The organism is Nioella aestuarii, from assembly GCF_050896395.1.
GTDB lineage: Bacteria > Pseudomonadota > Alphaproteobacteria > Rhodobacterales > Rhodobacteraceae > Nioella > Nioella aestuarii.
The window spans coordinates 1-220571 of the sequence record NZ_JBPBBA010000001.1 but is presented as its reverse complement, the minus strand read 5'-3'; the positions used below and the strand labels follow the sequence as shown (position 1 = coordinate 220571).

Genomic DNA, 220571 nt, shown 5'->3' with positions numbered 1-220571 from the left:
CCGACTTGTCCCGACCGGGCAAAATGCGCTTGGCAGCAGACCATCTGCCGGGCCGCCAGTCATCGCCATCCTGCCCTTCGATGATTTCAGTGCCGCCCCGCATAAAGGGTTTCTGAGCGACGCGGTGAGTGAAAACATTATCACGGCGCTTGCGCGGAATCCGCAAATGACGGTGATCTCTCGCAAGTCGGCCGCTCAGTTCCGCGAATCCAACCTCGGTATCGCAGAGATCGCATCCAGACTTGGGGCCGATTTTGTTGTCGAGGGCAGCCAGCAATATGACGGTGAACGGCTGCGCATAACGGTACAGCTGATCGACGGAGTGACCGAGGCACATATCTGGGCCGAGGAAATGGATGTGCCTCTTACAGGCTTGCTCGAAACGAACAGCCGGATCAGCGCAAGGATCGCGAATGCTGTCGGCTTCAGCATTGTTGACACGTCAGAGGCGAAGATGTCGGCGGGGGATGTGAACGCATTGATGATCGCGAACGCCGCGCAAAGCAGGATCATGCGCAATTTCAACCGCGAAAACCTGCTTGTAAATCTTCAAGAGCAGGAAGTGGCGATCCGGGACTATCCAGACTCTGCCTGGGGCTATCTGGGACAGGCCCTTGCCTTGCGAAACGGGCTGCGACACGGCTGGATTGAAGGCGATGAGGACGCGGCCCGCGAACGTATGGAACGGCTGGCGCGCAAAGCTGTGGCACTGGATCCGAATAACTTCATGGCCTACCTCGCGCTTGGGCGCGCGATGCTGTTCAACCGGGACGTTCACGCGGCCCTTGGCGCCTTTCACCGAGGAGCGGAGCTGAACCCCTCCTCGTCGCTGATCCTTGTCGGTCTTGCCGATGCCATGGTGTTCGTGGGCGAGACGGATCAGGCGCTCGACGTGATCGCGCAGGCGGAACGGATCGATCCGCTCTATGGCTTCAGCGTCGCGTGGACAAAGGCCTGGGCGCTTTGGCAGGCTGGAGAGTGCGAAGACGCGCTGGATACTTTTCTCGGGTGTCCGTCAATGCCGGTTGCTGCCTACAAGGACCTTGCGGCCATCCACCATTGTCTGGGCAACAAGGAGAAGGCAGCGGATGCAATCGGCGCATATCTCGCTCAGAACCCGACCTACACGCTTTCAAAGATAAAGGCGGAGAGCGCAGGGATATGGACTGCCCCGGGCGCACTCGACCGCTGGCTTGCAGCAATGGAGGCTGTGGGAGTTCCCTCTGAGTAACCGGACTCGTGCGTTACGCGAGACTAAGCCGCGACGACCGCAGCCCATCATCGGGTGTTGTAACGGTGGTCAGCTCTTGACGCCCGACCGATCCGCTTTTCGGCTGGCCGTTAGCTCTTCTGCATTGTTTCCGATCGACGAGACGATCGCTAGGCCCGTGACAACTGCCCGGTGCAAGTGGCCCCCCTCGCTTTGCTTTCGTCTTTCAAGAGCATTGCCGGGGTGGGGTGCAAGAGACGGAGAACCAGGATAGCGCCAACCGGACATGGCAGGACTTTGCGGCGCATTGGCCGTAGCGCGGGCGATGCATACGCAAAAGCACCCCGCATGGACCCTGATGCGGGTTCCGTGCGGGGTGTCGGATGGCTGATCAGCCGGAAGAGGTAAGCGTCAAGCTGGCCAAACCATCCTAGCCTTGAAGCGGGGGTGGCCGTGGCAATCAGCTGGTGCAGAATTCACAGTGAATGGCCCGCAGAAAGTCGAGCCTTTGTGCCACTGACAGTCCATCCATGCCGGGTGCGCGCCAATCCGCGTCGAGCGTATTGAGTTCGATCGCATCGCGCCCGATGGCGAAGAAGAAAGCCTCAACATAGGCTTCATCGGGCGCGTCGAGCACGACATAGTGCGCATCGCCTTGAGAGAAACTGTCAATCTCGGTGATCTGCATAGCTTCCATCAGGCGATCGTTGGCGCCCTGATATGCAGCGTCGATCCGAACGGCGAACTGTTCCGCCTGCGCCGGGATTGCGGTGGCCAAAACGAGAGCGGCGGTAGTGAAGATCGTGCGGGTCATGGTTGTCTCCTTGTTGTTTGAGGGGTGCCGAAGCAGGTATAGAAAACGTGCCGGGCGCGGGCCTTTGTGACAAACGAGATTGATTTTCTGCTTGGGCAAGATATTCTTGCGTCAAATGTCGAAACGCCTTCCCTCGCTGACTTCTCTGAGAACGTTCGAAGCGGCCGCACGGAACCTGAGCTTCGCCAAGGCCGCGGACGAGCTGTTCGTGACACCGGCAGCTGTCGGATTTCAGATCAAGCAGCTGGAGGCAGAGCTTGGCGTAACCCTGTTCATGCGCAAGCACCGGGCGGTTGAGCTGACCGAAAGGGGGCGCCAGTTACTGGCCAATCTCGGGTCGGTCTTCGAGACGATCCAAACAGCCTGGGACGCTGCGCATGAACCAATGCCGGTTAAGACGCTAAAGATCAGCGGCCCTGCGAAGGCCGTTCACAGTTGGGTCATGCCAGCCTTGTCTAAGGCAGAAAACCCCTTGCCCAATCTGCGAATTTCCTGGGATCTGAGCAAACAAAAGCGCGACATCGCTAGCGGTGAGGTTGATCTGGCGATCAGGTGGGCTCTGGAACCCGAGGGGGATCTGCATTGGGAACCGCTGCTTCGAACATGGTTCACACCCCTCATGCGCCCGGATGTTGCCCGGTTCGTCCACAAGCCCGTGGACCTGTCCAAACAGGGTCTCATCGGGGTCGAATTTGCGCTCGACACCGGCATGGAGGACACCACCTGGGCGCCATGGTTCCGGATCAACGGGCTAGAACCTCCGCGCGACTTCGCCGTCAGCTGCGCAGACACGGCAAGTGCGGTCGATACCGCAATCGCAACCGGGTATGTGGCGATTGCCGGGTCATTCCTGTCATCCGAACAATTGGTGAAAGGATCATTGGTCGCACCGTTTGATACGGCCATCGCCCCATTCTCTCGCTTTTGGTTGGTGTGTCGGAAGGGGCTGGACACCACCGAGGAATTTCGCTGGATTCTGAACGCGATGCGCCGTGGCGAAGAAGAGATCGATCGGCAAGCAAGCCGGATGCATTTTTTCCACCCGGATGGTACCCCGATTCAAAGCTGACGTGTTGCAGGCTCGGGCCAAGAAGCGACCCGTTAGATTGTGCAGATCAAGTGTTTCCCGAGAATCAGCCCTTTGGCTCGATCATGTCCACGCGGGTGCCGTGGCGGCCGCCTTCGAATTCGGCGTTCAGGAAGGCGTCGACGATGGCCAGGGCCAGCCCTTCACCCACGACGCGGGCGCCGATGGACAGCATGTTGGCGTCATTGTGCTGACGGATCATGGCGGCGGAAAACGTGTCGGAACACACGCCGCAGCGGATGCCCGGCACCTTGTTTGCGGCCATCATGATGCCCTGACCGGTCCCGCACAGGATGATGCCAAGCGCGCAATCGCCCGAGGCCACGCGATCTGCCGCTGCCTTGCCGTGCAGGGGGTAATGCGTGCTTTCGGGTGTTGTGGGGCCGATATCGACCACCTCCCACCCTGCGGCAGCGATATGATCTGCCACCGACTGACGCAGCGCAATGGCCGCATGATCGCTGGAAAGGACGACGCGTTTGTTGTCAGTCATGGTCTTGCCGTTATCTTTTGAGGGGAAAGGCTTTGCTTTGGATCAGCTTTCGCTGAGCGCCACTTTCATGTCCTTGACCTGATAGATCACCTCGCCATCGGCCTCGACGATGCCGTCGGCGACGCCCATGGTCAGGCGGCGGGTCTGGATGGCCTTGGTGAAATCCACCTTGTAGGTCAGCATCTTGCGGTCGGGGCGGACCATGCCGGTCAGCTTCACTTCGCCCACGCCAAGCGCATAGCCGCGCCCCTGCCAGCCGCGCCAGCCGAGGTTGAAGCCGGTCAACTGCCACAGACCGTCAAGGCCAAGGCAGCCGGGCATGATCGGGTTGCCGGGGAAATGGCAGGAGAAGAACCAAAGGTCAGGATTGATGTCGAACTCTGCCACCACATGGCCCTTGCCATGCAGGCCGCCATCGCCCGAGATATCGGTGATCCGGTCCATCATCAGCATGGGGGGCTCGGGCAATTGTGCGTTTCCGGGGCCGAACAGCTCTCCGCGTGCGCATTTCAATAGATCGTCCCGATCGAAGCTCGTGGGATAGTCCGCCATGTGTCTCTTCCCCTTCCCGTCAGTCTGCCGCTGTCTGACCAGCCAAATTCGTCATCCCCTAGCACCTGCGCCGGTGGGGACGCAAGGTAACACCTGTTGGCCCTGCGTCGGCACGTCAACCCGAATCCGTTTGAAAACCGGTGCCTTGAACGCCTATATTACAAGCCAGCAAGGATAAAGAGACCCCAGATGACGCCAGAAGCTCTTGAACGCAGCACCAAATGGCTCGCCCAGGCAGACCTCCGCCCCACCCGTCAGCGCCTGTCGCTGGCGACACTTCTGGTGGGTGACGGGCAGGACCGGCATGTGACGGCCGAGGGGCTGCACGCAGCCAGCGTTGCGGCGGGGGATAAAGTGTCGCTGGCCACGGTCTACAATACCTTGCGCGCCTTCTGCGAGGCGGGGCTGGTGCAGGAAGTGACCGTCGATGGAACCCGCAGCTATTTCGACACCCGCATGGACGACCACCCGCATTTCTATTTCGAGGAAGATGGCCAGCTGGTCGATGCAATGAAATCGGAACTGAAGATCGCTGCGCTGCCGACCCCCCCTGAAGGATACGAGGTTGCCAAGCTCGACGTCGTAGTGCGGTTGCGCAAGCGGCGGTGAGGGCGCCCAAGGCCCTTCCAAGGGCCTTGCAAAACTCTTTCAAGAGTTTTGGTCTGGCCTTTGCCCGAACATCCCTGTAACGGCGGGGCCAACTCAGCTCTATCCGAAAGGCCCACGAGATGGACCTCCGCAATATCGCGATCATCGCGCACGTTGACCATGGCAAAACGACACTGGTCGATGAACTTCTGAAACAGTCCGGTGCATTCCGCGCCAACCAGGCGGTCGCCGAACGCGCCATGGATTCCAATGACCTCGAACGCGAACGCGGGATCACCATCTTCGCCAAGCCCACATCGGTCGAATGGAAGGGCACCCGGATCAACATCGTCGACACCCCCGGCCACGCCGACTTCGGCGGCGAGGTGGAGCGCATCCTGTCGATGGTCGATGGCGTCGTGTTGCTGGTCGATGCTGCCGAAGGCCCGATGCCGCAGACGAAATTCGTAACCTCCAAGGCGCTGGCGCTTGGGCTGCGCCCCATCGTGGTGCTGAACAAGGTCGACAAACCCGATGCGGAGCCGGATCGGGCGCTGGACGAATGTTTTGACCTCTTTGCGACGCTAGACGCCTCTGAAGACCAGCTCGACTTTCCGCATCTCTATGCCTCGGGCCGGTCCGGTTGGGCGGATGCGGAACTGGACGGGCCACGCAAGGATCTGCACGCGCTTTTTAACCTGATCGTCAATCATGTCCCCAAGCCACGCCAGATTGCCCACCAGAACGAAGATTTCCGGATGCTGGCCACCACGCTTGGCGCTGATCCCTTCGTGGGTCGCCTGCTGACCGGTCGGGTTGAATCCGGCAAGCTAAAGGTAGGTGCAACGGTTCAGGCGCTCAGCCGCGTGGGCGAAAAGGTGGAACAGTTCCGCGTGACCCGCATTCAGGCGTTCCGGGGGCTGGCGCAGCAGGATATCGAAGAGGCGCAGGCCGGTGATATCGTGTCCCTCGCGGGGATGACCAAAGCCACCGTGGCCGACACGATCTGTGCGCTGGCCGTGGACGAGCCACTGGAAGCACAGCCGATTGACCCGCCCACCATCACCGTCACCTTCGGCATCAATGACAGCCCGCTGGCGGGCCGTGACGGCAAGAAGGTCCAATCCCGCGTGATCCGCGAACGGCTGATGAAAGAGGCGGAATCGAACGTCGCCATCAAGGTCACCGATACGCCGGGCGGCGAGGCGTTCGAGGTCGCGGGCCGGGGCGAATTGCAGATGGGCGTTCTGATCGAGAACATGCGCCGCGAAGGGTTCGAGCTGTCGATCTCCCGCCCGCAGGTGCTGTTCCGCGACGATGGCGAACAGAAGCTGGAACCGATCGAAGAAGTCACCATCGACGTCGATGACGAATATTCCGGCGCGGTGATCGAAAAGCTGACCGGCCCCCGCAAGGGCGATCTGGTCGAGATGCGCCCAGGTGGTGCGGGCAAGACCCGGATCATCGCCCATGTGCCGTCGCGTGGGCTCATTGGTTATCACGGCGAGTTCCTGACCGACACGCGCGGCTCGGGCGTTCTGAACCGTGTTTTCCACGAATGGTCCCCCTATCGCGGGCCAATTCCGGGCCGTCGTCAGGGTGTTCTGATCTCGATGGAGAACGGTGTGTCCGTGGCCTATGCGCTGTGGAACCTCGAAGATCGCGGCAAGATGTTCATCGGCGCGCAGGAGCCGGTTTATACCGGCATGATCATCGGCGAACACAGCCGCGACAACGATCTGGAAGTGAACCCGCTGAAGGGTAAGAAGCTGACCAATGTGCGTGCCTCGGGCACGGATGAGGCGGTGCGCTTGACCACGCCAGTGACCATGACGCTGGAACAGGCCATCGCCTATATCGACGATGACGAGCTGGTCGAGGTGACACCTAACGCGATCCGCCTTCGCAAGCGTTATCTGGACCCGCACGAACGCAAGCGACAGTCCCGCGCGGCGGGCTGACCGGCGCTTTCTGGTCTGCCATGAATGAAAACGCGCGCCTCAACCGGTGCGCGTTTCTCTTTTCAGACAGCGGGGCCTTGTCCCAGTTCCATTACGGCAGACCTGTCACGGAACGCCAATAATGCAGACTTTGCGGCGTCCAGCGCAGCGCGAGGCAGCCCGCCGCCGCGCCCGTCCGGATCGGCCGTACTCTCTGATATGGCGCGGTCAAGCGCGGTCAGCATCTCATCCGTCAATGCCCGCGCCTCGCTGCCACGCCCGGAAAGGACCAGACAATCCAGCGGCCCAAGCATCGACAGGCGGGTTTCGTGAAGCGGCAGTACCCTGGCTTCGTCTGAGACGCTGTTTGCCAGCAATTCGGCCAGATGGATCCTCAACCCGCGCGAGGCGGTCCGCGCCTCGGACAGCTGACGATCCGCCGCCCCAGACATCAGCGCACGGGCGTTTTCATCGCCGCCCCGCTGCGCATGAAGACGGGCGCGGCAAAGCATCATTTGCGGATCGTCGTCGTCCTCTGCGGCGCCCGCAAGCACCTTAGCAGCCTCATCGAACCGGTCGGCATCCATCAAGGCTGTGGCCAATGCCCGCCGCAGTCTTGGCGCGGTCAGGGGCAGTCCGCGCGGCGACACCAGGCAATCGCCCCGGTCGACCCGGTCCAGTGCCATCTGCAGCGCCGCAACATCGGCAGATCCGAGGTCGACCACATCGCGCCGAACCGCTGATCTCTCCTGTTTCTCGGCAGCCAACGCGTCGGCCCGGCGGCGTTTTTCACGATGGTTCCGCCACAGGATCGACAGCAACATCACCGGGATGATGGCGATCTTGAGAAGAGTCATCAGAGTGTCTTGCGATAGGCCGTTCATGCGTTGGACTTCCGCTTAGGCCATGTGCTCCACCGTGAAAAACCGTTCTGCCGGGATAATGCCCGCCAGCTTGCCGGCTGCGCACCATTCGCGTTCCACTGCAGTGGCCGAGATCAGAACAACCCCGTCCGCCGGCAAACCCCGGTCGCGCACCAGCCCCTGAATGCGGTCACGCATACCAGACCAGCTCTCGGTGAAGCGGGGGGCGGGGGCGGCGTGATCCAGCAGGCTGGAATTCGCGGACAGTACCCCGCCCGGATGGGCAGGCGCATAGATCGCGGCCAGCCGGTCCACCGCGCCATCCAGCCCATGCAGCCGATCCGCAACCTGCGCGGGCAGTGCAATGCGCTTCGGGGTCATTTGCAGCGCGTTGCCGGAGAACAGGAACGCCACCAAATCATGACCCGATGCCGCCCTGATGGAGGCATAGGTCTTGTAGTCGATCCCCAACCGCTTGGCGCGGGCAACGCGGACGCGGACGATCTCGATTGGCAGGGTCCGCAGCAGTGATTTGCGCGCCTTGCCCCAGGCCAGTTTGCGAAAGCCATAGCCCGGTTCGATCGTGGGGCCGCCATTATGTCCGATACCGCTCATGTCGCGTTCTCCTCTTCCAGCCAGGCCACCCGGCCCATTGCATCGCGCAGGGCTTCGGCCTCGCTGGTAAACTCATCCGCCGCGTAAAACGCTACGCGCCATCCAAAAGAATCCTCTGGGTCGCGGCGGCATTCCAGCCAAATGTGGCGTCCTGGACCGGTCTGCACAAGATCAAGGCAGCGCAGCCCTGTCTGATCGTTGATTGAGCGGGTGACAACCCGGCTCATCCCCATTCCTGCAAGCGCGCGACGTAGCGGGCCAGTGTGTCGATCTCAAGGTTCACCATGTCTCCGACCTTGGCTTCGCCCCAAGTCGTGACCTGCTGCGTGTGGGGGATGATGTTGACGCCGAAATCGCTGCCATTCACCTCGTTCACGGTCAGCGAGGTGCCGTTCAAAGCCACTGATCCCTTGGGCGCGATGAATTTCGCCAAAGCCTCTGGGGCGCGGAAGGTAAAGCGGGTGCTTTCACCCTCGGCCTCCATGCCGACGATTTCGGCCATGCCGTCCACGTGGCCCGACACGATATGCCCGCCAAGCTCGTCCCCCACTTTCAGCGCCCGTTCCAGGTTCAGGCGTTTGCCCTCAGCCCATGTCTGGATGGTCGTGACCGACACGCTTTCCGCCGAAATATCCACGTCGAACCAGCCGTCACCCAGGGCCACGGCAGTCAGGCAGACCCCTTCGCAAGCGATGGACGCGCCAATGTCGATGGTCGCGGTGTCATAAGAGGTCGCGATCCGCGCATGAAGGTCGCCGCGCTGTTCCAGCTTCTGGACTGTGCCGATATCGGTGATGATGCCTGTGAACATGGGGGCGCCTTTCGCTATGATCCCCCTGACCTAGCCGCCCTTTCGGCTTCGGACAAGTCCCCGCTATCGGACATATTAACGGCACAAACCGGCCCTCATGCCGCCCATGACAGGTGCAATCCTGCGCCACAAAGGTTACCAGTTCTTATGTTTAAGAGGTCCCCCGTGCCCCCCAAGGCGATTCACCACAAATCCTTCCTGTTTCTTCAGGGGCCCCATGGGCCGTTCTTTCACCGCCTTGGCAAGATGTTGCGTGCGGCAGGGGTTGAGGTTTGGCGGGTAGGTTTCAATCAGGGTGACAGCGCCTTCTGGCATCACCGCCCCAGCTATATCGCCTATACCGGGCGGCCAGAGGATTGGCCTGACCGCCTGTCGCAGCTGCTGGACGAAAAACAGACCACGGATATCGTGCTATACGGCGACACGCGACCCATTCACGGGGCGGCTGTCGAGGCGGCGAAGGCGCGCGGCATCACCGTGCATGTGTTCGAGGAAGGCTACCTGCGACCCTACTGGGTGACTTATGAACGCGGCGGGGCGAACGGGCATTCGCGGCTGATGGATACGCCGGTGCCACGGATGCAGGAGGCACTGAAGAACCTCGACCTTGACCTGCCCGATGCGCCTGCGCGATGGGGCGACATGCGCCAGCACATTTTTTACGGGGCGCTTTACCACTGGTTCGTGATGTTCCTGAATGTCCGCTACCGGAATTTCCGCCCGCATAGAAACATCACTGTCGCGCGGGAACTGCGGCTCTACCTGCGCCGCATCGCGCTGATGCCCGCCTATGCGCTGAACCGCATGTATGCGACCTGGAAGATCAAAACTGGCGGTTTCCCCTATCACATCGCGCTGCTGCAACTGGAGCATGATGCGAGCTTTCAGAACCATGGGCCATTCGCCAGCATGACCGAGTTTCTCGAAATGCTGATCGAGGGGTTTGCCAAGGGCGCCCCGCAGCATCACCACCTGGTGCTGAAGGCCCATCCGCTGGAGGACGGCCGCGCGCCAATCCGGCGCACCATTGCCCGTGTTGCCCGCGAACACGGCATTTCGGGCCGGGTGCATTACGTGCGTGGCGGCAAGCTGGCGGGGCTGCTGAATGATGCGCGCAGCGCCGTCACGGTGAATTCCACCGCCGCGCAACAGGCGCTCTGGCGGGGCCTGCCGCTGAAGGCGTTCGGCACAGCGGTTTATCTGAAGCCGGAGTTCGTCTCGACCCAACCGCTGGATGAATTCTTCCAGCTGCCGACACGGCCCGACAGCAAGGCTTATCGCGACTACCGGCACTATCTGCTGGAAACCTCGCAGATCACAGGCAGTTTCTATTCGGCCCGCGGACGGCGGCAATTGCTGCGCCAGGTGGTCGACATGATGCTGTCACCCGAAGATCCATATGACGCCCTGGAATCGGGCCGTCCTGCACCGCGGCAACACTTGCGCGTCGTTAACTAATCAAAACTGGCCTTGGCGATAGAAATTCGCTAGGGTGGCAAAAAATATAATCGAGGCAGTACAGGCAATAAGGAGCCAAATCCGTGACATCGATGGCTTCCCGAGGGGCGCGGTTGGTCGCCCTCTTGATGGTTGTGACGCTGGTGGCCACATGTGGCCTGCCGCGGACCGGCCCCAATCGACGCGAACTTTTCGCGGGATCCGTGCAGCGAGAGGGCGACGCGTTCGTCGTTTCCGTCAATGACCGTGTGCTGCGCGCCACGGCCTTGGTCGAAGCACTGGGCTTTTCTTCCAATTTCGTGAACGCAGGCCAGCTTGGCTCGGACACGATCCGACCGGGCGACACGCTGTCGCTTTCGATCTGGGAAAACGTCACCGACCCGCTGTTGGGGCCGCAAGGCAGCCCCTCGACGGTGCTGGACGACGTTCAGGTCGATGGCTCGGGCTTTATCTTTATTCCATATGCGGGCCGTGTGCGGGCAGCAGGCAATACGCCCGACCAACTGCGCCAGATCCTGACCCGCAGCCTGGATGAACAGACCCCCGATCCGCAAATCATCGTGCGTCGCGTTGCGGGGAACGGTGCGACCGTATCGGTTGCGGGTGTTGTTGGTGCGCAAGGCATCTTTCCGATCGACCGGCCAACCCGGACCCTGTCGGCAATGCTGGCCGCCGCTGGTGGCGTGACCGTGGAACCGGAGATCGCCCGGGTCACAGTGGTACGCGGCGGCGAAACCGGCACGATTTGGTTCAACGATCTGTATTCCAATCCAGAGCTGGACATCGCCCTGCGTGCCGGTGACCGGATTCTGGTCGAGGAAGACACGAGATCCTTTACCGCGCTTGGCGCAACGAATGCCCAGACCCGCGTGCCGTTCGACACGCAGACCATCTCGGCCATCGAGGCGATTGCAACCGTTGGCGGCCTGAACCCCAACCTTGCCGATCCGACCGGCGTCTTCATCCTGCGCAACGAGCCAGAGGCGATTGCCCGACAGGTTCTGGGCCGCAACGATATCTCCGGCACACAGCGCATGATCTATGTGCTCGATTTGACCGAGCCAAACGGCATGTTCCAGGCGCGTGATTTCGTGATCCGCGACCAGGATACGCTTTACGTGACGGTCGCACCGTTCGCTCAGTGGAACCAGGTCATCGGCGCACTGACCGGAACGCTTGCAACAGCGGGTTCGATCAGCAGCCTGGCCGAATAAGGCCCATATGACGGGCCACGCCCAAGACACGCCTGCCGGAGCCACAAAGCCCCGGCGGGCGTTCTATTTTTCCGGCGGGTTCCTGACCAACCGCCGGGTTCGACGCATTCTGGACCTGTCAGGCTTTGACCTATCGCTTGGCAAACCGGGGCCGCAGGACGATGTTTTGGTCTGGGGCCACAGCCCTTATGCCGCGCGGGGCGAGAAAGCTGCCGAGGCGACCGGCGCCAATGTGGTCAGGGTTGAGGATGCATTTCTGCGCTCGCTCCACCCCGGTCGGTCGGGCGAACCGCCGCTTGGCCTGACAATCGACCGGCGCGGTGCGTGGTTCGATAGCCGCCAGCCATCCGATCTGGAACATCTGCTGGCCACACACCCGCTGGACAATACCGCGTTGCTGGACCGCGCGCGCGATGCCATTGCACGGATGCGTGAGGGGCACCTGACCAAATACGCCGCTGTCGATCCTACCAAACCCGCCCCGCCGCCCGGCTATGTTCTGGTGGTCGACCAGACCAGGGGCGACGCCTCGATCCGGCTTGGCGGCGCCAACGAACGGACCTTCCGAGAAATGCTGGTGCTGGCGCAAGAGGAGAACCCCGGCGCACGCATCGTGATCAAGACCCACCCCGAAACCAATGGCGGCCACCGTCCGGGCCATTACGGGGCCGAACATGCCAGCGACCGGATCAGCCTGTGTTCCGATGCCGTTTCGCCATGGGTGCTGATGGAAGGCGCGACTGTCGTCTATTCCGTGTCCTCTCAACTGGGGTTCGAGGCGATTTTGGCCGGTCACAAACCGCAGGTTTTTGGTCAGCCCTTCTATGCCGGGTGGGGCCTGACCGAGGATCGCAACCCGATTGATCGGCGCAGGCGACGCCTGACGCGGGCACAGTTGGTTGCGGGGGCGCTGATCCTCTATCCGCGCTGGTACGATCCCTATCGCGACCGGCTGTGCGGGCTGGAGGATGTGCTGTCCACGCTGGAAGCCGAGGCGCGGGCCTGGCGGCAGGACCATCGCGGACATGTGGCCGTTGGTATGCGGGCATGGAAACGGGGGCCCTTGCAGAAAGTCTTCGCGGTGAATGGTCCCGCCTTGCGCTTTGCCGAAACGCAGTCTGAGGCCACGCGCCATGGGCGCCCTGTGATGGTCTGGGCCGGGAAGGAAACGGAAGAGCTGAGAGCGGCCTGCCAGCGATCCAATTTGCCCCTGGCTCGCATTGAAGACGGTTTTCTCAGGTCGCGCGGGCTCGGGGCGGAGCTGGTCCCACCGCTCAGCCTGGTGCTGGACGATCAGGGGATCTACTACGATCCCACCTGCGTCAGCCGTCTGGAACTGCTCATTGCAGAAGCCGCGGCGTTTGCCCCCGCTCGCTTGCGCCGGGCCGAACGGCTGATGGAGGCGCTGATCAGCACCGGGGTCAACAAATACAATCTCGGCGGCGCAACGGCGCTGCCCGATACAGGCGGCCGTGAGGTGGTGCTGGTGCCGGGGCAGGTGGAGGATGACGCCTCGATCCGGCTTGGCGCGGGCGAAGTGCGGACGAACCTTGCGCTTTTGCAAACCGCCAGGAATCGATGCCCCGACGCCTTCCTGGTCTACAAGCCGCATCCCGACGTGGAAGCGGGTCTGCGGCAGGGGCATGTGGCGCCCGAGGATCTGGCGAGGCTGGCGGATCATGTCGCGGCGCAGGCCGACCCGATCGCCCTGATCGAGGCGGCGGACAGAGTGATAACGATGACATCGCTTCTTGGGTTTGAGGCCCTGCTGCGTGGCGTGCCGGTCTGTGTGACGGGCACACCCTTCTATGCAGGCTGGGGCTTGAGCGAAGACTTTGGCCAGAGTCCTGCCCGACGCAGGGCGCGACCGTCGCTTGCGGCGCTGATCCATGCCGCCCTGATCACCTATCCACGCTACCACGACCCGGTGACTGGCAGGCCATGTCCTGTTGAAGTCGTGGTAGAACGGCTGGCCTCGGGAACGATCCCGGCCCCGGCCATGCGCTTGCGTGCCTTGGCAAAGCTGCAAGGCTGGTTCGCAGGTCAAGCCTGGCTGTGGCGGCGGGGCAGACGCTGAGCCGGGTCTCGGTATGGGGGCGCGTGCAGTTTGCGAAAGCCAATTTTCTTCGAAGAAAATTGTACCGGCCCCGGCGTCTAATACTGACTGACGATAGCTGTTTCGCCGCGCCTTTGGCGCGTCGATCCGCGCGGCCCGTACCGGGCCGCGAAAATGCTCTTCGAAGAGCATTCCCGGGGGCGCTGCCCCCGGACCCCCGGAGTATCTTCACCAAGAAGAAGGGGAACGTGCCCATTCATGAAGGATGTCCGCGCCGATCCTTCGGGTGGCAAGCAGGTGGAATCGCGGCGCTTCTGCTAACGTGGCCAATCCCATTGCTCCTATTGCCGGTTGGCCTTCCGCGCCGATCGCCAGACCTGCGGTGAACCCCACCAGATCATCCACCAAATCGGCCGATAATAGCGAGGCCGCAAGTGCCCCCCCGCCTTCGCAGAACACCGAGGTCAGCCCTTCGCGGCCGAGGGTCCGAAGGGCCGCGCCGGGATCCACCTGGCCGCCTGCACCGGCCTCCACGACAAGTACCCGCGCGCCGAGCTCTTCCCACGCAGCCCGCAAATCTGCATCGGCACTTTCCCCACACAGAAGCCAGACCGGCACATCCCGTGCGGTGCGTGCAATGGCCCCATCTTGTGGCAGATCCAGATGGCGCGAGATCACGACGCGCACCGGCTGGTGTGCCGCACCCAAGCCGCGCACGGTCAGCGAGGGATCATCGGCCCGTGCTGTCCCCGCACCCACCATCACCGCATCATGGCGCATCCGCATGGCGTGGACCGCGCGGCGCGCATCGGGTCCGGTGATCCACTGGCTTTCACCGGTCGCTGTTGCGATGCGTCCGTCAAAGGAACTGGCGAGCTTCAAGGTCATGCTTGGGCGACCCTTTTGCACCCGTGACAGAAACCCGCGATGTGCACGACGGGCCTCGTCCTCCAATACCGGGCCGGTGACAGCTACACCTGCCGCGCGCAGCCGGTCGATGCCGCTGCCATCCGTGCGAGGGTCCGGATCACGCATGGCAACCACAACCCGCGCCACCGAGGCGCGGATCAGCGCGTCAGCGCAGGGCGGCGTCTGTCCCCAATGGGCGCAGGGTTCCAAAGTCACATAGGCGGTGGCCCCAACGGCGTCGTCTCCAGCCTGTTCCAGTGCCTGCGGCTCCGCATGGGGGCGCCCACCCGGTGCGGTCCAGCCACGACCGACCACACGGCCCTGTTTGACGATCACGCAGCCCACGGCCGGGTTCGGCCAGACCTGACCCGCCCCGCGCGCGCCAAGGCTCAGCGCATGGCGCATCCAGCGGGCGTCGTCCTGGGTCATTGCTCAGCTTTCGGGTTGAGACGGCGGCCGTAGCTCGGCCACGAAATCCTCGAAATCATCTGCGGCCTGGAAATTCTTATAGACACTGGCGAAGCGTACGTAGGCCACGGTATCGATCCGAGCCAGCGCTTCCATCACGATCTCACCGATCTGCTTTGATGGGATGTCAGTCTCGCCCATGCTTTCCAGCCGCCGGACGATGCCGGATATCATCTGGTCGATCCGCTCTGGATCCACGGGGCGTTTCTGCATCGAAATCCTGATCGAGCGTTCCAGCTTGTCTCGGTCGAAATCTTCGCGTTTGCCGCTGGATTTGATCACCACCAGATCGCGCAGCTGCACGCGTTCATAGGTTGTGAACCGACCTCCGCAGGCGGGACAAAACCGGCGACGGCGGATCGCGACATGATCCTCTGCCGGGCGTGAATCTTTCACCTGGGTATCAACATTTCCGCAAAACGGGCACCGCATGGGCCAGCCCCCCTATTCCACTCTGCTCTGCCATTAGGGTCTGATGCCCCAGTTATCCACAGGTACTATAGGTCAGCCGCGAGACCTTGGGTAGGGGGGATTTGTCACCCCCAAGATAAGGGGTCACCCGGGTAGCAGCTTGGCCACAACCTGGCGCCGATGCGGGCGGGTGCGGTGTTCCACGACATAGATACCCTGCCATGTTCCAAGCAGCATTCGCCCGTTGCTGACCGGGATGGTCAGGCTTACGGGCATGATCGCAGCCTTGATGTGAGCGGGCATGTCGTCGGGGCCTTCATAGGTATGCGTCAGATAGGACATCGACGGATCGGTGGTGGGTGGCACCAGCCGGTGAAAATAGGCCGTCAGGTCGGTCTGCACCTCGGGATCGGCATTTTCCTGTATCAGAAGCGAGGCCGAGGTGTGCTGGATATGAAGGATCAACAGCCCCTCGGACGCAGACAACCCCGCCAGCCATTGGGCCAGCGAGGTGGTGAATTCGTAAAGGCCGGGGCCATTTGTGGGAATCTCGAACGGGGTCAGCATGGGGGCAGACTGGTCCAAACCGGACCCGGCGTCGAGACCGACCTTAGTCGAAACTGGCGTGAGCGGCGATCACATCGTCAGCCAGCACGGAGTTAAGGGTATTGGCGGGTTCCCGGGCAGCAACACTGAGCATTGAGACAACGGCAATGGAGAGGCCGCACAGAAAAGCGGTCAATACAATCCAATCGACGGTCACAGCCCCGGACTCGGTGTATAAGAACTTGGCAAACATTTCGCGTTTCCTCTCGGAAGCGCCCCCTAATCGCCTAAATGACGTCACAATGTGCCCGCATTCGGGCGTGATTGTGGCAAAACTGTGAAAATCGACCTGTCTGCGGCTTCTGGACTTCCCCTCGCCTCCGCAAGATACTCCGCCACATGAGTCTACCCCCCGGTTTCCTAGATGAGCTTCGCACCCGAATCTCCCTCACGCAGGTCGTGGGGCGCAAGGTCACGTGGGATCAGCGGAAGTCGAACCAGGGCAAAGGCGACATGTGGGCGCCTTGCCCCTTCCATCAGGAAAAGACGGCCAGCTTCCATGTCGATGATCGCAAGGGGTTCTATTACTGCTTTGGCTGCCATGAAAAAGGCGATGCCATCAGCTTCGTGCAATCGACCGAAAATGTAGGCTTCATGGAAGCGATCGAGATCCTCGCCCGAGAAGCCGGGATGCCTATGCCAGCGCGCGACCCGCAGGCACAGGCCAAGGCCGATCGGCGGACTCAACTGGCCGAGGTGACAGAGGCCGCTGTGGCTTGGTACCGGCTGCAATTGCGCGCGTCCGCTGGCACGCAGGCGCGGGCCTATGTTGACCGGCGGGGCCTCGATCAGGCAGCGCAGGACCGGTTTGAACTGGGCTATGCACCTGGATCGCGGCAGGGCGCGTTTCAGGCGCTGAAGGAAAAGGGCCATGACCCTGAACTGATCGTGGCAGCCGGGATTGCCAGCAAGCCCGACGATGGCGGCGCGCCCTATGACGCGTTCCGCGACCGGATCATGTTCCCGATCCGCGACCCGCGCGGGCGTTGCATCGGCTTCGGTGGCCGGGCGATGGACCCAAATGCACGGGCGAAGTACCTCAATTCCCGCGAGACAGAGCTCTTCGACAAGGGGCGCGCATTGTATAATCACGGGCCTGCGCGCGAGGCTGTGGGCAAAGGTCAGCCGCTGATCGTCGCCGAGGGCTATATGGACGTGATCGCGCTGTCGCAGGCCGGGTTCACCGGCGCCGTCGCGCCCCTTGGAACCGCCATCACTGACAATCAGCTGCACCTTCTTTGGCGCATTTCCGATGAACCGATTGTGGCGTTGGACGGTGACCGTGCCGGGTTGCAGGCCGCAATGCGCCTGATCGACCTGGCCCTGCCTTTGATGGAGGCGGGCAAATCTCTGCGCTTCGTGCTGCTGCCGCAGGGCAAAGACCCCGATGACCTGATCAAGGAAAAGGGTGCGAGCTCGATGCAGGATCTGCTGGATCGCGCCGATCCGATGGTCAAGCTTCTGTGGCAACGCGAAACCGAGGGTAAGGTGTTTGACAGCCCCGAACGCCGCGCCGCGCTGGACAAATCGCTGCGCCAGGCCATTGGCCAGATCAAGGATCCGTCCCTGCGCCACCACTACGGGCAGGTGCTCAAGGACATGCGTTACGAGTTGTTCCGCACTTCCCGCCCGGCCCGCGCCGCGTGGCAGCCGGGCCGCTTCCCGCAGCGCGCCGTTGCCACGCCCATGGCCGAAACCCGTGCCACGCCGTTGGCCGCAGGTGCGATGACTGATCTGGACATGCGCTCTGCCCTGATCCTCGCCACGCTCTGTGTTACTCCGGCACTGATCGACGAATTTGAACACGCGCTCGACCGGCTAGACCCCGTTGACCCCGATCAGGCGCGTCTGACAGGTTTCCTTCTTGGCACCCCGGAACGTGACCCTGACGCTCTGCGCGCGGCGCTCGAACATGCTAATTTGTCTCGAACCCTTGAAAACTTGCTCTCACTGGGCCACGTGCGTATTTCGCCTTGCGTGCGCGCGCCCGGTGATACGGAAAAGGCGGCGCTCTGCCTGGCCGAGGAATTTGCAAAGCTCGCGGCGCGGCGCGGCATTCAGGACGAAATGGCCGAAGCGCTGGAGGATCTCGACGATGGGGACGAATCAAGACTTGGTTGGCGTTTGAACAGCGCACTACATGCCCGGCAACAGGCCGAATCACCGAAGACTGGCAGCAGTTCAGCATCACCAGAGGACGAAAGCGTGCTGTCCAAACGCTTGCGGGACTTGATAGAAAGCCGCGTGTGGGAGAAGAAAACCCGCTAGCGCGGGTGTGCGAATCAATGATTCGCGCTTAGAACAGAATTTGACGCATGGGGCGAATCATCCGCCCGCGAAGGGGATACCGTATGGCAAAAGATACCGACGATCGTAAATCCGACGGTGAAGAGGCTGATGTCAGCCTCGACATGAGCCAGGCCGCCGTCAAAAAGATGATCGCCGAGGCCAGGACGCGGGGGTACATCACCTATGATCAGCTGAACACGGTGCTGCCGCCTGAACAGGTCAGCTCGGAGCAGATCGAAGACGTGATGTCGATGCTGTCCGAAATGGGCATCAACGTGATCGAAGATGACGAGGCCGAGGAAGATCCAGAGGCGCAAGGTTCGACTGCCGTGGTCGAAACCTCTTCGTCGCGCGATGTCGCGGTGTCCACCGCCGAAACTGAAAAGCTCGACCGCACCGATGACCCGGTTCGCATGTATCTGCGCGAAATGGGGTCCGTCGAACTGCTGTCCCGCGAGGGCGAAATCGCAATCGCCAAGCGCATCGAGGCTGGCCGCAACACGATGATCGCAGGGCTTTGCGAAAGCCCGCTGACCTTCCAGGCCATCACCATCTGGCGCGACGAACTTCTGGACGAAGAGATTCTTCTGCGCGACGTGATCGATCTCGACGCCACATTTGGCAGCTCGCTGGAAGATGACGATGAACAGTCCCCAGTCGAACAGGGCCTGTCCACGGGGGCACCAAGCGCCGAGAAGAAGGAAAAAGAGCAAGAGCTGGACGCCGACGGCAACCCGATTTCGTCTGACGATGACGAGGACGAGGATGAGCAGGCCAACATGAGCCTTGCCGCGATGGAAGCGGCCCTAAAGCCCCGCGTTCTGGAAACGCTGGACCGCATCGCCTCGGACTACGAACAGCTTGCCGCCATGCAGGATCTGCGGATCTCGGCCACTCTGAACGAGGATTCCAGTTTTTCTGCGACCGAGGAATCGGTCTACCAGAAGCTCCGCTCTGAAATCGTTCTGCTGGTGAATGAGCTTCATCTCCATAACAACCGGATCGAAGCACTGATCGACCAGCTTTATGGCATCAACCGCCGCGTCATGTCGATTGACAGCGGCATGGTGAAACTTGCCGATCAGGCCCGTATCAACCGCCGTGAATTTATCGAAAGCTACCGTGGCTATGAACTGGACCCCACCTGGGTCGACCGCATGGCCGAAAAGCCGGGGCGTGCCTGGCAGGGGCTTATGGAACGCTCTCGCGACAAGGTGGAAGAACTGCGCGCTGACATGGCACAGGTCGGCACCTATGTGGGTCTCGACATCAGCGAGTTCCGCCGCATCGTGCAGCAGGTTCAGAAGGGTGAGAAAGAGGCCCGTCAGGCCAAGAAGGAAATGGTCGAGGCCAACCTGCGTCTCGTGATTTCCATCGCCAAGAAATACACCAACCGCGGCCTGCAATTCCTCGACCTCATCCAGGAAGGCAATATCGGCCTGATGAAAGCGGTCGATAAGTTCGAATATCGTCGCGGCTACAAGTTCTCGACCTACGCGACGTGGTGGATTCGGCAGGCTATTACCCGGTCTATCGCCGACCAGGCCCGTACGATCCGTATCCCGGTCCACATGATCGAGACGATCAACAAGCTGGTCCGTACAGGCCGCCAGATGCTGCATGAAATCGGCCGCGAACCGACGCCGGAAGAACTGGCCGAAAAGCTGCAGATGCCGCTCGAAAAGGTTCGCAAGGTGATGAAGATCGCCAAGGAGCCGATCTCTCTGGAGACGCCGATTGGCGACGAAGAGGATTCGCAGCTCGGTGATTTCATCGAGGACAAGAACGCGGTTCTGCCGCTCGACAGTGCGATTCAGGAAAACCTGAAAGAAACCACCACCCGCGTTCTGGCATCGCTGACCCCCCGCGAAGAGCGTGTGCTGCGTATGCGCTTCGGCATCGGCATGAACACTGACCACACGCTGGAAGAAGTCGGCCAGCAATTCAGCGTCACCCGCGAACGTATCCGCCAGATCGAGGCGAAAGCCTTGCGAAAGCTCAAGCATCCGAGCCGGTCTCGGAAACTGCGGAGCTTTCTTGATCAGTGAGGCGACTGTTTCGTAGGATTGGGTTCGTGACCGCGAAGCACTTGTCTGAAGCGGTGTCTGACGTGGTGTCCACTAAGGTTTCAGCGAAGCCTCATGAAGAAAAGATAGCGGAAGCTCTGAAGGAGGTCGTCTTTACGGGCGACTCTCCTGTTTTCGATCAGCCGCTTATCATTCTGGCATTCGTCAATAGAAGTGGCTCGAACCTTTTGGCTGAACACCTGCGGCAAGTTCCAGGGATAGGTGGATTTCAGGAATCCCTGAACTGGGATACCGTGACCCGGCAATCAGCCCTGTTGAAGCTCGAGTCCTTTCAGGACTATCTGCACAGCGTCGTATCTCGGCGTGGGGAAGAGCTTGGCTTTGGTGTAAAGGCGTCTGGTGAACAGATTGCCATGCTTGCGCGATGGAACATTTTTGCGATGTTTCCGGCTGTCAAAATCATCCACATTCGACGCGAGGATCTGCTCGCACAGGCGGTGTCGCTTCACTTCGCTCTCCAAACCGGGCAATGGACAAGTCAGCAAAGCGTCAAGCGCTCGGGCACCGATCCGATAGAATATGATTTCCAGTCGCTGCTCTCTAAATTTGATGCAATCGTCAAAAGCAACGAGCTGATTGACCGCGTGTGCTCTGCGTCAGGCTTTCCGCGGCGGACAGTCATTTATGAACAGCTGGTGTCCGAACCGGAAAAGGTCTTGGCCGACCTGGGATCCTTCCTGAACCTTCCACCGGATTTCACTCTTCCGAAGAAAGAAACAGTCCTTCAGAAGCAAACATCCCCGGAAAAGACAGAAATAACCAACCAGTTCCGAGCGGATCTTGCGCAGTGGCTTTTCTGATATGCGTAGGGTGGGCAGTTCTGCCCACCTTGCCTCAAAATGGGCGGCGTCTTGGGCGGGCCCATCTTGGCCGACAGGCACCGTATCCCAAAGCTTTGAAAACGCGTTCGGATTTTCTGGCTAGGATGGGTGTTTGCACCCATCCTATGCATGTTCTCTGAACGTATTTACCGCACGAACTTTTTGTACTTCACCCGCTTGGGTTCCAGCGCGTCGGGGCCAAGGCGGCGTTTCTTGTCTTCCTCATAGGCCTCGAAGTTGCCTTCGAACCATTCCACATGGGCCTCGCCTTCGAAGGCCAGGATGTGGGTACATAGGCGGTCGAGGAAGAAGCGGTCGTGCGAGATGATCACGGCGCAGCCCGCGAAATCTTCCAGCGCGTCTTCCAGCGCGCGCAGAGTCTCCACGTCCAGATCGTTAGTCGGTTCGTCGAGCAGCAGCACGTTGCCGCCTTCTTTTAGCAGCTTCGCCATGTGGACGCGGTTGCGTTCCCCGCCCGACAGGAGCCCGACCTTCTTTTGCTGGTCGCCGCCCTTGAAGTTGAAAGAGGAGCAATAGGCGCGGCTGTTCACCTGCGCATCGCCCAGTTCGATGATCTCGGCCCCGCCAGAAATCTCCTCCCACACCGTTGCATTCGCATCCAGCGCATCACGGGACTGATCCACATAAGACAGCTTGACCGTATCGCCATATTCCACAGTGCCGGAATCAGGCTGTTCCTGCCCGGTCAGCATACGAAAGAGGGTCGATTTACCGGCGCCGTTCGGGCCGATCACGCCCACGATGCCACCCGGCGGCAGGGCAAAGGACAGGTCCTCGACCAGCAACTTGTCGCCATAGGCTTTCTGCAGACCATTGACCTCGATCACCTTGCTGCCAAGGCGCGGGCCGTTCGGGATGACGATCTGGGCGCGGGTGATCTTTTCGCGCTCGGACTGGCTTGCGAGGTCGTTATAGGCGTTGATCCGGGCCTTTTGCTTGGCCTGGCGTGCCTTGGCGCCCTGGCGTATCCACTCCAATTCGCGCTCCAGCGTCTTCTGCTTGGACTTATCCTCGCGGGCCTCTTGTGCCAGCCGTTTGGCCTTCTGTTCCAGCCAAGCGGAATAGTTGCCTTCGTAGGGGATGCCGCGACCACGGTCGAGTTCCAGAATCCAGCCGGTGATGTCATCGAGGAAGTAACGGTCGTGGGTGACGATCAGGATCGTTCCCTTGTAGTCGATCAGGTGCTGTTGCAGCCAGGCGATGGTTTCCGCATCCAGGTGGTTGGTCGGTTCGTCGAGCAGCAGCATGTCGGGTGCTTCCAGCAGCAGCTTGCACAGCGCCACGCGGCGACGTTCTCCGCCGGACAGATTTGTCGGCATCGCGTCATCTGGGGGGCAGCGCAGCGCCTCAAGCGCAACGTCGATCTGGCTGTCGAGATCCCACAGGTTTTCGCTGTCGATCTCGTCCTGCAACTGCGCCATCTCGTCGGCGGTTTCATCCGAATAGTTCATCGCCAATTCATTGAAACGGTCGAGCTTGGCCTTCTTTTCGGCCACACCGAGCATCACGTTGTCTCGAACGCTCAGGCTTTCATCCAATTGCGGTTCCTGTGGCAGGTAGCCCACCTTTGCGCCTTTGGCGGCCCAGGCCTCGCCGGTGAAATCCTTGTCGATCCCGGCCATGATCTTCATCAGCGTGGATTTACCCGCGCCGTTGACGCCCACGACACCGATCTTCACGCCGGGCAGGAAGCTCAGCCGGATATTCTCAAAGCATTTCTTGCCGCCGGGATAGGTCTTGGAGACACCGTCCATGTGGTAAACATACTGGTAGGAAGCCATCGGAACCCTCATGCATTCGCGTTTCCACCCACATAGACAAGGGGGACGGGCGGGGCAATGGGCGCTTGGGGGATTGCGCGTGAACGGGAACCCGGCAATCTGGGCCTGGGCCAGGGGAGACCGTGATGAGCTACGCGATCTATGTCGGGAAAAACCATACGAAGGACGGTCACGGCTGGTTGGCGGGTTACGGCGATGAGCCGTCCTCGCACTGGCTGGAGGTCGTGGCGGGGGCGGACCATGCCCCGGATTCCACGATTGAGGTCGGTGTGGGGCCGGAAGCCGACATGCCGGGCCACCGCATCCACATCCCGCAAGCGCCCCGCACGGCAGCGCATATCAGGGTGAGTTACTCTTATTATCTCGGCGTGCCTGCCCCGATTACCAATGGCGGGTTGAATGAATACGGGCTCGCAGTGCGCGATGTTTGGTCGACCTCGCGGGCAGAGTTGATCGCGATGACGCCGGCGGACCAGACCGGCCCCAATTACAGCGACCTTGCCCGGATCGCCCTGGAACGGACCCGCACAGCGCGCGAGGCGGTAGAGGTTTGTGCCGGTCTGATCGCGGAGCACGGCGAAAGCACCTACGGGGGAAACTCGCATCTTTTTGCCGATGAGAACGAAGCCTGGGTGATGATCCAGTTTGCGGGCGGACAGGGGTTGTGGGTGGCCGAACGGTTGGGACCGGACAGCATTCGTGCCTCTCGTCCCGGCTATGTGCTGGATGTTCCCGTAGAAGAACCGGACCACCCCGATTTCCTCTACAGCGCTAATTTCGTCGACGTCGCGCGGGATCTGGGCTGGTATTCAGGCGGGGCATTCAATGCAAATGCGATCTATGGCGATGGCAAGGGCCGATGGGGCGGGGTGGAATGGATAGAGGGTGAAATGGCCCGCCGGGCCGCAGAGCGGGGCATCGGCTTCGAGGATATGATCTGGGCCATTCGGACTGAGAGGCTGACAGGCGACACGGCGGGCTATGGTCAAGTGGTGGCGCTGCGCGATCCGGGTCATGCGGGCCTGCGGTCGCTTTGGCACGCCCCTGCCGGAGCAGTTGCGGCCCCATTCGCGCCGGTCTTTCTGGGCCAGGGTGTGGTGCCTGCCGAGTTCGGCCCACATCGGTATCTCACCACCGGTGAATCACACCGTTTCATGGATATGCGCAAAGTGTTGGCAGGGGGGGACGACGTGTTGTCACTGGTGCCTCAATCTGGCGAAGCAAGTCGGTCTGCCGTGGCGGAATGCAAGCGGCTGCTCTACCTCATGGGGCTGGTAGGGCCGGCTTGCCTTGCGCGCATCCACGGGGCTTTCGCACGGCGTGAAATGCGGTTGGCGGGGCTGTCGAGCCGGATGGAAAAGGCCGCGCGGGTGCTTCTGGATCAAGGAGAAGCCATCGCCGCACAAGCAGTTCTCTCCCAGTTCAGTGCGTCGGAACTGCGCGAGGGTCTGCAGATGGTGATGGCCTTGGCCGATGGGTTGGAGGCGGAGCTGACAGCAGGCGGGCCTCTGCCCCAAGCGCCAGAACCGAAGGGGTTCGATCAGCTCTGGTAGATCACAGGCGCTTCTCGAAGAACATGTCCGGGTAAGGGTCGTCGTTGAAACGGTCGATCTCGGTCCAGCCGGTTTTACGGTACAACGCGGCAGCTTCTGGCAGCGCCGAATTGGTGTCGAGCCTGAGCGTGCTGATCCCCAGATCGCGTGCGGTATCCTCTGCCCCCGTCATAAGCCGGGAAGCCAGCTGCAAGCCGCGAGCGGCGGGCGAAACCCAAAGCCGCTTGATTTCGGCCACCGGGGCGCCGCTGCCCTTGAGGCCCACGCAGCCAATCGGCAACCCATCTGACATGGCCAGCAGGAACACGCCGCGCGGACGGATCATGTCGGCGGCATCAGGATCGCGGGACAGGTTCACGTCGAAGCCGGTTTCGAAACGGCGTTCCAGTTCCTGGTAATACTGCGTCAGGCAATGGATCGCTTCGGGGCTGCGCGGGTCTGCCTCCGTGATCCCGATGCGGTCCTGCCCGAGCGCCGTGGCAATCAGGTCCATCGCGTCAAGGATCGCCTGCGGACGCGGGTGACGGGCCAGGATGGCTTCGGCCCGGTCGTCGGACAGGCGTTCATATTCTGCAAAGGCGGTTCGGCCTGCATCGGTCAGATGGGCGATGCGTCTGCGGCTGTCATCTGGGCTTGGCTCTGTCGTGATCATTCCTTCGCTTTCAAGCCCGCGCAGAAGGCGGCTCATCAACCCGGAGTCAAGGCCGAGATAGTCGCGGACGTCTCTCACTTCCTGAAGCCCATTGCCGATGGCGTTGAGCACGCGGGCTGATCCGAGTGGGCGTCCAAGCCCCAGAAACGATGTGTCGAGCGCCCCGACCTCGGAGGTGACAGCGCGGTTGAAGCGGCGAATGCGTTGGATGTCTTGGGTCATTTATCTGACTTAAGTCAGGTATAATTGCTGATGCAAGGCGCACAACGCTCGAAGGCCCTTCCGCTGCGAAACAACCGAAAGACATGGCGAGGTTTCTGACCTTCTTTGCCGAGGGCTCAGCTTTGTCTGTCGCGTCCTCGATCCAGCAGCACCGGCTGGCCATGGGGCGTGCGTTCATAGGCGCGGGTCCATTCAGCCTTGCGCTCTGTCAGGTCTGCGCCGGTGATTGCCGTGGCCTCGGTCGTCAGCTCTTCCAGAGCTGCAAGTGCGGCCTCGTAATAGGTCTGGGTCGTGTCAGGTCGCCCGTCGGCTTCAGCGCGGCGCAGCTCTTCCCCGAGCGTTTCGGCCCAAGCAGAGGCGCTGAACCGACCTGCCTTCACCATCGTGTCGGCAATCGCAAGAACCTGCGCCTGCCATGCCTCGTCAAACACGGGGTCGCGGGGAGCGAGGGGGTTTTCAGGCTGGAACAAGGTAGCTTTCCCACAGTTCAAGCGTGACCGTGTCGCGCGGGTTGGCATCCGGGCCCCAAAGCTCGCGCGCGGTGAAGCTTACGGTGTAGAGGTGCTGGCCAACATGGCGGTTATGTGCGCCTTCATCGGGGAACAGATGGCTGCCATGATGAGCAATAACCTGCCCCGTGCAATCGCGTGCATAGGCAGGTAGGCGGGTATGGTTATGGGAGATCTGGCGCAGGGTGCGGACGCTGTCCCCCACGGCGAAACGCGCGGGCGCGTCCTCTGGCACCGAGAAATCCGTGCAGGCGAGGCGCACTTGCTCAACGACCTGATCCACGGTCTTCGCCTTGGCCGGGTCGGCGGGGTCCAGAACGTAGCCGCGCTCTAGGTCTTTAAGTGTGATCTGACCGGCATCAACCATCAGCATCAGGTAGTTCGTCGCCCATTTCTGGAAGTAGGAAAAGGTGAGGTAATCGCCCGGCACCATCAGTTCCAGCCCGTGGCGAAACCAGTCGATGGTCATCGAAGGGCATATGCCTTCTCGCGCCAGCCCCCACATACGCTGTTCCCAGTCATGGGCGAACGGCGCGTCGCCCTCTGCAACTGGGACGGGGCCATAGCCTTCCTTGCCGCCAAGATCGTGAATGCCATCCATCACGCGTCCCCCGCTGACAGATCGCGGTCCGTGCCGATCATCGAATTGCGGGTGACGGTCCCGGCCAGCCGTTCCTCATCCCAGTCTTCGGTCCCGGCGGGGCGTTGTGGCACCACGAGATAGCGCAACTCAGCGGTGCTATCCCAGACCCGCACGGCGACCTCATCAGTCAGGTTCACCCCAAATTCGGCCAGAACGGCGCGGGGTTCACGCACGGCGCGGGCGCGGTAGGCGGCGGATTTGTACCAGGCGGGCGACATGCCGAGGATCGAGAACGGGTAGCAGGAACACAGCGTGCAGACGACCATGTTGTGTTGCGCGTCGGTATTCTCGACCGCCTTAAGGTGGCCCGTCGCGTTGCCCTCGAATCCAAACTCCTTGATCGCTTCAGTCGCGTCCGCCAGCAGGCGCGCCTTGAACTCGGCGTCAACCCAAGCCCGCGCCACCACCTTCGCACCGCGCATCGGTCCGATATGTTCCGAATAGGCCTCAACCCAGGCGTCGATGGTCTCGGGCGCGATCAACCCCTTTTCGACGGCAAGGCTTTCCAACGCTTTCACACGAAGCGCCGGATCGCTTGGCAGGTGGGAATGAATATGCCGGTGCAGGTCGGCGGCGTGTTTGCTGTCGAATGTGGACATAGGGTTGGCTCCTTCACTGGTCTAGGGAAGGTCAGGAATGCGGGCGTGTCAACACGTGACCTCTGGACAGAGGGCGCGCGGGCCGCAACAAAGGCGGTCATGCGCGCGGGATTGCCATATGTCCGCCCCGGGATGACTGTGGGCCTGTTCGGAGGATCGTTCGATCCCCCGCATGAAGGCCATATGCATGTTAGCCGTGAGGCGTTGAAGCGGTTTGGGCTGGACCGGGTATGGTGGCTGGTCAGCCCCGGCAACCCGTTGAAGACCGAAGGCCCCGCGCCGCTGAAACGGCGGATGGCGGCAGCGCGGGCACTGATCCGGCATCCGCGTATCGAAGCCACGGATATCGAGGCACATCTGGGCACACGCTATACTGCTGAAACGTTGGAGGGGCTTTTCGCGCTCTATCCCGGTGTGCGCTTTGTCTGGCTGATGGGGGCCGATAATCTGGCAAGCCTGCATCGCTGGCAGAGATGGGATTGGATCATGGAGAACATCCCCGTTGGTGTTCTGGCCCGGCCCGGGCAGCGGATATCGGCGCGCACCGCGAAAGCCGCTCAGATTTATCGCCGTTTCAAGGTGCCGGCGGCCGGGGCCAAGGGCCTTGCCTATCGTGACACACCGGCTTGGTGCTTCCTGAACGTGCCGATGGTCGATGTCTCTTCGACCGAGATCCGGGCGCGCGGTGACTGGACGCGTTAGCGCCGTTCCCGCAGAAACAGGGTCGCTAGGCCAGAGGAGAGGATCAGGGCAAGCCCCTGAAGGGCGCGCTCTTGCGGGATTTCCGAAAAGATCAGAAAGCCGAACAGCGTGGCGGCAACCAACTGGACATAGACGAACGGTGTCAGCCGCGACGCGGGCGCCATGCCCATGGCCACGATCAGCAAAAGATTGCCAAGCGCGGAGCCAAGTGCCGACACCACCGTAAAGGCGGCGATCTCACCCGTCATCTCGGGCCAGTGCAGCGCACCGAAAGGTAGCAGCACCACCGCCCCGATCATAAGTTGGGTGATCAGCAACTGACGCGGACGCCCGGCATCTGCAAGCCAGCGTGACGCTGTCAGGTAGGCCCCATAGAAACATCCTGCAAGCATCGCAAATCCGATGCCCGGCGACAGGCCAAATCTGGGATCGACGACCATGACGACACCGTAGAACCCTGCAAGCAGAAGGGCGGTGCGCAGCAGCGTGATCTGCTCGCGCAGGAACAGCGCGGACAGGAAATAGCTCAGGATCGGGCCGACGAAAAAGACACCGAAGACATTGGCAATCGGCTCCGTTCTCAGCGCCGTCAGAATGCTGCTGATGCCGCCGATCAGAAACGCCGCGCGCAGCCAGATGCGCCAGTCCGACAGCAGCGAAAGGGCAGTGCGCGTCAGGGCAAAAGGGGCCAGCAACAGAAACCCGAGGGCAAAGCGGCTCCAGGCAGTGAACAGCGGATTTACGTCGTGAAACGCCCCAAGCAACCGCCCGGCGCTGTCCCCCAGAGGGATCAGGAACATGGCCACGACCATGAGCGGCACGGCGCGAAGCAGCGGTTGGGTCATGTTCGCGTAATACGGGGCTTTTCGATTGACCGAAAGGCTTGAGTGCTGACCCTGCCTGCGGTTTAGTGGGTGCCGGACGGATAAGAGCATTTGAGCATTATGGTTTCGAGACGCGTATTTTTGGGTGGCGCGATGGCCAGCCTCGCGCAGGGCGCGTTTGCCTCGCCGCCCGAGGTGTCCCGCATTCCTCTGCGTCGCCCCGACGGGTTCGAACTGCGCAGTCTTCCAAGCGCGGCGGATATTATCGCGCGGGCCGATTTGGGCGGGGCGGTATCTTGCGTGGTGGCCGATGCCAATACCGGGCAGGTTCTGGAAGCGGTAAGTCCCCTTCTGGGCCTTCCACCTGCCTCCGTTACCAAGGCTATGACCGCGGCCTTTGCGCTTGATCGGCTTGGTCCCGGCTACCGTTTCCGCACTCGGTTGATCGCCGATGGGTCGCTGGTCAATGGACGGTTAGAGGGCGATCTGTGGTTGGTTGGCGGGGCCGATCCGCTATTGGATACCGATGCGTTGAACGCCATGGCGCGCGATCTGGCGGATGCGGGCGTGCGCGAGGTGACCGGCGCTTTCCGTGTCGCACATAGCGCGATCCCGCATGTCACGGCCATTGACCCGGAGCAACCCGGCCATGTGGGCTATAACCCGGCTGTGTCGGGGCTGAATCTCAACTTCAACCGGGTGCATTTCGAATGGCAGCGCGGGGCCGAGGGCTATTCCGTTTCCATGGATGCACGGTCGGAATCGCTGCGCCCGCCGGTTTCTGTTGCGCGTATGCAGGTCGTGGACCGGGGCGCGCCGGTCTATGAATACGAAGCGACCGAAGAGCGAGAGGAATGGACCGTCGCGCGCGGCGCATTGGGGCAGAACGGCGCGCGCTGGTTGCCGATCCGCCGCCCGCATCTCTACGCTGCCGAAGTGTTTCAGGTTCTTGCGCGGTCGCGCGGGATCGTGCTGGACCCTGCCACGGTCGGTGACGCACCGCCCGATGGCGCATTGGTCATGGCCGAGCATGTGTCGGACCCGCTGGAAGACATCCTGCGCGGCATGATGCGGTGGTCGACCAATCTGACGGCAGAGGTTGCGGGGATGATGGCCACGCAGGCAGGCGGGGTGCGGCCAGCGGGCCTGGAAGACTCCGCTGCTGAAATGGGCCGCTGGATGGAGGAGCGTTTTGGCGTCCGGCATCAGCATTTTCTCGACCATTCGGGGTTGAGCGAAGACAGCCGGATCAGCACCCGCGAAATGGTGCGTGCGTTGGTTGGCACCGGGCCGAATGGCGGGCTGCGGCGGTTGATGAAGAACATCCCCATCCTAGACGATCAGGGCGCGCCCATCCCTGATCATCCGGTGCAGGTGGTGGCCAAGACCGGCACGCTCTATTTTGTCTCGACCCTTGCAGGCTTCCTCCGCGCGCCGTCGGGCCGCGATCTGGCCTTTGCCGTTTTTTGCGGTGATCTGCCCCGGCGCACCACCTTTGACCCATCCCAGGAGGAACGCCCACCCGGTGCCCGCAGCTACAACAGCCGTGCCAAGCACCTGCAGCAGGAGCTGATTCAAAGATGGGCGCTTGTCCATGACCGGACCTGAGCATTCGTCGCAAACAGGCGCGACAGGGGGCGTTTTACGACCTTAGATCACCAGACCTGAGCCGGGAATTTCGACTGGACGGGGCTGTTTCAATGATCGGAAGACGGTCGTGTCAGACGCTACACAGCCAACCGGCGCGGCCGCCACCCCGCGCGCGATTGAAGGCATCTCCAGTGTCATTCTGGGGATGACGTTCTTTGTCGTGCAAGACGGGATGATGAAGTCGTTGCTAGAGGACTACACCGTCTGGCAGCTCATCGTTACCCGAGGTGTTATGGCGGTTATGGTAATGGTGCCGATGATCCTTTGGTTCGGGGCTCCGCACCGGTTGATCACGCCTCTCTGGCGGCTGCATCTTCTGCGCGCTGCCCTTTTGGCAACCGGCTTTGCCGCCTTTTACGGGGCGTTCCCCTTCATGGGGCTTGCCGAGGTCTCAACCCTTTTCTTCTCCGCCCCGCTGATCATCGCCGTTCTGGCAGCAGTCTGGTTGGGAGAAAGCATTGGTCCGCATCGGACAGGGGCGCTGATTGTGGGCTTTGTCGGGGTGCTGATCGCGATGAACCCGACCGGTGAGGCTTTTAGCTGGGTCGCGCTGATGCCGCTGACCTGCGCGCTTTTCTACGCCATTGCCCAGATCCTCGCACGCCGCATCGGTGACCGCGAGACCACGCTGACAACGGCGCTCTATACGCTGGTCTTTTCCGGTCTCCTGATCATCCCCGTTGGCTGGCTGACCAATCAATTGGTACCGATCCCGCTGGAGCACACGCATTTGCAGTACACATGGGTGCTGCCAACCGGGTGGGAGCTCGGGCGCCTGGCGCTGCTAGGGGGCGTGGGTCTTGTGGGATATTTCCTTCTGACGCGGGCCTATATGGTGACTTCGGCCAGCCTCGTTGCACCCTTCGACTATGTCTATCTGCCGATCGCGTCCCTAATGGCTTATGTCCTGTGGGGCGAAGTCCCTGGGGCCGCCACATTGACGGGCATGGCGCTGATCATCCTCAGCGGGCTCTATCTGGGATACCGCGAATTGCGCTCATCCCGTGCCACACTCAGCCCCCATCCGGTGGCCCAATCCTCGGTCGCGCCCGGCAACCCTGTTGCCCCGATGACGGTGACGCTGGACGTTGAGGAGGATTGATCGCTCAGACCGTCAGATGACGGGCGCGTGCACCCCGTTCAATGGCGGCGGCGTGCAACCGGTCAATATTGAACTGGTAGCGGATTTCCTGAAGCATCTGTAGTTCGGTCTGCCGCAGCAGCCCGTCTGCCGCCGCCACATCACAAGCCAGCGCATACCCGGTTTCAAAAAGTCTTTCTGGCAGTGCATCCAGGATCAGGCCGAAAAGCGCATCAAGACCGTCTTCTTCTTCCATCAGGTCAAACACGATCCGTGACACGACGCCAAGACGATCTTCATCATACTCGGCAAAGACCGGCAGGTGATTGACGATGCGTTCGATCGTGACCAGCTCGGATGTGCGGATATTTTCGTCCGACACGGAAACGGCGATCATCAACGCAACAAGGGCGTCCTGCGGGGAGAGGGAGGGTTGTTCGGTCACGGGTCTTTGCCTTCCAATGCGATACCGACCAGAGACTAGGGTCAGCCGCTCATGGGGGCAAGGGGACGTGACGCCGCCGCGCCAGGGAGATGCGGGATGAGGCGCGGCGGCGTGTTTCGCTCAGGCGCTTCCCGCGCTGAAGCGATACTGGACAGATTCGAAACTGCCCTCGGCAAATCCATAGGTGAAGCGCAGGCCGCCAGGCCCTGCAACAACGCCATGCTCGGCACCGGCGGGCACATAAATGGCGACACCGGGGGCCATTGAATGCGCGACACCGTCGATCGTGACGACGCCCGAACCCTCTATCCCCAGGTAGAACTCCGCCGGATCGTGACGATGCGGCAGCAAGGTTCCATGAGGGCCGAACTCGGCAATGCCCAGAACAAATTCGCGCGGGACATCCGGTGTGCCGTTGATCAGCGTACGCCAGGTCACGGTGCCATAGGTGGGGTCGCCGCCTTCAAGCGCCACATCATCGGCATGGATCGAAAATGCCTCGCACGAGGGCGCGTAGGGGCTGTTGTCGGCAGGGGCATGGGCGACGAAGGGCTGCTCCTCGGCGATCAGGCTTTCGGCGGCGGCGCTGGCGAACTGGGTCATCTTGGGGTCCTTCTCTGCCCGTGTGATGGGTCGAGATTGCGCATTGTCTCGCCGTCGCACAATGCGCTAAAGGTGAGTAATATTATACGATGAGATTATGATGTCATCACGCCTTCCACCGTTCTCTGGCCTGACGGCTTTCTACGCCGCAGTGCGCCACGGTACACTGACGGGCGCAGCACGCGAACTGAATGTCTCGCAGCCCGCCGTGTCCCGCCGGATTGCCGCGCTGGAAGAGGATCTGGGCTGCCGTCTGTTTGATCGCAGCCACAAACCCGCGCGTTTGACCCAGCAAGGGCGGGAGATGATGCGCGCTTTGCGGACGGGGTTTGGCCAGATTGAAGCGGCTACCGAGACGATCCGACGGGGGAATGCCAAGCGGGTGGTGACGGTGACAGGGCCGTCGGGGTTTGTCGGGTTCTGGCTGATCCCGAAACTGGCGGAACTGGAGGCCGCGTTCCCTGAAGTGACGATTCGGATCATAAGCCAAGAGTATGGTGATCCAGACCGTTCGGGCGATGTGTCGATCCGCTACGGTCTGGCGTCAGAGGCCGACCAGCTTGCCTGCCGCATCTTGGGAGACGAAGTTTTCCCTGTGGCCAGCCCCCATTATCTGTCGCGCCATGCCAGTCCGCCGGATCTGTCGAAACTGACCCTTTTGACGATGGAATCGGCCCGTCAGCATTGGCACGACTGGCCAAGCTGGTTCGAGGCGGCGGGGGGCAGGATGCCAGACGGCGTCCGACAGCTCGACTTCAATTCCTACGCGATGCTGGTCAACGCGGCACTTGCGGGGCAGGGGGTGTGCCTGTGCTGGTCGGGCCTGTTGGACAGTTTCCTGAGCACAGGCGCCATGGTGCGGATCGACGGGCCGTCTGCCCGGTCCGTGCGCGGCTATTTCATCACCCGCCGCGACGGGCTGGCCGCCAATGAGGAAGTGACGCGAATTCACGACTGGATCGTCGCGGAAGCCATGATTCAAGGGGTCTGAATGTTGACCCCGCGCCCCGCCCGCCCTAGGAAGCGGCGGGTTTCGGCGTATGGTGCGCCTCCCGCCCATTCTGGAGAATGAAATGTCTGATCTGCGCGACGTTGCAATGAGCTCGAAAGCATGGCCCTTCGAAGAAGCGCGCCGGGTGCTCAAACGTTACGAAAAGTCGCCGCCGGAAAAGGGCTATGTGCTGTTCGAAACCGGCTATGGCCCCTCGGGCCTGCCGCATATCGGGACCTTCGGTGAGGTGTTGCGCACCACGATGATCCGCAACGCGTTCGAAGTGATCTCGGATATTCCCACCAAGCTGATATGTTTTTCCGACGATCTGGACGGGATGCGGAAGGTGCCGGGGAACGTGCCCGATCAGGAGATGCTGAAAGAGCATCTGCAAAAGCCGCTGACCTCGGTGCCCGATCCGTTCGGGACACATGAAAGCTTTGGCCACCACAACAACGCGATGCTGCGCCGGTTCCTCGATACTTTCGGGTTCGAGTATGAATTCTACTCGGCCACCGAATTCTATCGCTCGGGCCAATTCGACACGATCCTGCTGCGCGCGGCGGAGCGCTATGACGCGCTGATGAAGGTGATGCTGAAAAGCCTGCGCGAGGAACGGCGGCAGACCTACTCGATCTTCCTGCCGATCCATCCCGAAACCGGGCGCGTGCTGTATGTGCCCATGAAAAACGTGGATGCCGTAAATGGCACGATCACCTTTGACGACGAGGATGGCCGCGAATGGACGCTGCCGGTGACCGGCGGCAATGTGAAGCTGCAATGGAAGCCCGATTTCGGTGCCCGTTGGGCCGCGCTTGGCGTGGATTTCGAGATGTACGGCAAGGACCATTCCACCAACACACCGATCTATGACGCGATCTGCCGGATCCTGGGCGAACCCGCGCCGGAGCATTTCACCTATGAACTTTTCCTCGACGATCAGGGGCAGAAGATTTCGAAATCCTCGGGAAACGGGATTTCGATTGATGAATGGCTGACCTACGCATCGACGGAATCGCTGAGCTACTTCATGTATCTCAAGCCGAAGACCGCAAAGCGGCTCTACTTCGACGTGATCCCAAAGGCGGTGGACGAATACCACCAGCAGCTGAACGCCTATCATACTCAAAACGCTGAGCAAAAACTGGCGAACCCGGTCTATCATATCCACGCGGGTGATGTGCCGGTCAGCACGATGGTGGTACCGTTTGCGATGCTTCTGAACCTCGCCAGCGTGTCGGGCGCGGAGGAGAAGGAGAAGCTCTGGGGCTTCATCCAGCGCTATGCACCGGACGCGAGCCCCGAGGGCAATCCGGACCTCGATCAGGCGGCTGGTTTCGCGATCAGATACTACAATGATTTCGTGAAGCCGACACGTGCCTTCCGCCTTGCTGATGACAAGGAAAAGGCTGCGATGGAGGAGCTTCTGGTGTGCCTTGGCGACGGTGACAAAGCCCTTGATGTGATTGCCAGAAAGAATGCTGAGGCAGGCCGGGACGACCCGCTGCCGGAGGTCAACTGGAATGATGATGAGTTCCTGCAATCGATCGTCTTCGCCATCGGCAAAACCCACGGGTTCGAGCCGCTCCGCGACTGGTTCAAGGCGCTCTATGAGGTCTGCCTTGGCGCGTCTCAGGGGCCGCGCTTCGGCGGGTTCATCGCGCTTTACGGCATCGAGGAAAGCAAGCAGCTGATCCGCGACGCGCTGGACGGAAAACTGGCAGGCTGAGCCCAAAAACAGGGGGGTGCCGGGCGTACACCCCCTGTGCCCCCCCGTGCATAGAGAAGCGGTTTCGCCGCCTGTCGGCGTCGACCCGGGAGCGGCACTCGTCGACCCTCGCTAGGGCGGGGGCACTCCTCGGGCCGCGTTGCCACGGGATTGCGGCGGGGGCTGTGCTGTCTGCGGCGGTCTTGCGAAGCCGGTGGGAACGGGCAGCCTGCGTTGGGCGTGTTGGGCCAAGAAGCAGAAGCCGTGTGAGGGGCCCTGACGGTAGATCGGCACCGGGTAATAAGGTGTTGGGATATCTGGCCCGGATTTGACGCACAGCGCGGGCGGCCTAGTTTTCGGGTAGTGGACAGGCATCCGAGGGGGACCCGATATGCGCCGACTGTTCTTTGCCATCATCCTTCTGCTGATGCCCCTTGCGGGGACGGCGCAAACGGAACTGCCGGCGAATCCGGCCATCGAGGATGTGATCCAGCGCCAGATGGAGGCCTTTGCCAGTCGCGACGTCAATACCGCCTGGACCTTCGCAAGCCCGACGATCCAGCAGCTGTTCCAGCACCCAACGTATTTCGGCGCGATGGTCGAGCGCGGTTACCCGATGGTCTGGACGCCCGGCGAGGTCAACTTCCCCTCGTTGCGCGAAGAGGAAGGGCGGCCGGTGCAGCGGGTGCAGATCGTTGACGGCAATGGCAGGGTGCACCTGCTGGATTATGTGATGGTCGAGATCAACGGCAGATGGCGGATTGCGGGTGTCACAATCCTGCGTGGACAGCATCTGGGTGTCTGAAACCTGTCCAGCGGTTAACCGCTTCTTAACCCTGCCCTTGTAAATCTGAGACACAGACGGGCCAGTACTGCGCCCGCACGTTTCCTGACAGTCGTGAACAATCGAGAATCCCTCGGGCCGATCGCCGCCCGCAGGGGCCAAAGGCGTGGGTTTCGCCCATGCGTGAGCAAAAGGGGTAAGATATGAACCAAGTGATCACCGACGGGTTGAACTTGATGCCGCCGGAATTTTCTGAGGGGCTCGCCAACTGGAGCCGGGAGGACGGCACGCCCGGCACGGAAACCTGGGCCACTTCTGGCTTTGGGGCGTTGGTGCCGGCGGACCAGGACTTCGGCACCTGTCTGGAGATCCTGAAGCCCGAAACGATCACGCGTATTCGCTACATGGGGGAAACGCCGATTCTGCCGGGGCTTTACCTGCGCATCTCGGCGCGGATCAAGGCGCTGTCTGGTGCAATCCCCTCGGTACGGATCGCTGGCTGGGCTGGGCAGTCCAACAATACCCATGTTACCGGCGTGACGGAGGTTGGCCCGACCACCAACCTGACGGCCTACGGGGAGGTCGTGACGGTCTCGGCCATTGTTGGCATCGGGGATCGCGGCGGCGTTGATATGGTCTGGGGCGAAGAGGCCGCCTATGGCCATTTCGGGCTGGACCTGACTGGCGGCAATGGGGGCACGGTGCGCATTGAATCGATCAAGATCGAGGATGTAACCCACGTCTTTCTTCGCAAGATGATGGATTGGGTCGATGTGAAGGATTTCGGCGCCGTGGGCGATGGTGTGACCGATGACACGGGCGCCTTTGCCGCCGCCGATGCCGCCGCTTCCGGGCGCGAGCTGCTGGTCAGCGAGGGCACATACCGGATCGCGTCGAACCTCACGCTGCAATCGCCTGTGCGCTTTCAGGGCCAATTGGACATGCCCGAAAGCGCACGGCTGGTGCTGGCAGGTAGCTTCAACCTGCCTGCTTATGCAGATGCATTTGGCGGGGATGAGCTGGAAGGGTTCAAAAAGGCATTTCAGGCGATGCTGAACCATGGCGATCATGAAAGTCTCGACATGATGGGGCGCCGGGTGCAGTTGGACGGTCCGATCGACATGGCGGCGGTTGTGGGCAATAAGGTCAGCTATGCCAATCGTAGGGTGATCCGCAACGGACAGTTCAGCTGCTTGCCCAGTTCCAACTGGGATGACGAGGTACACAGCGCCACCGGCACTTGGGCTGTTGGCAACCCTGACCGGCTGGACAATGTATCCAATGCAGGTTCGATCCCTATCGGATCATTGGTGACGGCCGCGCAGGGCGTTGGACGAGAGATCTATGTGCGGGACGTGAATGCCGCGACCAACCAGGTTTTCCTCTCTTCGCCGCTGGGCGTGCCGCCGTCGAGCCAGACCTATACCTTCACCCGGTTCCAATACATCATGGATTTCGTCGGGTTCGAGAACCTGCAACGCTTCGTGCTGGAGGATGTGGAGTTCCTTTGCGCCGGGGCGGCCAGTTGCATCATGTTGCCGCGTGGCGGGCTGATCTTCCATGTGAAGGACTGTTTCTTCACTGGCCCCAAGGATCGCGGTATCACCTCTTGCGATCAGGGTTGCGCAGGGATGCTGATCGACCGGTGCCAGTTCCTGTCCAATGAACAGGCGCTCCGGGTCCAGGACCGCACAACGGTTGCTTTCAACACCAATGCCAATGACACCAAGATCCGCGACAACCGGGCGGTGAAGTTCCGCCACTTCGGGGTATTTGGCGGCAATGGCAACCTGATTACCGGCAACCACTGGTTCCAGGGGGACAACGAACCCGACGGCCAGATCAGTGCCGGGATCGTGCTGACCAATACCAATGTGAAGACCACAATCATCGGCAACTATATCGACAACAGCTATATCGAATGGGCCAATGAGCATGACCCGGAGCCCGATATGTCGGGGGAATATTCCTTTGGCGGGCTGACGATCAATGGCAATATTTTTACCGCGAATGGCATTGCCAGCTGGTCGAACTTCATCCTGATCCGGCCCCATGGTCCGGGGCATTACATCAACGGGCTGTCAATTTGTGACAATGTGTTCAAGCACCTGAATGGCGGGGCGCTGGACTCGGTTGATGACGTGGACGCTTCGATTGCGCCGCTTGATGGCAGCCGGACCGCGAATTTCCTGATGGCGGGCAATGTCTATCACGGGATCACCAAGAACTCTCAGAACCCGGTGACGGTGAAGGTCACGGAAAACAGCGACCTGGATGTGTGGGAAATCGACCTGCGCGACTGGCTGCCGTTCGAGACCGAGGCGCGCGTGGCGGTGGCGGTGATGCCCGAGGGCGCGGTGCGGTCTGTGTCGAACGTTGCCATCTATACGATGCCCTATGCCACCACGCGCCACGGGGTTGGACGCGGGTCGGTCCGGCTGAACTGGTCGCAGCCCGTGCATGGATCGGTGCAGCTGACCGCGCGCTGTGACACGGTATGAACGCTTAGCCTGCGGCCCCGCTTATGGTGCGGGCCGCGGGCCCTTCATTTTTCGGGCGGCGGTATTCCACCAGCTTTTCCCAGCTTTGCGGATCCAGCAGGGTCCATGCGCCATCCGTGACAGTATATCCATAGGTCACGGATTTGTCGGAGGGCAGCTGGAATTTCACCCGTGCGCCATCGGTTTCCACATGGCCCCGATATTCCCGGGTCCAAAGCGTGCCGTTGTCATGGGAAAGAACCCAGATACCCGTCGTGCGTTCCCCATCCGACCAACGCTGCAAATACGACCCGTCGGCCCGGAACAGCCACTCATCACCGTGATCGCGGTCATGCCAGGCCCCCACGGGTGCATCGCCACTGCCGCCGATCCGATCCAGCCGGGTGCGCCCCCAGATCATCGAGGACCCGTCAGCAGCCACGGTCAGCGGCTGCGCCGGGTCTGCAATGTGATAGTTACCATCCGCCTCAATCTCGTAAGTTGTCTGCTCACCTGGGATGATCCAGATGCCGGGAAGATCGGGGTCGATTGCCGCCTGGCTCATTTTCCTGGCCTTGTTACGGTGCCGTTAACCATAATGATGCATCGTTTCCGTTGCCTTGGCAACAAAACCTGCCCTTTTAGACAAGTTGGAGGTCTGAAGGCGTCAAACGATAGGCTTTTCCGAACCCGCCGTTCAGATGAGCGGCAGTTACGAAAAGGCGCATCATCAAAAAATCACTAAAGTCATAGTAGAGAGTCGCTTTGGGGTGTTGCGATAGGTAGAGCGGTTTGAGCGCACCCTTGTCCGCAGGCTCCGCGCGACATTGCAGGGTCAGCCGCGGGTGGATCAGCGGATCGCCCCGCTGACCGGGTTCGCCGACCAGCAAAGAGCATTGGGCGTTGTCGGACAGGGCCTGGCTGTGCAGCGAAAGTTCGGAAATCAGGGTGACGGGCATACCATCGCCATCGGTGCCCACGGACACGCGCGTGACCATTGGGCTTTTAGTGTCCGGGCAGATCACCCCGAGCGACCCAAACCGCGCCCGCCGCAGCAGATCCTGACCGACGGCACGTGCCTCGTCATCGGTTTCACGCAGCATCCGCTTGGGTCTCGACATTTTTGGGGGCCCTCCTGTTAGGGGAATACCACCCGCAAGGTTTTGAATAAACATGGCCATAAGTCAGATTCTGCGGGGTTTGGACGACGCTGCCTGCGCCGCACAAGGGCCAGAAGCACCCGATGCAGCGATGAAAGCAGACATTTAGAGCAACGAACGTGCATCACCCGCGGATTTTGCCTCTCAAGTTTTAGCGTGGCGTTAACGTCAGCGGGGCTCGCGCACGCAACCCGGCTGTTGGCTTGGCACCTTTGATCTGATTAATGGCGGGGAAAGGAACAGGCAGCGGAACGGCCCGGTGACAGACAATCGTATGAAACTGGTTCTGGTGATGCCCGAGATACCTGGCAATACCGGCACCATCGGACGGACCTGTGTGGCGTTGGACCTGGAACTTATCCTGATCCGGCCATACGGCTTTTCCATCGACGACAAGGCGGTTCGCCGGGCTGGTCTGGACTACTGGAAACATGTCCGGCTTAGTGAATATGACAGTTGGCAGGACTTTCTGTCCGACCGCAGCCCCGCACGCGACAAGCTGTTCTTCTTCGAGGATGACGGAGCGGGCAGCGTTTATGAGCCGGACTATCCGGACGACGCTTATCTGGTTTTCGGACGGGAAACCAAGGGGCTGCAACCCGAGATCCTGCACGGCATGGAGGACCGCATATTCCACCTGCCGATGCGAAGCCCGCATATCAGATCGCTGAACCTGGCGAATGCGGCGACCGCGGTGGTCTATCAGGCGTTGCGCGGGCAGTTCACCCGGTAACTTGCCGTTAACCCCTGTGACAGGGGGCCTGGAAGCGGCCAGACCTTTCCCCGAAAGGGCCGCAAAGAACCACACTCCGATCAAGGCCATGCCCCATCACGACGCCAAGTTTGGCGGGTAGTGACCTAGAATGGGTATGAGTAAATGGTTTTGAAGCGTTCCGACAGGTTCGCTGCGTGCGAAAGCGGGGCAGCGACCTTTGACTGGGTGATTCTGGCGGTTGGGGTCTTTGGGCTCGGGCTGGCAATTGCCTCGGTTTTCTTTACCTCCGACTTGGAGAGACACCCCCCCGCACCGCAAGACGTGATCGAGCGATCGGCACCGGGCGACGCCGTGCCTTCGCCATTGTACCCATATCATGACGACGAATGGCGCCGGGACCAGGCCGCGCATTACGCGGCGCAGGATGATGCGGTGCTGCAAGCCGATTATGCTGCGCAATATGAAGTGGCGGTTGGTGATGTGAATGCTCGGGTCGGTGCCGATATTCTGTCGGTGATCGAAGCGGAGATGACCCGCCGCGGCCTGCCGTTGCCTGAAGGCAATGCAACCGCGGCTGAGATCCGTGTCCGGCTGACAGCTGAAACGGGGTCGCCTTGAAAACAGCGCGATTCTTTCATGACCGCGCCCAATCCTGTGGCTAGACAGGTCTTATCTACCCTGGGGGGTAGCTCTGCCCCGGGGCCGTGTCGACAGATGCGGCCCCATTTTCATGGTGGGGTGGGGGTTTTTGACCCCGATCAAGGCCTAGGCGGAGAAAGGCGCGCTTGTTAGGCTGACCTGATCAGGAGGACATCTCATGCCGACCATCACCAAGGGCGCTGCCCTACAGACCGTCATCACCACCTTCGAGACCACACCGGGCACCAGTCAGGATTTGCTGGATGCGCTGACGTCGGCCTATTCGGAGTTTATCTCGCTCCAGCCGGGGTTTATCGCGGCGGGGTTGCATGTGAATGACGCCCAGACCCGCGTCGCCAACTATTCGCAATGGACCCGACGTGAGGATTTTCAGGCGATGCTGCGTAGTGACGAGATGCGCAAGCGGAACCGTGCCATCAATGATCTGTGCAAGAGCTTTGAGCCGGTAATGTACGACGTGGCGGAGAGCTTCAATTGAGCGATAGTGAAGAAGCGTTGAGTGTCGAACTGCGCCAGCTGCGTGAAGAGGTGGCGGTGATCAATCGCCATCGGCTGTTCACGTCGCAAAGCACGGTCGGTCGGATGCTGGCGCTGAGCTTTGGTCGCGGGCTGGCTTTTGGGCTGGGGTCGGTCATCGGCGCATCGTTTCTGGTGTCGGCGGTGGTCTATTCGCTAAGCCAGATCGACTTTATCCCGGTGATCGGGGAATGGGCGTTGCGTATTGCGCAAGAGATTCAGGGTGGCCAGCAATAAGGCGCGGTCAGCGACGGCCAAGGTCTTCGGGTTCCGCGCAAGGATAGGCCGTGCCGTCGGGCAATCGGCACAGGTTTGACAGGAACTCCGGCGGCAAGAGTTGGTATTGCGGTAGAGCGTTGGCCTCATCCTGACGATCCAGATAATCGCTGCACGCTGCGATGTAATAGCTTTCGCGGCGCCAATCGGACCCATACCACTGATAGAACGCGGCGGCGCTGGCCCCGGTTTCATCTGCGCCTCGGTCAATGGCCTGTTGGAAGGCGACGGGAATGTCACCATAAAGCGGCCAGCCCGTCAGCGCCTGCCATGCACCGGAAAGCCCGGCTTCGGCCAATGTCCATGCGACCAATGTCGTGACCGCCATGGCATCGGCCTCTAACGCAAAAACTGCCCTGGCATTTTCGGCCATGGACAGTGTCGAGGCGGGGCAAAACCCTTCGCCGATCTGCTGAAGATGCCTCAGCTCATGCAGGAAAATCACCACCTGTTCATCCAGCGCCAGGCGGGTGCTGATGACGATGCGATTGCCATCGACATCAAGAAACCCGCGCGCGCCAAGTGGGCCGTCCTCCAGGCACATCGTGGGGCGCTCAGTCGCCAGCGAAGCGCGATAATACGGAAAGCGATCCAAGGCCGGGGCGGCGGCATTCAGAATCAGCCGCATCTCTGGCGGGGCATCGTCGAAAGGATAGGCGCGACAGGTTTCCTCTGCCGAGACCGACAGCGCCAGTGAGAGGCCGAGCGTTGCGGTAAGGGGGAGGGTACGAACTTGCATTGCGGAATTATAGACAAGGCCAGTCAATCCTGTCCCGGCAATTTTCGAGTGACCCGTGGCGCGGCGTTTTCTGTTGCGCTGCCAGAGGCGTGCCTCTAGCTTCACATTCAAATAACTGAATTTGAATTGGAGATGACTCATGCGCCGTAGGTTGCTTTCTGCTCTGTTGATTGGAATGTCCCTGACCGTACCCGCACTGGCGCAGGATGCCGTGGGGATCACGCCAGATGTAATGTCAGTGACGGTCGAAACCGCCTCTGGCCCACAAGAGATCGCCCGCATTCAGGACAATGACCATGTGATTGAGGACGACTGGGGCCGTACCTCTCGGCCCTGCCCGAATTTCTGTATCCAGCCGATGATCCCGGCCCCCGGCGTTACCCCGATTGGCGAGCTGGAGCTGTTGGCCGCGCTCCAATCCCCTGAGATCACGGTTGTCGACAGCCGCACGCCCGACTGGTTTTACGCCGGTACAATCCCCGGCGCGGTCAACATGCCCTACACGGAGATGACGGACAGGATGGGCGAACTGGGGTGTGAGATCGACTTCGATGGCTGGGATTGCACGGCCGCACGCGATGTCGCCCTTTTCTGCAATGGTCCATGGTGCGGGCAATCTCCTACCGCCATTCGCCGTATGATCGAGGCAGGCTACCCGGCAGATCGCATCCACTATTACCGCCCTGGTATGCAGGGCTGGCGGATGCTGGGACTGACGGTCACAGGGGGCGGATCCTGACGAAAATCGTCGGGTAGCGCATTGTCTGGGGCGGGTTTGTCCCTATCTGAGAGGGACATCAACCCGCACAGGAGACCCGCGCCCATGCAATGCCCGATTGACGGAACCCAACTTGTGATCACTGAGCGCAGCGGGGTCGAGATCGACTATTGCCCCACCTGCCGAGGTGTCTGGCTGGACCGAGGTGAGTTGGACAAGATCATCGAGCGCAGCGCCTTGGTAGACAACCGCGAAGGCCACTGGCGTGAAGCCCCGGCGAAGGGCAGCCGCAGCGAAAGCGGCGACCGGCGCAAGAAGAAAGATGGCATCGGGTCGTTCCTAGGCGATATCTTCGATTTCTGATGAAACGGGCGGCAGACAGCCGCCCTTTTCTTTGCCACACTCTCATCAAAACCGAATGGGAGGTGACATGACCGATCTGCCTATCGTCGGCGCGCAACTAAGCGTGCTGGACCTCGACAAGCACCGTGACTGGCTGTTTGAGAAAAACCGCGATCTGGAACTGCCGGAATTCTGCCTGGCCGATATTCTGGCCAATGCGCGGCCCTTTATCGACATGGCCAAGGCCAAGCTGGATGGCTGGACCGGGCGGCTTGGCATTCATGGGCCGTTTGGCGGGTTTGAGCTGGACGTGAAGGATAAGGATATCCGCGCAGTGGTGCAGAAGCGGCTGGATCAGGCGCTGGATGTCTGCGCGGCGCTTGAGGCACGGCAGATGGTCATTCATTCGCCCTATGACGGGTGGGATGCCAGCAATCTCGATAACGGCCCCAAAGGTCGGGAACGCCAGGTGTCCGCTGTTCTGGATACGCTGAAACCAGCCATTGCGCGGGCCGAAGATCTGGGCGTGGAAATGGTGATGGAGAATATCAAGGACATCGACCCGCGCGACCGGGCTGCGGTGATCGCGGCGGCGGACACGCCCGCCCTGCGCCTGTCGGTCGATACAGGCCACGCCCATTGGGCGCATTGGGTCTGCGGCGCCCCCCCGGCAGATCGCTACATTTCGGCAGCGGGCGAGAGCCTCGGGCATGTGCATTTGCAGGATACCGATGGTTATGCAGACCGTCACTGGCCGCTCGGTCGCGGAAATATAGTGTGGGAGGCGGTGTTTCAGGCGTTAGGCAACATCAAATCAGCCCCGCATCTGATCGTCGAGATAAACGATTTCGACCGGGTCCAGGAAAGCGTCGCCCATCTGGAGGCATTGGGCCTCGCGCAGTGACCTAAAGCGGGTTGGTCCCGCAGTAGGTGATATCCTTGTCATCGCAATGCCGCCCCGAACATCGGATGCCCGCGATGACATAACCCGGTGGCAGGCCCACGCCCCGGTTTTCTTCGCTGTGACGCGTGGTGATGCAGTTGGCGCGGTCGATCTGCACGGGATAGCGGGTACATTGCAACGAGATGTCGTCGCAATTGCCGCCCCGGCAGGCGATGCCGGTCATCACGAAATCACCGATCGGGCCATCGCCCGAGGTGATGCCGAACGCAGGATCGCTGCACCACGCGGTGTCTTGCCCGTCCGCCTCGACCCAATCGGTCCAGCTGCTGGCCCCGGCGCGGCCTTCAATGGGACGGCAGGTGATGGTGATGGAGTCGCAAAAATCGCCCGAACACTGAAAGCTCGCCACGGCTCTGCCTTGTGGGCAGGCGGCTGGCGGATCCTCCTCCGACAGGGTGAAGGATTGGGCCAGGGCCGAAGCTGGCAACACAAGCAGGATGAACAGGAGCCAGCGCATATCAGGGCCCTTTCATCTGAGAAACGGGGCGCAGAAGGGCGCGCCCCGATGCAAAGTTACTGGAAACTCACCAGCAGGATTTCGATATCACCCGGGTCGGCACTTGGGCACATCTGGCGGCCGTTATTGGTGATCGCGACGGTTTCAGTCCGGCCGCCCGACAGCATTGCCGTGGCGTCGGTCGCAGTTTCATTGCCGCGCAGGGTGACGCAGACGCGGGCAGTGCTGTTGTCAAGGATCACCGCCCAAGTCGACCGGTCCGAAGAGACCCGTGCAATCCGGCGATTGTCGGTGCTGATCGTGCCGCCCGCGGAATTGAGCTGTGTTATCGAGATATTCAGGTTCCGAGGGTGGCTCGGGTTGGAAAACGTGGCGATGAACTGATCGGCAAAGGCGGCTGGTGCTGTGAGAAGCAGGGCAAAGGCGGCAAGTCTGATACGCATGAATACCTCGTCTTGAGATTGAGATCTGTGTCCGGCCATCGGACCGGAGCAAAAAGCTTCAACCCACATAAACGCGAGTCGTTGCCGGGATACTAACGTAAACTCCTCGTTATTGTGACCATCAATTCAGATAAACCGATGCTGCGGCCAGTCCGAGCAACGGGATCAGAGCCATCGCCATCCCCAGGTGCTGACGGGTTCTGGAATGGGCGAGCATAAGCGCCGGAACCAGCAGCGCGGCAAGTGTCAGCCCGGCGGCGAGCACCATCCACAGCGACAATCCCTGTCCAGCCACAAGGGTTGTGAACCGATGGGACACCAGCACCGCCACGGCCATCAGCGCGGCCTGTACGACGGCAAGGGCATAGATCACCCGGCGCATCATCTGGCTGTAGCAGGGCAGGGGGGCGGCAGTGGTAAATGTCTCGGCGTGCATTTTGGGTCTCAGTCAGTCAGTGGGCAAAGAATGATTTCGCGGGTGTCGCAGCTGGTATCGAGGCAGGTGATGCTGTCGACGGTCAGCGGATCGGCGGGATACTGACCGGCATAAAAGACAGAGCTGCGACAGGCTGGAGCGTTCTGCGCGAAGGTAGCGGGTACACCGAAGCTTAGGGACGCGGGGGCGTCCAGCATCGGGCCGGCCGTATGGGCGACGGCGGGGCCGGTCAGGCCCAGGTTGAGGGTGGTGCAGATAATACTGACGATGCGGCGCATGGCTGGCGTCCCTTGGTTCCTGACCATGGGTCGCATGAGGCCTTGAAGCGGTTCAAATATTCTCAGGCAGAGGGTGAGGTTGTGCAGGCCCGAAAGGCTTGAACCTCGGGCGCGGCGCCGGTCAGGCCGATATCGGCGTTGTCCCCGGAATGCGTCAGTGTACAGATACGCCCCTCATACCCCGGCTGCCGGGCATGGGCCGTGGAGGCGAGGAGGGCGAGGAGGAGGAGCACGCGCATAAAGGGCAAGGCAGCAGGGATTGAGGGGGCCGGGAATGGTGGTGTGGGGTGGGCAGTTTGGCCAGCTTTGATGACACGGGAAAGCGGGTGTGGTGGGCAGAACTGCCCATCCTACGGCTTGCTCGCTGCCTATTTGATGCTTGCTTCAGGTAGGTCCTGGCGCGGCAGTCATTGAATTGGCAACATCATCAAAACAATCTGCTAGCTGATCCCAGGTAATACCATAAAATCTTTGTCTTTTTTGGGAAGATATATGCTCTTTTGATGCAATCCAAAGGCTAGGATTTTGAGGATCAACAGACTTCCAAAATTGGATAGGATCAGCATGGATAATCTGGGAAAAAAGATCCATGTAACTAAGTGTTTCTCTAGCTCCAAGCTGCAGTGAAGGCTCTTTCCTTCTGTGGTCATAGACCCAACAGTCTTTCAGGTTAACACTCTTATCTTTCAGCAAAATCAATTTCTTGACTGCCTCCTTTGCAAAGTGGAATCCACCACCTTCGACGCATTCCTTGGAAATTGCGGCTTCCTCAAGCACTCGTCTTGATAAAAAAGGCTCCAATCAACAAAACATCGCCAAGTCTTACAATGTCTTGGGCTTCAAGAAGATCTTTCGCCTTCCTTGCTGCGTCCGCGCGGTTACGTATCTCAGAAGCCCAGTGTTCTTTTTCATCTAGCAGCAACTAGCCTACCCCCTCCTTCTCTTCCCACCCCTCTGCCCCGGCCGTCCTGCCGTTGACCGACCGCTTGCCTTCGCGGCCCCCTCGACGGCGGCGTCCACCGCCGATTGCCGGGCCAAAGGATCATCTGAGATAACCAGATCCACGGTTTCCAGCCGTTTGACCTCATCCCGCAACCGGGCGGCTTCTTCGAATTCGAGGTTTTCGGCGGCCTTGCGCATCTGCTCTCGCAGCCCCTCAAGGTGGGCCTCCAGATTGGCACCATGCAGGGGCTTGTCCACCTTGGCTGTTACGCGGGCCATGTCGACATCGCCTTCGTAGAGACCGGCCAGAATATCCTCGACATTCTTCTTCACCGTCTCAGGCGTGATGCCATGCTCGACATTATAGGCCATCTGCTTTTCACGGCGGCGGTTGGTCTCGCCAATGGCGCGCTCCATGCTGCCGGTGATCCGGTCGGCATACATGATCACCCGGCCTTCCACATTCCGCGCCGCGCGGCCGATGGTCTGCACCAGCGAGGTTTCGGAGCGCAGGAAGCCTTCCTTGTCGGCATCCAGAATGGCCACCAGCCCGCATTCGGGAATGTCCAAACCCTCGCGCAGCAGGTTGATCCCCACCAGCACGTCGAACGCGCCCAAACGCAGGTCGCGCAGGATCTCGATCCGCTCAATCGTGTCGATATCGGAATGCATGTAGCGGACCTTGATGCCCTGTTCGTGCAGGTATTCGGTTAGGTCCTCGGCCATGCGTTTCGTCAGCGTCGTGACCAGCGTGCGGAAGCCTGCCGCCGTTACTTTGCGGATCTCGTCCATCACGTCATCCACTTGCGTGGTGACGGGGCGGATCTCGACCTCCGGGTCCAGAAGGCCGGTGGGGCGGATCACCTGTTCGGTGAAGACGCCGCCGGTTTGTTCCAGCTCCCACGCGGCGGGGGTGGCGGAGACGAAAACCGACTGGGGCCGCATCGCGTCCCATTCCTCGAACTTGAGCGGCCGGTTGTCCATGCAAGAGGGCAGGCGGAAGCCGTGTTCGGCCAGCGTGAACTTGCGCCGGTAGTCGCCCCGATACATGCCGCCGATCTGGGGCACGGAGACGTGGGATTCATCGGCGAAGACGATGGCGTTGTCGGGAATGTATTCAAAGAGCGTGGGGGGCGGTTCGCCCGGCGCGCGGCCGGTCAGGTAACGCGAATAGTTCTCGATCCCGTTGCAGACCCCGGTCGCCTCCAGCATTTCGAGGTCAAAGCGTGTGCGCTGTTCAAGGCGCTGCGCCTCCAGCAGTTTGCCCTCATCCTCCAGCTGTTTGAGCCGTAGGGTCAGCTCTTCCTTGATGCCCTTGATCGCCTGTTTCATCGTCGGTGTGGGCGTCACGTAGTGGCTGTTGGCATAGACGCGGACCTTTTTCAGCACGTCGGTCTTGGCCCCCGTGAGCGTGTCAAACTCGGTGATCGCTTCCAGTTCCTCGCCGAAGAACGACAGCCGCCATCCCCGATCCTCCAGGTGGCTTGGCCAGATTTCCAGACTGTCGCCGCGCACCCGGAAGGTGCCCCGGTGAAACGCCTGATCGTTCCGCTTGTATTGCTGCGCGATGAGGTCGGCCATGACGGCGCGCTGATCGTACTCTTTCCCGACCTCGATATCCTGCGTCATCGCCGTGTAGGTCTCTGGTGATCCGATGCCATAGATGCAGGACACGGACGCCACGATGATCACGTCATCGCGTTCCAGCAAAGACCGGGTGGCCGAGTGGCGCATTCGGTCGATCTGTTCGTTGATCTGGGATTCTTTCTCGATATAGGTGTCCGACCGCGGCACATAGGCCTCGGGCTGGTAGTAATCGTAGTAGCTGACGAAATATTCGACAGCATTTTCAGGGAAAAAACCTTTGAACTCGCCATATAGCTGCGCGGCGAGCGTTTTGTTGGGGGCGAGGATGATGGCGGGACGCTGCGTTTCCTCGATGATCTTGGCCATGGTGAAGGTCTTGCCGCTGCCGGTGACGCCAAGCAGCACCTGATCACGTTCACCATCCATCACCCCTTGCGCAAGCTCCGCTATGGCCGTGGGCTGGTCGCCTGCGGGTTGAAAGGTGGTATGCATGACGAAACGCCTGCCACCCTCCAGCTTGTCGCGGGCGGGGGTGGCCTCGGCAATGTCGCGGCGGTCGGTGGTGGAATAGGGCATAGGTTTATCCTTGGGTTGCCCCTTAGAATGATCTCTTTTTGTTCGCCTGCAAGGGGGCGGCCGGGAATTTCGCCGGGCGTCCCCTTTGGGGGTGTCATAGCTGACAGCTACTGACAGCATTCTGTCAGCAGGGTGCGGCAGGGGAAAGAAAATCCGCCAGGTGGTCAATACGCTGAATTTTAAACGATTTCGTAAGAAATCTGCGGGAGTATTTCCTTGCTGCCCAATGCGTCCCCACCCTACAGTCGCATGGCAAGCAGCAAAACGGTTGTCGGTCGGCCTCGCACCACCCACCCCACACTCGCTCCACGAGCCCGGCCGGCAACCCGCTTTCTCCTGATTCCGCGACCACAATGACCGTTGCATCCGGCACCGGGTTTCATGATAAGACAGCTCGTGACCTGTGAAGGAGTGGACCGATGCGCGCACGAATCTATCAGCCGGCCCGGAACGCGATGCAATCCGGCCTTGGAAAGACCAAGACCTGGGTTCTGGAATTCGCCCCCGCCGAACGGCGCGAGGTCGATCCACTGATGGGCTGGACCGGGTCCGGCGACATGTCTAGCCAGGTTAAACTGCGCTTTGACAGTCTTGAAGCCGCACAGGCCTATGCGAAGGAGCACGGGATCGAAGCCGTGGTCCTGCAACCGCAGAAGCGCAAGGCTAATATCCGCAAGGGCGGATACGGCGAAAACTTCGCCACCAATCGCCGCCAGGTCTGGACCCACTGACCAGATGATGGGCGAAAGCCATCTGAACGTGACGCTGGACAGCATCACGCGCCCGGATGTTGCGGACCTGCTGAACACCCATGAGGCGCTGATGCGGTCACAGACTCCACATGCCAGCTGTCATGTGAAATCTGCCGATGACCTTTCCAGCTCTGGCGCACGCATGTTTTCCCTGCGGGAAGATGAGCGGCTTCTGGCCATCGGGGCGCTAGCGCCGATCACTCCGGGTCATGAAGAACTGAAGTCAATGCATGTGCGAGACATCGCCAGAGGCCGCGGCGCCGGGCGCGCCTTGCTGGCGGGTATGCTGGTTGATGCCTGCGAACGTGGCGTTACGCGGATCAGCCTGGAAACCGGGTCAGGCGACGACCACGCTGCCGCACGGGCGCTTTATGCCAGCGCAGGGTTCGTGCAATGCGGCCCCTATGCGGGTTATGTGGACGATCCGCTCTCGGTCTTCATGACCAGCAAAATCTGATGCCCTTGGCCCTTGCCTTCCGGTGTCCGGTCGCGCAATTAGGGTGGCACGGCCCCTTCGCTGAGCTGAACAGAGCGCCTGACGTTTGAGCTGAGGGTCTGGGGCCAGAAGAAGACGGAAATACAGACGGTTAGGAAAACCTCAGCAGCTTGCGAACCGTTTTCCAAATCGTTATCACAGAGCCACGGTCCCGTAGCTCAACTGGATAGAGCACCTGACTTCTAATCAGGATGTTGGGGGTTCGAGTCCTCCCGGGATCGCCAGGTTCACACCTGTTCCGTTCGCATCTCTTGCCGTTCCTCCGGTCCAGTCGGCCCCCGCCATAGGCCGCCCATTTCCTGTTTGGCTACGTGCGAGGCAATCAGCAGGGACAGGCCCAGGCCCGAAATGACCGCGCAGGCGACGCCGAACCAGACGCCGTGTTCGTCAAAGCCCCAGATACCGACGAACAGCCAGATGAAAAACGCAATGCCAAAGCCTTGGCGGTAGAGGCTGATCCAGACTGTCGACATGGGGCGCTTCAACGCCTGTAGCAGCCCGTTGATGGAAAAGAGCATCATGTAGACGGGCAAGATCACCCCGTCGATGCGCAGGTAGATCGTGCCAACCCGGATAACCTCGGGGTCATCTGTGAAGACCGACAGGATGGTACTGCCGAAGATCCAAAGGATTGGCGCGGCCGTTGCGGTCATGACGAAGCCCACCTTCCAGCAAAATCGCAGCGCCTCTCGCACCCTGCCGTAGTCGCCCGCGCCGAAATTTTGTGACGCTATGGGCAGCAGTGCTCCGGTGACGCCCAAGACCGGCAGCAGGAGAATTTGCTCCAACCGGATGCCCAATCCGAAGCCCGCCACCGCATGTTCGCCAAAGCCCTTCAGCGCATATTGCACGACGAAACCCGACAGGAACATCACCAGCATGGACATCGCTGTGGGTAGGGTCTGGAGCGAGATTTCGCAGAACTTCTCTGCGCGCGGGCGGAAGTTGCGTGCCCTCAGCCGGGCCATGGTGCGCAGGCGGAAGACCTGCCTCAGCATATAGAGCATCACACCGGTCTGGCTGATCACAGTGGAGGCAGCCAACCCGTCGAACCCCATGCCACCCCATAGACCTGGAATGCCGTAGATGCAGAGCGGATTGAGCCCGATATTTGCGAAAAACGCCACCATAAGCGCCCGTTGCATGGAGCGGCCATCGCCATGGGCCTGCAGCATACCATTGCAGCCAAAGGCGATGAGGAAGCCGGGCAGAGCGAGTGAGAGGACCAGGAAATAACGTATGCCCGCGTCCTGATAGGCCCCGGCCTCGGACACCAGCCGAATGACCAGTGGCCCGTACCACAGGCCAGCGACCCCAAGCAGGCAGGCAGCGGTCAGCCCATAGACGATGCCTTGTGCAATGGTTCGCCGGGCCTTCCGACGGTCGCGCGCCCCAAGCGCGTTGCCGACCAGTGCCCCCATGGCGGCCCCAAGCCCCACACCAACCGACATGGCGATGTAGAACGCCTGAAACCCAAGCGCGATACCCGCCTGCGCGCTGGTTCCCAGAAGCCCCGCGAAATACATGTCGACGATGTTGTAGAGCGTGTTGAACAGCATCCCCAAAGCGCCGGGAATGGCGAGTGTCCGAAAGTGACCTGCGATGGCCCCTTCGGTCAGGTCGTGGTCGATGGGGCGTGCCATGTCAGGGCCTCACGGTCTTTCGGCTTGTACGGTCAGGAAGGTGAATTCGGGTGTCAGAACCTCCACGAAGCCGTGGTTGAGCTCGGCGTCCACGCTGATCGAGTCACCTGCACGCAGGGTCAGGCATTGCTGCCCGTAGCGGTAAACTGCTTCGCCGTCGATGACCTGAACAAATACGACACCGTGGCCGACATAGGTGGGGGGTGGGCCACCCTCTCGCAGCAGCGTCACCCGCCTGGCTTGAAAGCGCAGATCCTTGCGCGCATGGATTGCGAGATTGACATATTCGTGCTGATGATCGTCGGTGATGCGGGTGGATTTCAGGCCCTCGCCACAGCGCACCAGCGTGAAATCGGTGTGATCGGTCTGGGTTTCGCGAAACAGCGAGACAATCGGAACCTCCAGCGCTTCGGCCAGAGCGGCGAGAGTGCCGATAGACGGAGACACCAGCCCGTTTTCGATCCGGCTGATCATCGCTGCGGAAACCCCTGACAGATCGGCCAGCGACCGCGCGGAATGGCCCCGCTGGCGGCGCAGCTCTATGAGCGAGGCGCCAATAGCCCTGTCGATCAGTTTGCCTGGCGGGTCCGCTTTCATATCGGGTTTCCTAGTCCTTCTTGTAGTAGCCCACGACATCACCCTCGGTCGTTACCCCGAGGCCGTTAAGCAACCTGTTGGCATAATTGAAATATCCGACAATCTGGTTGATCTCCAGAATCTCCCCGTCATCCCAGCCCGCCGCGCGCAGCCCGTCCACATCCGCCTTTACGATCTTGCCGGGATGCAGGGTTAGCTTGGCGGCATAGTGCAGGGCGGCCAGTTCTGCCCCGTCAAAGGCGTCTTCCGGTCGGTGTGCCTGAAGCGCGGCTTCCACCGCGTCGGCGCGTGGATCATCCCCGATCAGGTGGCGCGCGTTCGACCAGTGATTGGCGTAGGAATAAGGACAGTCGTTCAGGGTTGAGACGTAAGAGCTGATGACCTCCTGAAACCACATGGCGACGGTATTGGAGTCGTCATGCAGACAGGCGCGGTAGAGCACCACATGGCCATTCATCGTGCTGGGGCGAAGCGAATGCACGCGCATCACGTTGTCTACCGTCCCATGCGGAGTGCGGGCAAAGTCGAGGGCTGCTTTCAGCGGCTCATCGGCCTCGTCATCGGAAAGCATTCTGATCCAGGCGGACATGGTCTCTCCTTCACGTCTGTGTGCTCAAAAACTATGCGCTGTGGTCTCAATCCACATTTGTGCTACATTTTTTATTGACGAGTTATTGCGTGTCGCGCAACCTAATTCAACGACGCGCAACAAAATCAGGGGCCGGGATATTGCTCATGCGGGGGACTGCACAGGATCGGGATCGACCGAGCCAAAGGACGTCATGCCCTTTGATCCCCGTATTCAGAGGGGCCGATTGCCATGACTTCTAGCGCGGACCCCATCATCGAGGTTGCGAATCTCGACAAATTTTACGGCGATTTCCATGCGCTCAAGGACATCAACCTGACCGTCCACCAGGGCGAGAAAATGGTGATCTGTGGTCCGTCGGGGTCCGGGAAGTCGACGCTGATCCGCTGCTTCAACGGGCTGGAATGGCACAACTCCGGCAAGTTGGTGATTGACGGAGTGGAGGTTCACGAGAACTCCAAGGAAATGCGCGGCCTGCGGCAAGAGGTCGGCATGGTTTTCCAGCAATTCAACCTGTTTCCGCACCTGACGGTTTTGGAAAACCTCATGATTGGCCCGATGAAAGTGCGCAGGCAAAGCCAAAAACAGGCCGAGGACACGGCGCGCAAATATCTCGACCGGGTGCATATCCCCGAACAGGCCGACAAATACCCCGCACAACTTTCCGGTGGCCAGCAACAGCGCGTGGCGATTGCCCGATCACTGTGCATGGAAACGCGGATCATGCTGTTTGACGAACCCACATCGGCTCTCGATCCCGAAATGATCAACGAGGTTCTTGATGTGATGGTAGAACTGGCCAATTCCGGCATGACCATGGTCGTCGTGACGCATGAGATGGGCTTTGCCCGGAAAGTGGCCGATACGATGGTCTTCATGGAAGCAGGCGAAATCGTCGAAGTGTCACCCCCCAATCAGTTCTTCACCAACCCTTCCAGCGAACGGTGCCGCCTGTTCCTTGACCAGATTCTGGAGCACTAGGAATGTCGACCCCGGACCTTGCGGGCCTTAAAGGCCAGCCGCTGCCGCAGCGCCCGGCCTTTCAGCGGTTTCTGGGGTCCACTGCCGTTTCGGTCGCGATTTATGCGGCGGTTATGGCGCTGATAATCTACGGATCCTTCGCCGGTGCGCAGAACATGGGCTACAACTGGCAGTGGCATCGGGTTCCGCAGTATCTTTACAGTTTTACCGATGACGGGTTCCAGTTGGGAGAGATCTTTCACGGGCTGTTCGCCACGATCCAGCTGTCCGCCACCGCCTTTGCGCTTGCCGTTGCTCTTGGTCTTCTGGTGGCGCTTTTGCGCCTTTCGGGGCTGGTGATGGGAACCGCGGTTTCTATCGGCTTCCTGGAACTTATTCGCAACATCCCGCTTTTGGTGCTGCTTTATCTTTTCTACTACGTGCTTGGCCCGATCTTCGGCTTCGACCGCTATTGGGCGTCGATCCTGACATTGGCAGTTTTTCATTCCGCCCTGATCTCCGAGATCTTTCGGGCTGGCATAAATGCCGTGCCAAAAGGCCAGTGGGAGGCCGCGAAATCCATCGGGATGAGCACCGCCCAGACCTATCGCTATATCATCCTGCCACAGTCGGTGCGCTTCATGCTGCCGCCGATGACCGGCGAGGCGGTTCATCTGATCAAGAGCTCGGCCATCGTCAGCGTCATCGCCGTGGCCGAACTGACCACGATCGGGCGCAACATCATCTCTGACACGTTCATGAGTTTCGAAATCTGGTTCACGGTGGCCATCGTCTACATGGTGGTCACGCTGATCCTGTCTGTGGGTGTATCGTATCTGGAGCGTAAATACGCAGTCGATCAATAGGTTCATGAAACGGCATACCGATCCCAAGCTATAAGCAAGGAGACATCTAAATGACCATAACGCGCAGATTGTTCGGGGCCGCCGTTGGCGCGGCCATGGCAGCGGGCGTTGCGTTGCCCGCAGTGGCGCAAAGCGCGTCGCAGGCGCTGACCTCTGACAGCGTGATCACCACGATCCAAGAAGAAGGGGTGATCCGCATCGGCCTGTCCCTGTTCGTGCCGTGGTCCATGCGCGACCTGAACGGTGATCTCATCGGGTATGAGCTCGACGTCGGCCGCCAGTTGGCCGAGGATATGGGCGTCGAGGTGGAGTTTGTGCCAACCGCTTGGGATGGGATCATCCCGTCTCTGCTGGCGGGCAACTTTGATGTGATCATCTCGGGCATGTCGATCACCCCGCAGCGCAATCTCACCATCAACTTCAGCGACCCATACTCCTATGCCGGGATTGCGCTTCTGGCCAATACCGCGATGACAGAAGGTATGTCGCTGGAAGACTACAATTCGCCCGACATTGTCTTTGCGGCGCGTCGGGGGGCGGTGCCCGCCACCGTGATCTCGGATACCTTCCCGCAAGCACAGCTGTTGCTGTTCGATGAGGACAGCGCCGCCGTGCAGGAGGTTCTGAACGGAACTGCCCACGCCACCATGGCCCAGCAACCGCAACCTAACCGCGAGGTCAACCGCCATCCCGACGTGCTGTCGGTGCCGTTTGATATGCTGTTCTCGCCGCGTGGTGCGGGATTTGCGCTCCGGCGGGGTGATCCTGACGCCCTGAACTTCTTCAATAACTGGATTGCACAGCAGTGGCGCTCTGGCTGGCTGGAAGAACGTCATGACTACTGGTTCGCGTCCGAAGACTGGGCCGACCAGGTGCCGGAGTAACCCTGAAATCGTGTGTGGCTTTGCCCCATGGGAAAAAGCCACACACCAATAACAAGAACAACGAGGCTTTCAGATCCAACAAGGAGACTAGAAATGACTTTTACTCGTAGGATGTTCGGGGCCGCCCTTGGTGCGGCTATGGCGGCGGGCGTTGCCCTGCCCGCAGCGGCGCAAAGCGCATCTCAGGCGCTGACCTCGGAAAGCGTGATCACCCAGATCCAGGAAGAAGGCGTGATCCGCATCGGCCTGTCGCTCTTCGTGCCGTGGTCGATGCGTGATGTGAACGGCGACTTGATCGGGTTCGAGCTCGATGTGGGTCGCCAGCTGGCCGAAGACATGGGCGTCGAGGTGGAGTTTGTGCCGACCGCGTGGGACGGCATCATTCCGGCGCTGCTGGCGGGCAATTTCGACGTGATCATCTCGGGCATGTCGATCACCGCACAGCGGAACCTGACGGTGAACTTCACCAACCCCTATGCCTATTCGGGCCTGGCGATCCTCGCCAACCGCGAGATGACGGCGGGTATGTCGATGGAGGATCTGAACTCTCCCGACGTGATCTTCACTGCGCGTCGCGGTGCCACCCCCGCCGTGGTCATCGCTGACCAGTTCCCCGAGGCGCAGCTGCTGTTGTTTGATGAGGACGGCGCAGCGGCACAAGAGGTTCTGAATGGCAACGCGCACGCCACCATGGCCTCGCAGCCGAGCCCGAACCGTGAAGCGGGGCGTCACCCCGACATCCTGTATGTGCCGTTCGACTCTCTGTTCGATCCGCGCGGTGAAGGCTTTGCTGTCCGCCGTGGTGACCCGGACGCTCTGAACTACTTCAACAACTGGATCGCGCAGCAGTGGCGCTCCGGCTGGCTGGAAGAGCGTCATGACTACTGGTTCGCCACCGAAGACTGGGCCGACCAGGTCGCTCAGTAACATCCAATCCGAGGGGGCGGTGCCGCCGCCCTCTCCCTTCTTTTCAGGAAGCCTGTGCCTGTGATCCGGTTCTTTCAAAAATTCAGATGGCCCGACTGGGTGATCCTGGCTGTCCTGATGGCGTTCTTCGGATATATCTGGTTCACCATCGAAGGCACGCTGAACTATGCGTGGCGTTGGCACCTGATCCCCAACTATATCGTTGGCTGGCACACGGGCCGTGAAGAATACTTTGCAAATATCCTTTTGCAGGGTCTGGCCGCCACGATCCGTATTTCCATCTACGCGTCGATCCTGGCGCTGATCCTGGGCACAATCCTGGGCATTGCGCGCTGTTCGTCGAACCTGACCGTCCGGATGTTGGCGCGCACCTATCTGGAATTCCTGCGCAACATCCCGCCCGTCGTGGTCGTCTTCATTTTCTTTTTCTTCCTCAGTCAGCAGCTGATTGATTTCCTGAACCTCGAAAGGTGGGCGCGCGGTATTGCGCGGCAGGAAAACAATGGCGTGTGGGAGTTCTTCTTCGGCGAGATGCGACGGTTCCCGTCGCTCATTTCCGGCGTCATCGTTCTGGCCCTGTTCGAAAGCGCCTTCGTAGGCGAGATCGTTCGTGCCGGTATTCAATCGGTTCCCAAGGGCCAGCGAGAGGCCGCACGGTCCATCGGTATGAGCCGCTGGCAGGAGATGCGCTATATCGTGCTGCCGCAGGCGCTGAAAAAGGTTGTGCCGCCTTTGGCGAACCAGTTCATCACGCTGATCAAGGACAGCTCTATCATCTCGCTGATTTCTGTTCAGGAACTGACCTACAAGACCGTTGAACTTGTCGCCTCGTCACGGATGATCTTCGAAGCCTGGATTACCACTGCTGGTTTCTACTTCGTCGTCTGCTTTACGCTCTCGCGCCTTTTCGGCCGACTGGAACGACGAAGTACACGTGACGAACGCTAGGCTTATGCCGGACGCGATGACACCGTCAGAAACTCGATATGATCGCCGGTGATCTCGGCAAAGCCATGGGGCAGCTTGGCGTCGAAGCTAAGTGAATCCCCCGGCCCAAGCGGAAAGGTTTGCCCGCCGCAGCGATAGGTGGCGGCACCCGAAACCACGTGGATGAACGCATAGCCTTCGTGCTGATAGGCGGGCAGGGTTCCGGCGTCAGCGGCTTCTATCCTGATGCGGGCCGCCTCGAAACGCCCGCCCGGTCCGCCATGTTTTCCCAGCAACAGGTATTCATGGCTGTGATCGGGCGTCACCCGGCGCGAAGGCAACCCCTGGCCTGCTGTCACATGGTGCACATCGGACACCTGATCATGCTGTGCCAGCAACGCCATGACCGGAACAGACAAAGCCCCCGCAAGCGCCGATAGCGTAGCAAGCGAGGGCGACACCTGCGCATTTTCGATCCGGCTGACCATCGCTGGTGACACCCCGGCCTCGGCCGCCAGGGCCGTAACGGTCAGCCCCCGTTCCTGCCGAAGACGGTTCAATGCATGGCCAACTGCTACGTCGATTGCCGGCTTGTCAGTCATGGTTGTCAGCCTTTGGAATCACTTGACGATTTTTTACCTATAGTAAAACATATTCCCATGAAGCAACGATATTCCGCCCTCTCTCTATTGCGCCACGGGATCAACCGGCACACCACCTGGGCCCCCGCGTGGCGCAGCCCGCCCCTGAAGGACCGCTACGACGTAATCGTCATCGGGGCGGGCGGGCACGGGTTGGCGACGGCCTATTACCTGGCGAAGGAACACGGGCTGACAGATGTTGCGGTGCTGGAAAGCGGCTGGCTTGGCGGCGGGAATATCGCGCGCAATACGATTACGATCCGGTCGAACTACATGCGCGACGCGTCGATCCCCTTCTACGTGAAGTCGGTGGCGCTTTACGAGGCGATGACGCGCGAGCTGAACTTCAACATGATGCATTCCAAGCGCAGCATGATCGACGTGATCCAGAACTATCCGATGATGCGCGACCGCAGGCGGCGTCAGCATATCATGGACATCTACGGCTCGACCTATGAGCAGATATCCGAGGCTGAAGTGCGCCGCCGCATCCCCGCGCTGACCGGGGGCGGCCCCGATGCCCGCCTTCCCGTTGTGGGTGGCTATGTCCACACGGATGCCGCCGTGAACCGCCATGATGCCGTGGCCTGGGGATATGCCCGCGCTATCGATTCCATGGGCGGCGAGATCCACCAGAAAACGCCAGTGACACAACTGTTGCGCGGGGCGGACGGGCAGATCGAGGGGGTGCAAACCCCTCGCGGCGTGATCCGCGCGCCCAAGGTGGCCGTGGCCGTTTCCGGCCACACCACGACGCTGACGGAAACCGTGGGGCTGAAACTGCCCCTGCGCACAATGAACCTGACAGCCTTCGTGTCGGAACCGGTGAAACCCCTGATCGACGTAATCGTCAATTGCCCCGACGCGGGCTTCTACCTTAGCCAATCCGACAAAGGGGAACTGGTGATCGGTGGCGCGCCGGATCTGGGCCAGAGCTTTCGCCGCGATATCAAGCAGACCGTGTTTGAAGATACGGTATCGGCGATGCTGTCGCTGTTCCCGTCCTTCAAGAGGCTCAAGCTGATGCGCCAATGGGGTGGGCACCTGGACATCGCCCACGATGCCTCGCCCATTCAGGATGAGACTGATGTGCCGGGGCTGTTCGTCACGGCCGGGTGGTGGGGCGGTTACAAGGCGATCCCTGCGGGCGGGTTGACGCTGGCGCATCTGGTGGCGACCGGGCGGCCCCACCCGCTGATGGAGCCCTTCGGGATCAGCCGCTTCCGCCATCTCGACTACGTGATGGAAACCGGCACCACGACGGCGAGGTAGAGGCGAACCATGATGCAGATCCCTTGCCCATTCTGCGGGCCGCGCAATGAAAGCGAGTTTACTTTTGGCGGGCCGGTGAAGCCCCCGCGCCCTGATCCGTTGGCGGTCAGTGATAAAGAATGGACCGCGTGGCTGACCCAGGTGCCTAACCCGCTCGGCCCTGTAGAGGAACAATGGTTGCACGCGCGCGGCTGCGGCACCTGGCTGACGATCTGGCGCGACACGCGCACGCATGAGATCGTGGAGGGCCCGGGTGATGCAGGCTAACCGGCTGAACAAGGGCGGGCGGATTGATCGCTCACACCCGCTGAATTTCACCTTCAACGGCAAGGTCTATCAGGGGTTTCAGGGTGATACGCTGGCCTCGGCCCTGCTGGCCAATGGCGTGCGGCTGACGGCGCGCAGTTTCAAATATCACCGTCCGCGCGGGATTGTCGGGGCGGGGGTGGAGGAACCCTCGACGCTGGTCGAACTGATGGGCGAGGACGCATCGGGCAACCGCCCCGCAACGACTGTGCCGTTGTCCGAGGGGCTGGTGGCCAAGTCCGTCAATTGCTGGCCGTCGCCGGGGTTTGATATCGGCGCCGTCAATCAGCTCGCTGCCCGGTTCATCCCGGCGGGGTTCTATTACAAGACGTTCAAATGGCCGAACTGGCACCTGTACGAGCCGACCATTCGCAAGGCTGCGGGCCTGGCTGCTGCGCCGTCGGAACCGCCCGGGAAGGGCCATTTTGAAACCCGATTTGGCCATTGCGATGTGTTGATTGTTGGCGCGGGGCCTGCTGGCCTGATGGCCGCGCTGACCGCTGCGCGCGCGGGACTGCGAGTGATGATCGTAGATGAGGGGAGCGAGGCGGGGGGCGCGCTGCTGTCCCGCGACCTGACCATCGACGGTTCATCCGCGTTGGATTGGGTGGCGGGCGTGGTCGCGGAACTGGCCGTGTTGCCCAATGTCACGCATCTGCAAAACGCGACGGTCTGGGGCTATCGCGAGCACAACTATCTGATGGTCACGGAACGCGCCCCAAGCAATCCGAGCCTTCTGGAACGCAGCTGGCGGGTGCGCGCGGGTCATGTGGTGACCGCGACGGGGGCCATCGAACGGGGCTTGGTTTTTGGCAATAATGATCGGCCCGGTGTGATGCTGGCCTCTGCCGTGCAGACCTATGTGAACCGCTATGGCGTGGTCCCCGGCAATCGGGTGGTCATCTTCACCAACAACAACTCTGCCTATTCGGTCGCCGCCGATCTGGTGGCGGCAGGTGTAAGGCTGGTCGCGATTGTCGATAGCCGGGACCACGTGCCAGAGGACGCCCGCGTTCTGGTGCCAGGCATCGAGATCTTTGCGGGTAAAGTGGTGACCGAAGCGCAAGGCGGTCGGCAGGTTCGCGGCGTGGCCGTCGCGGCCAAGTCGGGCGGCGCGGCGCGGATACTGTCTTGCGATCTGTTGGCGGTGTCAGGCGGCTGGAACCCGACGGTGCATTTGTGGTCCCAGTCTCGCAGCATGCTGCGCTATGATGACGGGTTCGCGACATTCCTGCCCGATGCACCCGCGCAGGCGATCAGCGCGGCGGGCTCGGCAAACGGGGCGTGGACATTGCAAGATGCGCTCAGATCAGGGGCGGAAACCGCAGCCCGCCTAACCGGTGCTGAATCAGCTGCAATCCCGGATGCGTTCGAACCGCCCTATTTGGTCGAGCCCTTGTGGCGGTTGGAAACCGCTAAGGGAAAGGCGTTCCTCGATTTGCAGAACGACGTCACCGTCGATGACGTCCACCTTGCACTGCGGGAAGGGTATTCCAACGTCGAACACGTCAAACGCTACACCACTGGTGGCATGGGGATCGATCAGGGCAAGACGGGTAATATCAACATCATAGGCACCGTTGCGCTGGCGCAGGGCACCGGCATGGATCAGATCGGCACCACGACGTTCCGCGCGCCCTATACGCCGGTGTCCTTCGGGGCCATCGGGGGCCTGCGTGAGGAGTCGGTCGCTCTGCCTTACAGGCACACCCCAATCACCGAATGGAACCTCGCCCAGGGTGCCTTCATGTACGAATCCGGCGCGCGCTGGCGGAGGCCGGGCTATTTCCCGCGTGATGGTGAGGGCCTGCAAGAGGCCACCAATCGCGAATGCCGCGCGGTGCGCTTCGGGGTTGGCGTTTATGACAGTTCTCCCCTTGGCACCTTTGAACTGAAGGGCCGCGACGTAGGGCGCTTCCTCGACTATCTCTACAGCAACATCATCTCCTCGCTAAAACCTGGGCAGTGCCGATATGGCCTGATGCTGACCGATGATGGGCTGATCATGGATGACGGCGTGTGCCTGCGGCTGGATGAGCATCGCTGGATCGTTTCCACCTCCACCGGCCACGCCGACGCGATCCATGGCCATATGGAAGAGATGTTGCAAACCCGCTTCCCCGATTGGAACGTGTTCATCACCAATGTAACCAGTCAATGGAACAACGCCACGATTTGCGGCTCCAAGGCGCGCGAGGTGATGGCAGCACTTGGCACCGATACCGACCTGTCGCCTGATGCGTTCCCCTTCATGAGTTTCCGCGACTGTACGGTGGCGGGGCTGCCTGCGCGCGTGGTGCGGGTCAGCTTCACAGGCGAGCTTTCCTACGAGGTCAACGTCGCGCCCCGCCATATGCGGGTGTTGTGGGCCAAGGTGCTGGAGGCCGGGCAGCCCTTTGGCATCCTGCCCGTGGGGTCAGAAGGCAGCCACGTGCTGCGTGTAGAGAAGGGCTTTCTCTCGCTTGGGCACGAGGTGGACGGGACAGTTGATGCCTACGACCTTGGTATGGGGTGGGCCATGTCGAAGAAGAAACCCGACTTCCTTGGCAAACGCGCGGTGCAGATCCGCCGCCAGGGCAGCGGCGTGCGGCGGGAGCTGGTTGGCGTGATCCCGGAACCCGACCGCCAGATCCCCGAGGGTGCTCCGCTGACCCCCGGCGGACGGAAGGAGAAAACCGAAGGTTTTGTCACCGCCTGCGTCTGGAGCGTGGTTCATGAAAGATGGGTGGGGCTGGCGTTGCTCGAAAACGGCCATTCCCGGCATGGGGAAACGGCCCATGTTCGGCTGAAGGGCGGTGATGTGATCCCGGTGCGGGTGACAGCGCCCTGTCACTACGACCCAAATGGCGAAAAGCTGAGGTCCTGAGCGATGCCCTATGACGTGACCTTCACCCGGCTGGAAACACAGGCGCTGTTTGACCTAAAAGGTCCGCGTCAGGCCTTGCTGGATTGGGCTGGTGAAACACTGCCGGCTTTCCCGGACCGGCCCAATTCAAAAACCGACTCCAGGGATGCCGAGCTTTTGTTCATCGGCCCCGACCACTGGATTTTGCGCGCGGATTTGACGACGGAGGAAGCGCTGGAAACCGCGCTTCTCCCAGGCGAGGCCCCTCCAGAAATCTCTGTGGTCAGGATTTCAGATACGCTTGCCTTTTTCCGCATTACCGGGCCGCAGGTTGTCGACGTGATGGCCGTGGCCTGCCCGATGGACCTGCACGAAAGCCGCTTTGGCCCCGATGCCGTAAGTTTCACGGAGGCGTTCGGTCTTAAGGCGCTTGTCACCCGTTGCGAGGGCGGGTTCGACCTGGCTGTTGAACAGAGCTTTGGGCCGATGGTGACGGATTACCTGAACCGGGTCATATCCTGACCTGCACCATACCATCCTGCACCCGTGCCTCCAGCACCCGCATCGGTCGTGTAGCGGGGGCCGCAACGGGCCGCCCGTCGCGCACATCGAAGGCGCCCTGATGCAGCGGGCATTCGATGACGTGCCCGTCGAAATAGCCGTCGCACAGATCCGCCCCGCCATGGTTGCACAGCGCAAGCGAGGCATAGACCCCACTTGGCGTGTCATAGATGGCGATCGTCCGTCGCCCGACCTCGACCCTTGTGACCCAAGCCTTCTCCAGCCTGTCCACCGCGATCACGTCACGCCAGTCCTTACCGCTCATCCCCGGGCCTTTCGGATCTGGCGCAGGATATCCAGATGTGCGCCCACATAGCCGCGCGGTTCCACATGGATATGATCACGAAGCTTTTCGTGCAGGCGAGGCAAAGCGTGATAGGGCACAGAGGCCACATAGTGATGTTCAGCGTGATAGTTCATGTTCCAGCACAAAAAGCGCCACGGGGCAGAGACCAGGTTGGTGCGGGTATTGTCGCTCATTTGCGCCACGGTGGGGCGGCCCACATGCTCGGTCATTCGGATGAACCGCATGACGGGTTCGCCAAGGAATAGCGGGATGATCCAATACCAGATCAGGCCCCACCAGCCAGTGATCGCCATACCAGCGAAAATCACCGCATACACCCCCAGCATCATCCGCGCGTCCCAGTAGACCGAGGCATGTTCCTCTTTCGGGATGAACCGCTTTTCGACGTCCGAAAGCCGCCCCATGGCATGGCGTGCAACCTCGGTAAACTTGGCGCGCCAGTAGGGTATGGCCGAGAGATACCAAAAATATTCCCCGTAGGTCTTGGGCATCGGGATCTGTTCGGGGTCTTGCCCGGTCAGCTGCGTATAGGTGTGATGGTCGCAATGCTCGTACCGGAAGAACCGATGCGGCAAGAGGATGATCAGCCCGCAGATCTGGCCGACGATGTCATTCAGCTTGCGGGTGCGGAACACGGTGTAGTGCACGCATTCATGTTGCAGCGAAAAATGATGCACCAGCACGATGCCTTGAAGGAACATGGCCGGCCAGATCAGCCAGCTGTCCAAAGCCAGCGCGATAAGCGTGGTGGTGCCCGCCAGAACCAGCACCCACAGGGCCAGACGACGGAACGCCGGGCCGTCGGATCGTTGCATGAAGGATTTGAGTTCCTCTCGGGTCAGCTTGCCCTCTGCAAGCGCCTGAGTAAGGGGCGTGACAATGCCTTGAGTCATTGTTGGATGTCCATGAGTTCTGCCGGTGCCGGGGGCCTTTGCGGGCGCCATCTCGGTCATGTCCGGCGCCGGAGACGGGAGTGCTCCGCACCATGGGGTCGTCTCACACCGGCCCCATTAACAAACGATTATGGAGCGCCTGACGGTAAGATCAAGCCCTTCATCCAACTGCCCGCAAGCCGATGTCGCGGTTGGGTCTGTCAAACAAGGTCGCCACGCAAGGATAACGGGCGAAAATTTCCGATCCGCCGGGCAGCCGCTCGGCCCGGAACGTGCCCTCTTCCCACAGCGCCACGCCATCCAGCTCGATCGTGGGGTCAAAGATGTTCCAGCTGATCTCACCCGGCGCATAGGTGCCGCAGGTGTGGAAATGCAGAATTCGTGGATTGCCGAAAGCCGCCCCGCCCCACCGTTCATAGTTCTTGCGCATGTCCCAAGGGTAGCCACAGCCGGGGTGAATGCCTGCGTGCCAGGAATGGACGAAGTTGCGGTCAATGCCAAACATCCCCGCCACCCGGTCATATTGGGCCTCGGCGCGGGCGACATCCTGCGGTGCCCCCTCGAACCCGGTCAGGCGTCCGTTTTCCATCAGCGCAATAACAGGAGCGGTGAATTCGGGCGTGTAGTCGTCGTAATATTTCGAGCCGGTGCCGGTGAGGAAGGTCATTGCGGCGCGACCAGAAAAGCTGTGCGCGGGCACAGGGGTGAAAACGGACATGGGAAAGCGCAGTACGGTGGTGTCGCCGCTTGCCGTCAGGTTCATCTCGGGCCGCCCGGTGATCTCGGTGCCAAGAGGGCACGTGATACGAACCTGCTCGGCCCTGTCCAGCGCGGTGTTAACGGCGGCCTTAAGTTCCAGGAACGCCGCGTGGTGGCCATTGGCAAAGCCCGATCCAAAGAGTTCCCGCGACAATGCAAAACTGACGATGATCTTCTTGCCCTGTGGCATCTCGGAAAAGCGCAGCTGATCGCCGAGCCGGGCGAGGAAAAGGATGATATCGGCGGCTTCAAACCGGGACAAAAGCTCCGGCGCGAGATGCGGGTTGCCCGGGTTGAAACCCACATCGACCGCATCGACCACCAACCCCAACTGTTCAGCCGCTCGGGCCACGACGCCAACGGCATCGGCATCGAAATAGCCGTATTCCGCGGGCTCATAGGCGATCAGCAACTTGTCTCCCTCTGCTGCGTGGGCGCAGTTCAGCAATAGGTTCACAGCGCCTTTTTCGGGGGACATGTTCGGCATTGGGGGTCATTCCCTTGACGGTTCTTGTGTTCAGCCTAGGTCGTAGCGGTTGTTTGCTGCTATTTGATTCCCTTAATGGGTTTCATTAGGCTGACTTATATGATCATCAATCTTCCCTTCTCTGCCCTGCGCGCCTTCGAGGCGGTCGTGCGTCTGTCTGGCTTCTCCGCAGCCGCACAGGAGCTTGGCGTCAGCCAAAGCGCCGTCAGCCAGCATGTGAAGACGCTGGAGGAATGGCTGGGGCATGAGCTGTTGATCCGCGGAGCGCGCAAATCACAACCGACCAGAGAGGGCGATCAGCTGGCCCGCGCAATCTCGGACGGGTTGGGGCGCATTTCGGATGTCTGCGCACAGCTGCGAGACCGGACACGGTCAGAAAACACCATTGTCATCAGTTGCCTGCCGGGGTTCGCCTTTACGTGGCTTTTTCCCCGGTTGCTCAACTTCGACACTGCGCATCCGCATCTGGCCGTATCTATCGCGACGGATACCGGCCAGCACCCGTTTTCTGCCGCTGATGCTGATATTGGTATTCGCTACGGGCTTGGCGATTACCCCGGCTTTCATGTCGAACATCTTATGCATGAAAGCCTGACGCCCGTCTGTGCGCCTGCCTTGCTGGAAGGAACGCGCGGCCTTAGGCAAATAGGCGATCTGTCCCATCACACGCTGCTGCATGATGAAAACGAAAGCTTCGGCAATGCAGCCCCCACATGGGAGTTCTGGGCGCGCAACTGTGGCCTGGCTCTTCCGAAACCGGCGATGTCGCGGCGCTTTGGGCAGTCGAACCTGGTGGTCCAGGCGGCAATTCAGGGTCTGGGCGTTGCTTTGGGACGCAAGCCGCTGGTCATTGACGCGCTGCTCGACGGGCGTCTGGTTCGCCCCTTTTCCGAGATCACGCAATCGCCCCTTTCTTACTGGCTGGTGGTGCGCCACGACCGCATGGATAGCAAGAAGGTCCAGAGCTTCCTGTCATGGATTACGTCCGAAGTTGAGGCGGAACCGGATATGCCAGAGTCAATGGCCCCCAAAGATTAGCCCGCCTAATGGCTACATTACCACTGCCCCATAGCGCCGATTGCCGCTTTCCGGCAGGATAGGCGGCAGCCACCCAAGAAAGGACGCCGCCCATGTATCTGAGAAACTGCTGGTATGTTGCCGCCTGGAGCAAGGATGTGGGCCGCGAGCTGAAGGCGGAAACCTTTTTGGGTGAACGTATCGTCTTCTATCGCAAGGAAGACGGCACACCGGTGGCGCTGGAAAACGCCTGCCCGCATCGCAAGCTGCCCCTGTCGAAGGGCAACCTGATCGGCGACACGGTCGAATGCGGCTATCACGGCCTCACCTTCGACTGCACCGGGACGTGTACCGACAGCCCCACACAGCGCGGCATGACCCCGCGCCGGGCGGTGGTGAAGTCCTACCCGGTGGTAGATCGCTACCGTTTGCTTTGGATCTGGATGGGTGACCCGGATCTGGCGAACCCCGATACCATATTCAACATCCCCAATTTTGATGATCCTACATGGGGCAAGACCGATGGCGGGGTTATGGATATCGACTGTCATTACCTGTGGGTGTGCGACAACCTGCTGGATCCCAGCCACGTGGCCTGGGTGCATGTCACGTCTTTTGCCGGTGCGGGCACGGATCACGAGCCACTGAATATCGACCGTCACGACAACGGCGTCGTCGTGTCCCGCTGGATCGAAAAGAAGCCGCCCTCGCCCTATTACGCCAAGTTGGTGCGGTTCGATGGGGACTGTGACCGGCTGCAACATTACGAGATGTGTATGCCCGCCATCGGGGTGAACAAGTCGATTTACACGCCCGTTGGAACGGGGGGCTATGACAAGCCTCAGGTTGAAGACACTTTCGTCAACATCTCGTACAACTTCATGACCCCGATTGATGAGGATCGAACCCGATATTTCTGGTTCCAGCATCGCAATGATCATGCCGAGGACCAGGCGATTTCCGAGTATATGAATGATGGCGCACGGATGGCATTCCTCGAAGACAAGGATGTTCTGGAGGAGGTCCACAAGGGTATGAAAGACCCGGTGACGCCTTACATCGATCTTGGTTTGGACGCCGGGGCCAAGGCGTTCCGGCTGATGCTGGACCGCGCGATCAAGGCCGAGAGCTGAGAGCCGGTTATTGCAGATCGTAGATCACGCTGATGCCGCCGGGGCTGGTCCAGCGCAGCCGGGTGGGGCTCAGCATTGTCACGGTATGTCCCGTGCCGCTTTGGAACCTGTCCTCGGCAACCCGCTGATATGGCACCGGAGGTGAGGAATATCCCTGTCGCTGCAAGGTGATCATGTCCGGCCCGATCACCCGCAGGATATTACGCAAATCGCTGCCATCGGACCATTGCCCAAGATAGGTTCCAGGCGTGATACCGGTCTGCATTGGCAGGACAGTGCTGGTAGCCGGGTGTGTAGGGATGAGGTCTGCGGTCGCTGGCAAGGTCCAAAGAAGCGCAGGTAGGAACAGCAGCTGGCGGCGGTTGGGTCTGGGCATGGCAGCGACCTTTCTGACTGGGGCGGGTTCTGATGTCAGGCTACCCCGCCGCATCCCCGCACTGGATAGGGTCGATCCCCCAAATCTACAGGGCCGCAAAGGAAAACCCCGCCAGCGGAGGGCCAGCGGGGCTGCATGACGCGGAATGCGCGGGGTTGGTTCAGTCCTGATCGTCCTCCTCTGCCGGATTGCGGTAAGCGCTGCCGAGCTGTCTTCCGTCTTCTACAAGAACACCCGGATTCTCGCCGACAACACCCTGCCCGACACGAGTCTCGATCGAGCCAAAGATGGACACGTTGGTAGGTTCGGGCCAGGAGGGGCAACGAATGCGGAACGGGTGCTCGGTATCCGCCAGTTCGGGGCAATAGCGCGGGCCGGTATCGGCATTCGGTATGCCGGGATTGGCGACATAGTTGTTTGCTCCGGTAGCGGATTGGGCAAGGACAGGAGCGGCGGAAAGCGCCAGAAGGGTGGCGAGAATGAATTTGGTCATGGGATCGGTCTTTCGGGTCAGTGGTGGTGATGAAAGAAAGCTAGCAATCAGCCGGTCAACTGGGCATGGGGTCGATCCCCCAAACGGCGCTACTTCGCCTGCGAAGTGCTGATCTCGAAGGTCAGGGCCGAAGCAGGTAGCGTGACGGAAAGGGTTACTGCGGCGGCAATGGGAAGCAGCATGGCGATGGCCAGTGCGGCGGTAACTGCGGTGAGAGAGAATGGGCGGTTCATGGTGGTCTGTCCCTGTTTCCTGGTGAAGCTGAAAACAGATCTAAGCCCGTCGCATTCGCGGTGACATGGGGCCATTCCCCCAATCGGCAGACGCCCTAGCCGTTTTCTTGGAAATCGTCGTCGGCACTTCGCAGCTCTGACGGGCTGGCAAACCCGTCCTCGTTCACATCCACACGCCGAAAGGCAATACGATAGGCGGCAAAGTTGCGGATCAGCCGGGCCGTAGGCTGGCCGGTGCGAGCCATCTGGCGCACGAACTCGCGGAACTCGGGAAAGCTGAGAAGCCCGTCCCGGTTTGTATCGGCCACGACAAAGGCATCAACCTCGCCTTCCGTGACGGGGCCAACACCCTCAACCTCTGTCTGGGCCATGGCCGCGAGGGGGAGGGTTACGCAAAGGAACAAAACAGGTAGGCGCATCATGATGCCTCTTTTACCACGCGGCCTGCCGGAAACCGCAGAGAAAATACAGTGCCCTTTCCGGGGCTGGAGGTGACGCTCAGGTCCAGCCCGTGCTGCGCGGCCAGCTCGTGACAGATCGAGAGACCGAGCCCGTGCCCAGTGCTCGTTTCGCCTGACGACCATGCCTGGCGAAAGCTTTCCAATTCCTCCGCCGTCATGCCAACCCCTGTGTCCAGAACATCAACCCTGGCCCCGTCTTGCAAGCGGCGCACCCCCGCCAGAACCGTGCCTTCGGTGGTGTATTTCACCGCGTTCGACACAAGGTTCGACACAATCCGCATCAGGATGAGAGGCGGCACGGTCACACCGAGAGAGGAGGGCACAACACGCAGTCGCAACCCTTTCGACACGGCTTCTTCCCTGAACATCTGCGCAACCGTGTTCAGGATCAGCGACAGGGCATAGGGGTCGGTGGCGTCTTCTGGTTCCGGTGGTGGTGGATCGCCGGGCAGGTCATCCTCCGGTCGGCTATCTTCCAGATGTCCAAGCGCGAGGTCATGCATGTAATCAAACGCCTCGGACAGGCGTTCGCGGATCTCGGGTGACTGGTCGCGGGTCATGGTTTCCATCGTCATGCGCAGCGAGGCCAGTGGTTGCCGGATGTCATGTGACATGGTGGCCAGTTGCTGCCGCCGCCGATCCGCCAGATCTCGGGCATGGCTGTAATTGCGCTCGGCCTCCAGCAATTCGCGCGTGGTTTCCGCCTCTTTCTGAAGCGCGACCATTTCTCGTTCCAGCGCTGCCGCATGTTCCCGGCGCATGTCGATCAGTCCCACGGAGAGGCCCGACATGGTGCCAAAGGCAATGATCGCGTAGATCGCTTTGATCGCCCAATTCATCGGGATCTCGACCGAGCCAAGCCGCGCCAGTGCCAGCAGGATCAGCAGGCCAAGCCCGACGAACGCCACCAGCACCACCACGCGAAACACCGGCCTGCGCGCGCCGGTGATCATGTCCCAATGGAACCCCGCCACTAGATGAGAGCCAAGCATCAATACCAGAAGGATATAAGAGACGGGGGCCATGATTTCGGGCGGCAGAATGAAGACCAGGGCGATGGCGATGATCGAGACCACCGCAAGGCCCTGAAAGGCCCGTTTCAGTTTCGGTTTCGTGGCAAACCGGGTCAGGGACAGGGCTGCAGTGGCAAACCCTGCCGCGCAAAGCGCATAGAGCAGCGACAGGCCAACCGGCAGGTGCCACGTGGGATGGGTGGGATAGAGGAAGCGGAATAACAGAATGTCGATATAGGCGATGAAGATCAGCCCAAGGGCCAGAAGCCCCGCGTAAGCTCCGCCCACATCGCTGCGCATGGTGGCGCTGAAGACCGCGAAGAACAGGATGCAGGAGGCCAGAAAGGCATAGAACCCGGCCAGCGTCAGGCCGTCCGTGAAGGTGCGGGCCTGATGATCGGCCGGGGTCTCAAGGCTCAGATCCACCAGATCAGTCGCGCCATAGGTCATACGCACCATCAGCAGCGCCCGCTCCCCTGCGGCCAGCTCTACCGGTGCGCTGCTTAGTCGTGTCGCGCTGAAATCGGACGGGTCGAAGGACTCGCGGATATCGTGGGCCAGCAACTGCTCGGTCGCGCCGCCGTCGCGGACAAGGAACACGTCAAGCGCCACAAGGCCGTGAGTGTCCGACGCAAGGATCCAGGCATCCGGCGGGCGGCCTTCATCTGGGGCGATGTTCAGCAATTCGGTCAGCGCCCAGATCGGTTGGTAGGGGGCAGCGGGCGCGGTCACGGCCTCAAAATCGCCGCTCAGCGCGCCGTCCATATAGGCGGTTACGATATCTGCAATTGGCTGCCCCACATCGCGGGCAAAGCGCATGGCGGGCGCGATATTGGGCGAAGAATAGGCCGGATCGACCTCCATCACCGGGGGCATCTGCGCAGCGGCTGGCAAAGTCGTGAAAAGCAGGGTCGCACAGACCACAAGGAATGATAGGATCGCCCGCAACAGATTGCCTTTTCGAAAGATAATGAGGGGAGCTTAGTTTGCCTGAGCCAAGATTTCACGCTGTTATTGCAGACGATCATGCCATTGTACGGGCGGGGTTGCGCACCGCGCTGGAAACCCCCGGAATGGTGGAAACTGACGGCATCGGCGTGGTGGCCGAAGCAGCGGACGGGTTGCAGGCCATATCAGCCGTTCGCCAGCATCGGCCGCATCTGCTGTTGCTCGACGTGCAGATGCCCCATGCGGGCGGGTTGGAGGTGCTGCTGGAGGCGCGCCGCTGGTCGCCCGATACGAAAATCGTGATCCTGACCGGCGTCATGTCCGTGGGCAAGATCAGCGAACTGGTATCCAGTGGCGTAGATGGTCTGTTCTCGAAAGGCGAAGACAATACAGAGCTCTATCAACAGCTGCCCAACATCCTGCGTGGGCGACGTCATATCGCATCGAGCCTGGTGACAATGCTGGAAAATGCGCCCGAGGCACCGGAATTGACGGCGCGGGAACGACAGACGCTGAACCTGATCGTGTCTGGTCAATCCAACAAGGAAATTGCTGAAACGCTTGGAATCAGTGCCAAGACCGTCGATCGCCACCGCACCAGCCTGATGCAGAAGCTTGACGTGCATTCCGTCGCGCAACTGATCGCCTACGCGCTGCGCGAAGGGCTGATCGACCCGGCGGGCGGGTTGTGACGCCGCCGGGTCATTGCCGACTCATGGCCGGTTAATTTCGGGCACCGGGCGGCCAGAAGCTTGGGCAAGGTCCACAATGCTGTCGTGGATCGCCTGTAGCGTGTAGTTCGGGTTGTGGGCATAGCCGCCCGGATCTCGCGTCACGAACTGGAAGTTATAGGCAGCCGCAAGAAGGCGTGGCGTCCAGCTGGAATACTGGTTGGGATAGATCGCCTCGCCCTCATCGACTTCGCCGTTTCCGTTGGTGTCGTTGAAGAAATACGGGTAGCTGTGCAGCTCATAGAGGATCGGCGCACCTGCGACCGTTTCCGCATAGGCGGCGATTTCAGCAGCCAGGATCAGGCGCAGCCCCTCGACTTCGGCGGCGATGCCTTCGGTGATGTTGCCATCCCCGTCATAGTCGATGCGGGAAATCCGGATCGTCGCGGGGTCTGCGTTTTCGTGGCAGCTGACGCAGCCGGTTGTAACAACCTCCAGCGAATGCGGATCATGGCAGGAGGAACAGGTGGTGATCGGCCCGGTATGGCTGAACTGGCCGTCATAGGTCCGGCCCATGTATTCATAGAGCCCCGCAACTTCTGACCCGAAGGTCGTTGCGCCCGCCGCCGCGTAGTGGGGGTTCACAAAGCGAAGCTCACCATTCGCGGCGTCCGGATCCATCCCGGCCAGCTGTCCCTGCAGCGTCGGGCCAGAGGAGCGGCCTTGATGGCATGTCAGGCAAGTGCCCGCATTGGGCAAGGCCGTCATAGTGACGCCCGAGGGGAAGGTTATCTCGGTGATAGCATCGGCGCCGTCTGCGTGGCAGGTGTCACAGTCAACAACGCCACCCGGTGCGATGGTCTGATCAATCACCCCCACAGCGGTGCCGTCCAGCCCGTGAAAATCGCGAAACCCGGCCCCGGAATGACAGACCGCACAGACCCCCGGTACTTCATCCTCATCATTCCAATGGGAAAAGGCTTCGGCGGCGGCATCGCCGTGGGCCGATTGAACCCAGGCTTGAACGGCGGCTGCGGTGCCGCCTTCCTGTGCGGGAAGGGCAGTGGGCAAAAGGGCAGTCAATAGGGCCAGCAGGCTGGCGCGCATAGTCTTCATGGCAGTCTCCTTCAGGGCGGGAACAGCGGTAGTGCCAATATGGGTGATTGTGGTGGGGCCGGCTTTGACCTCCATCAATCCGGGGTAGGCGGATACCGGGTAAGGTAGGCAGAAGCGGCCGTGTCCAATCCAGCTGGAGTATCCCGAATTGCCCCGTGTCAAAGGTGTCAAACTGCCAGATGACAGCCCCCCCCGGCAGGAGATCGGGGTGGCGACGCTACCTGATTGCGTCGGGCTGATCGGGGCGGATTATCCGGGTCTGAAACTGCGTGGCGTGGTGGCAGAAGGGGATGCCGTGGTGGCCGGGCAAGCCGTTCTGCACGATCACGCGCTACCCGAAAGAGTGGTGGTCAGCCCGGTCAATGGCACGGTGGAGGACATCGTAATCGGGGCACGGCGCCAGGTGTCCCGGATCGTGATCCGGCGCGGCGTAGGCGAAGCTCGTCGTTTTGATGTCTCGAAGGCAGACACCCCAGAGGGCCAGCGTCGCTTGATGCTGGAAAGCGGGCTCTGGACCACCATATTGCGCAGACCATTCGGGTATGTCCCGCATCCAGAAGAAACACCGTCCGCTATCGTCGTGACCGCGATTGCGACAGATCCAGGCGCGGTCGATCCCGCGCCCCTGATCCGCGCAGAGGCGGGGAATTTCAATGCTGGGCTGCAAGGGCTTGGCCGTCTTGGCTCTGGCCCTATTTTTGTTTGTCAGGCCCCTGGTGCCGAACTTGCCCGGATCAGCGATCAGGTTCACGTCGTTCCGTTCAGGGGGCCGCACCCTGCCGGAATGCCGGGTGTGCATGTTGAACGGCTTTGTCCTGCCTCTATGGCGCACCCCGTCTGGCAGATCGGATATGCCGATGTGCTGGCCTTGGGGCAATTGCTGCGCGAAGGCGCTTTGCCGCCAGACAGGGTGGTGTCGGTCGCGGGGGCCGCGGCGACGGATCCGCGGCTTCTACGTGTGCCAATCGGAACCGACATAGAGGCTCTGGCCGGTCGCGAAGCCAACAACCCCGCCTATCGCGTTCTGTCAGGACCGATGCTGACCGGACAGGAAGGGCGTTTTCTGCGGCGCAGGCATCTACAGGTCAGCTTGATCCCACGACACGCCCCCACGCTTCATACCCGAAAGGGGATGGCTCTAAAGCGGTCTGCGCTGATTCCGAACGCGGCACTTGCCCGATCACTTGGCCCCGATTTCCCCGCCGTGGCGCTCCTGCGTGCGCTAAGCGTGGGCGAGGTTGAGCAAGCAGAGCGGATGGGGGTTCTGGGCCTGTTGGAGGAAGACATGGCGCTGGCCACTTACCTGTCCGGCGGCATCGAGGATTTCGGCATTCGCCTGCGGGCGATTCTGGACCGGTTGGAGGCAGCATGATCGCAAAAGGGCTCTGGTCTCGGGACATGATGGGGTGGGCGATGGCCGCAGCCCTGTTGCCGCCTGCGGCTGTCGTGGTGGTGGACCAAGGCGTCGAAGCTGTGCTGCGCATGGGATCGGTTCTGGCCGTGGCCACCCTTTGGCAGCTTCTGTTTCGCAGGCTGCGCGGGGTGCCATGGTCGCCCAGTGGCGCTGTGCTGGCCGTTGCAATGGCGGTGCTGGCCCCGAATGGGTTGTCGCCGGTGCAGCTGGCGCTTGGGGCGAGCTTTGGCATCGTACTGGCCGATCTGATCTTCGGCGGATGGGGCCGGAACGTGGTTGGGGCTGCACCAGCCGCTTTGGCGATGGTGTTTCTGACAGGGCCCGGTACCGAGGGGCCGGGGTCCGAGACGACCATGCTGTTGGCCTCGGGCACCTCAGCCGCACTGCTGCTGGCGCTTGGAATCCTGCCTCTGCCTGTGCTGGTCGGAAGTGTCGCTGGCATATTTGGCGTCATGGCCCTGATCGGCGCGCCATGGGACAGCGCCCTGTTGGCAGGCGGTGCCGGATTTGGCTTGGTGATGCTTCTGGCAGACCCGGTCTGTGCGCCCACAACAAGGGTGGCGCGGCTGGCCTATGGGCTGCTTGGCGGGGGGCTTATCGCCCTTTTGACCGGGGCAGAGGGGCTGGCAGGGGCGGAACGCGCCACCGTATTCGCGGTGCTTCTGGCGCAGGTGTTTGCGCCCACAATCGACTACGCGGCGCTCGCGACAAAGCGTCTGGCAAGGGAGCGGCGACATGCCTGATCTGAACCCGGTATCCTTGTGGCAACGTTTGCTGGCGGCCCCGAATGACAGCAGGGGCAAGACGCTGGCCATGGCGTTTTTCGTGTCGCTGGCAGCCGCCCTTGCCGTGTCCAGCGCGGCGGTGCTGCTTGGGCCGAGGCTCGACGCCAACCGAGAAGCCGAACGCCGCGCTAGGTTGGAGGCGCTGATTGCCGAAACGCCGGGGCTGGCCGAGGTATTGCCGGGCACGGGGATCGACAGCCTTGAGGTGCTGACGATTGACTTGCGCGACGTGTCATTGGCTGACGCGGTTGATCCTGCGCAGGTCACTGACCTGGCCTCGGAGGACGACATCGCGGGCATCGGCACCCGGCCTGATTTGCAACAGATCTTTATGGCCCGTGAACGGCGTGATCTGGTCTTGGTGATCCTGCCGGTCTTTGGGCAGGGCTATCAATCGACGATCCGGGGCTATCTGGCGCTTGGGCCTGATCTGAACACCGTGGTGGGGCTGGCGATCACCGAGCAGGGCGAAACGCCGGGTCTTGGGGCCACGATCCAGACGCCGGGCTGGCTGGCGCAGTGGCCGGGAACGCAGTTGATGGACGAGGCGGGCGAAATCCGCGTTGCCGTGGTTCGGGGTGGGGGCACGACGGAATACGAGGTTGATGCGATCACTGGCGCGACCCGCAGCTCCAACGGGGTGCAGAACATGATCCGCTTCTGGGTTGGGCCGCTAGGGTTCGGGCCGGTTCTGGATGCCCTGCGCAGCGGGGATCTGCCATGAGAGCCGCTCTGAAACCTCTCCTTGATCCGCTCTTGCGGGACAATCCGGTAACGGTTCAGATCCTCGGAATCTGCTCGGCGCTGGCGGTCACGACCTCAATGACAACCGCCCTGACCATGAGCCTTGCACTGACCGCCGTGCTGATGGCCTCAAGCGCCGTCATTTCGCTGATCCGCCGCCATATCCCCGCGCAGATCCGGCTGATCCTGCAAATCACCATCATCGCCGCTATGGTCATCGTCGCGGATCTGATCCTGCAAGCCTATGCCTATGCGATCAGTCAGCGACTTTCGATTTTCGTGTCGCTGATCGTCACCAACTGCATCGTTCTTGGCCGGGCCGAGGCCTTTGCCATGTCGAACCCTGTTGGCCCCAGCATCCTTGATGGGCTTGGCAATGGCGCGGGGTATTCAGCGATCCTGATGGTCATCGCCTTCGTGCGGGAACTTCTGGGCTTCGGTACGTTGTTCGGCGCGACCATCTTCCCGACTGTGGCCGATGGTGGCTGGTATCGGCCCTTTGGCTTCATGCTTTTGGCCCCCTCGGCCTTCATGCTGCTTGGCCTGCTGGTTTGGGCGCTGCGAAGCTGGCGGGTGGAACAGGTGGAGCCCGCCGCTGCCCATGTGGACCGGGAGGAGGCTCTGTCATGACCGATCTCTTCCTGCGCGCGGTTTTTGCCGACAACCTAATCCTCAGTTTCTTTCTGGGGGTCTGTACCTTCCTGGCCGTGTCAAAACGGGTGGAAACAGCGCTTGGCCTTGGGGCGGCGATCATCGTGATCCTGACAATCACGGTGCCGGTCAACCAGTTGATCCTGAATGTGCTGCTGGCACCGGGGGCATGGGGGTGGATCGGCGTGGGCGATGTGGACCTGACCTTCCTGAGGCTCATCGCCTTTATCGGGGTCATCGCCGCCATGGTTCAGGTGCTGGAAATGGTGCTGGATCGTTTCGTCCCGGCGCTCTACGCGGCGCTTGGCATCTACCTGCCTCTGATCACGGTCAACTGCGCCATCTTGGGTGGCAGCCTGTTCATGGCGGAACGCAGCTATGAGTTTGGGGAATCCATCGTCTTTGGTTTCGGCAGCGGTGTGGGATGGGCGTTGGCCATTGTTGCTTTGGCCGCGATCCGCGAACGGCTGGCCTATGCCGACATGCCCGCCGGGCTGCGTGGGCTTGGCATGACCTTCATAGTCACGGGCCTTATGTCCATGGCCTTCACCGCCTTTGCCACGATGGCCGCGCCATGACCCAGATCCTGCTTGCCACCCTGCTGATGGTTGCGCTGATCATGGCGCTGGCGCTTGGCGTCATGGCTGCGCGCGCGGTGCTGGTGCCATCGCGCCCCGTGCGCCTGACGGTGAACGGGCGAAGAGAGGTTGAGGCGCGGACGGGCGAGAAGCTGCTCGACGCGCTGAAGGCGGGGGGCATTCCGATGCCGTCGGGTTGCGCCGGGGCGGGAACCTGTGGGCTGTGCCGGGTGGTTGTCGAGAACCCCGGAGTGCCACTTGCGACCGAGACAGGGACGCTAGGCAAGCCCGCCACGGACAGGGGAGAACGCCTGGCCTGCCAGACCGTCCTGCGTGGACCTATGGCTGTGCAGGTGCCTGACGATGTCCTGTCGGCGGATCGTTATGATTGCGAGGTGTTGTCGAACCGCTCTCTTGCGCCGCTGATCAAGGAGCTGGTTCTGGCGTTGCCTGACGGGGCGGATTTCGATTTCGTCGCCGGGGAATACGGACAACTGACGGCCCCGGCCTATGCGCTGGATTTTGCAAATGTCGATGCAGGTGATTTCGCGGGCATCTGGGATCGTCGCGGCCTGCGATCCTTGTCCGCCCATAGCCCAGATCCGGTGTCGCGCGCCTATTCGATTGCCAACCGGCCAGAAGATGCTGGCAAGGTCGTTTTCAATATCCGCCTCGCCCTGCCGCCCGTTGGCAAACCAGGTGTGCCGCCTGGCGTGGTGTCTTCCTACCTCTTCGGGCTGAACCCCGGCGACCGTCTGGCACTTGCTGGCCCATACGGCTCCTTCCGTGTGCGCCCCTCTGATCGAGAGATTGTGCTGATCGGCGGCGGGGTCGGTATGGCTCCTTTGCGGGCCATCGCGCATGAGCAATTGGCCGGGACCGCGCCACCGCGCCGTATGTCATATTTCTACGGCGCACGTAGCCGGTCGGACCTGTTTTATGACGACGAGTTCAAGGCGCTTGCCGCCGCGCATCCGAATTTCAGCTGGACAGTCGCCCTGTCCGATCCGCAACCAGATGACGGTTGGACCGGAGAGACGGGCTTTATCCATGACGTTGCCCTGCGCGCCTATCTGGGCACCCATCCCGCTCCCGATGCCTGCGACTACTACCTCTGCGGTCCACCCCTGATGATGCAGGCCGTTATCACAATGCTGGACGACCTTGGGGTCGAGCCGGATGCCATCTTCTTCGACGATTTTGCGAGCTGACCCATGACCCTGACCCGCCGCCATTTCCTTGCCCTTTCCGCCGCTACCTTCGCCGCGCGACCTGCCGTGGCCTCTGATATGCAGGTGCTTGGGGGGGAGGCCTTCGGATCTTACTGGCGGGGGATGTTCGCGGCTGATCTGCCCGGAGGGGATATCGCGAACCTGATTGGGCAGGTCGTGGCCGAGGTGGATGGACAAATGTCCCCCTATCTGGCCGGATCGGAACTGTCGGTTTTCAACCGGGCCGGTCAAGCCTCCCTGTCTGATGCCGTGGTTAATACAACGCAGGCCGCCCTGCAAATCGCGGCCGAAACTGGCGGGGCCTTCGATCCCGCGGTTGGGCCGCTGGTCGCTCGCTTTGGGTTTGGTCCGATCCACGGGGGCGAAAACGTGGGGTGGCAGGCCCTGGCGCTGACCGGCAATCGGCTGACCCGGGAAAACATTGATGTCACGCTTGACCTCTGCGGCATCGCCAAAGGCCATGCGCTGGACAGAATGGCAAATGGGCTGGAGTCCGCGGGTGCCCGCAATTTCGTTCTGGAACTGGGCGGCGAAGTGATTGCGCGCGGTCAGCATCCCGACGGCCGCCCGTGGCAGGTGGGGATCGAAGATGGTGCAGGCGGTCTTGCGGGCGTTGCGCGTCTGCAAGGGCTGGCGGTGGCGACGTCCGGGCTGTGGGATCAGAGCTATCGCGTGGGCAGTGGTGGGCGATATGGCCATATCATCGACCCGAGCACCGGCGCGCCAGCGGGGGACACACTGGCCTCCGTCTCGGTCTTCCATGATCAGGCGATGATGGCGGACGGTCTGGCAACGGCGTTGTTCGTGATGGGGACAGACCGGGCCCTGTCCCACGCACGTGACGCAGGGCTGTCTGCTGTGCTTGTGGCACAGGGCGGCGCGGTGTCCGTGACGGGTGCGGCGCGCGGGTTCGTAGAGATCGGGGGGCGTGGCTGATGGGGGTCTTTTTTGCTGTACTGGCCGTGTTCTTGCTGGCTGCCCTTGGCCTTGGTGTGGGCCTGATGATGGGTGGCAAACCGATCAAGGGCAGTTGCGGTGGTCTCTCCTGCGGGGCATGTGAGTCTTGCCCGAACCGGAGGGCGCCCGAATGACCCAAGGCGCAACAATCGACCGCTACATGAGCCGGGACCTCGTGACACTGGCACCGGGTCTGGAAATCACCCGCGCTGTCGCGACACTGATCGAGCATGATATCTCTGCTGCACCGGTGGTCGATGACCTGGGCCGTCTGGTGGGCATCCTGACCGCCAAGGACTGCTTCCGCGCGGTGCTGCACGCCCACTACCATCAAGAGCTTGGCGATACTGTTTCGGGCTACATGACCTTGAAGGTGGAGACGCTAGACACCGGTATGGGTGTCGTCACGGCGGCGCAACGCTTTTTGGAAAGCAACCACAGGCGATACCCGGTGATGCAGGATGGCAGGCTGGTCGGGATCATCACCCGCATGGACTTGCTGCGGGCCTTTCAGGCGGAAAGCTAATGTAGCTGCAGCGCCTCGCGCCCGACCGTTCCCATCTGGCGGGTGACCTGGCTGTCCAGTGTCCGGGCAGCCATGCGCGCGACCTGTTGTGGCAAGTCGCCCAGTTCCCCTGCGCGGGCCACCACGGTGATTGACCTCGAAAAGCTGGCTGCTGGCAACGGGCGCAGCGAAAGCGGCATTTGCTCCACGAACCCGTCGATCAACAGGCTCGGCGTCAGGATGGTAAAGCCCAACCCCTGCGCCACGCAGGCCGTGACCATGCTGGACCGGTCCGCCTGAATGACCCGAGGCACTGCCAGCTTGAGGCGTCGCAGATGCTGTTCCGTCCGGCGTCCGACACTTGTCGTGGCGGCGAAGCGGACAAGCGGCAGGTGTTGCAGGATTTCTGAGAGCGACCCGCTTGGCCCCCGATAATGTTCGGGCAGGACCAGCAGGAAGGTCTCTGTCAGGACGTCATGCCGTTCCAGCCCGTCCATGTCGTAGAACGGGTTCGAGGTAACGACCAGATCGGCGCGTTTGCTGCGCAATAGCGCCTCGTGGTCGCCGCTTTGACCGGCATGGAGTGTCAGGTCCTCCACCCCGAAATCGGTCTTCGTCAGGTTGACGAGCGGCGGCGTCAGCGTCGTGGCGATCGAGGCCAGCATACCGACGCGCAGCACGCTGATGGGTTGCGGCCCCTCATGGCGCATAGAGGTGGCAAGGTCCTCTATGCTGTTCAGGATACGCTGCGCGTGGCGCAGGCAAAGCTCGCCCGCTTGTGTCAGCCTGAGTGGCCTGACCGACCGATCCACCAGCCGGGCGTCACAGGCGTCTTCCAGCGAAGCCAGCTGTTGTGAGGCCGCTGATTGCGTGATGCCAAGCAGCTTCGCCGCCATCGTGACCTGCCGGGTTTCGGCAATCGCCACGAAGACCTCCAGCGCCGTCACGAGGTTCTTGTCGGAAAGCAGCCGGGACGAGAGTTTCGCCTGCATCATAAGAATTCCTAATGCTGTGTGGTTTTGTTTGCCGTGCGTGAAGGGTTGCGGTCAAGCTCTTACAAGAAGAAACAGGGGTTTGGCATGGCGAGACGTGGCAAGAGGAGGGTGGCGCAGAGCAACACCATTCGAGTGCCTTATGTCGATCGAAAGATCGGGCCGCTGCCGGTTCTATCGCAAGAAGGGCTGGAGCTGATCGAGGCCAACGCCGACCGCATCCTTGCAGATACCGGGATGGAGTTTCACGACGATCCCGAGATCTTACAGATCTTCGCTGACGCCGGTTGCGATGTGGATGGTACGCGGGTTCGGTTCGCGCCTGGATTCTGTCGTCGGATCATCACCGCATCGGCGCCCGCCGAATACATACAGCACGCGCGTAATCCTGCGAAATCGGTGCGCGTCGGCGGCAGTGCCAGCGTGCTGTGCCCGTCCTGGGGGCCGCCTTTTGTTCAGGACCTCGACCGTGGCCGGCGTTACGCCAGCTACCAGGACTTCACCGATCTGGTGAAGCTGCACCACATGATCCCTTGGCTGCACCATTCCGGCGGCGTGGTCTGCGAACCGGTGGACCTCCCCGCGAACAAGCGGCATCTGGACATGCTCTACGCCCATATCCGGTGGTCCGACCGGCCCTTTATGGGGGCATTCATTGGCGCGGAACGGGCAGGCCATGCCATTGATATGGCGCGCATTCTGTTCGGTGAGGACTATGTGGCCGAAAACCCGGTGCTATATTGCGTGTCCAACACCAATGCGCCTTTGGTCATGGATGCGAACATGTCCGGCGCGTTGAAGACCTACGCCCGCGCCGGCCAGCCGGTCGCCTGCACGCCCTGGACCCTGACGGGGGCCATGAGCCCCACGACCGTTGCTGGAACGCTGGCGCAGGTCCTGGCCGAGGCGATGGCCTGCCTGGCGCTGGTGCAACTGATCAACCCCGGCGTGCCCTGCCTGATGGGATCGTTTGCCTCGACCATGTCGATGCAGACCGGGGCCCCCACCTTCGGCACGCCGGAAGCGGGGCAGATGGTTCTGGCAGCGGGGCAGCTGGCGCGGCGGCTCGGGGTGCCGTTTCATACCGTGGGTACGCTTTCCGCGTCGAAACTGCCGGATGGGCAAAGCCAGCAGGAAGGCACGTGGGGCCTGCTCATGTCGATGTTCGCGGGCGCCAACATGATCAACCACGCGACCGGCTGGCTGGAGGGCGGTCTGGTCACAGGCTATGAAAAAACCATGATGGACGCAGATCTTTGCGGAAAGGTTGCGCGGTTCTTCGACGGCATCGACCTGTCCGAGAACGCGCAGGCAATGGAGGCGATTGCGGACACCGGGCCGGGCAGGCATTTCCTAGGCTCGGACCATACGCAGGCGAATTTCCTTGGCGCACTGTTCCGTCCCGATCTGCCCGACAACAACTCATATGAACAATGGTTCGGTTCTGGTGCGCTCGACATGGCCGCGCGGGCAAATGCACTGTGGAAAGAGCGCTTAGCAGATTACGGGGACCCCGGCCTAGACCCCGCCATAGACGCGGCGCTGAAAGACTACATAGCGCGGCGGAAATCCGAGACCGAAGATCGGAGTTACTTCTGATGTGCATCCTCGTCCGCCGCTCGACACAGCAGATCGTAGAACGGTCGATGATGGGCGTCATAGTCTGTGTAGGGCGCACCAAGCTCCGCCAGTTCGGCGGAATAATCCCGGTCCTCCGCCGGTTTGATGCCTGTCGAAGACAGCACCTCAGCGTGCCACGCCTCGACCGACTTCCATCCCTCGGGCACTTCGCTATCCCAATTCAGCGCCCCGGGGCGGTCCTTCAATCCCACGGCTTTCCAGTAGCGCGCCATCTGCCCCGCAGGGTTCGCACGCAACGCTGCCGAGCGGATCACAACGGGTTTCTGCCCGGCCGCTCGCAGCTGTTCGTACAGACGCCACAGCCCCTCATGTCCGACCTCTTCGCAGGCGAAACCCGGGTCCTTGCGGTGGTAGGACAAGATGCTTTCTGCCGGATCGCGCACCAGAAAGGCGTGGCTCATCGCGCGCATGAACTCGGGGTCAGCGGGCAGGCTGTCCTGCACGTAATAGGCCATGTCCTTGAAGAAGACCGGACCAGCTTCGCCAAGCCGCAGGATCATGTCGCGGATGCCTGCGTAGTCCGTCGGGTGCCCCGGTTCGGGCTCGAAATTCTCGAACGGTTTGTTCCCCGCACCGATGTAGTAGTCATACATGAAAGGTTCGTGCAGGACGGTCAGGTCACCCCTTTGCCGCATGATACGTTCAAAGGCGGTCGACACGGATCGGGGATGGCACCAAAGCGCGTGTATTTTCATAGCGACGACGCTGCCGGGGTGCGAAGAAACTGTCAACGGGGGACGCGCCCATGAGCAGGACCATCATCGTTGGCGGCGGGGCGATTGGTTTGTCGCTTGCCTATCATCTGGTGCTAAGAGGCGCGCGGGATGTCGTGGTGTTGGAACGCAATCAACTGACCTCCGGTACCAGTTGGCACGCGGCGGGAATCGTTGGTCCTTTGCGTGCCACGCCCAACATGACGCGGTTGGCGATGTATGCGGGTGAGCTGTTTCCGAAGCTGGAGTTCGAAACGGGCCTGTCGACTGGTTACCGCAAGACGGGTGGCTACTGGCTGGCGCGTGTTTCGGAACGGCTGGACGAGCTGCACCGGATCGCGGCGCTTGGGCAACATTTCGGCCTGTCACCTCGCATGGTCGGGGCAGGGGATCTCGCCCGGGATGTGCCTTGTGTGGACCCGGCCGGGTTGGTGGGCGTCATGGAAGTGCCTGAAGATGCCAGCGTCAACCCAGTGGATTTGTGCATGGCTTATGCCCGCGCGGCGAAAGCTGGTGGGGTGGATATCCGGGAAAACACAGGCGTGGAGCGGCTGCTAACAAGGCAGGGGCGGGTGACTGGCGTTCTGCTGTCAGACGGAACCGAAATGCAGGCGGACCAAGTGGCGATTTGCGCCGGGGCCTGGTCCAAGAAACTGGCCGCGACGGCGGGCCTGGCTCTGCCGATACAGCCTGTCGAGCACATGTATGTGGTGACGGAGCCTCGCCCTGAATTCGCGGGCTTCCCGGTATTGCGCGACCTCGACCGGGGGATCTACGTCAAGGGTGACACCGGAAAGCTCGTCATTGGCGGGTTTGAACCCGATGCCAAATGCTGGGATCCACATGGGCCGGAAGGAAGCCGCCCTTTCCTTGAGATGCCCGAGGACTGGGACCAGTTTACCCCTTTCATGGAGGCGGCGCTGAACCTGATCCCGGCACTGGAAACCGCTGGCATTCAGCACTTCATGAACGGACCAGAGAGCTTCACCGCTGACACCAAACCTCTCGTCGGGCAGGCTCCGGGCGTGGATGGTCTGTTCGTGGCAGCGGGGATGAACTCCGTCGGCATCATGTCATCCGCGGGTGTTGGACGGGTTCTGGCAGACTGGATCACGGACGACGCCTCACCCATGGATCTGTGGGAGGTCGATATCGCCCGGTGCGATCCATATTCTGCAAGCGATGCGCATATGGCCGCGCGGATGCAAGAGGCCGTGTCGGACCTCTTCGCCCTGCACTGGCCATTCAAGCAGCCCAAGGCGGGGCGGGGATTGCGGACCTCACCGCTTAATGACCGCTGGCAGGCACAAGGTGCTGTATTCGGGCTGACAGCTGGATGGGAGCGGGGCCTTTGGTATGCACAGGCAGAGACAGAGAGCAATCTGCCCTATTCCACCGGCGCGCAGCCGTGGTGGCCGATGGCGCAACGTGAAGCCGCGCGGATGGAACAGGGCACCGTGCTGCTTGATCTTTCCCCGTTCAGCAAATTCCATATCCACGGTGCCGATGCGCTGGCCTTCCTGGAACAGACGGCGTGTTCGCGGATGGATGTGGCCGAGGGAAAACTCACCTATACCCAGCTTTTGAATGCCCGGGGTGGGATCGAAGCCGATGTGACAGTAACCCGCCTGGCAGCTGATCGCTTTCGCCTGATCTCCGGCGCCGCTACACGCTGGCGCGACGGGGCGTTCCTGCGGCGGGCATCCCAAGGCTTTGACGTGACCGTGACGGATGTAACCGAGGAAACCTGCGTGATCGGTGTCATGGGCGCGGGCGCGCGGGAGCTGCTGACAGCGGTGGCGGGGGATCACTGGCGCGACTTCCCTTTCGCGACGGCCCGAACCATTCCCTTCGCGCGAAAGGATCTCCGCGCCTCGCGGATGAGTTTCGTGGGAGAGTTGGGATGGGAACTGACCGCCGCGCCGGATGTGGCCGGGCCGCTTTTCGATCAGCTTGTCGCCGGAGGCGCGCGGCCCATGGGACATTTTGCCTTGGATGCCTGTCGGCTGGAGAAGGGCTTCGTCCATTGGGGGCACGACGTGGGGCCGGAGATATCACCGCTCGAGGCCGGATTGGGCTTTTGCATCGACTGGACCAAGGACTTCACCGGGAAAGAGGCGCTTCTGGCGCAGCGTGGGGCTCTCACTCGTAAGCTGGTGTTGATGCAGGTCGAGGGCGACCCGCTGATCCTGCATGATGAACCGGTGTGGGAGGCCGGCCGCGTGGTGGGGCTGACCACCTCTGGCGGGCGGGGCGCGCGGACCGGATTGACCCTGGCCTTTGCGCTGATCGACCTCACCGACACCCCCCTGACCGAGCGGCATTTCGAGATCGAGATCGCGGCGACACGGTATCCAGCAAAGGCGCTGCCAAAGCCCCCCTACGACCCCAAAGGCGAAAGGATGCGCGCATGACCGAGGCGCAGGTTCTGATTATCGGGGGCGGCGCAATGGGCGTGTCGCTGGCCTATCATCTGGCCAAGGCGGGCTGGTCTGACGTGGTCCTGACGGAAAAGAACGATCTGACCCATGGGTCCACCTGGCATGCGGCGGGGCTGTGTACGCATTTCGCGCACAACGCCACGATCCAGGCATTGCGGGCGCATTCAGTGAAACTTTATCGCGACGTGCTGCCCGAAGAGACAGGGCAAAGCTGTGGGTTCCACAGATCCGGCGCGATGCGGGTCACGAAGAACCCCGACCGGATGGATGAGTTTCGCCATGTGGCGGGGTTGTCTGCCTTTACTGGGTATCCGCTGGAGATCCTAACACCCGTCCGCATTGCGGAACTGCATCCGTTGACGCGCCTCGACGGGTTGATCGGAGGGATCTACGAGCCGGATGACGGTCATGTGGACCCCTCGCTTGCCACCAACGCGATGGCGCAGGTTGCGCAACGCCATGGTGTGACGATCCTCAGGCAGAATCCGGTTCAATCGATCAGGCGCGAGGGCGCAGGCTGGATCGTGGAAACGCCCAAAGGGACGATCCGTGCCCGCCAACTAGTGAATGCGGCAGGCACATGGGGCTTCGAGATTGGCCAGATGATGGGCGTGAATGTGCCCTCTGTTCCTGTGCTGCATCAGTATCTCGTGACCGATACTGTGCCAGAGGTTGCCGCGCGCATCGCGGCGGGTCTGCCGGAACTGCCGATGATCCGCGACCCCGAGGAAAGCTGGTATCTGCGTCAGGAACGCGACGGGCTGATCCTAGGACCATACGAGAAAGAGGCGCAGGTCTGGTCCGTCGACGGGGTGCCGCCTGAGTTCGGGGCGGAGCTTATGCCGCCCGATCTGGACCGGGTGGAGCATATTATCGAGGCCGCAATGGCGCGTGTTCCCGCCGTCGGGAATGGCGGGGTTAAGACAGTGGTTAACGGCCCGATCACCTTTACGCCCGACGCCAATCCGCTGATTGGTCCGGCCCATGGCGTGCCGGGCGCGTGGTTGCTGACCGGGTCTTCCATGGGGGTGATGGAAGGGGGCGGCGCTGGCTGGTTCCTTGCGCACTGGATGACCCATGGTGCGCCGCCGATGGATGCGCTGGCGGTAGACAGCCGCCGCTTCGGGCCTTGGGCGGATCGAGAATTCCGTGTGGCCAAGGCGGTGGAGTGCTTCGGCCTGCAATTCGGAGTGCACTACCCCCATGAGGAACGCCCCGCCGGCCGCGGGCTGCGCCTGACGCCGCTGCATGACCGGATGATCGCGCGCGGCGCTGTCATGGGCGCGGCCCATGGATGGGAACGGCCAAACTGGTTTTCGGACAGGCCGGGCGATCACGGGCGGGAAAGCTTTCAGCGCACCAATTGGTTCGAGCCTGTCGCGCGGGAGGTCGCTTGCGTGACCAACGGCGTGGCGCTGGCCGATCTGTCGGTCTTTTCCAAGTTCGACGTCACCGGTCCGGAAACCGGGGCATTCCTCGATACGCTCGGGGCCAATACGCCGCCGCGCATCGGTCGGATTGGCCTGGTCCATACGCTGACCCCGGCGGGCGGTGTTTTGTCGGAATTCACCGTGGCCAGGCTAGCAGAGGACCACGCCTACCTGACCAGCGCAGCGGCTGCGGAGGAGATTGACCTTGATCAACTGACCGTTCTCGCGGCGGGTTTCGATGTGACCGTAGCCAACGTCACCGAACAACTTGGCGTCATTGGCCTGATGGGACCGAAGTCGCGTGATGTGCTGAGGGCAATGACGGATGCCGATCTTGGCACTGGTTTCCCCTGGTTGAGCGTGCAGCAGATCACCGTTGCGGGCTTGCCTGTTCGGGCATTGCGGGTGTCCTACCTGGGTGAACTCGGGTGGGAACTTCATGCCGAAGTGGGCCATCTGCCAGCGCTGTTTGACGCTTTGGAAACGGCGGGCCAACCCCATGGGATCGGCCTCTATGGCGCATATGCCGCCAATTCCATGCGTTTGGAGAAGGGCTATCGCGGGTGGGGCGCGGATCTAACCACGGAACGCTCGCCGCTGGAATCGGGCCTTGCCGCATTTACCAAGACGGAGGGCAGGCAATTCCCCGGACGCGACGTCATGCTGTCCCGTTCAGGTGACTGGCACTCGGTTCTTCTGCATATCGAAGACGGGACCACGGATCCGTTTTATTCCCACCCGGTTTGGCAGGGAGAGAGGATCATCGGTATCGTCACTTCGGGTGGATTTGGCCATAGGGTTGGTCATGCTCTGGCCCTAGCGCTGCTGCGCGAACCCTTGTCCGGTGAGGCCCTGAGTATTGAAGTCCTTGGCCAGCGCCGCGCCGCAACGGTGCTGGACCGCCCACCATTCGACCCCGAGAACATCTGCCTGCGCGCCTGAAAGGAATTCTGATGACCGACCTTCCCATTGATTGGACAACCGAAGGCACCGCCCGCCGCCGCGACACCTACTATGCTGCCACGCAGACCAAGTTTGTGCCCTTCAAGGATCCGATCGTCTTTCGCAAGGGTGAGATGCAGTATCTGTGGGACGCCGAGGGCAACCGCTACACCGACCTTCTGGGCATGAACGTCTGTATCTCAGTCGGCCATTCCCACCCCAAGGTTGTCGCCGCCGCCCAAGCGCAGGCCGCCGATCTGACCCATTGCACGACGATGTTCTATCACCCGGTTCCGGCGCATCTGGCCGAGGAACTGGCCGCGACCATGCCAAAAGGCCATGACTGGGTGGTGCATTTCACCAATTCCGGGGCCGAGGCCATCGACCTGGCCATGACCATCGCGCGGACCTACACGGGCAATCTTGATCTGCTGGCTCTGCGCACCGCCTATCACGGGCCGACCGCCGCCGCGCAATCCGTCACCGGCATATCTACCTGGCGGCATCCCGGTATGCCCGGCAACGTGGCTTTCGTGGCCGACCCCAACCAGTATCGCGGGATCTTCGGGGAAAACGCCGGTGCGGCGCCGTATCTGGATGAGATCGAGCGCACCATTGCCACCGCCACCTCTGGCCGCATCGCCGGGATGCTGGTGGAAAGCGTGCAGGGCTATGGCGGAATCATCGAGATGCCCAAGGGCTACATGTCGGGTGCGGCAGAGCGGGTGCGCGCGGCCGGGGGGCTCTATATCGCGGACGAGGTGCAATCGGGGTTTGGGCGCACCGGTGATCATATGTGGGGGTTCGAGGCCGATGGCGTGGTGCCCGATATCGTCGTCATGGCAAAGGGCATCGGCAATGGCTTCCCGCTTGGGGCCGTGGTGACGCGCAAGGACATTGCCGCGCCGATGGCGGAAAAGTTCATGTTCCACACCTATGGGGCCAACCCCACCAGCTGCGCAGCGGGACGCGCGGTATTGCAGGTGATCCGAGAGGATAATGTGCAGGAGAATGCGCGCACGGTCGGCGCGGCACTGCTGAAGCGCCTGCATGAGCTGAAGGACAAACACGAGGCCATCGGTGATGTGCGGGGCAGGGGGCTGATGCTGGCCATCGAGATGGTCAAGGACCGGCGCACCAAGGAACCCGACCGCGAAACCACGTCGGCGGTGTTCGAGAACTGCCGCGCTTCGCGTCTGATCCTGTCGAAATCCGGCCCTACGCAATCGGTGCTGCGCATGGTGCCGCCCATGTGCCTGTCGCTTGACGACGTGGAGGAGGTGGCGGAAGGGCTCGACCGCGCCTTCACCGCGCTTGGCTGACAGGGCATTGCCTGCGGACTTCATCTGCGCTTTGTCTGGGGGGCAGCTTCCAAGCAAAGGGCACAGGCAATGACATTCACCACGCGGCCTGAAATCTCCGGCACCTTCGGCATGGTCACCAGCACCCATTGGTTGGCCACGGCGGCGGGCATGAAGATGCTGGAGGCGGGCGGCAGTGCGGCGGATGCGGCGGTGGCTGCAGGCTTTGTCCTCAACGTGGTGGAGCCGCATCTGAACGGTCCGCTTGGTGATATGCCGCTGCTCTACCGCGCTGCCGGGGCCGAGGAACCGGTGGTGATCTGCGGGCAGGGCACGGCGCCTGCCGGGGCGACGATTGAGCATTACCGGTCCGAGGGATTCACCCGCATCCCCGGCTCGGGCCTGCTCGCGACCGTCGTTCCCGGGGCTTTTGATGCCTGGATGCTGCTGTTGCGCGACCATGGCCGCCTGCCGCTGGCCGAAGTGCTGGCCCCCGCGATCCATTATGCCCGCCATGGCCATCCGATCCTGCCCCGCGTGGCGAATGAGATTGCTGGCATGGCCGAGGTGTTTCGCTCCGAGTGGCCGAGCTCTGCCCCGGTCTGGTTGCCCGGGGGATCAGCGCCCGAAGCCGGAACGCTTTTTGCCAACCCGATGTTGGCCGATTTCTGGGATAGGCTGGTGGATGAGGCCAAGGGCGCGGGCGTTGATCGGGTGGCGCAGATCGAGGCGGCGCGGAATGCCTTCTACGAGGGCTTCGTGGCCGAGGCTATCGACGATTTCCTGCGGGATGCGGAAGTGCTGGATGCCTCAGGCGAGCGCCACAAAGGCGTGTTGACCGGGCAAGACATGGCGGAGTGGCGGGCCAGTTATGAAGCCCCAATCTCGGTAGACCATGCAGGCTGGACTACCTGGAAATGCGGCGGCTGGACCCAAGGGCCGGTGCTGCTGCAGTGCCTGCAGATGCTGCGTGGTGATGACCTGGCGGGGATGGACCCGTTGGGGCCGGATTTCGTGCATCTTGTGACAGAGGCGCTGAAGCTCGCCTTCGCGGATCGTGACGCCTATCTGGGGGAGCCGAATGGCAAAGCACTGCCCTTGGAAACGATGCTTTCGCCCGACTACGGCATGGCGCGGAGAGCAGAGATAGCCGACACCGCCAGCCTCGACTTTCGGCCAGGCGCCATCACCGGATACGAGCAGTGGGCCGATGCTTTCCGTGCCCGCGTGGTGGAAAGGGTGCCGGACAATACCGGCCTTGGCATCGGCGAGCCCACCATGGCACATCTGACCGGAAAGCGCGGCGATACCTGTCATGTCGACGTGGTTGATCAGTGGGGCAACATGGTCTCGGCCACTCCGTCTGGCGGCTGGCTGAAGTCCTCGCCCGTCGTGCCGGGGCTTGGTGTCCCGCTGAACACTCGCGCGCAGATGTTCTGGCTGGAAGATGGCCTGCCCGCTTCGCTTGCCCCCGGCCGTCGCCCGCGCACCACGTTGTCGCCTTCCATGGCCGAGGCACCGGACGGAACGAAGCTGGCCTTCGGCACACCGGGTGGCGATCAACAGGACCAGTGGCAGCTGATGTTCCTTCTGCGGCTGATCCATCATCGGATGAACATGCAGCAGGCGATTGACGGGCCGCTCTTTCACACCGGTCATCTGCTGGAAAGCTTCTATCCGCGCGGCACTGCGCCGGGGCGTCTTGTGATCGAGCCGAATTTCCCGGCTGATACCTTGCGCGAACTGGAACGCAGGGGGCACCGGCTGGATATCTCGGCCCAATGGTCCATCGGGCGCCTGACCGCTGCCAAGGTCCGGCCTGATGGGGTTCTCTCTGCCGCCGCTACGCCCAGATTGATGCAGGCTTATGCCGCCGGGCGATGATGTCTGGCGCAAATTTAGAGTCGCCTGTATACAATTGCATGCAATCTACTCTGCGAGGACATGATGGATAGCATGTTTGCCCTTCCCGAAGGGCTGTCAGCAGTGGCCTTCTGGGCGCTATCGGCGGTCAGCTTCCTAAGCTCATTCATCACGGTTTCGCTTGGGATCGGTGGAGGCGGGCTGCTTTTGGCGGTGATGGCCAGCCTTGTCCCGCCTGCTGCATTGATACCGGTTCACGGGGTTGTACAGCTTGGGTCAAACGCCGGGCGGGCCGGGATGCTGTTTCGCCACATCAACGGATCTGCGCTGCCCGGTTTTGCCATCGGGTCCCTGATCGGCTGCGCGCTTGGCGGTATAATCGCGATCGAGCTGCCACCCGCACTTGTCCAGATCGGGGTTGGCTGTTTCGTGATCTACAGTGTCTTTGCCCGGCCTCCAAAATGGCTGTCCGGGTGGCCTTGGCTTACCGGGGCGGTGTCCAGCTTTCTGACAATGTTCTTCGGGGCGACGGGGCTGTTCGTGGCCAATTTCACCAAGTCGCTGGCCCTGCCGCGACATGCCCATGTGGCGACCCATGCGACTCTGATGACACTCCAGCACGGGTTGAAAGTGCTGGTCTTCGGGTTGCTTGGGTTCGCGTTTGGGGAGTGGGCACTTGTCATCATCACCCTGATCGCGGCGGGGCTGGTGGGCACCTACACGGGGCGCCTTCTGCTCAACCGGATGAGCGACCATGGCTTCAAACGGGCGCTTAATATCCTGCTGATCCTGATCTCGGCGCGGCTGATCTGGTCGGGGTTGACCAGCTAGCCAAATGAAATGCTCGATCTTTGTGCCGGAAGGCCCCGCAGGGCCCTCCGCCTTTCTTGTTTCTTCTAGAAGAACCCGAGCTTGTTGGGATTGTAGCTCATCAGGATGTTCTTGGTCTGCTGGTAGTGATCCAGCATCATCTTGTGGGTTTCGCGCCCGATGCCCGATTGCTTGTAGCCGCCAAAGGCCGCATGTGCCGGGTAGGCGTGGTAATTGTTGACCCAGACCCGACCCGCCTCGATCGCGCGCCCGAAGCGATAGCAGCGATTGGCATCGCGCGACCAGACACCGGCGCCAAGGCCGTACATCGTGTCATTGGCAATCGCCAGCGCCTCTTCCTCGTCCTTGAAGGTGGTCACAGATACCACGGGGCCAAAGATCTCCTCCTGGAAAACCCGCATCTTGTTGTGGCCTTTCAGGATCGTGGGCTGGATATAGAAGCCTTCGGAAAGATCGCCATTGAACCGGGCTGCATCGCCGCCGACCAGCACTTCGGCTCCTTCCTCAACACCGATGGTCAGATAGGACAGGATCTTTTCCTGCTGCTGCGCGCTGGCCTGTGCTCCGACCATGGTGGACATATCGCGCGGATCGCCCTGCTTGATGGCCTTCACACGGTCGATGCAGCGGGCAATGAACTCTTCGTAGATATCTTCCTGGATCAAGGCGCGGCTTGGACAGGTGCAGACCTCGCCCTGATTGAAGGCGAACAGAACAAATCCCTCGACCGCCTTGTCGAGAAACGCGTCATCCTGCGCCATCACGTCCGAGAAGAAGATGTTGGGCGACTTGCCGCCCAGTTCCAGCGTCACCGGGATCAGGTTGACCGTCGCGGCCTCCATTATCTTGCGGCCAGTTGCGGTGGACCCGGTAAAGGCGATCTTGGCGATCCGGGTGGATCGGGCCAGTGCGTCACCGGCTTCAGCCCCGTAACCGTTGACGATATTCAGAACGCCTGCGGGCAACAAATCGGCAATCAGCTCTGCAAGCACCATGATGGCGGCAGGGGTCTGTTCGGCGGGTTTCATGACGACGCAATTGCCAGCCGCCAGGGCCGGGGCCAGCTTCCACGCGGCCATGAGGATCGAGAAGTTCCACGGGATGATCTGTCCAACAACGCCAAGCGGTTCATGGAAGTGATAGGCGACCGTGTCGGCGTCGATCTCGGACATTGTGCCTTCCTGACTGCGCAGGACACCGGCGAAATAGCGGAAGTGATCGACCGAGAGCGGAATATCGGCAGCGGTCGTTTCGCGGATCGGCTTGCCGTTGTCCCATGTCTCGGCCTGCGCCAGAAGGTCCAGGTTTTCCTCCAACCGGTCAGCGATCTTCAGTAGGATGTTGGACCGTTCCGCGGCCGAGGTCTTGCCCCAGGCCACCTTTGCCGCATGGGCGGCGTCCAGCGCCAAGTCAACATCTGCCGCGCCCGACCGCGCCACTTCGCAGACCTTACCGCCGGTGATGGGCGTGATGTTATCGAAATACTCGCCGCCGACGGGGGGGACGAATGCGCCGCCGATGAAGTTGTCATAGCGGGCCCGAAACGGGGCGTTCTTGGTATGGATCGTTTCCATCTGGTTCATGGTGTTTCCTCCTGAGATATGCCGCCTCCTCGCGGCGATGACAGGAAGATGACCAGCCCATTTGACCGCGTCACCGGGGGCAACGCAGGCAGCAGGGCGGATCTGTCTCAGATCTGAGACAGGTTGCGACAGGAAAATTCAGGCACGCGGGCCAAGCTTGCGGTGGAAGGTGGCACGGCTGATGCCAAGAGCCCGTGCCGCGGCGGACACATTGCCACCGGCACGCGACAGGGCCCGCAACAAAACCGCACGCTCTGCCTCTTCTGCCGATTCGTGGGCGTCGAAACCCAAAAGGTCAGCGGCCGGTACCGGGTTGGCGGACAAGTCGCCGGACAGACCCAGATGCTTGCGCGCGGCGCGTGTTGCACCGACCACAAGTTCATCGGCATCAACAGCCAGCAACGCGCCTTGTCCCCTCTCAACGCCAGGGGCCAAAAGAAAGCGTGCGCCAGGGAAACTGGCGCGGAAATAGTCGGCCTCGATCCTGCGCGCAGCCTCAGCGGTGGATTGTGACACCAGTCTCGCCACGTCGCGGGTCAGGCTCTCGCTGGCTGAGGACACATCCAGCACAGCGGTCAATTGCCCTTGGGAATCGTGAATTGGCGCACTGGTGCAGCTGAGCCCGATATTGGAGGCCAGAAAGTGTTGATCCTTATGAATCGTTACGCCGCGACCGTCCGCAATGCAGGTGCCAATGCCGTTTGTGCCCGCTTGCGCTTCGGTCCAGATGGTGCCGGTCCACAGCCCGCAATCCTCGAAGTCCTGGTCATCGCCAGCTCTACCGCGCCGGTCCACCGGGACGCCATCCGCATCGGCCAGCATCACGCACCCGCCAAAGCCCTGCACAAGTTTGAAAAGACGGTCCAACGTCGGTTCAGCAATGCGCAACAGGGGCTCACTCCGCTCGTGCGCCTGTCTGAATTCGGCCTCTGTCATGCGTGTGGGGAGGTATTTTGCAGATGGATCCAGCCCATGCAGCCGCGCCGAACGGGACCACGATGCCACCAGGGGCGACAGCGCGGCCTCCCCCGCTTGCAATGCCTGCACCACTCGATCGGGGTGAGCCTTTGGCTGCATATCTGACATCGACGAATTACCTTACGGATCTGAACCGCCCGCGGCGTTTGAAAAGTGGTCAAGGATTGAAATATTCTTAGTCAAGAACGAGACGTTTTGCAATTTCCTAAGCCGAAGGCGCGATTAGTCGCAATTCGATATGTTCCACTGGATATATTGAATCCTTGCAGACCGCCTCGGTTCACGTTTATTCCTGTGAAATGGAAAACTCGAACACCGCAACGGGAACATCCCCCCGGCTTCGCCTGAGGCTGTTGTTCGCAGAGGACGCGATGTTGGGCCCTGGAAAGGTCGATCTGCTGGAGAAGATCCGCGAAACCGGATCCATCGCCGCCGCCGGGCGCGCTATGTCGATGAGCTATAAACGCGCTTGGAGCCTTGTGGATCAGATGAATAGCGCTTTTCAGGAACCATTGGTGCAGCGCGTGCGGGGTGGGGCCAACGGTGGCGGCGCGCAGCTGACCAACACGGGCGCGCAGGTGTTGGAGCACTTTCGCAAACTGGAAGACATCGCCGCCGAAGCCGGGGCGGCCCGGATCAACGCGATCCAAGCGATGCTAAGAGATGCACCGACTGATCCTGATGAGGCGGGGTAAGTGCCGACGATGCCAATATGGTCACCGATACCTAGCGCCCCGCGGCCAAAGATCCGCCTGATGCGCCCCTTGATCAGGCACTGGCCGGTTCTTCTGATGGCCATGCTTTTCGCTCAGACCCCCGCCCGCGCCGAGACGATCACGGTTTTCGCTGCCGCCAGCCTGACCACGGCCATGACGCAGATTGCACAGCGGTATGAGGCGATCAGCGAAGATGAGATCGTGCTGTCCTTTGCCGGGTCTTCCGCCCTGGCGCGGCAAATTCAACTGGGTGCGCCCGCTGATATCTTCATCTCGGCCAGCCCGGATTGGATGAACCTTCTTCAGATCAGTGACCTGATTGATCCCGACAGCCGTCGCGATCTGCTGGCAAACAGCCTGGTTCTGATCGCCCATGGCGAGGCGGACCCTGTTGATCTTGGGCCGGATCTCGATCTTGCGGCGTTGCTCGGGTCCAACCGCCTTGCAATGGCACTGACCGAGGCCGTGCCCGCCGGGATCTACGGGCGCGCGGCACTGGAAACGCTTGGGCTGTGGGATCAGGTTTCAGCGCAAGTGGCAGAAACCGACAATGTGCGGGCGGCGCTGGCCCTGGTGGCGCTTGGGGAAGCACCGCTTGGCATCGTCTACGCGACAGATGCGCGGGCCGAACCAGACGTGTCCGTTATCGCGGCATTCCCGCCAGACAGTCATCCGCCGATCACCTACCCGGTCGCCCAACTCTATGGGCCAGCCTGGGCGCAAGCGGGGGATTTCCTGACCTTCCTGCAAAGCCCGGACGCCCGAGAGGTGTTCGAGGCCGAAGGTTTCACGGTGTTGGGGGACTAGGCGCGTGGATTGGCTCGGACCCGAGGAATGGCAAGCGGTGGCCTTGTCGCTGCGCGTGTCGTTCTGGGCGACGCTGGCAAGCCTGCCATTTGGCATCTTTATCGCCTATGCCCTGGCGCGCTGGCGTTTTCCGGGGCACGCCCTGGTAAACGGGCTGGTGCATCTGCCGTTGATCCTGCCGCCTGTTGTTACAGGGTATCTGTTGCTGCTGACATTCGGTACGCGCGGACCCATCGGTGCCGCCCTGCAAGAGATCGGCATCGTGGTCGCCTTTCGCTGGACCGGGGCAGCGCTTGCGGCTGCGATCATGGCCTTTCCGCTGATGGTCCGCGCCATCCGCCTGTCGATCGAGGCTGTCGACCCCAAGCTTGAACAAGCCGCGGCCACGCTTGGGGCCTCTCGCCTATGGGTATTTGCCACCGTCACATTCCCGATGATCCTGCCCGGGATCATTGCGGGGGCGATCCTCGCCTTTGCCAAAGCAATGGGAGAGTTTGGTGCGACCATAACCTTCGTGTCCAACATTCCCGGCCAGACCCGTACCGTACCCTCAGCGATCTATGCTTTCCTGCAAGTTCCGGGAGGTGAATCCGCAGCCCTGAGGTTGGTACTGATCTCGGTCGGTGTGGCGATGGCTGCGCTGCTTCTGTCAGAATATGTGGCGCGGCGGATCGCAAAGCGGGTCTCGGGCTCATGACGTTGTCGGTGTCTGTCCATCACGCCTTGCCGGGGTTTGCGCTGGATGCGGCCTTTGATGCCCCGCCGGGAGTGACCGTGCTGTTTGGGCGCTCTGGCTCTGGCAAGACGACAATCGCCAATGCGGTGGCGGGTCTCTTACGCCCTGACCGGGGTCGGATCGTGGCCGGAGATCAGGTGTTGATGGATAGTGACCAGGGGTTTTGGTTGCCGCCCAACCGGCGCAGGATCGGCTATGTCTTTCAGGAGGGAAGGCTTTTCCCGCATCTGACCGTCCGTCAAAACCTGGCCTATGGTCGCTGGTTCGCCCCCAAGGGCGCACGGGTTGAAGAGATGTCGCATGTGGTCGAGATGCTGGGGATAGGGCACCTTCTGACCCGCCGTCCCGGCGCGTTGTCCGGCGGGGAAAAGCAGCGTGTGGCCATCGGTAGAGCGCTCTTGTCAGCGCCTCGTCTGATCGTCGCGGACGAGCCATTGGCCGCGCTGGACGAGGCCCGCAAAGCTGAGATTTTGCCTTATCTGGAGCGGCTGCGCGACGAGGTGGAGATTCCCATTCTCTATGTCAGCCATTCCGCAGCCGAGGTCGCGCGTCTGGCCACAACCGTCATCGCATTGGAAAATGGGCGGGTGATCCGGCAGGGCACGGCAGCCGAAGTCCTGGCCGATCCGGCTGTCACGCCGCTTGGTGCGCGCTCAGCCGGGGCGCTGCTGACCGCGACAGTCATGGCGCATCATGCGGACGGATTGACCGAGCTTGATGCAGGTGGTTGCCCGCTCTTCCTTCCGCGGATTGCCCAACATCCCGGTCAGTCCATCCGCATTCGAATTGCAGCGCATGACGTCATTCTTTCGCGCGACCGGCCTGACGGATTGTCGGCGCTCAACATCCTGCCGGGTACGGTGCGTGATATTCGGTCTGGGGACGGGCCTGGTGCGATCTTGTCGCTCGATACACCGGCGGGTGTTGTGCTGGCCCGGATCACACGCCGGTCGGTTCTTGCCCTTGGGGTGTCTCCGGGGACGGCCTGCCATGCGGTGATCAAAACGGTTGCTATTGCCCCCGAAGACATCGGAGGCCACTAGCCTGCAAGGATCTGAGTGTAAAATCGTTTGGCGCGGGGGAAGACTTTTGCTGAAAAGTCTTCCCGTCTGACACAAAAATCTTATCGAAGACGTTCGAGCAGCGTTTAGTCGAGCAACGCTTGCGTCAATGGGTGGGCCGGGTCTTTCAACCCGTCAACCACATCGAAATGATGGCGGTTTGGCTCGTACACGGCCGGAGACATGTTCGCCTTGCCTTGCCACGCTTCTGTCAGGCACTGGGACTGCCTCAGGAATTCAGGTCGTTCCAATGCCCCTGTCCAGCAAATAACGGACTTTCCGGACAGCGGCTCTAGCAGGACAGAGCTTTCAGACATGGCCTCGCCGTCATCAATACCAAGCGTCTCGTTCATGGAATGGAGCCTTACGGGGCGCAGATCATGCACACCGCTGATCGATACGACGCGTGCAATCCTGTCACTGACAGGGGATGGCAATGGACCCTCCGCGCAGATCATACGGGTCACCAGATGGCCTCCCGCAGAATGCCCGCTCAACCGGATCGGTCCGTCAATCATTCCGGCTGCCATGGTGATAGCCGCCCCGATTTGTTGGGTGATTTCTGCGATCCTCGCCTCGGGGGCAAGGGTGTAACTGGGCATCGCCACCGCCCATCCATGGGCCAGGGGCCCGGCCGCCAGATCGGACCACAGCCCTTTATGCATTCGCATCCAATAGCCGCCATGGACGAACACCACCAACCCCTTGATCAACCCTTCGGGGCGAAACAGATCAAGCCGTTCGCGGGCGCTGCCCCCATAGGGGATGTCAGTTTCCACATGGGGCCAGCTGTCGCGAAAGGCATGGGCGCGCTGTTCCCATATCGCAGGAAAGCTGTCACCGCCGGGAATGTGATCGGCATTGGCAAAGGCGTCTTCCCAGTCGATGCCGGTATGCGGGTCTGCGGTGCTCATCTGTCGCTGTCCTCTGGTCATGATAACCCCGGGGCCAAGGGTAGACCTGCCCCGGGGGAATGATCAAACGGGAAAATTGCCCCTCAGATGATGTCTTCGAACAGTGCCTTCACATTCTCCGAGGTCAGGGTCACCGGATTGCCGCCGCAGGACGGGTCTTCCAGCGCCATGGCGGTCAATTCGTCGATGCGATCACGGCCGACGCCCATCTCGGACAGGGTGCGGGGGATGCCTAGGTTGTCGTTCAGGTCCTGTACGAAGCCCTGGAACCCGGCAAAGCCCCCCTCGATGCCCAGATAGGCGGCGGCTTGGTCAAATCGTTCCTCGATGGCCGGGGCATTCAGGCGCAGGACAGCCGGCATACAGACCGCGTTCGTTGTGCCGTGATGGGTGCCATAGACCGCGCCAATGGGATGGCTGAGTGCATGGATCGCACCAAGGCCCTTCTGGAAGGCAGTCGCGCCCATGGCCGCGGCGCTCATCATTTGGGCGCGGGCTTCGAGGTCGCTGCCATTCGCATAGGCGCGGGGCAGATAATCCTTAACCAGTCGCATCCCTTCCAACGCGATGCCCTGGCTCATTGGGTGGTAATGCGGGCTGCTATAGGCCTCGACGCAATGGGCAAAGGCGTCGAGCCCGGTGCCCGCCGTGATCGCCTTGGGCATACCCACGGTCAGCTCAGGGTCGGCAATGACGACCGAGGGGAGCACCTTGGAGTGGAAGATGATCTTCTTCACATGAGTCAGGGAATTGGTGATAACGCTGGCGCGCCCCACCTCGGATCCGGTGCCAGCGGTGGTGGGCACAGCAATGATCGGTGCGATGCCTGCGGGGTCTGCCCGTGTCCACCAGTCATCGATATCCTCATAGTCCCAGACGGGCCGGGTCTGGCCGGACATGAAGGCGACCATCTTGCCAAGGTCTAGGCCGGAGCCGCCGCCAAAGGCGATGACCCCGTCATGACCACCGGCCTTGTAGACATCCAGCCCGGCGGCGAGGTTCATCTCGTTCGGGTTTGGATCCACATCGGCAAAGATCGCGCGGCCGAGGCCCGCAGCCTCCATGATATCCAGCGTCGCGGCGGTGATCGGCAGATCACGCAGACCCCGGTCGGTGACCAGAAGCGGGCGTTTCATGCCGGTTTGGGCGCAGGCATCGGCCAGTTCTGCAATGCGGCCAGCGCCGAACTTGATTGCGGTCGGGTAGGACCAGTTGCCGGTGAGACTCATTTGGTCACCTTCTTGAGATGGTAGGATTTGGGACGGGTCAGGTTGTGATAGCCGATGACCGACAGGCCACCGCCGCGACCGGTGTTCTTGCAGCCGGTCCAGCACAGGCCGGGGTCGAGATAGTCGGCGCGGTTGAGGAAGATGGTGCCGGTCTCAACCCGATCACCCACGGCCATGGCGCGGTCAACATCGGCGGTCCAGAGGCTGGCGGTCAGGCCAAACTCGCTGTCATTCATCAGCGCGATGGCTTCGTCATCGTTCTTCACGGGCATGATCCCCACCACAGGCCCGAAGCTCTCATCGCGCATGACGCGCATATCATGGGTGACATTGGTCAGGATCTGCGGCGTCAGGTAGGCACCGCCATCATCTTCCGCGAATGTGGGGATGTGGGCAGTTGCGCCCGCCGCTACGGCCTCTGCCACCTGCGCGCGGACCTCATCGGCAAAGCGGGTGCTCACCATCGGGCCGAGCGTTGTGTCCGCGTCCAACGGGTTTCCGAGCTTGTAGGTTTTGACCAGGTCCACCGACTTCTCAACGAAGGCATCGAACAGGCTTTCGTGGACGTAAATCCGCTCGATCCCGCAGCAGCACTGACCGGAATTGAACATCGCCCCGTCAATGAGCGTGGCGACCGCCGCATCCAGATCGGCATCCTCCATAACATAGCCCGGGTCCTTGCCGCCAAGCTCCAGCCCAAGGCCGGTGAACGTCCCCGCCGCTGCACGTTCCATCGCGCGCCCCCCGCCGACCGAGCCGGTGAAGTTGACGAAATCGAACGCCCCGTCAGCGATCAGCGCGGATGTCGTGTCATGGTCAAGGAAGACGTTCATGAACACGTCTTCGGGCACACCCGCCGAATGGAAGGCGCGGGCCATGCGTTCACCCACCAACAGCGTTTGCGTGGCATGTTTCAGCACCACCGTGTTGCCCGCGATCAGCGCAGGCGCGACGGTGTTGATTGCGGTCATATATGGGTAGTTCCACGGCGCGACGACGAAGACGACGCCATGGGGCACCCGCTTGATATAGCGTTTGAAGGTGGCGTTCTCGCCCACGGCGATGTCGGACAACGCCTCCTCAGCAATTGCGGCCATGTGGCTGGCGCGTTCGTTGAAGCCGCCAAATTCGCCGCCATAGCGCACCGGGCGGCCCATCATATGGGCCAGTTCCGGCACGATCTCGTCATTCATGGCGCCCACGGCGGCGACGCCAGCCATGACCAGTTCAACCCGCTCCGACAGAGGCCGCGCGGCCCAATCCGCTTGCGCCGCGCGGGCGCGGTCCACCAGTGCACGGGCAGCCCCGGCTTCGAGGGTTTTGCGTTCGGCAAACACCGATCCGTCGATTGGTGAAATACACTTCAGAACACTCATTCGGAGATTCCTGTTTGATCTTCCTCAAGCTCATTGAGGCTGGTGTGACGGATCTTCCAGCAGCCATCAGGTTGCCGAAGAAAGGTGTTGACGCTCGAGCCAAAGACGCGCTCGGATTTGCCGTCTGCGACTGGGACATTCGCGGAATAGATCAGCGAACAAAACGCAATGTCGCCGTCAAGACGCGCCTCCAGAATGGTCATTTCCTTGTCGGTTTCCCCCTCGGAAAACCACGCCTCATGCGTTGCGACAATGGCGGCGGTTCCTGTTACTGGCGGCCCGTAGGGTGAGAAGATCTGCCCGTCATGTGTATAGGCCGAGGCACAGCCCGGTGCATCATGCGCTGCGTATGTCTCCAGATAGCTGTCGAAAACCTGTTGCAGGACGGCGCGGGCGGTCATTGGTTCAGGCCCGTTCAAAGCCGCGGGCAACCTCGTAATCGGTCACGACACGGTCGAAATCCTCGATCTCCACCTCGGCGGCGCGGGTGTAGTGGTCAACCACCCAATCGCCCATGGCCTCGCGCAGCATGGATGAGTTGCGCAGGGTCTCGGCTGCATCGCGCAGGGTGCCGGGGATGTGGCCCACATCACCTTCGTAGGCGTCGCCCTTGAAGGGGGCTTCCAGTTCCAGCCCGTCCTCGATGCCCTTGATCCCGGCGGCCAGCATCGCGGCCATGGCCAGATAGGGGTTCATGTCGGACCCGCCAATGCGGCATTCCACGCGCACGGCCTTGCTACCCTCGCCACACAGGCGGAAGCCCGCGGTGCGATTGTCCACCGACCAGACAGTGCGGGTGGGGGCGAAGGTGCCCTTTTGGAAGCGCTTGTAGCTGTTGATATAGGGGGCCAGAAAACAGGTGTAGTCGCTGGCGTATTTGATCAGCCCGGCCATGTAGTGCTTCATCAGATCTGACATGCCGAGCGGGTCATTCTCGTCGTAGAAGACCGGAGCACCGTCCTTCCACAGCGACTGGTGCACATGGCTGGAGCTGCCGACCTTGTCGTGATGCCACTTGGGTAGGAATGTCACCGCATGGCCGTGCTGCCAGGCGATCTCCTTCACCGCGTTCTTGGCGATGGTGTGATTGTCGGCGGTGTTGAGCGCTGCGGAATAGCGGATGTTCAACTCTTCCTGGCCGGTCTCAGCCTCACCTTTCGAATTCTCCACCGGGATGCCAGCCGCATAGAGGTGATTGCGGATCGGCCGCATCACGTGTTCTTCCTTGGTGGTCTGGAAGATGTGGTAATCCTCGTTATAGCCGCTGATCGGCTGCATGTCGCGGAAGCCAGATTTGCGGATCTCGTCGAAGCTCTTCTCAAACAGGAAGAACTCGATCTCGGTCGCCATCATGGCGTCGTAGCCCATGGCCTCAAGACGCTTTACCTGGCGTTTCAGGATCGCGCGGGGCGAATGGGGCACGTCTTCATGGGTGTGGTGATCCAGCAGGTCACACAGCACCATCACCGTGCCTTCCAGCCATGGCACGGGACGTAGGGTGGTCAGGTCCGGCTTCATCACATAGTCGCCATATCCCGCACGCCAGCTGGTCGAGGCGTAGCCATCGGGCGTTGCCATCTCCAGATCAGTGGCCAGCAGGTAGTTGCAGCAATGGGTTTCCTTCCATGCGCTTTCGACGAAGTTCACGGCATGGAAACGTTTGCCCATCAGGCGGCCCTGCATGTCGACCGCGCAGACCAGCACGGTATCGACCGCGCCTCGGGCGACTTGGTCTTTCAGGGTCTCGAAGCTCAGGATGGCGGACATGGTGTATTCCTGTAAGGCAATAGGGATGCCCCGGCCCTTTCGCCGGGCCGAGGCAAAGATTGATCAGGTGTAGCGGTAGGGCCGGCCAGCGGCCTGCATATCCGCGTTATACTGCCTGAAGATTTCCACCACACGCCGTTTCGTTTCCGACTCGGCTGCGATTTCTTCCCAGAACTCCTGCGCGGCGGCCTCGACGGTTGCCCATTCCTCGTCTGGAATGGAGGTCAATTCCATCTCGGTGCCGTGGACACGCAATGCGGCCTCACCGCCCCAGTACCACCACTGGCGGTAATAGTGCGACTGGTCACAGCAGACGCGGAACAGGGTCTGCAGATCCTCGGGCAGTTCGTTCCAGCGGTCCATATTGGCAAAGAAGGACCCGGCCCAAGCGCCCGAGATGTTGTTGGTCAGGAAGTAGTTGGTCACGTTGGCCCACCCGACGGTGTAGTCCTCGGTGATGCCCGACCACGCGATGCCATCCAGCTCGCCCGTCTGCACGGCCACTTCGATGTCTTCCCAGGGTAGGGTCACGGGCACCACGCCAAACTGGCTGAGGAAGCGGCCCGCGGTTGGGAAGGTGAAGACCCGCTTGCCCTGAAGATCTGCAAGGCTGCGGATCGGATCAACGGTGGCGAAATGGCAGGGGTCCCAGGCACCTGCCGAAATGTGCTTCACCCCGACCGCCGAATAGGCTTCGTCCCAGATTTCGTTCAGCCCGTACTGGTTGAACAGCACCGGCACGTCGAGCGAGTAGCGCGAGGCGAAGGGGAAATAGCCACCGAAGACGGTGACTTCCGTGGGCGAGGCCATGGAGTCGTCGTCTGACTGCACCGCGTCGATTGTGCCGCGCTGCATGGCGCGGAACAGCTCGCCCGTGGGCACAAGCTGATCGGCATAGAACAGCTCGATCTGCATCCGGTCGCCCGCGATCTGGTTGAACATGTTGATCGCCGGGGTGATCACATGCTCGGCCAATGCAGCACCCGCATAGGTCTGCATCCGCCAGCGGATGGTGTTCTGGGCAACCGCCGGGGCAGCCAGGCCCGCAGCCGCGGCACCAACGCCCGCGGTAGCTAGGAACTTGCGTCTTGTGGTCATGGTCAGGTCTCCTTGTTGAAGGGGTGCCCCGGTTCGCGGGGTCTGTTTGCTATCGGTTGTAGACGTATTCGGGCAGCCACAGCGCGATCTGAGGGAAGACCATGACCAGTGTCAGGGCCAGCACCATCACAAGCGCGAAGGGGATGATGGATTGGTAGATGTCGCGCAGACCGATCTCAGGCGGGGCCATGGCACGCATCAGGAACAGGTTGTAGCCGAAGGGCGGCGTCATATAGGCGATCTGGGTCGTGATCGTGTAGAGCACCCCGTACCAGATCAGGTTGAAGCCCAGTTCATCGACCAGAGGCACATAGAGCGGCGCCACGATCACTAGCATCGCGGTATCATCCAGGAAGGTGCCCATCACGATGAAGCTCAGCTGCATCAGGATCAGGATCATCCAAGGCGAAAGGCCCCATTGTTCAGTGAACAGACTCTCAATCGCGTTTACCGCGCCAAGCCCGTCGAAAATCGCGCCAAAGCCAAGTGCGGCCAGGATGATCCACATAAACATGCAGGAAATGCCAAGCGTGTTGCGCACCGAGGTTTCGAACACCTCCTTCGTCATCCGGCCTTTCAGCACGGCGGCGACAAAGGCCGTCAGCGCCCCGATGGCAGAGCTTTCCACAAGCGATGTCCAGCCATTGACGAAGGGCACCATCATCGTGGCGAAGATCACCAGCGGCAGCAGCCCGGCGCGCAGCAGGCGCAGTTTCTCGGCCATGGGAACGTTGCGTTCCTCCTCTGGCAGGACGGGGCCGAGGTTCGGCTGAATGCGGCAGCGGATGTAGATGTAGATGATGAACATCGCGGCCATCATCAGCCCCGGCAGCACACCAGCCAGCCACAGCTGCCCCACCGGTTGGCGCGCGATCATCGCATAAAGCACCAGCACGACCGAGGGTGGCACGAGGATGCCAAGTGACGACCCGGCCTGAATGACGCCTGTCACCATGATCTTGTCATAGCCCCGGCGCAGCAGCTCCGGCAGCGCGATGGTGGCCCCGATCGCCATACCCGCAACGGACAGCCCGTTCATGGCCGAGATCAGCACCATCAGCCCGATCGTGCCGATGGCCAGACCGCCCCGCACCGGCCCCATCCAGACATGGAACATCTTGTAGAGGTCGTCGGCGATTTTCGATTCCGACAGGATGTAGCCCATGAAGATGAACATCGGCAGCGTCAGCAGCGGATACCAGCGCATCAGCTTCATCGCATTGGCGAAGGGGATCTCGATGCCGCCAACACCCCAAAGCAGCACGCCCGACAAAGCCGCGACAAAGCCGATGGCCCCGAACACGCGCTGCCCGGTGAACAGCATCAGCATCATCGAGCTGAACATCATGATGGCGATCAGTTCGTAGGACATTACAGATCCTCCCCTCGGATACGGCCGATATCGCGGAAGAACTCAGCCGAGGCTTGAAGGATCATGAGGAAAACACCGATGCAAAGCGTGACCTTGATGGGCCACAGGATGGGACGCCACGCCGTAGGGCTGCGTTCGAGATAGCCGATTTCTTCGCTCGCGCCGCTGACGCCCCCGGTCAGGAAGGCAACGAAAAGATCGCGGAAGAAGGTGAAGGGCTCCATCCCGAAATAGCCAAGTGCATAGGCGGTGGAGCTAACTGCACCGATGAACAGCACGACGAGGTAGTAGAGCAGGAAGAGGACCGTAAACGCATCGACCCAGGCTTTGGTGCGCGGGCTCCAATTGCCATAGAACAGATCCATCCGCACGTTCGATCCCAGCTGGATCGAATAGGGCCCTCCGAGGATGTAATAGGCCACCATCACGAATTGCGCGGTTTCCAGCGTCCACTGTGCCGGGTTGAAGAAGGTCTTGGAAATCGAGCTCCAGAGCAGGATGCCGATCAGGACGAAGATCAGGTACATCGCGATCCGCCCGATGAAGCGGTTCATCCGGTCGATGGCGCGGATATAGGCAAGGATGGCTCTAGGCATTCCCGGCCTCCTGATTGACTAGGCCGAGGGCAATCAGCGCGGGCACAAGCAATTGATGGATCTCCTGGGCAAGCACGGCTTGGTCGGCCTCGGTCATCAGCAGGTCATTGCGGATCTCGATCATCACATTCGGCAGATCCCGTTCGACCCCGTGCAGCCGCAGGGAATGGGTCACACCATCGGCAGGTCCGTAAGGATCGTTCCGGTTCACCTGCCGGTGTGTCAGGGTGGCGGCCCTTTCCAGCATCACATCGGCAATGCGTCTGTCGGTGTCGTGTAGTACGCCAATCTCGACCGAGCGGGTGTGCCCGTGAAACACCGGGGTAAAGCTGTGGACGGTCACCAGCGCAGTGGGAGACTGGCTGACCCGGCGAGCGTCCAGAACCGCCGCGACCGCGTCGCAGAAGGGGCGATAGACCGTGGCTTCGCGCTCGGACCGTTGTTCGGGCGAAAGATCGTGATTGCCCGGCACATCGATCGCTTCGGACCGGACCGGCATGGCGCTGGCGGCCTCGGGCGGGCGGTTGCAATCATAGACAAGCCGCGATGTGCGGCTGGCAACAAGTGGCGCATCCAGAAGGCGCGACAGTTCTCGCGCGACACCAAGCGCACCGGGATCCCAGGCAGCATGGCTAAGCCTGTCCTTAGGGGCCAGCCCGAGGCCGTCATAGCGGGCGGGAATGTGATGCGAGGCATGTTCGCACAGCAACACGACGGGGCCCGTTCCCCGACGGTTGATCACCTCAACCGCCTCGTTCGCCGTCATATCGAGTGCCACAGACATGCCGATTCCATTTTCATTCTGTAAATATACTTTCCTTGTGTGCAGTTTCTGTCAATATTTTTCCAGAAAGCTTGGACCGGATTGCCTGAACTGCTAAGAACAGAGGCCAACCTGCCCGGGATTTCGGCAGAACCTGTCTGGTGGAGGGACCTTATGGCCGCAACGACCGTCCGGGAGATGATACGCGAAAATTACTCCGCACTGACTCAGTCAGAGCGCAAATTCGCCAATGCTTTGCTGGAAAACTACCCCTCTGCGGGGCTGGCCTCGATCACGGCCGTGGCGGCGAATGCAGGGGTTTCGACGCCTACCGTTGCGCGGATGGTGCAAAAGGTCGGGTTCAAAGGATACCCTCAGTTTCATCAGGCCCTGTTGAAGGAGCTTGAAGCACGCGCCTCGGGGCCCACGCAGCGCCGGGCAACATGGGCGGCGGCGGCCCCCGACACTCATATGCTGAACCGGTTTGCAGAGGCGGTTCAGCAGAATATCGGCCAGACATTTGAAAACATCGATACAGCCAAGTTCGATCAGGCGGTGGAGCGGCTGTCCGACACGTCCGGGCGGCTCTACGTCGTAGGGGGGCGCATCACGCGGGCGCTGGCGGACTATTCCTTTACCCACTTCCAGGCAATTCGACCGCGCGTCACCCACATGACGTCTTCCTCCGCCACGTGGCCGCATTACGTGTTGGACATGGTCGAAGGCGATACGCTGCTGATGTTCGACGTGCGCCGTTATGAAACCAACCTTGAACGGTTGGCCGATCTGGTCGCACCGCGCGGCGTGAATATCATCCTGATCACCGATCAATGGGCCTCGCCCGTGGCCAAGGTCGCGGGGCAGGTGTTCAATTGCTGGGTGGAAATCCCGTCGGCATGGGACTCCAACATTTCCACCATGATGCTGGTCGAGGCGCTGATTGCCGCAACGCAGGAAAAAAGCTGGCCTGATACCAAGGATCGCTACGATCGGTTGGATGAATTGTTCGACATGACTCGCCTGTTCAGAAAGTTTACCTGACCCGTGTGAATGGCGCCTTTTTTTTGTGCAGTTCCGACGGGATCGCCCGGTAATTCATCATCTGCGCAGGGGGGCCTGCCGATGCAATGCACTCTGCCTTCCGACTCTGGGGATATCGGGGGCACCTCTGGTGTCGGACAACCCGACGGAGGCCCCCATCAACAAGCCGGTATCAGTGCAAGACCTTCCTGGGGTCGCGAGCCAGCCCAGGGCAATCGGTGCAGCGCGCGTTGCGGTCGGACCGACGGGCCTGCGCGGATTGCGTCAATCCGGGGCTTTGCGCGTGTTGTTTCCACGGCAAACGCCAGGCTGGCCACAGGCGGTGTTGCTGAACACCTCTGGTGGGGTCACCGGGGGCGACCGCTTTACCGTTGAGGCCGAGGCAGAGAGTACCGCGCGCCTGACCCTGACCACGCAGGCAGCCGAACGCGTCTACCGTGCGCAGCCGGGGGAAACCGGGCGGGTGGATACGCGCCTGACCATCGCTTCCGGCGGGCGCATCGACTGGCTGCCACAGGAAACCATAGTGTTCGAACGGTCCAGCCTTCGCCGTCGCCTGCGCGTGGATATGGCCCCTGACGCAACCTTGTTGCTGGTCGAGCCATTGGTGTTTGGTCGCCGTGCAATGGGCGAAGTACTGAACGATATCCGGTTGTCCGACCGGATTGAAATTCATCGGGACGACGAGCGTATTCTGACGGATGCAACGCGTCTGGACGGCAGTGTGCCTCAGGTGATGAAAGGCGCGGCGACCGGGGATGGAGCCACAGCCCTTGCCACCGTGATCCTTGCCGCCCCTGGCGCCGAGGCGTTTTTGGACAATGTCCGCGACCTGCTGCCCGCCGCCGCCGGTGCCAGCGTCATCCGCCCCGATCTTCTGTTTGTTCGCATTCTGGCCGAAGACAGCTTTGCCCTGCGCGCCAGCCTGATCCCCGTCATCTCCCTTTTGCACCGGGCGGAACTGCCCAGAACCTGGATGCTGTGACATGAACCTCACCCCCCGTGAAAAAGACAAGCTTCTGATCGCCATGGCCGCCGAGGTCGCCCGCAAGCGGCTCGCTCGTGGCGTCGTGCTGAACTACCCTGAGGCCATCGCGCTGATCACCGACGCCGTCGTTGAAGGGGCCCGTGACGGGCGTAGCGTTGCCGACCTGATGGAGGCAGGCGCCCACGTCATCACCCGCGACCAATGCATGGAGGGCATCCCCGAGATGATCCATGAAGTGCAGGTTGAAGCGACATTTCCCGATGGCACCAAACTGGTCACTGTCCACAATCCGATCCGTTGAAAGGAGTACTCGATGAGATTTTCCGTGCTTGCCCTTTTACTGCTTACCGCGACTGCTGCCCAAGCCCACGAAGGCGGCCATATGCATCCCCATGAAACCAACAGTTGGCTCGTGTCTACGCTGTTGTTTCTGGCCTGTCTGGCAGGGGGATATCTGATCGGTCGGGTCCACAGATGATCCCTGGAGAGCTCTTTCCTGCGGACGGCACCCTGACCCTGAACGCGGACCGCAAGACGGTTACACTTATGGTGGCCAATACTGGCGACCGTCCCGTTCAGGTGGGCAGCCACTACCATTTTGGCGAAGCCAACAGCGCGCTCGAATTCGACCGTGACGTTGCGCGCGGGCTGAGGCTCGACATCGCCGCGGGCACCGCCGTACGGTTCGAACCGGGACAGCGGCGTGAGGTCACCCTCATCCCCATCGGGGGCAAAGGCCGAGTCTTCGGCTTTAATCAACAGGTGATGGGAGACCTCTGATGACCACTTTGCCCCTTCTGACCGACGATCAGCTTTCGCCCGACGCGGCGCAGGTGTTCGCCGATATCCGTGCCACGCGCGGAACGGATTACGTCAATAACTTCTGGCGTGCGCTGGCCCATAACCCCGCGCAGCTGAAGGCGACGTGGGAAGGGTTGAAGCCGGTGATGGGGCCGGGCGCACTGGATCCGCTTGTGAAAGAGATGATCTATATCGCCGTCTCTGCCGCCAATGCCTGCGAATATTGCTGTCATTCCCACGCGGCCTCTGCCCGCGCCAAGGGCATGACACCGGATATGTACAACGAAGTGATGTCGGTCGTGGCAATGGCCAGCAGCACCAATGCGCTGGCCAACATGCTGCAAGTTCCCGTGGACGAAGCCTTCCGCGCATGACGACCAACCCGCGATACCCCTGACAGGAGACCCCGATGCCCGCCACGATATCCCGCCGTGACTACGCCGCCATGTTTGGCCCAACCGTGGGCGACCGGCTGCGGCTGGCCGATACCGATCTGATCATCGAGGTCGAGCGCGACCTGACCGCAGAATTGGCGGGGCAAGCGGTGTCAGGCGGATCTGGTGCCAATGCGATGCTATATGGCGAAGAGGTCAAGTTCGGCGGCGGCAAGGTGATCCGGGACGGGATGGGGCAGGGGCAGGCGACCCGGGCCGAGGGCGCGGTTGACACGGTCATCACCAACGCGCTGATCGTGGACTGGACAGGGATCTACAAGGCGGATGTGGGGCTGAAAGATGGGTGCATCCACAAGATCGGCAAAGCGGGGAACCCCGATACCCAGCCGGGCGTCAACATCATCATCGGCCCGGGGACAGAGGCCATCGCGGGCGAGGGGCGTATCCTTACGGCGGGCGGCATCGACAGCCATATCCACTTCATCTGCCCGCAGCAGATCGAGGATGCGCTGCACTCAGGCCTGACCACCATGATCGGTGGCGGCACTGGCCCCGCTCATGGCACGCTGGCCACCACCTGCACGCCGGGTCCGTGGCATATCGGGCGGATGTTGCAGGCGGCTGATGCGTTCCCAATGAACCTGGCCTTTGCGGGAAAGGGCAATGCGTCGTTGCCCGCCGCGTTGGAGGAACAGGTGCTGGCGGGCGCCTGCTGCCTCAAGCTGCACGAGGATTGGGGCACGACGCCCGGCGCGATTGATTGCTGCCTGTCGGTCGCGGATGCCATGGATGTTCAGGTGATGATCCACACCGATACCCTGAACGAGTCGGGTTTCGTGGAAAACACCGTAAAGGCCATGAAGGGCCGCACCATTCACGCTTTCCACACCGAAGGCGCGGGCGGTGGCCATGCACCCGACATTATCAAGATCTGCGGCGAGGAGCATGTGCTGCCCTCCTCCACCAATCCCACGCGACCTTTCACGGTGAACACGCTGGAAGAGCATCTCGATATGCTGATGGTTTGTCACCATCTGGACAAATCGATCCCCGAGGATGTGGCCTTCGCCGAAAGCCGTATCCGGCGCGAAACCATCGCGGCAGAGGACATCCTCCACGACATGGGGGCGTTTTCCATTATTGCGTCCGACAGCCAGGCCATGGGCCGGGTGGGCGAGGTTCTGATCCGCACCTGGCAGACCGCAGACAAGATGCGCAAGCAACGCGGACGGCTGGCGGATGAGACCGGCCAGAACGACAATTTCTGCGTGCGCCGATACATTGCGAAATACACGATCAACCCGGCGATCGCCCATGGGATCAGCACCCATGTGGGCAGCATCGAGGAAGGCAAGCGCGCCGATCTGGTGCTTTGGTCCCCGGCATTCTTTGGCGTGAAGCCAGAGATGGTACTGCTTGGCGGAACCATTGCGGTGGCACAGATGGGTGACCCGAATGCCTCCATCCCGACACCGCAACCGGTCTATACCCGGCCCATGTTCGGGGCCTATGGGCGGTCGGTCGAGCGCTCTGCCGTGACCTTCGTGTCTGCGGCTGCGCAGGAGGATGGGATCGGCAACTCGCTTGGGCTGGCAAAGGCCACCCTGCCGGTGGTCAACACGCGTGGGATCGGAAAGAAGGACTTGCGCCTGAACGATGCGCTGCCTGAGGTCGAGGTGAACCCCGAAACCTACGAAGTGCGTGCAGATGGCGAATTGCTGACCTGCCAGCCCGCCGAGGTTCTGCCTATGGCGCAGCGCTATTTCCTGTTCTGAGCAAAGCTGATGCTACCAACGTTCAATAAGGTCGAATTCTTCTGCGATTGGCGGCGGTGCAGCCGGGGCCAGCGACTTGGTGACCACAGTGCGCGTGATGCTGGTTTTCCAGAACCTGTCATCTTGGCGAATGCTGTCTGGCAGGGCGTTCGTATCGATGCTGCGGCGGGTGCTTTCCCGGAACGAGACAGCAAATCTATGGCCGGCGACCGGCCCGTTCAGACGCGCTTCAAGCAGGGCTGCACGAAGCTGTGCCTCGCGGGCCTTGAGCGTCTTGATCTCATCGCGCACCGCGCCGAGTGCGTCAGCCAGATCCTGCGGGTCTTGGTGGGAATGATGTGTCATTCGGCTAGTCTGCCTTATGGGAATGAACGCATGGTTAATCGCCCGCCGACCCCGGACCGATCCTTGAAGGAAGCCTATTCATGACCCTCACCGCCACTGCCTATCACAACCACGCACATGCAACGGCTGCAGGCACTGTCCGCCTCGACTACGAAGGCCGCTTCCTGCGTCGCAAGGTGCTGACCATGACGGATGGCCGGTCGTTGCTGGTCGATCTGCCCAAGACCACTTCGCTCGATCACGGCGGCGTTTTGATCACTGCGGAAGGTGAAATCGCCATTGAGGCCGCGCCGGAACCCTTGCTGGAAATCACCGCACCCGACCTCACCCGCATTGCCTGGCACGTCGGCAACCGCCACACGCCCTGTCAGATCGAGCCCGGACGCCTGCTGATCCAGCGAGACCATGTCATCGCGGATATGCTGACCCGCCTTGGGGCCTCCGCTCGGGAGATTGAGGAGCCCTTTACCCCCGAAGGTGGAGCCTACGGCCACGGACGCACCCATAGCCACGACCATGGCCATACCGCCCACGACCACGCTCATTGATCCGATGACTGACCCCTCTACGCTTCTGACGCTGACACAATGGTTCTCGCCCGCTTACCCGGTCGGGGCCTTTGCCTATTCCCACGGGCTGGAACAGGCGGTGGCCGAGGCACAGGTGACGGATGTGGCCAGTGCCGAGGCATGGATCGGTGATGTGCTCGCCCATGGCGGACCGCGCAGCGATGTGACACTTCTGGGGGCCGCCTATCGCGCCGATGCACAAGAGACCGAAGAGATAGATCAGTTTGCCCGGTCGCTTGCGCCCTCGAAAGAACGGCTGTTGGAGACGGAGCAGCAAGGTGGGTCATTTGCCCGGACCACCCGCGCGATCTGGGGCGGTGATCTGCCCGATCTGACCTATCCCGTTGCTGTTGGGCGCGCGGCGCGACACATGGGCTTTCCAGTCGAAACAGTGGCCACGCTCTATCTGCATGGTGTCGCGGCCAACCTCATCTCTGCCGCAATCCGTATCGTGCCACTTGGTCAGACCGAAGGTCAGGCGGCCCTGGCGCGGCTTTCGGCGCTCTGCCCGTCCATCGCGCGGGACGCCCTGCAAGACACGCTCGACGATATCGGCAGTTGCGCCTTTATGGCTGATATCGCTTCGATGCGTCATGAAACCCTGTATTCGAGGATTTTCCGATCATGAGTATGAACGGCCCCCTTCGCGTCGGTATCGGCGGTCCCGTCGGTGCTGGCAAAACCACCCTGACAGCCGCCCTGTGCGAGGCCATGCGTGACCGTTGGTCGGTCGGCGTGATCACCAACGATATCTACACCCAGGAAGATGCAGAGGCCCTGATGCGCCTGCAAGTTCTGCCGCAAGAGCGGATCGTGGGAGTTGAAACCGGAGGGTGCCCGCATACTGCGATCCGAGAAGATGCCTCGATCAACCTTGCTGCCATTGCCGATCTGACTGCCCGCATACCGGGCCTTGACGTTGTGCTGATAGAAAGTGGCGGTGACAACCTGTCTGCCACGTTCAGCCCGGAACTGGCGGATATCACGCTCTACGTCATCGACGTGGCTGCGGGTGAGGAGATCCCCCGAAAGGGTGGACCTGCCATTACCAAGTCTGACTTGCTGGTGATCAACAAGACTGACCTCGCGCCATATGTTGGGGCCAGCCTTGATGTGATGGACCGGGATGCCACCCGAATGCGTGCAGGGCGGCCCTTCCTGTTCGCGCAGCTAAAACACCGCAAAGGGGTGAAGGAAATCGTGGCGCAGATCGCCCGGATCGGCGGACTGGCGGTTGACGAAACTGCAACGGCCTGATTTGCGCAGCACGGGATTATCAGCTTCTGCCACGGATACCTTTAGTCAATTTCGGGCCTGTTGGCAGTGGTGCCAGGGCCAGGCATGGGGTTTGATGGGGGCTCACATTTCCGACCGGAGCCCACCCTATGCCCCCGCGCACGTATTATGCCCCACAGGGCGGCCTGCCGCCGCAATCGCAGTTGCTGACGGACAGGGCAGTGTTCACCGAAGCCTATGCGGTCATCCCGCGGGGCTGCCTGTCGGATATCGTGACGTCTCAGCTGCCGTTTTGGGAGAAGTCCCGGTTCTGGATCATCGCGCGGCCCATGTCAGGGTTTTCAGAGACGTTCTCGCAGTACATTGCCGAGGTTCAGCCCGGCGGCGGCAGTGACCGCCCCGAAACCGACCCGCGCGCAGAAGCGGCGCTGTTCGTGTTGGACGGGCATCTGGCAATCACCATCGCTGGCACGGATTATGAGCTTGGCCCCGGCGGCTTTGCCTTCGTACCCGCAGGCACCAAATGGGCTTTGCGGGCCATGGCCGGGGGGGCTGCCCGTTTCCACTGGATTCGCAAGGCATACCAGCCTGTAGACGGGCTTGGCCTGCCTGATCCTTTTGTGGTCGCCAGCGAGGCGTCGATTGCACCGAATGTGATGCCGGATACGGATGGGGCCTGGGCCACAACGCGGTTCATGGATCATGAAGACCTGCGGCATGACATGCATGTGACCATTGTCACCCTGCAACCTGGCGCGGTCATTCCCTTCCTTGAAACCCATGTGATGGAGCACGGGCTCTACGTGCTGGAAGGCAAGGGGGCTTATCGCCTTAATCGGGACTGGGTCGAAGTTGAGGCGGGCGATTTCATGTGGCTGCGCGCCTTCTGCCCGCAGGCTTGCTATGCCGGTGGACCGGGGCCATTCCGCTACCTGCTTTACAAGGATGTGAACCGGCACGCAGTGCTCTGACTTCGCACATGGGGCGGGGGAAGGATCTTTGAAGATCCTTTCAAATTTTCTTCCAAGAAAATTGGGCCGCGCCTGTGGTTAGGCGCGGCCCTTTGCTGTGCGGTTGATCCCTTGGCTTACTGACCGTGACCGGACATGCCGCCCGAGACCTCTTCGGTCGCTTCAGCCGCAAGTTCTTCCGGCAGAACCAGGTTCAGCACGATGGCGATCAGGGCTGCAGGCAGAATGCCCGACGTCGCCAGAACCTTCAGCGTTGCGGGCAGGTATTGCAGCGCACCGGGTTCCAGCTGCAGGCCAAGCCCGAGCGACAGGGCAATCGCGAAGATCACCATGTTGCGCCGGTTCCAGTCCACGTCCGACAGCATCGAGACACCTGCTGCCACGACCATGCCGAACATCACGATGACCCCGCCGCCAAGCACCTCGATTGGCACGGTTGAAATGATCGCCCCAACCTTGGGGATCAGCCCGGCCACGATCAGGAAGAGCGCACCGATGGTCACCACATGGCGGCTCATGACACCGGTCATCGCGATGAGGCCCACGTTCTGGCTGAACGAGGTATTGGGAAGCGCGCCAAAGAGACCGGAAACAGCCGTACCAAGACCATCCGCAAAGGTTGCGCCCTGGATCTCGGTGTCGGTTGCTTCACGACCGGCACCGCCCTTGGTGATGCCGCTGACGTCCCCCACGGTTTCCACCGCCGAGACGAAGCTCATAAGGCAGAAGCCGACGATGGCGGCAACACTGAACTCCAGCCCGAAATGCAGCGGGTTGGGCAGGGCGACAGCCGCGGCCCGGCCGATATTGCCGAAATTCACCATTCCCATCAGATACGCCACCACATAGCCAGCGATCAGGCCAAGCAGCACGGCCGAGACCGACAGCATCCCACGGGTGAAGAATTTCAGGCCAAGCGTGACGAGGATCACCACGCCCGCCACGGTCCAGTTCTGGAGCGAGCCATATTCTTCGGTCCCAATGGCCGGAACACCGCCCGCGGCATACTGGATGCCGACCTTGACCAGCGCCAGACCGATCATCGTGACCACAAGGCCCGTGACCAGCGGTGGCAGGGCAAAGCGGATCTTGCCGATGAAGAGGCCCAGGCAGGCATGGAACAGGCCGCCCACGAGGATGCCGCCCATCAGGACAGCAATCGCGTCAACGCCCTGACCGGCGACCAGTGGGATCATGATCGGGATAAAGGCAAAGGACGTGCCCTGCACGATTGGCAGGCGCGCGCCGACGGGACCCAAACCCATGGTCTGAAGCAAGGTTGCGATACCCGCAAAGAACATCGACATCTGGATCATGTAGATCATCTGCGGGAAGTCAGGCGAGTTCGAGCCGAAGCCGAACCCGGCCGCGCCGCAGACAATGATCGCTGGCGTGACGTTCGAGACGAACATTGCCAGCACATGCTGGATGCCAAGCGGGACTGCCTTGGCCAGCGGTGGTGTGTAGTTGGGATCGCGCAGTTGTTCTGCGGTCCCGATTGACGTGTCAGCCATCACTTATTTCCCTTCTGTTGGATGGTGCCGAAAGCCCCGCTCTTGGCGGCGGGTTCACATCATCGGCCCGACGTTCAGCGGTGTGTCGAACCAATGCTCCTCCAGATTGTTTCCGGGGCCGATCCGATCGACCACGGCGTAAAGCCCGCGTTTCCCAAGCGGGCAGAGCACCCCGTGCCAGACCCCGCGATGGAGGTTCACAGACTGGCCGGGTTGGGTGACGAAAGCCTGAATGTTGACGGGGGTGCCGTCGTCATCTTCGGCCACGATGACAAGAAAGGGTGTTCCTGAGATCGGGACAAATGCCTGGCTTCCAAGAGGATGACGCTCCACAAGTGCAACCTCGCATGGCAGATGCCGCGCCTCGGCGTCAAACAGGCTGATCCCCGCGCGGCCATCTGCGAAATCGAGGACGGCAAGGTCGTGATGACGCCCGCACATCCCCTGATTGATGAGCTTGTCGGGCGTGCCTTTCAGCTCGATCACGTCCCCGAAGGCCGCGAATTCCGCTTGCGTCAGGGGGCGTGGGGTCAGCATGGTCACGGCAACAGGTCCATCAGCCGAAACTCCGCGATGCGTTCGACCTGTCGGCAGGCTTCGGCAAATTCGGTGTCGGTATCATTGTCGATCCGCCGGTCGAACGCCGCGCGGATAGAGGCCTTATCATGATCTCGAACAGCGATGATGAAGGGGAAACCGTGCTTGTCGACATAGGCGGTGTTGAGCCGGGTGAAGTCCGCTCGTTCCTCATCGGTCAGCATGTTCAGCCCCGCCCCCGCCTGTTCCGAAGTCGATTCCGCCGTCAGCCTGCCCGCAGATGCCAGCTTTCCAGCCAGATCGGGGTGGGCGCGCAGCACGCCGAGCCGCTCATCGTTGCTCGCTGTTCGAAAGACGCGCGCAAGCGCGTTGTGGACGCCTGCGGCGCAATCATGGGCGGGGCCAAGCTCCAGTTCCCAGGCCCGGTCCGCGATCCAGGGGGAATGCTCGAAAATGCCGCCATAGGCCGCGACGAACTCTTCCCGGCTCATCTGCGAGGGCAGGGGGCGCTCCTTGGCCGGGTGTTCCCGTGCCCAGTGGTCCGCGATGTCGATGCGGCGGGCGAACCAGACGCTCTCGTGACCTGCAGCGTAGTCGAGGAAGCGTTTCAGCGCCATCACCCGGCCCGGACGACCGATCAGGCGGCAATGCAGACCAATCGACAGCATCTTGGCCTGGCCTGCTTCGCCCTCGGCATAAAGCGCGTCGAAGCTGTCTTTCAGGTAGGCGAAAAACTGGTCGCCAGAGTTGAACCCCTGCGGCGTGGCAAAGCGCATGTCGTTGCAGTCGAGCGTGTAGGGGATGATCAGCTGATCCTTGTCGGCGATCTTCACCCAATAGGGCAGGTCATCGGCATAGGTGTCGGAGATGTAATCCATCCCGGCCTCAGCCGCGAGCGCCACGGTGTTCACCGAACAGCGACCCGTGTACCAGCCGCGCGGACGCTCGCCTGTTACCTCGGTATGCAGGCGGATGGCCTCGGTGATCTGAGCGCGCTCCTCCTCCTCGGGCATGTCCTTGTGTTCGACCCACTTGAGCCCGTGGCTGGCAATTTCCCACCCGGCCGTTTGCATGGCGCGCACCTGCTCGGGGCTGCGGGCCAGCGCGGTGGCGACACCGTAAACGGTCAACGGGATATCCATGGAGGTGAACAGCCGATGCAGCCGCCAGAACCCGGCGCGCGCGCCGTATTCATAGATCGACTCCATGTTCCAGTGTCGCTGGCCCGGCCATTGCGCGGCGCCCACGATTTCCGACAGGAACGCCTCGGACGCGGCATCGCCATGAAGGATGCAGTTCTCGCCGCCTTCCTCGTAATTCAGGACAATTTGCACGGCGATTTTTGCGCCACCCGGCCACTTCGGGTCGGGCGCGTCGGGGCCATGGCCGCGCATGTCTCTGGGGTAGCGTGTCACCTGTTGCAGTCCTTGTCGCATTTGCGCCACCATAGATTAGGGAAGAGCTTTTGACTTTCTCGAGATTTTTGAAACTGCTGTTGCAGTACCGGCAGTGCGCAGACCGTCGCAACGCTGCATAAACGGGCGACAAGTTCAAGGAGAGGGCGATGGCCGGATATTTAACGACACATGTGCTGGACACTGCGCGGGGTTGCCCGGCGGCAGGGCTGAAAATCGTGCTTTATCGCGTGTCGGGCAATTCGCACAGCAAGCTGGTCGAGATGGAAACCAACTCGGATGGGCGCACCGATAGCCCCATTCTGCCACAAGACAAATTCAAGACGGGCAGCTATGAACTGGTGTTCTTTGCGGGTGGCTATCTACGTGCATCGGGGCAGGGCGGAGATGAGCCGCTGTTTCTCGACCAGGTGCCGATCCGCTTTGGCATGTCGGATGCGGAGGCGCACTATCACGTTCCGCTGCTGTTGTCGCCCTATGGGTTTTCCACCTACCGGGGAAGCTAGGCGGGGGAATGCCCTTGCAAGGGCATTGAAAGGATCTTCGAAGATCCTTTTTGGAGCCTATGATGGAAGTTCGCGCCGGATGTGATCCGACATGAAGTCGATCAGCAGCCGTGCCTTGGGATCCTGCCGCTTGCGATGCATATAGAGACAGGCCATCTGGATCGGCACGGGTGGTTCGTTCTGCAGAACCGGTACCAACGCGCCCGATGCCAGATGTTCCGCCACCTCGAACACGGGCTTGAGAACGATCCCCTGCCCGGAGAGAGCCCAACCGGTCAATACATCCCCATCATCGGATTCAAACGGGCCCTTCACGGCGAACCTCCTTACCCCCTCGGATGTTTCCAGCGGCCACTGGAATTCCGGCGCGCCGGGATAACGCAGGTTGAGGCAGTCATGCTTGCCGCCCGTCAGGTCCATTCCCCGTTCAGGCATCCCTTTGCGCGCGACATAGTCAGGCGAGGCGCAAAGCACTCTCGGGCAATCGGCAATCTTGCGAATGCGCAGTGTGCTGTCCTCGGGCACCCCCAGAAAGAAGGCCACGTCGAGCCCTTCCTTAGCCACATCGAGCCGCCGGTCTGACAGTCTCAGCCGAATATCAATGAGCGGGTATTCCGCCTTGAACGCAGGCATCGCAGGCGCAACAAGGCGGCGCCCAACCCCAAGCGGTGCCGCGATATAGAGCGTACCGCGCGGGGTTTGCGTGACCTTGTTGATTTCTGCCTCTGCTTCCTCCACCGCTTCCAGGATCTTGCAGGCCCCGCGATAGAAGATCACCCCTTGTTCCGTCGGATTCAGCTGCCGTGTCGTGCGCTGGAAGAGGCGCACGTTCAGGTGCTCCTCCAGCTGCGATATCCGCGACGAGGCCACAGCCGCCGAAATCCGCTGATCCCGCGCTGCTGCCGACATAGACCCCAATTCGAACACCCGCACGAAAGTTCGCACATTATCTAGGTAGGCCATGTGTATTCGTAGCCTTTATTTGAAACAGCTCGGTAATTTCTTGCAATACCGGCTAAACATGCGCTGCGATAGGTCTAAACTGAAACGACAAAACCAAAAAGGGTACGGGGATGCAGGATTTCCTGATCATGTGGGATTGGCTGGAAACGGCTGTGCGGTGGCTGCATGTCATCACGGCAATCGCCTGGATCGGGTCGAGCTTCTATTTCATCGCGCTTGACCTTGGCCTGCGACGCGAGGGTGACTTGCGCGGCGCCGATGGTGAGGAATGGCAGGTTCATGGCGGCGGGTTCTACCATATCCGCAAGTACCTGGTGGCGCCCGAGGCAATGCCCGAGCATCTGACCTGGTTCAAATGGGAGAGCTATTCCACATGGCTTTCCGGCGCGGCGCTCTTGATTCTGGTCTATTGGGCGGGGGCGGAGCTTTACCTGATCGACCCGGCCAAAGCGGATTTGTCCACCTGGCAGGGCATCCTGATCTCCGCAGCCTCGCTGACTATCGGATGGCTGGTCTATGACTTCCTGTGCAAATCGCCGCTCGGCGAACAGCCCACGGTGCTGATGTTGCTTCTGTTCGTGCTGCTGGTCGTCATGGGCTATGGCTATAACCAGATCTTCACCGGCCGGGCGATGATGTTGCATCTGGGGGCCTTTACGGCCACGATCATGACGGCCAATGTCTTTTTCATCATCATGCCCAATCAGCGCATCGTGGTGGCGGATCTGAAGGCAGGCCGCAAGCCCGACCCAAAATACGGCAAGATTGCCAAGCTTCGATCCACCCATAACAACTACCTGACCCTGCCGGTCGTCTTCCTGATGCTGTCGAACCACTACCCGCTGGCCTTCGCCACCGAGTATAACTGGATCATTGCGGCGCTTGTGTTCCTGATGGGCGTGACCATCCGGCATTTCTTCAACTCGATGCACGCGCGCAAGGGGATGCCTTGGTGGACCTGGGCTGTCACCGTGATCCTGTTCATCTGCATTGCGTGGCTGTCCACCGCTGGCACGGAATATGACAGCTACGAGGAGAGCGAGGCCCGCGATCTGACGCATCGCGAAGAGATGCTGATGGCGGCAGAGGGGTTCGAGGATGTCAGCTGGACCATCCCCGGCCGCTGCGCCATGTGCCATGCGCGCGAACCCTCCTGGCCCGGCATCCGACAGGCACCGCGCGGCATTCTGTTGGAAACACCCGCCGATATCGCCCGCGCGGCGCGCGAGATCTACTTGCAGGCCGGTGTCACCAACGCGATGCCACCTGCGAACGTGTCTTACATGGAAGAGGACGAACGCGCCCTGATCCGCAGATGGTATCGTGCAGCGGGGGAGGATGTGCCCTTTGGACTTGCAATGAACTGATCCGCGTTAAGGGTTCGGAAAGGCGGTTCTGCCAGTCTGGCGGGGCCATGTCCGAAGTCGCTGACCACCCGCCGCCGTTGCAGCCCGATCAGATCGCCCTGATCGAAGGCAGCTTCACGCGCGCCCTGCGCGGAAAGGCGGAGTTGTCCGATCGCGTCTATGATCGGTTTTTCGAGCTGGAGCCTGACACACGTCATCTCTTTGGCGAGGATCTTGTGGTGCAGCGGGCCAAGATCATATGGGCGCTGTCTTTCACCGTTCGGGCCATGGTGTCAGACATCGAACTGGCGCGCGCGGCTGAACATCTGGCCCGATCGCACCTGCGCTTTCACATCACGGAAACGCAGCTACGGCACATGGAAAAGGCTATACTCGGCGCGTTTCGAGATTGCGCGGGCGAGGGCTTCACCGCAGAGATGCAAGCCAGTTGGCAGGCCGCCTTTGACCGTTTCCTGCCGATGATTCTGTCCGCGCAGGATCGACTGCTGGCAAGGGACTGACGCGGACTATCGCGCTGCCTCGGCGGCGGCCCGGATGGCCCGGATATTCTCGCCATAGACCTCCTGTTGGTCGACTGAACCGCCCTTGAACACGGCTGATCCCGCGACCAGCACATCGGCCCCTGCCGCAGCCACCAATGGCGCTGTTTCGGTCGTGACGCCGCCGTCGATCTGGATGTGGATTGGACGGTCCCCGATCATCTGGCGCAGGCGGCGGGTTTTCTCGACGCCGGAATGGATGAACTTCTGGCCGCCGAAGCCGGGGTTCACGGTCATGATCAGCACCATGTCGACAAGGTCAAGCACATGCTCGATGCTGTCCAGCGGGGTGCCTGGGTTCAGGCTGACGCCCGCCATCTTGCCTGTGGCCTTGATCGCCTGAAGGGTGCGATGGATATGCGGGCCCGCCTCCACATGGGCGGTGATCATATCCGCGCCCGCCTCGGCATAGGCGTCGATATAGGGATCGACCGGGGCGATCATCAGGTGAACATCCATGAAGGTCTTTACATGCGGGCGAAAGGCTTTCACGGCGGGGGGGCCGAAGGTCAGGTTGGGCACGAAATGCCCGTCCATGACATCGACATGAACCCAGTCCGCGCCCTGATCTTCGATCGCCCTGATCTCGGCCCCGAAATTGGCGAAATCGGCGGAGAGGATCGAGGGGGCGATCTTGATGGAACGGTCGAAAGGCATGGGCGCAGTCCTTTTGGAGCGGTTTAGGCGGGGTTAGCGTCAGCGCGCGGTTTGATCAAGGGCGGCGGACGGCTTTTCCAAAAGCCGTGGGAAGCGGTTTCGAAACCGCTTGTCACGGGCTTTCCAAAGCCCGTCCCCGCGCCTAGCCGTGATGGGCCGCAACAGTCTTGAGGACGGAAAAGCCATAAAGCGCCTCAAATCCCTTTTCCCGCCCGTGTCCTGAATGGCCCACGCCGCCGAAGGGCAGTTCCACGCCCCCCGCGGCACCATAGTTGTTGATGAACACCTGCCCCGCGCGCAGCTTCTTCGCCATCCGCATGCAGCGCCCGCCATCCTTGGACCAGACCGAGGCCACCAGCCCGTAATCGGTTCCATTCGCAATCTCGACCGCATGGTCCTCGTCCCGGAAGGGGATGATCACCTGAACCGGGCCGAAAATCTCATCCTGCGAAAGTGAGTGCTCCGGCCCTACACCGGAAATCAGGGTTGGCGCCACGTAATGTCCGCCTTCAGGCGCGTCGTCCACGATGCGGCCCCGGCTGAGGATATGGTTTTCGTCGGTCATCGCCAGGAAACTTTCCACGATCTCCTTCTGGCGCGCCGAGATCAGCGGCCCAACGTTCAGATTGGCCATGGCGGGCCCCACTTTCAGCCCGTCATAGGCCGCCGCCATGTGGGTGCAGAGCTCGTCATAAAGGCTCTCATGCACCAGGATCCGTGACGAGGCCGAACAGGTCTGGCCCGCGTTCTGGATGCCAGCGTTCACCAGGAAGGGCAGCGCCTTTTCCAGATCGGCGTCCTCGAACACCACCTGTGGGGACTTGCCGCCAAGCTCCAGCGTCACTGGCACGATGTTGTTTGCAGCAGCTTTCTGCACCAGCTTGCCAACCCCGACGGAACCAGTGAACGACAGATGTTTAACACCCCGATGAGCGGTCAGTGCCGCGCCGGCCTCTTCCCCCAGGCCCGGCACCACATTAAGCGCGCCATCGGGCAGTCCCGCCTGCCGTGCCAGATCTGCGAAGGCCAGTGCCGACAGGCACGCCTCCTCTGCCGGTTTCAACACGCAGGCGTTGCCCATGGCCAGCGCCGCGCCCACGGACCGGCCGATGATCTGCATCGGATAGTTCCACGGCACGATATGGCCCGTCACCCCATGCGGTTCGCGCAAGGTGTAGACGGTAAAGCCGTTCTGGAACGGGATCGTCTCGCCCATCAGCTTGTCGGCCGCCCCGCCATAGAATTCCATATAGCGGGCCAGAGCGATGGCGTCGTTCTTTGCCTGAGCCAGCGGCTTGCCCACGTCGGTGGCCTCGATCTCGGCCAGTTCATCGACTTTTTGGGACACAAGCCAAGACAGCCTCATCAGGATGCGCCCACGCTCAGCCGCCGTCAGCCCGCCCCATTCGCCGGCAAGGGCGTCTTCGGCAGCGGTCACGGCATTGTCGATGTCCTGCGCATTGCCCCGCGCGATGCGGCCGATTTCCTTGCCAGTTGAGGGATCTTCCAGCGGCAGTGTCTCGCCGCTGGCGGGCAGGAACCAGCGGCCACCGATGAAAACCTCTGCGGGGTCGAACCAAAGCTGCATAGGTCAGTCCTTTCTTGCGTAGTCGGGCAGGCGCGGCGCGGCGGCCAGCAGGGCCTGCGTATAGGGGTGCTCGGGGCGATCGAAAACGCGGTCCGTTGGACCTTCTTCCACGATTATTCCGGCCTGCATGACCATCACCCGGTCGGTGATCGCGCGCACGACGGTCAGATCGTGGGAAATGAACAAATAGCTAAGACCCATGCGGACCTGAAGGTCGGCGAGTAGATCGAGGATCTGTGCACGGACGCGGACATCGAGGGCAGAGACCGCCTCGTCCAGCACGAGAATCCTGGGTTGGGTGATGAGCGCGCGGGCGATTGCGATGCGCTGGCGCTGCCCGCCTGAAAACTCGTGCGGGTACTTGTCCAGGTCTGACGCTGCCAGGCCAACAGCCTCCAACGCCTTGGCGACGTCGCTGCGCCGCTCGCTGCGCGATGGTGTCTGCGGGAGCAGGTGATAAGGTTCGGCCACCAGATGTTCTACGGTCCATCGCGGGTTGAAGCTGCCATAGGGGTCTTGAAAAACAACCTGGATGCCCGCGCGCATGGCGTGTGGCATTGTGGGCGAGATGGGGTTCCCAAGGGCGCGGATATCGCCGCCCTGAATCGGGTCGAGGCCCAGAATGGCGCGGGTCAGGGTGGATTTTCCGCAACCGGATTCCCCCACCAATCCAAGGCTTTCGCCTTCGTTCAACGTCAAGCAAACATCGTTCACTGCGCGAACCGGCGCACCCCGGCGAAACAGCCCAATACGCGGGCCGGGGTAGTGGCGGTCTATGTCGGTGCCGGTCAGAAGGGGCGCCCCGACGGGGCGCGATCCCCTCGTGGGCCGGTGGCCGGATGCCTCGAATAGCGCCCTTGTATAGGCGTGATTTTGCTGGCTCAGCACATTGCGGGTGGCACCCTGTTCCACGATTTCGCCCGTCTTCATCACCGCCACGTGGTCGGCCATATCGGCCACAACGGCGAGATCATGGGTGATGAGCAGAAGCGCCATGTCCTCTTCTTCGACCAGCCCACGCAAAAGGTCGAGGATTTGCGCCTGCGTGGTCACGTCGAGTGCTGTCGTGGGCTCATCTGCGATCAGGAGCCGGGGGCGGAGCGCGATGGCGGTGGCGATGCAGACCCGCTGACGTTGGCCCCCCGACAGTTCGTGGGGGTAACGGTCCAGCGCGATCCGCGGCAGGCCCACACGGTCCAGTTTTTGACGGGCGACATCAAGGGCATCGGCGCGGCTGGCCGCCCCGTGGATGCGCAGGGTCTCGGCAACCTGGTCGCCGATGGTGCGCACGGGGTTGAGCGCGGTCATCGGTTCCTGAAAGATCATACCCAGCTCGTTGCCACGCAGCGCGCACATCTCGGGCTCGGGCCGACCGAGCAGGTCAATCCCGTCCAGGCTGGCCATGCCGCTGGTACGCGCGCCCTCTGGTAATAGCTGCATCAAGGCGAGCGCCGTCATGGACTTGCCTGATCCGCTTTCGCCCACCAACCCGAAGGTCTTGCCCGGTTGCATGGCAAAGGACACATCCCGCAGAATGGGCGTGCCGTGGATATCGAGAGACAGGCGGTCGACCTCGATCATTGCCGCACCCTCCGAAGCCTTGGGTCCAGCATGTCGCGCAGCCCGTCGCCCATCAGGTTCAGCCCAAGAACCATCAGCACAATAGCCAGTCCCGGCAGCACCGCCAGCATCGGGTGGGTGTAGATCATCGTCTGCGCATCCGCCAGCATCCGGCCCCAGCTTGGGGTGGGCGGCTGAACGGAGAGGCCCACATAGGACAGCGCGGCCTCGGCCAGAATGCCAAGCGAAAACTGGATCGTGGCCTGCACGATCAGGAGGTTGGCGATATTGGGCAGGATATGCTCGGCGCTGATCCGCGCCTTGCCTTTACCCGCCACACGGGCGGCAAGGATGTAATCCAGCGTCCAAAGGCTCAGCGCACCGCCGCGCGCCACGCGGGCGAAGACGGGGATGTTGAAGATGCCGATGGCAAGGATCGCGTTGAAGGCCGAGGGGCCGAAAACCGCAGTGATCAGGATGGCAATGACAAGGCTGGGGAAGGCGAAGATCAGGTCATTGCCCCGCATGATCAACTCATCCAGCAGGCTGCCGCGCGTGGCAGCGGCCGCAAGGCCGAGCGGCACGCCGATTGCAACGCCGATCCCGACGGCGACCAATGCCACCGCCAGCGATACCCGCGCGCCGACCATGAGCATTGAGAGCAAGTCGCGCCCGAATTGATCGGTTCCCAGCCAGAACTCCGCCGACGAAGGTTGCAGGCGGCTGGCGATGATCAGTTGTTCGACGTCATGGGGCGTCCAGACGAAAGACAGCAGCGCCATGGCAAGGAAGACCGACGACAGAACCGCGCCGAAGATTAAGGGGACAGGCAGGCGTCTCATGCGCGGCGCCTCAGTCTTGGGTCTGCCACTGCATAAGCGATGTCGACAATGAAGGTCACGACGATGACCGCGAAGACCAGCAGCATGGTCACGGATTCCACCACCACCAGATCGCGCTGCGTGATGCCCTGGAAGATCAGCCGCCCGAGGCCGGGCAGGAAGAAGACGTTTTCAATGATGATCGCGCCTGCCAGCAGGAAGGAAAACTGCAGCCCGATAATGGTCAGAACCGGGATCAGGGCGTTGCGCAACGCATGGCGCAGCAGCGCCTGACGGCGGCTCAGCCCCTTGGCGCGAGCTGTGCGCATGTAGTCCTGCGCAAGTGTCTCGATCAGGGCCGATCGCATCACCCGTGCCAGAATTGCCGCTTGCGGCAGGGCCAGCGCGACCGAGGGCAACAGCAACGATTTCAGCGCCAGAAGCGGCGTCTCCCACCCCGGAAACCCACCCGCGCTGAACCAGCGCAGGTTCACCGCAAAGACAAGCACCAGCAGCATCCCGAACCAGAAATTCGGAATCGCGATTCCAAGCTGCGTGCCACCCATGATGCCGTAATCCGCCGTCCGCCCCCGGTTTGCGGCGGCCATCAACCCGACGGGGAAGGCGATAAGCGTAGACAAAATCAGGGACAGAACAGCCAGCGGCAGCGATACCCAGAGCCGATCGGCCACCAGTTGCGCCACCGGGACGCGATAGGTGTAGGAGGTTCCGAAATCGCCCTGCACCATCCCCGCGATCCATGACAGATAGCGTTCCGCCTTGGACCCATCCAATCCCAGATCAGCGCGCAGAGCCTGAACCGTCGCCTCGTCTGCGTTGAGACCAAGCATGAACGCTGCCGGGTCGCCGGGAATGACCTCGATCACCGTGAAGATGACGAGGCTCGCGACGATCAGGCTGAGAGTCAGCGAGATAAGGCGGCCAAGGATATAGCGCAGCATGGCCGCCACCTTAGAGAAACGGCAGCGGTTGGAAAGGGGTTATCCGCGTCGCCCACGCCGGGACTTCAACCGCTCATGCGCCTCGGGCGTGCCATCGTGGAACGAGCCAAACCATTTGTCCCACGGCATTTCAAGATTGCCGTAGTTCACTTCGAAATAGCGGTGGTGCATCTGGTGGTGAAAGGTTCCAAGCGCAAGGCGCTTTCGGTCGTGAACCAACAGGTTTTCAAACCCGGTATGCGACGTCGCCGCCGTCAGCGATTGGTGCTGCATATGGAAAAGGATGTGCAGCGGATGCGCGGGCACTATCAGGTGAATGAGGATCGAACTGAAGAAAATCAGGTGCTCCACCGGGTGCATCGACAACCCCGACCATGGGCCGACATTGACATTGCGGTGATGCAGCGCATGGGCAATTTTATACAGCGGCCCCCAATGGAGCGCCCGGTGGACCCAGTAGAAATGGAAGGAAATCCAGACCGGCGTCAGCAGGAACCACAGCACGAAAATAACCGGGTGATCTGCAGGCGACAGCAGCGGCGCATAACCATTGCCCATGGCCCAGAACATCAGCACCTCGTAGGCGGTCCAGAAGCCGACACCGCTGCCAAGGGTCCAGAACATGTTGTCGCGCACCTGCCCGCCAAAGGTGAACTGACGACCCTTGTGCATCAGATCGCGCGGGTCGAATTTCAACCGCGCCCCCTGCGCCTTGCGCATGTAAAATATCCAGTGAAGCACCCCCGCAACCAAGGAAATCAGGACTAGATTGCGAAGCCAAAGCCCAAAGACCCAGCCCGGTGCAAGTGTCGCCGTCACTTCTAGTGGTGGTTGAAACCAGAGCCAGCTGATTGTTGCCAGCGCCAGCACCAACAGATTTTCCGCTATGCCAAACCAGCGCGCGGCGATCCACCGGATCATGCGCATCGGATCGGGTGGCCAGCTGAAGAAGGGCGAGACCTGAATTGGCACGTCCGGCACGTGGTTCCAGCCGGGGATCTGTTCGGGTCTTTCCTGCATCTTTGGTCTCCCTGTTTGCGGGGGGATCATGCCATGAGGCCAAACATCGGAAAATCAGTATTATCAGGTTAACAAAGTCTGATTCGATGAGGTTGTGGTCATGTCCCCCCGTGTGTCCCTACGCGCAATGGCGGCCTTCGCTGCAACGGTCGAAGACGGATCGATCGCGGCGGCGGCGCGTCGGCTCAACATCGCGGCCTCCGCCGTCGCGGCGGCGGTGGATCAAGTCGAGGCCGAGGTGGGTGCGTCTTTGCTGGTGCGGACGCGGGCCAAGGGAATTGCGCCGACGGGCGAGGGGCGGGTTCTGGCGGCTCGGTTTCGGACGCTGTTGGAGGATTGTGACAACGTGCTGGAGGATGCGCGGGCCGGCGCGGCGACACTTTCGGGTCATCTGCGGATTGGCTACTATGCCCCCGTCGCGCCGGCCTTCCTACCAGCGCTGCTGATCCCGCTACAGCAGGCGAACCCGGGGTTGGAGATTACCTTGGTCGACTGTTCCGCAGACGAGGCGCAAGAGGCGCTTCTGGCAGGACGGCTTGACCTGATCCTCTTCGCTGCGGCCCCGGTGCGGGCCGGGATCGTCGCCCGAAAAATGCTCGACCTTCCGCCCTATGTGCTGGCCCCGCTCGGCCACCCGATAACACGCGATGGCGCGACGTTGGAAGATGTGGCGGCCCATCCCGTTATCCTTCTCGATCGGCCAGTGGCAGAACCCTATGTCTCTGCGCTCTTTCGGGACCGGGGGCTTGCGCCGCGCATTGTGGCACGGGCCAACACCACGGAAATGGTGCGCAGCCTGGTCGGCGCGGGGGCGGGGCTGGCGGTGCTGAACATGCGCCCGCGCACCGATCGCAGCTATGGCGGCGAGGGTCTGGCCTCGGTTCCTCTATCAGGTGAGCTGCCGCCGATCACCCTTTTGGTCGGCCGCGCGGATGGGCGTCCGAAACGAGCCGTGGCAGTGGTGCAGGATCTGCTGCTTGGATGGGCCAGCGGCCCGAAAGCACGCGACCTGATCGTGTCGCAAAAAGGCTAGCGGGAGGCGGCTGGATCACGTTATACCGCAGCTCAGGCAGGGGCGATGGCGTCGTCCCGGCAGCACCGGCTGCTTGCCTGCGGGCCCTCCCCGCGACCGCCCTGTACGCCGGGGCCCTGGTCATATGAAGGAACTTCCCATGGACCGTCCCGAATTCTACCGCCTGCACAATGGCGACAAACCCGCCTTGCAATTCACCCAGGCCGAATATGACGCCCGCCTGATGGGCCTGCGCGCGATCATGGACGCAAATGGCGTCGATGCCGCCGTCATGACCTCGATGCACAATATCGCCTATTACTCGGGCTTTCTGTACTGCGCCTTTGGGCGGCCCTATGCGCTTGTCGTAACCGCGTCCGAGGCCGTGACCATCAGCGCCGGGATCGATGCGGGCCAGCCCTGGCGGCGCGGCGCGACCGACAACATCACCTATACCGACTGGAAGCGCGACAACTTCTGGCGGGCGATCCTACATGTGACAGGTGAAGGAAAGGTTATCGGCTTTGAGGCCGACCACCTGACGCTCTTGCAACAGGGCAAGATGCGCTCCTTCCTGAGCCCGTCCTCCGAGGTCGATCTTGCGGGCCACACCATGCAGCAACGGATGCGCAAATCGCCCGCCGAGATCGAGTTGATCCGGGCCGGGGCCGCCGTGGCGGACGTGGGCGGATACGCCATCAAAGACGCGGTAAAACAAGGCGTTAGAGAGATCGACGTGGCCATGGCGGGCCGCGACGCGATGGAGCTGGAAATCGCCCGCCGCTACCCCGATGCCGAATACCGCGACACCTGGGTCTGGTTCCAGTCGGGCATCAACACCGACGGCGCGCATAACCCGGTGACGGGTCGGGTGCTGCAGCGGGGCGATATCCTGAGCCTCAACACCTTCCCGATGATCTCGGGCTACTACACCGCGCTGGAACGGACGATGTTTGTCGAGGAGGTCGACGACGCCTCGCTGGGCTATTGGGAGGCCAATGTGGGCGCCCATGAATACGGGATGAGCCTGCTGAAGCCGGGCGCCTCATGCTCGGAAGTTACCCATAAAATCAACGACTTCTTCGCCGAACGGAACCTGCTGCAATACCGCAGCTTCGGCTACGGTCACAGCTTCGGCGTGCTGTCCCACTACTATGGCCGCGAGGCGGGGTTGGAGCTGCGCGAGGATATCGACACCGTGCTGGAACCGGGCATGGTGATTTCCATGGAACCGATGATCACGATCCCTGAGGGCCAACCCGGTGCGGGCGGCTATCGGGAACATGATATCCTGATCATCACCGAGGACGGGGCCGAGAACATCACCGGCTACCCCTACGGTCCCGGCTTCAACATCGTGGGCTGAAAAAAGGGGGGTGCCACCCGTACACCGGGCGTACACCCCCTGTACACCCCCCCGTACAGACGGAATGGCACATGCGAAGCTGGGCGGCTTGCTGTGTGACGGTGGCTTCCCGGTCTGAAAGGGTGGCTCGGGCGGTTGTGAGGAGGTCGGCTGAGAGCAGAGTCCGCGCTTCTTAAAGTTTGGGCGTTTGCCGAAAGCGTACGCTAGTGTAGCGTGCAACCAAACCGGATTAAGTTCCCATTCCGCAAACAAGCCTTTTGATAGCATATGAGGGAGATTGATATGCGTGGAGCGGATTCGAACGGACATTTTACTAGCATAGACGACAACACTATGCAGGCTATTATTGATGATTATGCTTGGTGCAGCAGTTGGGCTGTCTGGATGGAGGAGGGGGAAAAGCCTAAGTCAAACATAGGCGACCTGTCGATTTTTGATTTCAAGAAGTATCCTGAGATTCGAAAACTCCTTCACGCTGATTATATCGCGGTTGGCCTTAATATCTCGAGCGACTCTGAATCTTCAAAGTTTGGAAACTTCCATTCGTCGAGCCCCAGTGCGCAAGATTACAAACTCAGATACGCTTTTCAAGGAACACCTATTTGGGGCTGTTATCTGACAGATATTCTAAAGGATTTTCAAGAGCCTAGTAGTGCAAAAGTAAAAAAATACATAAAAGAACATCCAAATAAACTTCAGCCGCACTTCGACCATTTCAAAGAAGAGGTTCGACTCTTGGGCGCGGAAAACTCTCTTTTCCTTGGCATGGGTGGACTTGCAACACGTTTATTGCGACAGGCGCTTCCGAGAGATGCGAAAGTAATTCAAATTCGACATTACTCGGATTTCATCGGTAGGGAAAAATATAGAAAGGAAGTCCTGGATGCTTTGAGGTTGATTGGCATTTCCGTAGATGCATGATTTGAAAAGTTCAAGAGCATAACGCCTCTTGGGCCTTGCCTCTCCCCCCTTGTCGGAGGGAGAGTGCCCGAAACAATGTCCCAACACACCCGACCCCATGCGCAGCTTCCTCAGTCTTGACCTGCCCGAAACCTGCCACGATCCGCTGTTGCGGATGGTGGGGGGGCTCCGCGCTGGGCGGATGGTGCCGTGGGAGAACCTGCATGTGACGCTCTCGTTTCTGGATGACCAGCCCGAGGAGCGGTTGGAGGAACTGCATATGGCGCTGGAGCCCTTGCGGCTACCCGCGCCGGAGCTGCGCTTTGCGGGGATCGATTGGTTCGGGCCGGGCAAGGCGCGGATGCTGGCGGCGTTGCTGGAACCGGTGCCGGAGCTGGTGGCGCTACAGGCAGAGGTCGAACGACAGGCCCGCCGGGTGGGGATGCAGCCCGAGCGGCGCGCGTTCAGACCGCATGTTACGCTGGCGCGCTTCGGGCGGCACATGTCAGAGGGCGAGGCGGCGGCGTTGCAGGGCTTCCTCGCCGCGCCGCCGGTGGTGGAGGTGCCGACAGCACGCGCAACCAGCTTTTCGCTACAAGGCTCTACCCTCACCGATCAGGGCGCGCGGTATGAGGCGCTGGCGGTCTACCCTCTGGCTTAGCCGGGCTGCACCATCGCCGCTTCCCATTCCTCGATGAACTGCCGCCGCTTCAGCCGGTCGAGATAGACCAAGAGGCCGGGGCCAAGCTGGATGGGGCGCAGGCTGGCGTTTTCCGACAGGCGCGCGGGCGTGATGCCGGGGAAGGCGAAGCGGCCGCCGCCTTCAGTCCAGGCGGTCTCGATCAGGTGGTCGATGAAGCGCCCGGCCTCCTCTGGCGCTTCGGCATTGGCGGGGATCAGAACCGTGCGCATCATCACGGTGGTGAAGTCTTCGGGTGCAATGATGTGGATACGGTCGTGCAGGTCCTCGCGCACCTGCGCGTAGCTGCCAAGGACGTTATAGGCCACCGCGATCCGGCCCGAAGCGACATCTTCGATCATGTCGGACGAGCCGCGATAGAGCTGCGTTTGCAAGCCCCCCATGACCTGCGCCAGACGCCAGAAGGTTTCCGACGTGCGTCCGTCCTGCGTGGCAAACAGATAACCAAGCCCGCTTTCGCGCACGTCATAGGTGCCGATCCGTTCGCGGAACCGGTCGGGGTAATCGCGCAGCGCGGTGATCAGTTCCTGCCGCGTGCGGGGCAGGTCCATATCGGCGAAATCGGCGCGTGAGAGCACCATGGTCGCGGGTTCCTGCGTGAAGGCAAAGACCCGGTCCCTCCAGCGCGCCCACTCGGGCAGGCTGCCGGTTGCACTGGATCGGTAGGGCAGGGCTAAGCCGTCATTGGCAAGCTTGATCTGAAGGTCCATTGCCGAGGAAATAGCGAGGTCAAAGCGTTCGCCCTCGTCTTGCAGGGCGACCATGATCTCGGACGAGCTGACAACATAATAGTCCACCGCAACGCCGGGGTTCAGCGCCTGGAAGGCCGTGATGAAGGGTGCGAACAGGTCCGCATCTGCGGTGGAAATCACGCGCAGTTCGGCGGTCTGGTTCGTGGCCGGGAAATGCACGAATTCCTCGATTTCGAAGGCGAGGACAGGCAAAGTTGCGAAGATCAACGCAAGGGAAAGGACAATCGCACGCATGCGCCGGGGCCTCCTTCGGTGTTGGCGATGGTCAGGGTGCCGTCATGAGCGCGGGCAACCTCATCGGCGATGGTCAGACCAAGGCCCGAGCCGATGACGCCGGTGGCGTTGTCGCCCCGTGCGAAACGGCCTGTCAGAGCATCTGCGCCGGTTTCGGGAAAGCCGATGCCCCGGTCGCGAATGGTCAGCACGACATTTGACCCCTCGCGGGTCAGGGTCACGTCGATGGCGGTCTCGGACGGGGCATATTTGATCGCATTGTCCATAAGGTTGCGAACGGCATTCTGGATGAGGATGGCGTCGCCCATCACTTCCGATGCCTCTTCTGCATCAAGGCGTAGGTCCATATCCTTCAGCTCTGCCACAGGGCTCAGACGGTCAACCAGATCTTCGACCAGCGGGCGCAAGGCAACGGGTGACAGTTCCAGCTGATCGGCGCGCAGCGACACCATGGCATGGTCCAGAAGCTGCCCCGCGGCGCGGCTGCTTTCGTCAATGGCGCGGATCATTTCTCGCAAGGAGGCACGGTTTTCTTCCTTGCTGACCCGGCGCAGTGTGTTTTCGCCATGGGCCCGCACGGTCGCCAACGGCGTGCGCACCCTATGCGCGGCCTCGGCAATGAAATCCTCGGTTCTGGTGAGGGCGGCGGACAGCCGGGCGATGAGGCTGTTGAGAGAGGTCACCAAAGGCCGCATTTCGCTAGGCACCTCTGCCACCACCGGGCGCAGGTCCTGCGGACCCCGGCGGGATACGGACCCTGCCAGGCGCGAGAGCGAGGCGGCGGTGCTGCGCGCGGCCAGGACCGCCAGTAGTGCAGAAGCCGCAAAGAACCCCAGCCCGAGCAGCACCGTCATGCGCAGGATACGAGTCAACACATCGGCCTGCGCATCGCGGGTCTGCCCTACGGTTACGTCGATCTGGGTCGGCGTGCCACCAACCGAAACGCGGCGGGTCAGCGTTGCGATCCGAAGCTCTTCGCCGCGATACGTAACAGTATCAAAGGCAGGGCGCGTGCCCTGATCCTGTCGGGCGCTTGGCAGGTCGTCATAGCCGGTCAGACCCTCGCCATCCTGGGTAATCCGATAAAACACCCGGTCGTCGACGGCATTGTCCAGCATGGTGAAGGCGGAATACGGGATGTCGACGCTGACATTGCCCGATTGAACGGTCGTGGCATCAAGGATCGACGTGGCCGAGGCGGCAAGGATACGGTCCTGCGATTCCGCACCGATCTGGCGGGCGAAGCTGAAAACGATGAAGAACAGCACCAGTGCCATGACCGCCGCACCGGTCAGCAGTTGCAGCGTCAGCCTGCGGCGGATGGACGGGGGCGTGCGAAAGGGCCACATCACGGAACCTCTAGCCGATAGCCAAGACCGCGCACGGTAACGATGGATACGTCGCTACCCTCCAGCTTCTTTCGCAGGCGGCCCACATAGACCTCTATGGCGTTCTCCGAGACATCCTCATCATAGGAAAACAGCCGGTCCACGAGCTTGGGTTTGGGGATGATCTGGCCGGGCGCTGCGAAGAAGACCTCCAGCAGCCGCAGCTCGCGATTGCGCAGCCCGATGACCTTGTCGCCATTCTTGAGCGTGCCTTCCAGCGGGTTAAAGGCGACGGTGCCGAATCGTTTGACGTTGGTCGCGGTGCCGGTCCGGCGGCGCAGAACGGCGCGACAGCGGGCCTCGAGCTCGGCGAAATCGAAAGGTTTGGGGATGTAATCATCGGCCCCCATATCAAGCGCGCCAACCCGGTCAGAGACCTCGGATCGGGCCGTCAGAACGATTACGGGCGTGTCTTTGCCGCGCGCCCTTTGCGCGTTCAGAAAATCGCGGCCATCACCATCTGGCAGCATAATATCCAACAAAATCAAGTCGTAATCAGTGGTTGAGATAAAATCCTCGGCCATTCCCAGATCACCTGCGTGATCCACCACATGCCCATCCAGAGACAGTCTGTCCAGCACGGCGGCGGCGAGCTGCTGGTTATCTTCCACAAGAAGGAACCTCATCGGCGTGGTAGACCTTTCTTTCATCGTGACAGGTGAATGTCAGGTTGGGGTGTTTCCTTTCAGTCATGGGCACATGCCCCGCTTTGTCAAATTGGGAGGAGACAATGATGAAAACGAACCTGACCCGTCGGGCCTTTGCGGCTGCGGCGGTCGCCGCGATGAGCCTCGGCACACCTGCCCTGGCCGACGGCCACCAGCAGATGGATAGCATCCACTTCCTGATCCCCGGCGGCGCCGGCGGAGGCTGGGACGGCACCGCGCGTGGCACCGGCGAAGCCCTGACCGAGTCCGGTCTGGTGGGCAGCGCCAGCTATGAGAACATGTCTGGCGGCGGCGGCGGTGTTGCCATCGCGTACATGATTGAAAACTCGGAAAGCCAGCACGGCACGCTGATGGTGAACTCCACCCCCATCGTGATCCGCTCACTGACGGGCGTTTTCCCGCAGAGCTTCCGTGACCTGACGCTGATCGCGGGCACCATCGGTGACTATGCCGCGCTCGTCGTGAACACCGACAGCTCGATCCAGTCGATGGACGATCTGCTGGCCGCCTATCGCGCCGACAACAGCTCGGTCGCCATCGGTGGCGGTTCTGTTCCCGGCGGTATGGATCACCTCGTTGCCGCGATGGTGATGCAGGCAGCGGGCGAAGATCCGCTTGACGTGCGCTATATTCCCTATGACGCGGGTGGCGCGGCCATGGCGGGCCTTCTGTCTGGTGAGATCCAGGCGCTGTCCACCGGCTTCTCGGAAGCGGTTGACCTGGCGAATGCAGGCGAAGTGCGCATTCTCGGCGTGACCTCGCCCGACCGTGTTGGCGCCTACGAAGATGCACCGACCATGATGGAGCAGGGCATCGACGTCGAATTCGTCAACTGGCGTGGCTTCTTCGGCGCACCGACCCTGTCGGAAGAGGAAGCGCAAGCCTATCGCGATACTCTGGCGGCGATGTACGACACCGAAGAGTGGGAAGCCGTGCGCGCCCGCAACGGTTGGGTGAACATCCACAATTCGGGTGACGATTTCCGTGCCTTCCTTGAAGCACAGGAAACTGCAATTGGTGACCTGATGCGGACCCTGGGCTTCCTCTGAGGCCTGTCCGGCCCCGCGCTTTCGGGCGCGGGGCCAACAAGGCGCTTCGAAGCGCCTTAAAGGACGGGCTTTGGAAAGCCCGTGAGGCGCGGTTTCGAAACCGCGTGGGACAAGCCGCTTCGAAGCGGCTTAGCGCCGGGCCAATACCGCCCGCAGGGATCTTACAGAATTGGAGAGGGACAGATGGCACTGGACCGATGGATCGCATTGGTGATCCTAATGATATGCCTCGCTTACGGATACGGGGCCTTTTTCACAATGGATGCGAGCCTGCCGCCCTTTATGCAGCGCAACCCGGTCTGGCCCTCGACCTTCCCCAAGGTGTTGGCCGTCCTTGGCTCTGCCACCGCGCTGATCATTGTGCTGGGGCTGGAAAAACCCGCCGCTGATCCAAAGCCGATGGATATCAACTACCGTCGTCTTGGCGACTACAAGGTCGGGCAGGCATTGGCTCTGCTGGCGCTCATGGTGGCTTATGCGCTGCTTCTGCGCCCTGCCGGGTTCCTGATCTCGACCACCGGTTTTCTGATCGGCGGCTCGATGATCCTGGGCGAGCGCAAGTTTCACATCATGATCCCCGTGTCGCTGATTGCGGCAGGGTTCATCTGGTATCTGGTGCAGGAGGTGCTTGGCATCTTCCTGCGTCCCTGGCCGTTCTTCATGGGGGTGTAAGAACATGCTTGAAGGTTTGATGATCGGCCTCTCCACGGCCTTTTCCGTTACCAATCTCCTGATGGTCATCGGCGGCTGCCTGATCGGCACATTCATCGGGATGCTGCCGGGGCTTGGCCCGATGTCCATCATTGCGATCATGATCCCGGTCGCAATCACCATCGGCGATCCGTCGGCAGCGCTGATCCTGCTGGCAGGGGTCTATTACGGTGCGATCTTTGGCGGCTCGACCTCCTCGATCCTGATCAACGCGCCGGGCGTGGCCGGGACCGTGGCCACCAGTTTCGACGGCTACCCGATGGCGCGAAAGGGTCAGGCGGGCAAGGCGCTGACCATCGCCGCGATTGCCAGTTTTGCTGGCGGATCCATCGGGGCGCTTTTGCTGATGATCTTTGCGCCGGCACTGTCCACCGTTGCCCTTCTCTTCCACTCGGCCGAGTATTTCGCGCTGATGGTGGTCGGGCTGTCGGCCATTGCCGCCTTTGCCGGCACCGGCAATGTGGCCAAGGCGCTTTTGATGACCCTGCTTGGGCTGATCATGGCGACAGTAGGCGAAGGCGCGCTTTATAACATGCCGCGTTTCACCATGGGGCTGATGGACCTGCAATCGGGCTTCGGTTTCATCACCTTGGCCATGGCGATGTTCGCCCTTCCCGAAGCGATGTACCTGGTGCTGAATCCTGCCAGGTCCAAGAGTGCAGATGGAAGTAGCAGCGGCGAGATCAAGGATCTGCGGATCACCCGAGAGGAAGCAAGGAAGATTGCGCCGGTCATCGGCCGCCAGTCGATTCAGGGCTTTTTCATCGGGGTGTTGCCGGGCGCAGGGGCGACCATCGCGTCTTTCCTGGGCTATGCTGTGGAACGCAATATCGCACCACGAGAAGAGCAGGAGGAGTTTGGCAAGGGCTCTATCAAGGGGCTAGCCGCGCCCGAGACGGCCAACAACGCCGCCTGCACCGGGTCGTTCGTGCCGCTGCTGACACTTGGCATTCCGGGGTCCGGGACCACGGCGATCCTGCTTGGGGCGCTGATCGCCCTGAACGTGACGCCGGGGCCGCGGCTGATGGTGGATGAGCCGCAGATCTTCTGGGCGGTCATCATCTCGATGTATATCGGCAACCTGGTTCTGCTGATCCTGAACCTGCCGCTGATCCCCTATATCGCCAAGATCCTGGCGGTGCCGCGCAACTACCTGATCCCCTTCATCCTCTTCTTCACGCTGATGGGGGCCTATATCGGGCAGAACAACGCGACCGAGTTGCTGATCCTCGTGGGATTTGGCTTTGTTGCCACCATCCTGCGCTTTGCCGACTATCCGTTGGCGCCGCTGTTGATCGGCTTCATCCTTGGGTCGATGCTGGAGGATAATTTCAGCCGGGCGATGCAGCTCTATGACGGGCTGGGATTCATCCTTGAAAGGCCGATGACGCTTGGTCTGCTGGTGCTGGCTCTGCTTCTGGTGGTGGTGCCGAGCTACCGGGCCCGGCGGGCACGTTTGCGCGCAGAAGGCGTTGCGGACGACTGAACGGTTTCGCCGCCTCCGGCGTCGATCCGGGGGCGGCCCTCGTCAGGCTCCTTTGGAGCCCTCCTCGGGCCGCATTGCCATGGACACGTGGTACGGGCATAGCATCGTTATGATGCTGTGCCCTTTGTGGTGTCGGGAGCCTCTGGCAGGAGTATTTGAGCCAAGAAGAAGGTCAGTAGGGGTTTTTCGGGGAGCGATCCGAGGAAAGCGTCTGCTGGCGTCGTTCAACAAGCAGTTCGATGGCATCGGCCAGGTGCTTTTCCTGGATATTGTAGTCGCCCGCCGCAACGCGCATCCTGTGCGCCTCGATCATCACATCGGCATGGGTGCAGCCCGTGGGCGGTTCGAACCGATACGATGCCAGCTCGATCAGCAAGCCCATTGGATCGGTGAAATAGATCGAGTCCATGAAGCCCCGGTCCTTGGGGCCGGAATGTGATATGCCACGTTCGTCGAGCCGGGTGACGCATTGGCTGAAGGTGGCTTTGCTGACATTGAAGGCGAGGTGATGAACGCAACCGGGCTCGGTCGGTGTGCGGCGCGGGTCGGGTTTGCGGTCTTCATTTGTGAAAACGGTAATGAGCCGCCCGTCGCCGGGATCGAAATAAAGGTGCCCTTCGCGTGGGTTGTCCAGATTGGGCTGGTCGAAGATGAAGGGCATGCCAAGCACGCCTTCCCAGAAATCAATGGATGTCTGCCGGTCGGCGCCGGTCAGCGTGATGTGATGAACGCCCTGAACCTGAAGCTTGCGCATGCTGAATTCTCCCATTTTCTGGGTCTATGGTAGCCCAGTTGACGCCAAAGCCAATGGTTGCTTTGCGCAGAGGGGCTGTGCATCAGCCCCAAATGTCACCAACGCGGAAGCCCCGCTGGAACGGATCCGTGGGGTCGAGCATGTATTGGCTAGCACCGTAGATCCATGCCTGACCGGCAATGCTTGGGATGATTGCGGGATATGTGCCGACATGGGTGAGCCCCTCGATCCGGGCGGTGAAGGTGGTGCCGATGGGGCCTTCGTTGATGTAATCCTGACCCTGGGCCAACAACCCGCGCGCATGAAGACAGGCCAGTTTTGCGCTGGTGCCCGTGCCGCAGGGGGAACGGTCAAGCGCGCCGGGCAACGACATGGCGCTTGGCGGCGCGGTGACGCTGTTCGAGACAGTGACGGCACTGCGCCCGTGATTGCCCGGTTGCTGCGCCGGGCCGGTCAGCTGTGAAATTGTGGGGCCGGTGATGGCAGGGTTGTCGGGGTGGGCGACGGGCAGCTGATCCCGAGCCGCGCGGCGCAAGGCCTCACACAGGCGCACCATCTCGGCCCCGTTTTCCGGGGTGAGGTCCAGCCCGAACTGGGCGGAATCGGCGATCACGTAGAACATCCCGCCCCAGGCCACATCAACCCGGACAGTCCCGAGGCCCGCGACTTCGATGTCCGCATCCAGATGCAGGGCGAAGGAGGGCACGTTGCGGAAGGTGACGCGGGTGACCTTTCCGTCCTTGCAGTCGGCGCGAACCCGGATCAGGCCCGCCGGAGCCTCTAGCGTCAACTCGGTCACCGGCTCGACCATGGGCAGAATTCCGGTTTCCAGCAGAACGGTGACCGTGCAGATCGTGTTCGACCCTGACATGGGCGGGTATTCCGTCTGTTCCATGATGATGAAACCGGCATCTGCCGTCGGATCGCAGGGATCAACGATGGCGTTGCAACAGAGCGCCGGGTTGCCGCGTGGTTCGCGTAGCATCAAGAGGCGGATGTCATCGGCATGGGCCTGCATCCACTGCATCTTTTCGAACACCGAGTTTCCGGGAATCGGTGGCAGCCCGCCGGTGATGACGCGACCCGGTTCGCCTTCGGCATGGGCTTCGACGGCGGTGATCATGCGGGATATTCGCATTGGCGGGCCTTTCCTGTGCGATTTTGCGGAGGCTAGGCTGCGCCGTGACGTCGTGTCCAGCACCTGTTTCGATGTGTCTTCACTGGTATCGAAGGGCAGGCTGCGTTATCTGCTGCTCAACCCAAGGCGAAAGGGACCACAATGACATTCGAGACCCCAGGGCCCGTCGAGACTGACTTCAAAGGCGCGATTTCCCCGATAGAGGAGATCATCGAAGAAGCCCGCCAGGGCCGCATGTTCATCCTCGTCGATCATGAGGATCGTGAAAATGAGGGCGATCTGGTGATCCCGGCGAATTTCGCAACTGCGGATGCGATCAATTTCATGGCCACCCATGGGCGCGGTCTGATCTGTCTGACATTGCCCGCGGAACGGGTTGAGGAACTGGGCCTGCCGATGATGGTGGTCAACAATTCCTCGCGCCATGAGACGGCGTTTACGGTGTCGATCGAGGCGCGCGAAGGTGTGGAAACGGGCATTTCCACTGCTGACCGGGCGTTGACCGTCAAGACCGCGATTGACCCGAACTGCACAGCTGCCGACATCGCAACGCCCGGCCATGTCTTTCCGGTGCGCGCGCGTCGCGGGGGTGTGCTGGTACGGGCAGGTCATACGGAAGCAGGCTGCGATGTGGCGCGTCTTGCCGGGTACTATCCGGCTTCTGTGATCTGCGAGATCATGAACGAAGACGGCACCATGGCCCGATTGCCCGACCTGGTGGAATATGCCAAGAAACATAACCTGAAGATCGGTACGATTTCTGACCTCATCACCTATCGCTCGCGGAGTGACAACCTGGTGGTCGAAACCACCCGCGACACGGTTAGCTCTGAATTCGGCGGTGAATGGGAAATGCGGATTTTCACCGACCAAACCCATGGCGTTGAACATGTGGTGTTGGTGAAGGGCGATATTACCACCGGCGATCCGGTGCTTGTCCGCACACATGCGCTGCAGGCTGGCGCGGATCTGTTGGGGCTCGGCCCGAAACCGACCGCCGAATTGCCGACCGCCATGCGGATCATCGCAGAGGAAGGCCGGGGCGTGGTCTGCCTGATCCGCGCACCGCGGAAAGAGGCCTTTGCGCCAGAGGAAGAACAGGGACCGCGAACCATCAAGCACACGGGGCTTGGGGCGCAGATCCTGTCCAAGATGGGCCTGAACGAGCTGATCCTGCTGACCGACTCTCCGTCAACTCGCTATCTGGGCCTGGATGCTTTCGGGCTTTCCATCGTGGGCACGCGCCCGATCATGAAGGGCTGACGCTATGGCCGGTTCTGAGACCCACTACACGCTGCCGCTGCCGTCCTTTGACAAGCCGGTGAAGGTGCTGATCGTCGTTGCCCCGTATTACAAGGATATCGCGGACAACATGATTGCGGGCGCGATTGCCACGTTGGAAGAGGCGGGCGCGAGCTATGAGATCGTGGAAGTTCCCGGCGCGCTGGAGGTGCCCACGGCGATCCGCATTGCTTACCGGCAGGCAAATTTTGACGGGTTCGTGGCCATTGGCTGCGTGATCCGGGGTGAGACCACCCACTATGACACGGTGTGCAACGACAGCAGCCGCGCGATCCAGCTTCTGGGGCTGGAGGGTGCGTGCATCGGCAATGGCATTCTGACGGTAGAAAACCGCAAACAGGCCGAAGTCCGTGCCGATCCCGCCGACCAGAACAAGGGCGGGGGTGCTGCGGCAGCGGCGTTGCACCTTATCGCGTTGACGCGGAAGTTTGCAGCGCCTAAAGGCGGCATCGGATTTAAACCGGCGGGCAGCGAGATGCTGATTGCTGGCGATGCAAAAGGATCAAACCGCGCATGACCACCCCCAAGGGCCCCTCGAAGGACGAAAAGCGCCAGATGAAATCGGCGGCTCGGCTTTATGCCGTGCAGGCGCTGTTCCAGATGGAGGCCGCGGGCCAAACGGTGGACAAGGTTCGGCGGGAGTTCTTTGATTTTCGTTTCGGCCAGGAAGTGGCGGGCGAGGAGCTGGCCGAGGCCGACCCGGATCTGTTCACCAAGCTGCTGGATGACGCGGTGAACTGGCAGGCAAAGATCGACCAGATGACCGACCGGGCCTTGGTGGCGAAATGGCCGATTTCCCGCATCGACCCGACGATCCGCGCACTGTTCCGGGCAGCAGGCGCTGAGTTGCTTGAATCCGCGACACCGCCGAAGGTCGTGATCACCGAATTCGTCGATGTGGCCCGCGCCTTCTTCCCCGAAGGGCGCGAGCCGAAATTCGTCAATGCCGTGCTCGACCACATGGCGCGCGAAGCGAAGCCCAAGGCGTTCTGAGCTGGAAAACTCTTGGTTCAGGAGGATTGTGCGAATGCTCAATTTTCTTGTCCGAAGAACATTCCGCCAGCGAAGATTCTTGGTTTGAAACTCTTCAGTGCGGTGTCGGGATCACCCAATCCTCCCCCCGGGCCGTGGTCACGTATTCGGGCCAGCGGAAGTTTAGCGGCGGGGCGTAGTCGCAGAGCGGCGGGATGTGTTCGGCGGCGATGCGCTCCCGAAACTCCGCCTGCGCCTCTTTCAGTAGCGTCGGGTCGGTCAGGCAATCAAGCGCGGTCATCGCCACGACTTGCGCGGCCACTTCTGTCATCGGATCAATTGTCGCCGGATGCCCGCCAAGGGCATTCATTGCCCAGGCCGGGTAAGCGAAACCCTCGGGCGCGGTCAGAGCTGGCCGCCCGATATAGAGCCGCACTGTCGGCGCGTGCCAGCAATACTCCGTGTAGTCATCGGAGGTGAAATGGCGCTGTGAGGGCGGCAGGTTCTTCCGCAGCTGCCGTTCGGCCTCTTCCGGTGGCGTCAGCTCCGAGATCATCGGCAGGAACGGGTCGGCCATCGGCTCCAGCCCCAACTCGCTTTGGATCGCGCGGGCAAACTCTGCCGCCTCCTCACCCCAGACCGGTGCGCCGACCGACTCCAGATTGGCATAGGTGGCGCGGGCCATGGCGTGGTTGGGCAGGCCGGGGCGGGACTTGGCCACCCAGTGCCGCCGCCACGAACAGTGGCAGAGCTTCGCAGCAGCCTCGGCGAAATGATCAAGCCCACGGATGATATGTTCGGCCTCGCTGACCTCACTGATGCGGATGAAATACTGGATCTGCGCGATCTGTGCTGGGATGTTGTCGGCCGTGGCCTGCCCGTGGGACAGGATCGTTTCGTTCATCGACCAGCTTTGCCCCGGTGCCATCACATGTTCGCGCAAGGCTTTCGCTGTTTGATACATCTGCACCATTGCATCCGTTGCCCCCGGCGCGCGCGCGGCGGCATGGCTGGCGGGAATGGGCGATGCGTCTTCGCCGGCCATCCAGGTTTCCGGCGCGTCGCAGGTGAATTCATAGATGACCCCGTAGCCCACGCCGCAATGCGTGTCCCATCGCACTGTGTTGCACAGCGTCGCCATGTAGAACGGGTGGAAGCTGATCGCGGCATCCAGATCGTCGTAATATCCAGCCGCGGCATGAATAGGTTTCGAGCCGCGCAGCTTTTCAGCTGGTTCACCAAAGAACTTGAGGCGCCCCTGGATGTTATGCGCCTTCATCGCGGCCTTGGCGGCCAGGAAGCCGCCGAGCGAGGCCATGCCAAGCGCCGAATGCGGGTCGGTGTGGCCGCCCGCATGGGGGGAGAGGCCGGGGCGGGGGGCTTTTCGCGGCTCTGCCGCCTGACAGTTTCCGGGGATGCCGTCGTATTCGGCGTAGCCGCCGATCGTCGGCCCGTCCCCGTTCGCCCAGGTGGCGCAGAAGGCCGTGGGCATACCGCCGGTTGCCTCTTCGACCTCGAAGCCCTCACGCCGCAAGAGATCCACGTAATAGGCGCAGGATTTGTATTCGCGCCAAGCAGTTTCGCCGTAGTCCCAGATATTACGCGTCCAACGGGATAGCTCGCCCATGCGTTCCTTGACCGTTGCCCGCGCGGTGTCTTTCGCTGCCGTCATGACCTGCCTCCGTTTTCAGCACGACGCTAGGCCGGTGCCCCAAAGCAGGCAAGCGCTTTGACCCGTAGACGGAAGTCGCCCCCTGGGCGGCTCTGCCGCAGGCAGGTGACTTGCAGGCCGGGCCCATCGTGCTAACCTGATTGACATAGTCAAGGAGAGTGCAATGCCAGACCATATCAGGATGATCCTAGCCCATGCGTTTGTTGGCTTCGGTATTTCCGTGGCCTTCACGGTGATGATCCTCGCCTTCAATGTCGGAAACCTGTGGCACCTAGTGACCCACACGGCGGAAGGTCCGGTTGCGGTCGCCATGCTGATTGTCTTTGGCACCATCACTTTTGGCTCGGCGCAGATCGGCTACAAGATCATGTCCATGGGCGAAGAGGAGGACGATCACAGCGGCGGCAAGCGTGACGCGTTGCCCGTGGCTGATCCCGTTGCGATCCCGGTGCGTGTCGACCGCCGCTGAGCGCCATGTTCCGACAAGAAAGAAGGCCCGAAGCATCCGCTCCGGGCCTTGGTCTTTGCTAGGTGACGGGACCACCACAGCCGTTGGGAATTTAATTCCCGAGGACCTGTTTATACAGGTGGGCGCCAGGTAAACGAACCAGGGTCCGCACAGAGCCAGCTCCCTCGGAATTGCTTAAGGCCACCGGAATTTTGCCCGTTACGAGAAAGGCAGAACCCGTCAATCTCCCAAATAGGCGCTCTGTTTGGGTCCGGCAAGGCAAATACGGAAGATTGCATTTGTTCTTGAATTGTTCCAGCATGAGTCCATGCCCAGTGACACCCCCCTTCCTGACCTCATGCCCGGCCAGCTGCTGGCCAGGGGCGTCTGTCGCCACTTGCGTCAGCATGATTTCGCCAGCCTTGAGGAATTTGTGCCGGAACGGGGCAAACGGGTGGATGTCATGGCGCTTGGCCCCAAGGGGGAGATCTGGGTAATCGAGTGCAAGTCGAGCCGGGTGGACTTTACCTCCGATTCGAAATGGGACGGCTATTTGGAATGGTGTGATCGCTATTTCTGGGCGGTGGATCAGGCGTTCCCGACAGACCTTCTGCCCGAGGGAACCGGGCTGATCATCGCCGATGCCTACGACGCGGAGATCCTGCGCTTCGGGCCAGAGACCAAGCTGGCCCCCGCCCGGCGCAAGGTGCTGACCCAAAAGTTCGCCCGAACCGCTGCGCAACGCCTGCACGGATACCGCGATCCCAAACCGGGCAGCATTTAACCAAAATTTTCCGCGCCCCCTTCTTCTTGGCCGAAATACTCCGGGGAGCGCGAGGGGCAGCGCCCCTCGTATCTGTGGGTTCAGCCTTTGCTGCCCTTGCGGATTGTCTCGGCTGCGACGCGCAGTTCCTCGGCGATTTCCAAGGCTTCCTCAGGGTCGAAATCCAGCGGGAGATCGATGCCATCGGCCTCGATATAGATGCGTACCATGCCCAGGGTCGTCGGGCCGATCTGCAGGTTGGCTGCAATTTCGCTTTCGCTGTCGATGCCCATTCATGTCCTCCGAGAGCCTGGTTTCCCCGAAAGGGGTTTCGCGAGCGGCCTAGACCCTTGCCCGCGATCATACAAGATAAAATACTGGAAGCTCACGGTGCCCACAAATGGGAAATCGCATGTCAAACGGGATAGAATTGCGAGATCTGGCCATCGGCGATGCCGGTTGGTTGATCCAGCAGCATGCAGAGCTGTACGCACGGGAAGAAGGCTTTGACGCCAGTTTCGAACCCCTGGTTGCCGAAATTCTGGCCGACTTCATCCGAACCCATGACCCAAACTGCGAACGCGGCTGGATCGCATGGGAAGGAGATCAGCGGCTTGGCTCGATCTTCTGCGTCAAAGGGCCGGAACCGGGTCAGGCCAAGTTGAGGCTGTTCATGCTGACCCCTGCAGCGCGAGGCAAAGGGCTTGGAAAACGCCTGCTTGATAGTTGCATCACCTATGCCCGGGAAAAACAGTACCGGGAGATGGTGCTTTGGACCCATGCCAGCCACCGTGCCGCCTGTGCGCTTTATGAAAAGGCGGGGTTTGCCTGCATCGACAGCCATCCCGTCATATCGTTTGGACAGCCTCTGGAAGAACAGACATGGAAGCTGAAATTGACGTGACAGAGAGGCTTGCATTCCGGCGCAACGAGGGCTATCCACCCCGCCAGTGCCGCCTTAGCTCAGTTGGTTAGAGCGCTGGATTGTGGATCCAGAGGTCCCCCGTTCAAGCCGGGGAGGCGGTACCACCCCCCCCCCCGGCCCGATTGTTCAGATATCGAAGGTGACGCCCTGCGCCAGCGGCAGCTCGGCGGAATAGTTCACCGTGTTGGTCTGGCGGCGCATATAGGCTTTCCACGCGTCCGAGCCGCTTTCACGCCCGCCGCCGGTTTCCTTTTCACCACCAAATGCGCCGCCGATCTCTGCACCCGAGGGACCGATATTGACGTTGGCAATGCCGCAATCGGATCCGTCATCGGACATGAACCGCTCCGCTTCGCGCATGTTCATGGTGAAGACGCAGGAAGACAGGCCCTGTGGCACGGCGTTTTGCATCTCCAGCGCCTCGTCGAAGCTGTCATAGGACATGACGTAGAGGATCGGGGCGAAGGTCTCGGTTTCCACAACCTCGCTTTGCGCCGGCATCACCGCAATGGCGGGTTGCATGTAGACGCCGCCTTCTGGCACGCCCTCGGTCACGCGGTTGCCGCCATGCACCGTGCCCCCCGATTCGCGGGCCGCTTCCAGCGCAGCGGTCATCGCCTTACCTGCCGCCTCATCGACCAGCGGGCCGACAAGCGTCCCGTCCTTAAGCGGATGGCCAATCGGCAGCCCCGCATAGGCCTTGACCAGCCGCGCCACCAGTTCGTCGCGGATTGAGTGATGCACAATCAGGCGGCGCAGAGAGGTGCAGCGCTGACCGGCGGTTCCAACGGCTGAAAACACAATTGCCCGCACGGCCATTTCCAGATCTGCGGAGGGCGCGACGATCATCGCGTTGTTGCCGCCAAGTTCAAGGATCGAACGCCCGAAGCGGGCGGCTACGCGCGGGCCGACGACGCGGCCCATGCGGGTCGAACCGGTGGCCGAGATGATCGGTACATCGTGGCTGTCGACCAGTGCTTCACCCAGATCGGCGCGGCCAATGATGGTTTGCAACAGCGAGTCGGGCGCATCGCCCCCGAACCGGGCCACGGCGCGGGCGAAGATATTGGCGCAGGCCAGCGCAGTCAGAGGCGATTTCTCGGATGGTTTCCAGATCACCGGGTTTCCGCAAACCAGCGCCAGCGCGGTGTTCCATGACCAGACCGCGACGGGGAAGTTGAAGGCAGTGATGACGCCCACGGGCCCCATCGGGTGCCAGGTTTCCATCATCCGGTGGCCGGGCCGTTCCGAGGCGATGGTGAGGCCATAAAGCTGGCGGCTGAGGCCCACTGCGAAGTCGCAGATGTCGATCATCTCCTGCACTTCGCCAAGCCCTTCGGAAGTGATCTTGCCGGCCTCATAGCTGACCAGCCGGCCCAGATCCTCCTTGGCGGCGCGCAGTTCCTCGCCCAACAGCCGCACCAGTTCCCCCCGGCGTGGTGCGGGAACGGTGCGCCAGGCTTTGAACGCGGCTTGGGACTTTGCGATGATGGCGGGCATGTCGTTGGCCGCAGTCTCGGCCAGATCGGCCAGCACCGCCCCATCAATGGGCGAGGTGACGGTCAGGCTGCCGCCGGTCAGCATGTCATCTGTCAGGCCAAGCGCGGCCAGCGTGTCTTTTGCAGTCATGGTTCTTTCCTTGTCTCAGGCGGCGCTGTGCAGCCGGGTAAGCTCACCCTTGCCGTAGTAGCGGCCGAATTCGGTTTGCATGAAATCGTTCAGGCTGACGTCCTCTTGCCGGACGAAACCCTGTGAGGGCAGCTTGCCTTGACGCATCAGGTCCATCACACCGGTGACGCCCGCAGCGGTTGTCAGTTGGATCGCGCCCCAGGTCTTGCCGTTCACCTGACCGGCCAGCGATTTGTTGACGAAGCTGCGTTCGCGGTATTCGCCGTCGATCCAGCCCGTCGCAGTTGAAAAGATCAGCACAACGTCCTGATCCGTGCGGGGCAGGGCGGTCTCAAAGATCTGCCCCATCAGGTCGCGGCGGGTGTCCAGTTGCAGGTCCTGCAGCAGCATCTTGATAATGGCGCGGTGGCCGGGATAGCGGATCGTCCGGTAGGAGACCTTGCGCGCCTTGCCCAGAAGCGTTTCGGTCAGGGTGCCGAGCCCGCCCGAGGTGTTGAAGCATTCGTAATCTACCCCGTCGAGGCCAAATTCCTCCAACGATTCCAGTGGCGCGGCCTTGATCCGTTCCCCACCCTCGATCACGTCGCAGGGGTTGCAGTATTCGTTGATCAGCCCGTCAGTGGACCATGTCAGATTATACTTCAGCGCATTGGTCGGGTAGAGCGGCAGCGCCCCCACCCGGAGCGCCAGCGTGTCGAGCTTGTCGAACTGCGCAGCCAGATGTGCCCCGGAAATGCCGACGAATCCTGGTGCCAATCCGCATTGCGGCATGAAGGCGGTTTTGCTGTCTTCAGCAAGCCTGCGAACCGCTTCGGTCGCGGCGACGTCTTCTGTAAGGTCAAAATAATGCGCGCCAGCGGCCTTGGCGGCGGCAGCAATGGTGGGTGTCAGAAAGAAGGGCGCAGCGCTGATCACCGCGTCGAACCCATCAAGGGCGCGGGTCAACGCGGCCTGATCGCTGGCGTCCGCCTGCGCCACTTTGAACCCGGCCTGCTGGAAGGGCGCTAGGTTCGCGAATTCGCTGTCGACAATGGTGACGGAATAGTTGGGTGATGCTTTCAATAGCTCGGCAATCATCGTGCCGATCTTGCCTGCGCCTACAATGCAAACGGTCCAGTTGCGCATTTTCCTGCCTCATCTGTGGGATCATTTCCCAAAGCCTGAGGCAGGATGCGTCCTGTCGTCCTCTACCGATTGTTCGCGGTTCTGGAAATTTCCGGCAAAATGCCGGGCTAGTCTGCTTCGATTGTCGACATGGCCTGCATCTGGCGAAAAATGCGCTCTGCCGTCTCATCTGAGCGGCGGTCAATGCGACGCCCGAACACCACGGATGTGGTGGTGCGAACGACGCCGGGAATCTCTCCGATCTCGTCAATCAGGATATCGAGGTCTTCGACCCGTGGGGCCTCTGCCGAGAGGAAGAGGTCAAACTCACCGTTGATGGAGAAAACCACTTGAATTTCGGGGTATGTATTCAGCCGCTGCAGAACCTTTCGCGTGTCCTGCTGGCGGATCTCAAGCATCATCAGGATCTGAACGGTTTCCTCGCTGGGATTGCGGCTAAGCACCACCGAATAGCCCGCAATGGTGCCGTCCTTTTCCATCCGGGCAATGCGTTCATGCACGGTAGACCGAGCTACACCAAGCGCCTGCGCAATGTTCGAAGTAGATTCGCGCGCATTGCGCTGAAGTTCCCGGATGATCCGTTTGTCGAGTGTGTCGCGCATCCAATTTGCCGCCCGTGCCGTTGAATTGCCGGATAACTGACGGAATGCGCCGAAATGTCAAGGAGTCTGGCGAAACTGAAAATCACCCGCTTCCCCTGTTCGTTCACACCTTCGTGAGCAGCTTTTTACCCCCGAGTCATGGAATGCTGCCATTGCACGGCGACGGGAATCGTTGCAGCATCAAGAGTTGGAAAAACAAGGCAGTTTTGGACTGGGACGGGGTCTGGACGCTGCCAGGGACCAGATATTTTGGAGCTGGATTTAATCGGAATGACATTTACTGGACAACGCGCGCTGAAAGCGGCCGGGATCTCGGCCCTTCTTATCACATTGTCGGGCCCCGCCCTGGCCAACGGCATCGGCTTGCCGGACGAAGAGACGCTTCAGGCGCAGATGGAGGTGTACAACTCCGACGCGCCGGGGTCGATCTATGCCCTTCAACCCTTCCGCAACGAAATGACCCTGACCGGTGACAACGGGCTGGAGGTCACGCTGACCTCGATGAACCCGATGGTGAACGCCTGGTTTATTCTGCGTGTCGACAGCGATGACCTGTCTCGCCCGCGCTATTATCACCTTGAAAACGCCGCGCCGGATTTCTGGCAGATCTCGCTGGAAATGGATGGCGACGATCCGATGATCCTGATCGAAAACGATGGCGACGAGGTGGAATGCGCCCCATGGGAGGGTCGCAGCCCCGAGCTTGAAGAAGCCCGCGAGGAAACGCTGCCCTACGCGCCGATCTGCGACAGCACGATGTATCTGCGCAACCGGGTATCCGGGTCACGCACCACAAGAGAGGCCGTTGCGGAGTTTCTCCGAGAGAATGTTCTCTTTGGTGACTCCATCGTTAACCTGATCAAGGGCACCCTGTTCCGCGACGCTTATCTTGAAAGCTCGGACGAGGCGGAATCGGAGGATCCCGGTGCCGTTGTGGCCGCGCTTGGTCAGGCCAATCTGGGGCGCTTCCCGGTCATGCGCGCCGCGCCCGGATTTGATCTCGTGGGCGCTGATGGAGGAATGGAAGCGGGTAGCTGGTATCAGGTCGAAGACGCGCCCGGTATCTACGCCAGCATGGTGCAGCCCGGCATGATCAGCGACGACATTCTGAACCGGTCGGGTGAGACCAACTGGTTGGATGGGGTCGAACGCGGCGCCAATGTCTACCTCGTGGCCTTTGATATGCGGGAGTTTGAAATCGGGTACGAGCTTGGCACCGATCACCCCGGTTTCGAATGGTCCTCCCGCCCTCACGGGGCCGGGCGCGACTGGTCGATCCCCGGACCCGATGGCATCAGCTCTCCCGATCCGCTTGTCATGGTGGGGATGCTCAGCCCCTCGCTGACCGACCGGGTCGCCGCGACCTTCACAGGTGGTTACAAGCGCGATCACGGTGCATTCCGCTATGGCGATATGGCGACGTTCAACCATGGGCATCACTACGGGTTCCTCGTGAATGGAACGGTGCTCAGCCGGCTTTGGCCGGGGCTCTCGACGATCTATGTCACCAATGACGGCACCTTCGGCATGACCACATGGACGGAAGAGCTGAACGAGGAATTGCTGCCGCATTTGCGCTTTGCCCGTCAGAATGGCGTGCCCCTGATCCATCCAGACCCTGAAACCGGCGAAAGCGTGCCCGGTGATCGCGTGACCCAATGGGGGGCTGGCAACTGGTCCGGTTCCGCGGACGCGCAACTGCGCACCCTGCGCGCCGGATCGTGTTTGCGAGAGGTCGATGGCCGTCAGTTCCTGATCTACGCCTATTTCTCGACCGCCACACCCTCGGCCATGGCGCGGACGTTCCAGGCTTATCACTGCGACTATGCTATGCTCATGGACATGAACAGCCAGGAACACACCTATATGGCGCTCTACCCCGAGACCGAGGATGATGACTGGATCGAGGCCGAACATCTGGTCAGCGGCATGAGCCATGTGGATCAGGACACGCGCAACGGAACAATCCCGCGGTTCGTGGGCTTCGCCGATAACCGTGATTTCTTTTATCTGCTAAGACGAGAGTAACCCCAAGCACGAGGAGTGCCCCCTATGAGATATCTCACCCGAACACTCGTGGCCCTGATCATCGGCGTCATGGGCGCCGGGGCGGGGGGCGCGCAAAGCCTGCAAGAGCTGAACGAACAGATGTTCGATCAGATGCGGCAAGTGCGCGGCGTATCCAATGCCGAGATCCAGCGGATCCGCCAGATCTTTGCCGGATCTTCCTATATCGGACAGGGCAATCCGGCGGTGACGCGCCACGCGATGACGCCGGAAGAGGCCGCAGCGCGGATTGGCGGTTCGGTGGCCAGCGTGCAGCAAAGTTATCGCAATGCCAGGTGGGAACGGATCTGCGGCGGCCGCTATCGCGCACCGCTCTATGATCCCGCCACTGAAAGTCCGGAGGATGCCGAGGTTTGTGTGGACATGTTCGAATATCCGAACATTCCCATGGTCTACCCTGTGGTCTGGGTGCGCGCGAGTGAGGCGCATATGCTCTGTGCGGCGGAAGGCGGCCGGATCGGTGATGCCCATGAATGGGAAGGGGCGGCGGCGGGAGCGCTGCTCGAACCTGACTATCGCTTCGATCTGGGCAGTCCGCAGGCCATGCGCGCCTGGCACAACTCGGAATGGGCGCATACCCGCAACACCTACAGTATCGGCCCCTGGCGGTCTGGGGTCTGTGCCACCGGCAGTTTCAAATCGGCCAGCTGCAATGGCGGCAGTTTCAACGGCTGCGGATCCAATACCTATCCGGCGGGATCATTCCCGCAATGCCACAGCCCGCTTGGCGCATACGACATCGACGGCAATGCGGCAGAGCACATGAACCTGCCGCTGTCGCCCGATCAGATGGCAAGCCGGGGGTCCACCACGCTTGGGGTGACAGAGATGAAGGGCAGCTGGTTCATCTGGGACACGGTGCGCGCGCATGAGCATTGGGCGCGTTGGCGGGCACCCTTCTGGCATGGCAGCCGGGTGATGTCGCCGTCGAGCCACCGGAACTATCACCTAGGGTTCCGTTGTTTCCATGATGTGAACTGACAGGATCTGCGCCCTCAGCCGTGGCCCCACCCACCCACCCGCCACGGCTGAGGGCGCAGGCTACGTCTCGTGAAAAACCCCGCCGGCGAGGGCGGGGTTTCTTGTGTCTGCTCGATCGTTCGGAAGTCAGCGCGAAGCGATTTGGATGGCAGGCCGTCCAATCGGGCCTTCGGAATTCAGAAGCCCCGCGTAGGTGCCATCCATCAGCAGATCCTGAAGATCGACAGCACGACCGTTGACGAAGGCGGTGCGGCTGACCAAGCGTACACCATGGCTGTAGTCAGCATATTCAGCGCCATGCACGGTGGACAGTGGCTGGATCGGGTTGCCGCCCGGACGGTGCCAGCCGTAAATCGCCACGCGGCCAGGCGCGCTGGACAGGCGGTTGGTCAGGACCAGATCCTTTTTGTGGCCGGACACCAGCATCCCAAGACGTCCGCCCGCGTTCTGGCGCTGTCCCTCCACGGTGGCATTGTGGCGCATGAAATAGGTGGTCGAGGACATCTGAGAGCCAGGCGTCATCGGTGAGGGCGACAGGCGCAGATCGGCTTGTGCGTAGATTGCATCGACCATCCGGGTGGTCGGCAACATCATATTGAACTCTTCCGCGATCTGCGCCGCTGCAGACAGGCCAAGAGGCACGCGCACGAAATCACTGTCGCTGCCGACGGCCAGATAATCAGGCGTCACACAAATGGTGATCTGAGCGCTGCGGCCATTGGGCAGGATGCCGGTGAAGGTGACCGGGGCAAGGTCGCGCAGGAAGGCCGGAACATTGCCGCCCAGAACCTCGCGGGCGATTGCCGCGTCGCGGGTGGTGCCAGAGACGTTTTCAAGCGAGGCAATGAAGGCCTGACCGCCTGCTGCGCTGCCCGCCCGGCGCGGAATTTCGCGAGAGAGGCGGCGGGTGCAGGCATTGGCGCTGCGATCAAAAGCTGGCCCAAGCGCGGCCGGTTCTTCCGGAGTAAGTGCGGCCAAGGTCACGTTTTCTGTTGGGTCTGTGGCGCGCGCCACGAGGCTGGAGGCGGCGGTGACATCCAGATCTGCGGGACGTAAGGCGGGGCGCGGGCTGACAATCGCGGCCAGCGGAGAGGCGACGGCCAGTTCGATCACCGGTTCTTCAGGTGCTGGATCGAAGGGGCGCTGTTCCGGGCGAAGCGAGGCCACATTGGCAGGGTCGGTGAAACTGCGCGCTGCAGCGGCCAGCGCCTCGATATGGGCAGGGCGCGGCACGGCGTCCACCGGAGGTCTGCCAGCGATGATTGTCGGGGCGGGTTCCTGTGGGAGCGGTTCGATCACGGGTTCGGCCAGCACGTAGTCATTGCCTGGCGCCATCGGCGGAAGAGACGTCGGCATCAGCCGTTCCGGTCCCTGATCAACCCCAGCAATTGAAGCCCCCATACCGTCGGACACAGGCAACGCCCCAAGGCTTGCCTGCGGGATCTCCACACGGGCGGGCTCGACGCCGAGCGTGGCAATCCGAACCGCCGGGGCGATCTTGGTGACCGTGAGTGTCAGGATGGTCGCGCAGACAAGCGCCGAGGCCGCAAGCGTCGTGATGACGGCTGCGGGCGATTCCATGAACTCAGGTTTACTGTCAACGGCCCGCTGTCCCAGCAGGTCAAAATATCTGTCCCTCATGGCAAAAGGGATACACTCACATTTTTAACGAAACAAGAATGCCAGAGCGATTAAGGCAGACCCGCCACATTTGCGGCGGAAAACTGCCGTTTTGCTGCGAGCGCGAGCAACTTTCTGCGCGCGCGAATTGATCCGGGTGGTTGCGATCAGATGCTGGTTTTCTTGAAAACCGTCTCGGGCACTGCGCAGATGATCGACATCACCAGCCACCAGATTGGCCGCACGTATATGATATTACGACGTTTTTCCACAGCTTTGACGATGGCGCCCGCGACTTCGCCTGGCTCGGCGGTCAGCTTTGCGGGCAGGTCCAGATGGGCGGTCATGGCGGTGTTCACAAAACCCGGTTTCACGGTCACCACATGCACATTTTTCTTGGCCAACCGGTTGCGCAAGCCCGACAGGAAGGCGGTGAAGCCCGCTTTGGCCGATCCGTAGACATAGTTCGACGCGCGCCCACGGTCGCCCGCGACGGAACTGATTCCCACCAATGTGCCAGCTCCGCGTTTCACAAACCGATCCGCCAGAACCCCGAAAACGATCGCGGGCCCCTCGAAATTGGATCGCAAGACCGCGACCGCCTTGGCCGGGTCTTTCTCATTTTCCTCCTGCTCGCCCATGGTTCCCACGGCGCATACAGCGATGCCGGGCAGCACTGGCAAGCCATCGACGAAGCGCTCATGCCCGGCCACGTCAAGCGCATCGAATTCATGTAGCGTGACCTCAACCCCGTAGCGGGTTTCAAGATCGGCCTTTTCCACCTCCATGCTGTTTGCATTGCGGGCGGCCAGTTGGATCGGATGACCGAGCGCAGCAAAGGCACGAGCGGTGGCGCGGGCCATGTCGGACCGTGCGCCGAGGATGAGAACGGGGTGGGTCACAGGTGGAGCCTTTCGGATTGGGCCGAGGCGAAGGCGTCGGCAAGGCCGTTGTCCCGCCGCCATTGCGCAAATGCAGCGGCGCGGGGGTCGGCGGTGGCAAAGGTGTCAGCAGGAACGCGGCTGTCCTTGGCAAGATAGAAGCGCCCGCCATGATCCAGAGTGATCGCGTCCAGTTCCGGCATCAATGCAATGGCTCGGGCATGGCGCGGAAAATCGAGCGCCAGCGTGTAGCCTTCCATAGGAAAGGAGAACGGGCTGTCCTGCGGGCCGAAGCGTTTCAGGACGGACAGGAAAGACGCCTGGCCGGATTCGGAAATCGCTGACATCAGCCGGTGCAGCCCTTCGCGCGCGGTGTCTTTCGGCAGGACGCATTGGAATTGCATAAACCCTTTGCAGCCATAGAGCCGGTTCCATTTCAGGATCGCGTCGAGCGGGTAGAAATACCCGTCCCAATCGACGATCTGCTGACCCTCCTGCCGCGACCCGTTCCAGAAATAGAGCGCGTTGAATGCACGGACCGAGACCGGATTGAGCGCAAATCCCGGTGCGTTCATTGGGAAGGTCTTTTTGCGGCGACGTGGAGAGCTGAAGGGGGTGGCGCGGTAGCGCGCGGGTACTTCGCCTGGCTCAGCGTGTTCACCTAACATGACCAAAGACCGGCCAAGCGCATCCCCCTTGGCGGCGCAGTCGATCCAGGCCACGGAATAGGTTGCCGACATGCTGTCCTCAAACGCGGCAATGGCCTCGTCCAGATTGGCGGCGGGGATCATCGTCTGCCGGATCCAGCCCGATTTAACCGACCGCAACCGGATCGCGCAGCGCAGGATAACGCCGGTCAGTCCCATTCCGCCGATGGTCCAGCCGAAAAGATCCGGGTTCTCACTACGCGAACAGCGGGTCACAGACCCGTCCGGCCCCATCAGGTCGATCCAGTCCACACAGGCACGAAAGCTGCCGTCGATATGGTGGTTCTTACCATGCACATCCGCCGCTATGGCCCCACCAAGGGTAATCAGCTTGGTTCCCGGCGTGACCATGGGAAACCAGCCGCGCGGCAGGAAACTGTCGATCACATCTGCCAGCATCACGCCCGCCTCGGCCACCAATTGCCCGCTGGCCGCATCGAAGGACAGCATCCGGTCGAAATGGCGCATGTCCAGCGTGCGCGCAGCGCCGATGGCGCTGTCGCCGTAGGATCGCCCATTACCCCGCGCGATGGCCCGGCCCTGCGTCACCAGTGTTGCCACTTCGGCTTCGGTTCTCGGGGCAGTCAGTTGTGTTGTTCGTTTCGGGAAGTTGCCCCAACCAGTCAGCTGCATTACGCCCCCTCTGCCTGCAAGCGGTCATCATTGAAGACGAAGCGACGGTCCAGCATGTATTTGGTCACATAGCCCACCATCAGGCCCAGAACGGCCCCCAGTTCCCGCATCAGATCGGTGCCCCAGATCAGCCAGAAAGCAGTTTCCGAGCCCCAAAAGATGCAGGTCGTGATCAGCCCCATTGCGGTATAAAGCGCAAACTTGCGGCTGTGGGCCTTTACCCCGGTGGACTGATCGAAAAAGATCCAGCGCTTGTCCAGCACGTATTTCACTACCAGCCCGATCAGCGTGCCAGCCGCCACGGCCATGGCGAAAACAACGGCGCTGTCCCCAAAGGCCAGGACAACCCGTTGGGTTCCCAGATTGGCCACGGTCGCAATCACCGCGAAAAGGGCATAGCGCAGCGCAAGGGCGGTCGATGTCATAGCAGCAAGGCCCCCGCCGCAAGCGCCAGCATCGCAAGGAAGGTTGCCTGACTGGTGCGGTCGGTCACAGCAAAGACCATCGGGTCATCGTTCATCTTGCCCCGATGGGTGACGAACACCATCCGCGTGACCCAGAACATCAGCAGCACGCAGACCCCCCACAAATATGTGGGTGACAGGTAGTTCGCACGGATATCGGGCGTGTTGATGTAAAGCGCCAGGACGAGCACCGACAGCAGACCTGAACTGGCGGCGATCTGGGTGATGATCGGCAAATCCTCCAAACCATAGCCCCGGCCCGCAGCCTTCGTGTGTTCGGTCGATTTCAGATGCACCAGTTCTGCCTGCCGTTTGACGGCGGCAAGCGAGAAGAAGAAGAACATCGAAAAGGCCAGCAGCCACAGGGACAGCGGAACGCCGGTCGCCACGCCGCCAGCCACGATCCTGAGGGTATAAAGCCCGGCCAGAACGCAGATATCCACGATCACCTTGCGCTTGAGCCAGAGCGAATAGCTCATCGTCATCAGGAAGTAGAAGAAGATCACGCCAAGGAACTTCAGGCTGAGCGTGGCGGCGGTCGCAAGACCAAGGCTCAACAGGATCGGAAGCAGTACCGTACCATGTGGCACCTGCAACCGACCCGAGGCCATCGGGCGGCGGCATTTGCGGGCATGTGCCCGGTCTGGGCCAAGGTCCAGCAGATCGTTCAGTACATAGCCAGAGGAGGCGACCAAGCCAAAGGCGACAAAGGCCAACAGGCATTGAAGAAACGTTGCCACCCCAACCAAATGCCCCGCCAGGATCGGCACGAAGACGAGAACGTTCTTCAGCCATTGATGCAGGCGCATGGCCTTGAAGATTGGGATCAGCACATGTTCAGGGGGGCTCAGATGCGTGACATCAGCATTCACCGCGGCCACCTTGGCGCGGAAGCTTTTGCTGGCGCCAACGGTGACGGCGGCCTTGGACCGGGACCAGACCTTCAGGTCCGCACGACTGTCGCCCACGTAGATATAACCGCCGGCGCCGTAATGATTGTCCAGAAAGGCGGCCTTGCGCTCTGCCTTCAGGTTATTGCCGGGCTCGGTTCCGAACACCTCGTCGAACAGGCCAAGATGCGCGGCGATCCGGTCGGCAAGGATCTGGTCAGAGGCCGTAACAAGCGCGGTCTTGCCGCCCTCGGCGCGCCAGGCTTCGATATGGGCGATGACCTCGGCGTTGTAAGGCAGGCGTGTGACATCTGGGCAGGCGGTTTCCGCCAGTGCGCGTTTTAACTCGGGGATGCCTTGTGACAGAGCCTTGGCGGCAATCAAAGGCGTACGCCAAGTGCGCGCGGCACTGGCCCAGAAGCATTCGAACAGCATGTCCGAACGCAGTAATGTCCCGTCCAGATCGACGACCAGAACGCTGTCTTTAGTGCCGGAATCGCGCATTTTCCCGTTCATCTTCCTGGCTTGGGGCTGCCTTTGCGCGCCCGCGCCGTCCTGCTCTGCTTCTCGATAATTTTATAAGGCCTGCAAAAGCTTGCATAGGGTTAAGGCATTAGCCAGCCGTTTCTGTGGTTTTCTTGGGAAAGGATGGGGCAAGACGGTCGACAGATCGGGGCGAAATTGGCTAGGGTTTGGCTTGTATTTCAATAACAAACCGGTCTGCTGCCATGAAAATTTCTCTTTCCGTCGCGCTGCCACGGGTTGCAATGACCCTGGCGCTATCCGCCAGCCCCCTGACGCTTGCCGCACAAACCGCGCCTGAAACCGCCGCAGATCTGTGTGTCGAGACGGCCGGACCGCCCAATTCTGGTGTGCCAGTCAGCCCAGAGGCGCAAGACGCGTTGGAGGCGGCGTTGGCAGAAGCAGCACCCTATTGCGAACAGGCGCTGGAGGACGGCAGCGAGGATCCGGTCGTGCTGTTCCATATCGGGGCAATCCGGCAGGCCGATGGCGACCATGAAGAGGCCGTGGCGGCGTTTGAGGCCGCTGCCGCTGCGGGTCTGGCGGCCGCGAACACCAAGCTTGGCGACTACCACCTGTTCGGCATCGGCCCCCTACGCCGCGATGCGGACGAGGCCGCCGGATATTTCGCCGCTGCCGCCGAAGGGGGTGACCCTGCCGGTCAGATGACGCTTGGCCTTTTGCACCGGATCGGGGCCGGGGTGCCGCGCGATACCGGGCGCATGGTGGAACTGATGCGGGCGGCGGCTGATGGGGGCTATCACTTTGCCCAGTATCGGCTTGGTCAAACCTATCTGACAGGTGATGGCATTCCCGGCGGCGAAGATGCCTCGCTTGGCATCCCAAACCGGGACGAGGCGGCGCGCTATCTGTCCATGGCTGCGGAACAGGGGAATATCGAGGCGGTCCTGGATCTGGCCCGCATCTATTCTGAGCTCGATGGCCCCGGCACCGGCGATCCCGAACAGCAGTTCCGCTGGACCGAACGCGCGGTTGAGGCCGGTCTGCCCGATGCAATCGCGGCGCTTGGCTTTCTCTATGAACGCGGGCGCGGGGTAGAGGCCGACCCGGATCAGGCGGCGGCGCTCTATGTACAGGCACTGGAAACCGGCGATGTGGACATGGACGATTTGCGCGGGCGGATCGGCGGCTATGAACCGCCATGGGACCGGGCAACGGCAATGGCCTTTCAGGTGATCCTGCAAGAACGCGGATTGTATCTGGGTGCGATCGACGGTCAGATTGGCCCGATGTCGCGGGCCGCAGCTGCCGCGCTGGACGACTAGGGCGCCGTGATCTCGACGCTTTGACGCAGTTCACCGCTGGCACGGTCGAAAATCAGGATGCGGTCGTCATCGGTCACAACCGCATACCACCCCTCACCCATGGTCACGGCGCTTGCGCGCACGCCCTCGGGCAAAGTCACCTGATCGGGCAGGCTGACACCATCACCGCCCGGGAAACGGGTGACAAAGGTGATCACGACCGCTATCAGCCCGACAATCATCACCACCGTCAGGACCGTCACGAGGATGCGAAGCACCCTCAGGTTCAGCGGGTCCTTGTCGTCCTCTGTCAACGGAGCGTCTTGCATGTCCGGCCTTTCGTCCAAGATCGTCTCGGTCCGTATCGGCCCGGACCCTGCGCCGCGCCTTGATAAGGCACTGGCCCGCGATGTGCCAGAGGATGCATCGCTGAGCCGGTCTCGACTGGCGAAACTGATCGCGGACGGCATGGTGCGCGTGAACGGCGCCGTTGTGACGGATGCGAAGGCGAAGCTTGCCGAGGATGATCTGGTCGAGATCACCGTCGAGGAAGCCGCCGATGTGGCGACGATGCCAGAGGATATCCCGCTGGAGATCCTCTATGAGGATGACGACCTGATCGTGATCAACAAGCCCGTGGGCATGGTGGTGCATCCTGCCCCCGGCACGCCTTCGGGCACGCTGGTTAATGCGCTCCTGCATCATTTCGGTGGCAACCTGTCTGGTGTCGGCGGCGAAAAGCGGCCCGGTATCGTGCACCGGATCGACAAGGACACGTCGGGCCTTTTGGTCGTGGCCAAGTCCGATCGTGCCCATCACGGGCTTGCGGCGCAATTCGAGAAGCACACGGTCGACCGGCATTACCTTGCGCTTTGTCATGGGGAGCCCGATGCCTCTGATCCCCGGTTGCGCGGCGTGCGCGGCACCAGCTTCGAAATGGGTGGCATCCTGAAGATCACCACGCAGCTTGCCCGCCACAAGACCGACAGGCAGCGGCAGGCGGTGCTGTTTTCCGGGGGGCGTCACGCGGTGACGCGGGCGCGGGTCGAGGAAGGGTTCGGCGCGGTGGCGCTGATCAATTGCTGGTTGGAAACCGGCCGCACCCACCAGATTCGGGTGCACCTGTCCCATGCGGGACATGCGTTGATTGGCGACCAGACCTACGGTGGTCGGCGGAAAGTGGCCCCGAAGGTGATGGGCGAGGCACTGGCAGAGGAGCTGAACAGCTTTCCACGCCAGGCCCTGCACGCCGCGACGCTTGGTTTCGTGCACCCTGTCAGTGGCGAATACCTGAGCTTTGAAGCCCCTCTGCCCGAGGACATGGCGTCACTTCTCGAAAAACTTCGCGAAACTGCCCGGTAAGTTGTGCGCAATTGCACGTGAAAACACTGTAACATGGATTGCGGTGCGCGTGTTTAGCAAGATAATGTGTGGTGAAATCGCCGTATGGCTCTTGAACAGGGTCATTAATACTCCCATATCCACCTAAGTTAATCAGATTTACATCTGAGGATGTCGAACAGGGGATCCGAAAACATGAGCAGCTATGCAAATCTCCCGGCACCTTCGCCGGAACAGGGCCTGAACCGCTACCTTCAGGAAATCCGCAAGTTCCCGATGCTGGAGCCGGAGCAGGAATACATGCTGGCCAAACGGTGGGTCGACCACGAAGACACCGATGCCGCCCATCAGATGGTGACGTCGCACCTGCGTCTGGCCGCCAAGATCGCCATGGGCTATCGCGGCTACGGTCTGCCGCAAGCTGAAGTGATTTCCGAGGCCAATGTCGGCTTGATGCAGGCCGTGAAGCGGTTTGACCCCGAAAAAGGCTTCCGTTTGGCGACCTATGCCATGTGGTGGATTCGCGCCTCGATCCAGGAATACATTCTGCGGTCCTGGTCGCTGGTGAAGCTTGGTACGACGAGCGCGCAGAAGAAGTTGTTCTTCAATCTGCGCAAGGCAAAGGCTCGCATCGGCGCGCTGGAAGACGGCGATATGCGGCCGGAAAACGTGGCGCAGATCGCGCATGATCTCGGTGTGACCGAGGATGAGGTGATCTCGATGAACCGGCGTCTGTCGGGTGGTGATGCTTCGCTCAATGCCATGATCGGCACCGAGGGCGATAGCGCGACCCAGTGGCAGGACTGGTTGGAAGACGAAGATGCAGATCAAGCCGGTGATTATGCCGAACGTGATGAAATGCAGCACCGCCTCGCGCTTATGGAAGAGGCCATGGAAGTCCTGAACGAGCGCGAGCGGGATATCCTGACTCAGCGTCGCCTTCAGGACCAGCCGGTGACGCTTGAGGATTTGTCGACTGTCTACGATGTCAGCCGCGAGCGGATCCGCCAGATTGAAGTGCGCGCGTTCGAGAAGCTGCAAAAGCGGATGCGCGAACTGGCGCGGGAACAGGGCGTTCTCGCCCCGGCATAAGAGAATCCCAGGTAACCAGTGTGGGCCCGCCTTTTCGGCGGGCCTTTTTTATGGTCTTGTTCAGGCGAACCGGGAGATGACTGTTATGACCTATCCGATCCGTTGGGGCGTGCTTGGCGCTGCGAATTTCGCGCGATCAACCATGGCCCCCGCCATCCATAATGCTGAAAACGCGGTGCTTTCCGCTCTGGCCACGTCGAGCCCTGATAAAGCTGCGAGTTTCGCGGCGCTTGCCCCGGGGTTGCGGATTCATGACAGCTACGACGCGCTGTTGGCCGACCCGGAGATCGACGCGATCTATATTCCGCTGCCCAATTCGATGCATGTGGAATGGACGGAAAAAGCCGCCCGCGCGGGCAAGCATGTGCTGACGGAAAAGCCGATTGCGATGACGTTGGACGAGGTCGAGCGTTTGATCGCACTGCGCGATGAAACCGGGCTTCTGATCGCTGAGGCCTACATGATTCCCCATCACCCACAATGGCAGATGGTGCGCGATCTGGTGCAGGGAGGCGCGATTGGGGATCTGCTTCACATCGACGGCTATTTCACTTTCCGTCTGAGGGATGGCGGCAATATCCGCCTCAACCCGGATCTCGGCGGGGGTGTGACCCGCGATATCGGTGTATATACGCTCGGCTCTGCCCGACTGGTGACAGGGTTGGAGCCTGAAAACGTGCAATCCCGCTTTGGCTGGCAGAACGGCGTCGATGTCTCGGCACGGATATGGGCCAATTTCGGGGGGGCAACCTGCTCCATCTACATGAGCATGGAGGCCCCGAACCGGCAGGTCGTGACCTATCACGGCACCGAAGGGTTCATCGAACTGCTCGCGCCGTTCAATCCGGTTGTCCACCGTGAGGCATCGGTGCGCGTGGTGCGTGCGGATGGCGAGGAACGCCTGCACCGTTTTCCGTCCGCACGGCAGTATGTCAATCAGGTAGAGGCTTTCGGACGCACGATCCGCGAAGGGGCCGCCTATCCTGTGCCTCTGGAATTTTCGCGGGGAACGCAAGCCGCGCTGGAGGCTGCTTTCTCAGGCGAAATGACCTGAGACACCACTAAACCGCGCAAATTTTGACCCGGAAAGGATTTCCCCCTAGGCTTCTTTGGAATCCAGAAGACCGGTGGGAGGTTGCGATGTCCGACCCGATTAAATCCATAACCATTGTCGGCGGGGGCACCGCCGGATGGATGGCCGCGCTGATCCTGCAATCGAATTTCGGTGATCTGACGCGTCCCGATGCGACGATGAAGATCACCCTGATCGAGTCCCCCAATGTGCCGACCGTGGGCGTGGGCGAGGCGACCGTGCCCAACATGCTGCGGACGCTGCGGATGGCGGGCATCTCCGAGCAGGACTTTTTCAAAACGTGCAATGCCTCGTTCAAGCTTGGGGTATTGTTCGCCAACTGGAACGTGGACCAGAACGGCAAGCAGATAGATTACGTCAATCCCTTTGCCCATCCTCAGGTGATCGCCGGGGTTGATCTGGCGGACTACTATTTGAAATACGGCGCGGGCAAACGCGATTTCATCCAGTGCTTTTCGCCTTCAGTGGCACTTGGAGAGGCTTACAAGGGGCCACGCCCTTTGGGCGAAAAGCCCTACGCGATGCCCGTGGGGCACGCCTACCACCTCGACGCAGGGCGCTTTGCCAACATGATCCGCGACATCTGCAAGTCGCGCGGTGTGCAGCATATCGAGGAGGATGTGGTGCATGTGGAACAGGACGAAAACGGCTATGTCAGCGCCCTCCAACTGACCGAAACGGGGCGCCATGAGACCGAGCTTGTGATCGACTGCACCGGCTTCAAGGGGCTGATCATCAACGAGGTGATGAAAGAGCCCTTCATTTCCTATTCCAACTTCCTGGCCAATGACCGGGCCATGGCGGTGCAGATCCCGCATCCAGATCCGACCAAGATCCCGTCACTGACCCGCAGCTAAGCGCTTGGGGCGGGGTGGGTTTGGCGGGTGCCGCTCTATAACCGGATTGGTACGGGTTATGTCTATTCCTCGGCGCATCGCACGGATGAAGAGGCCCGGGACGAGTTCATCGCGCATCTTGGCGACACCTGGAACGGGGTAGAACCACGCGTGATCCCGATGCGGGTCGGGCGCAACCGCAATGCCTGGGTCAAGAACGTGGTGGCCGTGGGGCTGTCTGGCGGGTTCATCGAGCCGCTGGAATCGACCGCCATTCACATGATCGATATGTCGATCCGCTGGCTGGCCAGCTACTTCCCTGACAAGAGCTATCCAGAGCCTTTGAGGGCCAGATATAACACACTGACCAGCAAGCTTTATGACGAGGTGCGGGATTTTATCTGCCTGCACTACGCGCTTGGGAACCGGACCGACAGCCAATACTGGATCGACGCGCGCGAAGAGCTGGAAGTGCCGGACCGACTGGCCGAGAACCTGGAGCTATGGCGCTACGCCGTGCCCGGACCGCTGGATCTGGAAACCGAGGTTTTGTTCAGCTACGCGACCTATCAGGCGGTGCTGCTTGGCAAGCAGGTCTACAATACCGACTACCCGGCGCCGTCCTTCCGACGGAACGGGAATCTGCCGGCAAATCTGTGGAATGGGTACCTGCAAAAGGCAGAGGCGACCTTTGGGCAAGTGGTGAACAAGATGGCGGACCATTACACGCTGATCCGCGAATTGCGCGGAGAGTTGCCAAAGCCGAAACCCGCCCCGCAATTCATGATGAACCAGCCGACGGTCGGAATGCCGGGCGCGCCACCTCCAAAGATCCCCATCGGCAATCCAAGCCCGGCCTCTGCCCCATCCCGGTCCGCGAAGGATGAGAATGACGGGTCTGTCAGCCTGCTCTAGCGGGAGTGGGGGTGGCTCTGCTATCGTCGGCCGGTCAGCAACTCATGCGGATCGGGGACATGGCCGGAGGATGGGCGCGCGACGGCGCGGTATCAGAACAGATCGAAGCCTCGATCGAGGATGAACTGAAGCGGATGAAAGCCCGGGCGCAGCCGCAGGGCGAAAGCCTGACCCATTGTGCCGAATGCGATGAAGAAATCCCCGAGGCGCGGCGCAAGGCTCTTGCCGGAGTGAAGCTGTGCATCGACTGCCAGGAGGAACGCGACGGGGCGTTCAAGGCGCGTGGCGGGATCAATCGGCGGGGATCGAAAGACAGTCAGCTGAAATAGAGCGGTGGAAGGATCTTCGAAGATCCTTGAAAAAGTCTTGCAAGACTTTTCTGCCGCCCGGCCGCGCTGTTGGAAATCAGTTCAAGCGGGCCCGCAAGACACGCAGCATATTCCCGCCCATGACCTTCGCGATCTGATCCTCGCTTGCCCCGGCGCGCAGCAGCGCATCGGTCAGCGCGGCGAGTTCCGACGTATCGAACGCCGTTGCAACGGACCCGTCGAAATCAGACCCTAGCGATACGTGATCTTCTCCCACCACCTCGATCGCGGCCATGATCACCGCGGCAACCCCTTCGGGACTGTCATCGCAGGTCACATCGGCCCAGTAGCCGATGCCGATGACGCCGCCACCCAGATCGGCCCCGTTGGCAACGATCTCGGCCATCAGGTCATCGGGGAAGTTCCGATGTACATCGCAGGCAGAGCGCAGGCCGGTGTGGCTGACCACCAGCGGGATATCGGTCATCTCCACCACGTCGCGCGCCACCTGTTCCGAGGAATGGGCGAGGTCCAACACCATGCCGCGTGCCACCACCTGTTCCACAACCGCGCGCCCAAAATCGGTTAGCCCGGCATTGGCCTCGCCATGCAGCGACCCGCCCAATTCGTTATCGAAGAAATGGTGCAGCCCGATCAGCCGGTACCCTGCCGCCTCGAGCCGGTCGAGATTGGACATGTCGCCCTCTAGCGCGTGCGCACCTTCGATGCCGAGAATCCCTCCCACGACGGTCTGCCCCTCGGCCCGTGCCGTCAGCAGCGCATCAAGGTCGGCCTCTGTCGTCACGACCCTCAGCCGCCCGTCGGAGGCCGCGGCAAAGCCATGTAGCCGCTCGGCCTGGTAAAGCGCGCGTTCCGACAGGCTGCCCCAGGTCCGCATCGGCCAGAGCTGCCCCATGGCAAGCGCCGTGATGTTGTCGAAAGAATCGGCCGAGTTCTCATGGTAGTTCATGCCCGCCGGGCTCTTGGTCACGGCGGTGAAAACCTGCAGGGCGACATTGCCCTCCAGCAGGCGCGGGATATCGACATGCCCGCGGGTGCCGCGTTCGTTCAGGTCGCGATTCCACAGCAGACTGTCTGCGTGCCAGTCACCAATGGTCAGGCGGGCGTGCAGGGCTGCGGCCGCATCTGACACCGGATAGGGATCATGGGGCGCAACCGCATTGCGGGACCGTTCCACATAGGCCGGTGCGAAGATCAGGAACAGCGCCACGCCGATCACCAAAAGCCAAAGCAGCCGTCCGATCCATTTGCCAATGACCTGAACCATGAAATCCTCCCACAAAACGATGCGCAAAACCTAAGTGGGTTTCGGAGCTGAACAAAGACTAACGCTAGGGAAGGGGTTATCTACCTTGCCGGAATGCCCGCCAGATCAGTTTGATGTCGAGTGCCGCCACGGCGATCCCGAACGGGATCATCCAGAATCCCAGAATCGGCAAAAAGCCAAAGACGCCACCGATGATCAACAGCAGCCCCAGAACCAGCCGCAATCCCGCAGGCACGCTCGACCTGATCCAGACCAACCCGCGCTTCAAGCGCATTCGGATCGCGGCCCATCTGTCGGAGGCATTCATGGCAGATCCAGCTGCAAAATGTGCTGAGGGCCGGAGCTACCGCCATGATAAAGCGCACCCGCATCCATCCAGCCGCCAGAAAGATAGGCGCTGTAGGCGCGCGTGTTCCGGCAATTTACAGTCAGATAATACAGCCGTTGCGACGGGTAGCGCGCCCGCAGGTACCCCGGAAGTACCGCCAGCATTGCCCGCCCCAGACCTAGGCCCTGATACTGCGCGCCGATCAGCAAACCGCGCAGGCCCCAGCCATGAGCCTGAGCAAAGTCATGGAAAGGCGCATAGCCGCGGTCGATCTTGAAGAAACCGACCACAGTGTCCCCCTCGCGCACCGCGTGGAAGTCGCGGTCTGGCGAGGGGTCTTTCACCATATTGTCAATGACCCCTACGAAATCCGCCTGACCGGGGCCGAGGGCGAGGTGCGAAACCTCTGCCCCCCGATCCCGCGGCAGGTCAGAGATCGTGATCACCCTTCCATAGCCTCCAGCTGGTCGATGAAGCCCTCGATCATGGACAGGCCCTTGTCCCAGAAGGCGGGGTCGGACGCGTCCAGGCCAAACGGGGCCAGCAGTTCCTTGTGGTGCTTGGATCCGCCCGCCTTCAGCATGTCGAAATACTTCTCCTGGAAGTCATCGCCGCCTTCTTCGTAGACCGCGTAAAGCGCATTCACGAGGCCGTCGCCAAAGGCATAGGCATAGACATAGAAGGGCGAGTGCACGAAATGGGGGATATAGGCCCAGAAGGTCTCATACCCGTCCATGAAGTTGAAGACCGGCCCAAGGCTTTCGGCCTGCACGGACATCCACAGCGCGTTGATGTCGTCGGGCGTCAGTTCGCCTTCGGCACGGGCGGCGTGCAGCTTGCACTCGAAGTCATAGAACGCGATCTGGCGCACGACCGTGTTGATCATGTCTTCGACTTTGCCAGCCAGCATCACCTTGCGTTCGGCGTCCGACTTGGCGCGCGACAGCATCTTGCGGAAGGTCAGCATCTCACCGAAGACCGACGCGGTTTCCGCCAGCGTCAGCGGGGTGGAGGACAGCAGTTCACCCTGACCCGCCGCCAGTCGCTGATGCACGCCATGGCCAAGCTCGTGGGCCAGCGTCATCACGTCCCGCGGTTTGCCCAGATAGTTCAGCATCACATAAGGGTGGGCATCGGCGACGGTTGGATGGGCGAAGGCGCCGGGGGCCTTGCCTTCTTTCACGGCCGCATCGATCCAGCCATCGGTAAAGAAGGGCTCAGCCAGCTCCGCCATGCGGGGGTCGAAATCGGCGTAGGCCTCGGACACGACCTTGCGCGCCTCATCCCATCCCACCAGCCGGTCATCTTCCATCGGCAGGGGCGCGTTGCGGTCCCAGACCTCCAGCGTATCAAGACCCAACCACTTGGCCTTCAGCGCATAATAGCGATGCGACAGGCGCGGATAGGCGGCGACGACGGCATTGCGCAGCGCCTCTACCACCTCGGGTTCGACGTGGTTGGCAAGGTGGCGGCCCGTCTGCGGGGTGGGCAGCTTGCGCCAGCGATCCTCGATTTCCTTTTCCTTGGCCAACGTGTTGTGGACGCGGGCGAACAGCCCGATCCGCTCGCCGAAGGTCGCGGCAAGCGCCCGCGCACCGGCTTCGCGCCGGTCACGGTTCTGGTCGGTCAGCAGGTTCAGAGTGGCCTCGATGCCAAGCTCCTCGCCGTCGACATCGAAGGTAAGCCCGGCGATGGTTTCATCAAACAACTTGTTCCACGCGGCAGCCCCCACCATCGACTGATCGTGCAGGAACTTCTCCAGCTCATCAGACAGCTGGTAGGGCTTCATCGCGCGCATCCGGTCAAAGATCGGGCGGTATCGGGCGAGATCGGCATTGGCCGCCATCAGCCCTTCGAAATGCGCGTCTTCCAGCCGGTTGAACTCCAGGCCCCAGAAGACCAGCGACGTTGTGGATACGGTGATCGCCTCTTGCATGTTTGACATGAACTGCGCCCGTTCCGGGTCGGTCGTGTGCTGATAATAGCGCAGCCCCGCAAAGGACATCAGCCGCCCGGCAATCAGGTCGATTTTTTCATAGCGCTGCACGGCTTCCAGCATCTGGTCGGCCGACAGATCGGCCAGCTTGCCTTCGTAGTCAGCGGCAAAAGCGGCGCATTCCTTGGCCAGCCAGTCCTTGTCGCGCGCGATCTCGGGGGCATCCGTGGCAGGATAGAGATCGCTCAAGTCCCATTCCGGAAGATCCCCCAGATTATCGGCCCCTCCACCAGCATTTGCATCGCGGACGGGCAGGGGCATCGGGATGGTGGAGAACTGCATTGGGAACCTCTCTTGCATTGCACGGGCTACAGATAGGCAGCCCCATGGGCAAAGTGCAATGGAGGCCGCGCATCAGGTCGGGAATTCGATGTCTAAAGATCAACCGGGTCCTCGACCGGATCGAGCTCTTCGCCGGTTTCGGGGTCCTGCGGTACACGGCGGCGGATGATGATATCGCCATTGGGCAACCGTTCTGGCAGCTCATACAGGGCGACGTCGTCAATCAGAGCGCCAAGTTCGGCGATCATCGGCAGCAGGTGTTCATCCACGAAGGGGCGCATTTCCTCGGCCAACCCTTCCAGGATCAGGCGAGAGCCCTCTGACAATAGGCCCCAACCTTCGCGCAGATTGCTGTCTTCCCCACTTTCCTGCGCTGCGGCAGGGGTGGTGAGGGCGATGAACAGGGCAAGGGGGATGGCGTGTTTCATAGGCCATAAGATATGCGCAACGGCACCCGGTTTGAAGGGGTCAGCCGCTGACCGGGGCGGGGAAAGGCCCGTTCAGCTCCATCGTCACCGGGAAATGGTCCGACGCGACCAACAATGCGCGTTGCAGGGTTTCATTCCTCCAGCACGAAGGGTCTTCAAACGGGTGCCAGATACGCCAGCCCCTGCAGAACGGGCGCAGGACCGGGCTGACCATGATGTAATCCAGAAGCGCCGTCAGGAAACGGTCTTCGTCGCGAATATAAAAACGCGCGGTGGTAGGCTGTGCGCCGAGCCGTGATTGCAGCGCCTGTTCCGCATGTGGATCATACAGCTGATCTTCGGCGTCCAGATCTGTGCCCAGAACAATCTCCAGCCCCGACCGGCCAAACAGCCGTTCGAACTCGTCAAGCCCCGGGCCATCGTTGAAGTCCCCCGCCACGATCAGCGGATCGCCCATGTCGAGGTGATGATCCACCCGTTCGCGCAGCCAGATGCATTGCGCCAATTGCTTTCGCCGGTTGGCGATGGCCAGCCGCAGCATCTCGTCACGGTTGCGTGCGCCATGGGGGGCTTTGGACTTCGCATGAACTCCAATCAGGCGAAACGTGCCCTCAGCACTGTCGATCAGCGCCTCCAGCGGCGGTTTGGAGAACTTCACCAGATCCTCAGTCGCGTCGATGTCGAGGTCGATCCGGTAGGTTCCGTCAAAACGCGGTGCAACACGCGCGCCTTTCTTGCCGGTCTCTTCGCCGATCGGATCGTGAATCGCTTCCATCACGTCGGGATCGTAAAGAAGCATCAATTCCTGCTGCGTGTGGTTTTCGAACCCGATCAGGGCCTTGCGCGCCCGGATACCGGCGTGGGCCGCGAATTTTTCCAAGGCCAAGCTGCCATTTCGCTGGCGCGAACTGTCCGGTGCTTCGACGACCAGAATGGCGTCCGCATCCAGACGCTGAAATACGAAGGACAGGGCGGCCAGCTGTTCGCCGCGCGTCACATCCTGGCGGCCGGACCACTGCCCGTCATCCAGCAAAGCGCCGTCGTCATCGAAGAGATTGGCAAACCATTCGACGTTGTAGGTTGCGATGCGCACTGGCCTAGCTCCCGTGGTGGGTTTCGATCTCTTCCCATGCCTTGTTGATGGCGATCAACCGGGTCTGGGCCAGCTGAACGGCTTCCTCGGGGACGCCGCGCGCCATCATCCGGTCAGGATGGGTTTCCACGACCAGCCGCCGCCATGCCTTGCGGATGTCATCAAGGGACATCGTCGGATCGACGCCCAGAACGGTGTAGGGGTCTGGATCGGCATCGGGCACGATCCGGGCGCGCAGGGCGGCAAAATCCCGTTTGGACATGCCAAAGATCTCGGCGACCCTTTCCAAAAAGGCGTTCTCCGCCGGGTGGTATTCGCCATCAGCCACGGCAATGTGAAACAACCCGTCCATCAGGTCCGTCAACACGGCGCTGTCGGTTTCGAACATTGTGGCGATCTTGCGGGCGTAATCCTCGAACCCGGCAACGTCCTCGCGTGCCAGGTTGAAGACGCGGGCTGCCGATTTTTCATCGGCCTGCGGAATGGCAAAAACCTCTCGGAAGGCAGTAACCTCGTTTCGAGTGACCAGACCATCGGCCTTGGCCATTTTTGCGCCGAGGGCGATTACGGCAATCGCAAAGCCAACGGTCAATTCCGGCGGCTTGCGCAGCTTGTCGAACATCGCGCCAAGCCCTTCACCAGAGGCGAGGGCTGAAAGCGCGTCACTGATACGGGACCACAAAGACATGTAGGACTTTTACCCCGGATGGGCCGGGAATGTCAGAGGAATTTCTGCATCAGCACAAGATCGTGCCATCGCCCGAATTTTCGCCCCACCTCCGGCAGCCGTGCCGTGTGGGCATAGCCAAGCGCGCTGTGAAAGGCGAGTCCGGCACTGTTTTCACCCGAGATGCCTGCAAAAAGCGAATGCACCCCGGCCTTGCGGGCATGGTCTTCCATAGCGGCCATCAGGGCGCGCCCCAGCCCCCGGCCCTGGGCCGAGGGCGTGATATGTACAGAATGTTCCATCGTATGGACGTAGCCCGGCCCGCCCCGGAACTGGAAATAGGTGGCAAATCCCACAACGGTGCTCGCGTCTTCGGCAACCCAATAGGGCTGTGAAGCCATCGCTCCGGCAATTGCCGAGGGTTGCTTTTCTTCAGTGGTAAAGGTGGCCACCGTATCGCGAATGATGTGGTTCCAGATCGCCGCAATGGCAGGCGCGTCAGCAGGTCGGGCGGTGCGGATCACAGGCGGATGGTTCCCTTTGGACCGGTCAACTCGACCGAAAGCGCCGGGGCGGGGCCGGCTACTATAGACAGGCGCGGATCGGTGATCATGGGGGCCAGCGTGGCCGATAGGGCAGCGGCTTCGGGATGGGTCAGGGTGATCCCGGTCATGCGAATGCCATGGTCGGGCAGGCGCGGGGCTGGATGGGCGCTGCCCTGCCATTCGATCATCGCCGGAAAGCAGTTGTTGAAGGGCAGCTTGCCGTCCTTTGGCACGGCCATCCGCCATCGCAGATCGCCCCGTTCTAGGTCCCAGGGCTCTCCCGCCCCTTTCGGCGCGGCTGCAAGCGCGGCGTTCAGGTCGGGACAACGGCAAATCCAGTTGGTCATGCGGGGTTGGCCTGCGAAATTATCGATGTCGAACCACCGCGGCTGATCAGGGCCGGGGGCATCTGGGTTGATCGCGATGACCTCCAGGTATTCATCTGCCCCAAGCGACAGCAGCCGGTTATGGGTGCCCATGGCGGCGTGTTCCCCACCGGGGGCCAGTGTCACGCCCAATTGGCTCTCGACATGGGCGACACCGTTGGCAAGCCTGTCGCAGGAAATGGCCAGATGGTCGAATGTCAGCATGAGTTTTCCCATTGCAGGAGTATCTTTCGGCGCAGGAAACCCCGCTTGCCGCCGAAGTGCAAGAGAAAGGCCAGAATGGACCTGACCGCCCGAAAAAACGCTCTCCGCAAGCAGGCCTTTGCCGCCCGGGCGGGGGCCTTTGAACGCGCGTCCGTCGAGGACGCCTATTCCGCATTGTTGAAAGAGATCGGCCCCGTGACAGGCAAGGTCATTGCCGCCTACATGGCTATGCGGACCGAGCTTGATCCAACGCCGGCCATGACCGCGTTGGCCGAGGTAAATCGCATCTGCGTACCGGTGATCGAGGCCAATGGTCAGCCGCTCAAGTTCCGCGAATGGCGGCCCGGTTGCCGGATGGTCGATGGCCCTTTCGGAGCGCAGGTGCCAGAAAATGGAGACTGGCTGGAACCCGAAATCGTCATCGCACCGCTAGTGGCGTTCGACCGGGGCTGCAACCGCTTGGGCTATGGTGGCGGGTTCTATGACCGGACGCTGGAAGGGCTGCGCGCCAAGCGTCCCACCCGCGCAATCGGCTTCGCCTACGCAGCGCAGGAACTGGAGGGGTTGGTGGTGGAACCCACGGACCAGTTGCTCGATGCGGTGGTGACCGAGGCAGGCGTCTTCCGGCCCTGACGGGGCTGGTCCCGGCGCTGTATTGCGCTAGGATTTGCGAATTCTCGGAGAGACAGCCAATGGCCAAACACGACTACACCGCGCGTATCGTCTGGACGGGAAACCGGGGGCAGGGGACGGCAAGCTATCGTGGCTATGACCGGACATGGAATGTAGAGACCCCGGGAAAGCCGGTGATCAACTGTTCCAACGACCCGCTTCTTGGTGGTGATCCGACCCTTCACAACCCCGAGGACATGCTGATCGCGGCGCTGTCTGCCTGCCACATGCTGTGGTTCCTGCATCTGGCCAGCGATGCAGGGATCGTGGTTGAGTGCTATGAGGACGAGCCGCTGGCGGTGGGGGAAAGCCTGCCCTCCGGTGCCGGGCGGTTTCTGTCAGCCACGTTGCGGCCGCGGATCATGCTCGCGCCCGGATCAGACGCTGATGCGGCGGACCAGATTCATGGCCGTATTCACGAGGTGTGCTACATCGCCCGATCTGTTAATTTTCCGGTCAGCTATGATGCCACCTACTCGGTACGGCCCTCTGCCTGACGGCAAACGCAGCCGACCACTTGCCGCCTCGCGCCGAACCGCCTAAGCCTTGGACATGAGATTGCTTTTTCTTGGCGATGTGATGGGGCGCGCGGGGCGTGCTGGCATCACCGAAACACTCCCCCGGCTGAAAACCGATTGGCGGCTCGACTTTGTCGTGGTCAATGGTGAGAACGCAACCTCGGGCCATGGCCTGTCGCAAAGCCACGCGGAAACCATGCTGGCCGCCGGGGTTGATTGCCTGACCCTAGGCGATCACGCCTTCGATCAGCGCGACATGCTGCAGTTCATCGACAAGGAACCGCGCATCGTGCGGCCGATGAATTATGCCAAGACCGCGCCGGGGCGCGGCTTTCAGCTGTTCGAGGCCAAGGGCGGGCGCAAGGTGCTGGTGATGCAGGCCCTTGGTCAGGTGTTCATGAAACGCCCCTTCTCGGACCCGTTCTCGGCCGTTGAGGGGGTCTTGCGCAGCCATCCGCTTGGTGGACTCGCAAGCGCGATCATTGTCGATATCCATTGCGAAGCGACGTCAGAGAAAATGGCCGTCGGTCATTTCTGTGATGGGCGGGCGAGCCTTGTTGTCGGCACCCACACTCACGTGCCGACTGGTGACGCGCAGGTTCTGCCCGGCGGCACGGCTTACCTGACAGATGCGGGCATGTGCGGCGACTACAACAGCGTGATCGGCATGGAAAAGGGTGAACCCCTGCGCCGCTTCATAACCGGAATGCCGAAAGAGCGTTTCACCCCCGCCGCGGGCGAGGCCACCCTTTCGGGCGTGTTTGTCGAAACTGATGACAAGACAGGCAAGGCTTTGCGCGTGGCCCCGATCCGCATTGGCGGGCGGCTGCAACAGGCGGAGCCGGATGGCGCGCTCTGAGAAACTCTGGCTGGTGGCGGTGCTGCTGGCCTGCGCCATGGGGTGGGGCATCTCCATTCCCATGGGCAAGATAGCGGTCAGCGAGGGCTATCGCCATATCGGCATTATCTTCTGGCAGTTCGTCCTTGGTGCGTTGGTTCTGGGCGTCATCAACCGAATGACTGGACGCGGCCTGCCAACCGATCCGCGTGCATTGCGGTTTTACCTGATTATTGCCCTCATCGGCACGCTTCTGCCCAACACTGCCAGCTATACGGCGGCCATTCACCTGCCCGGCGGCATCCTTGCGCTCTGCATCGCCACGGTGCCGATGATCGCCTTTCCAATCGCGCTGGCCTGGGGCAATGACCGGTTCTCGACCAAGCGTCTCGTCGGTCTCAGCTTCGGTCTTGCAGCCATCGCCATGATCATGCTGCCAGAGACCAGCCTGCCCGATCCTGCCATGCTGGCCTGGGTTCCGGTGGGGCTGATCGCACCTGCATTCTATGCCTTCGAAGGCAATTATGTGGCCCGTCACCAACCAGAGACGCTGGATGCGGTGCAGGTGTTGTTTGGGGCGTCGCTTGTGGGGATTGTGATCTCGCTGCCCATTGCACTGCTGTCGGGCGAATGGATATCCCCTCTGCCGCCCTACCGGATGCCGGATCTGGCTGTGGTGATCTCTTCGATTGCCCATGCGCTCAGCTATGCGGGATATGTCTGGCTGGTCGGGCGCGGCGGGCCGGTCTTTGCGGTGCAGATATCCTATCTGGTGACCGGGTTCAGCGTGGGCTGGTCGTGGATATTGCTTGGCGAATCCTATTCGCCCTGGGTTTGGGCGGCGTTTGCTCTGATGCTGACCGGGATCGCGCTTGTTCAACCGCGCGCGAAGGATCCTCTTGCCCATCCCGTGCCGCTCGGGAATGATGGCCGCTGACCAATCGGGACGGGATCGCCGATGCTTGCTGAGTTCCTATCGCCAACCATGCAGGGGGTTATGACCCTCGGCGTCGTGGCCGTGATGTTTGTTTTGTTCGTGCGTGAAAGCTTTCCGGCGGAGGTTGTGGCCATCGCCGGGGCGGCGGCATTGCTGGCCGCCGGATTTCTGCCCTATGACGCGGCGCTGTCGGTCCTGTCGAATCCGGCGCCTTGGACTATTGCCGCGATGTTCATCGTCATGGGCGCGCTTGTGCGCACCGGGGCGTTGGCCAGCTTCACACATCTGGCAGAGGCCAAGGCCAAAACCCAGCCCAAGGTCGCTCTGGCAGCGCTGCTTGGTTTCGTGGTCATCGCATCGGCCTTCGTTTCGAACACGCCCGTCGTCGTGGTCATGATCCCGGTCTTCGTGCAGATTGCCCGGTCGCTTAGCCGGCCTGCTTCGAAACTGCTGATCCCGCTGTCCTATGGCGCGATCATGGGCGGCACGCTGACACTGATAGGCACCTCGACGAACCTGCTGGTCGATGGTGTGGCCCGTGCGCAAGGACTGGTGCCGTTTTCGATTTTCGAGGTCACGCCCGTGGGCATTGTCGTGGTGCTTTACGGCATGGCCTACATGGCCCTTGTCGGGCCGCGCCTGCTGCCCGATCGCAGCTCGATGGCCGATATGTTGACGGGCCGCAAGAAGATGAAGTTCTTCACCGAGGTCGCCCTGCCAGAGGACAGCGCCCTGATTGGCCAGAACGTGAACGAGGTGGACCTGTTCAAACGCGAAGGCGTGCGCCTGATCGACGTTCTGCGAGGCGATGCCTCGCTGCGCCGCAATATGGCGGCTGTGGTCCTCAAGGCCGGGGACCGCGTGGTTCTGCGCACCGATATGGCCGAGGTTCTGGGCCTTCAGCAAAGCAAGGATCTGCGGACGGTGGACAAGCTGTCCTCGGTGCAGACCACGACGGTGGAGGTGCTGATTTCGCCGGGCTGCCGTATGGTGGGCCGTTCGCTTGGGTCACTGCGTTTGCGGCGGCGCTATGGCGTCTACCCGCTGGCGGTGCACCGGCGGAACCAGAATATCGGGCGGCAGCTGGACGAACTGATCGTGCAGGTCGGTGATACGCTGCTGCTGGAAGGTGACCCCGGCGACATCCAGCGCCTTGCCGCCGATATGGACCTTGTCGACATCACCGCCCCGACCGAGCGCGCCTATCGCCGCCGCCACGCGCCGATTGCCTTTGCCGCGATGGTGGGGATCGTGGTGCTGGCGGGATTGGGCGTGGCCCCCATTTTCCTGCTGTCCGTGCTGGCCGTCGCGGCGGTTCTGATCACCCGATGCATCGACGCGGAGGAGGCGTTTTCCTTCGTCGACGGCCGCCTGCTGGCGCTGATCTTTGCCATGCTCGCCATCGGGGCCGCGTTGGAACACACCGGCGCGGTGGAGCTGATCGTGAACGCGCTCGCCCCGTGGCTGGGGGATCTGCCGCCCTTCGTGCTGGTCTGGGTGATCTACCTGATCACTTCGATCCTGACCGAGCTTGTGTCGAACAACGCCGTCGCCGTGGTGATCACCCCTGTCGCCATCGGGCTTGGCACCGCCATCGGTGTCGATCCGCGCCCGCTGGTGATCGCGGTAATGATCGCGGCCTCTGCCAGCTTCGCAACGCCGATTGGATACCAGACCAATATGCTGGTCTACGGTCCCGGCGGCTATCGCTTCACCGACTTCATGAAGATCGGCATCCCCTTGAACCTGAGCCTTGGGATCGTTGTCAGCCTCGTCATTCCGCTGATCTGGACGTTATGAGGACGCGGGGGTGAGCGACTATGCCAAGGGCCTGTGGCTCACCCTGACCGGTGTTCTGATCCTCTCGCCCGACGTCCTGCTGATCCGGCTGGCCGGGCTGCCGGAATGGACGCTGATGTTTTGGCGCGGCGCAGGCATGGGGGGCATGATCGCGCTGTGGCTGCTTGTCACGCAAGGGCGCGGCGTCTTGCGGGCCTTCAAGGGGGTGGGGCTGGCAGGGCTGGCGATCGGGCTCAGCTATACCATCGGGAATGTGAGTTTTCTCTATTCGGTCGGCCACACGCTCGCGGCCAATACGCTTTTCATCCTCGCCACGATGCCGGTCTTTTCGGCCTTGATCGCGCGGGTCGTCCTGGGACAGCAGGTGCCTCGACGAACCTGGGCCACAATCATTGCCGTGCTCGTCGGGATTGGGATCATCGCCATGGGCAGCGCCGGGGGCGGGCAGGGGGATCTTTTGGGCGATCTCGCCGCCGCGGTCACGGCTCTGTCCTGGGCGGTGATTTTTGCAATTGCGGGGCAAAAGAAGACGCTCTCCATGGTGCCTGCCATGGCCATTGCCGGGTTTTTCGCTATGGGGGTTTCGCTCGTCCTTGCGCCGGGTTTAGCGGTTCCTGCCGTTTCCGTCCCCTTCGTGGCCCTGATCGCGCTGATCGTTACACCGGGGGCCACGGCATTGCTCAGCCTCGGGCCGCGCTATCTGCCACCGGCTGACGTCTCGCTGATCATGCTGCTGGAGGCGGTCTTTGGCCCGCTACTGGTGTGGCTTGTCTTGGCAGAATTCCCCGGTGCCTGGACGCTGGCGGGGGGTACTGTGGTTCTGGGGGCGCTGACGCTGAACAATCTCGCTGCGTTGCGCGAGGGACGTTAAAGCGGCCAGACCAGCAGGATCGTGGGGATCGAGACGCCGATGACGATGATCTCCAGCGGCAGGCCCATACGCCAGTAATCGCCAAAGCCATAGCCGCCGGGGCCAAGCACCAGCGTGTTGTTCTTGTGGCCAATGGGGGTCAGGAAGGCCGCTGAGGCCGCCACGGCGACGGCCATCAGGAACGGGTCTGGGTTCACTTCTAGCGTTTCGGCCATACGGATGCCAACGGGCGCCGCGACAATCGCCGTGGCGGTGTTATTCAGCACGTCGCTCAGCGTCATGGTGACGACCATGAGCAGTGTCAGCGTGCCCCATGCGGGCCAGCCCTCGCTGATCGAGACCAGCCCCTGCGCCAGCAACTCGGTGCCGCCAGAGGATTCCAACGCCGCGCCAAGCGGGATCATGGAGCCGAGCAGCACCACCACGGGCCATTCGATATGGTCATAGATCTCTGCCAGCGGCAGGATCTTGAACAGAACATAGGCCACGACGACCAATCCAAGCGCAATCGGCAGGTAAACCAGCCCGAGCGACGCCGCGATCACCGCACCCGCGAAAAACCCGATGGCGGCCCAGGTCTTGCTGTCGCGGGTGACGGAAAGCCCCCGGTCGGCAAGCGTCAGCCCGCCAAGCCAGTCCACCACATCCTCGCCTGTATCGGACGGCGTCAGCAGCAGCAGGATGTCGCCGGGCTGAATGATGGTCTGGCGCAGCCGCTTGGTCATTCGCTGGCCCTTGCGCGAGATACCCATCAGAACCGTGCGCTTGCGCCAGCCAAGCCCGATGGCCTGCGCAGTTCGCCCTGCGATGCGGCTGCTGTCGGTGACGACCATTTCCACAAGGCTTACGCCTTCGCCTACGGCATCCTCAATCGGGTGCCCTTCTGGCGCGAAGTCGAGCTTTAGCGCGGTACGGAATTCATCAAGCGCCTCGGGCACCGCCTCCAGCACCAGGATATCGCCCGCCTGAAGCACGAGGTTGCGCCCCATGCCGAAGCGTCGTTTGCCGTCACGCACGAGGCCAAGGATCGCCACATCGGCCTTTTCTGCGGGCTCCAGCAGGTCGCGCAGGCGGGTGCCCACCAGCTTGTTGTTCTCGGGGACGCTAAGTTCGGAAATGTAGGGGGCCAATTCCCCTAGCGCGTCGCCGCCCACGCCGGAGTCGCGGATCGGGATAAAGCGCCAACCGATAAAGGCCACGAAGGCAAGACCGGCGATGGCTGCGGCCCCGCCCACGGGGGCAAAGTCAAACATGCCAAAGGACTCGCCTAGCGATTCCTCTCGGATCGCGGCGATGATAATGTTGGGGGGCGTCCCAATGAGTGTGACCATGCCGCCCAGGATCGTCGCGAAGGACAGAGGCATCAGCGACAGGCCGGGGCTGCGGCCTGCTTTGCGGGCGGTGGCGATATCGACCGGCATCAGCAGCGCCAGAGCGGCGACGTTGTTCATGAACGCCGACAGCACCCCGCCCACGCCGCCCATGATCGCGATATGGGCGCCGAGTGAGCGGCTGGCATCCACGAGCGTGCGGGTGATCAGGAAAACCGCGCCGGAGCGAACCAGCCCGGCAGAGACAACCAGCACCAGTGCCACGACCAGCGTGGCGGGATGTCCGAAGCCCGCGAAAGCATCGCTTGCGGGAACCAGCCCCAACACGACCGCGATCATCAGCGCCCCGAAGGCCACAAGATCATAGCGAAAGCGGCCCCATAACAGCAGGCCGAAGACGATACCGAAAAGCGAAAACAGAAGGATCTGGTCAGTGGTCATGGCGCAGTCTTAGCGCGCCATGACCGGGGCGTCACGGGGTCAGATGAACTCTGCCGTGGGGCCGGGGCGTGCCTTGGCGACGGCCAGCGCATCGCTGAGCTCGATGCTTTTGTCGAAAAGCGCCCTGCCGATGATCGCGCCAGAGATGTGCTGAACGTATTTCAGCCGCGCAATATCATCGAGGCTGCGCGACAACCCGCGGGCGATGACGGGGGCACGGGCCCCGTCGGCCAATTGCGAAATAACCCCGAGCGAGCCGTCGCTGTCTTCGATATCGGCGTCGATGTCGGTGACAATGAAAGCAGCGAGCGGGTCTTCGTCGAAAGCTGCGATGAAATCTGCCGGAGTGATCGCCGCAGTGTCGCGCCAGCCGTTTGTCATCAATTTGCCCTGGAACACGTCAACAGCAACGACGATCTGATCGGGATAGCGCTTGGCCGCTTGTTTGACGATACCGGGGTTCTGGGCGGCAAGCGAACTGACCACGATCCGGCCCGCGCCCTTGTCGATCCATTTGTCTATGGAATCGAGGCTTCGGAAACCTCCGCCGACCTGCACCGGAATGCCGGCTTGACGAATGACCTCTTCAACCAACTCAGCGCTTCCGTCTCCGCCAACGACCCAATCCAGATCCGTGATGTGCATCCATTCGGCCCCATCGGCGGCGAAGCTCTTTGCCTTGGCGATCGGATCGACATGCCAAATCTGCGGCTCGTTGATGCGGCCGCGATGAAGGCTGACGCAGCGGCCGTTCTGCAGTTCGATAGTGGGGTAGATCATCATGGGTCAGGTCCTCCCGTGGGTTCTGGGCAAGACATAGCTGAGTCGGGTGCCAGGCATGGTGTTTGAAAACGGCATTCGTATGATCCATGGCGTCGCGAAGGCGTTGTGAAACCCCGCTTGCGCGACCCCTTTGGGTTGCAGTAGAACCGCGCCGATCAAGTATTTCAGGAGAAGCGTGATGGCAGGCCATTCAAAATGGGCGAACATCCAGCACCGTAAAGGACGCCAGGATGCGTTGCGGTCCAAGCTGTTTTCCAAGCTGGCCAAGGAAATCACCGTGGCCGCCAAGATGGGTGATCCCGACCCGGACAAGAACCCGCGTCTGCGTCTGGCGGTCAAGGAAGCCAAGTCGCAATCCGTGCCCAAGGACGTGATCCAGCGCGCGATCGACAAGAGCCAGGCTGCTGGTGGCGATGATTACGAAGAAATCCGCTATGAAGGCTACGGCCCGGGCGGCGTTGCCGTGATCGTCGAAGCGATGACCGATAACCGCAACCGTACTGCCTCTACCGTGCGGTCGACCTTTGGCAAGAACGGCGGCAACCTCGGCGAAACCGGGTCAGTGTCCTTCATGTTCGAACGCAAGGGCGAGATCATCTATCCGTTGTCCGTGGGCGATGAGGATACCGTGATGGAAGCCGCGATCGAGGCCGGTGCCGAGAACGTGGAGACCACTGCGGAAAATCACGTCATCACCTGCGCAGATACGGATCTGAACGAGGTGTCGACCGCGTTGGAAGAGACCCTGGGTGAGTCTGAAACGGCCAAGCTGATCTGGCAGCCCACAACCACGACCGAGCTGGATCTGGATGGCGCGCAGAAGCTGATGAAGCTGATCGAAGTCCTGGAGGACGATGACGACATCCAGCGCGTCACTGCGAATTTTGAGATTTCCGACGAGGTGATGGAGCAGCTGGCTGGCTAGTAAACCAGGTGGGTGCCACCCAGCACCCCCAGCACATCCCTTGGACACTCTGCGTGAAGATGAAATGTGAGAAGCCCGGGCAACGCGCCCGGGCTTATGTTTTCGGTGGAAGGCCGTTCGAACGGCCTTGGAAGCGCCTTGCAAGGCGCTTGGGCCGCCTAGATCAGCTAGTCCGACTTCATTCAGCCGGCACCGCTGCGGGGCGACGTATTAGGGCGGCCAGCCAGCGGCGATAGATCTTCAAGGGGCGCTCGAACAGGGCGGCAAAACCGAAACAAACCGCCAGCGTTATCCCGAGCAGCCAAAGATCATATAACGGCAAGTTCTCTGGCAGGCACGCGTCCAGCAGCTGCAGCGTCGGGTAGTGCATCACGTAAAGAGAGAAACTGCCCCCGGCCAGCCAGCGAATTACGCGGGCAAGACGTTCTGACTCTCGCCAGTTGCTTGCCGCCAGCAACGGCACGACCCCGAGCAAATGCAGCGCCATCAGAACCGCCAGCAGGCTGTTCCACAGAACCTCGTCGGAATAAAGGAGCACGGCGCGGTAATCGGCCTGCGTGAAAGCCTGCGCGGTCAGAGCTGCCAGCGCATCCGCAACGCCCACCCATTTCAGCACCACCATGGCAGCCGGTGCACCGATTGCCAGCCCCCAGGCCAACGGTCGGGGCAATGCGGCTGCGTCGGGGTTGGAGACCCTGCGCCAGACCAGTACACCAAGCAGCCAGGCGGGCATCAGGGCCAAAATCGGTATGCCTGCCAGAAACGCGACCAGCGCAATCAGAAGCAGTCGCCTTGCCCCGGACAGAAACACGGCAAAACCGAAGATTATGTAGTAGGCCACCTCGTATGAGAGTGACCAGATCGGGCCATTCGAGCCAAGGCGCACCGGCTCCATGGCTCCAATCCATTGCGGGGTCAGTGTCAGGCCACGGAACAGGAATTCCGACCAGCTCAGATGCTGGTAGTAGCCGAGTGGATAGGCATCCATCGTAATGCGGGTTCCGATGGCATCAAAAACAAGCGTCAGGATCAGGGCTGGGACCATCACCGTGAAAATTCGCGTGGCGCGGTTATAGCTGTAGGTGCGCAGATCGCCATCGCGTTCCGCGGCAAAGGCAATGACAAGGCCGGAGATGACGAAAAACACAACAACAGCATCAGAGGCGATGTTCCATTCGCGCAGGACATAGTAGTCGCCCCGGGTAAACCGGATATGGGCCATGTGCCCAAAGAGGACAGCAAAGGCGGCAAGCGCGCGGATCGCGTCGAGCCAGAGGGAAAAGCCACGTGTCATGCGCCTTACTCCGCCGGGTGATGGGGCGCTGCGGACTCGCCAGTTTCCGGTTTCGCGCCAAAACGCTCCTTCACCGCCTGCCAGCTTTCCACAAAGGGCAGCACCATCGCCGCGCGCAGGGTTGGGTGGGGTTGCTCTTTCAGGTTGCCCTGACGATCCGCGACACCATAGGTCAGATCTTCATAGCTGTCGGGGATGTAGAGCGTGCCGAACATCCAGTCCCAAAGCGCGAAGATCGAGCCGTAGTTCTTGTTGAAATGCTTCTTCGCGGCAGAGTGGTGGATCTGGTGCTGAGCGGGCGAGATCAGGATATGCTCCATCACACGGCCATAGCTGATCCAGATATGGCTATGACGGAAGTTCGACCCAAGCGCGTTGAATGCAACATAGAAGACATTCGCGCCGCCGATTGCCAGAAGGTTTGCCTGTCCCACGATCGCATAGAGCGCCAGGCCCTGCACAATGCCTACGACGACACTGGCCATGATGTTGCGGATCAAGACTTCCACCGGGTGGACACGGGCGACCGTGACAGGAGTCAGCACATCCGCAGAATGGTGCACCGCGTGGAAGGGCCACAGCGACTGCCATTCATGACAGATGCGGTGTGACCAGTATTTTGAGAAGTCGTTCACGACGACGATTATGACCGTCAACAGCGCCGTGCGGGCAAAGGTCACGGGCGGCAGGCTATAGCCCTCGCCGGTGATACTGGCCAGGGCGACCACCACTTTGAATGCAACGAACGGAATGAATACCACGGCCCCGAAGAATCCAACCGCGCCCAGAATGTGGTTGGCGAGGAATAGCTTGATATCCACCCAGTTCGATTTGTGTGTATAGACCGATTTTGGAACCAGCCAGGACAGGAAGGGTGCGGGCCGTCCGCGGGCCAGCCAGATTATGAACGCGAGGGCAATTGTTGGCGCGATGTAGATCAGCGCAAAGCGGATGCTCGGGTCAATCGGCGCCCGGAAGATGGTTGTCAGAGCGTTGGTAAACCAGTCCATTTTTCATGCCTTGCCCGTTTTTCTTTGCAACAGGATAGGCGGGGAAAATGGCGACAAAGGGGCGCCAATCGGAAAAAACAAAGCGGATTGTTCACGAATGAGGTGCGCGCAGGAATGCCGCGGCGTGGCGCTTGAGCGCTTGTGTCAACTCTCGCAGGGCCGGGGCGGCCTGATGCGAGACCTGCCAGAAGAGCGGTGTGGAAAAGCGACGGCCGGGGATCAGCTCGACCAGTTCGCCCCGACTGAGAAAGGGCTCAAACAGGATCACCGGGTTTGCCCCCCATCCCAGGCTGAGTCGAATTGCGTCGGTTATTCCCTGCGTGGTCGGCAGGTAGTGGCTGGGAACGGACAGACGGGTTCCCGCAACCTCATCGGCCCAATCCCGTTGCAGCCTGTCCTTGCGGTTGAACGTCAAACAAGGTGCACGAGCCAGGGTTTCTGCCGTCACACCAGTTGCAAACCACTGGGCGGCGAATGCGGGCGTGCAGGTCACTGCATAGTCCAACGCGCCAAGAGGGTGAGGGTCGCAGCCGGCAATTGCCCGCCCGTGCGAAGTGATCGCACCCATAACCTCACCCGCGCGCAGCAGGTCCGCCGAGTGGTCCTGATCATCCACGGTGATGTCAAAGAGAAAGCCTTTTGCGGCGGTCAGCGCCGGTAGGGCCCATGTGGCCAGGCTGTCGGCATTGACCACGATGCGCAAGGGGCGGTCCGGGTCAGGCGCAAACCCTGCCAAATCTTGTGCCAGCGTTTTTTCCAGCAGGCCAACCTCCTCTGCATGGCGTAACAGGCGGGCTCCCGCTTCGGTCGCGGTGCAGGGGCGGCTTCGACGGATCAGGATGGTGCCGATCCGGTCCTCCAGGAGCTTGATGCGCTGCGTGATGGCGGGTTGGGTCAGGCCAAGTTTCTGCGCAGCCCCGGCGAAGCTGCCGGTGTGCAGAATGGCGGCAAGAGCTGCGAGGGCGTCATAGTCCAGTTTCATAAATATTACTTATCACGCAGAAGCATAATTAAGTCGATCTAATTTCCATTGCAGACTAGCAGGGGGCATCTGCAAAAAGGGCACAGCATGTTTCAAGCGGCATCCGCCGGGTTTTATCTCGGGTTCAGCCTGATCCTTGCCATAGGGGCGCAGAATGCTTTTGTGCTCCGACAGGGTCTGCGGCGCGCGCATGTCCTGCCAGTGGTGCTGACCTGCGCGCTGTCCGATGCGCTGTTGATCGCGCTTGGTGTCGGCGGCTTTTCGGCAATCACCGACTGGATGCCCTGGGTTGCGCCTGTTCTGCGTTTTGGCGGGGCTGCATTCCTGATCTGGTATGGCGCGCGCAGTTTCATTGCCATGTGGCGCGGGGGGGAGGCGCTGCGGGCGGCTGATGCCGAGGTGGAGGCCGGATCGCTGCGCGCCGCTTTGCTGACTTGCCTTGCGCTGACCTGGCTGAACCCGCATGTCTACCTGGATACGGTTTTGTTGATCGGCTCTATCGCCACACAGTACGGCGACACTGCCCGATGGTTCGGGATTGGCGCCGTGACATCCAGCTTTGTCTTCTTCTTTTCGCTCGGGTTCGGTGCACGACTTCTGGCCCCGGTCTTTGCCCGCCCGCGCGCGTGGCAGGTGTTGGACGGGGTGATCGGGATGGTGATGTGGGCAATTGCCGCGAAACTTCTGGCGGGGGCGTAACGTATCGCCTTGCCGTTCCCCGCGCTTTGGGGTTCTTTGCTGAACATGGCAAGCAATCCACCCCCTGAGCGTCCCGCAGGTCAGAACCCCGTGATGGGGGTGTTCTGGATGTTGGTGACGGGGGCATGTTTTGTCGCCGTCACGGCGGTGGTGAAGATCGTCGGCCCGACCGTGCCGCCTGCGCAATCGGCGTTTCTGCGCTATGCGCTTGGGATGGTCTTTGTGCTGCCGATGATCCGGCCCATTTTAAATGCACATCTGTCGCGGCGGGCGCTGAAGCTGTTTGCCCTGCGTGGGTTTGTTCATACGTTCGGCGTGATCAGCTGGTTCTATGCGATGACCCAGATCTCGATTGCCGAGGTCACGGCGATGAACTACCTCAACCCGATCTACGTGACGATCCTGGCAGCCATCCTCTTGGGTGAGCGCCTGGCGATGCGGCGGATCATGGCGGTGGTGGTGGCCTTTTGCGGTGCGTTGATCATCCTGCGTCCGGGGTTCCGGGAGATCAGCCCCGGACATATCGCCATGCTGTTCACGGCGGCGGCGTTTTCCGTTGGCTATCTGGTGGCCAAGATCATGGCGGACGAAACCTCGCCCGCCGTGGTTGTTGGGATGCTGTCGCTGACTGTGACGGTAGGGCTTGCCCCCTTTGCATGGGCAGTATGGGTGCCGCCCACATGGGAACAACTGGGCTGGCTGTTCCTTGTCGCCTGTTTCGCAACGGCGGGGCATTTCACCATGACCATGGCCTTCAAGGCCGCCCCATTGACGGTGACACAGCCGGTGACGTTCCTGCAACTGATCTGGGCAACGCTGCTTGGCGCGGTGGCCTTTGACGAGCCCGCCGATATCTTCGTGATCATCGGAGGCGCGATGATTATCGCGGCAATCAGCTACATCACCCTGCGAGAGGCGATGTTGCGTCGCAAGCAGGTGACGCCGGCAGTCGCGCAGACCAAGCTGTAATTGTTAACGTTCATTTCTTGCTTTCCGAATGGGCAGTGGGTGCGGTGATTGCCTAGCGGTGATCCAACGCCGCGCCTTGACGGTCACCTCCTGCCCGGCGCTCTTGCCGCTTTGGTCATGCTGCCCTTTTGCTGATCCCGTGGAGGATTGCAAATGACCTTGGAAGCGATCTTATTCGGCGGGATTGGAGCCATATCGGAATGTGCCGATCTGGACCGGGCCGCTTGGAACAGCGCATTTCGCGCGCACGGGCTGGACTGGGAATGGTCCTGGGACACTTATCAGCGCCTGGTGTCTACGCGCGGCGAACGGTCTCCGGTTGCGCGATACGCCGTGCAACTTGGCTGCGCGGTAAATGTCGAGGCGGTAGAGCGGTCTCAATCGCGGCTGTTCGCAGCGATGCTGGCCGAGGGCCTGCCCTTGCGGCCCGGTGTGGCAGGAGTGGTCAAGGCGGCAGCGGGACGGGGGCTGAAACTGGGGCTGGTCAGCCGGTCAGACACGGAACCTGTTCGCGCATTGCTGAAGGCCACGGCACGGGCGCGCGGCGGTGTTGGCTTCGACGTGGCGATCTTGCGCGATGATCTGATGCATCTGCCCCCGCATCCTGAGGCCTATAACCTGGCCCTGGCGCAAGTTGGCGTGCTGCCCTCTGTCGCCCTTGCGGTGGTCGATAGCGCCGCTGCCATGCAGGCTGCAGCTGCCGCCGGGATCGGTACATTGGGCTTTCCAGGCGCATTGGCGCGGACGGGTGGGCTTGGTGTTCCGGGGCGTGCGGGCGAGGTCGCTGTTTTGTCCATCTCAGAGGTCGATGCCGCTTGGCGGCGAAGCCTTCGTCAAGCTGCCGAGTAGCCCCTTTTTTTGGATTCCGCCTGCGGGATTGACCTCGGTCAAGGTCGGGCTTTCCCACGCCCTGCTATCCCTATCTGCGGAACACGACAAAAAGAGGAGCGCGACATGTCCCATACCCCACATGAACTGGCCGAGGAATTCCCCGACAAGGTTCAGCAGATCCACGAGCTGAAGACCTCGAACGCCCATTTCGCCAAGTTGATGGACGAGTACCACGAGGTGAACCGCGCCGTGCACCGCGCCGAGACGGGGATTGAGCCCAAAGAGGAGCTTGCCGAAGTCGAGATGCGCAAGAAGCGGATGCATCTGAAAGACGAGATTGCCTCGATGCTGGCCAAGGCCTGAGCACTGTTACAGCACGAAATGGACGCGGTCGGGGTTAAGCCTCGGCCGCGTCTTCGCGTCCTGCCCCGCCTTCCACATGGGTCTGGAAGCGCTCAAAGAACTGGTCGGCCATCTTGCGGGCGAATCCGTCGATCAAGCGAGAGCCAAGCTGCGCGATCTTGCCGCCGACCTTGGCTTTGACGTCATAAAACAGTTCAGTGCCGCCCTCGGCGCCTTCCAGTCTGACCCTTGCCTCACCCTTGGCAAAGCCCGCGACGCCGCCCTTGCCCTCGCCCGTGATCGTGTAGCTTTCGTTTTCGACGACATCCGACAGGGTGACCTCGCCCTTGAAGGTGGCTTTCACCGGGCCAACCTTTTGCTTGACGGTCGCGGCAAAGCCTTCGGCGGGGGAGCCGGTCAGTTCCTCACAACCCGGAATGCATTCCTTCAATACTTCGGCAGAGTTCAGCGCCGCCCAGACCGTTGCCCGATCCGCCGCGATCACCCGGCTTGCATGTATTTCCATGGCCTATCCTCCCGAAACCTGTGCTTCCCCCATTTGGCGGCGTCGCACTACGCGCGTCAATGACCGATCTCGTAGGGCAAGGTGCCGCGCTGATCTGGGTCGATGCGCAATTGCCGTTCCAGTGGCGGGACAGACCGTTGGTGGCAATTCGTCCGCTCGCAGATGCGGCAGGAAATGCCAATCGGCTGATAGGCGGCAGCGGTGCCGATATCCATTCCGTCGGCGTATACCACGGCCTCGGCATGTTGCACCTCGCAGCCCAAGCCGATGGCAAAGCGCCGGGTGGGCGCGTGGAAGGAGCCGCCGGATTTCGACACGTCGCGGGCCAAGCACAGATAGCGCACACCATCAGGCGTTTCTGCCAGTTGCCGCAGGAAGCGCCCCGGTGTCTCGAACGCCTGATGAACGTTCCAGAGCGGACATGCGCCACCGAACCTTGCGAACTGGAGCCGCGTGGCGGAGTGGCGCTTGGTAATCGTGCCAGCCTGATCCACCCGTACAAAAAAGAAGGGGATTCCCTTGGCGCCGGGACGTTGCAGGGTAGAAAGGCGATGCGCCACCTGCTCGATCGAGGCCCCGAAGCGGACGGCCAATTGTTCCAGATCGTGGCGTGTTTCGGCAGCGGCCTCCATGAAGCGGCCATAGGGCATCAGCACTGCACCCGCGTAATAGTTGGCCATTCCAACCTTGGCGATGGACCGGGCGGTATCGGTCTGGAAACGGGCAAGGTCCAAGGTCGCCTCCAGCAGCCGGTCCTGTGCGATCAGAGCGTATTGATGCAGAAGCTGGAAGCGTTGCGTTTCCGGCGCGGTGCGGGGGGAAAGGGTCAGCTCCTTGCGCGCCATGTCATACCGACGGATGCCTTCTCCATCCGCATATCGGATCGCGATGCCGTGATCGTCGAAGGCCGCGCGGATATGGGCATCCAGGTCTCCGCCCGCCTTTCCAGCAAACCGTTCTGCGGCGTGGTCCACCGCGTCGATATAGTTGTCACAGTAATGGAAGAAATCGCGCACCTCTTCCCATGGGCTTGCGGCGACGCGGGCTCCTTCGCGGCCAAGCGCCTCGTCGAGCGAGGCCAGCCGTTCATGTGTTTGCCGATAGGCGCGATGCAAGTCGAGAAAGGCGCGGGCCAGGGCGGGGGCGTTTGACGCCGTAAGGCGCAGGTCGGGCAGGGGCGGCGCTGCTTCGGTGAATACCGGATCGGCCAGTGCCTCACGCATATCGGAAACCAGCCGCTCAGTATCGCCCGAGGCCAGTTCGGTCACGTCATAGCCGAATTCCTGCACCAGCCCGAGCATCACGGTCGAGGATACGGGCCGGTTGTTGTTTTCCATCTGGTTGAGATAGGGCAGCGAGACGCCGAGCTTGGTGGCAAATTCTTTCTGTGTCAGGCCCATACGCCCACGCAACTCGCGCAGCTTCGCCCCGGCATAAAGTTTCTGGATCGCCATCATCGCCCCCAAGTTTGCAAAGTAATTATGGGCTTTGCAAAGCCTGCCGGCAAGAGGTCAGGCCGGGGTGACGAAGCGTTCGCGTCGGATGGTGTAGACGATGGCTGCGATCGAGAGGACAGAGCTGGCCAGCATGATATTGACCAGCGGCATGGCAGTTTCACTGCCCGTAAGAGCGTTACCTGCGAGATCGGCCAGCCCCGCGCCGCCCATCAGCATCACCGCACCGCCCACACCGGAGGCGGATCCCGCCAGATGCGGGCGTACCGACAACATGCCGGAATTGCCGTTGGCCATGGTCATGCCATTGCCAAGCCCCACTAGCGTGACCGAGCCAAAGAAGGTCTGGGCCGAATCCAGACCCATGACGTGCAGGGCGACCGGAATGAGCAGCCCGCCGGTTGAGATCATGGTGCCGTAGAGGATCATCCGGTTGATCCCGACGCGCACGGACAACCGCGCCGCAACGAAATTTCCGCAGAAATAGCCAAGGGCGGGCGCGCCGAAATAGAACCCGACTTGGGAAGGGGTGAGATGGTAGATCTCGGATCCCACGTAGGGTGCGCCGCCCAGATAGGCGAAGAAAGCACCCGATGCGAAGGTCGTGGCCCCGCAATACCCCCAAAAGCGGCGCGAAGTGAAAAGCTCGGGATATTCGCGGATCTGGTCGCGGAAGCGGCCGGTCGTGGCGCGGGCGGTTTCACCAAGGTCGAACCAGGTGATGGTCAGCACAGTGATGCCTGTAATCAGCAACAGCACGAAATTGGCTTGCCAGCCAAAGGTTTCACCAAGGATGCCGCCCACCACGGGCCCGATCATTGGCACCAGCGCCATGCCCATGGTCACATATCCGATCATCGCGGCGGCTTCCGGCCCCGGTACGATGTCACGCACCACCGCACGGCCAAGCACCAGCCCGGCAACCACGACGGCTTGCGCCATGCGGAAGGCAAGGAAGATTTCTGCCGTCGGGGCGAAAATGCAGCCGATAGTGGCAAGGGAAAACAAGATGAAGCTGCCAAGCAGGACAGGGCGGCGTCCGAAGCGGTCAGAGATTGGCCCGATCCCCAGTTGCAGGATCGCGTTAATCATCAGGTAGAGCGTAACCGAGCGCTGCATCAGCGCATAGTCGGCCTGATAGTACTCTGCCATCTGTGGCAGGGTCGGAAGGAAGATATTCATCGACATCGCGCCGAGCGCTGTCGCCGCGATCAGGGTCGAAATATGAGGGGGTGTGGATCGATCAAAATACCGACCCGCGGGGGCTGAACTCATCCGTTTACTTAACGCCGCAAAGAACCGCTTGTCCATGTGCGATCTCGCACAACGCAGTGCACAGTTTGCATATTTGCATTTGCAAACTAAGCAAATTCCCTAGATTTGCAAATATGCGGGATTCCACTGGCAATTCCCCTGCGACTCGGTAGGTTGCCCTCGAATTCGCAAAGTCGGACGGGTCGCTCCCGCTCCGCTACGGGAGAAAGGGGCCCCTATGAAAGATATCCTGCAGGAACTGGACCACCTTCGCCAAGAGGCCCGTTTGGGCGGTGGTCAGAAACGCATCGACAGCCAGCACGCCAAGGGCAAGCTGACAGCCCGAGAGCGGATCGACCTTTTGCTCGATGAGGACTCCTTCGAAGAGTTTGACATGTTCAAAACGCATCGCTGCACCGATTTCGGCATGGAAAAATCCAAGCCGCGTGGCGATGGTGTGGTGACAGGATGGGGCACGATCAATGGCCGTATGGTCTATGTGTTCAGCCAGGATTTCACTGTTTTTGGTGGATCGCTTTCTGCAACCCATGCGCAAAAGATCTGCAAGATCATGGACATGGCCATGCAGAACGGCGCACCCGTGATCGGCATCAACGATTCCGGTGGCGCGCGCATTCAAGAGGGTGTGGACAGCCTTGCGGGTTATGCCGAGGTGTTTCAGCGCAATATCATGGCCTCGGGCGTGGTGCCGCAGATCAGCGTCATCATGGGCCCCTGCGCGGGCGGTGCCGTCTATTCCCCCGCCATGACTGATTTCATCTTCATGGTGAAAGACAGCAGCTACATGTTCGTGACCGGCCCCGACGTGGTGAAAACCGTGACGAACGAGGTCGTGACCGCAGAGGAGCTGGGGGGCGCGTCCACGCACACCAAGAAATCCTCGGTCGCTGACGGCGCGTTCGAAAACGATGTGGAGGCCATGGCAGAGGTGCGTCGCCTGGTCGATTTCCTGCCGCTGAACAATCGCGAAAAGCCCCCGGTCCGCCCCTTCTTCGACGATGTGGCGCGGGTGGAAGACAGCCTCGACACCCTGATCCCCGACAACCCCAACAGCCCCTACGACATGAAGGAGCTGATCTACAAACTGGCGGATGAGGGCGATTTCTACGAGATCCAGGAAGATTACGCCAAGAACATCCTGACCGGGTTCATCCGGCTGGAAGGCTCTACAGTGGGCGTGGTGGCGAACCAGCCGATGGTGCTGGCGGGCTGTCTGGATATCGACAGCAGCCGCAAGGCGGCGCGCTTCGTGCGCTTCTGCGATGCGTTCGAGATCCCGATCCTGACGCTGGTCGATGTGCCCGGCTTCTTGCCTGGCACCAGCCAGGAATATGGCGGCGTCATCAAGCACGGGGCCAAGCTGCTCTTTGCCTATGGCGAAGCGACGGTGCCGAAAGTGACCGTGATCACCCGTAAAGCTTATGGCGGGGCCTATGACGTGATGGCCTCAAAACACCTGCGCGGTGACTTTAACTATGCCTGGCCGACCGCAGAGATCGCTGTGATGGGCGCCAAGGGTGCGACCGAGATCATCCATCGCGCCGATCTGGGCGATGCCGAGAAAATCGCGGCCCATACAAAGGATTACGAAGACCGCTTCGCCAACCCCTTCGTGGCGGCGGAACGCGGCTTCATCGACGAGGTCATCCAACCCCGCAGCACCCGCAAGCGCATCTGTCGCGCCTTCGCCTCGCTGCGTGGCAAGAAACTCCAGAATCCGTGGAAGAAGCACGACAACATTCCCCTTTGAGCTTCTTTCTCGGGTCTATCCCCCGCCCAGGTCCGGCCGGCGGCACGGGTGGGGGAACCCTAATTCAAGGAACCGATATGCGCAGGGACACGCACAGCATTTTGCATCGGGCAGGTGGGCAATGACAGCCCGCCGCTGGCATATTCTGCGTGAGGGCACATCGCTGACGCTGGCGCGGCACTTGCCTGCGCGGTTCGATATCGGTGTGGTTTCTGAGTTTGAGAAAATGGGAAAGCTGCGTCTGGCGCAACAGGTCCGGCAGGACATGTGGCGCGCGTTGAGGGACGTGCGCGGCTTTTCCCCCGTGGTTCATGTGGAGGAGCACGACCACGGGCTGAGGCTTCGTGCGGGCGGGCGGGTCGAGGGCCCCGCCCCCCGCGCGGGCCTCGAAATCACCATCGCGAGTGTTCTGGCTTGCCCCCGCAACCGCGCCCGTTGGGCGGCCTTCGCAGGGCGTCGGGCATGAGGGCGCTGGCTGTGATCCTGACGCTTGTCGCATTGGCGGGCTGCCGCGAAGAGGCGCTGGAGCTGCCCTCGGGCCTTGCCGTGGAACTGGCGGGCACCTTGGTGGAACCTCAGCCTGACGGTGAGACATGGTTGATCCTTCAGGTTCTGGCCCCGTCGCTGGCGGGCGAGCGGATCAGCGCTGACAATATGGCCGAGGATACCGGCGTGATCTGCGACACTTGGGGGCTTGTCGCGGCGGCCGAAGCCGATCAGACCCCTGACCAGATCGTGATCCAGGTGATGAGCGAGTGGGTGGAACGTGGCCAGCCCGCGCCTGGCGTCACGCAGGTTTTTGCCGGATACCGTCTGCAGAACGGTTCCTGCATTTGGGAGGATTTCTAATGAGCCTACAATATGTTGCGAGACGTTCCTGCTGTGGATATCTTTCTGATGCAGCCCGGACACAGGACATAATCCTGCCATCATTGCGCTGCTTTTCCGCCGTCGTTTCGGGTATGATCAAATTTGGCCATGTGAGTACGGCCATTCCCGGGAACCCGGTCCGCCCCCAAGCGACCGGGACAAAAAACGATAGGAGAGCAGGATGTCCAACCGCATCAAAGCGCTTCTCGCTTTGGGCCTTCTTGTCGGCGTCGCAGCTTGCGCGCCGGCCCCAGAGCCGGAAGAAATCATTATCATCGACCCCGCGCCCATTCAGGCGGAGCCGGTGTACAGCAACAAATACAACTGACGCGACCCGGACCGGGCGGGGCACCCCCGTCCGGCCCTTCCACGTCCCTACGATCGGGGGGGCTTGGGCATGATCAAGCATCGTGGCTTTCCGGGGCGTATGCCCGGCACCGATTACCAGTTCACCATCCGGCGCGCGAACAAGGCAGGGGCGACGCCCCTTGTCGCCCGCGAACGCTATGCCGACCGGCGCCCGGCTGACCGCCGCGCCGATGCGGCCTTTGTCGAGGCTCTTTGGCTCTACTTCGGCGACCAGCCCTTTGAACGCGGCAATCTTGATGCGGGGCGTCTGTCCTGGCTCTTTGGGCGCGAAGTGATCGCTTTGGATGACCCTTTCAATCCAACGGATTACGAGGCGCTGCTGCAGCTGGATGTGGCGCGAGCGCGGGCTTCTTTCCCCGAGGCGTTCGACGGATCGGGCCATTGGGAGGGGTCGGCATGAACCTGCCTACGCTTCGCGGAATTGCGCAGAAACGTGCCCAAAAATCGGCGCGCGCTGTTTCCGTCTCGCGCCGTGAAAATCCTCGTGCAATCGTCACTTTGCCGGCCTTAGTCCCCAGCTTCAAACGGGCCGGTGGTAATGTGACGTGTTACCCTTCCCCTTCAGAGCGGCCCGTCGGCATTGACGGCGGGCCGTCTTTTTTCAAAGGTGGGTCACGCCACTTAAAAAAAGAACGGGAAGAGGCACGAGCAACATGCAGAAATTCAAACTTATCGCGCTTGGCGCAATCGCGGCTATTGGCCTGTCAGGCTGTTTTGCCACGACTGACCTTGACCGCGCGGCCGTCGGGGCCGCGGTTGGCGGTGTCGGCGCGGCAGCTGTCGGTGGCAGCGTTGCGACCGGTGTTGTCGCTGGTGCCGCCGTTGGCGCGCTGTGCGACGAGTTCCTCACGGTCTGCAACTGACCTGATCCAAAGCGGATCCGCCCCGGCGGCATTCGCAACCGTATTGACCGGACCGTTCGGGGCTGACCGCCCCGTGCGGTCCTTTTTCGTTTCCACGCCTGCCGCGACGGCCCCGGCGTAAGAGGAGGACAAGGGACCATGTTCAACAAGATCCTGATCGCGAACCGTGGCGAAATCGCCTGCCGCGTGATGAAGACAGCCAAGAAGATGGGCATCGCGACTGTCGCCATTTATTCGGACGCTGACAAACATGCGCTGCATGTTCAGATGGCGGACGAGGCTATACATATCGGACCTCCGCCCGCCAACCAGTCCTATATCGTTATCGATAAGGTGATGGAGGCGATCAAGGCCTCTGGCGCTGAAGCGGTCCATCCGGGCTATGGGTTCTTGTCTGAAAACAGCAAGTTCGCAGAAGCTCTTGAAGCAGCTGGCGTGGCCTTTGTCGGCCCCCCGGTTGGCGCGATCGAAGCTATGGGCGACAAGATCACCTCAAAGAAGATTGCACAGGACGCACAAGTATCCACAGTGCCCGGTTACATGGGCCTGATCGAGGATGCCGATGATGCCGTGAAGATTTCGAACCAGATCGGCTACCCTGTGATGATCAAGGCCAGCGCTGGCGGTGGTGGCAAGGGGATGCGGATCGCCTGGAATGACGAGGAAGCGCGTGAAGGCTTCCAGTCGTCCAAGAACGAGGCCGCGAACAGCTTTGGCGATGACCGGATCTTCATCGAGAAGTTCGTCACGCAGCCGCGTCACATCGAAATTCAGGTTCTGTGCGATGCGCATGGCAACGGCATCTATCTGGGCGAGCGCGAATGCTCGATCCAACGGCGCAACCAGAAAGTGGTGGAAGAGGCTCCGTCGCCCTTCCTTGATCCGGAAACCCGCAAAGCCATGGGCGAACAGGCCGTCGCATTGGCCAAGGCCGTGGGATATGCCAGCGCGGGCACCGTGGAATTCATCGTTGATGGCGAAAAGAACTTCTACTTTCTCGAAATGAACACCCGTCTGCAGGTGGAACACCCGGTGACGGAGCTGATTACCGGCGTCGATCTGGTGGAGCAGATGATCCGCGTGGCAGCGGGCGAATCGCTGTCGATCACGCAGGACGACGTGAAACTGACCGGTTGGGCAATTGAAAACCGTCTTTATGCCGAAGATCCCTATCGCGGCTTCCTGCCCTCCATCGGTCGGCTGACCCGTTACCGCCCGCCGCAGGAAACCGCTGCCGGGCCGCTCTTGGTGAATGGCAAATGGCAAGGTGATGCACCCGAGGGTGCGACCGCCGTGCGCAATGATACCGGCGTTTATGAGGGCGGCGAGATCAGCATGTATTACGACCCGATGATCGCCAAGCTGTGCACCTGGGCGCCGACCCGCGCGCAGGCAATCGAGGCGATGCGGATCGCGCTCGATAGTTTCGAGGTCGAGGGCATCGGTCACAACCTGCCGTTCCTGTCAGCCGTGATGGACCATCCCAAGTTCATCTCGGGCGACATGACCACCGCTTTCATCGCCGAAGAATATCCCGAAGGGTTCGAGGGTGTGACCCTGCCGGAAGATGAACTGCGTCGCGTGGCGGCCTCTGCTGCCGCAATGCACCGTGTGGCCGAGATCCGCCGCGCGCGTGTTTCGGGCCGGATGGACAACCATGAACGCCGCGTGGCGACCGATTGGGTTGTGGCGGTGCAGGGCGAAAGCTTCCCCGTGCATATCGACGCCGATCACGACGGATCGACCGTGACCTTCGCCGATGGTGAGGTGCTGCGGGTGGCCAGCGACTGGACGCCGGGTGACCAATTGGCGGTGCTCGATGTGAACGGCAGCCCGCTGGTGCTGAAAGTCGGCAAGATCACCCAAGGCTTCCGCTTGCGGACGCGCGGGGCCGATCTGGCTGTAAAAGTGCGCAGCCCGCGTCAGGCAGAGCTGGCGGCATTGATGCCCGAAAAGGTCGCTCCCGATACCTCGAAACTGCTGCTCTGCCCGATGCCGGGGCTGATCGTGAAGGTGAATGTCGAGGTCGGACAGGAGGTGCAGGAGGGCCAGGCACTGTGCACCGTGGAAGCCATGAAGATGGAAAACATCCTGCGGGCCGAAAAGAAAGGCGTCGTCGCCAAGATCAACGCAGCGGCGGGCGATAGCCTTGCCGTGGACGACGTCATCATGGAGTTCTAATAACCCTATGACGCGTGCGGCTCGGATAACGTCGCCCTCGTGGCGAATTGCCCGCCATTGCTGCAGGCCGGGCCTGGATGGATGTGAAGCGGGGCCTTGGCTCTATTGGCTAAGCCCCATTTCCTCTATCCGCATCGGCAGGTTGTCGATGGCGCGCATGATTTCACGCACGTCCCACGGGTTGGGCTTGCGCAAGGCGACACGTCCGTCGCGCTGGATGATCACCAGCGAGAACCCGCGCGGGCGCAGCGCCTGCCGGATCGGGCTTTCTGCGGCCGGGTCGGAGTCGATTACGATCACGACATCGCGTTCCAGCAAGGGACCGGGCCGTTCCAAAAGCAGGTCGATCTGGTCCTGGAACCGGGGGTCGCGGTCGGTTTCGGCAAAGATCACGATGGGGCGAGACACCCAGGTGAGCTCTTCCAACGTGATGCCGCTTTCGACGGCATCAATGATTTGCAGCACCGGCGGGGCGTCTTCCGCCTCAGCCGGAGTGTCGGCCTCTTGTGCAGCGCCCGGCAGGGCGAGCGTCAGGGCCAGCAAGATAGACAGTACTGCGCGCATGAAACCTCCGTATCTCAAAGATATAGGGGCGGGTTCCGTGAAAGCGAAGAGGCATAACCGCATGGACGCAAGATTGCATCCCTGCATGGCGTTGAACGGGGCGATCCAGCCCCCGGCGCCGGATTGAGAAGAGGACCGAAAAGATGAGCGACAAGACCCAAGCCTGGCAGGACATGGCCGCGAAGGAATTGCGGGGCCGTTCGCCAGATGACCTGACATGGAACACGCTGGAAGGCATCGCCGTCAAACCCCTCTATACCGAGGAAGATACCGCCGGCCTGCCGCATATGGGCACGATACCGGGGCAAGAGCCGTTCACCCGCGGCGTCAAGGCAACGATGTATGCGGGCCGCCCCTGGACAATTCGGCAATATGCGGGCTTCTCGACGGCGGAGGAGTCCAACGCCTTCTACCGCAAGGCTCTGGCAGCCGGTCAGCAGGGCGTGTCGGTCGCCTTCGATCTGGCCACGCACCGGGGCTATGACAGCGACCACCCGCGCGTCGAGGGCGATGTGGGCAAGGCCGGTGTTGCCATCGACAGCGTCGAGGACATGAAGATCCTCTTCGACGGCATTCCGCTTGATAAGATTTCCGTCTCCATGACCATGAACGGCGCGGTTATCCCGATCCTCGCCAATTTCATCGTGACGGGCGAGGAACAGGGGCATGACAAGGCGCTGCTGGCCGGGACCATTCAGAACGACATTCTGAAGGAGTTCATGGTTCGCAACACCTATATCTACCCGCCCGAACCTTCGATGCGGATCATTTCGGATATCATCGAATACACCTCGAACGAGATGCCCAAGTTCAACTCGATCTCGATCTCCGGCTATCACATGCAAGAGGCCGGGGCGAACCTGGTGCAGGAACTGGCCTACACGCTGGCTGATGGCCGCGAATATGTACGCGCGGCGATCAATGCGGGCATGGATGTGGACAAGTTCGCAGGGCGCCTGTCGTTCTTCTTTGCGATTGGCATGAACTTCTTCATGGAGGCAGCCAAGCTGCGCGCCGCGCGGCTTCTGTGGCACCGGATCATGGATGAGTTCGGCGCGCAGAACCCGCGCTCCAAGATGCTGCGCACCCATTGCCAGACCTCGGGCGTGTCCTTGCAGGAACAGGACCCCTATAACAACGTCATCCGCACCGCCTATGAGGCGATGGCCGCTGCGCTTGGCGGCACGCAGTCGCTGCACACCAACGCTTTGGACGAGGCGATTGCCCTGCCGACGGAATTCAGTGCCCGCATCGCCCGCAACACGCAGCTAATCCTTCAGGAAGAAACCGGGATCACCAACGTGGTCGACCCGCTGGCGGGGTCTTACTACGTCGAAAGCCTGACGGCGGAACTGGCGGAAAAGGCCTGGGCGCTGATCGAGGAAGTCGAGGAGATGGGCGGCATGACCAAAGCGGTTGCCAGCGGTATGCCGAAACTGCGCATCGAGGAATCGGCAGCGCGTCGTCAGGCGATGATCGACCGGGGCGACGAGGTGATCGTCGGCGTGAACAAGTACAAGCTCGACAAGCAGGATCCGATCGACATTCTCGACGTCGACAACGTGGCCGTGCGCGAGGCGCAGGTTGCGCGCCTTGCATCCATGCGCGCCACCCGTGACGAGGCGGCGTGCGAAGCAGCGCTTGCCGAACTGACCCGCCGCGCCAGCGAAGGCGGCAACCTGCTGGAGGCAGCCGTTGAAGCGGCCCGCGCTCGCGCATCAGTCGGAGAAATCAGTATGGCTATGGAGAAGGAATTCGGTCGCCACCGGGCCGAGGTGAAGACGCTGGCCGGGGTTTACGGCGCGGCATATGAGGGCGACGAGGGTTTCGCCGCGATCCAGGCGGATGTAGAGAAGTTCGCCGAGGAAGAAGGGCGCCGTCCCCGGATGCTTGTGGTCAAGATGGGTCAGGACGGGCACGACCGGGGTGCCAAGGTGATCGCCACCGCTTTCGCCGATATTGGGTTCGACGTCGATGTGGGTCCGCTGTTCCAGACGCCTGAAGAGGCCGCGCAGGACGCGATCGACAACGATGTGCACATCGTCGGGATCTCGTCGCAGGCCGCCGGTCACAAGACGCTGGCGCCCAAGCTGATCGAGGCGCTGAAGGCGGAAGGTGCGGGCGATATCATCGTGATCTGCGGCGGGGTGATCCCGCATCAGGATTACGAGTTCCTCTACAAGGCAGGTGTGAAGGCGATCTTCGGTCCCGGCACCAACATCCCGGAAGCGGCCAAGAAGATCCTCGACATCGTGCGCGACACCCGCAGCTGATCCTGTTCAGGTGGCGGGCATTGTCCTGCCTGCCGCTCGCCTTGCTGCAAACGGCTGATTGTGGCATTGTCGGGGCAGGGATGCGATAAGATTTGGATTGGCCGAGTGGACACTCGCCTGTTCCCATGGGAGGGCTTGTCGTGCGACAGATGGTTTATGCTTTGGCTCTTTGCGTCCTGGGTACCGCGTCGAGCGCGTGCCCGGATTACACATTGTTGGGACGCGAAGTATACGAAACAACCGCGCAAGAGTTGTACACGCCACGCAGCCTGAACGTCGTCGTCGACGGCGACAGAGCTCTGCAATATTGCCGCGACCGGGCCCCCAACTGGACCGGTCCCATGTATGGTTGGGTGTACGACGAACCACACTTTACGATTACAATCCGCGGACTGACTGGCTATCAGCTTGAATTCAGTGTCGAAAGCAATTGCGACAGTGTAATGCTCATCAATACGGCCGACGGAAACTTGTATTTTGATGACAACGCCAACGGAAATCGAGACCCGAAGATTCGCCTGACTCGTCCCGCTGGGGACGGCATTTACGATATATGGATCGGCACTTATAATGGCACCATTTGCGATGGGCGGCTGATCATGGAAACCTTCTGATCCGCAGCCGGTTCTTGTGCGGCCCGGGTCCGCACCCGACGACATTTCGTCAACGGCGTTCTGGCCGCCTGAGAGCGGGTGACCTGGATGGTTTTCGAGATGGCGCGCTCAACTCTCAGCTGAACGACCTTACGTGAAAAAAGGCCCCGCGTGATACGGGGCCTTTTCTGTTTCTGTCGCCTTTTCAGCGGGCGACGGCAGGGGCGGCCAGATCTTCGGACGCATTGCCGCTCAGGCGCAGGATGGCGAAGCCCACCACACCCGACACCAGCGAGCCGGACAGAACACCCACGCGTACCGCGTTCATGAGTTCCGGGTCGGCAAAGCTGAGCGAGCCGATAAAGAGCGACATGGTAAAGCCGATACCAGCCAGACAGGCGAGGCCGTAGATATGTGCCCAGGTCACGCCGTGGGGCAGTTTGGCCAGACCCATTTTGACGGCGAGCCAGGTCATTCCGAAGACACCCACCTGCTTACCCACGATCAGGCCAAGCGCGATGCCAAGCGGCAGCGGGGCCATCAGGTCGGCCAGCGACATGCCTTCCAGCGATACACCTGCATTGGCAAAGGCAAAGATCGGCACGATCAGGAACAACACGTAAGGCGCGAGCCCATGTTCCAGCGCATGAAGGGGCGACTTGCCCCACTTGTCCTTGAGCGGGATCAGGAAAGCGGTGATCACACCGGCCAGCGTCGCGTGTACGCCGGATTTCAGCACCAGCACCCACAGCACGAGGCCAAGCAGCAAGATCGGGGCCATGCGATGCGCGCCTTTCATGTTCAGCCACAACATCCCCGCCAGCGGTGCAAGCGCATAGAGCAGGTAGTTGGCCTTCAGTTCGGCGGTGTAAAAGAGTGCGATGATGATGATGGCCCCAAGGTCATCGAGGATCGCCAGCGTCAGCAGGAAGACCTTCAGCGCCGTCGGAACGCGGCTGCCGACCAGCGCCAGAACACCAAGTGCAAAGGCGATGTCGGTTGCAGCCGGGATAGCCCAACCGCCGATAGTCTCGGCATTGCCCCAGTTGAAAAAGAGATAAACCAGCGCCGGAACGGCCATGCCCCCCACGGCCGCAAGGCCCGGCAGGATTACGTCGCGCGGGTTCTTCAGCTTGCCTTCAAGAATTTCGCGCTTGAGTTCCAGACCGATCAAGAAAAAGAAGATCGCCATCAAACCGTCATTGATCCACAGGATCAGCGGTTTCTCCAGTCCCTCGCCACCAATGGTCACCGAGAGCGGAACGTTGAGCAGCCAATCATAGCTGGGTTGAAGGGCGGAGTTGGCCACGATGAGGGCGGCAATGGCCGACAGGCCTAGTAAGATACCGCCCGATGCTTCGTGAGAGAAAAACCGGTCAATGGCGCGCAGTAGCATGATGTCCCCTGAAAATTGTCTGTTCGCGCCCCTTAAATGGGGCCATATCACGAGTAGTCAAAGGTTTTGGTCAGGAATTCTGGCCTTCTGCGGCGAATTTGCCACCTTCGGCTTGAAAACCCGGCCCGCGGCGGGCAGCTTGAGGCGAATGACTGCCCTGTGTGCAAGGAAGGACAATCGCCAAATGGCCCTGCCCGTGAAACAGCAAGCGACCTATTGGGGAATCGCTGCGGCCGTTTTCCTGCTGTTGATGTGGTTTCTTGGCGGGGTTTTATTGCCCTTCGTAGTGGGCGGCGCGATTGCCTATTGCCTTGATCCATTGGCGGACCGGCTGGAAGACCGGGGCTTCACACGGGCCTGGGCCACGGTGGTGATCTTCGCCTTTGCGGTGCTGTTGTTCCTTCTGGCCCTGCTTCTGGTGCTGCCGATGTTGATCGGACAGGTCATCGCCCTGGTGCAGGCCGCGCCCGAGCTTTATGCGACCTTGCGCGATTTTCTGATCGAACGCTTCCCCACGCTCATCCAGGAAGACAGTGCCGCGCGTCAGACCATCGCCGATGTGCTGGCCTCTGCCCGTAGTCAGATCGGCACGGTGGTGTCCTCGGTCCTGTCTTCGGCGGGCGCGGCGGTCAATAGCGTTGTGGTCTTGGTGATCGCGCCCGTGGTCGCGTTTTATCTCTTGCTGGACTGGGATCGCATGATTGCGGGCATAGACGATTTGCTGCCCCGCGATCATGCGCCGGTGATCCGGCAACTGGCGTCAGAGATTGACCGGACGCTTGCCAGCTTTGTGCGCGGGCAGGGCACTGTTTGCCTGATCCTCGGCGTGTTTTACGCCATCGCCCTGATGTCCGTAGGGCTCAATTTTGGCCTGATTGTCGGGCTGATCGCGGGCGCGCTGACCTTCATTCCCTATGTGGGTGCCCTGGTGGGTGGTGTGCTGGCCATCGGACTGGCGCTGTTCCAATACTGGGGCTACAGCGAAGTCGTGGACGGAGAAACCGTGCGCCACGCCACGGATTGGCTGCGCATTGGTCTCGTCGCGGTGATCTTTGCCATCGGGCAGGTGGCTGAAGGCAATGTGCTGACCCCCAACCTTGTCGGCAGCTCGGTCGGGCTGCATCCGGTCTGGCTGCTGTTCGCTCTGGCGGCGTTCGGGTCTGTCTTCGGCTTTGTCGGCATGTTGGTGGCGGTGCCCGTCGCCGCGATGATAGGGGTTCTGGTGCGCTACGGCATGGCGCAATATCGCGAGGGCAGGCTGTACAAAGGGCTTGAAGGCCGCGCCGAAGACGACGACATGTAAGTCATGGCCGAACAGCTTCTTCTTGACCTCCCCGTGCGCACCGCCCTCGGGCGCGACGACTTCTTCGTTTCGGATGCGAATGCCGCCGCCGTGGCGGGGATCGAGGCTTGGGACAGCTGGCCGCACGGCAAGATGGTGTTGGTGGGGCCAGAGGCATCTGGCAAGACCCACCTCGCGCATGTCTGGGCCGCATTAACGGGCGCTAAGGTGGTCGACACGGCGGCGTTGGCGGATTTGGCGCTAGACGAAGTCGGTCCGGCGCTTGTCGTCGAGGATGCCGATCAGGTCACGGGAGACATTGCGGAAACCGCTCTTTTCCACCTGCACAACGCGGTTCTGGGGCAGGGGGGGCGGCTGTTGCTGACGGCACGTACCGATCCCTCACGCTGGCGCGTCACCCTGCCGGATCTGAAAAGCCGTATGCAGCAGGCCGGTGTTCTGAAACTGCAAGGCCCCGATGATGCGCTGCTGTCTGCCGTCATGGTCAAACTTGCGTCAGACCGTCAGCTTGCGCTTGGTCCCGAGCTAATCTCTTATGCGGTCCTGCGGATGGAGCGGTCCTTCGTTGCTGCCCGGCATTTGGTCGAGGCCATCGATTCCCGCTCTCTTCGCGACAAGTCAAGACCCACGAAACCCATGATCGCCACGCTGCTTGCGGAGATGGCGGAATGAGTGTCACGCTGGTGTCACATCCCAAGCCTATGGCAGCCATATGATCAACGCCGATTTCCTTCACGCTCCAATCCCTGATCCCGTTGACTTGCCTGAGGCACAGCGCACCGGCCCGCAACGGTTCTTCAATCGGGAGCTTAGCTGGCTTGCCTTCAACTGGCGGGTGCTGGAGGAGGCGGAAAATCCCCGCGTGCCGCTTCTGGAACGGGTGCGCTTCGTCTCGATCTCGGCAGCGAACCTGGATGAGTTCTATACCGTGCGCGTCGCGGGCCTGCGTGAGTTGGCCAACGAAGGCAACACAACGCCCTCGGACGATGGGCGCACCCCAACGGAACAGTTGCGTCTGATAAACGCCGATGCACGCAAGCTGATGCAATCTCAGCAAGCGGCATGGAACGCCCTGAAATCCGAGATGGAGGCGGAGAAGATCACCGTCGTGACCCGCTCGGCGCTCAAGGCGGCTGACAAGGTGGCGCTGGACGAGATGTTCCTGTCCAATGTGTTCCCGGTTCTGTCACCGCTGGCCATCGACCCGGCGCATCCTTTCCCGTTCATCCCGAACGAAGGTGTGTCGCTTGCCCTTCAGATGAAACGCCAACGCGATGGACGGCCCTTGCAGGCGCTGTTGCCTATCCCGAACCAGATTGATCGCTTCGTGCGGCTGCCCGCGCCGGAAGGCGCCGCGCGGTTCCTGCCGCTGGAGGAATTGCTGCTGCTCAAGATCGGCGCGCTTTTCCCAGGCTACAAGCTGACCGGATCCTGCATGTTCCGGGTGCTGCGCGACAGCGATCTGGAAGTGGAGGAAGAGGCCGAAGACCTGGTACGTGAATTCGAGACCGCCCTGAAACGCCGCCGCCGCGGTCATGTGGTGCGACTTCAGGTCTCTGCCGGAGCACCTGAGGCTCTGAAAGACGAGATATACGAACAGCTCGACGTGCGGCCGGATGAAGTGATCGAGGTGCGCGGCATGATCGGTCTCGCGCGGCTTAAGGAGCTGGTGCTTGATGAGCGTCCCGATCTGCTGTGGCCGAGCTTCACCCCGCGGGTGCCCGAACGGGTGCAGGACCATGAGGGAGACATGTTCTCGGCCATCCGGCAGAAAGACATGTTGCTGCACCATCCGTACGAGACCTTCGACATGGTGATCCGTTTTCTCGCGCAGGCGGCGCGCGATCCCAATGTGGTGGCGATCAAGCAGACCCTGTACCGGACGTCGAACGAAAGTCCGATTGTCGATGCACTGTGTGAGGCGGCGGAAAACGGCAAGTCGGTTACGGCGCTCGTGGAACTGAAGGCCCGCTTTGACGAGGCGGCCAATATTCGCCAGTCGCGCAAACTGGAACGGGCAGGCGCGCATGTGGTCTATGGGTTCATCAACTACAAGACCCACGCCAAGATCAGCGCCGTCGTGCGGCGTGAGGGCGACCGGCTGGTAACATATACCCATTTCGGGACCGGCAACTATCACCCGATAACGGCGCGCATCTATACTGACCTGTCGCTGTTCACCTGTGATGACGCGCTTGGCCGCGATGCTACCAAGGTGTTCAACTACGTTGGCGGATATGCGGAACCCGAGAAGCTGGACAATCTGCGCATTTCTCCGCTTAGCCTGAAATCAACGATCATCGAGAACCTTAGGGCCGAGGCGGAGCACGCCCGCGCGGGCAAACCGGCGATGGTCTGGGCCAAGATGAACAGTATCATCGACTCCGACGTGATCGACGCGCTTTACGAGGCCAGCCAGGCCGGTGTGAAAATTGACCTCGTGATCCGGGGGATCTGCGGGTTGCGCCCCGGGGTCAAAGGGCTGTCGGAAAACATCCGGGTGAAATCGGTCGTGGGCCGGTTCCTGGAACACAGCCGCATCGTCTGTTTCGGCAACGGTCACGGGCTGCCCGCCAAGAAGGCGCGGGTCTATATCAGCTCTGCTGACTGGATGGGGCGTAACCTCAATCGCAGGGTGGAAACGCTGGTGGAATGCACCAATCCCACGGTGAAAGCGCAGATTGTCAGCCAGATCATGGCGGCAAACCTGGCGGATGTCGCCCAAAGCTGGGTCTTGCAGGCCGATGGCAGTTTCGTGCGCCCTGACCTCGACCAGATCGACAAGCCGTTTTCCTGCCACCGCTTTTTCATGCAAAACCCGTCTCTCTCGGGACGTGGATCGGCGGGGGCGGCGGATGTGCCTGAATTGGCGCATTCCCACGATTGACCGAGTCACCAACCCCGTGCCATGACCGGATCATGATGGGACAAGCCGAATTGGCGGATCCGCGTATTGCTGGGTCCGGGACAGTTGCCGACGGGGGGCTTTTCGGTACGCCACTTTTCCAGGATCCGCACGCGCGGAACCTGGCAAGGGTGGGCGTGATCGACATTGGCTCCAACTCGGTGAGGATGGTGGTGTTTGACGGCGCGGCGCGCTCACCCGCCTATTTCTACAACGAAAAAATCCTGTGTGGGCTTGGCGCGGGCTTTGCCGAAACCGGGCGACTGTCTGCCACGGGCAGGCCCCGCGCAATGGCCGCGTTGAAACGCTTCGCGGCACTGGCCAAGGGCATGAACGTTACTTCACTCGTCACTGTCGCTACGGCTGCGATGCGCGAAGCCGAGGATGGTCCGGAATTCAAGGCCGAGGCCGAACGTGAAACTGGCCTGACCATTCACGTCATCGACGGACGGGAAGAGGCACGACTTTCAGCGCAGGGAGTGCTTCTTGGCTGGCCAGGTGCCTTTGGCATGATTTGCGATATCGGCGGGTCCTCGATGGAGCTTGCGGAACTTCTTGGCGACGGTCAGGTCGGCGCGCGCGAAACATCTGATCTCGGTCCGCTGAAGCTGCAAGGGATCAAAGGCGGCAAGAAGGCGATCAAGGCACATATCAAGGATCGGGTTGCGGGTCTGCGCAATCAGTTTACCGAACCCGCGGGGCGGTTGTTCCTTGTTGGTGGCTCTTGGCGGGCAATTGCCCGGATCGACATGGAACGCCAAGGATATCCGCTGAAGGTGCTGCACGAATATCGGATGACCCGCAAGGATATCCGAGCCACCATCGCCTATATCCAGAAGTCCGATCTAGAGGATTTGCGCAGCCGCACTGGTACAAGTGCCGAGCGGATGGCGTTGGTGCCGCTGGCCTCGCTTGTGCTGAAAGAACTGGTGCGCAGTTTCAAACCCGATGAGGTGGCCATTTCGTCCTACGGGATTCGCGAAGGGCTGCTCTATGAACAGATGTCGGACGAGCAGCGCCAACGCGATCCACTGATCGAAGCGGCCTATCACATGGAGCTGGCCAATGCCCGGATGCCGGGGTTCGGGCGCGCGCTCTATCGGTTCATTGAACCCCTCTTCGGACGCATCCGGCCCGAGATGAAGCGTGTGATGCGCGCGGCCTGCCTGTTGCATGATGTCAGCTGGCGGGCACATCCCGATTATCGCGCAGAAGTCTGTTTCGACAACGCAACACGGGCCAACCTGGGCGGTCTGACCCATGAGGAACGGGTTTATCTGGGCCTCGCCCTGCTGCATCGCTACAAATCCAGCCGCAAGGACACCAATTTCGATCCGCTGCTGGAGCTGCTGACCGAGAAGCAGGTGCAGCAGGCAGAGATCATGGGTCGCGCCATGCGCTTCGGTGCGATGTTCACGCTGGAAAAGCCCCTCGATCACGGCAAGCTCAAGCTTTTCCCCAAGAAAGGCATCCTTGAACTGACCCTGAAGACCGACACCGCGCGGGATCTGTTCGGAGAGGTCGCGCAGGCGCGTTTCAAGGCGCTTGCGGCAGCGATCGGGGCGGAACCAGTCGTCAAAGGCATCAAGTGACGCAAATCATGCTTTTCGGCGCAGGAATTTCAGGCCGGACCAGTCCTGATCCACGGCGCAGACCTTCACATCGACCCATCCCGTCGGCAACATCACCTCGCGCAACCCGTCTTCAGTGAGGTCCATGAACAGGGACGAGGATTTCTTGGGCCAGCTGATCCAGAGCATCCCCTTATCAGCCACCATTTCCAGAGCGGCGGGGCCCTGCCTATCCAACGTGGCGCGGTCGCTACAAAACAGGTGCACGATATCTGCCGGGCCAGCCGTCTCAGGCAAAAATACCGTTCCCTCAGCCCCCGACAGCAAATCGTCAATATGCGCAGGCGGATTGAGCGCGATGTAGCTCAGGCCGGGTTTCAGTCCGAGCTTTTGGTAGAGGGGCTTGCCGGAATAGCCCGAAATGGTGGATGTCTTGCTCATGGCGCGGCGCTTACTGTCGTCACGGGCATCGTATAGCATCGAGCTGAGCGTGGTAAGACTGTGCGGTCAGCTTCTGACATAACGAGCCGCCCCCGCGCCACGGGTATCATAATCCCACTCGGTGCCGTTCGCAGCCATTGCCCGATTCACGGCATCCTTCATTGGCAGGCGCGCCCAAACTTCCGCTTCGATGGCATCGAGGTCGAAGCGCCCGCCCGTGATGACCCGGTTCACTTCCGCTTCGATCATCGCCACATCAGGATTTCCTGCGCGATTGATCCATTCGTCAGGATCTTCGGCAAGGTTGAAAAGCTGCGGGGCCGAGCGGTGGCAGTAGATGTATTTCCAATCTCCAAGCCTCACCATGAAACTGGGGCGCATAATGCCTTCCCCGTGGTACTCGGAGACAATTGGAATGGTCTCCAACTGATCGCCGTTCAAGGCGGGCATGAGGGATCTGCCTTCGAGTGGGCGGGCTGGTGTCTGAACAGCTAGGTCGATCAGCGTGGCGGGCACGTCAATCAGGGAAACCGGTGTATCGACCTTAAGCGCAGCTTTGCCCGGCATGTCGATCAAAAGTGGGATGCGCGTAGACCATTCGTAGAAGCTGCGCTTCTGAATCAACCCATGTTCCCCCAACATCTCTCCATGGTCGGCCGTGAAAATGATTATCGTATCGTCGCGCTGGCCCTGCTCCTCCAGCACGTCGAGGAGCTCGCCAAGTTTGTCATCCACATAGTGGCACAGCGCAGCATATCCCCTGCGCATAGCCAACAGATCTTCAGCGTTACGGATGTTGCCGCGGTCCAGCCCGTGCCACCGGCGCAGGGCCCGGTCGAAATCGGAATACCGCGCGTCCATGTCGTCGGGGTAGTGGGGCAGGGGCAGATCCGCGTCCTTATACAACTCCCAGTACTTGCGCGGCACCTTGTAGGGTGGGTGTGGATTGGTGAAGGACACCGTCAGCATCCAGGGGTGATCTGGTTGATGACGCAGAAACTCCAACGCTCGAAACTGGGTTTCCTCGTCATATTGCAGCTCTTTCGACCAGCCGGGGCCGATATTCTGTGACTGGTATTGTGCCACGAAATCAAAGGCCTGCCATTCCGGGTCATCGTCGGGCGGCAACGGATAGGACCACAGGAAGCCAGCTGGATAGATATCGGGGTTGAGCCGCCGTTGAAAGCCGTGCAGCTGGTCTGCCCCGATGAAATGCATTTTCCCGGACAGAACCGTCTCGTAGCCAGCGTTCGTCAGGTAATGGGCGAAGGTGGGAATGAAGCTGTCGAACGGATCGCCATTGTCATAACAGCCGGTGGTGGACGTATGCAGCCCGGTCATGAAGCAGGATCGCGCGGGCACACAGATTGGGCTAGGAGAATAGGCGTTGGTGAACTGGGCAGACCTGCGGGCCAGCGCGGTCAGGTTTGGTGTATGAGCGCCCGAATAGCCGCAAGCCTCCAGAAGGAACGGTGTCATCTGGTCGGCCATGATCAGAAGGATGTTGGGCTGAGAGGCAGTGGTCATGGCAATCCTATGGGGGCAATGATTGCCGACGCTCTTGCAGAAAGGGACCTCGTGTCAATTGAATTGCAGCCTGTTGATAGCTGCGCTTCCGCCTTGCGGGTCAGTTTCGGTGCTCTGTCGCGATCCAATCCCGGAAGGTCTTCACGTTTGGGGCGTGCCAACGGTCTTCTGAACCGATCAGGGCGTAGCTGCCATGCGGAGTGTCGCAGGCCATGTCTGGGAATGGCAGCACAAGCGTGCCGTTTTGCAGCTCTTCCTGGCACAGGGCAAGATCGGCCATCACCACACCAGCCCCCATCACAGCGGCCTTGGTGGCCATGTCGAGATTGGGAAAGGCTTCTCCTCGCGTTGGATCAAACTCCTTGATCTCAAAGTGCCTTACCCAGGTCTGCCAGTCCTCTCGCGCTGCGCTTTCGTGCAGCAGGGTTACACGGCCCAGATCGGCAGGTGTGCGCAGCGCGTGCGAGCCTGCCATCAGGGCAGGGGAACAGGCCGGTGACAGACGCATTGGGAATATCGCTTGCGTTTTGACATCCGCAGAACGCCCGGGCCAGACTTCCAGCGAAACGCCAAGATCGTAGCGTGTCGGGTCAAACCCGCTGTCGCCATAAAAATCGGTTGTCAGGCGCACCTGGATTTCAGGGTGGAGCTGCCGGAACCGAGCGAGTTTGGGAAACAGCCAGCGGATCGACAGGGTGGGCGGGCAGATGATGCGCAGCTCCGCCGCTTGCTCGGAAAGCTGTGCCACCTGTGTCGCGATCCTTGTGAAGGTCTCGGTCAGAACCGGCAACAGATCCTGTCCAGCCTCTGTCAAAGCGACGCCTTTATGTCCGCGATGAAACAGAGCCACGCCCAGATGCTCTTCCAGCAGCTTCACATGGCGGCTGATTGCGCCACGCGTGACGCAAAGCTCTTCGGCAGCGGCGATATAGCCCTGGTGGCGGGCGGCGGCTTCGAAGGCGCGCAGAGCGTTCAAAGGGGGCAGGCGCATGGGAGCTCTTGGGCTAGTTTTCTTAATCCAGGCCGTTAGAAAGCTTGGTTTGATCAGGATATTGTCATCAGAATATCAAGGGTTTCAGGAATGCGCAAAGGAATCCGAGATGGCACACCTTCAGATAAACTCAAGCCATATCCATGCTGAATCCCATTTTCTTGGGGTGTGGATCACCCGCTTTCTTTATCGGGTGGCACGGAAATTGGCGGGCAGGCAGGATCAGCCGCATTGGGAAAATGATCTGCACAGGCTGGCAGAAACGTCCCCACATCTGCTGGACGATATCGGTGCCGCATTAGACGCGCAGCCGCGTGAGGATGTCCGCCCTGCATGGACACGTGGACCCTGAGGCACGTCGGGACAGTCTTGAGATGCCGGATATCGGTTCTTGCGCGCGGCCGAAGCGGAGGGATGCGGCCATGCGTTTCATGCGGATCCCCTCATGCTAGGGGCTTTGAAACCTGCGCTGAGTATTCAGTGGGGGCGCCGGCTCGTGAATTCGTATACCTTGCCGGCTCAATTCTCCCTGAACCGCGCTTCGACTATGGAGATCAGACAGCCAAAATCTCCAGAAGCGGGGGTTGGGCCAATCGGCTTGACTCCCTCCTTTGGCTTGCCCCTGATGCGGGCAAGCAGAAAGGAACCCCCATGCGCACCGAATTCGATTCCGAGCTGGAAACCCGGCTGGTCCGCTACGCCTCTATCGACACCCAGAGTGATGGGGAGTCGCCGACCTCTCCAAGCACCGCGATCCAACTTGATCTGGCGCGGGTTCTGAAAGCTGAACTGGAGGAGATCGGCGCCGAGGACGTTCAAATCACCGAATACGGCGTGGTGCTGGCGACGATCCCCGCGACTGTCGAGGGCGCACCGGTTGTGGGCTTCTGCGCGCATATGGACACGGCCCCTGCCTACAATGCGACCGGGGTGAAACCCGTCGTGCATCGCCACTACAATGGTGGCGACATCACCTTCGCCGATGCGCCGGGGCTGAAACTGTCGCCGGAAAACGCCCCCTATCTGGCAGAGAAAGTGGGCGAGGACATTATCACCGCCAGTGGCACAACGCTGCTTGGTGCCGATGACAAGGCGGGCATAGCGATCATCATGACGATGGCGCGCAAACTGCTGTCCGAACCGGGGCACAGCCACGGCAAGATCCGCATCGCCTTCACCCCCGACGAGGAGATTGGGCGCGGCGTTGATGAACGGCTGCCCGCCGATCTGGGGGCAGATTTTGCCTATACGCTCGATGGCTCAATGCCTGGTGAGCTTGAATATGAAAGCTTCTCAGCCGATGGCGCGCTGGTGACTGTCAAGGGCGTCGCCGCGCATCCCGGTTGGGCGAAGGACAAGCTTGTGAACGCGCTGCATCTGGCCGCCAAGATCGTGCAGACCCTGCCGCATGTAACGCTGACGCCGGAGACGACCGAAGGCCGTGACGGGTTCATCCATCTCTATGCGATGTCGGGCACTGCCGCAGAGGCCGAACTCAGCTTCATCCTGCGCGATTTCGAACTTGATGGCCTTGCCGCCAAGGGTGCGCTACTGCAGCAGGTCTGCGAGGCCGTCGCCGCCACCGAACCCCGCGCCGAGATCACCTGCGCGATCCGCCCCCAGTATCGCAACATGCGCTATTGGCTGGAAAAGGACATGTCCCCCGTCGACCTCGCGCGCGAGGCGTACCGGGACCACGGTATGAACCCGGACAGTACCGCCATTCGCGGTGGCACCGACGGATCGCGCCTGACCGAGCTTGGCGTGCCATGCCCCAACATCTTCTGCGGGATGCAGGAGATCCACGGCCCGCTGGAATGGGTCAGCGTGCAGGATATGGCGCTGGCGACCAAGGTCTGTCTCAGCCTTGCGGCCCGAGCCGCGCAAGCCTGATTGCCCCCGCGCGCCCTTTCCCCTAATCAGGGGCCAAACGAACCTATAGGTCTGCCCACATGCGTCTGTCCCGCTATTTTCTGCCCGTTCTGAAAGAAACCCCCGCCGAGGCCCAGATCGTCAGCCACCGCTACATGCTGCGTGCTGGCATGATCAAACAGCAGTCGGCGGGCATCTATTCCTGGTTGCCTCTCGGCTTCAAGGTGCTGCGCAAGATCGAAAACATCGTACATGAGGAACAGCAGCGCGCGGGCCATATCCCGCTGCTGATGCCGACGCTGCAACCCGCCGACCTGTGGCGAGAGTCGGGGCGTTATGACGACTATGGCGAGGAAATGCTGCGCATCCGCGACCGGCATGACCGTGACATGCTCTACGGTCCCACGAACGAGGAGATGATCACCGACATCTTCCGCAGCCATGTCAGCAGCTACAAGGATCTGCCGCTGACGCTCTATCACATCCAGTGGAAGTTCCGCGACGAGATCCGCCCGCGTTTCGGCGTGATGCGGGGGCGTGAGTTCTACATGAAGGACGGCTACAACTTCGACCTGACCAAGGAAGATGCCCTTCACGCCTATAACCGCCACCTCGTCAGCTACCTGCGCACCTATGAGCGCATGGGGCTTCAGGCCATTCCGATGCGCGCTGACTCTGGCCCGATTGGCGGCGACGACACCCATGAATTCCTGGTGTTGGCGGAAACGGGCGAGTCGGAAGTGTTCTACGATAGCGCTGTGACCGACATCCGCCTCGGTGCGCGTGAAATCGACTATGACAGCCATGAGGAATGCCGCGCGGTGATGGAGGAGTTCACCTCGCTTTACGCCCGCACGGACGAAACACATGACGAAGCGACGTTCAACGCCATCCCCGAGGAACGCCGCCGGTCTGCCCGTGGGATCGAGGTGGGCCAGATTTTCTACTTCGGCACCAAATATTCCGAGCCCATGGGCGCGATGGTGCAAGGCACCGATGGCCAGAAGGTTCCCGTGCATATGGGCAGCCACGGCATCGGCGTCAGCCGCCTGCTTGGCGCGATCATCGAGGCGAGCCATGACGACAAGGGGATCATCTGGCCAGAAGGCGTGACGCCGTTCCATGTGGGCATTGTCAACCTTCGTCAGGGCGACGATGAAACCGATGCAGCCTGTGAACAGCTTTACACGGCGCTGACCGCGGCCGGTCTCGAACCACTCTATGATGACACCAACGAGCGTGCGGGTGGCAAATTCGCTACCATGGACCTGATCGGTCTGCCCTGGCGGATCACGGTTGGCCCGCGTGGGTTGAAAAACGGCGTGGTGGAACTGACCAGCCGCCGGACGGGTGAGAGCGAAGAGATGAGCCCGGAGGCCGCCGTCGCCCGCGTGCAGGAGATCTACGCGCCGCATATGGGCTGATACTGGTCCTCTGACAAACGAAAAACCGCGCCTCGATCACTCGGGGCGCGGTTTTCTGTTTCGAAGGGTTGGCTCAACGAAGGCGCACATCAACCGATGCATTGTGGCGGCAGGTAAAGGCGCTGCCCTGCGCGGTGTAGCTGCCGGTCCAGCGCCCGCCGCTGGTGGTGCGGTAGCGGAAGCGAATGCGGGTCTGGGCGTTTTCCACGTCTTCCAGATTACGGGTGAAGGAGAAGTAATAGCCATCCTGAATGACGCGGTTTTCAAACGGTTCAGAGCGCCAGATGCCCTGACCATAGTCGTAGTAGTCCACGTCATAGATCTGGATGGCCTCACCGCTGTAGTTGTGCAGGCGCATGGTGACGTCTTCGCAGATGTCGAAGCCCCATGCGCTGGCAGTGGTGGTGGTCACGGCGAGCGCGGCGGCTGCGATGGCGGCTTTGGTGAAGGTCTTGAGGGTCATTGGTCTGTCTCCGGTGAAGATTGCGTTGTTTCGATGATCCTGTTGTGCCGGATGGGGGTCGCCGATGGCATGGGGTCGATCCCCCAATGTGTAGGCTTTGAAGAACCTTCCCCGTCTCAATATGCTGATTCAGAAACAAAAAACGCGCCCCGGTTCCCCGAGGCGCGATGGCAAAGGTCTGACCAGTCGTTCAGCGGACGTTGACCGTGGCCGAGGTGTTGTGACGGCAGGTGAACGTGTTGCTCTGTGCGACATACCCGCTTTCCCAACGACCCTGGCTATTGGTGGCGCGGTAGCGGAAGCGAAGCATGGTCTGGGCGTTTTCCACATCTTCAAGGTTGCGGGTGAACGAGAAGCTGCCGCCATTCTGAATGACGCGGTCGGGCAGGGGTTCGGACCGCCAGATGCTCTGCCCGAAGTCGTAGTAATCGAGGTCATAGATCTCGATCGCCTGACCGGAATTGTTGTTGAGACGCATGGTGACGTCCTCGCAGATGTCGAAGCCCCATGCGCTTGCGGTGGTGGCGGTGGCGGCGAGGGCAGCGGCGGCGAGCACGGCTTTGGTGAAGGTCTTGAAGGTCATTGGTCTGTCTCCGGTGAAGATTACGTTGTTTCGATGATCTTGTTGTGCCGGACAGGGGTCGCTAATGGCATGGGGTCGATCCCCCAATGTGGCAGCGGCAGGGTTTCGCCGGCATGGAGTCGGGGTCTCAACACGCAGGGCGGATCTGTGCTATCCTACCAAAAAACGGGCAGAGAACAGGCAGACCCATGAGACTATTGGCACTGGCCGCCGGACTGGCAGGCGCGGGCGCAATGGCGCAGTTCCCAGAGGCATCGCAGCACTACGTGCAGCGGCTGGCGGGCGCGGTGGATGAGCTGTCTATTGTAGTCGCGGATTTCGACCGCTCCGCACAGTCGGCAGGGCTGACGCGGGACGAGGCGCTGGCGGAACTGTCCGGGTCTGCTTTCCTTTCGGCCCGCAATGCCGACATGACCCGCACGATCACCCGGTATGAAGCGCTGTCCTCGGACCTGACCCTGTTGCGAGAGGCGGGACCAGTGGAACGCGCCCTGTTGCTGCCCGCGCGTCTGGACACGGAAATCGGCCGCCGCGCGCTGGAGGATTTCCACCCCGGCCTGCCACTGACCGCCAGTGGCGCGGGCTTCGCCGGGGTGGGCTTTCTGGGTGGCTACGGGCTGCTGGTTCTAGTGATGTGGCTCGTCGCTCGCCTGTTGCGGCGGCGAACGCCCGCTGAAACGTGATCCGGCCGTGTGAATGGGCGGTTCCAGCTGCCAACGCCTTGCGCTAACCTGTGCGCCAAGCGCCCGAGCCAGCAGCGGCGTAAAACAGGAGCAGCCATGCCAACCCCGCCCAAGCCCTTCGCCCGGTTCGAGTTCATGATCGCCTGGCGCTATATCCGCGCCAAACGCGCTGAAGGCGGGGTCAGCGTCATGACCTGGATCAGCTTTCTGGGCATCATGCTGGCGGTGATGGCGCTGATCGCCACGCTCGCCGTGCGCGCCGGGTTCCGGCATGAATTTGTGGGCACCATTCTGGGCGCGAACCCCCATGCCAGCGTCATCCCCGTGGGGCGGCAGGTGGAGGGCGGGCGCAGCCTGCGGGTGCTGTCGGACTATGACGCCATCGCAGAACGCCTGCGCGGGGTCGAGGGCGTCACCGGCGCATTCCCGGTCATTCGTGGGCAGGTAATGGCCACCGCGAACGGGCGCAATGCGGGTGTGGAAGTGATCGGAATCACGCCAGAAGACTTGGATGCTGTGCCCTTGGTGGCCAGCCCCGAACTGGCGTATGGGGCGCTGCGCGACTTCCCCTATGGGGTGGCTTTGGGCGTCGGTGTGGCGCGGGAACTTGGGGTCAGTGTGGGCGACCGAATTCGCCTGATATCCCCTGATGGTGCGCGCACGGCCTTTGGCACCAGTCCTAGGATCAGCGCCTATGAAGTAACCTATATATTTCAGGTTGGGCGGTACGACATAGATCGCATTCGCGTCTACATGCCGTTCGATGAGGCACAGACCTATTTCAACCGGGACGGAGTGGCCGATGAAATTGAGGTCAGCGTGACCGATCCAGACAATGTACTGAACATGGTCATCCCGCTGACCCGCGCCGCTGAGGCCGATGTCATCATCTGGACGTGGCGGGACAGTTCCGGCGCATTTCTGCGGGCCTTGCAGATGGAAGATAACGTGATGTTCATCATCCTCTCGATCCTTGTTCTGATCGCCACGATGAACATCGTTTCGGGCCTGATCATGCTGGTGAAGAACAAGAGCCGCGACATCGGCATCCTGCGCACCATGGGGTTGTCAGAGGGGTCTATTCTGAGGGTTTTCTTCATTTGCGGGTCGTCGATCGGCGTGGCGGGCACATTGGCTGGCGTGGCTTTGGGCTGCGCCTTTGCGATCTGGATCGACCCGATTTTCGCCTTCGTCAACTGGATGGCGGGGGGAGGTGTTTGGGATCCTTCTGTGCGGTTCCTGTCGACTTTGCCGGCGCGGTTGGAGTTGGATGATGTGTTATCGGCGGTCAGCCTGTCGCTTGGGTTGTCCTTCGTGATCACCATTTTCCCAGCCCGGCGCGCGGCGCGGATGAACCCGGTGGAGGCGCTGCGCTATGAGTGAACCGGTGCTGGATCTCGACGGGATCGAGAAGGGCTACAAGATTGGAAAACCTGGAGAAATCCGGGTTCTTCGCGGCGCGTCCGTCCGCATTCAACCGGGCGAAGTGGTGGCTCTGGTCGCGCCCTCTGGTGCGGGAAAATCGACGCTTCTGCATATCGCGGGTCTGCTCGACACGGCGGATGTGGGGAATGTGCGGATCGGGGGCGATGACCTGACCCAGGCACGGGACCGGGCGCGAACGGCGGCGCGGCGGCAAAGTGTTGGATTCATTTATCAATTTCACCATTTGCTGCCCGAGTTTACCGCTGCTGAAAACGTGATCCTGCCGCAGCTTGCCAATGGTGTGGCACGGGCGGCGGCAGAGGCGCGGGCGGCAGAGCTTCTGGCTCGCGTGGGGCTGGAAAACCGCGCTGATCACCGGCCCGCAGCGATGTCGGGCGGTGAGCAGCAGCGCGTGGCCTTCTGCCGGGCGCTGGCCAATAAGCCACTGATTTTGCTTGCAGATGAGCCGACGGGCAATCTCGACCCCGGCACCGCCGACGTGGTCTTCGACGCGCTTCTGACGCTGGTTCGGGAAACCGGGATGGGCGCGCTTATCGCCACCCATAACCTGGAGCTTGCGGCCCGGATGGACCGGGTTTTGCACCTTCAGGACGGGGTGCTGGTGGCGGAACCTACGGGCTGAAAACAGGGGGGCGCCATGCGTACACCCCCTGTGCACCCCCGATACACCGTCCGTGCAGACGTGACGCTGAAATTGTGACAGTCAGCCGGATCGTCATTGGGGTGGTTCAGTGCGTCCGGTCGAGGCGTCGCTGGCGCCGCCGATGCAGGGCGTAAAGCACCGGTGCAGCGGCGTGGCGATAGACCCGGTCGGCCAGCCAATGCACCCCCGGCAGTCCGGTGATCCGCGCCAGCCAGCGCCAGCCCGGCAGATGCGACCAGAGCAGGCGGAAGGCCTCGAGCCCCTCATGCCGCTGGCCATCCTGTTCGACGCGGAAACTGCGCGCGGCACTGTCGGGGGTAAGGGACCATTCGGCGGCTTGTTCCAGCCCGTCGACATGCAGCGCCACCCCCGCGCGGTCCGCCTGCCGCGCATAGGCCGCAACCTCGCGCGCGCAGATCGGGCATGTGTCGTTGTGCAAAACTTTTATCATGAGCGGCAGGTAGCGCGGGGGGTGGTGAGGGCAAGGGCGGTGTCCCGGCGTGGAACCAAGGCGAAGCCGCCGCGCCATCGTCATGCGGGACGCATGCCTACGGCATGACGCGCCCCCGGCGGAGGCGATTTGGGTGAGGCTTGGGAAGACGGTGAATCGTCTCGAAATCGCTTATAGCTTTCATAAGACAATCTCTCCTCAACAGAATGATTGAGGCTCTCAAAAATGTCCCAACTTTCTTTCTGTTCGACTTCTACCAACTCAACTCGATCCGTATCGTCGACCTCTGGTTTCGCGTGACAGATTGAGTTCCGAAGATCCCGCAACTCCTCCACAGATGAATATGGCCGCACGTTAGCCTCCACTTCGGGTGTTAGTCTCTTACGGACCAGCTTTAGTTTATCCTTCATACCCGACTCTGGTCGCCAGCCTGAGACACCGAGTTGCCCCACCGCATTAATGAACGCTTCGTTCTCACTAGCCAAAATTAGAACTCCCGCGAGCACACGGTCTTTCCAACCGCGTTTAAGCTCGCCCGCGCAGGCAGCTTCGATCTCGTCGTCAAGCCAAAGCTGAACCGAGGCAAGCGAATCGTGAAAAAACCGCCGGCCACGGGTTGTTCGTTCGACCAGGATTTTTGCCATCCACAGAACCTCAAGATGATTTGCCTTAAGTCAAACAGCATCCATTCTTAATTTCAATCTTGCTTATGCCAGATCGCGTCGATCTATTATTATTTAGGGCCTCGCGTTTCTCGCACTACCTCCCAGACCTCAGCAGCACTTGTCTCGGGCGGAATACCGCCATCTCCGACGCGCGCGGGGGCGACCCGGACCTTTGTGTCACACACTTTATCCCCGCTACATCCGAACACCCTCTACAGCCTACCAAGAGTTGGTCTTGGCAGGCTCCGGTCTAGAGTTGTGGGATTTGAAGTCGAGCGTGGAGCAGTCGCAGAACTATTTGAGGCACATAACGACTGACAACGGCTAGGCATACCACTGGAATGCCCCTTCTGAACTGGTCCGACGTTATGATTAGGAAACGGAGGACCGAGAATGGCGCACAAGAGACACAAGCCCGAGGAGATAGTTCAGAAGCTGCGACAGGTTGATGTGCTTGTCGGCCAGGGAATGCAGCGTGTGGATGCGATCCGCGAGGTTCGCATAACCGAGCAGACCTATTACCGCTGGCGCAAGCAATATGGTGGGATGGGAACCGACCAACTGAAGGAACTCAAACGGCTTCAGAAGGAGAACGAGCGGCTGAGGAAAGCCGTCTCTGACCTAACCTTGGATAAGCTCATCCTAAAGGAAGCCGCCCGGGGAAACTTCTGAGCCCCGCCCGCCGGCGTGCCTGCATCGACTTGATCCGA

The 220571-nt window shown here is 61.4% G+C and carries 228 protein-coding genes, 2 tRNA genes and 2 pseudogenes (1 of these 232 running past the window's edge); 124 read left to right on the top strand and 108 right to left on the bottom strand.

Annotated features, from left to right (window positions below):
- Nucleotides 1–1231, top strand: the 3' portion of a protein-coding gene (locus ACROHD_RS01160; RefSeq protein ID WP_432675434.1) for a winged helix-turn-helix domain-containing protein. The gene continues 272 nt to the left of window position 1, outside the view; only the last 1231 of its 1503 coding nucleotides appear in the window; its start codon lies beyond the left edge, outside the window; the stop codon is at nt 1229–1231.
- Between the two features lie 439 nt (nt 1232–1670).
- On the opposite strand, the gene ACROHD_RS01155 is transcribed toward ACROHD_RS01160, so the two are convergent.
- Nucleotides 1671–2024 (bottom strand): hypothetical protein, encoded by a 354-nt coding sequence (locus tag ACROHD_RS01155; protein WP_432675433.1) that lies wholly within the window; start codon nt 2022–2024, stop codon nt 1671–1673.
- 115 nt (nt 2025–2139) lie between these two features.
- On the opposite strand from ACROHD_RS01155, the gene ACROHD_RS01150 reads away from it, so the two are divergent.
- Complete coding sequence (locus ACROHD_RS01150) at nt 2140–3093, top strand: LysR family transcriptional regulator (protein ID WP_432675432.1); 954 nt, start codon at nt 2140–2142, stop codon at nt 3091–3093.
- Nucleotides 3094–3157: 64 nt separating this feature from the next.
- Here ACROHD_RS01150 and rpiB read toward each other — a convergent pair whose 3' ends face one another.
- Nucleotides 3158–3604, bottom strand: coding sequence for a ribose 5-phosphate isomerase B (rpiB, locus tag ACROHD_RS01145; protein WP_432675431.1), 447 nt, complete (start codon nt 3602–3604; stop codon nt 3158–3160).
- Nucleotides 3605–3646: 42 nt separating this feature from the next.
- A complete protein-coding gene (gene fabA, locus ACROHD_RS01140; RefSeq protein WP_432675430.1) occupies nt 3647–4156 on the bottom strand; it encodes a bifunctional 3-hydroxydecanoyl-ACP dehydratase/trans-2-decenoyl-ACP isomerase in 510 nt (169 codons plus the stop codon).
- A 189-nt stretch (nt 4157–4345) separates the two neighbouring features.
- Here fabA and irrA point away from each other — a divergent pair, with 189 nt between their 5' ends.
- Nucleotides 4346–4765, top strand: coding sequence for an iron response transcriptional regulator IrrA (gene irrA, locus ACROHD_RS01135; RefSeq protein WP_432675429.1), 420 nt, complete (start codon nt 4346–4348; stop codon nt 4763–4765).
- 119 nt (nt 4766–4884) lie between these two features.
- Nucleotides 4885–6705, top strand: coding sequence for a translational GTPase TypA (gene typA, locus ACROHD_RS01130; RefSeq protein WP_432675427.1), 1821 nt, complete (start codon nt 4885–4887; stop codon nt 6703–6705).
- Nucleotides 6706–6767: 62 nt separating this feature from the next.
- Here typA and ACROHD_RS01125 read toward each other — a convergent pair whose 3' ends face one another.
- From ACROHD_RS01125 to ACROHD_RS01110, 4 genes are read right to left on the bottom strand one after another with little or no spacing between them, the layout of a single operon-like run.
- On the bottom strand, nt 6768–7541 hold the full coding sequence (locus ACROHD_RS01125) for a hypothetical protein (RefSeq protein ID WP_432675426.1): 774 nt from the start codon (nt 7539–7541) through the stop codon (nt 6768–6770).
- A gap of 42 nt (nt 7542–7583) precedes the next feature.
- The gene (locus ACROHD_RS01120) at nt 7584–8162 is read right to left on the bottom strand and encodes a hypothetical protein (RefSeq protein ID WP_432675425.1); all 579 of its coding nucleotides are present in this window, start codon (nt 8160–8162) and stop codon (nt 7584–7586) included.
- On the bottom strand, nt 8159–8389 hold the full coding sequence (locus ACROHD_RS01115; protein WP_432675424.1) for a hypothetical protein: 231 nt from the start codon (nt 8387–8389) through the stop codon (nt 8159–8161). The genes ACROHD_RS01120 and ACROHD_RS01115 overlap by 4 nt, the downstream gene beginning before the upstream one ends.
- Entirely contained in the window at nt 8386–8973 is a 588-nt protein-coding gene (locus ACROHD_RS01110; RefSeq protein ID WP_432675423.1) for a riboflavin synthase, read from the bottom strand. Before ACROHD_RS01110 ends, ACROHD_RS01115 begins: the two co-directional genes overlap by 4 nt.
- Before the next feature lie 147 nt (nt 8974–9120).
- Here ACROHD_RS01110 and ACROHD_RS01105 point away from each other — a divergent pair, with 147 nt between their 5' ends.
- The 3 genes from ACROHD_RS01105 to ACROHD_RS01095 all read left to right on the top strand — a co-directional run bounded on the left by ACROHD_RS01105 (nt 9121) and on the right by ACROHD_RS01095 (nt 13722).
- Nucleotides 9121–10431, top strand: coding sequence for a capsule polysaccharide biogenesis protein (locus ACROHD_RS01105; protein WP_432675422.1), 1311 nt, complete (start codon nt 9121–9123; stop codon nt 10429–10431).
- Nucleotides 10432–10523: 92 nt separating this feature from the next.
- On the top strand, nt 10524–11645 hold the full coding sequence (locus tag ACROHD_RS01100) for a polysaccharide biosynthesis/export family protein (protein ID WP_432675507.1): 1122 nt from the start codon (nt 10524–10526) through the stop codon (nt 11643–11645).
- A gap of 7 nt (nt 11646–11652) precedes the next feature.
- Nucleotides 11653–13722, top strand: coding sequence for a capsule polysaccharide biogenesis protein (locus ACROHD_RS01095; RefSeq protein WP_432675421.1), 2070 nt, complete (start codon nt 11653–11655; stop codon nt 13720–13722).
- A 207-nt stretch (nt 13723–13929) separates the two neighbouring features.
- Here ACROHD_RS01095 and ribD read toward each other — a convergent pair whose 3' ends face one another.
- The 4 genes from ribD to ACROHD_RS01075 form a co-directional block, all read right to left on the bottom strand.
- The gene (ribD, locus tag ACROHD_RS01090) at nt 13930–15039 is read right to left on the bottom strand and encodes a bifunctional diaminohydroxyphosphoribosylaminopyrimidine deaminase/5-amino-6-(5-phosphoribosylamino)uracil reductase RibD (RefSeq protein ID WP_432675420.1); all 1110 of its coding nucleotides are present in this window, start codon (nt 15037–15039) and stop codon (nt 13930–13932) included.
- Between the two features lie 3 nt (nt 15040–15042).
- Complete coding sequence (gene nrdR / locus ACROHD_RS01085) at nt 15043–15510, bottom strand: transcriptional regulator NrdR (RefSeq protein ID WP_432675419.1); 468 nt, start codon at nt 15508–15510, stop codon at nt 15043–15045.
- A gap of 123 nt (nt 15511–15633) precedes the next feature.
- Nucleotides 15634–16056, bottom strand: coding sequence for a secondary thiamine-phosphate synthase enzyme YjbQ (locus ACROHD_RS01080; RefSeq protein WP_432675418.1), 423 nt, complete (start codon nt 16054–16056; stop codon nt 15634–15636).
- 43 nt (nt 16057–16099) lie between these two features.
- Complete coding sequence (locus ACROHD_RS01075) at nt 16100–16288, bottom strand: hypothetical protein (protein ID WP_432675417.1); 189 nt, start codon at nt 16286–16288, stop codon at nt 16100–16102.
- Between the two features lie 146 nt (nt 16289–16434).
- Between ACROHD_RS01075 and dnaG the strand changes: the two genes are divergently transcribed.
- The 3 genes from dnaG (at nt 16435) to ACROHD_RS01060 (ending at nt 21271) form a co-directional block, all read left to right on the top strand.
- Nucleotides 16435–18363, top strand: a complete 1929-nt coding sequence (dnaG, locus tag ACROHD_RS01070) for a DNA primase (RefSeq protein WP_432675415.1) — start codon at nt 16435–16437, stop codon at nt 18361–18363.
- Nucleotides 18364–18446: 83 nt separating this feature from the next.
- The gene (gene rpoD / locus ACROHD_RS01065; RefSeq protein WP_432675414.1) at nt 18447–20432 is read left to right on the top strand and encodes an RNA polymerase sigma factor RpoD; all 1986 of its coding nucleotides are present in this window, start codon (nt 18447–18449) and stop codon (nt 20430–20432) included.
- Between the two features lie 26 nt (nt 20433–20458).
- Complete coding sequence (locus tag ACROHD_RS01060) at nt 20459–21271, top strand: Stf0 family sulfotransferase (RefSeq protein WP_432675413.1); 813 nt, start codon at nt 20459–20461, stop codon at nt 21269–21271.
- Between the two features lie 167 nt (nt 21272–21438).
- Here ACROHD_RS01060 and ettA read toward each other — a convergent pair whose 3' ends face one another.
- On the bottom strand, nt 21439–23094 hold the full coding sequence (ettA, locus tag ACROHD_RS01055; protein WP_432675412.1) for an energy-dependent translational throttle protein EttA: 1656 nt from the start codon (nt 23092–23094) through the stop codon (nt 21439–21441).
- 125 nt (nt 23095–23219) lie between these two features.
- On the opposite strand from ettA, the gene ACROHD_RS01050 reads away from it, so the two are divergent.
- Nucleotides 23220–24647, top strand: coding sequence for a C69 family dipeptidase (locus ACROHD_RS01050; protein ID WP_432675411.1), 1428 nt, complete (start codon nt 23220–23222; stop codon nt 24645–24647).
- Between the two features lies 1 nt (nt 24648).
- Here ACROHD_RS01050 and ACROHD_RS01045 read toward each other — a convergent pair whose 3' ends face one another.
- From ACROHD_RS01045 to nthA, 4 genes are all read right to left on the bottom strand, one after another.
- A complete protein-coding gene (locus tag ACROHD_RS01045) occupies nt 24649–25521 on the bottom strand; it encodes a bifunctional helix-turn-helix transcriptional regulator/GNAT family N-acetyltransferase (RefSeq protein ID WP_432675410.1) in 873 nt (290 codons plus the stop codon).
- 116 nt (nt 25522–25637) lie between these two features.
- Entirely contained in the window at nt 25638–25952 is a 315-nt protein-coding gene (locus ACROHD_RS01040; protein WP_432675409.1) for a nitrile hydratase accessory protein, read from the bottom strand.
- 25 nt (nt 25953–25977) lie between these two features.
- Nucleotides 25978–26631: a nitrile hydratase subunit beta gene (gene nthB, locus ACROHD_RS01035; RefSeq protein ID WP_432675408.1), complete on the bottom strand. Its 654-nt coding sequence runs from the start codon at nt 26629–26631 to the stop codon at nt 25978–25980.
- A complete protein-coding gene (gene nthA / locus ACROHD_RS01030) occupies nt 26631–27272 on the bottom strand; it encodes a nitrile hydratase subunit alpha (RefSeq protein ID WP_432675407.1) in 642 nt (213 codons plus the stop codon). Before nthA ends, nthB begins: the two co-directional genes overlap by 1 nt.
- A 99-nt stretch (nt 27273–27371) precedes the next feature.
- On the opposite strand from nthA, the gene ACROHD_RS01025 reads away from it, so the two are divergent.
- The gene (locus ACROHD_RS01025; protein ID WP_432675506.1) at nt 27372–27974 is read left to right on the top strand and encodes a nicotinate-nucleotide adenylyltransferase; all 603 of its coding nucleotides are present in this window, start codon (nt 27372–27374) and stop codon (nt 27972–27974) included.
- Here the strand turns inward: ACROHD_RS01025 and ACROHD_RS01020 are convergent.
- Nucleotides 27971–28819: a DMT family transporter gene (locus ACROHD_RS01020; protein WP_432675406.1), complete on the bottom strand. Its 849-nt coding sequence runs from the start codon at nt 28817–28819 to the stop codon at nt 27971–27973. The genes ACROHD_RS01025 and ACROHD_RS01020 overlap by 4 nt on opposite strands.
- A gap of 132 nt (nt 28820–28951) precedes the next feature.
- Here ACROHD_RS01020 and dacB point away from each other — a divergent pair, with 132 nt between their 5' ends.
- Together dacB and ACROHD_RS01010 are read left to right on the top strand one after the other, a co-directional pair.
- Nucleotides 28952–30406, top strand: coding sequence for a D-alanyl-D-alanine carboxypeptidase/D-alanyl-D-alanine endopeptidase (dacB, locus tag ACROHD_RS01015; protein ID WP_432675405.1), 1455 nt, complete (start codon nt 28952–28954; stop codon nt 30404–30406).
- Between the two features lie 109 nt (nt 30407–30515).
- The gene (locus ACROHD_RS01010) at nt 30516–31550 is read left to right on the top strand and encodes a DMT family transporter (protein ID WP_432675404.1); all 1035 of its coding nucleotides are present in this window, start codon (nt 30516–30518) and stop codon (nt 31548–31550) included.
- A gap of 4 nt (nt 31551–31554) precedes the next feature.
- On the opposite strand, the gene ACROHD_RS01005 is transcribed toward ACROHD_RS01010, so the two are convergent.
- Complete coding sequence (locus ACROHD_RS01005; protein WP_432675403.1) at nt 31555–31974, bottom strand: tellurite resistance TerB family protein; 420 nt, start codon at nt 31972–31974, stop codon at nt 31555–31557.
- 120 nt (nt 31975–32094) lie between these two features.
- The gene (locus ACROHD_RS01000; RefSeq protein WP_432675402.1) at nt 32095–32577 is read right to left on the bottom strand and encodes a cupin domain-containing protein; all 483 of its coding nucleotides are present in this window, start codon (nt 32575–32577) and stop codon (nt 32095–32097) included.
- Nucleotides 32578–32677: 100 nt separating this feature from the next.
- Between ACROHD_RS01000 and ACROHD_RS00995 the strand changes: the two genes are divergently transcribed.
- From ACROHD_RS00995 to ACROHD_RS00980, 4 genes are all read left to right on the top strand, one after another.
- A complete protein-coding gene (locus ACROHD_RS00995; RefSeq protein WP_432675401.1) occupies nt 32678–33568 on the top strand; it encodes a LysR family transcriptional regulator in 891 nt (296 codons plus the stop codon).
- 82 nt (nt 33569–33650) lie between these two features.
- Nucleotides 33651–35297: a lysine--tRNA ligase gene (locus ACROHD_RS00990; protein WP_432675400.1), complete on the top strand. Its 1647-nt coding sequence runs from the start codon at nt 33651–33653 to the stop codon at nt 35295–35297.
- A 370-nt stretch (nt 35298–35667) separates the two neighbouring features.
- A complete protein-coding gene (locus ACROHD_RS00985) occupies nt 35668–36081 on the top strand; it encodes a DUF4864 domain-containing protein (protein ID WP_432675399.1) in 414 nt (137 codons plus the stop codon).
- A gap of 182 nt (nt 36082–36263) precedes the next feature.
- Nucleotides 36264–38561, top strand: a complete 2298-nt coding sequence (locus ACROHD_RS00980; protein ID WP_432675398.1) for a glycosyl hydrolase family 28-related protein — start codon at nt 36264–36266, stop codon at nt 38559–38561.
- Between the two features lie 4 nt (nt 38562–38565).
- Here the strand turns inward: ACROHD_RS00980 and ACROHD_RS00975 are convergent, their stop codons facing one another.
- Both ACROHD_RS00975 and ACROHD_RS00970 read right to left on the bottom strand, forming a co-directional pair.
- Nucleotides 38566–39105: a hypothetical protein gene (locus ACROHD_RS00975; RefSeq protein WP_432675397.1), complete on the bottom strand. Its 540-nt coding sequence runs from the start codon at nt 39103–39105 to the stop codon at nt 38566–38568.
- Nucleotides 39106–39181: 76 nt separating this feature from the next.
- On the bottom strand, nt 39182–39661 hold the full coding sequence (locus ACROHD_RS00970) for a HugZ family pyridoxamine 5'-phosphate oxidase (protein ID WP_432675396.1): 480 nt from the start codon (nt 39659–39661) through the stop codon (nt 39182–39184).
- Between the two features lie 298 nt (nt 39662–39959).
- On the opposite strand from ACROHD_RS00970, the gene ACROHD_RS00965 reads away from it, so the two are divergent.
- From ACROHD_RS00965 to ACROHD_RS00950, 4 genes are all read left to right on the top strand, one after another.
- A complete protein-coding gene (locus tag ACROHD_RS00965; RefSeq protein WP_432675395.1) occupies nt 39960–40433 on the top strand; it encodes a tRNA (cytidine(34)-2'-O)-methyltransferase in 474 nt (157 codons plus the stop codon).
- Between the two features lie 144 nt (nt 40434–40577).
- On the top strand, nt 40578–41033 hold the full coding sequence (locus ACROHD_RS00960) for a hypothetical protein (protein ID WP_432675393.1): 456 nt from the start codon (nt 40578–40580) through the stop codon (nt 41031–41033).
- 199 nt (nt 41034–41232) lie between these two features.
- On the top strand, nt 41233–41553 hold the full coding sequence (locus ACROHD_RS00955) for an antibiotic biosynthesis monooxygenase family protein (protein WP_432675392.1): 321 nt from the start codon (nt 41233–41235) through the stop codon (nt 41551–41553).
- A complete protein-coding gene (locus ACROHD_RS00950) occupies nt 41550–41828 on the top strand; it encodes a DUF5665 domain-containing protein (protein WP_432675391.1) in 279 nt (92 codons plus the stop codon). Before ACROHD_RS00955 ends, ACROHD_RS00950 begins: the two co-directional genes overlap by 4 nt.
- A gap of 7 nt (nt 41829–41835) precedes the next feature.
- On the opposite strand, the gene ACROHD_RS00945 is transcribed toward ACROHD_RS00950, so the two are convergent.
- Nucleotides 41836–42606: a DUF6782 family putative metallopeptidase gene (locus ACROHD_RS00945; protein WP_432675390.1), complete on the bottom strand. Its 771-nt coding sequence runs from the start codon at nt 42604–42606 to the stop codon at nt 41836–41838.
- Nucleotides 42607–42781: 175 nt separating this feature from the next.
- Between ACROHD_RS00945 and ACROHD_RS00940 the strand changes: the two genes are divergently transcribed.
- The 3 genes from ACROHD_RS00940 (at nt 42782) to ACROHD_RS00930 (ending at nt 44570) form a co-directional block, all read left to right on the top strand.
- A complete protein-coding gene (locus tag ACROHD_RS00940; protein WP_432675389.1) occupies nt 42782–43345 on the top strand; it encodes a rhodanese-like domain-containing protein in 564 nt (187 codons plus the stop codon).
- 84 nt (nt 43346–43429) lie between these two features.
- Nucleotides 43430–43687 (top strand): TFIIB-type zinc ribbon-containing protein, encoded by a 258-nt coding sequence (locus tag ACROHD_RS00935; RefSeq protein WP_432675388.1) that lies wholly within the window; start codon nt 43430–43432, stop codon nt 43685–43687.
- A 67-nt stretch (nt 43688–43754) separates the two neighbouring features.
- Nucleotides 43755–44570, top strand: coding sequence for a sugar phosphate isomerase/epimerase family protein (locus ACROHD_RS00930; protein ID WP_432675387.1), 816 nt, complete (start codon nt 43755–43757; stop codon nt 44568–44570).
- 1 nt (nt 44571) lies between these two features.
- Here the strand turns inward: ACROHD_RS00930 and ACROHD_RS00925 are convergent, their stop codons facing one another.
- The 7 genes from ACROHD_RS00925 to uvrB all read right to left on the bottom strand — a co-directional run bounded on the left by ACROHD_RS00925 (nt 44572) and on the right by uvrB (nt 49349).
- Nucleotides 44572–45087, bottom strand: a complete 516-nt coding sequence (locus tag ACROHD_RS00925) for a hypothetical protein (protein ID WP_432675386.1) — start codon at nt 45085–45087, stop codon at nt 44572–44574.
- 56 nt (nt 45088–45143) lie between these two features.
- Nucleotides 45144–45530, bottom strand: coding sequence for a hypothetical protein (locus ACROHD_RS00920; protein ID WP_432675385.1), 387 nt, complete (start codon nt 45528–45530; stop codon nt 45144–45146).
- A gap of 121 nt (nt 45531–45651) precedes the next feature.
- Nucleotides 45652–45966, bottom strand: coding sequence for a hypothetical protein (locus tag ACROHD_RS00915; protein WP_432675384.1), 315 nt, complete (start codon nt 45964–45966; stop codon nt 45652–45654).
- Nucleotides 45967–45974: 8 nt separating this feature from the next.
- The gene (locus tag ACROHD_RS00910) at nt 45975–46271 is read right to left on the bottom strand and encodes a hypothetical protein (protein ID WP_432675383.1); all 297 of its coding nucleotides are present in this window, start codon (nt 46269–46271) and stop codon (nt 45975–45977) included.
- A gap of 35 nt (nt 46272–46306) precedes the next feature.
- Nucleotides 46307–46483: a hypothetical protein gene (locus tag ACROHD_RS00905; RefSeq protein WP_432675382.1), complete on the bottom strand. Its 177-nt coding sequence runs from the start codon at nt 46481–46483 to the stop codon at nt 46307–46309.
- A 145-nt stretch (nt 46484–46628) separates the two neighbouring features.
- Complete coding sequence (locus ACROHD_RS00900; protein WP_432675381.1) at nt 46629–47021, bottom strand: hypothetical protein; 393 nt, start codon at nt 47019–47021, stop codon at nt 46629–46631.
- 150 nt (nt 47022–47171) lie between these two features.
- Entirely contained in the window at nt 47172–49349 is a 2178-nt protein-coding gene (uvrB, locus tag ACROHD_RS00895) for an excinuclease ABC subunit UvrB (RefSeq protein ID WP_432675380.1), read from the bottom strand.
- A gap of 419 nt (nt 49350–49768) precedes the next feature.
- On the opposite strand from uvrB, the gene ACROHD_RS00890 reads away from it, so the two are divergent.
- The 3 genes from ACROHD_RS00890 to ACROHD_RS00880 all read left to right on the top strand — a co-directional run bounded on the left by ACROHD_RS00890 (nt 49769) and on the right by ACROHD_RS00880 (nt 50821).
- Nucleotides 49769–50080: an ETC complex I subunit gene (locus ACROHD_RS00890; RefSeq protein WP_432675379.1), complete on the top strand. Its 312-nt coding sequence runs from the start codon at nt 49769–49771 to the stop codon at nt 50078–50080.
- A 7-nt stretch (nt 50081–50087) separates the two neighbouring features.
- Nucleotides 50088–50558, top strand: a complete 471-nt coding sequence (locus tag ACROHD_RS00885; RefSeq protein WP_432675378.1) for a GNAT family N-acetyltransferase — start codon at nt 50088–50090, stop codon at nt 50556–50558.
- Nucleotides 50559–50744: 186 nt separating this feature from the next.
- A tRNA-Arg gene (locus ACROHD_RS00880) sits at nt 50745–50821 on the top strand.
- Nucleotides 50822–50824: 3 nt separating this feature from the next.
- Here ACROHD_RS00880 and ACROHD_RS00875 read toward each other — a convergent pair.
- From ACROHD_RS00875 to ACROHD_RS00865, 3 genes are read right to left on the bottom strand one after another with little or no spacing between them, the layout of a single operon-like run.
- Nucleotides 50825–52240, bottom strand: a complete 1416-nt coding sequence (locus tag ACROHD_RS00875; protein WP_432675377.1) for an MATE family efflux transporter — start codon at nt 52238–52240, stop codon at nt 50825–50827.
- Nucleotides 52241–52249: 9 nt separating this feature from the next.
- The gene (locus ACROHD_RS00870; protein WP_432675376.1) at nt 52250–52837 is read right to left on the bottom strand and encodes a helix-turn-helix domain-containing protein; all 588 of its coding nucleotides are present in this window, start codon (nt 52835–52837) and stop codon (nt 52250–52252) included.
- Nucleotides 52838–52847: 10 nt separating this feature from the next.
- Nucleotides 52848–53426: a peroxidase-related enzyme gene (locus ACROHD_RS00865; protein ID WP_432675375.1), complete on the bottom strand. Its 579-nt coding sequence runs from the start codon at nt 53424–53426 to the stop codon at nt 52848–52850.
- Nucleotides 53427–53657: 231 nt separating this feature from the next.
- Here ACROHD_RS00865 and ACROHD_RS00860 point away from each other — a divergent pair, with 231 nt between their 5' ends.
- From ACROHD_RS00860 to ACROHD_RS00840, 5 genes are all read left to right on the top strand, one after another.
- The gene (locus tag ACROHD_RS00860) at nt 53658–54407 is read left to right on the top strand and encodes an amino acid ABC transporter ATP-binding protein (RefSeq protein ID WP_432675374.1); all 750 of its coding nucleotides are present in this window, start codon (nt 53658–53660) and stop codon (nt 54405–54407) included.
- 2 nt (nt 54408–54409) lie between these two features.
- Nucleotides 54410–55252 carry an amino acid ABC transporter permease gene (locus ACROHD_RS00855; protein ID WP_432675373.1) on the top strand — a complete coding sequence of 281 codons (843 nt, stop codon included), beginning with the start codon at nt 54410–54412 and terminating at the stop codon, nt 55250–55252.
- 50 nt (nt 55253–55302) lie between these two features.
- Nucleotides 55303–56136 (top strand): transporter substrate-binding domain-containing protein, encoded by an 834-nt coding sequence (locus ACROHD_RS00850; protein WP_432675372.1) that lies wholly within the window; start codon nt 55303–55305, stop codon nt 56134–56136.
- A 93-nt stretch (nt 56137–56229) separates the two neighbouring features.
- The gene (locus tag ACROHD_RS00845; RefSeq protein WP_432675371.1) at nt 56230–57063 is read left to right on the top strand and encodes a transporter substrate-binding domain-containing protein; all 834 of its coding nucleotides are present in this window, start codon (nt 56230–56232) and stop codon (nt 57061–57063) included.
- A 99-nt stretch (nt 57064–57162) separates the two neighbouring features.
- Nucleotides 57163–58011 carry an amino acid ABC transporter permease gene (locus tag ACROHD_RS00840; RefSeq protein WP_432675370.1) on the top strand — a complete coding sequence of 283 codons (849 nt, stop codon included), beginning with the start codon at nt 57163–57165 and terminating at the stop codon, nt 58009–58011.
- A 2-nt stretch (nt 58012–58013) separates the two neighbouring features.
- Here the strand turns inward: ACROHD_RS00840 and ACROHD_RS00835 are convergent, their stop codons facing one another.
- On the bottom strand, nt 58014–58592 hold the full coding sequence (locus ACROHD_RS00835) for a helix-turn-helix domain-containing protein (protein ID WP_432675369.1): 579 nt from the start codon (nt 58590–58592) through the stop codon (nt 58014–58016).
- 57 nt (nt 58593–58649) lie between these two features.
- Between ACROHD_RS00835 and ACROHD_RS00830 the strand changes: the two genes are divergently transcribed.
- The 4 genes from ACROHD_RS00830 to ACROHD_RS00815 are packed head-to-tail and all read left to right on the top strand — an operon-like array spanning nt 58650 to nt 63576.
- Nucleotides 58650–59903, top strand: a complete 1254-nt coding sequence (locus ACROHD_RS00830) for an FAD-dependent oxidoreductase (protein ID WP_432675368.1) — start codon at nt 58650–58652, stop codon at nt 59901–59903.
- Between the two features lie 9 nt (nt 59904–59912).
- On the top strand, nt 59913–60170 hold the full coding sequence (locus ACROHD_RS00825; protein ID WP_432675367.1) for a sarcosine oxidase subunit delta: 258 nt from the start codon (nt 59913–59915) through the stop codon (nt 60168–60170).
- Nucleotides 60160–63075, top strand: a complete 2916-nt coding sequence (locus tag ACROHD_RS00820) for a sarcosine oxidase subunit alpha family protein (protein ID WP_432675505.1) — start codon at nt 60160–60162, stop codon at nt 63073–63075. Before ACROHD_RS00825 ends, ACROHD_RS00820 begins: the two co-directional genes overlap by 11 nt.
- A gap of 3 nt (nt 63076–63078) precedes the next feature.
- Nucleotides 63079–63576, top strand: a complete 498-nt coding sequence (locus ACROHD_RS00815; RefSeq protein WP_432675366.1) for a sarcosine oxidase subunit gamma — start codon at nt 63079–63081, stop codon at nt 63574–63576.
- Here ACROHD_RS00815 and ACROHD_RS00810 read toward each other — a convergent pair.
- From ACROHD_RS00810 to ACROHD_RS00800, 3 genes are all read right to left on the bottom strand, one after another.
- Nucleotides 63566–63880, bottom strand: a complete 315-nt coding sequence (locus tag ACROHD_RS00810; protein WP_432675365.1) for a non-heme iron oxygenase ferredoxin subunit — start codon at nt 63878–63880, stop codon at nt 63566–63568. The genes ACROHD_RS00815 and ACROHD_RS00810 overlap by 11 nt on opposite strands.
- Nucleotides 63877–64815 (bottom strand): fatty acid desaturase family protein, encoded by a 939-nt coding sequence (locus ACROHD_RS00805; RefSeq protein WP_432675364.1) that lies wholly within the window; start codon nt 64813–64815, stop codon nt 63877–63879. Before ACROHD_RS00805 ends, ACROHD_RS00810 begins: the two co-directional genes overlap by 4 nt.
- A gap of 160 nt (nt 64816–64975) precedes the next feature.
- Nucleotides 64976–66052: a hypothetical protein gene (locus tag ACROHD_RS00800; protein WP_432675363.1), complete on the bottom strand. Its 1077-nt coding sequence runs from the start codon at nt 66050–66052 to the stop codon at nt 64976–64978.
- Between the two features lie 108 nt (nt 66053–66160).
- Between ACROHD_RS00800 and ACROHD_RS00795 the strand changes: the two genes are divergently transcribed.
- Together ACROHD_RS00795 and ACROHD_RS00790 are read left to right on the top strand one after the other, a co-directional pair.
- On the top strand, nt 66161–67099 hold the full coding sequence (locus tag ACROHD_RS00795; protein ID WP_432675362.1) for a LysR substrate-binding domain-containing protein: 939 nt from the start codon (nt 66161–66163) through the stop codon (nt 67097–67099).
- A gap of 92 nt (nt 67100–67191) precedes the next feature.
- Nucleotides 67192–68211, top strand: coding sequence for an aromatic ring-hydroxylating dioxygenase subunit alpha (locus ACROHD_RS00790; RefSeq protein ID WP_432675361.1), 1020 nt, complete (start codon nt 67192–67194; stop codon nt 68209–68211).
- Between the two features lie 7 nt (nt 68212–68218).
- Here the strand turns inward: ACROHD_RS00790 and ACROHD_RS00785 are convergent, their stop codons facing one another.
- The 5 genes from ACROHD_RS00785 to ACROHD_RS00765 form a co-directional block, all read right to left on the bottom strand.
- Nucleotides 68219–68587: a hypothetical protein gene (locus ACROHD_RS00785; protein ID WP_432675360.1), complete on the bottom strand. Its 369-nt coding sequence runs from the start codon at nt 68585–68587 to the stop codon at nt 68219–68221.
- 160 nt (nt 68588–68747) lie between these two features.
- Nucleotides 68748–69080 (bottom strand): hypothetical protein, encoded by a 333-nt coding sequence (locus ACROHD_RS00780; RefSeq protein ID WP_432675359.1) that lies wholly within the window; start codon nt 69078–69080, stop codon nt 68748–68750.
- An 89-nt stretch (nt 69081–69169) separates the two neighbouring features.
- On the bottom strand, nt 69170–69313 hold the full coding sequence (locus ACROHD_RS00775) for a hypothetical protein (RefSeq protein ID WP_432675358.1): 144 nt from the start codon (nt 69311–69313) through the stop codon (nt 69170–69172).
- A 95-nt stretch (nt 69314–69408) separates the two neighbouring features.
- Nucleotides 69409–69684: an EF-hand domain-containing protein gene (locus ACROHD_RS00770; protein ID WP_432675357.1), complete on the bottom strand. Its 276-nt coding sequence runs from the start codon at nt 69682–69684 to the stop codon at nt 69409–69411.
- A 47-nt stretch (nt 69685–69731) separates the two neighbouring features.
- Nucleotides 69732–71663, bottom strand: coding sequence for a sensor histidine kinase (locus ACROHD_RS00765; protein WP_432675356.1), 1932 nt, complete (start codon nt 71661–71663; stop codon nt 69732–69734).
- Between the two features lie 110 nt (nt 71664–71773).
- Here ACROHD_RS00765 and ACROHD_RS00760 point away from each other — a divergent pair, with 110 nt between their 5' ends.
- The gene (locus tag ACROHD_RS00760; protein WP_432675354.1) at nt 71774–72427 is read left to right on the top strand and encodes a LuxR C-terminal-related transcriptional regulator; all 654 of its coding nucleotides are present in this window, start codon (nt 71774–71776) and stop codon (nt 72425–72427) included.
- 21 nt (nt 72428–72448) lie between these two features.
- Here ACROHD_RS00760 and ACROHD_RS00755 read toward each other — a convergent pair whose 3' ends face one another.
- A complete protein-coding gene (locus tag ACROHD_RS00755; RefSeq protein WP_432675353.1) occupies nt 72449–73522 on the bottom strand; it encodes a cytochrome c3 family protein in 1074 nt (357 codons plus the stop codon).
- A 148-nt stretch (nt 73523–73670) separates the two neighbouring features.
- Here ACROHD_RS00755 and ACROHD_RS00750 point away from each other — a divergent pair, with 148 nt between their 5' ends.
- The 8 genes from ACROHD_RS00750 (at nt 73671) to ACROHD_RS00715 (ending at nt 80409) form a co-directional block, all read left to right on the top strand.
- Nucleotides 73671–74894, top strand: a complete 1224-nt coding sequence (locus tag ACROHD_RS00750) for a hypothetical protein (RefSeq protein ID WP_432675352.1) — start codon at nt 73671–73673, stop codon at nt 74892–74894.
- Nucleotides 74891–75679 (top strand): RnfABCDGE type electron transport complex subunit D, encoded by a 789-nt coding sequence (locus tag ACROHD_RS00745; protein WP_432675351.1) that lies wholly within the window; start codon nt 74891–74893, stop codon nt 75677–75679. Before ACROHD_RS00750 ends, ACROHD_RS00745 begins: the two co-directional genes overlap by 4 nt.
- Nucleotides 75672–76445 carry an FMN-binding protein gene (locus tag ACROHD_RS00740; protein ID WP_432675350.1) on the top strand — a complete coding sequence of 258 codons (774 nt, stop codon included), beginning with the start codon at nt 75672–75674 and terminating at the stop codon, nt 76443–76445. The genes ACROHD_RS00745 and ACROHD_RS00740 overlap by 8 nt, the downstream gene beginning before the upstream one ends.
- The gene (locus ACROHD_RS00735; RefSeq protein WP_432675349.1) at nt 76442–77095 is read left to right on the top strand and encodes an NADH:ubiquinone reductase (Na(+)-transporting) subunit D; all 654 of its coding nucleotides are present in this window, start codon (nt 76442–76444) and stop codon (nt 77093–77095) included. Before ACROHD_RS00740 ends, ACROHD_RS00735 begins: the two co-directional genes overlap by 4 nt.
- A complete protein-coding gene (gene nqrE / locus ACROHD_RS00730; protein WP_432675348.1) occupies nt 77092–77694 on the top strand; it encodes an NADH:ubiquinone reductase (Na(+)-transporting) subunit E in 603 nt (200 codons plus the stop codon). The genes ACROHD_RS00735 and nqrE overlap by 4 nt, the downstream gene beginning before the upstream one ends.
- The gene (nqrF, locus tag ACROHD_RS00725; protein ID WP_432675347.1) at nt 77691–78905 is read left to right on the top strand and encodes an NADH:ubiquinone reductase (Na(+)-transporting) subunit F; all 1215 of its coding nucleotides are present in this window, start codon (nt 77691–77693) and stop codon (nt 78903–78905) included. Before nqrE ends, nqrF begins: the two co-directional genes overlap by 4 nt.
- A gap of 3 nt (nt 78906–78908) precedes the next feature.
- Entirely contained in the window at nt 78909–79862 is a 954-nt protein-coding gene (locus ACROHD_RS00720; protein ID WP_432675346.1) for an FAD:protein FMN transferase, read from the top strand.
- 151 nt (nt 79863–80013) lie between these two features.
- Nucleotides 80014–80409 carry a CBS domain-containing protein gene (locus ACROHD_RS00715; protein ID WP_432675344.1) on the top strand — a complete coding sequence of 132 codons (396 nt, stop codon included), beginning with the start codon at nt 80014–80016 and terminating at the stop codon, nt 80407–80409.
- On the opposite strand, the gene ACROHD_RS00710 is transcribed toward ACROHD_RS00715, so the two are convergent.
- Entirely contained in the window at nt 80406–81380 is a 975-nt protein-coding gene (locus ACROHD_RS00710) for a LysR family transcriptional regulator (RefSeq protein WP_432675343.1), read from the bottom strand. The genes ACROHD_RS00715 and ACROHD_RS00710 overlap by 4 nt on opposite strands.
- Nucleotides 81381–81467: 87 nt before the next feature.
- Here ACROHD_RS00710 and ACROHD_RS00705 point away from each other — a divergent pair, with 87 nt between their 5' ends.
- The gene (locus tag ACROHD_RS00705) at nt 81468–82979 is read left to right on the top strand and encodes a trimethylamine methyltransferase family protein (protein WP_432675342.1); all 1512 of its coding nucleotides are present in this window, start codon (nt 81468–81470) and stop codon (nt 82977–82979) included.
- Here the strand turns inward: ACROHD_RS00705 and ACROHD_RS00700 are convergent.
- Nucleotides 82970–83716, bottom strand: coding sequence for a sulfotransferase-like domain-containing protein (locus ACROHD_RS00700; protein ID WP_432675341.1), 747 nt, complete (start codon nt 83714–83716; stop codon nt 82970–82972). The two genes, ACROHD_RS00705 and ACROHD_RS00700, sit on opposite strands and share 10 nt — an antisense overlap.
- Before the next feature lie 50 nt (nt 83717–83766).
- Between ACROHD_RS00700 and ACROHD_RS00695 the strand changes: the two genes are divergently transcribed.
- The 5 genes from ACROHD_RS00695 (at nt 83767) to ACROHD_RS00675 (ending at nt 92542) form a co-directional block, all read left to right on the top strand.
- Nucleotides 83767–86148 (top strand): GcvT family protein, encoded by a 2382-nt coding sequence (locus ACROHD_RS00695; RefSeq protein WP_432675340.1) that lies wholly within the window; start codon nt 83767–83769, stop codon nt 86146–86148.
- Nucleotides 86145–88547, top strand: coding sequence for a GcvT family protein (locus ACROHD_RS00690; RefSeq protein ID WP_432675339.1), 2403 nt, complete (start codon nt 86145–86147; stop codon nt 88545–88547). Before ACROHD_RS00695 ends, ACROHD_RS00690 begins: the two co-directional genes overlap by 4 nt.
- An 11-nt stretch (nt 88548–88558) precedes the next feature.
- Nucleotides 88559–89869: an aspartate aminotransferase family protein gene (locus ACROHD_RS00685; RefSeq protein WP_432675338.1), complete on the top strand. Its 1311-nt coding sequence runs from the start codon at nt 88559–88561 to the stop codon at nt 89867–89869.
- A gap of 69 nt (nt 89870–89938) precedes the next feature.
- Nucleotides 89939–91732: a gamma-glutamyltransferase family protein gene (locus ACROHD_RS00680; protein WP_432675337.1), complete on the top strand. Its 1794-nt coding sequence runs from the start codon at nt 89939–89941 to the stop codon at nt 91730–91732.
- 72 nt (nt 91733–91804) lie between these two features.
- Nucleotides 91805–92542: a TSUP family transporter gene (locus tag ACROHD_RS00675; protein ID WP_432675336.1), complete on the top strand. Its 738-nt coding sequence runs from the start codon at nt 91805–91807 to the stop codon at nt 92540–92542.
- Between the two features lie 65 nt (nt 92543–92607).
- Here ACROHD_RS00675 and adh read toward each other — a convergent pair whose 3' ends face one another.
- Both adh and ACROHD_RS00665 read right to left on the bottom strand, forming a co-directional pair.
- Entirely contained in the window at nt 92608–94125 is a 1518-nt protein-coding gene (adh, locus tag ACROHD_RS00670) for an aldehyde dehydrogenase (RefSeq protein ID WP_432675335.1), read from the bottom strand.
- A gap of 138 nt (nt 94126–94263) precedes the next feature.
- Nucleotides 94264–95211 (bottom strand): GAF domain-containing protein, encoded by a 948-nt coding sequence (locus ACROHD_RS00665; protein WP_432675334.1) that lies wholly within the window; start codon nt 95209–95211, stop codon nt 94264–94266.
- A 191-nt stretch (nt 95212–95402) separates the two neighbouring features.
- On the opposite strand from ACROHD_RS00665, the gene ACROHD_RS00660 reads away from it, so the two are divergent.
- The 4 genes from ACROHD_RS00660 to modC all read left to right on the top strand — a co-directional run bounded on the left by ACROHD_RS00660 (nt 95403) and on the right by modC (nt 98405).
- Complete coding sequence (locus tag ACROHD_RS00660) at nt 95403–95798, top strand: winged helix-turn-helix domain-containing protein (RefSeq protein ID WP_432675333.1); 396 nt, start codon at nt 95403–95405, stop codon at nt 95796–95798.
- Between the two features lie 96 nt (nt 95799–95894).
- On the top strand, nt 95895–96626 hold the full coding sequence (modA, locus tag ACROHD_RS00655; protein ID WP_432675332.1) for a molybdate ABC transporter substrate-binding protein: 732 nt from the start codon (nt 95895–95897) through the stop codon (nt 96624–96626).
- Between the two features lie 4 nt (nt 96627–96630).
- Nucleotides 96631–97323: a molybdate ABC transporter permease subunit gene (gene modB, locus ACROHD_RS00650; protein ID WP_432675331.1), complete on the top strand. Its 693-nt coding sequence runs from the start codon at nt 96631–96633 to the stop codon at nt 97321–97323.
- A complete protein-coding gene (gene modC / locus ACROHD_RS00645) occupies nt 97320–98405 on the top strand; it encodes a molybdenum ABC transporter ATP-binding protein (RefSeq protein WP_432675330.1) in 1086 nt (361 codons plus the stop codon). The genes modB and modC overlap by 4 nt, the downstream gene beginning before the upstream one ends.
- Nucleotides 98406–98509: 104 nt before the next feature.
- Here the strand turns inward: modC and ACROHD_RS00640 are convergent, their stop codons facing one another.
- The 9 genes from ACROHD_RS00640 to ACROHD_RS00600 form a co-directional block, all read right to left on the bottom strand.
- Nucleotides 98510–99337: an alpha/beta hydrolase gene (locus ACROHD_RS00640; RefSeq protein ID WP_432675329.1), complete on the bottom strand. Its 828-nt coding sequence runs from the start codon at nt 99335–99337 to the stop codon at nt 98510–98512.
- 83 nt (nt 99338–99420) lie between these two features.
- Entirely contained in the window at nt 99421–100566 is a 1146-nt protein-coding gene (locus tag ACROHD_RS00635) for an iron-containing alcohol dehydrogenase (protein ID WP_432675328.1), read from the bottom strand.
- On the bottom strand, nt 100563–101942 hold the full coding sequence (locus ACROHD_RS00630; protein ID WP_432675327.1) for an aldehyde dehydrogenase family protein: 1380 nt from the start codon (nt 101940–101942) through the stop codon (nt 100563–100565). Before ACROHD_RS00630 ends, ACROHD_RS00635 begins: the two co-directional genes overlap by 4 nt.
- A complete protein-coding gene (locus tag ACROHD_RS00625) occupies nt 101939–102343 on the bottom strand; it encodes a YybH family protein (RefSeq protein WP_432675326.1) in 405 nt (134 codons plus the stop codon). Before ACROHD_RS00625 ends, ACROHD_RS00630 begins: the two co-directional genes overlap by 4 nt.
- Nucleotides 102344–102347: 4 nt before the next feature.
- On the bottom strand, nt 102348–103709 hold the full coding sequence (locus ACROHD_RS00620) for a glutamine synthetase family protein (RefSeq protein ID WP_432675325.1): 1362 nt from the start codon (nt 103707–103709) through the stop codon (nt 102348–102350).
- A gap of 63 nt (nt 103710–103772) precedes the next feature.
- A complete protein-coding gene (locus ACROHD_RS00615) occupies nt 103773–104807 on the bottom strand; it encodes a TRAP transporter substrate-binding protein (protein WP_432675324.1) in 1035 nt (344 codons plus the stop codon).
- Between the two features lie 49 nt (nt 104808–104856).
- Nucleotides 104857–106179, bottom strand: coding sequence for a TRAP transporter large permease (locus tag ACROHD_RS00610; protein ID WP_432675323.1), 1323 nt, complete (start codon nt 106177–106179; stop codon nt 104857–104859).
- On the bottom strand, nt 106179–106775 hold the full coding sequence (locus ACROHD_RS00605; protein ID WP_432675322.1) for a TRAP transporter small permease subunit: 597 nt from the start codon (nt 106773–106775) through the stop codon (nt 106179–106181). Before ACROHD_RS00605 ends, ACROHD_RS00610 begins: the two co-directional genes overlap by 1 nt.
- Nucleotides 106768–107559 carry an N-formylglutamate amidohydrolase gene (locus ACROHD_RS00600; RefSeq protein ID WP_432675321.1) on the bottom strand — a complete coding sequence of 264 codons (792 nt, stop codon included), beginning with the start codon at nt 107557–107559 and terminating at the stop codon, nt 106768–106770. The genes ACROHD_RS00605 and ACROHD_RS00600 overlap by 8 nt, the downstream gene beginning before the upstream one ends.
- Nucleotides 107560–107712: 153 nt before the next feature.
- On the opposite strand from ACROHD_RS00600, the gene ACROHD_RS00595 reads away from it, so the two are divergent.
- The 6 genes from ACROHD_RS00595 (at nt 107713) to ureC (ending at nt 112538) form a co-directional block, all read left to right on the top strand.
- A complete protein-coding gene (locus ACROHD_RS00595) occupies nt 107713–108579 on the top strand; it encodes a MurR/RpiR family transcriptional regulator (protein ID WP_432675320.1) in 867 nt (288 codons plus the stop codon).
- A 175-nt stretch (nt 108580–108754) separates the two neighbouring features.
- On the top strand, nt 108755–109564 hold the full coding sequence (locus tag ACROHD_RS00590) for an urease accessory protein UreD (RefSeq protein WP_490166572.1): 810 nt from the start codon (nt 108755–108757) through the stop codon (nt 109562–109564).
- A 1-nt stretch (nt 109565) separates the two neighbouring features.
- Nucleotides 109566–109868, top strand: a complete 303-nt coding sequence (locus ACROHD_RS00585; protein WP_432675318.1) for an urease subunit gamma — start codon at nt 109566–109568, stop codon at nt 109866–109868.
- Between the two features lie 173 nt (nt 109869–110041).
- On the top strand, nt 110042–110347 hold the full coding sequence (locus ACROHD_RS00580) for an urease subunit beta (protein WP_432675317.1): 306 nt from the start codon (nt 110042–110044) through the stop codon (nt 110345–110347).
- Nucleotides 110347–110742, top strand: a complete 396-nt coding sequence (locus ACROHD_RS00575) for a carboxymuconolactone decarboxylase family protein (protein ID WP_432675316.1) — start codon at nt 110347–110349, stop codon at nt 110740–110742. Before ACROHD_RS00580 ends, ACROHD_RS00575 begins: the two co-directional genes overlap by 1 nt.
- Before the next feature lie 35 nt (nt 110743–110777).
- Nucleotides 110778–112538 (top strand): urease subunit alpha, encoded by a 1761-nt coding sequence (ureC, locus tag ACROHD_RS00570; RefSeq protein WP_432675315.1) that lies wholly within the window; start codon nt 110778–110780, stop codon nt 112536–112538.
- 12 nt (nt 112539–112550) lie between these two features.
- Here the strand turns inward: ureC and ACROHD_RS00565 are convergent, their stop codons facing one another.
- Nucleotides 112551–112883, bottom strand: a complete 333-nt coding sequence (locus ACROHD_RS00565; RefSeq protein ID WP_432675314.1) for a hypothetical protein — start codon at nt 112881–112883, stop codon at nt 112551–112553.
- Nucleotides 112884–112963: 80 nt separating this feature from the next.
- On the opposite strand from ACROHD_RS00565, the gene ACROHD_RS00560 reads away from it, so the two are divergent.
- From ACROHD_RS00560 to ACROHD_RS00545, 4 genes are all read left to right on the top strand, one after another.
- Nucleotides 112964–113431 carry an urease accessory protein UreE gene (locus ACROHD_RS00560; RefSeq protein ID WP_432675313.1) on the top strand — a complete coding sequence of 156 codons (468 nt, stop codon included), beginning with the start codon at nt 112964–112966 and terminating at the stop codon, nt 113429–113431.
- A gap of 4 nt (nt 113432–113435) precedes the next feature.
- Nucleotides 113436–114080 carry an urease accessory protein UreF gene (locus tag ACROHD_RS00555; protein WP_432675312.1) on the top strand — a complete coding sequence of 215 codons (645 nt, stop codon included), beginning with the start codon at nt 113436–113438 and terminating at the stop codon, nt 114078–114080.
- The gene (ureG, locus tag ACROHD_RS00550) at nt 114074–114709 is read left to right on the top strand and encodes an urease accessory protein UreG (protein ID WP_432675504.1); all 636 of its coding nucleotides are present in this window, start codon (nt 114074–114076) and stop codon (nt 114707–114709) included. Before ACROHD_RS00555 ends, ureG begins: the two co-directional genes overlap by 7 nt.
- A gap of 128 nt (nt 114710–114837) precedes the next feature.
- Nucleotides 114838–115659 (top strand): bifunctional allantoicase/(S)-ureidoglycine aminohydrolase, encoded by an 822-nt coding sequence (locus tag ACROHD_RS00545; protein ID WP_432675310.1) that lies wholly within the window; start codon nt 114838–114840, stop codon nt 115657–115659.
- A 116-nt stretch (nt 115660–115775) separates the two neighbouring features.
- On the opposite strand, the gene ACROHD_RS00540 is transcribed toward ACROHD_RS00545, so the two are convergent.
- Genes ACROHD_RS00540 through puuE form a run of 3 tightly spaced genes read right to left on the bottom strand, consistent with a single transcriptional unit; the run spans nt 115776 to nt 119125 of the window.
- Complete coding sequence (locus tag ACROHD_RS00540) at nt 115776–117173, bottom strand: uracil-xanthine permease family protein (protein ID WP_432675309.1); 1398 nt, start codon at nt 117171–117173, stop codon at nt 115776–115778.
- A gap of 54 nt (nt 117174–117227) precedes the next feature.
- Nucleotides 117228–117710: an ureidoglycolate lyase gene (locus ACROHD_RS00535; RefSeq protein ID WP_432675503.1), complete on the bottom strand. Its 483-nt coding sequence runs from the start codon at nt 117708–117710 to the stop codon at nt 117228–117230.
- Between the two features lie 2 nt (nt 117711–117712).
- Complete coding sequence (gene puuE / locus ACROHD_RS00530; protein ID WP_432675308.1) at nt 117713–119125, bottom strand: allantoinase PuuE; 1413 nt, start codon at nt 119123–119125, stop codon at nt 117713–117715.
- A 149-nt stretch (nt 119126–119274) separates the two neighbouring features.
- Here puuE and uraH point away from each other — a divergent pair, with 149 nt between their 5' ends.
- Entirely contained in the window at nt 119275–119631 is a 357-nt protein-coding gene (uraH, locus tag ACROHD_RS00525) for a hydroxyisourate hydrolase (protein ID WP_432675306.1), read from the top strand.
- Nucleotides 119632–119688: 57 nt separating this feature from the next.
- On the opposite strand, the gene ACROHD_RS00520 is transcribed toward uraH, so the two are convergent.
- Nucleotides 119689–120594, bottom strand: coding sequence for a LysR family transcriptional regulator (locus ACROHD_RS00520; RefSeq protein ID WP_432675305.1), 906 nt, complete (start codon nt 120592–120594; stop codon nt 119689–119691).
- 110 nt (nt 120595–120704) lie between these two features.
- Here ACROHD_RS00520 and ACROHD_RS00515 point away from each other — a divergent pair, with 110 nt between their 5' ends.
- Nucleotides 120705–121961 (top strand): urate hydroxylase PuuD, encoded by a 1257-nt coding sequence (locus ACROHD_RS00515; protein ID WP_432675304.1) that lies wholly within the window; start codon nt 120705–120707, stop codon nt 121959–121961.
- A 47-nt stretch (nt 121962–122008) separates the two neighbouring features.
- A complete protein-coding gene (locus ACROHD_RS00510; RefSeq protein WP_432675303.1) occupies nt 122009–122461 on the top strand; it encodes a globin in 453 nt (150 codons plus the stop codon).
- Between the two features lie 6 nt (nt 122462–122467).
- On the opposite strand, the gene rpe is transcribed toward ACROHD_RS00510, so the two are convergent.
- The 6 genes from rpe to ACROHD_RS00480 form a co-directional block, all read right to left on the bottom strand.
- Nucleotides 122468–123157 carry a ribulose-phosphate 3-epimerase gene (gene rpe, locus ACROHD_RS00505; RefSeq protein ID WP_432675302.1) on the bottom strand — a complete coding sequence of 230 codons (690 nt, stop codon included), beginning with the start codon at nt 123155–123157 and terminating at the stop codon, nt 122468–122470.
- A gap of 142 nt (nt 123158–123299) precedes the next feature.
- Nucleotides 123300–124745, bottom strand: coding sequence for an aldehyde dehydrogenase family protein (locus ACROHD_RS00500; RefSeq protein ID WP_432675301.1), 1446 nt, complete (start codon nt 124743–124745; stop codon nt 123300–123302).
- A 3-nt stretch (nt 124746–124748) separates the two neighbouring features.
- Nucleotides 124749–126326: an ABC transporter ATP-binding protein gene (locus tag ACROHD_RS00495; RefSeq protein WP_432675300.1), complete on the bottom strand. Its 1578-nt coding sequence runs from the start codon at nt 126324–126326 to the stop codon at nt 124749–124751.
- Entirely contained in the window at nt 126323–127147 is an 825-nt protein-coding gene (locus tag ACROHD_RS00490) for an ABC transporter permease (RefSeq protein WP_432675298.1), read from the bottom strand. Before ACROHD_RS00490 ends, ACROHD_RS00495 begins: the two co-directional genes overlap by 4 nt.
- On the bottom strand, nt 127144–128088 hold the full coding sequence (locus ACROHD_RS00485; protein WP_432675297.1) for an ABC transporter permease: 945 nt from the start codon (nt 128086–128088) through the stop codon (nt 127144–127146). Before ACROHD_RS00485 ends, ACROHD_RS00490 begins: the two co-directional genes overlap by 4 nt.
- Before the next feature lie 39 nt (nt 128089–128127).
- A complete protein-coding gene (locus tag ACROHD_RS00480; protein ID WP_432675295.1) occupies nt 128128–129108 on the bottom strand; it encodes a sterol desaturase family protein in 981 nt (326 codons plus the stop codon).
- A 100-nt stretch (nt 129109–129208) separates the two neighbouring features.
- On the opposite strand from ACROHD_RS00480, the gene ACROHD_RS00475 reads away from it, so the two are divergent.
- The 4 genes from ACROHD_RS00475 to thpR all read left to right on the top strand — a co-directional run bounded on the left by ACROHD_RS00475 (nt 129209) and on the right by thpR (nt 133047).
- Nucleotides 129209–130141, top strand: a complete 933-nt coding sequence (locus ACROHD_RS00475) for a LysR substrate-binding domain-containing protein (protein WP_432675293.1) — start codon at nt 129209–129211, stop codon at nt 130139–130141.
- A gap of 139 nt (nt 130142–130280) precedes the next feature.
- Complete coding sequence (locus ACROHD_RS00470) at nt 130281–131486, top strand: aminopeptidase P family protein (RefSeq protein WP_432675292.1); 1206 nt, start codon at nt 130281–130283, stop codon at nt 131484–131486.
- Between the two features lie 282 nt (nt 131487–131768).
- Complete coding sequence (locus ACROHD_RS00465; protein ID WP_432675290.1) at nt 131769–132407, top strand: hypothetical protein; 639 nt, start codon at nt 131769–131771, stop codon at nt 132405–132407.
- Between the two features lie 97 nt (nt 132408–132504).
- Entirely contained in the window at nt 132505–133047 is a 543-nt protein-coding gene (thpR, locus tag ACROHD_RS00460) for an RNA 2',3'-cyclic phosphodiesterase (RefSeq protein ID WP_432675289.1), read from the top strand.
- On the opposite strand, the gene ACROHD_RS00455 is transcribed toward thpR, so the two are convergent.
- The 3 genes from ACROHD_RS00455 to ACROHD_RS00445 are packed head-to-tail and all read right to left on the bottom strand — an operon-like array spanning nt 133044 to nt 136086.
- Complete coding sequence (locus ACROHD_RS00455) at nt 133044–134072, bottom strand: ABC transporter substrate-binding protein (RefSeq protein WP_432675287.1); 1029 nt, start codon at nt 134070–134072, stop codon at nt 133044–133046. The two genes, thpR and ACROHD_RS00455, sit on opposite strands and share 4 nt — an antisense overlap.
- Complete coding sequence (locus ACROHD_RS00450; protein WP_432675286.1) at nt 134042–135421, bottom strand: sensor histidine kinase N-terminal domain-containing protein; 1380 nt, start codon at nt 135419–135421, stop codon at nt 134042–134044. Before ACROHD_RS00450 ends, ACROHD_RS00455 begins: the two co-directional genes overlap by 31 nt.
- On the bottom strand, nt 135421–136086 hold the full coding sequence (locus ACROHD_RS00445; RefSeq protein WP_432675285.1) for a response regulator: 666 nt from the start codon (nt 136084–136086) through the stop codon (nt 135421–135423). Before ACROHD_RS00445 ends, ACROHD_RS00450 begins: the two co-directional genes overlap by 1 nt.
- A gap of 107 nt (nt 136087–136193) precedes the next feature.
- On the opposite strand from ACROHD_RS00445, the gene ACROHD_RS00440 reads away from it, so the two are divergent.
- From ACROHD_RS00440 to ACROHD_RS00430, 3 genes are all read left to right on the top strand, one after another.
- Nucleotides 136194–137177, top strand: a complete 984-nt coding sequence (locus ACROHD_RS00440) for a tripartite tricarboxylate transporter substrate binding protein (RefSeq protein ID WP_432675284.1) — start codon at nt 136194–136196, stop codon at nt 137175–137177.
- 183 nt (nt 137178–137360) lie between these two features.
- Nucleotides 137361–137849 carry a tripartite tricarboxylate transporter TctB family protein gene (locus ACROHD_RS00435; RefSeq protein ID WP_432675283.1) on the top strand — a complete coding sequence of 163 codons (489 nt, stop codon included), beginning with the start codon at nt 137361–137363 and terminating at the stop codon, nt 137847–137849.
- 4 nt (nt 137850–137853) lie between these two features.
- Nucleotides 137854–139374 (top strand): tripartite tricarboxylate transporter permease, encoded by a 1521-nt coding sequence (locus ACROHD_RS00430; RefSeq protein WP_432675282.1) that lies wholly within the window; start codon nt 137854–137856, stop codon nt 139372–139374.
- A 172-nt stretch (nt 139375–139546) separates the two neighbouring features.
- Here ACROHD_RS00430 and ACROHD_RS00425 read toward each other — a convergent pair whose 3' ends face one another.
- Nucleotides 139547–140128, bottom strand: coding sequence for a VOC family protein (locus ACROHD_RS00425; protein ID WP_432675281.1), 582 nt, complete (start codon nt 140126–140128; stop codon nt 139547–139549).
- Between the two features lie 82 nt (nt 140129–140210).
- Nucleotides 140211–141266: a proline racemase family protein gene (locus ACROHD_RS00420; protein WP_432675279.1), complete on the bottom strand. Its 1056-nt coding sequence runs from the start codon at nt 141264–141266 to the stop codon at nt 140211–140213.
- Nucleotides 141267–141407: 141 nt separating this feature from the next.
- Between ACROHD_RS00420 and ribB the strand changes: the two genes are divergently transcribed.
- Genes ribB through nusB form a run of 3 tightly spaced genes read left to right on the top strand, consistent with a single transcriptional unit; the run spans nt 141408 to nt 143561 of the window.
- Nucleotides 141408–142529: a 3,4-dihydroxy-2-butanone-4-phosphate synthase gene (gene ribB / locus ACROHD_RS00415; protein ID WP_432675278.1), complete on the top strand. Its 1122-nt coding sequence runs from the start codon at nt 141408–141410 to the stop codon at nt 142527–142529.
- Nucleotides 142530–142533: 4 nt separating this feature from the next.
- Nucleotides 142534–143085 (top strand): 6,7-dimethyl-8-ribityllumazine synthase, encoded by a 552-nt coding sequence (locus tag ACROHD_RS00410; RefSeq protein ID WP_432675277.1) that lies wholly within the window; start codon nt 142534–142536, stop codon nt 143083–143085.
- On the top strand, nt 143082–143561 hold the full coding sequence (gene nusB / locus ACROHD_RS00405) for a transcription antitermination factor NusB (RefSeq protein WP_432675276.1): 480 nt from the start codon (nt 143082–143084) through the stop codon (nt 143559–143561). The genes ACROHD_RS00410 and nusB overlap by 4 nt, the downstream gene beginning before the upstream one ends.
- A gap of 94 nt (nt 143562–143655) precedes the next feature.
- Here the strand turns inward: nusB and ACROHD_RS00400 are convergent, their stop codons facing one another.
- Complete coding sequence (locus ACROHD_RS00400) at nt 143656–145212, bottom strand: zinc-binding metallopeptidase family protein (protein WP_432675275.1); 1557 nt, start codon at nt 145210–145212, stop codon at nt 143656–143658.
- A 163-nt stretch (nt 145213–145375) separates the two neighbouring features.
- On the opposite strand from ACROHD_RS00400, the gene ACROHD_RS00395 reads away from it, so the two are divergent.
- Both ACROHD_RS00395 and ACROHD_RS00390 read left to right on the top strand, forming a co-directional pair.
- The gene (locus ACROHD_RS00395; RefSeq protein ID WP_432675274.1) at nt 145376–145681 is read left to right on the top strand and encodes a hypothetical protein; all 306 of its coding nucleotides are present in this window, start codon (nt 145376–145378) and stop codon (nt 145679–145681) included.
- Nucleotides 145682–145988: 307 nt separating this feature from the next.
- Nucleotides 145989–146444: an MmcB family DNA repair protein gene (locus ACROHD_RS00390; RefSeq protein ID WP_432675273.1), complete on the top strand. Its 456-nt coding sequence runs from the start codon at nt 145989–145991 to the stop codon at nt 146442–146444.
- An 80-nt stretch (nt 146445–146524) separates the two neighbouring features.
- Here ACROHD_RS00390 and ACROHD_RS00385 read toward each other — a convergent pair whose 3' ends face one another.
- Nucleotides 146525–146716 (bottom strand): DUF6324 family protein, encoded by a 192-nt coding sequence (locus ACROHD_RS00385; protein ID WP_432675272.1) that lies wholly within the window; start codon nt 146714–146716, stop codon nt 146525–146527.
- A gap of 119 nt (nt 146717–146835) precedes the next feature.
- On the opposite strand from ACROHD_RS00385, the gene ACROHD_RS00380 reads away from it, so the two are divergent.
- Together ACROHD_RS00380 and ACROHD_RS00375 are read left to right on the top strand one after the other, a co-directional pair.
- Nucleotides 146836–147327, top strand: a complete 492-nt coding sequence (locus ACROHD_RS00380; protein ID WP_432675271.1) for a GNAT family N-acetyltransferase — start codon at nt 146836–146838, stop codon at nt 147325–147327.
- A gap of 48 nt (nt 147328–147375) precedes the next feature.
- Nucleotides 147376–147452: transfer RNA gene (locus ACROHD_RS00375), tRNA-His, on the top strand.
- 22 nt (nt 147453–147474) lie between these two features.
- Here the strand turns inward: ACROHD_RS00375 and amaB are convergent.
- From amaB to ACROHD_RS00360, 3 genes are all read right to left on the bottom strand, one after another.
- Nucleotides 147475–148977 (bottom strand): L-piperidine-6-carboxylate dehydrogenase, encoded by a 1503-nt coding sequence (gene amaB / locus ACROHD_RS00370; RefSeq protein WP_432675270.1) that lies wholly within the window; start codon nt 148975–148977, stop codon nt 147475–147477.
- Between the two features lie 15 nt (nt 148978–148992).
- On the bottom strand, nt 148993–150102 hold the full coding sequence (locus ACROHD_RS00365; protein ID WP_432675269.1) for a saccharopine dehydrogenase family protein: 1110 nt from the start codon (nt 150100–150102) through the stop codon (nt 148993–148995).
- A 107-nt stretch (nt 150103–150209) separates the two neighbouring features.
- Complete coding sequence (locus tag ACROHD_RS00360; protein ID WP_432675267.1) at nt 150210–150704, bottom strand: Lrp/AsnC family transcriptional regulator; 495 nt, start codon at nt 150702–150704, stop codon at nt 150210–150212.
- A 270-nt stretch (nt 150705–150974) separates the two neighbouring features.
- On the opposite strand from ACROHD_RS00360, the gene ACROHD_RS00355 reads away from it, so the two are divergent.
- Nucleotides 150975–152732 carry a hypothetical protein gene (locus tag ACROHD_RS00355; RefSeq protein ID WP_432675265.1) on the top strand — a complete coding sequence of 586 codons (1758 nt, stop codon included), beginning with the start codon at nt 150975–150977 and terminating at the stop codon, nt 152730–152732.
- A 24-nt stretch (nt 152733–152756) separates the two neighbouring features.
- Nucleotides 152757–153752 (top strand): SUMF1/EgtB/PvdO family nonheme iron enzyme, encoded by a 996-nt coding sequence (locus ACROHD_RS00350; RefSeq protein WP_432675264.1) that lies wholly within the window; start codon nt 152757–152759, stop codon nt 153750–153752.
- A 126-nt stretch (nt 153753–153878) separates the two neighbouring features.
- Here ACROHD_RS00350 and ACROHD_RS00345 read toward each other — a convergent pair whose 3' ends face one another.
- From ACROHD_RS00345 to ACROHD_RS00325, 5 genes are all read right to left on the bottom strand, one after another.
- Nucleotides 153879–155333: a hypothetical protein gene (locus ACROHD_RS00345; RefSeq protein WP_432675263.1), complete on the bottom strand. Its 1455-nt coding sequence runs from the start codon at nt 155331–155333 to the stop codon at nt 153879–153881.
- Nucleotides 155334–155539: 206 nt separating this feature from the next.
- The gene (locus tag ACROHD_RS00340; RefSeq protein ID WP_432675261.1) at nt 155540–156274 is read right to left on the bottom strand and encodes an SDR family oxidoreductase; all 735 of its coding nucleotides are present in this window, start codon (nt 156272–156274) and stop codon (nt 155540–155542) included.
- Nucleotides 156271–157593 (bottom strand): FAD-binding oxidoreductase, encoded by a 1323-nt coding sequence (locus tag ACROHD_RS00335; RefSeq protein ID WP_432675260.1) that lies wholly within the window; start codon nt 157591–157593, stop codon nt 156271–156273. Before ACROHD_RS00335 ends, ACROHD_RS00340 begins: the two co-directional genes overlap by 4 nt.
- A complete protein-coding gene (locus ACROHD_RS00330) occupies nt 157593–158018 on the bottom strand; it encodes a GtrA family protein (protein WP_432675259.1) in 426 nt (141 codons plus the stop codon). Before ACROHD_RS00330 ends, ACROHD_RS00335 begins: the two co-directional genes overlap by 1 nt.
- On the bottom strand, nt 158015–159463 hold the full coding sequence (locus ACROHD_RS00325) for a UbiA family prenyltransferase (RefSeq protein ID WP_432675258.1): 1449 nt from the start codon (nt 159461–159463) through the stop codon (nt 158015–158017). The genes ACROHD_RS00330 and ACROHD_RS00325 overlap by 4 nt, the downstream gene beginning before the upstream one ends.
- A gap of 212 nt (nt 159464–159675) precedes the next feature.
- Here ACROHD_RS00325 and ACROHD_RS00320 point away from each other — a divergent pair, with 212 nt between their 5' ends.
- The gene (locus ACROHD_RS00320; protein ID WP_432675256.1) at nt 159676–160755 is read left to right on the top strand and encodes a tetratricopeptide repeat protein; all 1080 of its coding nucleotides are present in this window, start codon (nt 159676–159678) and stop codon (nt 160753–160755) included.
- On the opposite strand, the gene ACROHD_RS00315 is transcribed toward ACROHD_RS00320, so the two are convergent.
- A complete protein-coding gene (locus ACROHD_RS00315) occupies nt 160752–161063 on the bottom strand; it encodes a DUF6476 family protein (RefSeq protein WP_432675255.1) in 312 nt (103 codons plus the stop codon). The genes ACROHD_RS00320 and ACROHD_RS00315 overlap by 4 nt on opposite strands.
- Between ACROHD_RS00315 and ACROHD_RS00310 the strand changes: the two genes are divergently transcribed.
- The 5 genes and pseudogenes from ACROHD_RS00310 (at nt 161062) to ACROHD_RS00290 (ending at nt 166340) form a co-directional block, all read left to right on the top strand.
- Nucleotides 161062–162096, top strand: coding sequence for an RluA family pseudouridine synthase (locus ACROHD_RS00310; protein ID WP_432675254.1), 1035 nt, complete (start codon nt 161062–161064; stop codon nt 162094–162096). The genes ACROHD_RS00315 and ACROHD_RS00310 overlap by 2 nt on opposite strands.
- 174 nt (nt 162097–162270) lie before the next feature.
- Nucleotides 162271–163167 carry an RNA polymerase sigma factor RpoH gene (rpoH, locus tag ACROHD_RS00305; RefSeq protein ID WP_432675253.1) on the top strand — a complete coding sequence of 299 codons (897 nt, stop codon included), beginning with the start codon at nt 162271–162273 and terminating at the stop codon, nt 163165–163167.
- Between the two features lie 85 nt (nt 163168–163252).
- Nucleotides 163253–164221, top strand: coding sequence for a Gfo/Idh/MocA family protein (locus tag ACROHD_RS00300; protein WP_432675252.1), 969 nt, complete (start codon nt 163253–163255; stop codon nt 164219–164221).
- Between the two features lie 86 nt (nt 164222–164307).
- Nucleotides 164308–166011 (top strand): annotated as a pseudogene (locus ACROHD_RS00295) (tryptophan halogenase family protein).
- A 59-nt stretch (nt 166012–166070) separates the two neighbouring features.
- Complete coding sequence (locus tag ACROHD_RS00290; RefSeq protein ID WP_432675250.1) at nt 166071–166340, top strand: DksA/TraR family C4-type zinc finger protein; 270 nt, start codon at nt 166071–166073, stop codon at nt 166338–166340.
- A gap of 76 nt (nt 166341–166416) precedes the next feature.
- Here the strand turns inward: ACROHD_RS00290 and ACROHD_RS00285 are convergent, their stop codons facing one another.
- From ACROHD_RS00285 to ACROHD_RS00245, 9 genes are all read right to left on the bottom strand, one after another.
- On the bottom strand, nt 166417–167607 hold the full coding sequence (locus tag ACROHD_RS00285; RefSeq protein ID WP_432675248.1) for a dipeptidase: 1191 nt from the start codon (nt 167605–167607) through the stop codon (nt 166417–166419).
- Nucleotides 167608–167683: 76 nt separating this feature from the next.
- Nucleotides 167684–167914, bottom strand: coding sequence for a hypothetical protein (locus tag ACROHD_RS00280; protein ID WP_432675247.1), 231 nt, complete (start codon nt 167912–167914; stop codon nt 167684–167686).
- On the bottom strand, nt 167911–168381 hold the full coding sequence (locus tag ACROHD_RS00275) for a GNAT family N-acetyltransferase (protein WP_432675245.1): 471 nt from the start codon (nt 168379–168381) through the stop codon (nt 167911–167913). Before ACROHD_RS00275 ends, ACROHD_RS00280 begins: the two co-directional genes overlap by 4 nt.
- Complete coding sequence (locus tag ACROHD_RS00270) at nt 168378–170192, bottom strand: M3 family oligoendopeptidase (protein ID WP_432675502.1); 1815 nt, start codon at nt 170190–170192, stop codon at nt 168378–168380. The genes ACROHD_RS00275 and ACROHD_RS00270 overlap by 4 nt, the downstream gene beginning before the upstream one ends.
- A gap of 113 nt (nt 170193–170305) precedes the next feature.
- Complete coding sequence (locus ACROHD_RS00265; RefSeq protein WP_432675244.1) at nt 170306–170641, bottom strand: AAA+ family ATPase; 336 nt, start codon at nt 170639–170641, stop codon at nt 170306–170308.
- Between the two features lie 40 nt (nt 170642–170681).
- Nucleotides 170682–171734 carry an endonuclease/exonuclease/phosphatase family protein gene (locus ACROHD_RS00260; RefSeq protein ID WP_432675242.1) on the bottom strand — a complete coding sequence of 351 codons (1053 nt, stop codon included), beginning with the start codon at nt 171732–171734 and terminating at the stop codon, nt 170682–170684.
- A gap of 4 nt (nt 171735–171738) precedes the next feature.
- On the bottom strand, nt 171739–172422 hold the full coding sequence (locus ACROHD_RS00255) for a TerB family tellurite resistance protein (RefSeq protein WP_432675241.1): 684 nt from the start codon (nt 172420–172422) through the stop codon (nt 171739–171741).
- A gap of 32 nt (nt 172423–172454) precedes the next feature.
- Nucleotides 172455–172925 (bottom strand): GNAT family N-acetyltransferase, encoded by a 471-nt coding sequence (locus ACROHD_RS00250; protein ID WP_432675239.1) that lies wholly within the window; start codon nt 172923–172925, stop codon nt 172455–172457.
- The gene (locus tag ACROHD_RS00245) at nt 172922–173536 is read right to left on the bottom strand and encodes a VOC family protein (protein WP_432675238.1); all 615 of its coding nucleotides are present in this window, start codon (nt 173534–173536) and stop codon (nt 172922–172924) included. Before ACROHD_RS00245 ends, ACROHD_RS00250 begins: the two co-directional genes overlap by 4 nt.
- On the opposite strand from ACROHD_RS00245, the gene ACROHD_RS00240 reads away from it, so the two are divergent.
- The 6 genes from ACROHD_RS00240 to ACROHD_RS00215 are packed head-to-tail and all read left to right on the top strand — an operon-like array spanning nt 173477 to nt 179172.
- Entirely contained in the window at nt 173477–174169 is a 693-nt protein-coding gene (locus ACROHD_RS00240) for a 5-formyltetrahydrofolate cyclo-ligase (protein WP_490166571.1), read from the top strand. The two genes, ACROHD_RS00245 and ACROHD_RS00240, sit on opposite strands and share 60 nt — an antisense overlap.
- 59 nt (nt 174170–174228) lie before the next feature.
- Nucleotides 174229–174705 (top strand): OsmC family protein, encoded by a 477-nt coding sequence (locus tag ACROHD_RS00235; RefSeq protein WP_432675236.1) that lies wholly within the window; start codon nt 174229–174231, stop codon nt 174703–174705.
- 55 nt (nt 174706–174760) lie between these two features.
- Complete coding sequence (locus ACROHD_RS00230) at nt 174761–175585, top strand: TIGR00282 family metallophosphoesterase (RefSeq protein WP_432675235.1); 825 nt, start codon at nt 174761–174763, stop codon at nt 175583–175585.
- Entirely contained in the window at nt 175572–176501 is a 930-nt protein-coding gene (locus tag ACROHD_RS00225) for a DMT family transporter (protein ID WP_432675234.1), read from the top strand. Before ACROHD_RS00230 ends, ACROHD_RS00225 begins: the two co-directional genes overlap by 14 nt.
- A 21-nt stretch (nt 176502–176522) precedes the next feature.
- Entirely contained in the window at nt 176523–178301 is a 1779-nt protein-coding gene (locus ACROHD_RS00220) for an SLC13 family permease (protein ID WP_432675233.1), read from the top strand.
- Between the two features lie 10 nt (nt 178302–178311).
- Nucleotides 178312–179172 (top strand): DMT family transporter, encoded by an 861-nt coding sequence (locus ACROHD_RS00215; RefSeq protein WP_432675232.1) that lies wholly within the window; start codon nt 178312–178314, stop codon nt 179170–179172.
- On the opposite strand, the gene ACROHD_RS00210 is transcribed toward ACROHD_RS00215, so the two are convergent.
- Together ACROHD_RS00210 and ACROHD_RS00205 are read right to left on the bottom strand one after the other, a co-directional pair.
- A complete protein-coding gene (locus ACROHD_RS00210) occupies nt 179169–180944 on the bottom strand; it encodes an SLC13 family permease (RefSeq protein WP_432675231.1) in 1776 nt (591 codons plus the stop codon). The genes ACROHD_RS00215 and ACROHD_RS00210 overlap by 4 nt on opposite strands.
- A 39-nt stretch (nt 180945–180983) precedes the next feature.
- On the bottom strand, nt 180984–181727 hold the full coding sequence (locus tag ACROHD_RS00205) for a 1-(5-phosphoribosyl)-5-[(5-phosphoribosylamino)methylideneamino]imidazole-4-carboxamide isomerase (RefSeq protein ID WP_432675230.1): 744 nt from the start codon (nt 181725–181727) through the stop codon (nt 180984–180986).
- 178 nt (nt 181728–181905) lie between these two features.
- Between ACROHD_RS00205 and ACROHD_RS00200 the strand changes: the two genes are divergently transcribed.
- On the top strand, nt 181906–182652 hold the full coding sequence (locus tag ACROHD_RS00200; RefSeq protein WP_432675229.1) for a YebC/PmpR family DNA-binding transcriptional regulator: 747 nt from the start codon (nt 181906–181908) through the stop codon (nt 182650–182652).
- 178 nt (nt 182653–182830) lie between these two features.
- Here the strand turns inward: ACROHD_RS00200 and ACROHD_RS00195 are convergent, their stop codons facing one another.
- The 3 genes from ACROHD_RS00195 to ACROHD_RS00185 form a co-directional block, all read right to left on the bottom strand.
- Entirely contained in the window at nt 182831–183946 is a 1116-nt protein-coding gene (locus ACROHD_RS00195) for an acyltransferase family protein (RefSeq protein WP_432675228.1), read from the bottom strand.
- Nucleotides 183947–183951: 5 nt separating this feature from the next.
- Nucleotides 183952–184956, bottom strand: a complete 1005-nt coding sequence (locus ACROHD_RS00190; protein ID WP_432675227.1) for a sterol desaturase family protein — start codon at nt 184954–184956, stop codon at nt 183952–183954.
- A 91-nt stretch (nt 184957–185047) separates the two neighbouring features.
- Entirely contained in the window at nt 185048–185938 is an 891-nt protein-coding gene (locus tag ACROHD_RS00185; protein ID WP_432675226.1) for a LysR family transcriptional regulator ArgP, read from the bottom strand.
- 87 nt (nt 185939–186025) lie between these two features.
- Between ACROHD_RS00185 and ACROHD_RS00180 the strand changes: the two genes are divergently transcribed.
- The 4 genes from ACROHD_RS00180 (at nt 186026) to ACROHD_RS00165 (ending at nt 188800) form a co-directional block, all read left to right on the top strand.
- Nucleotides 186026–186637 carry a LysE/ArgO family amino acid transporter gene (locus ACROHD_RS00180; RefSeq protein ID WP_432675224.1) on the top strand — a complete coding sequence of 204 codons (612 nt, stop codon included), beginning with the start codon at nt 186026–186028 and terminating at the stop codon, nt 186635–186637.
- A 45-nt stretch (nt 186638–186682) separates the two neighbouring features.
- On the top strand, nt 186683–187606 hold the full coding sequence (locus ACROHD_RS00175) for a DMT family transporter (RefSeq protein ID WP_432675223.1): 924 nt from the start codon (nt 186683–186685) through the stop codon (nt 187604–187606).
- A gap of 153 nt (nt 187607–187759) precedes the next feature.
- Nucleotides 187760–188455 carry an HAD family hydrolase gene (locus tag ACROHD_RS00170; RefSeq protein ID WP_432675222.1) on the top strand — a complete coding sequence of 232 codons (696 nt, stop codon included), beginning with the start codon at nt 187760–187762 and terminating at the stop codon, nt 188453–188455.
- A gap of 105 nt (nt 188456–188560) precedes the next feature.
- The gene (locus ACROHD_RS00165; RefSeq protein WP_432675221.1) at nt 188561–188800 is read left to right on the top strand and encodes an HP1242/YdcH family protein; all 240 of its coding nucleotides are present in this window, start codon (nt 188561–188563) and stop codon (nt 188798–188800) included.
- A gap of 34 nt (nt 188801–188834) precedes the next feature.
- On the opposite strand, the gene ACROHD_RS00160 is transcribed toward ACROHD_RS00165, so the two are convergent.
- Genes ACROHD_RS00160 through ACROHD_RS00150 form a run of 3 tightly spaced genes read right to left on the bottom strand, consistent with a single transcriptional unit; the run spans nt 188835 to nt 192034 of the window.
- Complete coding sequence (locus ACROHD_RS00160) at nt 188835–189305, bottom strand: SRPBCC family protein (RefSeq protein ID WP_432675220.1); 471 nt, start codon at nt 189303–189305, stop codon at nt 188835–188837.
- Nucleotides 189306–189361: 56 nt separating this feature from the next.
- Nucleotides 189362–190759, bottom strand: coding sequence for a helix-turn-helix domain-containing protein (locus tag ACROHD_RS00155; RefSeq protein WP_432675219.1), 1398 nt, complete (start codon nt 190757–190759; stop codon nt 189362–189364).
- A 57-nt stretch (nt 190760–190816) separates the two neighbouring features.
- A complete protein-coding gene (locus ACROHD_RS00150; RefSeq protein ID WP_432675218.1) occupies nt 190817–192034 on the bottom strand; it encodes a multidrug effflux MFS transporter in 1218 nt (405 codons plus the stop codon).
- A gap of 217 nt (nt 192035–192251) precedes the next feature.
- Here ACROHD_RS00150 and ACROHD_RS00145 point away from each other — a divergent pair, with 217 nt between their 5' ends.
- The 7 genes from ACROHD_RS00145 to ACROHD_RS00115 all read left to right on the top strand — a co-directional run bounded on the left by ACROHD_RS00145 (nt 192252) and on the right by ACROHD_RS00115 (nt 198067).
- Nucleotides 192252–193784, top strand: a complete 1533-nt coding sequence (locus ACROHD_RS00145; protein ID WP_432675217.1) for an acyl-CoA carboxylase subunit beta — start codon at nt 192252–192254, stop codon at nt 193782–193784.
- A 121-nt stretch (nt 193785–193905) separates the two neighbouring features.
- Nucleotides 193906–194250, top strand: a complete 345-nt coding sequence (locus ACROHD_RS00140; protein ID WP_432675216.1) for a hypothetical protein — start codon at nt 193906–193908, stop codon at nt 194248–194250.
- Nucleotides 194247–194633, top strand: coding sequence for a DUF6497 family protein (locus ACROHD_RS00135; RefSeq protein ID WP_432675215.1), 387 nt, complete (start codon nt 194247–194249; stop codon nt 194631–194633). The genes ACROHD_RS00140 and ACROHD_RS00135 overlap by 4 nt, the downstream gene beginning before the upstream one ends.
- Nucleotides 194634–194835: 202 nt before the next feature.
- Complete coding sequence (locus ACROHD_RS00130; RefSeq protein ID WP_432675214.1) at nt 194836–194982, top strand: hypothetical protein; 147 nt, start codon at nt 194836–194838, stop codon at nt 194980–194982.
- A gap of 69 nt (nt 194983–195051) precedes the next feature.
- Entirely contained in the window at nt 195052–195423 is a 372-nt protein-coding gene (locus ACROHD_RS00125) for a hypothetical protein (RefSeq protein WP_432675213.1), read from the top strand.
- A gap of 253 nt (nt 195424–195676) precedes the next feature.
- The gene (locus tag ACROHD_RS00120; protein ID WP_432675212.1) at nt 195677–195886 is read left to right on the top strand and encodes a hypothetical protein; all 210 of its coding nucleotides are present in this window, start codon (nt 195677–195679) and stop codon (nt 195884–195886) included.
- Between the two features lie 138 nt (nt 195887–196024).
- Complete coding sequence (locus tag ACROHD_RS00115) at nt 196025–198067, top strand: ATP-binding protein (protein WP_432675211.1); 2043 nt, start codon at nt 196025–196027, stop codon at nt 198065–198067.
- 102 nt (nt 198068–198169) lie between these two features.
- Here ACROHD_RS00115 and ACROHD_RS00110 read toward each other — a convergent pair whose 3' ends face one another.
- Nucleotides 198170–198631: a DUF4174 domain-containing protein gene (locus tag ACROHD_RS00110; protein WP_432675210.1), complete on the bottom strand. Its 462-nt coding sequence runs from the start codon at nt 198629–198631 to the stop codon at nt 198170–198172.
- Between the two features lie 143 nt (nt 198632–198774).
- Here ACROHD_RS00110 and scpA point away from each other — a divergent pair, with 143 nt between their 5' ends.
- On the top strand, nt 198775–200904 hold the full coding sequence (gene scpA / locus ACROHD_RS00105) for a methylmalonyl-CoA mutase (protein ID WP_432675209.1): 2130 nt from the start codon (nt 198775–198777) through the stop codon (nt 200902–200904).
- 140 nt (nt 200905–201044) lie between these two features.
- A complete protein-coding gene (locus ACROHD_RS00100) occupies nt 201045–201518 on the top strand; it encodes a hypothetical protein (RefSeq protein WP_432675208.1) in 474 nt (157 codons plus the stop codon).
- A gap of 184 nt (nt 201519–201702) precedes the next feature.
- Here the strand turns inward: ACROHD_RS00100 and nhaA are convergent, their stop codons facing one another.
- Nucleotides 201703–202893: a Na+/H+ antiporter NhaA gene (gene nhaA / locus ACROHD_RS00095; RefSeq protein ID WP_432675206.1), complete on the bottom strand. Its 1191-nt coding sequence runs from the start codon at nt 202891–202893 to the stop codon at nt 201703–201705.
- Nucleotides 202894–203077: 184 nt separating this feature from the next.
- Here nhaA and ACROHD_RS00090 point away from each other — a divergent pair, with 184 nt between their 5' ends.
- The 4 genes from ACROHD_RS00090 to ACROHD_RS00075 are packed head-to-tail and all read left to right on the top strand — an operon-like array spanning nt 203078 to nt 208693.
- On the top strand, nt 203078–204196 hold the full coding sequence (locus tag ACROHD_RS00090; RefSeq protein WP_432675205.1) for an AI-2E family transporter: 1119 nt from the start codon (nt 203078–203080) through the stop codon (nt 204194–204196).
- Nucleotides 204197–204199: 3 nt separating this feature from the next.
- The gene (locus ACROHD_RS00085; protein ID WP_432675204.1) at nt 204200–204868 is read left to right on the top strand and encodes a P-loop NTPase family protein; all 669 of its coding nucleotides are present in this window, start codon (nt 204200–204202) and stop codon (nt 204866–204868) included.
- Nucleotides 204869–204908: 40 nt separating this feature from the next.
- Nucleotides 204909–207083: an RNA degradosome polyphosphate kinase gene (locus ACROHD_RS00080; protein WP_432675203.1), complete on the top strand. Its 2175-nt coding sequence runs from the start codon at nt 204909–204911 to the stop codon at nt 207081–207083.
- 32 nt (nt 207084–207115) lie between these two features.
- Nucleotides 207116–208693: a Ppx/GppA family phosphatase gene (locus ACROHD_RS00075; RefSeq protein WP_432675202.1), complete on the top strand. Its 1578-nt coding sequence runs from the start codon at nt 207116–207118 to the stop codon at nt 208691–208693.
- Between the two features lie 6 nt (nt 208694–208699).
- On the opposite strand, the gene ACROHD_RS00070 is transcribed toward ACROHD_RS00075, so the two are convergent.
- The 3 genes from ACROHD_RS00070 to ACROHD_RS00060 all read right to left on the bottom strand — a co-directional run bounded on the left by ACROHD_RS00070 (nt 208700) and on the right by ACROHD_RS00060 (nt 211631).
- A complete protein-coding gene (locus tag ACROHD_RS00070) occupies nt 208700–209113 on the bottom strand; it encodes a hypothetical protein (RefSeq protein WP_432675201.1) in 414 nt (137 codons plus the stop codon).
- A 66-nt stretch (nt 209114–209179) separates the two neighbouring features.
- Entirely contained in the window at nt 209180–210640 is a 1461-nt protein-coding gene (gene betC, locus ACROHD_RS00065) for a choline-sulfatase (RefSeq protein ID WP_432675200.1), read from the bottom strand.
- Between the two features lie 100 nt (nt 210641–210740).
- The gene (locus ACROHD_RS00060; protein WP_432675199.1) at nt 210741–211631 is read right to left on the bottom strand and encodes a LysR substrate-binding domain-containing protein; all 891 of its coding nucleotides are present in this window, start codon (nt 211629–211631) and stop codon (nt 210741–210743) included.
- On the opposite strand from ACROHD_RS00060, the gene ACROHD_RS00055 reads away from it, so the two are divergent.
- The 3 genes from ACROHD_RS00055 (at nt 211630) to proS (ending at nt 214927) form a co-directional block, all read left to right on the top strand.
- Entirely contained in the window at nt 211630–211983 is a 354-nt protein-coding gene (locus tag ACROHD_RS00055; RefSeq protein WP_432675198.1) for a hypothetical protein, read from the top strand. The genes ACROHD_RS00060 and ACROHD_RS00055 overlap by 2 nt on opposite strands.
- A 299-nt stretch (nt 211984–212282) precedes the next feature.
- On the top strand, nt 212283–213524 hold the full coding sequence (pepT, locus tag ACROHD_RS00050) for a peptidase T (protein WP_432675197.1): 1242 nt from the start codon (nt 212283–212285) through the stop codon (nt 213522–213524).
- Between the two features lie 59 nt (nt 213525–213583).
- On the top strand, nt 213584–214927 hold the full coding sequence (gene proS, locus ACROHD_RS00045) for a proline--tRNA ligase (protein ID WP_432675196.1): 1344 nt from the start codon (nt 213584–213586) through the stop codon (nt 214925–214927).
- Between the two features lie 73 nt (nt 214928–215000).
- Here the strand turns inward: proS and ACROHD_RS00040 are convergent, their stop codons facing one another.
- Together ACROHD_RS00040 and ACROHD_RS00035 are read right to left on the bottom strand one after the other, a co-directional pair.
- Nucleotides 215001–215390, bottom strand: coding sequence for a hypothetical protein (locus tag ACROHD_RS00040; RefSeq protein ID WP_432675195.1), 390 nt, complete (start codon nt 215388–215390; stop codon nt 215001–215003).
- A gap of 190 nt (nt 215391–215580) precedes the next feature.
- Nucleotides 215581–215973, bottom strand: coding sequence for a hypothetical protein (locus ACROHD_RS00035; protein WP_432675194.1), 393 nt, complete (start codon nt 215971–215973; stop codon nt 215581–215583).
- Between the two features lie 188 nt (nt 215974–216161).
- On the opposite strand from ACROHD_RS00035, the gene ACROHD_RS00030 reads away from it, so the two are divergent.
- From ACROHD_RS00030 to ACROHD_RS00020, 3 genes are all read left to right on the top strand, one after another.
- Nucleotides 216162–216656, top strand: coding sequence for a DUF2937 family protein (locus tag ACROHD_RS00030; protein ID WP_432675192.1), 495 nt, complete (start codon nt 216162–216164; stop codon nt 216654–216656).
- 96 nt (nt 216657–216752) lie between these two features.
- Complete coding sequence (locus ACROHD_RS00025; RefSeq protein WP_432675191.1) at nt 216753–218039, top strand: lipoprotein-releasing ABC transporter permease subunit; 1287 nt, start codon at nt 216753–216755, stop codon at nt 218037–218039.
- On the top strand, nt 218032–218724 hold the full coding sequence (locus ACROHD_RS00020; RefSeq protein ID WP_432675190.1) for an ABC transporter ATP-binding protein: 693 nt from the start codon (nt 218032–218034) through the stop codon (nt 218722–218724). Before ACROHD_RS00025 ends, ACROHD_RS00020 begins: the two co-directional genes overlap by 8 nt.
- Before the next feature lie 106 nt (nt 218725–218830).
- On the opposite strand, the gene ACROHD_RS00015 is transcribed toward ACROHD_RS00020, so the two are convergent.
- Nucleotides 218831–219196 carry a thiol-disulfide oxidoreductase DCC family protein gene (locus tag ACROHD_RS00015; protein ID WP_432675189.1) on the bottom strand — a complete coding sequence of 122 codons (366 nt, stop codon included), beginning with the start codon at nt 219194–219196 and terminating at the stop codon, nt 218831–218833.
- A gap of 80 nt (nt 219197–219276) precedes the next feature.
- A complete protein-coding gene (locus ACROHD_RS00010) occupies nt 219277–219840 on the bottom strand; it encodes a hypothetical protein (protein ID WP_432675188.1) in 564 nt (187 codons plus the stop codon).
- A 414-nt stretch (nt 219841–220254) separates the two neighbouring features.
- On the opposite strand from ACROHD_RS00010, the pseudogene ACROHD_RS00005 reads away from it, so the two are divergent.
- Nucleotides 220255–220571 (top strand): annotated as a pseudogene (locus ACROHD_RS00005) (transposase); the annotation flags it as partial.

Bases quoted from the DNA above. Each gene is read 5' to 3' on its own strand.
- ACROHD_RS01155 (WP_432675433.1), bottom strand. From the start codon at position 2,024: ATGACCCGCACGATCTTCACTACCGCCGCTCTCGTTTTGGCCACCGCA.
- ACROHD_RS01150 (WP_432675432.1), top strand. From the start codon at position 2,140: ATGTCGAAACGCCTTCCCTCGCTGACTTCTCTGAGAACGTTCGAAGCG.
- rpiB (WP_432675431.1), bottom strand. From the start codon at position 3,604: ATGACTGACAACAAACGCGTCGTCCTTTCCAGCGATCATGCGGCCATT.
- fabA (WP_432675430.1), bottom strand. From the start codon at position 4,156: ATGGCGGACTATCCCACGAGCTTCGATCGGGACGATCTATTGAAATGC.
- irrA (WP_432675429.1), top strand. From the start codon at position 4,346: ATGACGCCAGAAGCTCTTGAACGCAGCACCAAATGGCTCGCCCAGGCA.
- typA (WP_432675427.1), top strand. From the start codon at position 4,885: ATGGACCTCCGCAATATCGCGATCATCGCGCACGTTGACCATGGCAAA.
- ACROHD_RS01125 (WP_432675426.1), bottom strand. From the start codon at position 7,541: ATGACTCTTCTCAAGATCGCCATCATCCCGGTGATGTTGCTGTCGATC.
- ACROHD_RS01120 (WP_432675425.1), bottom strand. From the start codon at position 8,162: ATGAGCGGTATCGGACATAATGGCGGCCCCACGATCGAACCGGGCTAT.
- ACROHD_RS01115 (WP_432675424.1), bottom strand. From the start codon at position 8,389: ATGAGCCGGGTTGTCACCCGCTCAATCAACGATCAGACAGGGCTGCGC.
- ACROHD_RS01110 (WP_432675423.1), bottom strand. From the start codon at position 8,973: ATGTTCACAGGCATCATCACCGATATCGGCACAGTCCAGAAGCTGGAA.
- ACROHD_RS01105 (WP_432675422.1), top strand. From the start codon at position 9,121: ATGTTTAAGAGGTCCCCCGTGCCCCCCAAGGCGATTCACCACAAATCC.
- ACROHD_RS01100 (WP_432675507.1), top strand. From the start codon at position 10,524: ATGGCTTCCCGAGGGGCGCGGTTGGTCGCCCTCTTGATGGTTGTGACG.
- ACROHD_RS01095 (WP_432675421.1), top strand. From the start codon at position 11,653: ATGACGGGCCACGCCCAAGACACGCCTGCCGGAGCCACAAAGCCCCGG.
- ribD (WP_432675420.1), bottom strand. From the start codon at position 15,039: ATGACCCAGGACGACGCCCGCTGGATGCGCCATGCGCTGAGCCTTGGC.
- nrdR (WP_432675419.1), bottom strand. From the start codon at position 15,510: ATGCGGTGCCCGTTTTGCGGAAATGTTGATACCCAGGTGAAAGATTCA.
- ACROHD_RS01080 (WP_432675418.1), bottom strand. From the start codon at position 16,056: ATGCTGACCCCGTTCGAGATTCCCACAAATGGCCCCGGCCTTTACGAA.
- ACROHD_RS01075 (WP_432675417.1), bottom strand. From the start codon at position 16,288: ATGTTTGCCAAGTTCTTATACACCGAGTCCGGGGCTGTGACCGTCGAT.
- dnaG (WP_432675415.1), top strand. From the start codon at position 16,435: ATGAGTCTACCCCCCGGTTTCCTAGATGAGCTTCGCACCCGAATCTCC.
- rpoD (WP_432675414.1), top strand. From the start codon at position 18,447: ATGGCAAAAGATACCGACGATCGTAAATCCGACGGTGAAGAGGCTGAT.
- ettA (WP_432675412.1), bottom strand. From the start codon at position 23,094: ATGGCTTCCTACCAGTATGTTTACCACATGGACGGTGTCTCCAAGACC.
- ACROHD_RS01050 (WP_432675411.1), top strand. From the start codon at position 23,220: ATGAGCTACGCGATCTATGTCGGGAAAAACCATACGAAGGACGGTCAC.
- ACROHD_RS01045 (WP_432675410.1), bottom strand. From the start codon at position 25,521: ATGACCCAAGACATCCAACGCATTCGCCGCTTCAACCGCGCTGTCACC.
- nthB (WP_432675408.1), bottom strand. From the start codon at position 26,631: ATGGATGGCATTCACGATCTTGGCGGCAAGGAAGGCTATGGCCCCGTC.
- nthA (WP_432675407.1), bottom strand. From the start codon at position 27,272: ATGTCCACATTCGACAGCAAACACGCCGCCGACCTGCACCGGCATATT.
- ACROHD_RS01025 (WP_432675506.1), top strand. From the start codon at position 27,372: ATGCGCGCGGGATTGCCATATGTCCGCCCCGGGATGACTGTGGGCCTG.
- ACROHD_RS01020 (WP_432675406.1), bottom strand. From the start codon at position 28,819: ATGACCCAACCGCTGCTTCGCGCCGTGCCGCTCATGGTCGTGGCCATG.
- dacB (WP_432675405.1), top strand. From the start codon at position 28,952: ATGGCCAGCCTCGCGCAGGGCGCGTTTGCCTCGCCGCCCGAGGTGTCC.
- ACROHD_RS01000 (WP_432675402.1), bottom strand. From the start codon at position 32,577: ATGACCCAGTTCGCCAGCGCCGCCGCCGAAAGCCTGATCGCCGAGGAG.
- ACROHD_RS00995 (WP_432675401.1), top strand. From the start codon at position 32,678: ATGTCATCACGCCTTCCACCGTTCTCTGGCCTGACGGCTTTCTACGCC.
- ACROHD_RS00990 (WP_432675400.1), top strand. From the start codon at position 33,651: ATGTCTGATCTGCGCGACGTTGCAATGAGCTCGAAAGCATGGCCCTTC.
- ACROHD_RS00985 (WP_432675399.1), top strand. From the start codon at position 35,668: ATGCGCCGACTGTTCTTTGCCATCATCCTTCTGCTGATGCCCCTTGCG.
- ACROHD_RS00980 (WP_432675398.1), top strand. From the start codon at position 36,264: ATGAACCAAGTGATCACCGACGGGTTGAACTTGATGCCGCCGGAATTT.
- ACROHD_RS00975 (WP_432675397.1), bottom strand. From the start codon at position 39,105: ATGAGCCAGGCGGCAATCGACCCCGATCTTCCCGGCATCTGGATCATC.
- ACROHD_RS00970 (WP_432675396.1), bottom strand. From the start codon at position 39,661: ATGTCGAGACCCAAGCGGATGCTGCGTGAAACCGATGACGAGGCACGT.
- ACROHD_RS00960 (WP_432675393.1), top strand. From the start codon at position 40,578: ATGGTTTTGAAGCGTTCCGACAGGTTCGCTGCGTGCGAAAGCGGGGCA.
- ACROHD_RS00955 (WP_432675392.1), top strand. From the start codon at position 41,233: ATGCCGACCATCACCAAGGGCGCTGCCCTACAGACCGTCATCACCACC.
- ACROHD_RS00945 (WP_432675390.1), bottom strand. From the start codon at position 42,606: ATGCAAGTTCGTACCCTCCCCCTTACCGCAACGCTCGGCCTCTCACTG.
- ACROHD_RS00940 (WP_432675389.1), top strand. From the start codon at position 42,782: ATGTCCCTGACCGTACCCGCACTGGCGCAGGATGCCGTGGGGATCACG.
- ACROHD_RS00935 (WP_432675388.1), top strand. From the start codon at position 43,430: ATGCAATGCCCGATTGACGGAACCCAACTTGTGATCACTGAGCGCAGC.
- ACROHD_RS00930 (WP_432675387.1), top strand. From the start codon at position 43,755: ATGACCGATCTGCCTATCGTCGGCGCGCAACTAAGCGTGCTGGACCTC.
- ACROHD_RS00925 (WP_432675386.1), bottom strand. From the start codon at position 45,087: ATGCGCTGGCTCCTGTTCATCCTGCTTGTGTTGCCAGCTTCGGCCCTG.
- ACROHD_RS00920 (WP_432675385.1), bottom strand. From the start codon at position 45,530: ATGCGTATCAGACTTGCCGCCTTTGCCCTGCTTCTCACAGCACCAGCC.
- ACROHD_RS00915 (WP_432675384.1), bottom strand. From the start codon at position 45,966: ATGCACGCCGAGACATTTACCACTGCCGCCCCCCTGCCCTGCTACAGC.
- ACROHD_RS00910 (WP_432675383.1), bottom strand. From the start codon at position 46,271: ATGGTCAGGAACCAAGGGACGCCAGCCATGCGCCGCATCGTCAGTATT.
- ACROHD_RS00905 (WP_432675382.1), bottom strand. From the start codon at position 46,483: ATGCGCGTGCTCCTCCTCCTCGCCCTCCTCGCCTCCACGGCCCATGCC.
- uvrB (WP_432675380.1), bottom strand. From the start codon at position 49,349: ATGCCCTATTCCACCACCGACCGCCGCGACATTGCCGAGGCCACCCCC.
- ACROHD_RS00890 (WP_432675379.1), top strand. From the start codon at position 49,769: ATGCGCGCACGAATCTATCAGCCGGCCCGGAACGCGATGCAATCCGGC.
- ACROHD_RS00885 (WP_432675378.1), top strand. From the start codon at position 50,088: ATGGGCGAAAGCCATCTGAACGTGACGCTGGACAGCATCACGCGCCCG.
- ACROHD_RS00875 (WP_432675377.1), bottom strand. From the start codon at position 52,240: ATGGCACGCCCCATCGACCACGACCTGACCGAAGGGGCCATCGCAGGT.
- ACROHD_RS00870 (WP_432675376.1), bottom strand. From the start codon at position 52,837: ATGAAAGCGGACCCGCCAGGCAAACTGATCGACAGGGCTATTGGCGCC.
- ACROHD_RS00865 (WP_432675375.1), bottom strand. From the start codon at position 53,426: ATGTCCGCCTGGATCAGAATGCTTTCCGATGACGAGGCCGATGAGCCG.
- ACROHD_RS00860 (WP_432675374.1), top strand. From the start codon at position 53,658: ATGACTTCTAGCGCGGACCCCATCATCGAGGTTGCGAATCTCGACAAA.
- ACROHD_RS00855 (WP_432675373.1), top strand. From the start codon at position 54,410: ATGTCGACCCCGGACCTTGCGGGCCTTAAAGGCCAGCCGCTGCCGCAG.
- ACROHD_RS00850 (WP_432675372.1), top strand. From the start codon at position 55,303: ATGACCATAACGCGCAGATTGTTCGGGGCCGCCGTTGGCGCGGCCATG.
- ACROHD_RS00845 (WP_432675371.1), top strand. From the start codon at position 56,230: ATGACTTTTACTCGTAGGATGTTCGGGGCCGCCCTTGGTGCGGCTATG.
- ACROHD_RS00835 (WP_432675369.1), bottom strand. From the start codon at position 58,592: ATGACTGACAAGCCGGCAATCGACGTAGCAGTTGGCCATGCATTGAAC.
- ACROHD_RS00830 (WP_432675368.1), top strand. From the start codon at position 58,650: ATGAAGCAACGATATTCCGCCCTCTCTCTATTGCGCCACGGGATCAAC.
- ACROHD_RS00825 (WP_432675367.1), top strand. From the start codon at position 59,913: ATGATGCAGATCCCTTGCCCATTCTGCGGGCCGCGCAATGAAAGCGAG.
- ACROHD_RS00820 (WP_432675505.1), top strand. From the start codon at position 60,160: ATGCAGGCTAACCGGCTGAACAAGGGCGGGCGGATTGATCGCTCACAC.
- ACROHD_RS00815 (WP_432675366.1), top strand. From the start codon at position 63,079: ATGCCCTATGACGTGACCTTCACCCGGCTGGAAACACAGGCGCTGTTT.
- ACROHD_RS00810 (WP_432675365.1), bottom strand. From the start codon at position 63,880: ATGAGCGGTAAGGACTGGCGTGACGTGATCGCGGTGGACAGGCTGGAG.
- ACROHD_RS00805 (WP_432675364.1), bottom strand. From the start codon at position 64,815: ATGACTCAAGGCATTGTCACGCCCCTTACTCAGGCGCTTGCAGAGGGC.
- ACROHD_RS00800 (WP_432675363.1), bottom strand. From the start codon at position 66,052: ATGTCCCCCGAAAAAGGCGCTGTGAACCTATTGCTGAACTGCGCCCAC.
- ACROHD_RS00795 (WP_432675362.1), top strand. From the start codon at position 66,161: ATGATCATCAATCTTCCCTTCTCTGCCCTGCGCGCCTTCGAGGCGGTC.
- ACROHD_RS00790 (WP_432675361.1), top strand. From the start codon at position 67,192: ATGTATCTGAGAAACTGCTGGTATGTTGCCGCCTGGAGCAAGGATGTG.
- ACROHD_RS00785 (WP_432675360.1), bottom strand. From the start codon at position 68,587: ATGCCCAGACCCAACCGCCGCCAGCTGCTGTTCCTACCTGCGCTTCTT.
- ACROHD_RS00780 (WP_432675359.1), bottom strand. From the start codon at position 69,080: ATGACCAAATTCATTCTCGCCACCCTTCTGGCGCTTTCCGCCGCTCCT.
- ACROHD_RS00775 (WP_432675358.1), bottom strand. From the start codon at position 69,313: ATGAACCGCCCATTCTCTCTCACCGCAGTTACCGCCGCACTGGCCATC.
- ACROHD_RS00770 (WP_432675357.1), bottom strand. From the start codon at position 69,684: ATGGCCCAGACAGAGGTTGAGGGTGTTGGCCCCGTCACGGAAGGCGAG.
- ACROHD_RS00765 (WP_432675356.1), bottom strand. From the start codon at position 71,663: ATGCCCCCGGTGATGGAGGTCGATCCGGCCTATTCTTCGCCCAATATC.
- ACROHD_RS00755 (WP_432675353.1), bottom strand. From the start codon at position 73,522: ATGAAGACTATGCGCGCCAGCCTGCTGGCCCTATTGACTGCCCTTTTG.
- ACROHD_RS00745 (WP_432675351.1), top strand. From the start codon at position 74,891: ATGATCGCAAAAGGGCTCTGGTCTCGGGACATGATGGGGTGGGCGATG.
- ACROHD_RS00740 (WP_432675350.1), top strand. From the start codon at position 75,672: ATGCCTGATCTGAACCCGGTATCCTTGTGGCAACGTTTGCTGGCGGCC.
- ACROHD_RS00735 (WP_432675349.1), top strand. From the start codon at position 76,442: ATGAGAGCCGCTCTGAAACCTCTCCTTGATCCGCTCTTGCGGGACAAT.
- nqrE (WP_432675348.1), top strand. From the start codon at position 77,092: ATGACCGATCTCTTCCTGCGCGCGGTTTTTGCCGACAACCTAATCCTC.
- nqrF (WP_432675347.1), top strand. From the start codon at position 77,691: ATGACCCAGATCCTGCTTGCCACCCTGCTGATGGTTGCGCTGATCATG.
- ACROHD_RS00720 (WP_432675346.1), top strand. From the start codon at position 78,909: ATGACCCTGACCCGCCGCCATTTCCTTGCCCTTTCCGCCGCTACCTTC.
- ACROHD_RS00715 (WP_432675344.1), top strand. From the start codon at position 80,014: ATGACCCAAGGCGCAACAATCGACCGCTACATGAGCCGGGACCTCGTG.
- ACROHD_RS00710 (WP_432675343.1), bottom strand. From the start codon at position 81,380: ATGCAGGCGAAACTCTCGTCCCGGCTGCTTTCCGACAAGAACCTCGTG.
- ACROHD_RS00705 (WP_432675342.1), top strand. From the start codon at position 81,468: ATGGCGAGACGTGGCAAGAGGAGGGTGGCGCAGAGCAACACCATTCGA.
- ACROHD_RS00700 (WP_432675341.1), bottom strand. From the start codon at position 83,716: ATGAAAATACACGCGCTTTGGTGCCATCCCCGATCCGTGTCGACCGCC.
- ACROHD_RS00695 (WP_432675340.1), top strand. From the start codon at position 83,767: ATGAGCAGGACCATCATCGTTGGCGGCGGGGCGATTGGTTTGTCGCTT.
- ACROHD_RS00690 (WP_432675339.1), top strand. From the start codon at position 86,145: ATGACCGAGGCGCAGGTTCTGATTATCGGGGGCGGCGCAATGGGCGTG.
- ACROHD_RS00685 (WP_432675338.1), top strand. From the start codon at position 88,559: ATGACCGACCTTCCCATTGATTGGACAACCGAAGGCACCGCCCGCCGC.
- ACROHD_RS00680 (WP_432675337.1), top strand. From the start codon at position 89,939: ATGACATTCACCACGCGGCCTGAAATCTCCGGCACCTTCGGCATGGTC.
- ACROHD_RS00675 (WP_432675336.1), top strand. From the start codon at position 91,805: ATGTTTGCCCTTCCCGAAGGGCTGTCAGCAGTGGCCTTCTGGGCGCTA.
- adh (WP_432675335.1), bottom strand. From the start codon at position 94,125: ATGAACCAGATGGAAACGATCCATACCAAGAACGCCCCGTTTCGGGCC.
- ACROHD_RS00665 (WP_432675334.1), bottom strand. From the start codon at position 95,211: ATGTCAGATATGCAGCCAAAGGCTCACCCCGATCGAGTGGTGCAGGCA.
- ACROHD_RS00660 (WP_432675333.1), top strand. From the start codon at position 95,403: ATGGAAAACTCGAACACCGCAACGGGAACATCCCCCCGGCTTCGCCTG.
- modA (WP_432675332.1), top strand. From the start codon at position 95,895: ATGGCCATGCTTTTCGCTCAGACCCCCGCCCGCGCCGAGACGATCACG.
- modC (WP_432675330.1), top strand. From the start codon at position 97,320: ATGACGTTGTCGGTGTCTGTCCATCACGCCTTGCCGGGGTTTGCGCTG.
- ACROHD_RS00640 (WP_432675329.1), bottom strand. From the start codon at position 99,337: ATGAGCACCGCAGACCCGCATACCGGCATCGACTGGGAAGACGCCTTT.
- ACROHD_RS00635 (WP_432675328.1), bottom strand. From the start codon at position 100,566: ATGAGTCTCACCGGCAACTGGTCCTACCCGACCGCAATCAAGTTCGGC.
- ACROHD_RS00630 (WP_432675327.1), bottom strand. From the start codon at position 101,942: ATGAGTGTTCTGAAGTGTATTTCACCAATCGACGGATCGGTGTTTGCC.
- ACROHD_RS00625 (WP_432675326.1), bottom strand. From the start codon at position 102,343: ATGACCGCCCGCGCCGTCCTGCAACAGGTTTTCGACAGCTATCTGGAG.
- ACROHD_RS00620 (WP_432675325.1), bottom strand. From the start codon at position 103,709: ATGTCCGCCATCCTGAGCTTCGAGACCCTGAAAGACCAAGTCGCCCGA.
- ACROHD_RS00615 (WP_432675324.1), bottom strand. From the start codon at position 104,807: ATGACCACAAGACGCAAGTTCCTAGCTACCGCGGGCGTTGGTGCCGCG.
- ACROHD_RS00610 (WP_432675323.1), bottom strand. From the start codon at position 106,179: ATGTCCTACGAACTGATCGCCATCATGATGTTCAGCTCGATGATGCTG.
- ACROHD_RS00605 (WP_432675322.1), bottom strand. From the start codon at position 106,775: ATGCCTAGAGCCATCCTTGCCTATATCCGCGCCATCGACCGGATGAAC.
- ACROHD_RS00600 (WP_432675321.1), bottom strand. From the start codon at position 107,559: ATGTCTGTGGCACTCGATATGACGGCGAACGAGGCGGTTGAGGTGATC.
- ACROHD_RS00595 (WP_432675320.1), top strand. From the start codon at position 107,713: ATGGCCGCAACGACCGTCCGGGAGATGATACGCGAAAATTACTCCGCA.
- ACROHD_RS00585 (WP_432675318.1), top strand. From the start codon at position 109,566: ATGAACCTCACCCCCCGTGAAAAAGACAAGCTTCTGATCGCCATGGCC.
- ACROHD_RS00580 (WP_432675317.1), top strand. From the start codon at position 110,042: ATGATCCCTGGAGAGCTCTTTCCTGCGGACGGCACCCTGACCCTGAAC.
- ACROHD_RS00575 (WP_432675316.1), top strand. From the start codon at position 110,347: ATGACCACTTTGCCCCTTCTGACCGACGATCAGCTTTCGCCCGACGCG.
- ureC (WP_432675315.1), top strand. From the start codon at position 110,778: ATGCCCGCCACGATATCCCGCCGTGACTACGCCGCCATGTTTGGCCCA.
- ACROHD_RS00565 (WP_432675314.1), bottom strand. From the start codon at position 112,883: ATGACACATCATTCCCACCAAGACCCGCAGGATCTGGCTGACGCACTC.
- ACROHD_RS00560 (WP_432675313.1), top strand. From the start codon at position 112,964: ATGACCCTCACCGCCACTGCCTATCACAACCACGCACATGCAACGGCT.
- ACROHD_RS00555 (WP_432675312.1), top strand. From the start codon at position 113,436: ATGACTGACCCCTCTACGCTTCTGACGCTGACACAATGGTTCTCGCCC.
- ACROHD_RS00545 (WP_432675310.1), top strand. From the start codon at position 114,838: ATGCCCCCGCGCACGTATTATGCCCCACAGGGCGGCCTGCCGCCGCAA.
- ACROHD_RS00540 (WP_432675309.1), bottom strand. From the start codon at position 117,173: ATGGCTGACACGTCAATCGGGACCGCAGAACAACTGCGCGATCCCAAC.
- ACROHD_RS00535 (WP_432675503.1), bottom strand. From the start codon at position 117,710: ATGCTGACCCCACGCCCCCTGACGCAAGCGGAATTCGCGGCCTTCGGG.
- uraH (WP_432675306.1), top strand. From the start codon at position 119,275: ATGGCCGGATATTTAACGACACATGTGCTGGACACTGCGCGGGGTTGC.
- ACROHD_RS00520 (WP_432675305.1), bottom strand. From the start codon at position 120,594: ATGGCCTACCTAGATAATGTGCGAACTTTCGTGCGGGTGTTCGAATTG.
- ACROHD_RS00515 (WP_432675304.1), top strand. From the start codon at position 120,705: ATGCAGGATTTCCTGATCATGTGGGATTGGCTGGAAACGGCTGTGCGG.
- ACROHD_RS00510 (WP_432675303.1), top strand. From the start codon at position 122,009: ATGTCCGAAGTCGCTGACCACCCGCCGCCGTTGCAGCCCGATCAGATC.
- rpe (WP_432675302.1), bottom strand. From the start codon at position 123,157: ATGCCTTTCGACCGTTCCATCAAGATCGCCCCCTCGATCCTCTCCGCC.
- ACROHD_RS00500 (WP_432675301.1), bottom strand. From the start codon at position 124,745: ATGCAGCTTTGGTTCGACCCCGCAGAGGTTTTCATCGGTGGCCGCTGG.
- ACROHD_RS00495 (WP_432675300.1), bottom strand. From the start codon at position 126,326: ATGATCGAGGTCGACCGCCTGTCTCTCGATATCCACGGCACGCCCATT.
- ACROHD_RS00490 (WP_432675298.1), bottom strand. From the start codon at position 127,147: ATGAGACGCCTGCCTGTCCCCTTAATCTTCGGCGCGGTTCTGTCGTCG.
- ACROHD_RS00485 (WP_432675297.1), bottom strand. From the start codon at position 128,088: ATGCTGCGCTATATCCTTGGCCGCCTTATCTCGCTGACTCTCAGCCTG.
- ACROHD_RS00480 (WP_432675295.1), bottom strand. From the start codon at position 129,108: ATGCAGGAAAGACCCGAACAGATCCCCGGCTGGAACCACGTGCCGGAC.
- ACROHD_RS00475 (WP_432675293.1), top strand. From the start codon at position 129,209: ATGTCCCCCCGTGTGTCCCTACGCGCAATGGCGGCCTTCGCTGCAACG.
- ACROHD_RS00470 (WP_432675292.1), top strand. From the start codon at position 130,281: ATGGACCGTCCCGAATTCTACCGCCTGCACAATGGCGACAAACCCGCC.
- ACROHD_RS00465 (WP_432675290.1), top strand. From the start codon at position 131,769: ATGCGTGGAGCGGATTCGAACGGACATTTTACTAGCATAGACGACAAC.
- thpR (WP_432675289.1), top strand. From the start codon at position 132,505: ATGCGCAGCTTCCTCAGTCTTGACCTGCCCGAAACCTGCCACGATCCG.
- ACROHD_RS00455 (WP_432675287.1), bottom strand. From the start codon at position 134,072: ATGCGTGCGATTGTCCTTTCCCTTGCGTTGATCTTCGCAACTTTGCCT.
- ACROHD_RS00450 (WP_432675286.1), bottom strand. From the start codon at position 135,421: ATGTGGCCCTTTCGCACGCCCCCGTCCATCCGCCGCAGGCTGACGCTG.
- ACROHD_RS00445 (WP_432675285.1), bottom strand. From the start codon at position 136,086: ATGAGGTTCCTTCTTGTGGAAGATAACCAGCAGCTCGCCGCCGCCGTG.
- ACROHD_RS00440 (WP_432675284.1), top strand. From the start codon at position 136,194: ATGAAAACGAACCTGACCCGTCGGGCCTTTGCGGCTGCGGCGGTCGCC.
- ACROHD_RS00435 (WP_432675283.1), top strand. From the start codon at position 137,361: ATGGCACTGGACCGATGGATCGCATTGGTGATCCTAATGATATGCCTC.
- ACROHD_RS00430 (WP_432675282.1), top strand. From the start codon at position 137,854: ATGCTTGAAGGTTTGATGATCGGCCTCTCCACGGCCTTTTCCGTTACC.
- ACROHD_RS00425 (WP_432675281.1), bottom strand. From the start codon at position 140,128: ATGCGCAAGCTTCAGGTTCAGGGCGTTCATCACATCACGCTGACCGGC.
- ACROHD_RS00420 (WP_432675279.1), bottom strand. From the start codon at position 141,266: ATGCGAATATCCCGCATGATCACCGCCGTCGAAGCCCATGCCGAAGGC.
- ribB (WP_432675278.1), top strand. From the start codon at position 141,408: ATGACATTCGAGACCCCAGGGCCCGTCGAGACTGACTTCAAAGGCGCG.
- ACROHD_RS00410 (WP_432675277.1), top strand. From the start codon at position 142,534: ATGGCCGGTTCTGAGACCCACTACACGCTGCCGCTGCCGTCCTTTGAC.
- nusB (WP_432675276.1), top strand. From the start codon at position 143,082: ATGACCACCCCCAAGGGCCCCTCGAAGGACGAAAAGCGCCAGATGAAA.
- ACROHD_RS00400 (WP_432675275.1), bottom strand. From the start codon at position 145,212: ATGACGGCAGCGAAAGACACCGCGCGGGCAACGGTCAAGGAACGCATG.
- ACROHD_RS00395 (WP_432675274.1), top strand. From the start codon at position 145,376: ATGCCAGACCATATCAGGATGATCCTAGCCCATGCGTTTGTTGGCTTC.
- ACROHD_RS00390 (WP_432675273.1), top strand. From the start codon at position 145,989: ATGCCCAGTGACACCCCCCTTCCTGACCTCATGCCCGGCCAGCTGCTG.
- ACROHD_RS00385 (WP_432675272.1), bottom strand. From the start codon at position 146,716: ATGGGCATCGACAGCGAAAGCGAAATTGCAGCCAACCTGCAGATCGGC.
- ACROHD_RS00380 (WP_432675271.1), top strand. From the start codon at position 146,836: ATGTCAAACGGGATAGAATTGCGAGATCTGGCCATCGGCGATGCCGGT.
- amaB (WP_432675270.1), bottom strand. From the start codon at position 148,977: ATGACTGCAAAAGACACGCTGGCCGCGCTTGGCCTGACAGATGACATG.
- ACROHD_RS00365 (WP_432675269.1), bottom strand. From the start codon at position 150,102: ATGCGCAACTGGACCGTTTGCATTGTAGGCGCAGGCAAGATCGGCACG.
- ACROHD_RS00360 (WP_432675267.1), bottom strand. From the start codon at position 150,704: ATGCGCGACACACTCGACAAACGGATCATCCGGGAACTTCAGCGCAAT.
- ACROHD_RS00355 (WP_432675265.1), top strand. From the start codon at position 150,975: ATGACATTTACTGGACAACGCGCGCTGAAAGCGGCCGGGATCTCGGCC.
- ACROHD_RS00350 (WP_432675264.1), top strand. From the start codon at position 152,757: ATGAGATATCTCACCCGAACACTCGTGGCCCTGATCATCGGCGTCATG.
- ACROHD_RS00345 (WP_432675263.1), bottom strand. From the start codon at position 155,333: ATGGAATCGCCCGCAGCCGTCATCACGACGCTTGCGGCCTCGGCGCTT.
- ACROHD_RS00335 (WP_432675260.1), bottom strand. From the start codon at position 157,593: ATGCAGCTGACTGGTTGGGGCAACTTCCCGAAACGAACAACACAACTG.
- ACROHD_RS00330 (WP_432675259.1), bottom strand. From the start codon at position 158,018: ATGACATCGACCGCCCTTGCGCTGCGCTATGCCCTTTTCGCGGTGATT.
- ACROHD_RS00325 (WP_432675258.1), bottom strand. From the start codon at position 159,463: ATGAACGGGAAAATGCGCGATTCCGGCACTAAAGACAGCGTTCTGGTC.
- ACROHD_RS00320 (WP_432675256.1), top strand. From the start codon at position 159,676: ATGAAAATTTCTCTTTCCGTCGCGCTGCCACGGGTTGCAATGACCCTG.
- ACROHD_RS00310 (WP_432675254.1), top strand. From the start codon at position 161,062: ATGTCCGGCCTTTCGTCCAAGATCGTCTCGGTCCGTATCGGCCCGGAC.
- ACROHD_RS00315 (WP_432675255.1), bottom strand. From the start codon at position 161,063: ATGCAAGACGCTCCGTTGACAGAGGACGACAAGGACCCGCTGAACCTG.
- rpoH (WP_432675253.1), top strand. From the start codon at position 162,271: ATGAGCAGCTATGCAAATCTCCCGGCACCTTCGCCGGAACAGGGCCTG.
- ACROHD_RS00300 (WP_432675252.1), top strand. From the start codon at position 163,253: ATGACCTATCCGATCCGTTGGGGCGTGCTTGGCGCTGCGAATTTCGCG.
- ACROHD_RS00290 (WP_432675250.1), top strand. From the start codon at position 166,071: ATGGCCGGAGGATGGGCGCGCGACGGCGCGGTATCAGAACAGATCGAA.
- ACROHD_RS00285 (WP_432675248.1), bottom strand. From the start codon at position 167,607: ATGGTTCAGGTCATTGGCAAATGGATCGGACGGCTGCTTTGGCTTTTG.
- ACROHD_RS00280 (WP_432675247.1), bottom strand. From the start codon at position 167,914: ATGAATGCCTCCGACAGATGGGCCGCGATCCGAATGCGCTTGAAGCGC.
- ACROHD_RS00270 (WP_432675502.1), bottom strand. From the start codon at position 170,192: ATGCCCCTGCCCGTCCGCGATGCAAATGCTGGTGGAGGGGCCGATAAT.
- ACROHD_RS00265 (WP_432675244.1), bottom strand. From the start codon at position 170,641: ATGAAACACGCCATCCCCCTTGCCCTGTTCATCGCCCTCACCACCCCT.
- ACROHD_RS00255 (WP_432675241.1), bottom strand. From the start codon at position 172,422: ATGTCTTTGTGGTCCCGTATCAGTGACGCGCTTTCAGCCCTCGCCTCT.
- ACROHD_RS00240 (WP_490166571.1), top strand. From the start codon at position 173,477: ATGGGCGACACCGTTGGCAAGCCTGTCGCAGGAAATGGCCAGATGGTC.
- ACROHD_RS00245 (WP_432675238.1), bottom strand. From the start codon at position 173,536: ATGCTGACATTCGACCATCTGGCCATTTCCTGCGACAGGCTTGCCAAC.
- ACROHD_RS00235 (WP_432675236.1), top strand. From the start codon at position 174,229: ATGGCCAAACACGACTACACCGCGCGTATCGTCTGGACGGGAAACCGG.
- ACROHD_RS00230 (WP_432675235.1), top strand. From the start codon at position 174,761: ATGAGATTGCTTTTTCTTGGCGATGTGATGGGGCGCGCGGGGCGTGCT.
- ACROHD_RS00225 (WP_432675234.1), top strand. From the start codon at position 175,572: ATGGCGCGCTCTGAGAAACTCTGGCTGGTGGCGGTGCTGCTGGCCTGC.
- ACROHD_RS00220 (WP_432675233.1), top strand. From the start codon at position 176,523: ATGCTTGCTGAGTTCCTATCGCCAACCATGCAGGGGGTTATGACCCTC.
- ACROHD_RS00210 (WP_432675231.1), bottom strand. From the start codon at position 180,944: ATGACCACTGACCAGATCCTTCTGTTTTCGCTTTTCGGTATCGTCTTC.
- ACROHD_RS00205 (WP_432675230.1), bottom strand. From the start codon at position 181,727: ATGATGATCTACCCCACTATCGAACTGCAGAACGGCCGCTGCGTCAGC.
- ACROHD_RS00200 (WP_432675229.1), top strand. From the start codon at position 181,906: ATGGCAGGCCATTCAAAATGGGCGAACATCCAGCACCGTAAAGGACGC.
- ACROHD_RS00195 (WP_432675228.1), bottom strand. From the start codon at position 183,946: ATGACACGTGGCTTTTCCCTCTGGCTCGACGCGATCCGCGCGCTTGCC.
- ACROHD_RS00190 (WP_432675227.1), bottom strand. From the start codon at position 184,956: ATGGACTGGTTTACCAACGCTCTGACAACCATCTTCCGGGCGCCGATT.
- ACROHD_RS00185 (WP_432675226.1), bottom strand. From the start codon at position 185,938: ATGAAACTGGACTATGACGCCCTCGCAGCTCTTGCCGCCATTCTGCAC.
- ACROHD_RS00180 (WP_432675224.1), top strand. From the start codon at position 186,026: ATGTTTCAAGCGGCATCCGCCGGGTTTTATCTCGGGTTCAGCCTGATC.
- ACROHD_RS00175 (WP_432675223.1), top strand. From the start codon at position 186,683: ATGGCAAGCAATCCACCCCCTGAGCGTCCCGCAGGTCAGAACCCCGTG.
- ACROHD_RS00170 (WP_432675222.1), top strand. From the start codon at position 187,760: ATGACCTTGGAAGCGATCTTATTCGGCGGGATTGGAGCCATATCGGAA.
- ACROHD_RS00165 (WP_432675221.1), top strand. From the start codon at position 188,561: ATGTCCCATACCCCACATGAACTGGCCGAGGAATTCCCCGACAAGGTT.
- ACROHD_RS00160 (WP_432675220.1), bottom strand. From the start codon at position 189,305: ATGGAAATACATGCAAGCCGGGTGATCGCGGCGGATCGGGCAACGGTC.
- ACROHD_RS00155 (WP_432675219.1), bottom strand. From the start codon at position 190,759: ATGGCGATCCAGAAACTTTATGCCGGGGCGAAGCTGCGCGAGTTGCGT.
- ACROHD_RS00150 (WP_432675218.1), bottom strand. From the start codon at position 192,034: ATGAGTTCAGCCCCCGCGGGTCGGTATTTTGATCGATCCACACCCCCT.
- ACROHD_RS00145 (WP_432675217.1), top strand. From the start codon at position 192,252: ATGAAAGATATCCTGCAGGAACTGGACCACCTTCGCCAAGAGGCCCGT.
- ACROHD_RS00140 (WP_432675216.1), top strand. From the start codon at position 193,906: ATGACAGCCCGCCGCTGGCATATTCTGCGTGAGGGCACATCGCTGACG.
- ACROHD_RS00135 (WP_432675215.1), top strand. From the start codon at position 194,247: ATGAGGGCGCTGGCTGTGATCCTGACGCTTGTCGCATTGGCGGGCTGC.
- ACROHD_RS00130 (WP_432675214.1), top strand. From the start codon at position 194,836: ATGTCCAACCGCATCAAAGCGCTTCTCGCTTTGGGCCTTCTTGTCGGC.
- ACROHD_RS00125 (WP_432675213.1), top strand. From the start codon at position 195,052: ATGATCAAGCATCGTGGCTTTCCGGGGCGTATGCCCGGCACCGATTAC.
- ACROHD_RS00120 (WP_432675212.1), top strand. From the start codon at position 195,677: ATGCAGAAATTCAAACTTATCGCGCTTGGCGCAATCGCGGCTATTGGC.
- ACROHD_RS00115 (WP_432675211.1), top strand. From the start codon at position 196,025: ATGTTCAACAAGATCCTGATCGCGAACCGTGGCGAAATCGCCTGCCGC.
- ACROHD_RS00110 (WP_432675210.1), bottom strand. From the start codon at position 198,631: ATGCGCGCAGTACTGTCTATCTTGCTGGCCCTGACGCTCGCCCTGCCG.
- scpA (WP_432675209.1), top strand. From the start codon at position 198,775: ATGAGCGACAAGACCCAAGCCTGGCAGGACATGGCCGCGAAGGAATTG.
- nhaA (WP_432675206.1), bottom strand. From the start codon at position 202,893: ATGCTACTGCGCGCCATTGACCGGTTTTTCTCTCACGAAGCATCGGGC.
- ACROHD_RS00090 (WP_432675205.1), top strand. From the start codon at position 203,078: ATGGCCCTGCCCGTGAAACAGCAAGCGACCTATTGGGGAATCGCTGCG.
- ACROHD_RS00085 (WP_432675204.1), top strand. From the start codon at position 204,200: ATGGCCGAACAGCTTCTTCTTGACCTCCCCGTGCGCACCGCCCTCGGG.
- ACROHD_RS00080 (WP_432675203.1), top strand. From the start codon at position 204,909: ATGATCAACGCCGATTTCCTTCACGCTCCAATCCCTGATCCCGTTGAC.
- ACROHD_RS00075 (WP_432675202.1), top strand. From the start codon at position 207,116: ATGATGGGACAAGCCGAATTGGCGGATCCGCGTATTGCTGGGTCCGGG.
- ACROHD_RS00070 (WP_432675201.1), bottom strand. From the start codon at position 209,113: ATGAGCAAGACATCCACCATTTCGGGCTATTCCGGCAAGCCCCTCTAC.
- betC (WP_432675200.1), bottom strand. From the start codon at position 210,640: ATGACCACTGCCTCTCAGCCCAACATCCTTCTGATCATGGCCGACCAG.
- ACROHD_RS00055 (WP_432675198.1), top strand. From the start codon at position 211,630: ATGGGAGCTCTTGGGCTAGTTTTCTTAATCCAGGCCGTTAGAAAGCTT.
- ACROHD_RS00060 (WP_432675199.1), bottom strand. From the start codon at position 211,631: ATGCGCCTGCCCCCTTTGAACGCTCTGCGCGCCTTCGAAGCCGCCGCC.
- pepT (WP_432675197.1), top strand. From the start codon at position 212,283: ATGCGCACCGAATTCGATTCCGAGCTGGAAACCCGGCTGGTCCGCTAC.
- proS (WP_432675196.1), top strand. From the start codon at position 213,584: ATGCGTCTGTCCCGCTATTTTCTGCCCGTTCTGAAAGAAACCCCCGCC.
- ACROHD_RS00040 (WP_432675195.1), bottom strand. From the start codon at position 215,390: ATGACCCTCAAGACCTTCACCAAAGCCGCCATCGCAGCCGCCGCGCTC.
- ACROHD_RS00035 (WP_432675194.1), bottom strand. From the start codon at position 215,973: ATGACCTTCAAGACCTTCACCAAAGCCGTGCTCGCCGCCGCTGCCCTC.
- ACROHD_RS00030 (WP_432675192.1), top strand. From the start codon at position 216,162: ATGAGACTATTGGCACTGGCCGCCGGACTGGCAGGCGCGGGCGCAATG.
- ACROHD_RS00025 (WP_432675191.1), top strand. From the start codon at position 216,753: ATGCCAACCCCGCCCAAGCCCTTCGCCCGGTTCGAGTTCATGATCGCC.
- ACROHD_RS00020 (WP_432675190.1), top strand. From the start codon at position 218,032: ATGAGTGAACCGGTGCTGGATCTCGACGGGATCGAGAAGGGCTACAAG.
- ACROHD_RS00015 (WP_432675189.1), bottom strand. From the start codon at position 219,196: ATGATAAAAGTTTTGCACAACGACACATGCCCGATCTGCGCGCGCGAG.
- ACROHD_RS00010 (WP_432675188.1), bottom strand. From the start codon at position 219,840: ATGGCAAAAATCCTGGTCGAACGAACAACCCGTGGCCGGCGGTTTTTT.